Here is a 218,769-nt window from a genome sequence, read left to right as displayed (position 1 = left end):
CGTGCACCGCAACGCCATGCTCGGCGCGATCGGCTTTGCCAATGGCAAGGGGCTGCCGCCGCGATCCAGGCAGGCCGTGGGCAAGCGCGCTGGAAGCAAGCGGGCGAGTGGCGCGTCGGCGAAAGCGACGCCTGTCGTCGGCAAGATGGAGGGCGTGCTTGCCGCCAAGGACATCCATGCGCGTGAAGTGGCCCGGCCCAGGCGCGCGCATTCGTTCGTGCGCGAGGTGGGCGTGCTGATCGCCGACGGCGTGGCCTATCGCCTGGAGGCGCCGGCGCCGCCGCGCGCGGCCATCGGCCGGCAGCCGCATGGCGTGGCGATGCGCTTCATCGATTGCCTGTTTTCACGCTGCCGTGCGCCGCTGGATCTGACGGTGGAGGGGGATCCGGACATTTCTATTGCCGAAGAGGGGGCGCCAGGCAGCCGCCCAGGCGCCGACATGCTGTGCTGCGGCATGCGCACCGGGGCGCTGAAAAGCTATTGTACCTACCACCAGGCGCGCTTCCAGCGCCGCGTATTTGTTGCGACGGGGTGAGGTTTGATCTCTTCTCCCCCGTTCACGGGGAGAAGGTGCCGGCAGGCGGATGAGGGGCAGCGCTGACGAGGCAGGATGGAAGCTGACATGAAATTCAAGCATCCGATTCAGATGCCACTTACCGAAGCACTGGCGCCGCCCCTCAATGCCCTGCCGAGCGTTCGCTGTTCGAAAAGCCAAGCAATTGGCTTTTCGTCCGCTGCGCGGATCACACCTCACCCCCGTAAACGGGGAGAAAGAAGCAAAGCCCTATTTCGGCATCTGCCCGCCTTGCTTGGGCGTGCGGCTCTGCATGCTCCTTGCGTCCATCGCTACCGCCGGGTTGCCCTCGCCGACCAATATGCCGGTCACCCGGGCAAAGCCGGTAAACACCTTCATGGCGTCGGCTTCGGAAATCTGGGCGGCGATCGCCGCGCTGCAGGCGTTCAGCGCGCTGCGGTAGACATGGCCGCGTCGCTCCAGCGGCCAGCGCTGGAGAAAATCGGCGGCTTCGCTGACGCTGTCGATCTCTTCGATCTCATCTTCCACCCGCACTTTGAGCGGCACTCCGGTTTTCATCGTACCCACGGCGTTCACCTTCGCTTTGCGCGCGGCTCCAGCTACCGCACCCATAAACGCGCCCCGCTGGGGGCCGGTTGCATCAATTTTTCGGGCGGCGCCCGCTCCTCACGGGCTAGCCACCGCATCCAGCCAGTCATGGGCGCGGCTTTTGGGCCTGTCGACCAGTATGTTCTGCTGCTTGGCCGCCCTGGTGAAGGCGTCGAACGCGATGCGCTGGCAGCAGATGCCGTCCACGGCGAGCGTAACCAGCCGGGAAGCCTCGAGATAGCCAGGCGCTGTCTTGTCGGGCCATTGGTGGCGCAGTGCCTCGGCGGCCCCGGCCACCGAACTGACCAGCATGGTTTTGTTGTCGCAAAAGCGCACGGTAACCGGCATGAAGGCTGTCATCGGCGAACCTCCCCTTGGCATGGACGCGACATAACGTCGAAAGCTCGCGCCGGTTCCATCAGCCTGGATGGCGGGCGGCAAGGATGCTGGCGCGGCGGCGAAGAGGCGACGACCTCCGGTTCATTGAAGGCCAACCGAGCAGCGCTCCGCTCCGCTCTGCCACCGCGTGGGGAGATGCCCGGCAGGGCCGAGGGCGCGCGAAGGATCGCCACGTGCCGGCCTCCCACCACCATCCCAACCAGGAGCCTCCCATGAGCAAAAAGACCAGACCCGCAAAACCGCAGGCGCCGAAATTGCCGAAGGGCGAGGCCGAGCAGGTGCGCATACGCCGCGAGATCGGCCATGATTTCGCGCTCAGGGATGACGCCTTCGGCCGCAAGCGGCTGGCAGCGGGCACGCTGGAGGCTGTGCGTGTCTACGAAGTGTCGAATGACGGCTACGCCGCGACCGGCGGCATCGTGCGGCTGCGCGCCATTGATGCGCTCGTCGGCATCACCTCGCTGTCGCGCCAGCAGCGCGAGGCCGGGCTGCGCTACCGCGAGGATTTCCGCTGCAGCCAGCAGGCTGATGTCAAGCCGATGCGCTGGACCGAGCGCATCGACGGCGGCCGCGAGGGCGGCGGCATTGCCGACAGCGTTCTCGACGCCGGCAGGGCCTATGCCGCCGCCACAAGAGCGCTAGGCCATTGGGAGGTGGCCGCCGTGGTACGACAAGTCTGCTGCGCGGACGGTTCCCTCAAGCGCCTGTCCGAGCAGACCGGCGAGGGCCGGAACGTGGTGACGAAGCTGCTGAAGGTGGGGCTCGATCTGCTGGCGGTGCATTATGGGATGATGATGAGGAGGCGGGTGGGGTGAGCGGCGCAAATATCCGGCCGGCGGCGCCGGCCGGATCATTTTTCACAGGATCAGATCATCGGCAGACGCGGATTTCCTCGACGATCCTGTGGTGATGGCGCCAATGCTTGACCAGTGCGATGTGGCAACGGTGGTGACGGTGGTAATAGCGCGGCCTGTAGCCGTTGTCATAGGCGTCGTACTGGTAATAAGGGCGATAGTAGCGATCGCCATAGTCGTAACCATTGTAATAATCGTCGCCGTAATAGTCGTCTGCATAGCCGCCAATGCCGATACTGATACGGCTGCGGGCGTCGGAGGGGGCGATCATCGCCGCCGCCGAAGCAATGGCGATAACCGAAACAAGCAGGAGCTTTTTCATAGCTGCCTCCTTTTCAAGGTTAGGCTAATATAACTGCCGAGTTGCAGCCTCGTTCCACAGATTCGTTAGATGTGACGAACAATGCAGACCGGGGCGCAGATGCCCAGGCGCCTAAAACAAGGCCCTCTCCAATGGCCCCGCCAGTGTCTCGGCAAAGCCCGTCGCCAGATGGTGCCTGTCACGAAACGCCAGCTTGCCTGATATGACGACGTGGCAGGAGGTCGGGCCGCAGAATTGGTTGGTGAGGTCGATGTAGCGGGTGTCGGGCACGCTGGTCACCACGGCGCGCTCGGTGGCGGCGGTGCTGTCGTTGGCGGCTTCGGCCCTTGGCGTGTCGCAGTGCGGCGAGGGTGCCTCGCGCCACCACAGGGTGCGCGCCACGCAGGAGCCGGCGAAGCTGGCGTTGATCGGCGTGTCGCGGATGACTGCCGTCTCGACACCGGCCCGGCTGAAGGCCTGCAAGGTCGAGCGCAGGCCGGCCTGCCAGCGCGCTACTTCGGCGGTGCGTTCGGCGGCGGGCAGATCGCGGGTCAGATTGCCGATGGAAAATTCGGAGATCACCACCAGGCGCGGCTTGCGGCGGATGATCTCTGATATGGCCTGCTCGCGCCAGGCGTCGCATTCGGTGTAGTCGCGCTTCAGCACCGTGTTGAAGGTGGAGAGCCGCGAGGCGCGGCACGATGATTTGAGGTAGGTGACCACCTTGGTGTCGTTGCGCCTGGCTGCTTCGATCAGCGGCGTCGACCAGTGGTCGGCGTGCGAATCGCCAAACAGCACGATGGTGCGGGTGGCATCGGCCGGGCCGAATGTGCAGGGTTTCGGCGTCACCGTTTGGAAGTCGGCCAGGCAGTTCTTGTCGACGGCCCGCGCGATGGAAGGTCTTTCGGCCGCCTGCTCGATGCCGCGCTGCTCGGGACCGATGTTGCGCGTGGCCAGATGCGCATTGGCGTAGGCGACCGCCACGCCGGCACCGGTCAGCGCCAGCGCGGGTGCGAGCGCGCGAGCGCCCACCGTCAGCCAGGCGCCGCGTCGTGCCGGGTTCTCGATGAGGTGATAGGTGAGCACCGACAGCGCCAGCGCCAGCACGCCGCAGCCCAGCCGCTGCGGCACCGTAAGATCGGGCGTCAGCATCCCGGCGTAGACGATGACCGGCCAGTGCCAGAGATAGAGCGAATAGGAGAGCGTGCCGATCCATTGCAAGGGCGGCAGCGACAAAGCGGTGGCCGGGCCAAGGACGTGCCGGTCGGTCCGCCCGTTGGTCTGTTCCCCGCAGCCGCCGCTCAGCAGCACCAGCACGGTGCCGGCAACCGGCAGCAGTGCATACCAGCCGGGGAAGGGCAGGTCCTCGCTCAACAGGCGATAGGCCGTCGCAATCAGCGCCAGGCCGAGCCAGCCAAGGGCTGGCCGCAGCCAGATGCGGTGCTGCAGCAAAGCCATGGGGACCAGCGTCGCCAGGCCGCCGGCAGCGAACTCCCAGGCGCGCAGCGGCGAGAAATAGAAGGCCCAGGCCGGCGCCGCGCTGGTCAGCCACAGGCAGGCGGCGAAGGAGGCGAGGCCGACCACGCCGATCATGGTTGCGGCCGTTCGCCGGCCCGGCCGCAGCCAGGCGGCCAGCAGAAGCAGCGCCGGCCAGGCCAGATAGAACTGCTCCTCCACCGACAGCGACCAGAAGTGGATGAAGGGATTGCTGGTGGCGTCGGCGGCGAAATAGTCGAACGACCAGCGCAGCAGCCACAGATTGATGGCATAGGCGGAGGCAAACATGGCGCCGCGCGAATAGAGCGCCTGCTCCTGCGGCGCCAGGATGAAGTAGCCGGCGGCCAGCGTGACCAGGATGACGAACAAAGCTGCCGGCAGGAGCCGCCGCGCGCGCCTGGCATAGAAGCGCCAGAGGTCGAGCCGGCCGGTCTCGCCGATCTCCTGCATGAGATGGGTCGATATCAGCCAGCCCGAGATGACGAAGAAGATGTCGACGCCGGCAAAGCCGCCGGGGAGCGCGGTGAGGCCGAAATGGTAGGCGACGACGCCGCCGACGGCGAGCGCGCGCAATCCTTGTATGTCCGGCCGGAACGATGCTGCCACGACGGCTCCCTCGTGCAAGCCCAGCCCCTGTGCAATGTCGGCGGTGCAGGCCGATATCGCAATGCAACAAATTTATCGCAGTGCAACATGGCAGAAATGGGGAGATGGGCCGGGTGCCGGCCGCGCCCGATCCTTGCGTGGCTGGCTTGTCTGCACACCTGCGGCAGACGCAAAACAGCCCCGCGCGGGGCTGTTTCTCATTCGGGTTGCTGGACTGCTACTTGCTGCCGCCGTTCGCTTTCACGCTGCTGCAGAATTCGGGATGGCTGTTGGCCGCAGTGGCGTCCTTCGCCTCGTCCTCGCAGGCCTTCATCATCGCGGTCTGGTCGTCCGGCGTAAGGGCCTTCCAGGCTTTCACGAAGTCGTCGTTGCTGACCATCGTCTTCATGCTGCTATCGGTGTAGAAGGGCTGCATCTTGGCTGGATCGTCGAGAGCCGACGTTTTGGCAAACGCCGCGCCGCCGACCATCGAAAGTGCCATGGCGCCCAAGCAGATCATCTTGATGTTCATGGGTACTCTCCTGTTGCTTTGGGATCGTCGAAGCAACGATCCATTGGAAAACGACAGGTTTGGGTGAAAGTTCCGGCATTTTTTGCGCAAAAAAGCCGAAACGAGGAAAAATATAGCCGAAAAACTTGAAACTTTCCCCGATTTTTCCCGTAGGGGGCGAGTTTATCGGGTCTCTCGTGCGAGACTGACCACCAGTCGATCGACGCTGGGGTCGTCGAGGCTGACGATATGGGCCATCTGCAGCGCCCGCTTCATGCTGACCCTGGTGACGTCCTGCCGCATGATGACCGGCACAAAGGCCGGCCCCGATCCTGTGAGGACGATCGCCTTGCCGACCAGAACCGGTTCGGAGATGGGAGCCCACTGTACGGTCATGATCGAGGGCTCGCTTGTCTGGCGGCGGTTGATGCCTGTGAAATAGATCCAGTTCAGGCGCGAGATCGCTACGCCGTAGTGGTTGCCGGGCATTCTGGCGCCACCCTGGCCATCGCCCGGGGCCCACCGCGTCACCCGCCGGAAGGTGACCAGCTCGGCCTCACGTCGCAGGAAGGTGACCGAGCGCATCAGAAGGTCGGGGCGGCCGGGAACCGAAAAATAGGTGAAATAAGTGCCGCCGGCGATGGCGGGCGACGGCGGCCGCACCATGTTTTCGTACAGTGCCTCGCGCAGCGATGCGTTGCCGTCGCCCTTGGCTGCGGGAATAGCCGGCTCGCGATACAGCTCGTTTTCGTCGATCTTGAAATAATCGCAGATCAGCCTGGCGGTGGTTTTGTTGGGCACTGCCTTGCCTTGCAGATAGCGCTCGAACTGGGTGCGATTGATGCCAAGCTCACGGCACACCGCGCTGACGGAAGCGTGGCGCTGGACCAGCCGCCTGAGATTGGCGGCGAGATTCTCGCGAATTGGCACGACATCTCCCCGACAGACGTACGGACCAGTATTCAAGCGATAGCTTATATACACTTGCATGCCGTGGCGCTGGCGCGAAGATGGACCTTTGGCCAATAGGCAACGATCCCGTAGAGCGTAGGCTGTACGATTCTGACAGTCCGGCTATGCAAGCCGCGTAAATGGGCGTATTTCGGTGGCAAGAGCGACCTCGGATCGGCCTCTCGACATCCTGTAATGGAGGGCGGTTTGGATCATACCGACCTGGTCGAGCTTCTGGACTACACGCAGGCGCAATTGACGAAGATCCGCCAGGCGGTCGCGGCAAGCGATCACGCCGGTGCCATGTTCACCATTGATTGCCTTGTCGGAGCGGCGGCCGAGCAGACGAAGTGCAAGCTTGCAAGCCTGGAGCATGCCGGCTTGCCGATCGGCAAGGATGGGCCGATCGGCAGGGATGGGCCGATCGGCAGGGATGGGCCCATAGAAGGCGGTGCGGCACCGCCCGGCAAAGCGACATCGGGCAAGCCGGATGCCGGCAGCAGCCGCTCCTGATCAGGCCGCGCCGATCTCGCCGATCAGCCTTGCATATTCGGCCTCGGCTTCGCCGTAACTGCCATTGGCGAGTTCCAGCAGCCCGGCGCGGTCGCGAATGACGATCTCGCCCCGTCTCGAGCGAATCAACGCGCGGCCTTCGAGCAATTGAAGCGCGACGGTGACGCCTGGCCGCCTGACACCAAGCATGATGGCCAGGAATTCGTGGGTGATGGCGAGATGTTCGCCGGGCACCCGGTCGTCGCACATGAGCAGCCATCGCGCCAGCCGCTCCTCGAGCTTCAGCCGCGCGTTGACGAGCGCGGTGCAGCCGGCCTGGGTTTGTAGTGCGTTGACGAAGCGCAGCAGGAACATGCGCAAGGTCGTACTTGCCGCCAAAGCTGCCTTGAAAGCGCCGGCTTCGATGCGGATCGCTTCGCCTTCGAGTTGGACATAACAGGCATGCGGCGCACGGTCGTCGCCCATCACCAGGGAGTATCCCGTCATGCCTTCGAAGCCGATGAAGCCCACTTCGGCCTCTTGGCCGCTTGCGGTGCTGGCGACCACCGAACCAATGCCCTGTTCGATGAAGTAGACGGCCTCGATCGGAACATTCGGGGTCACCAGCATCATGCGCAATGGCAAGTCGCAGCGCTGCATGTGCGGCTCGAGCAACGCCAGATCATCCGCAGGCATGCGCCGCAGCAGTTGGTTTCGGTACGGATGGTTCCCGTCGGGATTGGGTTTTTTGTCGGGATCAGAGTTTTTGTTGGGATCAGACATGGCGTGGCCCAATGCAGGGCAAGAGCCATCCAATCTCCCAGCCGTCCGTGCCCGTAAAAACGTGAGGACGATGGCCTATGTATAGGGGCTCTGAACGCAGAAAGATATCAATGCGATATGAAATTCGAAGCACGGCGCCCCCCAACGCCTGTTCGCATATGAAAAGATCGGCCTGAATGTTAGTGTCGGAAACGTACCAAACGCCATTTGGTACAAAACCGACATATTTCATGAGAGCGCCGGATCACGCCGATAAAATCCGCTGGCCAATGAAAGCGCCATGTCGCGCTGGGCCTGGGGACCGTTCGAAGAAGGGGGAGGACCGGGGGGAGAATTGTACGATAGTTACTGTGATGAAGGCCGATGTTGACTCTTGCTCAGCCCGATTTCATTTTTTGACCCACAGCGTCTAAAGCGCATCGCGTTTGATCCGATTTATGCGATGCGCTTTAGGGTCTTTGTTTATGCATGTCGTTCTCCCAAAGCCGAGGTCACCTTTGGACGACATGCATTAGAAAGTGGCGCTGCTCCGAAAGGGGCTTCTTATGTCGAGCCTTCGTAAGCGCAATCCCGGTCTCCATCCTTCCGATCTGCAACTGTGCCAGCGCGTCTTCGATCGGGTCTGCCTGGAGCGCAAATTTGATCGCATGTCGGGGGAGTCGGACGTGCAGCTTCTGGCAGCCACGGTGTTTTCGCTGTTCCAGAATGGCTGCCGCAATGAAGGCGAGTTGCTTGAGAGTTTCAGGCGGACCCGCCAATGACCAAGGCCAGGATCACGTCCGCGGCACCGGCCGAAAACGAACCTTACGACGCTGCGGTCTTCGCCCGGAAATACGGCATGTCGCGGAAGGCCGCGGAGGTCGTGCTGTCCGCGAATGGACCGTCCAGAACAGCCTGTGACGCTGCCGCCCGCTCTTTTATGGAAGCGGTTGCCCGCAGAGCGAAGAGCAGCCATAAACACTGATGCTGCGCCTGGAGCGATTGCCGTCTCGCCGCCGACCCGCGGGCGCCTCCAATGCTACCTTCATCGAACACCGTGAGGCGTCAGCCTGCCGGGCCTGTCGGGCCGATCGGACCGGTCACTCCTGAAGTGGCTTGCTGCGCCGTCACGGCGGAGAGTTTCTGCCGTTTGAGCAGCATCGGCTTTTCATAGATCTTCTTCATGGTCACGGCCTCCCTCCGCAAAGTTCGATTGCGGTAGCGTCATCGCCGGCCGCGCTCCTGTCAAGCCGACCTGGTCGAGGGCCGGCCAACCCGAACGAAAATCCACGCCTCAATTCCTGTCGGCCGGCTTGGAACGCATGCGCGAAACCGTCTCGCGCTCGGCGCGTTTGGAGCGCAGCGGCGGCAGGTCGCGGTCGATCAGGTCCATGTCCTCCAGCACCATATCGCCCATGCGCTTGAAGGCGATGTCGAGCGCGCCGGCGCGGTGAGCCGAGCGCAGGAAGCCGGGCAGGGCGCGCACCGGATGGTCCCGCGCCAGCGGTTCTTCGGGGAAAACGTCGCTGGCGGCGACGATGTGGCCGCTCTTCACCGCCGCCATCAGCGCCGGGAAGTCCACCACGCCGGCGCGGCTGAGCAGGATGAAGGCAGCGCCCTTGCGCATGCCGGCAAAGGCGTCGGCACCGAGAAACCCCTGGTTCTCGCTGGTCACCGAGGCAACGACGAAGATGAAGTCGCTGGTCGACAGCACCTCGTCGAGGGAGGCCGGCTCGACGCCGTTGTCGATGAGGATCGATGGCGGCAGCCACGGATCGAAGACTTTGGTGCGGGTGCGGAAACCCGACAGCAGCCGGTTGAGCGCCCGGCCGAGATCGCCGAAACCGATGATGCCGACATCGGCGCCAGACAAGAGCCGCGCCGTCTGGTTGCCGTCGCCGCCCCACAGTTCCTGTCCCTGGCGGAAGGCGAGGTCGGCATCGACGATGCCGCGGGCGAGATTGAGTGCCATCGCAAGGCCAAGCTCCGCGACCGGCTCGGCGAACACCAGGCCGGTGGTGACGACATGGATGCCGCGCGCGAACAACGTCTCGTAGGGCATGTTGTTGATGAGGTTGGTCTCGACATTGAAGACGCAGCGCAGCGCCTTCATCCGGTCGAGCGTTTCGGGCGATATGGGCGGCTGGCCGATGATATAACGCACCTCGGCCAGCACGTCGGCCGGCAGTTTCGCGACGCCGTCAGCGGTCGTCTCGACGATGCGATAGTGCGCCTTGAGCCGCGCCAGCTGCCGGGCTGTGAAGATCAGGTCGAGCGTGCGTGGTTCAGGCGCACTGATGACCAGCGGCAAGGCGCTGTTGGACATGACTATTCCCTCTGTTCCCCAATGGCCAAAATACCTTGGATGAAACGATTTACAACATCGCGCGGCCGAGGAGCGCGGGATTGGCGCTGGGGATGAGGTGCCCTGTCGGAGCCGATATGTGCCGGCAATGCAACAGTGAAGAATCGTTTGACCGCGATGGCGTGGATACGACGCAAGAACCAGTAATGGCACAATTGACACGGGGCTGGGAATTGGTTCTGCTGGCGCCGTATCAATTCGGAGGGCACTTTACAGTGAAGAAATACGAGAAACCAACCTTGCAGAAGCGCGACAGGCTTTCGGGTGTCACGGCCCAGACTGCCCCATCGACACCTCCGCCGGCCGTCAGTGATTGATTGGCGTCTGACGCATTCGCCTGACAGGGCAATCAATAGCGGCAATCGATAGGGCGCGACTGGTCGCGCCCTATCGCATATTGGCCATGGGCGCCTGCTTCTGTCCCAGATGCCGGACCTTACGGCCGATGATCATCAGCTGGCGCGCGGTGTTGTTGCGCAGGCGCCGCACGCGCCATTCCAGCCCGGTGTCGGCGGTAATCGACTTGGCATAGTAACTGACCCGCATGCCATCCTCATCGGCAGCCACCTTGACCGGGTCGTCATAGAAGGCGTTGATCTTGTCAGCCGCCATGCCTGGAGTTTCGAGCCAGCGTGGAATGTGAACCGAATGGAGCTGATCGACATCGGTCATCACGCGGCCGATGCCGACGCCCGGCGTCGGACACGTGGTACAGAAAGCATCGCCGATGAAGATGACCCCGTCGCGGCGATGGCCTTGCGTCGTGCTCAGACTGATCTGCCTGACCTCGACAGGACTCGCGACTTCGAAGTTGCCGCATCGCACGGCTATTTCGGGCATCAATTCGCAGAGCATCTTTTGCGGCTCCTGGCGGAACGCCCGCGTCCACGGCTCGGCCACATTGCGATAGAGGAACATGTTCGCCCGCATCTTGTCGCCGAGGGGAAAGATGCTGATGTAGGCGATACGGTCGGCGGCCCGCCTGCTGTAGCAGGTGACGGACTGATGACCGAAATCGCTGGGCGAGATGGCGAGGTCGAATCCCATCGACAGGGAATGCGCCTTCGATTGCTCGATACGCTCGACGCCGACGGCGCGCCGCACCGCCTCGCCGTGACCGGTTGCCACCACCAGCAGGCGGGCATCGATGACGGTGCCGTCGGCCAGCACAAGCCGCTGCCGGTCCGGTCCAGTCGAGACTTCGGTTACCTTGCCGACCGTCAGCGGCACTTGCGCAGGCAAGGCGTCGCGCAGGCCATTGATCAGCGCGCCATAGGAGAATGTGAATTCAGCCTTCTTCTCATGCGCGAAGAACTGGCCGAGGCGAAAGACATGCGTGTCGGTCGTGGAGGTGACGAGACGCTTGAGTGTCGCATCGAGGCCGAGCTTTTCGAACAGCAGCATCTGGTCCATGCCGATCTTCTCGGCCCGGAATTCCTCGTGGTGGACGCGGTGCGGATCGATCAGCGCCACCTTGCGGCCGGCTCGTCCCAACAGAATTGCCAAGGTCGTGCCGGCCATTCCGGCACCGACGATCGCCACATCGACTTGGGCCGGGCCAGCCTCTGAGATACTCATTTTGCTGCTCTTTCTGATGGCAACGGCGCGTTTCACAATCTCCGGTAGAAAATATCTTCCGGACCTAAATCAACCGCAAGCAACCGGCGCGCGTGCTTGGTAGTAACCAATGTTTAGGTTAATCGCGGGCCCGCTGCTTCCAGCGCGGTGCGATCGCCGAGCCATCGATGAACTCAAAGCCGCCAGCCTCGTTGAGCGTGTGAAGTTTACGCCCACTCCATAGCGCACCTGGATTTAAGATGGTTTCAACGACCTGCTCCATGCCGATCAAATCGAGGTGAGAAATGCGTGCGATGCCAAGCGCCGCGCCATAGCTCCTGCGGCAGTCCTGGACCGGGCGCAGCAGGTCGTTGCCGCGCCTGACCATGCGGCCGGCCGGCCGCGCCGAGGCGATATCGATCAGCACGGGATTTTTGGGGTGCGGCGTCCAGGGGCCGCGAAAATCCGGCGCCGACCACAGATGCAGCGCGTCGGAGAAGGCGCCGCCGCCGTCGCGGACGGTGGCGAACAGCCACCAGGCGCCGCCATGCTCGACAAGCGTGGCGTCGCTGGCGACGACACCGGACAGAAGCGTCGCCTCCTTGACCCATCCGCCGGGAAAAGCTGTGGCCCGGTAGAGATCGACCGTGCCGTTGGCGCAGCTTTCCGGCACCATCCAGACCTCGCCGTCGCGCTCGAAGACGAAGGGGTAGGAGAGATGGTAGGGCAGCTCCAACACCGGTTCAGGCCTTCCGAGCGGGCCTGCCGGGCCGAAGGGAACGGCGGAGATGATGGCTTTGCCGAGCCGATGGATATAGTCCTCGACGAACAGGGTCAGCTGGCCCTGGTAGAGGATGGGGAACGGATCGGCGTAGAAGCGGCTGCCGTCGTCCGGCAACTCTTGCCAACCCGACGCCGGATGCGCGCGCAGCTCGAACAGATCGCGGCTCCCGGTTTGCCGCCAGCCGACCTTCCAGTGCGGCGCGTTGTAGCAAAGGTGATAGATCTTCTGGATGATCCGCCGCGCCAGCGCCTTGCCGGCCCTGACCCCAAGCTTGCCCGCCGAGGGCATTGGCGGCGGGCCACCCACCTGCGCCGGTTCGGGCAGATCAGGCACGGACTTTGCCGCGCCTGACATGGCAGCTATGATCAGGCTTGCTGTGCGCGCCAGCATATCCTGGAAGGACGCCAGCGCGATGCCGCCATATTCGGTGCCCAGACGCCCGGCGGCGATCGCAACGCCGTTCTCCTCGATGCGGGCAAGCGGCGTGCGACCTGCGAGGATCAGGGCCAGCAAGGCCGCTTCGCCGCTGGCGCCGTCATAGGTGACGCGCCAGATCCGTGTGTTTTCCAGCCTGACATCGCCGCAGAGGTCGATGACCAGGGCAGGCGAAGCGGGGGACTGCCGGTAGGGCGCGAGCGCCGAAAGCGGCACACGCTTGGCCAGTCCATCGTGGGACAGTCCGTGGATCGCCGTTTCGAGTTGAAACAGGGCCGCGGCGCTGCGCGGAATGCCGCCGCCCGCCGGCCTGACATCGACGGACAGTTCGACGTCTTCGAGCGCGGCGAGGCGCTCCAGCAGCGTGACGTGAAAGGCGCGGATGCAGTCGCCGTCCAGGCGGAGGCTTATCTGCATGTTGGAGGTCCGAAAAGGCGGTGCCCGGCCTTGCCGGCCAGACCGGTCCGGTCAAATTGTAACCCCATCTGCATTCGTCTCCGCTCGCTGCGTAGCCAACACCTCGATATGTATATTTTTAAGCAAACCGCGTGCCAAAATTCACGTCACCTCTCAACATAATTAACAATGTTTTAACAGTTGGAGGAATAGCTAGGTTAGCGCCGCAAACTGATCTTGCCGGCATATGGAGTATTGTCGGAGGCAACCATGCAATCATCCCTGCCCATGGTTCCTCAGCAACACTCCCCGGATCCGGCACGCGCGGGATCATATGCAGCCTCCACTGTCGAACTGGGCGATCTGAAGCGCATCCTGGTGCGCCGCCGGTTCTGGATCTTCGGCACCGTCGCACTGCTGACGCTGGTCGCCCTGCTCTACGGCCTTTTCACACCGGCGCTCTACAGCTCGGCGGCGGAAATCCTGATCGATCCGCAGGACCTGCAGGTGGTCACCAACGACGTCAATCCCAGCCGTATCTCACCCGATGGCGGCATCACGCAGGTCGAGAGCCAGGTCAGCGTGGTCCAGTCGACAGGCGTGCTGATGCGGGCGATCGCGGCGACAAACCTGACGCAGGATCCGGAATTCAATGGGCAGGGCTTGCTGTCGCGCCTGCTCGGTTCGGCATCAGCCGAAGGCGACAGGTCGGTGCAGACACTCGACGCGCTGCGCCGGCGCCTGGCGGTGAAGCGGGCCGACAAGGTCCTGGTCCTCGACGTCATCGTCACCGCCAAGAGCGCCGACAAGGCCGCCCTCCTGGCCAACGCCATCGCGCAGGCCTACCTGGTCGACCAGGCGAGCGCGCGCGCGAAAATGGCCAAGGACGCTTCCGAGTCGATCACCGCGCGGCTGGACGAGCAGCGCAAGCGCGTCCAGCAAGCCGAAAACGCCGTCGAAGCCTACAAGTCCGCCAACAACATGGTGATGGCGGCAGGCAATCTGGTCAGCGACCAGGAACTGACCGAGATCAACACGCAGCTTGCGGCGGCGCAGAGCCGCACCGCGGCGCTGAAGGCGCAGGTCGACCAGATGCGCCGGCAGAGCGGCACGCCGGACGCAACTTCGGAAGCAATGCGCTCGGCGGTGATCTCGAGCCTGCGGGCGCAAGAGGCGACGTTGGTCGACCAGGTCTCGCAGCTCGGCACGGAGTTGGGGCCGCGTCATCCCTCGCTGATCGCAGCCCAGCAGCAACTGCGCGACACGCGCCAGCTGATCGCGCGCGAACTTGGCCGCATCGCCACCGCCACCGAGACCGACTACGAACGGGCGCTGGCCAACCAGCAGGCGCTGGAAGCCAAGGTCGCCGGCATGAAGAGCAAGTCGCTCGACACCGATCAGGCCTCGGTGCGGCTGCGCGAATTGCAGCGCGACCTCGAGGCGCTGCGTTCCGTCTACTCGAACTATCTCCAGCGCGCCCAGGAGACGCGCGAGCAGATCAATGTCGACAGCACCAATGCGCGCATCATCTCCAACGCCATGCCCGCCTTGAAGAAGAGCTGGCCGCCTCTGCCGCTGCTGTTGCTGGGCGCGATATTCGGCGGCCTTGGGCTCGGCACCGGTCTGGCGCTGATCGCCGAATATTCCTCGCCGACGGTGCTTTCCAGCGCCCAGATGCAGTCGGCCATCGACGCGCCGGTGCTGGGCGTGGTGCCGGCAAAGTCAGACACAGGCCGGCGCTGGTGGCCTTTCGGCGGGGCGCGCGCCGCCGCCTCCAGCCAGAAGACCGATGCCGTCGTCGGCCTTGCGCTCAGGCGCATGTTCAGTTCGGGCCAGCGTCCGGCGGACTGGCCGCTGGTGCCTTCCATCTTGGTGACATCGTCGCCGGGCGAGGGCGCGCAGCGCAGCCGGGTGGCGCGGCTGCTGGCCAATGCCGCGGCATCCAGGGGCAGCCGTGTGCTGTTCATCGATGCCAATGCTGGCGGCGGCGGCCAGAAGGATCCGCAGCCGGGGATCCTCGATGTTCTGCGCGGCGAGTACGCGTTCGAGGCCGTCAGCCATTACGCCGCCGGCAGCAACGTTGCCGTGCTGGGCAGGGGCCGCTCAAAGGCGGTCTTCCAGGAAGCGCATGGCATCTATTTTGCGCAGCAGATGCTGGCGCGGGCCAGCCGGAGCTTCGACCTCGTCGTCATCGACGGTGGCGCGCTGGCCGACAATCTCAATGCCTCGCCGCTGGTCGCCATGGCCGACGAGATCGTGCTCGTCGCCACGCTGAACGCCACCCCGATGCGCGACGTCACGACGACTTCGCAGGCGGTCTCCGTCATGGGGCGCCTGCCGACAGCCGCCTTGCTGGTCGACGAGGCCGCCTGATATGGCGGCCAGTTGGAGCGCAAGCGCTTCGAACCTTGGTGCTGCCGCACCCCGCGCCGGCACGCCCATCTCCGGCACCTCGGTCGATGCACTGACGCACTTCGGACTGATCGCGGCGGTAGCGGTGCTGTTCAGCATCTCGGGGGGCATGCTGTGGCTGGTCGGCTACAATTATGATGGCCTGTTCGGCAACCCGGCGACCAAGATCCACCCGTCCACCTATCTCATCGTCCTGCTGCTTGCCTGGCGCTCCTGCGCATCAGGCAATCCGGTCGGCCATATCGTCCATCTCGCCGACAGGCGGCCGGCCAGCGCGCTGATGGCCGCCATATCGATCGTGCTTCTGGTCGTCGTCATCGCCAGGCAGCGGCCCGGTATGGCCGGCATGATCGATACGTTCGTGGCTGCGGCACTTCTCGTGCTGATGCTCAGCGAGGACGACGAACGGACCTTCGCCGGGCTGCAGACCGTCGTCCACGTGGTCATGACAGCGAATGCCTTGCTTGCCCTTTTCGAGTTCGCCACCAAGACGCTTATCTTCCCCTATCGCCTCGACGGCGTGGCGTTTACCACCGATCTGCGCTCGAGCGCGCTGCAGGGGCATCCGCTTGCCAATGCCATGGTGACTTCGATCTATGTGCTTGCGCTGCTCTCCGGTGCCAGATCCCTGTCGATGCCTGTGCGGATAGGGTTGATCGGCTTGCAATGCGCGGCACTCGTCGCCTTCGGCGGCCGCACGGCGATGGTGACGACGGTGGTGCTCGGCGGCTGCTACCTGCTTTTTCAGGGCATCACCAAATTGCGCCAGGGCCGCGTCAATCTCCTGGGTGCGGCACTCGGCTTCATGCTCGCCGCCCTGCTGCCGGTCGTCATCATCGTGGCGGCATATCTGGGCTTTTTCGACGCGCTGCTGGAGCGCTTCGTGTCGGACAGCGGCAGCGCCAATGCCCGCGTCGAGATGTTCGAGCTCTTCAAGCACCTGGAATTGCGCGATCTGATCGTGGGGCCGGATGTCGACCTGATCGACAGCCTGCGTCGCATCAACGGTCTCGAACAGGGCATCGAGAACCCGATCATCCGCACGGTCCTTTATCAGGGCGCCTTCTTCACGCTTTTGCTGACGTTCGGCTTCGTGCTGTTCCTGTTCGAGGTGGCGCGCCGCTGCCATCCCGGCATCTGGCTGCCGATGCTGGGCTGGGTCATCCTGATCAACACTTCGGAAAGCGTCGCGTCGAAGACGACGCTGCTGACCAAGTTCGTGGTGCTGGCATTGGTGCTCTATCGGCCGGCGCGGGCAGCGTTCAGGCCGGTCAGTCCGCCGGCATGGTCAGGCCAAGCGCCGCGATGATATCGGGGTCCAGCGCCCGGGTGGTGTCGTCCATCATGCCCATGCCATCGAAGAGATCCCACAGTGCCCAGGCGAAGCCGAGTTCCTCGGCGCTCCGCCTCACATCGGCGATGTAGCGCCCGCGATCCGGATTGGGCGCGGCGACATAGCGGGCGTCGGTGCGCAGCGCGCCGAACTCGCCCATGATGATGCGTTCCGGCGCAAGGCTATGGCCATCGGCCCAATCGCGGACCTGGCGAAGATATTTGTCGACAAACCAGCGGTCGGGCTGGGCGTCGAAATAGACTTTCAGCACACGCTCGGTCTCGGCATAGGCTGCTTGCTTGGCGTCTTCAGGGGTTTCGGTGTCCTGCGCCATGCGCGCCCTGACCGATGCCAGCGTCTGTTGCAGCGAGCCGGCGGATGCCGGCCACGGCACATTGTTGAGCGACCGATAGACCGGCTCGCGCATCCAGGGCGCGCCCTGATGGCTGAACAGATAGGGCTCATAGAAGTGGAAGGTGAACAGGATCGGCTCGAAGGGCGACAGCGGGCCCGGATCGAGCGCGGTCAGTCCGCTCACCATCGAGCCGCAGCCTCCGGTGACGACCAACGGCAGGGTCGCTGCCGATGCCCTTGCCGCGGTCAGAAGCGCGAGCTGGATTTGCAACCAGACGTTCGACGCGCAGGCCTGCGCCGGTTCGTTGACCGGCTCGAGCGCCACCCTGCCGGGCTGGAACCGCGCCAGCCTGCCGGCAAGCTCGCCGACCAGCCCGCGATAGAGATCGAAAGCGGGTGCGGCGGTGCTGGAGACCATGCGGTCGGGGTTCCAGTAATGGGTGGCAGCGTTGGCCTGGATGTTGACGATGATGCCAAGATCGGCGTCGAGGGTGGCGGTGACGGCGGCGTCCAGCATGTCCAGCAACTGACTGCGCGTCTTGGCGTCGGCGGCCAGGAAAGGGCCGGGATCGATGGGCAAGCGGATGAAATCGAGCCCGGTCTCGCGCAACCGACGCAGGTCGTCTGGGGTCGGCACCGGCCGTTGCGACTGGAAGGGCGGCCAGCCGTAGTCGGTGCGGGGTGCGGGAAATTCACGCGTCAGCGAGAACCAGGGCCAGGCGTTGACGCCGCGCCGTAACCGCGTCTCGGCGGCGGCGCGAGCGATTGGTGCGACCGGGAGCGAGCCGAGAGCCGCTGCAGTGGACAGCGCGGTCCGCAGCACCCGCCGGCGCGACCAGCCTATCATACGGTTCCTGGCGATGCGTGATCCATCGCAGTGGTCTTGGCGGCGGTCATGCCGAGCAGATGATAGGCCTCGTTTTCATAGGCGAGCAGGACATCGTCCCAGCGAAAGGCTTCGCGGGCCCGCGCCCTCGCGGCAACGCCGCAGGCCTTGACCAGGGCATCATCGTCCAGCGCCTGCTGCATCCGCTCGGCGCAACTGTTCTTGTCGGTGAAGTAGATCGCCGCAGCCCCTGCGGTCCACCTGTTGTAGGGATTGTCATGCGCGATCACCATGTTGCCGGCCGCCAGCGCCTCGACCAGCGACGGGTTGGTCCCGCCCACCGTGTGGCCGTGCAGATAGGCGCGGGCGTGGAAGCGCAGGGCCTTCACCGTTGCCTGGTCGTAAATGGCGCCCGGCAGCACCACCGAACCGTTCGCCGCCTTGCGGATGGCGGCATGGTAGGGGATGTCGTCGGACAGCGTTCCCAGCACCACCAGCTTCATGTCGCGCTTGGTGGAGCAAAAGGATTCGACAATCGGCAGGATGTTGTTGTCGGGTTCGATGCGCGCGATCGAGATGAGATAACGCCCGGGCTCGAGGCCGAGCGCCCGGACCGGCGCCTCGGGCGCTGATGCCACCGGATCGGCGCCATAGGCGATGGTGGCGATGGCGCTGCGCGGCCGGCGCGTCGCCAGGTGATCGGCGATGGCGGGATGATCGGCGACCAGCCGATGCGAGGCCCAAGCGCCGATCCATTCGTTGAGCCAGAACCAGGTTCGCGCCGCCATCCCCCATTTGGGGCGACGCCACTCGATGCCGTCCATGTTGGTGAAGATCTTGCGCCGCTTCAGCCTGAGCCAGGTCAGGAAGACCGCGCCATTATAGCCGAGCACCAGGCAAACGCCCTGTCGCCTGGCAGCATCGCGGGCGCATTGCCAGTCGAATTCCAGGGTCGCGCGCGGTCCCTTGGAGGCGACCTGGATGTGAATGAGCTCGATGCCGCGCCAGGTTTCGCTGCGCACCCGCTGGTCGATCCGCTCGACCTCATCCTGGCAATAGACGCCGACCTTCCAGCCGCGCCCGACAAGAAACAGCGCCAGTTTTTCGGCAAAGGTTTCAAAGCCGCCATGGGCCGCGGGTATGCCGCGGGTCCCCAGGATTAGAATGGCGGGCTTTTCTGGTTTCATGGCCGGCGGCACTTTCACACATCTCATATATTAGATATTGCTTAATTTATAATGAGCAGACCGCAACTTTCGTGCCATCTTCCGATTTCGGTATCCTGGGAGGGGATCATGGCGCGGGGTTGTAAAAAAACGGTGTTGAACCCGGTGGTTGTTTCATTCTCGGTCAACCCTTCTGTGCGTAGCTGTATCGAAACGAAGCAATGCCAGGGGCGTACGGCCGACAGTCGGACATATCGAACCGATAGTCGGGCATATCGAACCAGGCATGATTCTTGCGGACGGGGTTCTGCCACAATCGCCCAGCGCGATGGTTGTAGCACCCGGCGGGAAACAAAGATGCGGATTGCCTGCGTTCATCAGGGTTATGAACTCTATGGTTCTGACCGCAGCTTCGCGGAGAGCGTGGCTGCGCTGCGCGCCGCGTTTCCGTCGGCCGACATCGAGGTGGTCTTGCCGCGCAGCGGGCCGATCGTCCAGATCCTGGAAGCGCATGCCAGCCGGATCGTCTTCGAACCGCTCTGGGTGCTGAGGCGCCAGGCCATTGCGCGCCTTGCGACAGTCGAGATGGCGCGATTGCCGGTTGCCGTGTTCAGGGCGTGGCGGCGCCTCAAGGCCTGCGACCTCGTCTATGTCAACACCTCGATCGTTGCCGACTATGCGCTGGCCGCGCGCTTGCTGCCTTACAAGGCCGTCCTGCACATCCACGAAATCCCCGAAGGCGCCATGCGCAGGGTACTTGTCGGCCTGATGCGCTGGAGCCATGCGGATCTGATCTTCAACTCGCGCGCGACACGCACCGCGTTTGGCGATCCCAAGGCGGCGCGCGCATATGTCGTCTACAACGGCGTTGCCGGGCCGGCGGCGGTCGAACCAATGACGTATAACGGCAAGCGCCCATTGCGGGTGCTGCTGCTCGGCCGCATCAACCGGATCAAGGGGCAGGAGGTCCTGCTGGAGGCGATCGCCTCGATGCCGGCAGAACTCCAGGCGAGGGTCGAGGTCAGGCTGGTCGGCGGCGCCTTCGAAAGCACCGAGCGCGAGCGTGCGCTTGCCGAACTGGTCGAAACCATGGGGCTTGTCGGGCGCGTCGGAGTCCTGCCTTTCATTCCCGATCCCTCGGAGCATTATCGCTGGGCCGACATCGTCACCGTGCCGTCGCGGCGTCCGGAATCGCTGGGCCGCGTCGCCATCGAGGCGATGGCTTATGGCCGGCCGCCGCTTGTGTCGGCGATCGGCGGGCTGGTGGAAGTGGTCAGCGACGGGCAGACCGGCTGGCATGTTCCGCCCGGCGACGCAGTAGCTCTTGGCGCGAAATTGCAGGAGATCATCCTCGCCCCTGAGGCCTGGCGCGGGTTTGTCGCTGCCGGGCGCGCGCGCTATGAGGCGATCTTCAGCGAGCCGGTCGCGGCCGCGGCGATCACCGCGATCGCCGCCGAAAAGCTGAAGACGACCATCGCGCGGCCGGGCAGGGCGCCCGCTGCCCGCGCAGCGGAGACACGGCCGTGAAGTTAGCGTTTCCGAGCCATCTGGTTCGACGCCTCGTGCTGATGATCGGCGGCGAGGCGATGCAGAGCGGCTTTCATTTCGCCCTCAACATCATGCTGTTGCACATGCTGTCGGCGCAGGGCTACGGCCTCTTCGCCATCGGCATGGTGATGGGCGGGGTCGGCCTGTCCTATATCAGGTCGCTCACCGCTGTTCCCGCCAGCATCTGGATGAGCAAGAGCACCAACAGCGCCGGCGTCGATACCTATGACGTGGCGTTCGGAACGGCGGCGCTGATCGTGGCGTTGCTGATGGCCGTCGGCACGGCCGTTCTGATGCATGTCCTTGGAGATCCAAGCGGAATTGCCGCCGGCTGCTTCGTCGGTGCCTGGTCGTTGCGCAGCCATATGCGCACGGCTTTCTTCGCACGGCGCCAGCAGGTTGTCGTCTCCATCAGCGATGGCGCTTTTACAGTCGCCGGCTGTGTCCTGACCGGGCTGTCGATCTGGTTGGTCCAAGACCCGCTGCAGACCGTATTCTATGCACTTGCAGCCGCAAATGTGTTCGGCATTTTCGTCCTGGTCCGCCTGGCTCGGCGCTCGCTTCGCATCAGCTTCCGCATGCCGACGCGCCGACGCTATGTCAGGCTCTGGCCCCAACTGCGCTGGTCGGCATTCAGCGCGACCACCACCAACATCCAGGGTCAATGTCTGGCGCTGCTGGTCGCCGGCATTGCCGGGCCAGCCGCCTACGCACCGCTGGCGGCGGTTCTGGTGCTGTTTGCTCCGCTGCGCATCATCAGCCTTGCATTCGTCAACATGACGCAGCCGGATCTCGCCAGGCTGATGCGGAACAATGAAACAGGCCGTGTCTGGACGCAGGCCAAGATCTGGGCGCTCGTCATGGGGCTCGGCGGCCTTGCTTATGGATGTGCGATCATGTTCGTCCTGCCGATGATAAAATCCCAGGCTCTCCAGGACGCTTCGACCTGGTTCATCGGGCTTTTCGTGATCGCGAATTTTGTCCCGATCATGCTCTATATCATGCCCCGCATCGTGCTTGAGATATTCGGCGATTTTCGGATCGTCGCGTTCATCACCACGGGCGGCGCGGTCGTCGGGCTGGCGCTGATCGCGGCCCTGCTGGCAATCGCGTCTCCGCCGTGGGCGTTGTTGGGTTCCGCCGTCTCGGAGATGTTCGTGCTCGTGGCATCGTGGTATTTCGCGCATCACCGCATGTGGAATATCGAGCATCCCGATGAGGCGCGCGACAGCCGGTTGGGCGCGTGGCGGCGGACGCTGCCGTTCGCTACGGCAAAGCGATAGGAAAAAACATGGCAGTCCAGGCGGTGCAAATTGCTGCGGTGACCGGCTCGCCCGATGGCCAGTCCTCCCATCCGGCCACCGTCGTCGCCATCGATGCCTACACGGCGCGGCTCCACACCAGCTTGGAAGCGGTGAGGCCGCTCTGGCTGCGCCTCCAGGCGGACGGTGTGTGCACCGCCCACCAGAATTATGCCTGGGCCGAGGGGATCGTCGCGCGGCTAATGCCGGAAGGTGCGGAACTGCTCATCGTGGAGGTAAACGATGCCGTGACGGGCGCGCCGCGAATGCTGGTGCCGCTGATACGGCGGCCGGCCTTCCGCCATCGGGTGATCGAATGGCTGAGCTGTGGCGTTTGCGACTATTCGGCACCGCTGCTGGCCGATGCCAGCCCGTGGACGATGCAATCGGCGCAGGCCGCGTGGGCTGCGGTGCGTTCCGTGCTGCCGCCGGCGGACCGCATCCAGATCACGGGAATTCCGCAATCGATCAGCGGCGTCGCCAACCCTCTGGCCTTGCTCGCAGCCACGCGCGATTCCCTGCATACCAGCTTCGGCCTCGCCATCGACGGCGACCCGGAAACCGTGCTCAAGCGCCTATGCCGGCCATCCTTCGTCAAGGCCTTCAACAAGGACTGGCGCCGCCTCGAACGGCTTGGCGACGTGGAACTGGTCGAAGCCAACACGCCGGCCCTGGTGGAGGTCATCTTCGGCGGCCTGGTCCGGATGCGGCTCAGCCGCTTTCGCGAACTGGGCCGCTTCGACCTGCTGACGCAGGCGACGGCTGTCGACTTCTATCGAAACGCCGCTCTCGAGGGCCTGTCGGATGGATCGGTGCGGCTCTTCGGGTTGCGTGTTGGTGAAGCTCTGATCGCGGTACAATACCTGCTGATCCATCAAGTCACCGTTCATGCTCTGCTGATCTCAATCGATCAGGGCGCGGTGCCCAATGTCTCGCCGGGACTTCTGATCATGGGCAAGTTGATGAGCTGGGCGCGCGGCCGCGGTTTCGATTATTTCGACCTGTCGGTCGGCAACCAGAGTTATAAGGAACATATGGGTGCCGTGGGTTCGGGCCTGCGCGAGCTTTGCCACGGGATTACGGTGCGAGGCAGCGCCGTGAGCGCAGCCATCGAGGTCCGCAACCGGACCGAGGTGTTCGTGCGCTCCAAACCTCGGCTGCTGAAGAGGCTCCAGGGACTGATGCGGGACTTGCGGCGCCTGCGTGGGGGATCGGAATGACGGGAGAAGCATGTGGCAAGCTACGCGGCGCGAACGACTCCGATAAGGGATTTGCCCGGTGGGCGGTTTTCCCCGACTGTCGCCAACGCTGATGCAACCGCGCACTTCACGGCTCGGCTGCACACCAGTTTCGACACCGTAAGGCTGCTATGGCTGCTGCTTGAGGCGCACGGCGTCTGCACTGCCCATCAGCACTATGCCTGGGTCGAAGGAATCGCCGCACGGCTGATGCCCAAGGACGCGGACCTGGTCGTCATCGAGGTGAGTGACGCCGTGACCGGCGCGCCGGCCATGCTGTTGCCGCTGATGCGGCGCCGGGCCCTCGGCCACCACGTCATCGAATGGCTGAGCTGCCGCGTGTGCGACTACTCGGTGCCGCTGCTGGCGGATGGGAGAACATGGTCCAGGCAGAGTGCCGACGCCATGTGGGCGGCGGTCCGTGCCGTTCTGCCACCGGCGGATCGCATCCATATCGCAGGGATCCCGCAGCAGATCCACGGCCTCGTCAATCCGCTGGCACTGCTTTCGGTGGCGCGCGACTCCATCCAGGTCACCTCCGGCCTCGTCCTGCACGGCGACCCGGAGACGCTCATCAAGCGGATCTGCAAGCCGTCCTTTGCCAAGGCCTTCCGCAAGCATTGCCGCGGCTTCGAACAGCTTGGTGGCCTCGCTCTGGTCGAGGCCGACACGCCTGATCTGACCGAGGAGCTCCTGGATGTGCTGCTGGAATTGCGGCTGAAGCGTTTTCGTGAGCTTGGGCGTTTCGATCTCCTGACGCAGGTCCCGGTCGTCGATTTCTACCGCGCCGCGGCGCTGCAAGGCCTGTCGAATGGATCGGTGCGGCTCTTCGGTCTACGCGTCGGTGAAGCCTGGCTCGCCTCCATCTATGTGCTGGTCAGAAAAGGCACACTTCACGCCCTCCTGCTGGGCATCGACCAGAACGCGGTCGCCAATGTCTCACCGGGCCTGACGACGATGGGCAAGCTGATGATGTGGGGATGCGAGCGGGGCTTCGACTATTTCGACCTGTCGGTCGGCGGCCAGGGCTACAAGCAACATATTGGTGCCTCGAGTTCGGTTCTGGCCGAGATCTGCGAACCGGTGACGGTGCGGGGCAGGGCTGCGAACGCAGCCATTCTGCTGCGCAGCCGGGTCGAAGGCATGACGCGGTCGCGCCCCCGGCTGCTCAAAGCCGTCCAGGGCCTGACGCGCCGCTTGCGGCGATTGAAGGACTGAGGACGAGCGTTTGCCGGTCCTGCCGACGACCGATGCAAAGAGGCACCAAGGCCGGCAAGGTTGTTGACAGGGTTGGTTGGCTCTATATTTGAAAGCGCGCTTGACGTTCAGAAATGAGTGTCGTCGGCAGATTTTCTCAAATTGGCGTTTTCGGCAGATCATCTCGATGAATGCAAGTTTAGGAGATGGGATTCGTTCCATCCTCATTATTCAAACGAAGTACATTGGAGATGTCGTTCTGACATCTGCTTTGGTTCGCAATCTGCGTCTTTCTTATCCACAAGCATCGGTAACCATGCTTTGTGCGCCGGGACTCAAGCAGTTCATCGTCGCGCAAGGGATCGCCGATGTTGCCGTTGGCTTTGAATCCCGCGGCAGAGGAAGGACTCTGCTCAAGCGTTTGAGCGACTATCGTGGCGTCATCTCTGATCTGCGGCGTCGAAAATTCGATCTTAGCATCGACCTTACCGATTCAAAAACCTCGCGGATAATGCATCGTTTGATCGGCGCTCCACTTCGCGTCGGCTTCGATCCTTCCGAGCATCCGATGAAGTTCTGGGAAATCCAGCTTGCAAACGTTCTCGCCGCGACTTTCGGACAGGGCGGCCCCCATTATCTCTACAGGAACCTGTCTCCACTCCACGCGCTTGAGTTGGATTGTCCGGACCCAACGCCTCGGCTGCAGCCGAACGGGACCGCCCAGGAAGAGTGTGCCAGGATTCTTGCGGAAAACGCTTTGGCAAAGAAGTCATATGTGGCCGTGCATGCCGGCGCTAGGTTCGAAGGACGTTGTTGGCCGCCGCAACATTTTGCTGCGGTCATCGACGAGGTATACGCCAAAACCGGGTTGCGATCTCTGCTCGTTGGTGGGCCGGATGAGGGGCTTGCCGCGCAAAGGATCCTTGAAGTGGCAGCGTCGCCGGTCGCCAGTGTCGTCGGAAAGGCCTCGCTTGAAGTCCTGACGGCATTGTTGGCCGAAGCATCAATCTTTCTAGGCAATGAGAGCGGCCCGATGCACATCGCGGCATCTGTCGGAACTCCAGCGGTGGGGTTGTACGGCCTGACGTCGCCTGAGCAATGGGGCCCGTTCGGTGTCCCGAACCGGACGCTCCAGCCGCCCATGCCCTGTCCATGCATCGCTCCAGGTGTTTGTAAAGAAAACAACCCCGGTGGGGTCTATTGTGTGCAGCGGCTTCAGGTTGCCGAGGTCGCGGCAGCGACACTCGATCTCATCGGGGCAGTCCGAAAATCCACTCATTCGGGTATGCCGGCCGCTTCGTAGGCTGGCGGCAACAGCCACGATCACGCGCGGCTTCGTCTTCGCGCGCTTCACATCGTGATTCAGGCCGAGACCCGAGCATCTTCAAAAGACTGCAAAATTTAACCGGACTGCAATCTGCACTGCCACGAAATTGACAGGACACCTCGTCTCCGGCATCCTTGGAGCCAGTCGCAAGGCCGCCGACAGCGGCCGTGTTGCGTGTCAGGGCGACCGAGGGCAGTGTCATGTTCAGTCCCGTCACAGGTCAGAATTCCAAACGCGCCGCGGTGCGCAAAGCGCTCGATCGTCACAAGGTCTACATCACCGAGCAGCGTTTTTCGGAGGGCACCTACCAAGCCCGGGTTCTGGTCGATGGCGAGGCCTATTGGGTCGACGAATTCCGGCTGAGCCAGTTGCAGCAAGGGCTGTCGCCGGCGGAGCTCGAGTTGACGCCGGCCGCTGACGATTGAGAGCGTGACTGGCTTGTTCCTGGCCGCCGTGCTTCGATCTTTGCGATGACGACTCCACCAAAGCTCAAAGCCTATCGCGCCAAACGCGAATTCGCCAAGACGCCGGAACCGGTTGGCGGGCTCGTCAGCAGCGACGGCAACCGCTTCGTCGTGCACAAGCACCACGCCACCGCAGACCATTATGATCTGCGACTGCAGGTCGGCGATGTCTTGAAGAGCTGGGCGGTGCCGCGCGGGCCTTCGCTCAATCCGGCCGACAAAAGGCTGGCGGTCGAGACCGAGGATCATCCGCTCGAATATATCGACTTCGAGGGCGTCATTCCCGAAGGCGAGTATGGCGGCGGGCCGATGATCGTCTGGGACACCGGCAGCTGGGCGCCGATGGACGATGTCGAAAAGAGCTTGCGCACCGGCGCCTTCAAGTTCCGGCTGGCCGGCGACAAGCTCAATGGCGGCTGGATGCTGACCCGGCTGAAACCGAAACCCGGCGAGGACGAAAACAAGAAGAACTGGCTGCTGTTCAAAGAGCGCGACCTCGCCGCCGACACTGCGCTTGACATCCTCACGGCCCGGCCGGAGAGCGTCAAATCCGGCTTGCGCATCGAGGAGCTGGCGGCGCCGGCAAAGCCCGCCGCCAAACCCGCGCCCAGACAGGGATCGCTGAAGCCCGGCACGCTGCCGGGCGCCTTCAAGGCCCCCATGCTTGCCCGTATCGAGCCGCAGCTGGCGACGCAGGTGCCAAAACCGCCCGATGGCGAAGACACCAAACAAGTCTGGCTGCACGAGATCAAATTCGACGGCTACCGCACCATGGCGCATCTCACTGAGGGCGCGGTCAAGCTGATCACCCGTGGCGGCATCGACTGGACGAAGCGTTATGGCGACCTGCCGCATGCGTTCGCCAAACTGCCGTGCCGCGACTCCATCATCGATGGCGAGATCGTGGTGCTCGACGCCCGGGGCATCAGCCGTTTCGCGCTGCTGCAGGATGCGCTGGCCGAGGGCGCCGGCAGCAAGCTCCATTTCTACGCCTTCGATCTTCTCCATCTCGACGGCTGGGACCTGACCAAGGCGCCGCTGGTCCGGCGCAAGGCGCTGCTGGCGCAGATGCTGTCGGGCCTCGGCGCCAATTCCGCCATCCAGCTCTCCGACCATGTCGAGGGTTCGGGGCAGGGGCTCTACGACCAGGCGTCGGAACTTGGGCTGGAGGGTGTCGTCTCAAAGCGCGCCACGGCCATCTATCAGAGCGGCCGAAGCAAAAGCTGGACCAAGACCAAGGCGCTGCAGTCGGGCGACTTCGTCATCGCCGGCTTCACCATCTCCGATGCGGCCGAAGGGCTGGCGGCGCTCGGCATGGCAGAGTTCGAGGATGGTGAATTGCATTATCGCGGCAAGGTCGGCACCGGTTTCGATGCCGCCACCGCCGGTGAGTTGCTCGCCAGGCTGGAGCCGCTGCGGGAAGGCGCCACCGCGCCCGAGGGCGTTCCGCGCGAGATCATGCGCGAGATGAACTGGGTGCGGCCGCTGCTGTCGGCGCGCATCCACTACGCCAACCGCACAGCGGACAACGCACTGCGCCACGGCGTCTTCCGCGGTTTGAGGGATGTCGGCCTGTCGACGCCGGTATCCTCGACACGCAAGCGGCTGATCGCCGAGGCTGACCTTGCCACCATCTGGGTGACCAACCCGACGCGCCGGCTGTTCGGCAAGACCGGCCCGACCAAGCTCGACATCGCTGTCTATTACGCGCTGGTCGGCGATTTCATGCTGCCGCACATTCTCGGCCGGCCGGTGTCGCTGGTGCGCTGCCCGACCGGCCTGCCGAAGGATTGCTTCTTCCAGCGCCACGCCTTCACCGGCATGCCGTCCTCGGTGGTGACATTCGAGGCGACAAATTCCGAGGGCGAAACCAAATCCTATCTCTCGGTCGAAGGCGCGAAAGGGTATCTGGCGCTGGCGCAGTTCGGCGTCGTCGAGTTCCACACCTGGGGCACCCACCGCGCCAGCCTCGACAGACCCGACCAGATCGTCCTCGACCTCGATCCGGGCGAGGGGATCACCTGGCGCGAGGTGGTCGAGGCCGCCGTGCACATCAAGGACGAATTGGAGCGCCTGGGGCTGGTGCCGTTCGCCAAGACCTCCGGCGGCAGCGGCATCCACATCACGGTGCCTGTGACAGGCAAGCAGAACTGGAAGAAACTGCACCAGGCAACCAGCGCGATCGCCACGCATCTGGCGACAACGGCGCCTGATACTTTCACCACCACCATGGGCAAGGACAACCGCAAGAAGCGCATCTTCATCGACTACCACCGCAATGCGCGCGGCCACACCTCCGCAGCACCTTACTCCTTGCGCGCCCGCACCAATCTGCCGGCCTCGACGCCGGTCAGCTGGAGCGACCTCGAATCCATCGATGCGCCGCAGGATCTGAATTATTCGTCGCTGCCAGGGCTGTTGGCGACGTCGGGCGATCCGTGGGCGGAGATTGATAAGTTTGCGCGGGATCTGCCGGTGGTCTCGGGGGCGACGAAGTAGTTGCAGAAGACGAAGTAAGTAGTTGCAGAACAAGGACCACCGCGATCCGTGGCGCCCCCCTCTGTCCTGCCGGACATCTCCCCCTCAAGGGGGGAGATTGGCCACTACCCGGGCTTCCGCTAATCTGCAACGCTGCTGAAGTGGGCGAGACGCCGAAGCTGTTGATCTCCCCCCTTGAGGGGGAGATGTCCGGCAGGACAGAGGGGGGCGCTGTCCCGCCAGCGTTTCAAATTCCAGTCCATCGACGCTTCCAACAATTTGAATTATTCTCTGTCCACGACCTCAAATGCATGGCGGAAGATTTCGTCAGGGATTTGCCGGTATTGTGTGCGGTCGGTGTAGGATTTGCTCAGCCTCAATCGTCCTCGGACGAAAGCGCTGCAGGTCTTTGTCAGTGCATGACCGCGTAGGAGTGTTTCATGGCGCCCAGGGCAAGTTGGAAAGGTTACCTCAAACTCAGCCTCGTGAGCTGTCCGGTGCGGTTGTATCCCGCCACCAGCGCCAGCGAGCGCATCTCGTTCAACCAGTTGCACAAGAAGACCCATAACCGCATCAACATGAAGCCGGTCGACCCCGAACTAGGGCTCGTCGAGCGTGCTGATCTGGTCAAGGGTTACGAATACGAGGACAAGCAGTACATCATCATCGATGATGCAGACCTCGACGCGGTGCGCATCGAATCCAACCATACGATGAACATCGAGGCTTTCGTCGACGAGGACGAGGTCGACGTCATCTACCAGGACGCGCCCTACTACATGGCGCCCGACGGCGCGATGGCGGAGGAAACCTTCGCCGTGTTGCGCGAAGCGATGCGCAAATCCGGCAAGCTCGCCATCGCCCGCCTTGTGCTGTCGAGCCGCGAGCGCGTGGTGACGATCGGCGCGCGCGAGAACGGCATGTTCGTGTGCACCTTGAGGAACCCGAACGAAGTGCGCGGAACGGCTGAATATTTTGGCAATATTCCAGCTGGCAAGCCCGACCCCGAAATGCTGCAGCTCGCCGAAGCGCTGATCAAGCAGAAGGAAACCACCTTCGATCCGAAGAATTATGAGGACCGCTACGAGGCGGCACTCATGACGATGATCCGCGAGAAGCTGAAAGGCCACAAGCCGATTATTGCGGCGGCACCGGAGCGCGGCAATGTCATCAACCTGATGGATGCGCTGAAGGCGAGCCTGTCGCAATCGAAGCCGCCGGCCAAGTCGAAGAGCAAGGCCGACGAGGTTGCCAAGCCAGCCGCGAAGAAAGCGGCAGCGGGTGGTGCTGCTGAAAATCCGCTGAAGGCCAATCTGCTGAAGGCGGTCGGCAAGAGCAAGAAATGACGGCACCGGCCGGCGCTGTTTTCGGCACCATCGGCGCGCTGGCGGCGTTTCCGCTCAGACTGGCCGCGCGTGAAGTCGAACGCCAGCACGGCCAGCTGCGGCGCGGCGTCACCAGGCGCACCACGCATGTCGTGTGCGGCCGCACGCTGCTCGCTAAAGCCGGGCTCTCCAGGAACGGCGATGCCGAGATCGAGCGCCGTGTCGCCGCCGAGCGCGGGGCCGGGCACAAGCTCCTCAGCGAGAACGGGTTCCTGCGCCTGCTTGGGCTGATGAAGGCACCGGAAGCGTCTTCGCTGTCGCGGCAATCGCTGATCGATCAGTCGCGGCTATCCGGCGTCGAGCTCGATTTGTTGTCACTGTTCGATGCGTTCGAGCATGACGCAGAACCCTATTCCTTCCGCGACCTGATCCTGGCGCGCAAATATGCCGGGCTCGTCGCCGGCGGCGCGACATGGGGGGCGATCGCGCGCTCCGTCCACCGCTCCGGCCCGGTGGCGTCGCTGACCGCCAAGTCGCTCAATGTCGGCTCGCAGCATGGGCGCGCCGATGCGATCTATCTCGAAGGCGGCCAGAGCGAACTCGACGGACAGCTTCTGTTCGATTTGGGCAGCGCCGGTTCGGCAGGCGACGACACACTGGAAGAGTTGTTTGCCGAGGCCGAAGCGGCGGAGGAGGGTGGCGACCATGATGGGGCAGCCGCACTCTACCAGCGCTGTCTCGCCATCGATCCGAGCGATGCGATTGCCGCCTTCAACCGCGCCAACTGCCTGCGCGCGGGCGGCCACGCGGCGGACGCCGCGCATGCCTATATCAGCGCGATAAAACTCGATCCGGCCTTCGTCGAGGCCTGGTTCAACCTCGCTGGGCTGATGAGCGACCAGGGCCGCGAGGCCTCGGCGCGAAGGCACCTGCAGAAAGCGATCGCGCTCGACAAAAACTATGCCGATCCGGTGTTCAACCTCGCCCGGCTGGAGTTCGCCGCCGGCGATCTGCCGGAGGCGCGGCGGCTGTGGGTGCGTTACCTTGAGCTCGACGCGGAGTCGGAGTGGTCGCGGGTGGCGGCCAAGGGCGTGCAATTCGTGGATTTGCAGTTGGCGCGGACGGCGGGGTGAGGGATGCTGGCGCTTGAACACCCCCCTCTGGCCTGCCGGCCATCTCCCCCGCAAGGGGGGAGATCGGCAGCTTGGGCGTCCCGTTCCTGCTTGCAAAGTGGGAGATTGGCGAAAGCGGTTGAGCGCGCAATCTCCCCGCTTGCGGGGGAGATGTCCGGCAGGACAGAGGGGAGTGTGACGGAACTCGACCTCTCCAGCGAGACCGCTCTATGACCACCTTTCTCTTCGACGGCCCCGACAGTGCCCCGGTCACCATCCTGCTCGCCCATGGCGCGGGCGCGTCGATGGATTCTCCTTCGATGACCGCCACCGCCAAGGCGCTGGCCGAAGCCGGCTTCCAGGTCGCCCGCTTCGAGTTCCACTATATGGCTGCCCGCCGCTATGGCCACCGCAAGCCGCCGCCGCGGGCCGAGACGGTCAACCCGGAATATATCAAGGCGATAGCCGACCTCAGGGCGAAGGGCGTGACCGGCGCGCTCGTCATCGGCGGCAAGTCGATGGGCGGGCGCGTCGCCTCGATGGTTGCCGACGAGATGTTTGCCAAGGGCGAGATTTCAGGGCTGGTCTGCCTCGGCTATCCCTTCCATCCGCCGGCCAAGCCCGAGCAATTGCGCACAAAACACCTTGCCGATCTAAAGACGCCGACGCTGATCTTCCAGGGCACCCGCGACGAGTTCGGCACCAGGGACGAGGTTGCGACTTATGACCTTTCCGATCGCATCGAGGTGATCTGGCTGGAGGACGGCGACCACGATCTCAAGCCTCGCAAGAGTGTTTCGGGGTTTTCGACCGCCGATCATCTGAAGACGCTGGCCGAGACGGTCAAGGCGTGGTCGGGTCGGATCGCTTCCTGAAGCGATGAAGATCGCCTCCTTCAACATCAACAACATCAACAGCCGGCTTGAAAACCTGCTGGCATGGCTGGCTGTGGCAAAGCCCGATGTCGTGTGCCTGCAGGAGTTGAAGGCACGCGACATGCAGTTTCCGCGCTCGGCATTGGCGGCGGCCGGCTATGGCGCGGTGTGGAAGGGCGAGCCGACCTGGAACGGCGTTGCCATCCTGGCGCGGAGTGCCGAGCCCGTGTTGACCCGCGATGCCTTGCCCGGCGACGAAGCCGACAGGCAGAGCCGCTACATCGAGGCGGCGGTGAATGGCATTGTCGTCGCTTGCCTCTATGCGCCGAACGGCAATCCCCAGCCCGGCCCGAAATTCGCCTACAAGCTCGCCTGGCACGCGCGGCTGGAGGCGCATGCCGAACAGTTGCTCGACACCGGCCTGCCGGTGGTGCTGGCCGGCGACTACAACATCGTGCCCGAGCCGCGCGATATCTACGCCACCCGCTCCTATGACGACAACGCGCTGGTGCAGCCGGAAAGCCGGGCGTCGTTCCAGCGCCTGCTCGACCAGGGTTGGCTTGATGCCCTGCGCAAGAAGCATCCGAAGGAAACGCTTTACACATTCTGGGACTATCGCCGCAACCGCTGGCCGCGCGATGCGGGCCTCCGGCTCGATCACATCCTGCTGTCGAAGAAACTGGCACGCCGCCTGACCGCCGCCGGCATCGACCGCGACGTGCGCGGCGAGGACGGTGCCAGCGACCATGCGCCGGTGTGGGTGGAATTGAAGTAAGGCGACTGCTTTCATGCGTCGCGCTTGAACGGATCCATGCAACGCGCTTTAGTCTTTTGTCTTGATGCATGTCGCTGTCCCAAACCGGGGTTCGCTTTTGGCCGACATGCAATAACCTGTCGGCAAAGTATTCCAACGCAGCCGGATCGCCCATGAACGCAATCCTCCACGAGATCTGTGAAAGGAGGCTCCATGCCTGACTTGGGCGCTGTCGAGATACTGTTCGCCGCCATTGTGGTGCTTGCGGCAGCTGTCGTGTCCTGGCGGCTGTGGCGGAAGCGCAGCCGCCGCAAGGGACGGCGGCTGACCAATCCGGCTGCCGACTATGCCGCCCGCACCGACTGGAGCGGCCGCGGGGGCATACTCAATTACTCGTCCTTCGTCTATTTCGATGTCGATCGCGACGGCAAATACGGCGCCGGAGACCGGCCGATGGCCGGGATCATGGTGCGGCTGTATGACGAAGCCGGCAAGCTCGCCGCGTCCGCGCGCACCAACAATGCCGGCTTTGCCAATTTCCCCATGTCGGTGAAAAGCAGAAAGGCCGTGATCCGCAAGCCGGGCAACTGGCGCTTTGTGGTTTCGGTGCCGCCCGGCTGGCAGGCGAAAAGCGAAAACGACATTCAGTCCCGACACTTCCTGCCGCTGCCGGGTTCGCCGGCCGGGATGGTATCACAGGAGATGCTGCTGCCGGTCGGTCTGGCGCCGCCGCGCCGCGTCAGCGGGCGCGTTGCCGGCGATGGACCCGCGACCCTCTCCGTGTCGGGGGACGGGCACGTCCTGGAGACGCGGACACTGGCGCCGGGTGCCGTCTTCAGCTTCGACCTGGCTGAAGAAGCCGACACGGTCAGCATCAGTGGCGAAGGCTTGGAGCGGCGGCTGACGCTGTCGCCCTACTCGGCGGATCTCGGCCTGCTGTCCGCGCAACGCGCCGGCATTGCCACTGATGCCGCTCTCGAAACGATCGGTTTCGACGATGTGACGTCGCGCACCTTCAGGAAAATTCCGGCCGGTCATGCCGGATTGGCGTGGCGCAACCTGAATGCGATGGCGCGCGACTACACCAAGGACAGCCAGGGCTATGTCAATGGCAACGTCTCCGGTGACCATGTGCTCTACACCAGCAGCGGGCTGCCTGCCGAATTCAGCTGCGAACGGCCGTTCGGCTTTCACTCGGTCATGCTGAGCGCCGCCTGGCTGGCGTCGGAAGGGGAGGTGGCGCTGATCGAAAGCTGGCTTGGCGAGCAGCTGATTGCAAGCGATCAGATCACGCTGTCGGCGCTGACGCCGTTGCACTATGCCCCGATGCTCAAAGCTGTAACGCGTGTTCGCCTGTCGACGAAGCACTATTGGCAAATGGTCGTGGACGATTTGGTCCTGACACGCTGAGATTTGGGCATGCCAAAGCGGAGCGAATTTCGCCCCGCTTCAATCAGGTTACGTTTACGATCAGCCCGGCACGATGATAATCGAGGCGCCGTTCGACGCTGTGACCGCCGACAGACGGCCCTTTTTCAAGAACGACGGCTTCACATAAATCTTTTTCATATCAGACTCTCCTAAAATCCCAGCCTGATGATGCCATACTGCGGCCATCTGTCAACCATGCGAGCTGAAAGCAACAAACAATAAACCCAACAATGCGCGACAAGGGGCCAGGGTCCCTATTCTTTGCTTCGGGCCATCCCAAAACCAATTGCACCTGGAGTTTGCTCTCCAGCGCCGGCGCGATCCGCCAGAGATGCGCCGGATTAAAGCGTGACGCTGCTCGGGGCGTTTGCCGTGACGGCGGAAAGCTTGCCCTTCTTGACGAAGGTCGGCTTCGCGTAAGTCTTCTTCATCGTGATCTCTCCAGAATCCTCGGCGAGCATGGCAGATGCGCGATATGTGTCAACCAAGCCGGGCGCCGACGGCGGCCCTCCTGGCGCTATCGGCTGGCGGCCAGCGCCTGGCCTCCGGCTCGCTCGACGGCACGGCCCGGCTATGGGGCATGGACACCGGCCACCAGATCGCGCTGTTCGACAGCAAGACCGGTCCCATCTATGTGGGCGTCCGCCGCGGTGCTGACTGGCGGCAATGATCGCACCACCCGCGACTGGCCGCCCAACGGCGGTGACGGCGTCGTGCTGTTTGCCGGCGCGTCGGAATGAGCAAATCTTGATCACCTTGTCCGCCGTGCTATGTAAAGCCCATGCCAGCATCCAGCCTCCCAGACAACGCGCCGCTCATCGTCATCGATCTCCAGACCGGTATGTTCGACGGCGTGCACGAACCGCCGATCCATGATGCGCCAGGCATAGTCGAGCGCACCAAAGCGGTGATCGACTGGGCGCGGCGCAGCGGGCGCAAGGTCGCATTTGTCAGGCATGATGGACCCGAAGGCGATCCGTTGGCACCGGATCAGCCGGGCTGGCCGGTTTGGCCCGCACTTGGCCAAGCTGCGGACGAGCCGACCTTTGCCAAATCCGTGCGCGATGCTTTCAGCAATCCCGCCTTCGGCGACTGGGTTGCCGGGCAGGGTGCGGGTGCTGTCGTGCTCCTGGGCGCGCAGACCGATTTTTGCGTGGCCGCGACGGTCAAGGGCGCGATCGCCAGAGGGCTCGGCGTGACCGTGGTGTCCGATGCGCACAGCACGCTGGACAATGCCAGCGAGAGTGCCGAGCAGGTCATCATCAGGCACAATGGCGAATTCGCCGAGGCCGGCGTCAATCTGGTGACCACAAAGGCGCTTGTCGGCGGCTGAAGCCCGAACGTCGCCGCAGGCCGCATTATCAGGCAGGCCGGCTTGAGGACTTCGCGAGGGAAGACAGCGCCGGGCGCCTGCCGTGGTCGACGCGGACGGGGGGGCGCATTGTTGGGATGGCTCGGGCGCCCGCGTCAACCAGGGCGGCTCGTACCGCCGCATTAGCAACATTGCACATTGCGTGCCGCTCGAAACTTCCGCGAAAGCGGAATAGGCCGGAGCAAAAGGGCGGATTCGGCTGAGACTTTCGGCGCGCTTTCCCGGTCCGGGAGTCAAAAAGCCTGCTGGTTATTGAGAATGTCGTTCAAGGCGTTTGCCGGTGCTGCACCGGATCGGCGAGGAACGACACCGCAATCAGGTCGTCGCCATCGATCCGGCCGTGACGATCTTCCATGATGGCCGCGACCTTTTGAAAGGTTTTCATTTCGGCATCCGTCACCCGCGCATGGCGCATTCGGGCTTGGAGATCGGCCAGGCGAACGCCCAAAGCAGGGGATGTCACAGCTTTGCTTATCATCTTCACTCGTCCTGATTGGAAACTGACATGGGCAACCCGCCGCCATGGCTGGCGGCGGGTTTGGGACAATTCCAAGTTCAGTCGTAGACCTTGACGATCTTGCGGGTGCCCGGATCCACCAGGACGGTGCGGTTGTCGACCACTACGTAGCGGTATTTGACGTCGGGGATCTCATGAAGCTCGACCGTATCCGGCAACGCGCTACCAACATTCAGTTCCACGCCTGGAATCTTGACCGAAGCGAGGGGCTGCTTCTTCACATACTCGCGGATGACCGTGTCCTGTTCAGGCTGGATGACAACGTCCTGAGCGGCAACGGCGCCCACTCCGGCCAACAGCAACAGCGCCGCTGCGGCGCCCGTTAGGTGCATTTTCATACTGTTTCTCCTTGCGAGTCAGCATGACAAGATCGTCCAACGCTGACGGCAACTGAACTTGAGCCAACTGAAAATGTTCCTCAGATTGGGCTTCGGTCGGATGCTGTCTGCGACTTAAGTCTGGCCCGAGAGCGCATTGGTCTTACCGACGGGAACGGCTCTCTGTTCACGGCTGTTTGTCTCCCGGAATTCGGAGAAACAGATGGACAAAAGTGTTGGCCAAGCGCGCTGGTTGCTCGCACCGATTTTCGCGACAGCCGTTACCTTTCTGGTGATGGGAATAGTCCTTGGCTGACATGTCGTCGATCGGCGCAGCAACGTCCCTTCCTGCGCTGAGAGGGTTCGCAAGCCGCTTCGGCGCCTGGCGAACCCTCTATCTTCACCATACGCCGGCCTGCTCGTCGCTATCGTCCAGCAGTTGCTCGTTCAGTTGGCCGCTCTGCTATCGGGCCGTGTGTATCGATCGAGCCGGCGGCGAAGATAAGACACGTTGATCCGTCGGCTGCTCGCTGAAGTAAAGCGAACTGCCGAGAATGAGGAACACGATGCCCACCGCCGTCAATCCAACCATGAGCACGGCAATCGCCGTTCCTGGGCCATAGCCTGTCTTGATGATGGTGGATCGGTGGGCCATCGCGGCGTTCTCCAGACACCCGGCGGTGCCGAGTTCTGCGACAAACGACAAGCGAGGCCTGATGTTCCCTCGTTGGAAGCCTCAATCGGTCACTTTGGGCTTTTGCTTTTTCCTGTAGGACCAAGGTCTTATCTGCCGAGCGCAAAGGTCCAAGGGGCCTTGTTCAGTTCCGATAATGTCCCTTGGATGTTCCGTTACTTTAGGTAAACCTGATATATTGCCTGGGCGGAAAACTTAGCTGGCCAAGCAAAATCGCCCGCGAACCGGGCATGGAAAATGTGGCTTTGGCAAGTTCAACAACAGGCAGTCATGTCTCGGGCGACGAATAGCTCACGTCTCGTCGAATCCGTCCTCTCGGGTCTGATCGTGCGTGATTGCGGCTTCTTCCTCATCATCGGGGAGGGCGTCGTCGCTGTCCTGGTACGCGTTATCGTCGTCCTCGTCCGGCAGATCGCCGTCTTTTTCGACGCCGTAACGCATGTCGCCGTTTTCCGGCGCGGACTCTGGCAGGATCTCGCCGCCCTTGATTGCATCCCAATCCTGCTGCTCGATGGTCGGCCCATCCGCCCGCGGTGCGTCATCTTCGATGTCGGCGCTTGGTTTGTTGCGAGGTGCCATGCTGGCCTCCAATCGTTGAAGAACTGGAGGCGAAACTCGGCGTGCCGGCGTTTGTTCCGGACCCGAAGTGCAAAGACCGGGCGTGCTCCTGGATTGTGACGGCTGGCGTGTCAGCCCAGCCCCGCCAGCACCGCGGCCCCGGCCCGCGCAGTTGCCAAGTTGCCGCACAAATGGAGAACGCATTGCGGCGACTGACCCCTTACTTGCGAAGTTGCTAAAATAATGAAATGTTGTCCGCGGGAAATGAAATGAGGCAGGGACTGGTTGGAACCGGCGCGGTTTCGACGGTTTTGGAAACCATGTATTTTGGACAGTTTCTGGTAGGAATGTCAGCCACGGCCGTCATCGTCGCGGTCTGGACCTATATGACCACCGGCTCCTTCTGGGAGGCATTTGCCTGGACGATAGCGACGCTGCTTGTCCTGCAGGTCGGCTACTTCGTGCTCGTCGTGAGGCTGATCTTCAGGCGCGCACATGACATCGTGCCGAGCCAGGATCCGGTAGACGCCTTTCCGCCATTGCATCGCGACGGTGTCCAGCTTTGAGACCGGGTGACCAGGACCGATCAGGAATGGCGTTTCCATACCAGGCCGTCCACTCGAGCGCGTTCGCCCGGACAAACTCGGGGAACGTCGCCACCAGCGCGATCACGACCGACGGCAAGGTGTTTGGTCGCTGAGACGGCGCCTTCTGAGCATATCCCTGCTGGAGATTTCGGCCCAGCGTTATCATGGGAACAGGACGCATGCGCGACCGCTCCGCATTGTGCTCAGGCCGACAGGTTGGGAACAAGTGCTGATGCTTCGCGTTCTCTGGCAGTGTCGATGAGGTTGCCGCCTCCATCGGTACTGTTATGGCTCGCTCTGCTCCCGGCGGGGCGAGCCCTTTTCGTGCCGGCGCCTTTCAAATCGTCCAGATGAAGAGGCGGATGCGCGGCCGATTTGGCGCACTGGTGCTCAGATTGAATTTTTCCCTCTAAATATCCGTATATATCTGTGCAAGTTTTTCAAACTCTTGAACGCTGTCTGCCGAACGTTTGATCAGCAACCAATCAATATCCAGTCTGCAATCGTAATATCTCCAATTCTGAAGTTACGATGGAACCGCATGGCAGCGGTGGAGTTTTTATGGAGGGCGGAATTCAGTTATCACTAGGAGATGGCCATGAGACTTTATCTTACGAGCGCGGCGACCGCCGTCGTCCTGATGGGCGGGATTGGTGCGGCGCTGGCGGAAAACGTCGTCGTCGTCCAGCCGGAGCAGGAGACAGTCGTTCGCGAATACATCAAGAGAGAACCGCTTGCCTCGGTGAACCTTCTGGGCGTCGAGCTCAAGCTCGGCTCGTCGGTGCCGGATACGGTCGAACTGCGTGAGGTGCCCGACGTCAAATACCGCGTCGCGGTGATCAACGACCAGACGGTCCTCGTCGATCCGGAGACCCGCCAGATTGTTGAAGTGCTGCACTAGGGATCCCGCAGTACTGGACCTTGGGAAAAACCCGCCCCGAACGTCGCGTCGGGGCGGGTTTCCTTTGCCGCGACCCGCGATGGCCTATTCGGCGGCCAGTCTATCCTGCGTCTTGGTCTCGAAATCGCTGGCGTCGTGGCGTTCATGCAGTTGCATGGCAGGCTCACCGAAAGCTCGGTTGACCATGCGGCCGCGCTTGACCGCCGGGCGGGCGTCGATGGCCTTCGCCCAACGCTGCACATGCTTGTACTCGTGCACCGACAGGAACTCGCCAGCATCATTGTACATGCGGCCGAGTGCCAGCCCGCCATACCAGGGCCACACCGCCATGTCGGCGATGGAATAGTCCTTGCCGCCGAGATATTCAGTCTCGGCCAACCGGCGGTCGAGCACGTCCATCTGACGCTTCACCTCCATCGAGAAGCGATCGATGGCATATTCGAACTTTTCCGGCGCATAGGCATAAAAGTGGCCGAAGCCGCCGCCCAGATACGGCGCCGAGCCCATCTGCCAGAACAGCCAGGACAGCACCTCGGCGCGGGCCGGCTGTTCGGTCGGAAGGAATTCGCCAAACTTTTCGGCGAGATAGACCAGGATCGAGCCGGATTCGAAGATGCGCACCGGTGTGGTGCCACTGTGGTCCATCAGGGCCGGAATCTTGGAGTTTGGATTGACCTCGACGAAGCCGCTGCCGAACTGGTCGCCATCGTTGATCCGGATCAGCCAGGCATCGTATTCGGCACCCTTGTGGCCGCGCGCCAGAAGCTCTTCCAGCATGACGGTGACCTTGACGCCGTTCGGCGTCGCCAGCGAATAGAGCTGCAACGGATGCTTGCCGACAGGCAGTTCCTTGTCATGCGTCGGCCCGGCGATCGGCCGGTTGATGCTGGCAAAGGCTCCGCCGCTCGGCTTGTTCCAGGTCCATACTTTCGGCGGTGTGTAGTCGGTCATTTCGTGGCCTCGTGTCGGGGAAGGATGGCAGGTCGCCATTAACTAGGGCTGCGGATGTGTAAGTTCAACTTGCGTTGAACTATTATCGATGCCCGCAGTGCCAACATCGGCAATTGGGCTCTTCCTTACCCTTGCGCCTTCTCCTGCGTGGCATACCTATAGACGATGTCGCCAAAGCCCACCCAGGACAAAAGCATGACCATCAATCCCAATCCGCGCTCGGTCGTTGCCGTGCGGGCCACTGTTCCCGAAGATGCCTTTACGGCCGGGGCGCTCGGCACGCTCAGGGAAGGCAGCGGCGTCGTCATTCGCAATGACGGGCTGGTGCTGACCATCGGCTATCTCATCACCGAAGCGGAAGAGGTCTGGCTGACCAGCCATGACGGCCGCGTCATCCCCGCGCACGCGCTGGCCTATGACCAGGAATCCGGCTTCGGCCTGGTGCAGGCGCTGGCGCCGCTCGGCCTGCCGGCGGTGGCGCTGGGCGATGCCGGCAAGGCCAGGATCGGCGACGCCGTGGTGCTGGCCGACGGCATCGGCCAGTCGGTGCAGGCCAGGATTGTCACCAAGCAGGAATTCGCCGGCTATTGGGAGTATCTGCTCGACGAGGCGATCTTCATTGCGCCGGCGCACCCGTCCTGGGGCGGTGCCGGGCTGTTCGGCGCCGATGGCTCGCTGCTCGGCATCGGTTCGCTGCGCCTGCAGATGAGCCGCAATGGCGAGGTCGCCGACATCAACATGGTGGTGCCGATCGATCTGTTGCCGCCCATACTCGACGATCTCCTGACGCGCGGCCAGGTGGCCAAGCCGCCGCGTCCATGGCTCGGCGCGCTGTCGGCCGAAAGCGATGGCAGAGTGGTGGTGATGAGCGTGACCGAAGGCGGTCCGGCGGCCAAGGCTGGCCTGCGCCAGGGCGACATCATCTCGGACATCCGCGACGGCGCGGTCGATGGACTCGCCGATTTCTATCGCAAGCTGTGGGAGAGCGGCTCGGCCGGTGCCGAGATTCCGATGCGGGTGCTGCGCGACGGCCGCGAAACCTGGCTGCGCGTCAAGTCCGCCGACCGCGGCAGTTTTCTGAAGAAGCCGCAGCTGCAATAGCGCGTCAGCCACGCGATGCATCCAAGACTGCTCAAAACCTTCCTTGCGGTGGCGCGGAGCCGCAACATCACGCGGGCCGCAGAAGTGGTCCACCTCGCGCAATCGAGCGTCAGCGACCAGATCCTGGCGCTTGAGGCCGAGCTTGGTGCTGCCCTGTTCACGCGCTCGAAAATGGGCCTCGAGCTGACGCCGGCAGGCCTAGCGCTGCAGCCGATCGCCGAGGATTTGTTGCGGCTCGACGGCGAGGCGCGCGCGGCCGTGCAGGCGGCGGCAGGTTCGACAAGCGGGCACCTGACCATCGGCGCGCTGGAGACGATCGCGTCGGCCAGGCTGGCGCCTTGGCTGCCCGGGTTCCAGGCCGGCCATCCCGACATCACCGTGCGGATGAAGGTGGCGGGCAGCGGCGCGCTGCTGCGCCAATTGGAGGATGGCGACATCGATGTCGCGTTCTGCTTCGACCGCCGTGATTCGCGAAGGGCGCGTCGGATAAACACTTCGCCAGGCGCACGATAGCAGCCGAACCGCTGGTGCTGGTCGCGGCTCCGGGGCAGGGCAGCGTGCCAGGCGACCTTGCCGCGCTTGGCGGACTGCAGTTCGTGGCAACGGAGCCCGGATGTATCTACCGACACATGTTCGACACGGCCTTTGCCGAGGCGGGCGCTGCCGCACCCAGACTTGCCAACGAGGTCGGCAGCATCGGCGCCATTGCGCGGCTGGTGGCGGCCGGCGCGGGGCTCGCCCTCGTTCCACGCCTGGCCGTCACGGATGCGCTGGCACGCGGCGACATTGTCGAAATGCGATGGCCCGGCCAGATGCGGACAGCGCCGCTGGTGATGATCTGGCGCCGCCGGCGCGTCCAGCTGCCGGCGCTTAAGCAATTGCTCACTGCCGCGCGCGACACGCTGGTGCCGGCCCTGCAGCCCGCCAAGGCTGGTTCAGGACTTGAATCGTCGAACCGCTCCAAGGCCTTGTTTGCAAACAACTCCTGACGGAAGCAGCGGCGGTTCAGATCAGGCGGTGGCCGCCCTCGACATGCAGCGTCGTTCCCGTGGTAAAGCCATTGCCGATCAGGAAGGCGATGGCGTCGGCGATATCATCGGGTTGGCCAATCCGCCCGACCGGCAGCGCTTGGCCATCGCGGCTAACGTCTCGTCCTTCCTGTCGCCGGCCACTTGCGCCCAGATCGTGGTGTCGACCCAGCCGGGTGACACGGCATTGACGCGGATCGGCGCCAACTCGACCGCCAGCGCCCGCACGAGGCCTTCGAGCGCTGCGTTGACAGCAGCAACGACGGAGCCGCGTGCGGCTGGGCGATAGGCGGCGACACCGGAGACGAAGGTCATGGAGCCGGATGCTGCCAGCCGCGGCGCACCGTGCTTGGCGAGCAGCAGCGGGCCATACAGCTTGCTCTCCACCAACCTTTGCGCCGCCTTCAGGTCAAGCTCCGGCAGCGGCCGATAGGCGCCTTCGATGTCGGCTGCGGTGCTGACGATGTGGTCGAGTCCGCCAATCGCTGCGAACAGCGCCGAGACCTGGTCTTCGCGCGCGATGTCGACGACGGCCGTCTCCAGCCCGGCGGGATTGCCGAGCGCCTCGCGCGCCTGCCGCAGCCGGTCTTGGCCGCGCCCGGCGATGACAACCGCCGCACCGGCCTCCACGCAGTGCCGGGCCAGCGCCAGACCCATGCCGGAGCCGCCGCCGACGATCAGGATTTTCTGTTTCGAAATGCTCATTTCGCTCTGCCTTTGCTTGGATGGACAAGGGCAGGAATTGGCAGTTCGGCGCGACAGAAGGAAACGGAAGAAACCGATAGTGCCATCGGAAAGGCCGATGGAGCAGGGCGGACGAGCGCCGTCTCTGGCTCAGCGCACCAGCGGACTTTCCCAGACGACAAACAGCAGAGCTTTCAGCTGGGCAAAGCGCTCCGGCCCAAGTTCGGTGCGCCATTCCTCCTCGATGTCGCGCAGGATATCGACCATTTTCCAGAACGCGGCATGACCGCGTTCCGTGGATCGCACCACGCGCGCACCGCCATCGCCGGGAATGTCGGAGCGGACGAGGTAGCCGTACCCTTCGAGACTGCTGAGCAGCTGGTTGATGGCCTGTTTGCTCATGCCGGCACGCTCGGCGATGGTGCCGGGCCGCGCGCCGTCCGGTCCGGGAAACTGCAACACCGCCATATGCGGCAGGCGCAATTCGTCGAAACCGGCGGCGTTGAGCTCCTTGATCAGCCGCCGCTGGATCGCTTGTGCCGGCACGCGCAGCAGGGCGCCGATCAGCAGGTTCTCGGTCTTGGTCTGTAGAACTTCCGTTGAGGTGGGCATTGACGATCCGGTAAATTGAGTTTACTGATAGCGAGTAAATGTAATTTACCGGAGGGCTTTGCGCAATGTCGGTCATGAATCTTCAGGTCAATCCAGCCAATGAGACCATCGGCGACAAGGGGCTGTCGATTCGCTTCCTGGTGACGGGCGACAGTTCGAACGGCAGCATCGCCGCCTTTGAGTTGAGGGTTGCCAGCGGACTGCGCCTGCTGGCGCCGGCGCACAGCCATGATCACTACGAAGAGACGATCTACGGCATTGAAGGGGTGCTGACCTGGACCGTCGACGGCAAGCCGATCGAGGTCGGGCCGGGAGAAGCGCTGTGCATTCCGCGTGGCGCAGTCCATCGCTTCGACAACAATGGCAGCGCGGATGCGAAAGCGCTGTGCGTCGTCACACCAGCGGCGATCGGTCCGGACTATTTCCGCGAGATATTCGCCATGTTCCACGCCGCCGCCGGCGGTCCGCCGGACAAGGCTGGGATGATGGACATCATGCGCCGCCACGGGCTGACGCCGGCAGCGCCGCCGCCAAGCTGAAGTCGGTCGAAGAGGCGTCGATCACGCGCCGCAAGCGCTGAAGGGGTGCCGGGGTTCCAGTCCTTGAAGGCGATGGTCTGGCCTTCGACCGAGACGGTCCTGTGCTTGGTGCTGCCGTCCGGCTGCTTTTCGCTGCTGGTGCCTTTGCCGGTCAGCACATTGTACTCGCAGGCGCTTTCGGCATTCTCCTTCAAATAGTCATAGTGGTCATAAGCGAAGCCGGCGACGATGAAGGCATCATTGCGCTAGGCGATGGTCAGCGTCATGTCGGTCCGTTCGCTGCCGATCTCCATCGCTGGCAGGTAGAATTTGATCGAGCCGTTGGGCAGCATCGTCAGTTCCGGCTCGGTGTCGGAGTTCTCGTAGCCCGCCCGCTCGTAGCCGTTCCATTCCCCTTGGATCTGCTCGTGCACGATCTCGACGGGTTTGAGGTAATTGTGCTCCTTGTCCCTGAGGAAGAAGTGGACGTCCATCGGATGGCCGGGTTCGGTCTCCACCACCATGGCAAGATCGACGGCGCCGTCGCCATTGAAATCGCCAGTCACAGCCGTGATGATCTTCCGGGTTTCGATCGGCTCGGCGAGGGTGGCCGTGGGGAGAAACAACACAAAGGCGAGCAACAGAGATTTCATGGCGTATTCCCCCGGGAGCGAGACGGCGTGCCCGAGCACGAGCATGGCAGGTATTCCGGGACTTTCTACAGGGGGGCGGGAAGAAAAATGTTCGGGCCGAGGGGCGCGAAGGAACGCCGTCCGCGCCTGCCAAGTCTGCTGCCGGAAACTGACAGCAATTCATGCCACGATGCTGGCCAATGACGATGGGCATGATGCCGGAGGCAGGACGACAGTGAGAGCGATGACGCGAGCGGCAACAGCATCGAACGGGCAGGCCGACTGATGGCGCCGATCAAGGTCGATCCCGCCAAGGTTCACGAATTCGCGGATCCTGCCGGCTTCTACGCCTGGCTGAGCAAGCACCACGCCACGGAAGCCGAAGTCTGGATCAAGATGCACAAGGTGGGGTCCGGATTGAAATCGATCACCCCCAAGCAAGCCATCGACGTGGTGCTGTGCTTCGGCTGGATCGATGCGGTGCGCAAAGGGTTGGACGACAAGAGCTTCCTGCAGCGCTACACGCCGCGCGGCAGGAAGAGCATCTGGAGTCTGATCAACATCGACAATGTGGCGCGGCTGGTCGAGGAGGGCCGCATGACCGAGCATGGGCTCAAACAGGTCGAAGCGGCGAAGGCGGACGGGCGCTGGGCGCGCGCCTATGGCAGCGGCAAGGAGATGAAAATTCCCGATGATTTGCAAGCAGCCATAGACGCCGAACCCGCTGCGAAGGCGATGCTTGAAAAACTCAACGCGCAAAACCGCTTCGCGCTCGCCTTCCGCATTCACAACATGAAGACCGAGGCTGGGCGCAAGAGGAAGATCGAGACGTTTGTGGCAATGCTGAAGCGTGGTGAGACGATCCATCCGCAAGGCAGGAAGTGAGGTTGGCGCGAATTCGTCTTCGGCGCCGCAAGCCTGTCCTCACGGGATCCCTCGTTGCGCGAAGCGCTTCAGGATTTGAATCGCGAAATTGTTCCAACTGCTTGTTTTCGCGCAATTCGGGGTCGGTGTGGCGCGGCCGCTTCAGCAACGACATCGCTGGTGGACGGAGGAGGGCACGGCGGCTACCCTTCGAAAGCCGCGACGATCGAGCGGCGGACCGGTCGCTGGGAGTCGTTGCCGTTGAGAAGAGTTGCTTCGTGGACGATGGCGCTGGGTCTCATTGTCATCGTCGCGTGTGTGGGAGCCGGGGTCACGCTTGCCCAGACTTCGCCCGATCAGCCTTCTCCCGACCTGGCTTCCCCCTCGGCCTCGCCGGCAAAAGAGATCTCGGTCGGGATAAAACAGGCGCCGCCTTTTGCGTTCAAGCTGCAGGACGGCAGCTGGTCGGGATTGAGCATCGACCTCTGGCAGAAAATAGCCGGGCGGCTCAACCTGCGCTTCCACTATGTCGAAGTGCCTGCCGTGCAGGACCAGATCGATGGCGTGGTCAGCGGCAGATTCGATGCGGCGATGGCCGCGATCACGGTCACGGCCGACCGCGAAAAGGCCGTCGACTTCACGCAGCCCTTCTTCACGACCGGGCTCGGCATCGCGACGCCGCTCAACAACCAGCCGTCATGGCGGCCGGTGCTGCATGCCCTGACGTCGTTCGGCTTCCTGCAGGCGGTGCTGGCGCTGGTCATCATATCGGTGGTGGTCGGCGTCCTGATCTGGATGTTCGAACGCCGGCACAATGACGATTTCGGCGGCGGCGTCGCCAAGGGACTGTTTTCCAGCATGTGGTGGTCGACCATCGCCGCGACGCAGGCCAGCACCGGTGATTTCGGCCCGCGAACCGTGCCGGGGCGCGTGCTGGCCGCGCTCTGGATGATGGGATCGATCATCGCGATCGCGGTGTTCACCGCGGGTGTCACATCGGTGCTGACGGTGACGCAGATGGAAGGCATGGTGCAGGGCGAAAGCGATCTCGCCGCGGTCAGGGTCGGCGCGGTGCAGAGCTCGTCGACGGCGTCCTATCTGGATTCGACCCAGATCCGTCATCAGGACTTTGCCTCGATCCAGCAAGGCCTCAACGCGCTTCGCGCCGGCAAGATCGACGCGCTGGTGCACGACAAGCCGCTGCTTGGCTGGCTGGTCGGGCAGAATTACGCGACAAGCCTGCAGGTTCTCGATGCGACGTTCGACCAGCAGCAATATGCCATTGCGCTGCCGCTCGGCAGCCCGTTGCGCAAGTCTCTCGATGTCGCCCTCCTGCAGACCATCGAAAGCGATTGGTGGAAGCAGGCCGTCTTCCAGTATCTGGGCGAGAAGTAGCCGGCAGGAACTTCCGCAGTGCGGTGCGCTGGAAGAACCGCCCTCGCTATCCGAGAGTGGCGGCCTATCTTTCAGGGATTGGTGTTGCTGTCACTGGTCCAGGTCGACCGGTGTCACGCCAAGAAGTTTCAGGGCGTTGGCATAGGTCCGGATGCCTTGGGCCTGCTTGCGCTCGGCACAGAACTGGTTCGCCTTGTCCTGGAGTGCCGTTGCCTCGGCGATCTGGCTCGCACTGGCACCGGGTTTGGCTTTGGTCTGGATGGCTCCGTCGAGTTGAAGACCGAGCCGGTTGCAATATTCGCTCCGGGTGACCGCTGCTTCCGCCCCCGATTGTGCGACGGCCAGCATGGCGAGCGAAATGCCTGTCAGGGCACCCATCCATCCGGTCGAACGTCGTTGCATGTTTCGGGACCATTTCTTCGCGTTGTGCCGCAGGCCGCGTGACCGCCGCGAGGGTGGTTATGACAGGCGATGTTTTCGCGATTTTTTCCCGGATGTTGAATCTTGTTTCTGGAGTGTGTCTGGCGGTGAAGCTGCCAATCTCCCCCACGAGGGGGGAGATCGGCGGAGTGCGGCGCTTGCGCCTCTTCCTTTGCGGCTATCCTTCGCGTAAGGCGCCGGGCAAATCGTTTCACGCAAGCAAAATTCCCCGGACACCGCATGATCAGACTTGAAAGCATCAGCAAGCAGAACGGCCGTCAGCTTGTCTTCGTCGAAGCGTCGGCGTCCCTGCAGAAGGGCGAGAAGGTCGGCCTCGTCGGGCCGAACGGCGCCGGCAAGACGACGCTGTTTCGCATGATCACCGGCCAGGAGCAGCCAGACGAAGGCCAGGTGCAGGTCGATCGCGGCGTCACCATTGGCTATTTCAGCCAGGATGTCGGCGACATGGAAGGCCACAGCGCTGTCGCCGAAGTGATGAACGGCGCCGGGCCGGTCAGCGAAGTCGCGGCCGAGATGGCAGCGCTCGAGGCGGCCATGGCCGATCCCGAGCAGGCCGACCAGATGGACGAGATCATCGAAAAATACGGCGAGGCGCAGCACCGCTTCGAGGAACTCGACGGTTATGCGCTGGATGGCCGCGCCCGCGAAGTGCTGGACGGTCTCGGCTTTTCGCAGGAGATGATGGACGGCGATGTCGGAAAGCTGTCCGGCGGCTGGAAGATGCGCGTGGCGCTGGCCCGCATCCTGTTGATGCGGCCCGACGCCATGCTGCTCGACGAGCCGTCGAACCATCTCGACCTGGAGAGCCTGATCTGGCTGGAATCCTTCCTGAAGAACTATGACGGCGCGCTGTTGATGACCTCGCACGACCGCGAGTTCATGAATCGCATCGTCAACAAGGTGGTCGAGATCGACGCCGGTTCGCTGACCGCCTATTCCGGAAACTACGAATTCTACCAGCAGCAGCGGGCGATCGCCGACAAGCAGCAGCAGGCTCAGTTCGAGCGCCAGCAGGCGATGCTGGCCAAGGAGATCGCCTTCATCGAGCGCTTCAAGGCGCGCGCCTCGCATGCCGCGCAGGTGCAGAGCCGGGTGAAGAAGCTGGACAAGATCGACCGCGTCGAGCCGCCGAAGCGCCGCCAGACCGTGTCCTTCGATTTCCTGCCGGCGCCGCGCTGCGGTGAGGATGTCGTGACGCTGAAGAACGTCCACAAGGGCTATGGCAGCCGCAGCATCTATGAGGGGCTCGATTTCCAGGTCCGCCGCCGCGAGCGCTGGTGCATCATGGGCGTCAACGGCGCCGGCAAGTCGACGCTTCTGAAGCTGGTCGCCGGCGCTTCCGAGCCCGATACCGGCACGGTCGCGCGGGGCCCAAGTGTCAAGATGGGATATTTCGCCCAGCACGCCATGGAGGTGCTGGAAGGCGAGCGCACTGTGTTCCAGACACTGGAAGACGCGTTCCCCCAGGCCGGCCAGGCGCCGCTCAGGGCACTCGCAGGCTGCTTCGGCTTTTCCGGCGACGAGATCGAGAAGAAATGCCGTGTGCTGTCAGGCGGCGAGAAGGCGCGGCTGGTGATGGCGCTGATGCTGTTCGACCCGCCCAACCTTTTGGTGCTGGACGAGCCGACCAACCATCTCGACATCGCCACCAAGGAGATGCTGATCACGGCGCTGTCGCAGTACGAGGGCACCATGCTGTTCGTCTCGCACGACCGGCATTTTCTGGCGGCGCTTTCCAACCGCGTGCTGGAACTGACGCCCGAAGGCATCCACACCTATGGCGGCGGCTATACGGAATATGTCGAGCGCACCGGGCAGGAAGCGCCGGGCCTGAGGAGCTAGCCCTTACCGCAGCGAGATGCTCATGCCACTGAGGTCGGCGTTGACCTGCAGGCCGACCTGCCTGCCTGTCAATTCGAGCTGGGCGCCCTTGTCATTGGTCATGACGATCACCTGAGCCCCTTTGCCAAGCGCGCCGCCACCGCCCGCCGCACCATAGACCCCGGTCACATCCCGCGCACGTTTGATGTGGCGCACGGTACCTCGGAAATAGGTCTTGGAAACGCCGAAGGCGAGACCGCCCGAGACGCCGCCGACCGAGATGGGATAGCGGCGGCCATGGAAGGTCAGCGTTCCTTCGCCTCCGGAGCCACCGACGAAGAAGGCCGCCTTGTAGACGGCGAAGCGGATGGTGCCGCTGTTGGCATGCGCGGCGCTGGCAAAGCCGATGCTTGCGGTGGCGATGGCGGCAACCGCGATGGAACGAAATCCGGATGAAATCTTCATGGTGAGAACTCCTCAATGTCGCCGCTTTGCCGGCCGGGATGTCAGCGTGGGATCAAAGTTACAACTGAACAGTCTCGCCCGTGGTTTGGTTCCAGGCCCCGTGATTTGGTTCCAGGCATCGTTCGATCCGGCTGCGGGAAGGCCGGGGAGAGGGCGGCGGGTTGCGGAGGGTGGGGAGGGCACCTGACCGCAGCTATCGCCTTGTGGGATGAACAGGTCTATGCAGGCCCTTCACAAGGCTTAGGAGAGGCTTCGGATGAGAAACGCAATCTGCCTCGCATTGACTGCGGCAGTGGCTGGGTGCGCGACCTCCCCGGTCGACTATGAGGCGTCGCTTTCGCAGCAGGACCAGAAATGGGCCTCCCCGGCATGCCAGCAGGCCCGCAGGGCGGCTTCGGATTACGAGGCTCGCGAGAAAGAGCATCCGGGATGGGGTTTCGGCGTCCTGCTTGGTCCATACTCGATGGGGCTCGTAGCAGCCATCAAGGAGCATGAGCAGAAGCAACGAAAGCTGTTCGCCCGCGAAGTGCACCTGCAATGCTCAAGCCTGCCGCTGCCGAAGGAACTGCAGGGCGATTTGAACCCTGCCGTACCGCCGACCAAGTATCCATAGACTGCCGCGCCTTCCGGGCGGAAGGCGCCGGGGTGGCCGCCGTCATTGGCGGCACCTCGATCTTCGGGGGCCGCGGTGTCTACACCGGCACCATCCTCGGCGCCCTGATCCTGACCGTGCTGACGACGCTCTTGACCATCCTGCAGATGCCGGAGGGGCAAGGCGACGGCTTATTTGAGGGTTGTGGAGGGAGAGATAGGGGCGGGTTGAGGTGAATGGCTGCGTTTGGGCCGAATTCAGACAGGCAGCTTTTTGGCGCAAGGATGCGAACTACTGCCGTTCAACCAATGATAAAGGCTCAGATCGAATTTTGGTGCTTCTTCAAAATTTGCACCTATTGAGGATGCGCCACGGCCAGCCCGCGAGGACCGATCCGCTCTCAAAAAGCGTGTACAGGTTGACAACACCTTGGCCGCTGCAACATCCTGCCGGTTTTTAGACTGGGAGGTAGCATGACTATTTCGATCAACCGCCGCACCTTTTCCATAGGCGCGGGCGCTCTGGCTTTGGCTGCGGCCGGATTTTCGCCGGCACGCGCGCAGCAGGCGTTTTTCCGCATCGGCACGGGCGGAACGTCCGGCACCTACTATCCGGTGGGCGGCCTGATCGCCAACGCCATCTCGGCAACCGGGGCGGCCGGCGTCGAAGGCTTGGTCGCCACCGCCACGTCCTCCAACGGTTCGGTGGCCAACATCAGCGCCATCCAGTCGGGCGCGTCCGAATCGGGCTTCACGCAATCCGACGTCGCCTACTGGGCGCATTCGGGCACCGGCCTCTATGAGGGCAAGCCCAAGATTGACGACCTGCGCCTCATCGCGACGCTTTATCCCGAGACGATCCATTTGGTCGCGCGTGCCGACGCCGGCATTAAGTCGGTGGCGGATCTCAAGGGCAAACGCGTCTCTCTTGACGAGCCGGGCTCCGGCACCATCGTCGATGCGCGACTTGTGCTTGGCGCTTACGGTCTGGCTGAAAAGGACGTGCAGCCCGAATATCTCAAGCCTGGCCCGGCCGGAGAGCGGCTGCAGGATGGCGCCATGGACGCTTATTTCTTCGTCGGTGGTTATCCGACCGGCGCAATCGTTGAGCTTGCCACCACCAACAACATCACGCTGGTGCCGATCACCGGCCCCGAGGCCGACAAGCTGCTGTCCGAGCAGAAGTTCTTCTCCACCGATACCGTGCCGGAAGGCACCTACAAAAATGTCGGCGAAACCAAGACCATTTCCGTCGCCGCTCAATGGGTGACCAGCGCCAAGCAGACCGACGACCTCGTCTACAAGATCGTCAAGTCGCTTTACAGCGACGAAACCCAAAAGGCCCTGCAGGCAGGCCACGCCAAGGGCAAGCTGATCACGCTCCAGAACGCGGTTACCAGCGCTGGCATTCCGTTTCATCCCGGCGCAGAGAAATTCTACAAGGAAGTCGGCACCCTGAAATAAGAGCCATTTGGACCGGCTGACAACAACGAGGCGGAAGGGATGCTTTCCGCCTCTTTTGTCTGGAAATTCAGGACACGGAACCGGCCATGAGCGATGACGACAAGATCAAGCTTTCCGCAATGGAGTTCGATGAGGAGAACGCTCGCGAACTGGAGGAGAAATTCGACTCCGAAATCCGCTTCCGGCCACTGACCCGTGTCGCGGGCTGGCTGGTCGGCTTCCTCCTGGTGGCGCTGTCACTGTTTCACTACTACACCGCCGGTTTCGGCCTGCTGCAGGAAATGCTGCACCGGGGCATCCACCTGTCGATGGTGCTGGCGCTGATCTTCCTCGTCTTCCCGCTGGTGAAGAAAAGCTACGACCAGCCCGCGCGGTCCAGCCTCCTGCGGCCGCTCGGCATACCCCTTTTCGACTGGCTGCTGGCGATCGCTGCGGTCGTCGTCGTCATGCACGTGCCTATGATCCCGCTCGACGACCTTGCCTTCCGCGTCGGCAATCCCACGGCGCTCGACGTGGTGTTCGGCCTTATCCTCATCCTGCTTCTGCTGGAGGCGACGCGCCGCTCCGTCGGCATCCCGCTGCCCATCATCGCCGTCGTCTTCATGGCCTACGCGCTGTTGGGGCGGTACATGCCGAGCATTCTGGTGCACCCCGGCGCGTCCGTCTCCCAGCTTGTCGATCACCTTTATCTGACGACGCAGGGCATCTACGGCATCGCGCTCGGCGTCGTCGCCACCTACGTCTTCCACTTCGTGCTGTTCGGCGTCTTCGCCACCCGCATTGGCCTCGGCCAGCTCTTCCTCGACTGCGCGGCGTGGGTCGCCGGCCGCTACGCCGGCGGTCCCGCCAAGGTGTCGATCTTCGGCTCGGCGCTGTTCGGCATGATTTCCGGCTCGTCGGTCGCCAACACCGTTACCGTCGGCTCGCTGACCATCCCGGCGATGATCAAGCTCGGCTACAAGAAACATTTCGCCGCAGCGGTGGAAGCGGCGTCCTCGACCGGCGGTCAGGTGACGCCGCCGATCATGGGCGCAGCGGCCTTCCTGATGATCGAATTTCTCGAACTGCCCTACACGACCATCATCCTTGCCGCCATCGTGCCCGCCTTCATGCACTTCTTTGGCGTGTTCATGCAGGTGCATTTCGAGGCCAAGCGAACCGGCCTCAGGGGGCTCAGGCCGGACGAGATGCCCGATGTCGTCGAGGCGCTGAAGCGGGACTGGCCGACGATCATCCCGCTCGTCGTTCTCATCGGCGTGCTGCTCTCGGGCTACACGCCTTACATGGCCGCCTTCTGGGGCATCACCTTGTGTATTCTCGTCGGCTTGCTCAATCCGCGCCGGCGCATGTCGGTCGCCGACATCGTGACGTGTCTGCGCGACGGCGCCAAATATGCGCTCGCAGTCGGAGCCGCTGCCGCAACCGTCGGCATCGTCGTGGGCGTCGTCACCCTGACCGGAGTGGGCTTCAAGCTGTCCTACATCGTCACATCGACGGCCGGACACCTTTCCCTTCTCTTCGGCACCTTCATCCCCGAGGCGATCTTCTCGGCCCAGGGCCTGACCCTATTGTTCACCTTGATCATGACTGGCGTCGTCTGCATCCTGATGGGCTGCGGCATCCCGACGACCGCGAACTACATCATTATGGTGACGATCGCGGCGCCGGCGCTTGTCATGCTCGGCACCGAGCCGATCGTCGCTCACTTCTTCGTGTTCTACTACGGACTGCTGGCGGACATCACACCACCGGTGGCGCTGGCGGCGTACGCCGCCGCTGGCATGGCGGGGGCGGACCCGTTCAAGACCGGCAACACCGCCTTCCGGCTGGGGATGGGTAAGGCACTGGTTCCTTTCGTGTTCGTCTTCTCACCGTCCCTGCTGCTGGTGACGAAGGATTTCACCTGGCCGAACTTCTTCCTCGCCTTTTTCGGCTGCGTGCTGGGCATCACCTGCCTGGGCGCCGCGCTATCGCGCTATCTTCTGGTGCGCACACGCCCATGGGAAAACGTGCTGCTCGTGTTCGCCGCCCTGCTTCTGGTGGCACCCGAACTCTATTCCTCGCTACTCGGCGTGGCGCTTTTGGTCCCGGTCCTGCTGCGCCATTGGAACGCACGCCACACTGAAGAGGCGCAACCAGTCTGATCAGCGCCGCTCCAACGCAATCCTTCTCGGGGTTTTCGACGTCGCGCATATGCGGTGGGCGGACGGAAAGATGAGAGGGCCGACCATCGAGTCCATGACATTCCGCTGCGGGTTCTCGGCGCCGAGCGAGCTTCAGCCTAGTCGCGAAGATGTCCGCTCGTGAGAAGAGGCGATGAGCCGTGGCGATGACCGGCATGGGGCGCAAATCAGACCCTCCTCCCGGTCGAATCCAACAGCGGTTTTTGGCCTTCTTAGAATTACGGGAATTACGGTGACAGTGCACCTTTTACCCTGCCATGTGTCCGCCTATCCCCCCGCCAGCCGCGGCAGCAAAAAAATCTCCGCCCCCTGCGGCAGCTTCTTCGACCACGTATCGCGATAGATCGTCCCGTCGATGGCAACCGCGATGCCCTTGTCGATCAAGGGCTCGAGGCCGGGATACTGTTCAGCCAGCTTCCTGAACAGCTCCCTTATGTCCTTGGCCTCGATCTCGACCTTGCTGTTGCCTCCGGCGGTCGCGGCGAGCGAGCCCCAGAGCGTTACTTCGACCATTCCCGTTCCGCCTCGATCGCCGCCAGGATGCGCGGCGGCGACATCGGGATGTGCGTCATGCGCACGCCCGCGGCGTTCGACACCGCATTGGCGATCGCCGCCAGCGGCGGCACGATCGACGTCTCGCCGACACCGCGCACCCCGTAGGGATGATTGGGGTTGGGGATTTCGAGGATCTGGGTGTCGATCATCGGCAGGTCCGAACAGACCGGGATGCGGTAGTCGAGGAAGCCGGCGTTCTGCAGCCGCCCGTCCTTGCCGTAGATATACTCCTCGTTGAGCGCCCAGCCGATGCCTTGCGCGGCGCCCCCCTGGTACTGTCCCTCGACATAGGTCGGGTGCACCGCCTTGCCGGCGTCCTGCACGACCGTGTAGCGGATGACCCTGGCGGCCCCGGTATCGGGATCGACCTCGATATCGCAGATATGGGTGGCGAAGGAGACGCCGGCGCCATCGGCGACGAGCTCGCTGTGGCCGGCGATCGGTCCGCCGGTCTTGCCCGACTCGACCGCGATCTCCTTCAGCGACAGCTTGCCGAGATTGCCGTGCTTCTCGCCCTTGGCGATCGCGTGGCCCTTCTCCCAGACCACGTCGTCGACGGCAATGTCCCACATCTGCGCGGCGCGCTCGCGCAGGATCAGAATCGCATTGCGGGCGGCCGAGATCGTTGCCATGGAAGAGGAGAAGGTGCCGCGGCTGCCGTCCGTCATGTCGTTGTAGCCGAGGCTGGACGTGTCGGCGACGATCGCCTTGACCTGGGAATAGTCGATGCCCAGTTCCTCCGCCGCCACCAGCGACAGCGACGCGCGGGAGCCACCGACGTCGACTGTGCCGACGGCAAGCGAGACCGAGCCGTCCATGCCGATGTTGAGGTCGGTGCAGGTCTGGCCGCCGAAGTTGAACCAGAAGCCGCAAGCCATGCCGCGGCCCTGGTTCTTGCCCAGCGGCGCCTTCATGTGCGGATGGCTCTTCACCGCCTCGAGCGTCGGGCCGATGCCGATCGGGCCGTAGACCGGACCGTAGGAGGACCGTGTGCCTTCCTGCGCGGCGTTTTTGATCCGGAAGTCGACCGGATCCATGCCGATCTTCTTGGCCAGTTCGTCGACAGCGCTTTCCACCGCGAAGGCTGCCATGGGTGCGGAAGGCGCGCGATAGGCCGCGGTCTTCGGCCGGTTGACCAGCACTTCGTAGCCGACCGTCTTGACGTTATCGAGCTTGTAGCAGGCGAACGCGGTCATGGCGCCGATCTCGGCCCAGGAGCCGGCATACGGGCCGCAGCTGTAGCGCAGCGTCGCTTCGGCGGCGGTGATGGTGCCGTCCTTGCGGGCGCCGATCTTGACGTCGATCGAGGTGGCGCTGGTCGGGCCCGAGGCGCGGAACACCTCGTCGCGGGTCATCACCAGCTTCACCGGCCGTCCGGCCTTGCGCGACAGCGCCAGCGCCACCGGCTCGGCCCAGACATGGGTCTTGCCGCCAAAACCGCCGCCGATCTCCGAGGAGGTGACGCGCAGTTTCGAGGCTTCCATGCCAAGCAACTGGGCGCAGTGCTGGCGGTAGACGAAATGGCCCTGCGTGCACACCCAAAGGTCGGCGGTGCCGTCGGAGCTGAAATTCGCCACGCAGGCATGCGGCTCGATATAGCCCTGGTGCGTCTGCTCGGTCTTGAAGGAGCGCTCGACGATGAAGTCGGCGTGCCCGAAACCCTGATGGACATCGCCATGGCCAAACTGGCTGCGCTTGGTGACGTTGGAGGGTTTTACCGGCTTTTCCTCAAGGCCCTCGGTGAAGATGGCATCATTGATCAAGGGCGCCGTGTGCTTCGCCGCCTCGTCGACATCGGTGACGTGCGGCAAAAGCTCGTACTCGATCTCGATGAGCTTCAGCGCCTGCCTGGCGGTGCGGGCGTCGATCGCGGCGACCGCGGCCACCGCGTGGCCGTCATAGAGCGCTTTCGTGCGCGCCATGCAATTGTCGAGAACGTCGTACATGGCGGCATCGCCATCGGTGAGGTCCGGCAGGTCGGCCGCGGTGATCACCGCCTTGACGCCGGCGAGCTTTTCCGCCTTCGAAATGTCGATCTTGACGATCCTGGCGTGGGCGTGCGGGCTTCTCAGAACACGCCCGACCAGCTGGCCGGCCATGTTGAAGTCGGCGCCGTAGCGCGCGCGGCCCGTCACCTTGTCGATGCCGTCGGGACGGATCGGACGCGTGCCGACGGAGGCGAATTTACGTCCGGAAAAACGTGGATCGAAATTCATCTCAGGCTCCCTTCATCACGATGGCCGCATCCTGGACGGCGCGCACGATCTTGTCGTAGCCGGTGCAGCGGCAGAGGTTCCCGGCAAGGCCGAAGCGGATTTCCTCCTCGGTCGGGTCGGGGTTCTTGGCCAGGAGGTCCTTGGCTGCGATCAGGAAGCCCGGCGTGCAGATGCCGCATTGCAATGCGGCGTGCTCGAGGAATTTCTGCTGCAGCGGGTGCAGCGTATCGCCATGCGCCATGCCCTCGATGGTCTCGACGCGACGGCCTTCAGCCTCGGCGCCGAGCACCAGGCATGAGCACACCAACCGGTCGTCGAGGATAATGCTGCAGGCGCCGCAGTCGCCGGTGCCGCAGCCTTCCTTGGCGCCCGTCAGCCCCAGCCGATCGCGCAGGACGTCGAGCAGCGTCTCGTCGGGCTGGCACAGATACTCGACAGCATCGCCGTTGATTGTCGTTGAAACTGCAATTCCAGCCATCATTTGCCTCCTGCACGTGCATAGGCTGATGTGGCGGCCCGCTGGGCCAGCACACCCGCAACTTTTCGTCTGAATTCGATAGTGCCGCGCTTGTCGTCGATGGGACGGCAGGCGCCCGCACAGACCTTGGCGAGCCGCTCCAGCGTCGCCTCGTCCAGCCTGGAGCCGACGAGCACCTCCGCGGCCTCTTCGACCAGAAGCACCGTCGCCGCCACGGCGCCCAGCGCCACGCGGGCCGATTTGACGACACCGTGCTCGTCGAGCGTCAGGTTCACCCCGGCGCTGACCACCGCGATGTCCATCTCGGTGCGTGGAATGAAACGCAGATAGGCATCGCCAGACCGCGGCTCGCGCTTGTCGAGCAGGATCGCCTCGATGATCTCGCCTTTGGCCAGCGACGTCTTGCCCGGCGCGGTCGGCACGCTCTGTACGGGGATCGTGCGCCTGCCCGCCGGCCCGACGACCACTGCCCTGGCGCCGGCGGCAACCAGCGCCGGCACGCTGTCGGCAGCCGGCGAGGCGTTGCAGAGATTGCCCACGATGGTGCAGCGGCCCTGCACCTGCTTGGAGCCGATCAGCTTGGCCGCCTCGACGACACCAGGCCATGCCTTCTTGAGGGCGATGTTCTCCCCCAGGACGGCGCAAGGGACCGCGGCGCCGATGCTGAAGCCTTCAGCCGTTTCCCGGATCTCGCTCAAGCCATCGATCGCCTTGATGTCGACGATCAACTCTGGTTCGGCAAAGCCGCCCTTCATCCTGACCAGGAGGTCGCTGCCTCCGGCGAGGATGGCGGCCGTACCAGCCGACCCGGCCAACTGGCCAACGGCATCTTCTATTGAAAGCGGACGTATGTAGCGCATCGTCTCCCCTTGGTCATCGCGATTTCAGCGACCGTTATAAACAGTCTCCTCATAATGGCTATCCGGTTCGTCATCTGCGGCGATTGGGCCAGGCGCCGCAATATCCAGTCCAACAGGCCGAAAGTGGCGCACTGAATGGCAGCAACCGGCTTTGGAATGATTTTCGTGAAACTTCGGTCTGGATCAAGTGCGCTCATTCGCTTTTGTCCGCTTGTGGACCGGAACGGCCCTTAAGCCGGCAGAGCCGCTGCTTGGCCGCCCCGAGTGAAGCTCCCTGTGTTCGGCGGCCGCCCGAAACGCCTGCGGCGGCTGGCCAAGGGTACGCAGGAAGGCGCGCCGCATTCGTCCGGGATCGCCAAAACCGGCGGCTTCGGCGATGCGCTCAAGCGGGAGATGGCTGGTCTCGATCGCCGTGCGGGCCGTCTCGAGGCGCATGCGCTCTACCGCCTTTGCCGGCGTGACGCCGGTCTCGGACGTGAAGGCGCGGGCGAAGTTGCGGGGACTCATGGCCGCGTGATCGGCCAGGCATTCGACGGTCAGCGGTTCGGCCAGGTTTGCCCGCACCCACTCGATCAGCGCGGCGAAGCGGCCGGTTCGCCCGCCCAGTTCGACGAAGGCCGAGAATTGCGACTGGCCGCCCGGCCGGCGCTGGTGCATGACGATCTGCTGTGCGGTGCGGCGCGCCACTTCAGCGCCAAGGTCATCTTCGACGAGGGCAAGCGCCAGGTCTATTCCGGCCGAGATGCCGGCCGACGTCCAGATGTCGCCATCCCTGATGAAAATACGCTCGGCATCCAGCCTGACCTTCGGGTAGCGGCGGTGGAAGTCGTGACTGCTGGCCCAGTGCGTGGTGGCGCGGCGGCCGTCGAGCAATCCCGCCCGTGCCAGCAGGTACGCGCCGGTGCAGACGCTGGTGGTGCGCCGCGCCGGCACGCGCCTCAACCAGGCGATGATCTCGTCCATCGCCTCGATGGAACGGATGATTTCGCCGCCCGATACGATGACGGTGTCGAAAGGGCCGTCGCGCAGAGGTCTGGTGAGAAGCTTCAGGCCAGAGGAGCTTTCAACGTCGCCGCCGCCGGGCGACAGCAAAACCAACTCATAGCTGTCCGGGCGGCAGCGCTCCGCAATCTCGAAGACGGTTGTCGGCCCGGCCGCATCCAGAAGCTGGAAACCGGGGTGAACGACGACGGCAACGTGCCGCACGGCAGACCTCGTCGCCATGCAACTCGAATATCCCTGGCCACGCGCATCGCCGTGACGTCGCGAAGTCGACGGGCATCTGGCCGGCTCGGGGGGACTTTTCACGGCAAGGGAGTGACTGATGAAAGCATTGATCGCCGGGGCCGGTATCGGCGGCCTCACCACTGCTCTGTTCCTGCATGAGGCAGGCATCGAGGTCGAACTTTTCGAGCGGGCCGACGACATCCGCGAACTTGGCGTCGGCATCAACATGCTGCCTCACGCTGTCAAGGCGCTGGCCGGGCTTGGGCTGATGCCGGCGCTCGACGCGGAGGGGGTGAGGACACGCGAGCTTGTCTACACCAACCGCTTCGGCCAGATCGTATGGCAGGAATTGCGGGGCATCGATGCCGGCTATGAGGTTCCGCAAATCAGCATTCATCGCGGCAGGCTGCTGGGGCTGATTCACCGGGCCGTGGTGAACAGGCTTGGCGGCGACGTCATCAGCACGGCAAGCCGTGTCGATGCCTTCGAGCAGAACGAGGGCGAGGTCGTGGCGCATTTCCGCCGGCATGACGGCTCGCGCGGCGAGGCCCATGGCGACCTGCTCATAGGCGCCGACGGGATCCATTCCGCCGTCAGGGCCGTGCTCTATCCCGAAGAAGGGCCGCCGATCTGGAACGGCACGATGCTGTGGCGCGGCGCCACGCCATGGCCGGTCTGGCGCGACGGGCGCACCATGGCGGTTGCCGGCGGCAACTTCGCCAAGTTCGTCTATTATCCGATCGAGCCGGATCGCGAAGAGACCAGGCTGACGAACTGGGCGGTAATGGCCAATACCGGCGATAGCGGCTCATCACCGTTACGTCCCGGCGACTGGAGCCGCCCGGGCGTGATCGACGATGTGCTGCCCTTCGTGCGTGACCGGTTTCAGCTTGATTTTGTCGACCCTGCCTCGATCATCCAGGCAACGGATGGCTTCTACGAATATCCGAACTGCGACCGCGACCCGCTGCCACGATGGTCGTTCGGGCGGGTGACGCTGCTCGGCGATGCGGCGCATCCCATGTACCCGGTGGGGTCGAACGGAGCCAGCCAGGCAATACTCGACGCTGGTTGCCTTGCGATGCATCTGGCCGCAGGACCGACCGTCGAAGCCGCGCTAACACGGTATGACGGGGAGCGGCGGCCGGCCACATCGGCCATCGTGCTCGCCAATCGGCAAGGCGGACCGGAAGCGGTCATAGACATGGTCGAGGCCCGGGCGCCGCATGGTTTTGATGACATCGACGCCGTCGCTTCGCGCGAAGAACGCAAAAGCGTGGTACGCGGCTATGCGTCCCTGGCCGGGTTTGCAAAGCCGAGTTGATCGCGAGTGGCGCGTTTTGCAGCCTACAGGTTTGCCTCGGCGAAGATGCGCGAGGCCCAGTCGAGGAAGACGCGAAGGCGCGGCGAGAGCTGACGGTTCTGCGGGTAGAGCGCCGACAGCGGCGTCGGCGATGGCGGGTAGTCGGCCAGCACCTCGACCAGCGTCCCTTCGGCCAGATCTTTCTCGAAGCGATAGCGCGGCGCCTGGATGAGGCCGAGGCCAAGCCGCGCCAGGTCGGCGGCGGTATCGGAATTGTTGGCGGAGACGCGGCCGGGCAGCCGCACCTCACGGATATTGCCGGCGACAGTGAATTCGAACGGAAGGGTCTCTCCGGTGCGCGACGAGACAAAGCCCACCGCCTGGTGATCGTCGAGCGCATCGGGGGAGGCGGGCGTGCCGTGGCGCTCGAGATAGGCGGGGCTGGCGCAGGTGATCTCGCGGATCATCGCGAGCCGCCGCATGATCATGCCGCTGTCGGGCGGCTCGCCGACGCGGATCACGCAGTCCACGCCTTCACGCACGAGATCGACCAGCCGGTCGCTCTGGCCGATCTGCAGGTCGATGCGGGGATAGCGGTCGAGAAACTCCGGCAGGCGCGGCAACAGGAATGTGCGGGTGAGCAGCGTGCTGGCGTCGATGCGCAGCAGGCCGAAAGGCTCGGCGTTGCGGAAGGCGGCCTCGGCATCCTCGATCTCGGCCAGGATCGACAGGCAGCGCCGATAGTAGGCTTCACCATCCTGGGTGGCGTTCACCTGCCGCGTCGTTCGTTCCAGCAGCCGCGCGCCGAGATGCTCCTCCAGCCGCCGGATGGCTTCCGTCGCGGTTGAGCGCGGCAGGCCGAGATCGGCCGCGGCAGCGGTGAAGCTGCGCCGCTCCAGAACGCGAACAAAGAGCCGCATCGTGTCCAGCCGATCCATGCTCTTTGTTCGCAGTTCCCGAATAGTGATGTCAATGGGTGGATGATTATCCGGAATTCGGCTTGGCCTATATCCGTGTCACCAACAACGCGGAGAGACTTCGATGACTAATCAAACCAGAACCGCGATCGTGACCGGCGCCTCCAAAGGCATCGGCGCCGCCATCGCACAGCGGCTCGCCCGTGACGGCGTCGCCGTCGTCGTCAACTATGCACGGGGCCGCGCGGAGGCCGAAGAACTGGTCCGCGCGATCGAGACCGGCGGCGGCAGGGCGATCGCCGTGCAGGCCGATATCGCCAATCCGAACGGCATCGCCGTGCTGTTCGACGCCGGCGAGAAGGCGTTCGGCGGCATCGACATCCTCGTCAACAATGCCGGCATCATGAAGATTTCGCCGATCGCGCAGACCGACGATGCTTCCTTCGACACCCAGATCGCGATCAATCTCGGCGGCGTGTTTCGCGGCATGCGGGAAGGTGCGCGCCGGCTTCGCGACGGCGGCCGCATGGTCAATTTTTCCAGCAGCGTCGTCGGTCTCTACCAGTCGGGCTACGGCGTTTACGCCGCCACAAAGGCGGGTGTCGAGGCGATGACCCACATCCTGGCCAAGGAGCTTGGCGCGCGCCGTGTCACCGTCAACGCGGTGGCGCCCGGACCGATCGAGACCGCGCTGTTCACGGACGGCAAGAGCGAGGCGCAGATCGAGGCCATCGGCAAGATGGTCCCGCTCGGCCAGCCCGACGACATTGCCGGGCTGGTCTCGTTCCTGGCCGGTCCGGACAGCTTCTGGGTCAACGGGCAAATCATCCGCGCCAATGGCGGCGTGGTCTGAGGCGGCAACCAGGCCGGCTTGGCTCTCCTGACTGCCTGACTTCCACACTCGAAAAGCTAAGGAAACATCATGCCATTCGCCAACATCAAGCTACCGCAAGCGGCCCTCTCCAAAGCGCAGAAGGAAGACCTCATCCATCGGACGACCGCGATGTTCGTCGACTTTTTCGGTGAGGGCGTGCGCCCCTACACGATGGTGCTGGTCGAGGAGGTCGCCGACGGAGGCTATGGCCGGGCCGACGAAGTGTTCGTCGTGCCGGAAGTTTTTCGCGCGAAGGAGTAGTGCAGGGCTAGACCTCGAAGAGGTGCCTTTCACAAATTGAACCCTTGCCGCATCAGCCATCCTTCGTCGCACCGACCCAGTCGGCGGCCACTTCGGCAAACAGCCAGTCGCGGAACGCCTTAATCTTTTTCTGGCGTAGCGCGCCGTCACGGTAGACGACGTAGTAGCGCGAGGCGGATTTCAGCGCGAGATCGAAGGGGCGAACCAGCCGCCCCGCAGCGAGGTCGGCCGAGACCAGCGCGCTTCGGCCGAGCAACACGCCTTCGCCATGCACCGCGGCTTCGACGGCGAAGGTAGCGGAATCGAAGCGCACGCCGCGCTTGGGATCGATGCCGTCCACGCCGGCCTGTTGCAGCCATGTTGCCCAGTCGATGCGAAAGGCGTCGTGGATCAGCTTGTGATGCCGGAGATCCCCGGGCTGGCGCAGCGGATGTTCGCCTTGCAGCAGTTCCGGGCTGCAGACCGGGAAGACCTCTTCATCAGCGAGAAACTCCGCCGTCACCCCGGTATAGCCGCCCTTGCCGTAGCGGATGGCGATGTCGATGCCGTCGCTGACGAAATCGGAAAGCACGCCCGAGGTCGACAGCCGCACGTCGATGTCGGCGTTTGCGCGGTGGAAGCGATGCAGCCTCGGCACCAGCCAGCGGCCGGCAAAACCGTCCGATGTGCTGACATTCAGGATGCCTGCCGTGCGGTCGGGCGTGGCGGCGATGGTGGCGGCGGCGATCTGGTCCAGCGCCGTCCTGACTTCCGATGCGTAGGCCGCGCCGACCGACGTCAGGCGCACGGACCTCGTTCCCCGATCGAAAAGTTGGATGCCCAGTCTGTCCTCGATGTTGCGGATGGCGCGGCTGACCGCGCCATGGGTGACGTTGAGCTCACCCGCCGCCTTGGAAAAACTCAGATGCCTGGCGGCGGCCTCGAAGGCGGGCAAGGCAGTGAGGGGCGGCAGTCTGAGCGGCATGGTCCACCTGTGAGTGTTGCTCACAAATCCTGCACAAAGAGTCGTTTGTCGTCCAGCCCGGAAATGTCCAATCTATAGGGGTAGCAGCGGATATTGATCGGCTTTCCCATCTCGCCGCTGCGCTGAACGACCAGAAACAGTGTGAGCAATCGTCATGCTTGTCCCCTTGCGGACGGCGTCGGCACGCTTGCGCCTACTGAACCACAGGAGACGAACCATGAAACCGATTCTCGAATCCATCAGCGCCGCGACGAGCGGTCTTGCACTCAGAGCCTCTGCAGTCGTCGAGCGCCGCCGCATGCTGCGCCAAGTTTCACGCTTCTCGAACCATCGCTTGCACGACATCGGATTCGAGCGCGACTGGGACGGCTCCATCCTGCGCAATGGGAGGTCGATATGACCAGCACCCTGATCATCGGCGCGACGGGGCTGCTGGGCAGCGAGATGGCGAAGGCCAGCGCCCGCAATGGCGATCGCCTGCACGTTCTGGTTCGTCCGGCAACAGCCGGCGATGAAGAGCGGCTGCATTCGCTGAAGGAGCTCGGCGCCAAAATCCACGTCGGCGATCTCGACGACTATGACAGCCTTGTCCGCGCCGCCAGTGCGGTGGACCGCGTCATCAGCTCGGTGCATGTGCATTCGGCCAGCGAGATGACGCTGGTGCGGGCGCTGAGGGATGCCGGCGTTTCCCGCTATGTGCCTTCCGCCGGCTTCGGCCTCGACTTCGCCGCCGCCGCCCCGGGCTCGATCCCGCCGCTCGATCTCAAGCGAGGCGTGTTCGACGCGATCAGGCAAGCCGATCTGCCCTACACGGTGATCTACACCAACGGCTTCTTTTCGACCTGGGTGGCGACGCTGGGCGATCTGATGCGCTTTGGCTCGTCGCCCTTGCCGCCCGATGAGGTGACGCTTTATGGCGGTGGCGAGGTGCCGGCGACGTTTGTCAGCGAGAAGGACATCGCCGCCGTCACCTTGCGCGCGTTGAACGATCCCAAGGCCAACCGCAGCGAGATCCGCATCGCCCGAAACAAGATCACCCAGAACGAAATGATCGATCTGTGGCGCCGGGTGAGCGGCCGCTCGCCGCGCATCGTGCCTCAGAGTGCGGCGGAGCTTGAGGCGATGATCGCGTCAGCCCCCTGGCTTGGACTGCTGCGGGCATTCTGGATACGCGGCGAGACCGCGCTCGAGACGGCCACGCCGGAAGCCGGGGTGCTGTATCCGGAGCTGGCTTTCGAGACCATCGAGAGCGCCTTTGTTGCGATGGCGGACGCCGCTGGGCGGTAGGAACAGGAGCGCGGCGCTGAAGCTGACGTCGTCGGCGCGGCCGATGAATCCGGCTCGCGGCGTGAGCCGCCCGAGAAGGGCTGGTCTCACCCGTGCGGGCCTGTATCATGGTCATGTGAATTCCTGGGAGGAGGCTTGTGCATGCGGCTGAATCGGAATCTCTGTCAGTGGAGGGTTTGGGTCTTCATCGCCGCAATGGCGCTTTGGCCGCACGCGGCGCCGGCCGATAGCCTCACGCCCGAGCGCATCACTGCTGCCCTGTCGAAGCTCGAAGCGCTTGCCGAAGCCGCCGTCGCAGACGGTGCCGTACCCGGGCTCGCCATCGGCGTCGTGCGCGATGACGAGGTGATCTTCCTCAAGGGTTTTGGGCATCGCGAGGCCGGCAAGCCTGAGACCGTCGACGCCGACACGGTGTTCCAGATCGCCTCCCTTTCGAAGCCGATTTCCGCCACCGTCGTAGCGGCGTTGGTTAGCGACAGGATCGTGTCCTGGGATTCGAAGATCGCCGATCTCGATCCGGCCTTCAGGTTGGCCGATCCTTATCCGGCAAGCCAGCTCACCGTCCGTGACCTGTTTTCGCATCGCAGCGGGCTTCCAGGCACCGCCGGAGACGACCTCGAGGACATTGGCTACGACCGCGTCGAGATCCTGCATCGCCTGCGGTTCGTGCCGCCATCGTCGAGCTTTCGGGCCGGGTATTCTTACAGCAATTTCGGATTGACAGAGGGTGCCGTGGCAGCCGCGACACCGACGGGAAAGCCCTGGGAGCAGGTCGCCGAGGAGAAGCTCTACCGTCCGCTGGGCATGGCCTCCACGAGTTCCCGCCATTCGGACTTCGTCAAGCGAACCAACCGCGCCGCGCTTCACGTCAAGGTCGATGGCGCCTGGGCAGCGAGGATAGAGCGCGATCCGGATGCGCAGGCGCCCGCCGGCGGCGTCAGCTCTACGGCACGTGACCTCTCGCAATGGGTGCGCCTCATCCTCCACAACGGCGTTTATGCCGGCAAGACACTGATTGCCGCCGATGCGCTAAGCCAGACGCATGTTCCGCTGATAGCGCGCGGCAACAACCCCGTCTCCGGCGGCGCATCGTTCTACGGCCTCGGCTGGAATGTCGAATTCGGCCGACACGGCCTGAGCTGGGGCCACGCCGGCGCTTTCAGCGTCGGCGCGCGTACCCTGGTGACAGTCTTCCCAAAGGAGAAGCTGGGCATAGTCATCGTCGCCAACGCCTTTCCGACTGGCCTGCCGGAGGGATTGTCCGACAGCTTCGCCGATCTCGTCTTCGACGGTAAGGTCGAGAAGGACTGGGTCAAGGCGTGGAATGATATCTATGCGGGCCTGTTCGGTCCGGCGGTCGCGGCGGCCAAGGCCGCCTATGCCGCGCCGCCGTCTCCGTCACGGCGAGCCGGGCCGGGCAGTGTCTATGCTGGCCGGTACGCCAACGACTTCATCGGCGACGCGATTGTGTCGAAAGCGGGAGACGACCTTGTACTCAAGGTAGGCCCGGCCGCCGGCCGGTCCTATTCATTGAGGCATTTCGACGGTGATCTTTTCCTGACCTTTCCCGACGCGGAGACGCCGGACAGCCCCTCGGGTGTAAGTTTCGTGGTCGGCGCTGACGGCAAGGCGTCGGCCATGACTGTAGGTTTTCTCGACGACAATCATCTCGGCACGCTGCAACGTGTGGGGGACTGACTTCCAAATCGACCGGTCCCGCCGGGAGTCAGGATGCCGGGCCGTATCGGAGCAGTTTGAAGCAATCGCCGTTGCCCGATTTCGTCTGTGCCAGCGAGGGCTTCGATCTGTCGATCCATTCCTGATGTGACCTCGCGTCGGCTTCGATCGCGTCGACCGGTGCAAGACTGACAAAGCTGCGTCCGTGGCTGAGAAGCCAGCACGCACGGCCGAGAAATCGCCTGCTGCGCTGGCGCAAGAGGTCGGCATCGTAGAAGATGTCGAGCACCTCGTGCTTGATCTTGCGCTCGGTTTCAGGATTGGCGATCGCAACCTCGATCGGCTCGCCGCCGATCGCATCCTGCAGGTCCTTGTAGTCGAGGGTGAGTTGGGTGATGGCATATTTGATCTCGCTCTCGTCGCGCACGATGTCGAACCATAGCGTCGGATCGAGCTGGTTGACGACGAACGACGACTCGAAATCGCGCGACAGGTTGAGGATGTCGAAGTCCCGGATGTCGACGTCGCGCTCAACCAGCAGGATTTCGCGGATCTGCTTGCCAAGCTCCGCTCCCTGCGCGCCGATGGCGGCGTTGGTTCCACCAAGTTCGGGACTAACGTAGGCCCCGCCGTCATCCAGCAGCGCGTCGAATTCGCCAAGTGACTCGACGAGGGGAGCGCCGCGAGCGATGCGCGCCGCCAGCTTGGCCAGAACCTGCTGGAGATCCGTTTCGCGTCTGCGCTGGTCTTGGTAATTCTGCTGGAAAAAGAAGATGAACAGCGACACGCCGATGCCGATCAGGATCACGCCCAACTGCGAGAAGATGTTACGGTAGTATTCCAGCAGCTTTTCGCGATGACGCACGTCGTCGCGCACACTGTGGGCGACGCGCAGATTGACGATCAGCGACAGGATGAGCAGCCCAGTACCGACGAGGATGAGGCCGCCGATGAGCAGGTAACCATGGCCTGTGCTGAAATCCATTCGTTTTCCCTGAAGCCCAGACTGCGCAGAATAGTGCCATTTTGGCTAAATACCTACGGATTTGCAGGCGGTGGATTTGATGGCGGCGACCACCCCAGAAGGTTGACCCGCCTGGCCATCCGGCCGATAGCTCCGCCAGAAACTGCCCCGAGAACCCTGATGACTTCAGACACGAACCTCCACGATGCACGCTCCGCCGATCCTGACACCGCCTGGCAGGCGGACGTCCGCGCCGGGGTGCGCCACGTCCGCGACCTTGACCGCCTCCCGCTGTCGTCAGCCGAGCGCGCAGCCGCCCAGGCCGCGGCGGCGAACCACAAGGTGCGCGCGCCCAAAGCCTATCTCGACCTGATCGACTGGAACGACCCGGCTGATCCGATCCGGGCGCAGGTCATCCCGTCTTCGCAAGAACTTGAGGAAGCGGAAGGCGAACTCGACGATCCGATCGCCGACCATGACTTCAGCCCGGTGCCGCGCTTGACGCATCGCCATGCCGACCGGGTGCTGTTGTTCCCGACCTATCGATGCGCGGTCTATTGCCGGTTCTGCTTCCGCAAGGAATCGCTGACCTCGATCGGCAGGGGCTATACGCGCGAGGCGCTGGAGCCGGCGCTGGCCTATATCGCGGATCACCCCGAAATCCGCGAGGTGATCCTGACCGGCGGCGATCCGCTGTCGCTGCCCGACAAGGCGCTGGCCGAAATCCGCGCGCGCATCGAAGCGATCGCGCATGTGCGGCTGCTGCGCATCCACACGCGCGTTCCGGTGGCGCTGCCGTCGCGCATCACGCCGGGGCTGGTTGCGGCCCTGCAGGGCCGGCTGATGGTCACCATCGTCACCCATTTCAACCACGCGCGGGAAATCACTCAGGCCACGGAAACCGCCTGCCGCACGCTGCGGCAAGCCGGCTTCGTGCTGCTCAACCAGAGCGTTCTGCTCAAAGGCGTCAACGACAGCATCGAGGTGCTGGAAGAACTCTGCCGCGAGCTGATGTACCGCCTCGGCGTCAAACCCTATTACCTGCACCATGGCGACCTCGCGCGCGGCATGGCGCACCGGCGCACGACGATTGCGCAGGGGCAGGCGCTGACCGAAGCGCTGCGCGCGCGACTGTCGGGCATCTGCAACCCCGTCTATGTGCTCGACCTGCCGGAAGGCGGCGGCAAGGTGCCGATCGGGCCTTGCCATGTCGAGGGACGGGAGGGCGAGAACTGGCGGCTGCGCGGGCTGGATGGCGAGGTGAGGGCGTATACGGAGATCGTTGGCGAATAGGACTGCGCGCTAACCCCTGTCTTTCTCGACAAACGCCAGCACCACCACGCGCGGGGCAACGCAGTAGGCGAGCCTGGCCTTGCGGCCTGTCTTCGTCGTCGCGCAGCCTGCGTTCAGGTCGACGGTGATGTCCTCATAGCCCAGCACCTCGCGATCGAGCGGATAGACGGCCTTGTAGACGGCTTCCTTGGCGGCAAAAAGGATGCGGCCGGCAAGATGCCGGTCGGCTGCGTCGGTGCGGTCCGCAAATGTTGTCACGAGCGCCAAAATGTCATCCGGGAGAGGCTGCGCGGGCTCGACGTCGATGCCGAGCGAGGCGATATCGCCAATCGGTGCAACCGCCGCTACCGCCATGTCGTCGTCGTGCGCGAGCGAACCCATTATTCCCTCGGGCCAGACAGGCGCGCCGGACGGCGTGCGCAGGATGGCGGCGTCGCCGACGCCAAGCTCCGCCAGCAGTCCGTGCGCGATCCACCGGGCCGCGCCGCTGGCGCGCCGCATGCCAGGCTGGCGCGCGGCGATGGAATGCGCTTCCCCAGGCAGCAGATGGGCTTCATCGCCTTCGCGGATCAGGCGGCATCCGATCCGGACACCGCTCGGCGCGATCGCGGCCATCGCCTCCAGCAGGGTCGTTTCCGCCGATGAATTCGCAACGGGCGGCTTCAACGATCGACCATCGGCAGGACGGCGATCATTTCTCCGTCCTCGTCGATGCCTTGTTCCACGAAGCCGGCTGCGCGATAGAGGTGGCGTGCGGCCTCGTTCTCGGGCTCGTAGCAGATCGAAACCTCCCTGATATGGTCGAGATTGCCGATCTCGTCGAGCAAGGCGCGCAATGCGGCCTTGCCATAGCCTTTGCCCTGGTGGGCGCGGTCGATCATGAAGCGGTAGACCAGCGCCTCGTTGTCCGACGCATCGTACATCAGGAAACCGACGACACGGGTCCCAGCCATGATGGCGCGCGGCCGCGCGTCTTCGTCGGTTTCGGCTTCTTCGAGGGACTCCGCATTGCTGGCGACGAAATCCCTCTGCTCCGGAGCCAGTTCCAGGGCCGCGACCAGGGCGCGGTTGGCCCTGGTCACGGCAACGAGACGGATGTCCTCGGTGTTCAAGCCGATGCCTTGGCCGAGGACTCGGTGATCGGCTCGACGAAGCGATGCAGCTTGGCCGGGTTGCCGCGCCAGATCGAGTTGGGCTCCAGCTCTTCGCCCTTCATGACGAAGGAGTCGACATCGACCACCGAGCCTTCGCCCATGACGACGCCGTAGTGGACAAAGGCGGAGGGTCCGAGCGTGCAGCCCTTGCCGATGCGGATGAAGTCGGACTTGAAGGCGCCTTCTTCCAGCGAATGGGCCTGGATGACGCAGCCCTCGTTGAGGGTGGCGTCGTCGCCGATCTCCACCAGCGAGCGTTCGGTCAGATTGCTGCCGCCGTCATAGACACGGCTGCCGATCTTGACGCCCAGCATGCGCAGGATCATCGGCCGGAACGGCGTGCCGGCGAACAGCCGCACGATCGGCGAATCCGCCAGCTTCCAGTGGCGTTCATGGCGCCAGAACGCGACGTCGTAGATCGTCGTCATCTGCGGCTTCAGCCTGCCGAAACCAAGACTTGCCCGTTCCACGAAGATGTAGAAGGGAATGGTGATCGCCGAGGTCAGGAGCACGGCGACGAAGAGTGCGACTTCAGCCCATTCGGTATAGTAGTTCAGCGCCCGGTCCCAGATCGCCAGCGTGGCGAACAGCATGATCCATTGCGTCGCCACGAACAGCAGGATCGTCACCAGATTGTGGCGGTTCTTCAATGGGATGCGCCGGCGCCGGTCGTCCTCGTCGATGCCGGCGATGAGTTCCTTGTCGCGGTTCACCATGCGCGGGATTTCAAAGGCAGGCGAACCCAAGAGCCCGACATTCTCGCGCAGCGGCCCGTCGATGGGGATCATCACCTTGGTGCCGAGCAGGACGTTGTCGCCGGTGCGGCCGTCCGGCGGATAGTAGATGTTGTTGCCGAGATAGTTGCGCTCGCCGATCCTCGTCGGCTCGAGCCTGAAGGCGGCGGCGGATTTGTGCATGTTGATCATGAACAGCCCGTCCGACACCATGGTCTCGGTGCCGATCTCGCACAGAAGCGGGTTTTCGTGCTGCTGGTTGGAGCCGAAATTGGAGCCGGTCTGCACCACCTTGTTGAGATTCCAGCCGATCGCTCGCATGTAGTGCACGATGGCAGAGCTGTCGCCGGCCAGCAGCCCGAGCACGCGCGAGTTGCTGGAGAATTCGGCGACGGTCTGCAGCCAGTAGCGGAAGCCGTACAGCGTGTAGGTGCGGCCGGGCTTCAACAGCAGGCTGACCAGGCGCGGCACCAGCGTCGCCGCCAGGAAGGATGCGGCCATGTAGCCGAACAGCGTGACCGTGGTGCCGATCGCGACGACGCCGATGGTTTCCTGGTAGTCGTCGCCGACATTTTCCCAATAGCTGTGGAACAGGAGCGGCAAGGGGGTGACGATGGCAAACAGGCCGATCAGCTGAACCGCTTCGAACAGGAAGCGCCGGATGTTGGACGGATCGACATTGCGCACCTTGCAATAGTCGGCCGTGGTCGGCACGGCCGGCGAGCCATGCCAGCGTTCGCCGTCGGGGATGCTTTGGCCGCGGTGCAGCGAGGACGAATGGCCGAGCTGGGCGCCGTCGCCGATCCTGGTGTCGATGTCGAGCGTCGAACCGACGCCGACAAAGGCATCGCGGCCGATGGTCAGCGGCCCGGTGTGGATATAGCCGGCCTGCGCCCGGAAGCCGAGGATCATCGATTCCTTGCGCAGGATGGTGTTGGCGCCGATCGAGATGAGATCCGTGCAGACGGGCACGGATTTCGATTCGATGACGGCGTTCTTGCCGAGCCTGGTGCCGAGAAGCTGCAGGTAGATGCTGTAGAGCGGGCTGCCGCGGAACAGCACGACGGGCGCGGTGCGGATCAACGTCTTGACCACCCAGAAGCGGAAGTAACGCACGCCCCAGATGGGAAACGCCTCCGCCTTCCAGCGGCCGACCAGCACCCATTTGGCGAGGACGGCAAAGCCCGACATGCCGAAGAACACGGCGGCCGAAAGCGCCACGCACCTGATGTAGAGCTGCAGCGGATCGTCGAGCGCGTCGTACATCCAGTTGAGGCCGCCATTGATCGCCCACAGGGCGCCATAACTGTAGAGCCCGTAGAACATCAGCTGTGCGGCGCCGCAGGTCCAATAGGCAAGATTGGAGGCCCGCCGCGTGAGGACGGGTTCGTTGGTGGCCGTCGTCATCTCGTCCACTACGCCCAGATGCAGCGCCAGCCGCGCCACGGTCGGGTGGAGGTAGATGTCGCGCATCGACGCCGTCGCCCATTCCTTCCTGGTGCGCACACGGGCGCAGAAATGCGCCATCAGCAGCGAGTTGGCGCCGAGATCGTCGAAGAAATTGTCCTCGACGGACACTTCGTCGAATTTCAGCACCGCGGCCAGCGCGTCGGCCAGGAAACGCTCGTCGTCATTGCTGGGCGCGACCATGGCGCGATCGGCCGAAAGCCGTACGCTTGTCGGCTTCGGCAGCTGGCGCAAATCCACCTTGTTGGAAACGGTCATCGGGATCGCCGGCAGTTCCTCCAGATAGGAGGGCACCATGTAGTCCGGCAGCCGCCGCTTCATCGTCCTGGCGAGGTCCGCGCGCGAGATCGCCGTCTGGCCGGCCTTGGCTGCGAAATAGGCGACGAGTTCGACGCGGCCGGGCTCGATCTCCCAGGTGGTGACGGCGGCTTGAGCGATCTCGGGCTGGTCGAGCAGCACCGCCTCGATCTCGCCGAGCTCGATGCGGTAGCCGCGGATCTTCACCTGGGTGTCGATGCGGCCGTTATATTCGATCTCGCTTTGGTCGTTGATGCGGCCAAGGTCGCCGGTGCGGTAGATGCGCTTCGACGGGTTGTTCGGCAGGCCGACGAAATCGGCGATGAATTTCTGTTCGGTCAGGTCGGGCCGGTTGAGATAGCCGACCGCGAGCCCGATGCCGGCAATGCCGATCTCGCCCAGTTCGCCCGGCTCGGCAAGCTGCGGCAGCGAAGCGTCGAGAATGACGATCGAGTAGGTCGGCAGCGGCGCGCCGATGGTGACGGGACTGTCCGGCGTCAGCGCGCCCATGGTGGCGGTGACGGTCGCCTCGGTCGGGCCATAGGTGTTCAGGATCTGCCGCCCCGGCTTCGACCAGCGCACCACCAGATTGTGCGGACAGGCCTCGCCGCCGACCAGCAGCGTGCGCAGGCTGGGCACATCCGATGTCATCGACGACAGCAGCGTCGGGCTGCAGGCGATGCAGGTGATGTCATGGAGCCGCAGGAAATCGGCGAGTTCCTCGCCCACCAGCGGCATCTGGCCGGGTGCCGGCACCACGGTTGCGCCGGCGACGAACGGCACCCAGATCTCTTCGGAGGAAAAGTCGAAGGCGATCGTCATGCCCTGGTAGACGCGGTCGCCCGGCCGGTAGCCGTAGGAGGCGGCGGCGACGCGGATGAAATTGACGAAACTCTGGTGCTTGATGACGACGCCCTTGGGCTTGCCGGTGGTGCCCGACGTGTAGAGGATGTAGCAGGTGTCGTCCGCTGAAGCGGCCTTCGCATGCGGCTTCAGCGGCGCGTCGGACTGTTTGGTGATTTCGGCGGCAGCGCTGTCGATCAGCAGATGCGGAACCGGCAGTTGATCGGCGCGCGACGCATAGGCGGCGATGGTGACGATCAGGCTGACGCCGGCGTCTTCGATGATGAGCGCCATCCGCTCCTCGGGGAATGCGGTCGCCAGCGGCACGAAGGCAGCGCCCGCCTTCATCACGGCGAGCAGCGCGACATAGGTCTCCGCCGAGCGGTCGAGGATGAGCCCGATGCGGTCGCCCGGCTTCACGCCGCGCTTGACCAGCAGGCGGGCGAACTGGTTGGCCCGGCTGTCCAGTTCACGATAGGTCCAGACACGCCCGTCGGAGATCACCGCCGGCAGCGCTGCGAACGTTTCGGCGAGCTGTTCGAAGACGGTGTCGAGCCGCTCGCCGGGCAGGCCATGGCGGGCAAAGTCGGCGCCCGTCAGGATTTGCCCGCGCCTGGCTGTCGCGGGAGCCGTTCTTACCAGCGCAGCGACACCTGCCGGGCCGCTTTCCAGCCCCGATCGTTCCGCGTCCAGTTCGGCGATATCGACACCGTGATCCATTTCCATACTTTCCCGTCCAGGCCGGGCATCGCCCGGCACGGCCATTTTTCCAGTTGTTATGGGTCGCTTATGCCATCCGATCTTTTCGGCAGTTTTTCCGAACTGTTGAATATTGTTTCTGAACTGTGTCTGGGCGGGGTTTTGAGCCTCCCTTGGCGGCTGCGCCCGGCGGCAACGCCGGCGCGCGCGCCAGCGTTTTTCTGGAACCAGCCTTGAGGCCCCGCATTCTATGAGCAGGGACTGAAGGAGCGTGTCGTGAAAGCGGTTTTGGGACTGGTCTGCGGCTTCGTGCTGACCCTTGCGGTCTTCGGCAGCGGACTGGGCTTCGCCGCCTGGCTGCTTGCCGCAAAGCCGCCGCGCCAGGCAACGGCCACCGTCAGCGTGGCGGAGCTGTGGACCAAGAAGGCGCGGCCGGTGAACAAAGCCGGGCAGGGCCTCGAACGCCTGCCGGCCGCCCAGCCGGCGCCGCCCGACGTCCCCGCCAAACCGCAGGAAACACCGCCCGACCCGACGGTCACCGGCGCCATCGCGCCCAAGGCGGCGGAATTGCCGTCTCCGCATCTCGCCTGGTGCGCCAGCCGCTATCGCTCCTACCACCCGGACGACAACAGTTATCTTTCCTACAGCGGGCAGCTGCGCCCCTGCATCTCGCCCTATCTCGAAGCCGCCGGTCAGGCCGGCCAGCCGGCCGCCGATGGCGGGGAAAACGGCGCTGGCCTTGGCGTCTACCTTGCCGACGATGACGGCGAAGCGCTTTCGGCCGACCATGTCGATTCCTGCTTCAGCCGTTACCGCTCCTACCGCCCGGAAGACAACTCCTACCAGCCCTATTCCGGCGGCCCGAGACGGCAATGCCAGTAGCCCCCGCGCGCCGCCGGCATGGCGATCCGATCGCGCGGATTTTCCGGAGCGTCCGCATTGGCGCGACGTTCAACCCTGACCCCAAGGAGGACTGACCATGAGCGACGACCGGGACGACAGAATTCGTGAGCGCGCCTACCAGATCTGGGAACGGGAAGGCCGCATGCAGGGCGACCCCGAACGGCACTGGCACCAGGCCGAGGCCGAGATCGACCGCGAGGGAGCCCTGCCGCTGACGGCGGACGATGCGCTGCCTGAAACCGGCGAGATCGCCAGCTCCGACGTGCTGGAGGTCGAGGCGCTGGCGGTGCGCACCGGCATCTCCGGCGACGAGGCACAGGAACTGCTCGACCGCCTGGGCAACGACCGCGCCGCGGTCGAGCAAGCCGCGCGCAGCCTCAAGGCCAAAGGGCGGCGAAACCCCGATGAGGGACTGGCGAAATAGTCGGAGGACGAAAAATGCCGGCTAGGCTGCGACGGCTGATCGGCACGAAAAGCCCGCGCCTCTGGCGGAGGACGCGGGCCGATCGGAGGGCCGATCTTCGGCAGGCGATGGAGGGCACCACCTGCCGCATCCACTAACAATTAGCTTTGGCTAATGTTCCGTCAAGTTGGATCTGAATTTACTGCGTTGGAATGTCGGCTGCCACCGCAATTGCGCCGCTGGCCTTGGTGGCCGCCGGCAGGCAGCTTGCGTCGATGGATAGGAATTTTTTCTTGACGGGGTGAGGGCAGCTATGCTACATTTTTGCCTATGGTGCTGATTTGCGCCAGCGACCCGCCGCCCAGGCGGGTTTTTGCGTTTTGGCCGGCGCTCGCCGAATTTCGACGTTGCCAGAAAGCGCCGACGCCAAAGCTGTCAATCTCCCCACTTGTGGGGGAGATGGCCGGCAGGCCAGAGGGGGGCGCCGCAGAGTGCCACCTTCGAACGGGTGGATCATTTGGATTGGAACGGCGTTGATCCCTGACACAACCGGGGAATGAGCATGGCGACAAGGCGCAGGCGCTGGTCGGTAGGCCGGGCCGCCCGGCAAGCGGAAACCTTGATCAGGGCCAATCCTAGCCAGGGAGAGCGAGATGATCCGAAAACTCAAGGACGGCAAATACCGGCTGTATTCGCGCAAGAAGGACGACAAGACCGGCAAGCGGCGCAACCTCGGAACGTTCGATACGCGCGAGGCGGCGGAGAAGCACGAGAAGGAGGTGCAGTATTTCAAGCGGCATTGAGAGGGGGCCTCTGGCTGTCGCGATGGTGACTCACCAAACGCCAATGCGGCCGGCGCTGAATACAGCCGTCACCCGCAAGATGTCTACGCCACGCGTGGTTGAGCTGGCCTGACCACGGTAGCGAGCACGATGCCGGCGACGATGAAGGCCGCACCGACCAGGTCGTAATCGTGCAAGCCCTCGCCGAGCAGCAGATAGGCGAGCATGGCCACGAACACCGTCTGCAAATAGAGCAGCATGCTTGCCCGGCTCGCGCCCAGCGTTTGCACGCTTTTGTTGTAGAGATAGTACATCAGGGCGCCGCCGGGGCCTGCCAGATAGGCGAGCGCGAGAACGCTGTGGACGTTCATGGCGGAGCGTTCGTCGTTGAACAATTCCCACAAATGGAAAGGCAAGGCGACCAGCGCACCGGCGCCGAGCAGCAGCACGACCATCGGCAGGAGTTCGATGCCGAATTTGGCACGGCGCAAAAGCACGGTGTAGAGGCCCCAGCAGAACGCGCTGCCGACGATCCACAGCTCGCCGGCGTTGACCTTGAGTTGCAGCAGCGCCGTCAAATTGCCGTGGGCAACGATGAAAATCATCCCGGCAAGCGCAACCAGCGCGCCAAGCGACTTCCACAGCCCGAGCGGCTCGCCAAGCACGAAACGGGCGAGCATCATCGTCATGACAGGCGACAGCGCCATGATGATGCCGGCCGTGGTGGCGTCGGTGTGGTTGAGGCCATGGTAGATCATACCTTGGCAGAGCGTCAGGCCGATCGCCCCCACCGCGACGACCTCCAGAGCGCGCGTTCGCAAAAGCCCGATCATCGCCTCGTGATGACGGTGCACGATCGGCAGCAGGATGGCGCAGGCAAGCGTCAGCCGCCAGAAACAGAGACCCCAGGGCGGCATTTCAGGCGCCACCCATTTGGCCGCGATATAGACACCGGCCGAAAGCAGCCAGCACAGGACGGCGGCCGGATAGCCGGCCAGGGAAGAGCCGGCCACGGGTTGCGCGGCTTGATGCGCTATCGGCATTGCCTGCATGTCATGCCTTCCTCGATGATTTCGGCCAGACGGGGCAACATAGCCTGTGTCGTTGGGGCGTGCATCCGTTTTGAAGGGGTGTGGAGGAAGCTGGGCTTGGCCGATCGCGAAAACGATGTCAGTCCGCCTTGTCGCCGGAAGGCATCGCGGAAACGTCCATCCACATCGCGCCCACGGCATGGCCATCGGGATCAGCGAGGTCGCGTGTATACATGAACCCATGATCTTCGACTGGATTGATGTCGGCGGTGCCACCGTTCGCGGCAGCAGCTGTGGCCATCGCATCGACCGCCTCGCGGCTGTCCAGGGACAGCGCCAGCATGACCTCGCTGGACGTTGATGGCGGGATGGGGCGCGTGGTCATGGTCTGCCATTTTTCACGGCTGAGCAGCATGAAATTGATGTGATCGCTCCACACCATCCCCGCCGCCGCCTCGCTGGTGAACCTGGGATTGTTCTTGAACCCGAGCGATTCATAGAACGCCATGGATGCCTTCACGTCGCTCACCGGCAGGCTCACGAAAATCTTCTTGCTCATCGATCATTCCTTTGGTTGTCGAGATGCCAGCGAGTGGCGCTTGCTGTAAGACGGGTGACCGCCCGTGGATCCGACACCGCGGCTCAACTTTTTTAAATCGCTAGCGCGGCGGCGCAGATGCCGAGGCGCAAGCGCTGGTCGACCGCCTGGGCAGCAACCGCGCCGCAGTCGAGCAGGCCGCGCGCGCCTCAAGGCCGAGCGGAAATCCTGATTAGCCAGGGAGAGCGAGATGATCCGGAAACTGAAAGGCGGAAAATACCGGCTGTATTCACGCAAGAAGGACGAAAAGACGGGGAAAGGCGGAATTTGCGGACGTTCGATACACGCGAGGCGGCGGAGAAGCATGAGCGGGAAATTCAGTATTTTAAGCGGCATTGAACAAGCCATGTTCGCTCTTCCAATTGGACACTTGTGAGCGCGAAATCAGTCAGATCGAACCGCTCCTCGCGCAGTTCCAGCTCTCAACCTTCGCTATTCTTGCCCACACACTGCTCCAGAGAAGACCCGCCAGGACGAAGATGAAGTCATTCGTGGTTGTCGCAATCGGCGGTCGTTAGGACTTTTCGCACACGATTGAGGAGTCGGAAGCCTTGCTTTTCACCGCCAATCCTGCCCGCTGCCGTCGAGACCCATCGACGGAAAATTAGTACGGCCCGAGCAAATCGAGACCATCGCGCTTGCCATTTAAGCGACAGCAGACCAGTGACATCAAATTAAACTTGTATATATTGCTCGTCGGTATTGCTTCGCGCGACATAAATTGATTCATAATTACAGAAACGTGAATACTGTTAGTGAATGATTTTGCTTTTTGGGAGGGGAAGTGACCGGATATGAATATCCTATCGTACAATCCTGGCCACGATGGTGCCATAGCCTTTCTTCAGGACTCCCGTCTGGTCTTTTCCATTGAAGCAGAGAAGGACTCCAACTACAGATATTCCGCGATTTCAGTAGCTGACGTGCTTGACGCCATCGGCGAGCTCGATGTCATTCCAGACGTCATCTGCATGGGCGGCTGGTGGCTGCGTGATCATCACGAGTATCTACACGGGTCCCACAGGAACGGTGGGTATCGAGGCGTCTCTAGCAACAGCGCCATCATAGACAAGGGCAGGCTTCTGCGTGGTAAGGCCGACTACTTTTCCTCCTCCCATGAGAGGTCGCACATCCTCTGCGCGTTCGGCATGTCGCCTTTGCCCAAGGGAACCGCCTGCTACGCATTAGTGTGGGAAGGAGAGATGGGTACGTTCTATGATATCGACTCCGAGTTCAACATCACGCCAATCGCCGACGTACTGACCCAGCCGGGAAATCGATACGGACTGCTCTACGGCCTAGCTGACCCTATGTTCCCCAAGGACGGGCCGTACCCCCGCGCCTCTGACGCGGGAAAGCTGATGGCCCTCGCTTCGTTCTCGAAGCGTAGTGCCCCAACCAACGAGGAGAGGGACCTGCTCCGCTTCCTTCTGAATGGTCCCTATCCAAAGCTCAGCGACTACGATCGCATCGCTCAGGCGCCGCATCTCGACGCAGGCCTTGATGATCACGAATTCCGCAACTTCGCAGGAATCTACAGCGATGCGATCTTCGACGTTTTCTATCAGTTCGCGAGGACAAATCTGGAGAAAGGGCGACCGCTGGTGATAGCGGGCGGTTGCGGTCTCAACTGCGACTGGAACACCAAGTGGAAGGAGACAGGCCTCTTTTCTGAGATATTCGTCCCTCCGGTTGCGAACGATTCGGGGTCGGCAATTGGCACGGCCATCGATGCGCAGTTCCGACTTACTGGCAATCCGAAGATCGACTGGAACGTATACTCGGGCCTGAGCTTTCGCGCCGAAAGCGCAATGGATTCTGGTAGATACGATGTGTACGAGAAGAATCACGACAGGGTCGCCGACATGCTAGCCCATGACCTCATTCTGGGCTGGGCGCACGGCAGATACGAGATCGGCCCCCGCGCGCTAGGCAATAGATCCATCCTCGCTGCTCCGTTTAGTGACGTGACAAGAGTGCGACTAAACGAGATCAAGCAGCGCGAACAGTTCCGCCCAATCGCCCCCGTTTGCCTTCGGAATGATGCGACGAGGTGGTTCGGATGCGATCAAGAGAGCCCGCATATGCTGTATACATATCACTCGACCACGGACGAACTCCGGGCCGTCACGCACGTGAATGGAACCGCCCGCCTCCAGACGGTCACCCCCGATACTAACAGCGATCTGTACAGCCTCCTTGTCGCGTTTAAGGCTCGCACTGGCTACGGAGTCTTGTGCAACACGTCTCTCAACTTCAAAGGCAAGGGCTTCATCAACAACATGACCGATCTCGATGCATATGCTTATGAGCATGGTCTTGACGGGTTCGTCGTGGAGGGACGAGCACATCTTCTCAAGAGTTCCCCGCGATACCAGGCGTACCTGAACGCGGCAAAGCCTCAAGTCGCAGATCGCTTGCCTGCTTAGTGCAGGAAATCGGACAAACTTTGCGTGGCGGTTGGCATGCGCGGAAGCCCTCAGTTCTCGAACGAGCTACCTCAGGGACTATGACAGACATGAATCCATATCCAGTCGGCTTCGAAGAACACGAGGACCTTCGATCCGCTTTCATCCGCGAGATCACCTTGCAGCAGCTAGAAGTCTCGACGAGAGCAGTCGAAGACCTCAACGTGGAGGCGGCCTCGATTCCAAGAAGGCTTGTCAGATACTGGCACGATCCGGCCAACCTGCCGCAGGATGTCCGCGCCTGCCTCGAAAGTTGGGATCGCCTCGCCGACGACGGCTTCGAGTTCCATATGTTCGACGACGCAAGCGCCGCAGCCTACATCGCGGATACCTATGGCAGACGGGAGCGCGAAGCGTTCGGCCGCTGCAGCCATCCGGCGATGCGCTGCGACTATCTGCGCATGTGTTTTGTGCTCGCGGAAGGCGGCCTGTACGTCGATGCGGATGACGTGTTGCTCGGAGATGGCTGGAAACACATCTTTCGGGACGGCAAGCTTAAGATGCAGCCGCTGTGTTACGACATCACAGCTAGCGGAATGATGCCAAATGCCGAGATATGGCGATCGGATCTGCCCACGGACGGCCGTATCTTCTACGTCAACAATGACCCGATCGCTGCACCTGCCGATCATCCTGTCCTGCGACGCGCGCTTTTCCGCGCGACTGAAAAGCTGCTCAGCGAAGATCGTTCTCCCGAAATCCAATCCACGACGGGGCCCGGCAACCTTACTGCTGCGCTGGCAGTCCATGCGCGCGAACTGCAGTTGGTTGGTCTTCCGTTCGATTTTGAGCTACTCCGCGATTGGGAGTTGATCGCGGAAATGCGCTGGGACCTGTCTTACAGGGCGGATATCCGCAATTGGCGCAACGTGTACGGCTGCTAAGATCCGATGCGCAGCGAGTTCGTGAAGTGAATCTCCAGAAAACCTTCGGTCGGGTCCAGAGGCTCGCCTTCCGCGCGTCACGCATAATGTTCGGCCTGATTCATGGTGGTCGGATCTCGGCGTTCGGTTCGGGCACGGGGAAGATCGGAATGGTCCTCATCGTGAATTTGGACCGGCAACCGCAGCGGCTGCGGCGGACGCTACGCGAGCTAGGTCGCTTCAGAACCTCTGACGGCGTGTCTCTGGCCTCCCTAGCGCGGCGGCTGCCGGCGATAGATGCTCGCGACGGTCGTGCCGTAGCAGCAACCGCTGATGTCGACCAGACTTACGTTCTTGGCGATCAACTCTACGTTCAACCAGATGGTAGACTGGAGGAGTGCTTTGGCGTTGAGGAGCCGATCAGGATGACACGGCAAGAGGTAGCCGTCGCCCGATCGCACATTGAGGCATGGAAGGCCATCGTCGCAGGCACCTGCGAGAACGTTCTGGTGCTTGAGGACGATGTCTGGTTCAGATGCGGCGCCGCTGCAGCGATCGACCGGGGGTGGCGCGCAGCAGGCAGGCGTTTTGCGGGCGAGAGAGGTCCTCGTCTGCTCTATCTCTCCTACGAGGATGCCGGCGGAACGGCCACACGTGTCGATATCTGCGACGCCTTGTTTCGCCCGAAGCGTGGACTCTGGTTTCTGTCGGGCTACGTCCTTTCTCAAGAAGGTGCGGAGGCCCTGCTGCGCTCGATGCCGGTCATCGGCCCTGTCGACATGTGGATCAACTATCGTTTCGATGAGCTTGGCGCGCTTGCACTGTCCTCGCCAGCAATCCTGCAACGCCCGGATGGAGGCTCGGACAACTGCTATTCCGTCCTACCTTACCTCGCACGAGCTGGGATCGTTGATGCAAATGCCGTCCATGTGCCACGCAGAGCTGCCGTTGGCCCCGTACTGGCGTGGACCGCTGGTCGGGACCGGGAAGGTTTGGCCATGGCATTGTCGATGCTCGGTCTTCGTGTGCGGGTGTTCGATGGTGATGAGCACACGATTCGAGAAAATGAATTGACGGCTCTCCTTGAGACATTCGACGCCCTCGTCGACGCTCCGCTGTCGGCGGGCGCGACCTCCGCTGCAATCAGGCGGACGAGCGCTAAGTTCGTGTTCGAGGCGGATGCCTATCTCGGTTGCGGGATCGAACTAGATCGCTTGCCCTCCGCCAGAACTGCGGTCTTTCCAAACTATGAGTCGGGCGACGCTTCTTGGCAGCCGCTTTGCGCCCTGTTAGGTCTCGCATTGCCGATCCAGGCTTTTCCCATCGGTCCCCCGCGGGAGTGGAGGGTCTTCCGCGACGACCGTGCGGCAGCACTGCGCCTCGAGAATAGTGCCGCGCCTTGGGCCGGTCCGATTGATGAATCGCCTTGGATACTTCTTCCGGGAAGCGGCTGGCCTTCGTCACCACCGACGGACCAAGCCGTGCAACCCTACGGCACGTGCCTTGTCCGGGCGACGATGACGACCCCGACACCACTGCTCCCAAGACGCGTGGAGACGTTCCCAGGAAATCTAGCCGCATTTGCCCAGGAGGGTCTGGTGCACGATGCACGCGGGGCACACCTCGTTCTTAGCAAAACGGCGCTCGGAGATAGACCGTATCGCTCCGGCGCCTTTGCCTCCGTGCGCACTTTCGGGCACGGAAGGTTCGAGGCGGAGATAAGAGCCGCCCGAGGTTCAGGCCTCGTTACGGGCTTCTTCCTTCACCGGGACTCACCTCGGCAGGAGATCGATGTCGAGCTGACCGGTAATGACCCGTACGGCATGCTAGTCAATGTCTATTTCAATCCTGGAGACGATGGGGCGTCGATAGGTTTCGGCTATCGGGGTTCGCCCTGTCGTATCGAGCTCGGGTTCGACGCTTCCTTGGACTTCCATCATTACGCGATCGACTGGAGTCCAGGTTGCATCTCTTGGTGGGTAGATGGCAGAGCCGTCCACGAACGTGTGGGATGGGATCCAACCCCAATTCCGCATCTTCCAATGCGTCTGCACGCCAATCTATGGATTCCTCGTTCGGAGGAACTTGCTGGACGGATTGATGACAGCGCCCTACCTTCGACGGCAACGTTCAGGAACGTATCGATTTGGGCCTGAGTACTCGTCGAAATGTGCAATCGGTGGATGAACTAAGGGCAGCTCATATACGCTGCACCAAACCTGCTAGGTTGGCTGCCGGCTCTATCAAGATATTCAGTGTGTCGCCGGGTAGCGGCCGCAACTGGCGGACCTTCCAATTTCTCGCACAGTTGCCAATCCACCCCTCCGCATTAACCATTCGTTAACCATTCCCTCGCTAGCGTTTACCTCTCAGTAAGGATTCGCCAGCCGTGACCTTTGCCGCCCCCCTCGAGGCCAAATCCATTCGTTTTCGCGCCCGCTCTTTCGTCGCTTTCACATTGACGCCGGAGGCGCCTTTGGACGTGTGGCTGGAGGGGCTGGATCACTGGATCGGCAACTCGCCGGGCTATTTTGCCGGGCGGCCGGTGGTGCTTGATCTCAACACCTTGAAGCCCGATGTCGCCGCGATCGAATCGCTGGTCGGCGTTCTTGGCCATCGCGGCATCCGCATCTACGCCATCGAGATCGACGGCCACGCCGCACTCGCGCCCAACCTGCCGCCGGTGCTGGTCGGCGCCAAGGAGGCGACGACGGATGGGTTGCTGCCCCGCAAGGCGCGGGAGGATGTTTCCGGAGAGGGCAAGGCCGAGGGCAGGGTGCCTGAAGCCGGCGCGGCCAAGGTCGCCGACGGCAAGGCTGGCGCAAGCAAGGCGGGCGATAGCGAGCCGCAGGTTGAAGCTTCGGGCACGCTGATGATCAAGGCGCCGATCCGCTCCGGCCAGGCGATCGTGCATCCGCATGGCGATGTCATTGTGCTCGGTTCGGTCGCTTCCGGCTCGGAGATCATCGCGGCGGGCTCGATCCATGTCTATGGCACGCTGCGCGGGCGCGCTTCGGCGGGTGCGCTGGGCAACAGGGGCGCGCGCATCTTCTGCCGCAAGAACGAGGCGGAGCTGCTGGCGGTCGACGGCTGGTATGTCACCGCCGAGGAGATGGAAGGCGTTTCGCGCGGCAAGCCGGTGCAGGCGTTTCTCGACGGCGACGCCTTGCGGGTTTCGACGCTGAGCTGACATTCGTTTCGATATTGGGGCGGCCGATGGTCGCCCGACCAAGAACAACAACAACGGAGGCTTTTCAATGGGCAAGGTAGTGGTGGTCACCTCGGGCAAGGGGGGCGTCGGCAAGACGACCTCGACGGCGGCCCTCGGGGCGGCCGTGGCCAAGACCGGCAAGAAGGTGGCGCTCGTCGACTTCGACGTCGGCCTGCGCAACCTCGACCTGATCATGGGCGCCGAGCGGCGCGTGGTGTTCGACCTCGTCAACGTCATCCAGGGCCAGGCGAAACTCTCGCAGGCGCTGATCCGCGACAAGCGGGTCGAGACGCTGTTCCTGCTGCCGGCCTCGCAGACGCGCGACAAGGATGCGCTGACCGAAGAGGGCGTCGGCGAAGTCATCGACAAGCTGCGCTCGGTGTTCGACTACGTGTTCTGCGACAGCCCGGCCGGCATCGAGCGCGGTGCGCAGCTCGCCATGCGCTTTGCCGACGAGGCGGTCATCGTCACCAATCCGGAAGTGTCGTCGGTGCGCGATTCCGATCGCATCATCGGCCTGCTCGATGCCCGCACCTTGCGGGCCGAGCAGGGCGAGCAGATCGCCAAGCATGTGCTGGTGACGCGCTACGATGCGGCCCGTGCGTCGCGCGGCGAGATGCTGTCCATCGACGACGTGCTGGAAATCCTGTCGGTGCCGCTGCTCGGCATCATTCCGGAAAGCCAGGATGTGCTGCGCGCCTCCAACCTCGGTTCGCCGGTGACGCTGTCTGAGCCGCTCAATTCCGCTGCCAAGGCCTATATCGACGCCGCCAGGCGGCTGGAGGGCGAGGAATTGCCGGTCATCGTGCCCTTCGAGCGCAAGGGCTTCCTCGATCGTCTTTTGGGAAGGAGGGCGGCATGAACCTGCTCGACATCTTCAAGCGGCGCTCCAGCGCCCCGGTGGCGCGCGAGCGGCTGCAAGTGCTGCTCGCCTATGAGCGCCGCAACCGCAGCCAGCCCGACCTCGTCTCCATCCTGCGCGAGGAGATCATGGCCGTCATCGCCAAGCATGTGCAGATCGACCAGGACTATCTGCAGGTCTCGATGGACCGCGGCGAGACCATGTCGACGCTGGAAATCGACATCCAGATCCCCAACAAGAGCGCCGTGCCGCTGGCCATGGCGGGGTGAGGGCAACTTAGGGGGAGCCGCGATCCTTCGCGCCCCCCTCTGTCCTGCCGGACATCTCCCCCACAAGTGGGGAGATTGGCAATTTCTGCGCTTCAGTTCTTCTTGCAACGTTGGCGATTGGCGAAAGCCCGCATGACCTCCAATCTCCCCCCGTGTGGGGGAGATGTCCGGCTGGACAGAGGGGGGCGCTGTCCCGCCGGCAGAACCGGCTTCGCACCCTCGCACCGCATCGCTCGCGCCGTCCAAACCCCTAAAATGTCCCAAATTTACCTTTGTGCCGACGGGGCTTCCCCTGCGCAAGCAGCGGATGTAAGGATATATTAGCAATTTGTTAAGTTCTAAGCGAGGTATGCGTAAGGGGAGTTTGGCGATGAACTTCAGAGGCCTGATCAAGCGTGCTGAAGACGTGGATAAAGCGATCCAGGACCTGCAGATCGATTTGGCGGACGCGCTGGATGCAAGTCTCGACGCCGACGACCTGGCGCCGCCAGAGAGCGACGATGTGCCGGATGCCCAGGCGGCACCCGATGACGGGCCACCCCAGGCCGATGCGGCAAATGACGACAATGCCGGGAATGCCGATAATGCGGGCGCTGCGGACAGTTCCGAAACCGCGCCAAGACTGACCGCCCATACACAGACCCGGCTGGCTGCATTGAGCGCCTTCGAGGGGCTCTTCCACGACGCCAGGGACTATCTGGAGGAGATCAACGACAAGCTGTCGGAGATCGGCACCTCACACCATCTGACGCGCGAATTCCTCAACATCCTGCACAGCGACATCCTGCGCGCCAACGAGCTGGAGGTTGCCAATGCCGCCCTGGCCGCCGAACAGAGGGCGCTGTCGGAAAAGCTGCACGACGCGGTGAAAAAACTGCGCGAGCGTGACGGCGCGTTCGAAGCGCTGCAGCAGCGCGAGACAAGCCTGGTCCAGGACCGGGAGACGCTTCGTGCGGCACTTGCCGCGGTCAGGCTGGAACTCGTCGAGACAGCCAATGCGAGCGCCAAACGCGAGGCGGAGTTCGGCGACATCGCCAAGCGGCTGACCGCCAGGACGGTCGAGGCCAACAGGCGCTTGCGCGAAAGCAAGATGCTGCGCGAAAAGCACGTCAACCTGTCGATCGAACTCGACAAGGCGCTGAAGCGGGAATCGCAGGCGCGCCACAGGCTCGACGAGCTGTCGGCGGTCCATGCCACCGAAGCAGCGCGGCTGGCGGAGCTGCTGGCGGCGCTCGGCAAGAGCGAGAAAGAGGAGATGCGGCTGCAGAAGTCGCTCGAGGCGGCACAGGCGAAACTGTCGGAAACGACCGAAGCGGCCCACATGATGGAAGGCGACAAGGAAGCCGAGCTGGCTCGCAGCCAGGCGGAAATGCGCGGGCTGAGCTCGGAGATCCAGAACCTGCAATCGCGGCTTGAGCAAGTGTCGAGCGAAAACGGCGAAGCCGCAGGCGAGATCGCCAGGCTCAAGAGCGAACTGAACGATGCCCTTGCCGAAAAGAAGATCGCCGATGAAAGATTGTCCGCGCTGAGCCAGGAGAGCGAAAGCGACAAGATGAGTCTTTCCAAGGTGAACGCCAACCTTTCTCAGCTGACGCTGCAACAGGCGTCCGAACAGATACAGTTCGACGTGCAGAGGCAGGAGTGCGAGGACCTCAAGGCCGAAATCGCCTCGCTCAATGCCCGGATCAAGGAACTGCTGCCCTATGAGCGGCTCCACAAGGCCACCAATGGCAGGCCGCGCGAGGACGGCGTGGTCGAGATGGCCGGGGCGATGGCGAAGAAAGCACGGACGACGGGCAGGCGGCGCATGCGCAGGAATGTCGGCGCCGCCACCTGAAGCGTGTCGCGCCTGAAGGGGTTCAGGCTACCAGATCTTTGTTTGTGCATGGGAGGCCGGCACCTCACCCGGAGAGTAAGCCCAATGGGGCACCGGCCAGGCGGATCGACAGGTCCGCCGCACAGGCAAGGTAGCGCGCCTCGGTCCCGCACGGCATTGGTGCGATCACGGAAGGTGCCAGCGGCAATTCCCCTGGCTTGTGATTCGAACCCTTGCGACGACCCGCCGGCCGGAGGCTGCAGACACGCCCAGGATAAGATCGCGGGCCGGCCCGGCGCCTTCTCAGTCGAGCGGTTCGTGCTGGTAAAGCTCGTCCATGCTGAGCGAGGCCAGGGCGCCGAAAGGGGCCTGCTTTTTCACGCGGCCGCCGCTCAGGATGACCACGTCGTCGCAGAACGAGATGGTGCTGTGGTGATGGCTGATGACGATGGTCGTGCGGCGGCCGGCTCTCGACTTCAGGGTCTCGACGATGGCCGCTTCCGACAGCCCGTCCACGGCATTGGTGGCCTCGTCCAGGATGAGGAGATCGGGATCGCGCACCAGGGCTCTCGCCAAGGCGATGCGCTGCCTCTGTCCCGCCGACAGATTGACGCCCCTGTAGCCAACCAGGGTCTCGTAGCCCTGAGGCAGCCTTTCGATGAATTCATGCGCTTCGGCCAGTCTTGCGGCGGCCTCGGCATCGCCGGCAGTCGCGGCATCCTGGCCGTAGGTTATGTTTTCAAAAATGCTGCCGTCGACCAGTTCCAGTTCCTGGCTGGCCAGGGCGATGTGCCGGCGCCACTGGCTGGCATCGATCCGGTCGAGCGGCGATCCATCGACGAGGATGCTGCCGGTGTCCGGTTCGACGAAGCGGCACAGGAGATTGACGATCGTCGTCTTGCCGGCGCCCGAGCGGCCGATCAGCGCCGTCGAGCGGCCACCGCGGATCTCGAATGTCGCCGCGTGCAGCACCACCTCGCGCCGGTCCGTGCCGGAGTAGGTGAATGTCACATCGTCGAACTTGATGCCCTGGCGCAGGCCGTGGAATGGCCCGTCGCCTTGCGGCGGTTGCGGCTTGCCTGTGGGATCCAGCAGCCAAGTCACCTCCTCAAGCGATCCGCTCAGGCCTTGCAACTGGCTCCACGACCCCTGCAGGGCCCGCATATGCGGCTGCAGCCTGTAGAGCAGGATGACGAAGGCGATGATCAGCGGGAAACTCACCTGCGCCAGCCAAGCGCCGATCACCACGGCCAGGAACAGCATGGCGTGGAGAACCTCCGTCAGCGGCGGCAGCGCTCCCTGGCGCACCAGCAGCGCGAAGGAGGCGCGGCGAACCGCATCCGACGCCGTGTCGAATATCGCCTTTTCCCGGTTCTCCTGTCCGAAGATGCGGATCAGCCGTCCGGCATGCACAAGGTGAAGCATCTGCGAGGCGAGGTGGCCGTTGCGCGAGGCGACGCTGCGGCTTGGCTCCTTCAGATTGGCTGAGAGGATGGCGTGCGCGATCTGGACGAGCGCCAGTCCGAGCGTGACCAAAAGCGTCATGCGCCACGAAAGCAGCAGCAGGAAAGCCAGGAGGATGATGGCGGCCGATGCGCTGACGATGGCCGACAGCATGATCTGGATCGCATCGGAAGCCCGCCAGGATTCGTTGGAGATGATGTTGAGCAGGCGTCCGGGATTCTGCCGCAGGAAGAACGGGTAGCCGACCCGCAACAGCTGCTCCGACAGGGCGCTTCGGATGGAATGGCTTGCCTTGCCGGAGATGAAGGTCGTCAGCAGCGTGTTGGCGAAGGCGAAGACGTTCTTCAGGATGATCGAGCCGAGGATGGCGGCCGAAATGACGGTCAGCCGGTCGCGCTCGCTCAAGCCCGATCCGACGTGCTGGAGGACGGCGGAGAAGCCTGCCATTCCGGCGGCATCCCCGTGTCCCATGATGATGCCCAGCAACGGGATGATCAGGCCGATGCCGAACCCTTCGAGGACGGCGCTGACCAGGCCGAGAACCACTACCGCCGGAAGCAGGCGCAGTTGCCGCTTTCCGAACGCCCGGAACAGCATCGGCAGGTTTGGCGGCAGCATTGGCATTACAGCGTTTCACCTCGCCTGGGCATTGGCTTGTTGATCTTGGCGCACCGGTTCGGCCCGCGGCCGTCTGACCAGCAGGAGAACCGCGAACCTGGCCGCGCCGAGCAAATTCATGGCGACGATCGGCCAGTGCGGCAGGTTGAGTTCACGATCGAAGGCGGGTCCTCCCGCCAGTTCCCGGAAAGCCCCTCTTGCGGCCCAGTAGAAATGGCGAAGCAGCCAGGGCGCGTGGCGAACATGCTTCAGGCAGAGCCCGCCATTGCCCAGGCTGTAGTCGCGATGCAGCTTTTCGATGGCTTTGCGATCCCGCCGGCCGTGATGGTGGAAAATCGTCATGTCAGGCACATACTCGACCGCGATGCCGAGCAGCATCGCGCGCACGAGATAATCGGTATCCTCGGCCGACCGCAATGGTCCGCCGGCGCCGAAGCGTTCGTCGAAATAGCCGATGCGGGCCGCGACATCGCGGTGCATCGTCATGTTGCAGCCCAGCACGAAACCGCCGGGATGAACATCTGGCGTCAGCCGCTCGCGCGCCCACGACCGCTTGATGGTGAACGGCAAATCCCTGGCATCGCCAAGCTCGACACGTCCGCCCCGGATGAGCCATTGTTCCCCGGACGCATAGTGTCGCTCCAGATCGCGCAGATAGTCGCGATGAACCGCGCAGTCGTCGTCGACGAAGACCAGCACACGGCCGCGCGCGCGCCTCAGCCCGGCGTTGCGCGCAGCCGCCAATCCGGGGCGCGGCTCGCAAACGGGCGTGAACGGAATGTCCGACGCAGCCGCGATGCTGGCCAGGCGTTCGGCCGTGCAGTCGCTCGAACCGTTGTCGACGACCACGAGTTCGGCGGCGAAGCCGGCATGTGCGCGGCATGCGGCTTGCACCGACTTGATGCAGGCATCGAGCACGGCGACGCGGTTGCGCGTGCAGATGATGAAGCTGACTTCCGGCGCCGCTCGTTCCGGGCGGGGACCGGCCGGGGCGGGCCCAAGCGCCGTCGAACGATCGCGCTGCAGGGGTTGGTTGGCTTTGACGATCATGCTCCGCCCGCCTGATAAGGTGCCAGAACCGCCGCGGCGGGCGCGGATTTGAAGAAGTATGCCATGGCGTCGGCTTGCCTGGCGGCCGACAGCGAGGCGCGGCTGAGCCAGGGCGCCCAGGCGCCGGGCCGCAGCGCATATTGTTCGCGGCGCCGGATGACGTTCCATTTCGCGGTCCGCGTCAGCAATTCATGGGTGAGCGCGGGCTGCTTTTCGTCGGCGACGAGCTGGTAGAGGAAATAGAACAGGTTCAGCGCGCCGGCCTCGAAGCTCGGCCGCGTCGCCGCCGGCAGCGAGCGGATCTCCTCCTCCAGCGCGACGATGAAGTCGGCCGCACGGGCGACGGTGCCGTGGCTGACCGCATCGCCAATGTCGCGCAGGTCCCGCGTGGCCTGCGCCAGGCCCTCGCGCTCGAGGTTCTCAGCCACGATCCGCAAATGCGTCCTGCGCATCTCCTTGACGTGCCGGCTGGTCACGCTTGCCTCATGGACGCGGTAGACGACCAGGTTTTCGGGCATCATGGCTGCCGGGTAACGGCCGGCCAGCCGCCTGAAAAGATCGAAGTCCTCGGCATGCCGGTAGGCCTGGTCATAGTGCAGGACGCTGTCGTCGATGACCTTCCTGTTGTAGACGACCGTCGGGTGCATGAAGATCGTGAAGAACATCGCCAATACAGGGATGCGGCCGAACTGGAACACCGGATCGGGCCTGCCCCTGGCGATGCGGCCGCGGATCAACATGTCGACGCCGGCGCCGCAGAAGCCCAGTTCGGGCCGCCGCTCGAACAGCGCCACCTGGCGCGACAAACGCCAGGGATAGGCGACGTCGTCGGCATCCATCCGCGCGACCAGTTCGCCCCGGGCGATCGCCAGCCCTTCGTTGAGCGTCGCGACAAGGCCACGGTTTTCGCGCGAGATGATCGAAATGCGGCTGTCGGCCTTTTGGCATCGCTCGAGTATCTCGAGCGAATTGTCGGTCGAACCGTCATCGATCGCGATGATCTCCAGGCGACTGTGATCCTGCCGCAGGATGCTTCCCAGCGCGGTGGCGAGATAGGGACCGGCATTGTAGACCGGCAACAGGACGGAGACGAGCGGTGCGGCGGTCATCGTCTTGCATCCGTGCGCTGGAGTTCGAGCGCCGGTGTGCGGCCATCGGGCGATCCGCCAGCCGCCGTCGCGAGCCAACCGCCATGGCTGCCCTGTGCGGAGCGGGTGCGCGCGACATAGGGGAAGTGGCGCTTCAGGCTGTTGAGCGGCCTCTCGAAAACCGCCCAGGAAATCGAGGCCGCGACAATCGTGGCGGCGCTCGCAACCAGGAAACGCCCTGGCCCTTGCTCCGAGACGTTGAGCGGAATCCAGGGTTGCGCCTTGACGGCGAGCGACAGCAATATCGGATGATAGAGATAGACGCCGTAGCTGATGCGGCCGAGGCCAAGCAGCGGCGGCAGTTCGGCAAGCTTTCCCAAAGTGCCGCCAAGGCCGCGCGAACAGGCTGCGACGATGACCATCAGCGGCACCAGCGGCAGGACTTGCCGCACCAGCCAATGGGTCCATTCGAGCATCGGATCGGCGGGCGCAGGCACAAACCACTCGATGACAAGGAATGCGGCCGCGAAGGCAGGCCAGCTGAGCCGCATCCAGTGCGGCAGGGCCGCGCCCCTGGATCGCCAGCAGGCAAGCAGCGCGCCCGTCGCCAGCGCATCCATGGATGCCGGCGGCAGCAGGTCGCGCGCCAGCGTCGTGTTGGCGGTGAGCGGCCAGTAAAAGCGATAGGCCAGCGACAGTGCGATGACGCCGATGCAGATCTGTTCGAAGCGGCGGCGCGGGGCCAGCAGGACGACCAGCGGCCAGGCAAGATAGAACTGCTCCTCGATGCTCAGGCTCCAGAAATGGCACAGCACCCAAGGGTTCCAGTCATTGCGCAGCGCATACCAGAAATTCGACAGGTAAAGCGCATGCCAGACCAGCGATCCCCTGGATTGGTCCAGGTCGACCAGCCAGACGAAACCCAGGACGGCGAAATAGGGCGGAAATATCCGCAAGCCCCGCCTGATATAGAAGGATCGCAGCGCGGGGCCGGTCTCGAATTCGGCGGCCGAACGCGCTTCCAGGAGCAGGCGCGTGATCAGGAAGCCGCTCAGCACGAAGAACAGCCGCACGCCGATATGGCCCCAGAATGAAGATCCTCCCGCGGCGAAGAAATGGGAATACAACACCATCGTCACGGCGATGGCTCTCAACGCATCCAGTTGGATGTCGCGTGCGCTTCCCATCAGCGGCATCCGCCAGCGTGATGGCCGCGACCAAGCCGCCAGCCGGCCGTTTCGAGCGGCAGGCCAAGGCGGACGAGACCCGCCAGAGCGCAGGCATCGTCGAACCTACGCTCGAAATCGACGGACGGGTGGCTCAAGCTGGTCAACCTGGCGGGATCCTCCACGGCGCATATCCAGTCGCAAACGAGTCCCCCAGGAGATCGTTCGGCTACGGCATTGTGCGGCGCAACACAAAAAATCTACCCAGCTGAAATACTTATGTGAGCAAGTGCTAAAAAAATGAGAAAACCGAGCGCTTCTCGTCAATTCTGGCGGTTTTTCTCAGAACTTAACGCTGTGGTTTAAATTTTGCCGATGTTCCCGCCTCGGTTGATTTGCGAGCTCGTGGCTTGAGAGTCTAGTTCTTTGTTAGATCACAGGAAATTCCGTAATCTATATTTTATCTATATGGATCCGGCCCTGGCTCCGTGAAGAAATGATTTGGAACCATTAGCTTTGCGCGGTGCAGCATCGTCTCTGTTTTTCGTCGTTGCCACGCGCAACGCCCATTACTCGGCTGACCGCCAACCCTCACACCGCGTCGAACACCACCGTCTGCTCCAGCCCGCCGCCCCGGCGGTTTTCCAGTGTTACCGTGCCTCCGTAGCGCTCGATGATTTCCTTGGCGATGGCGAGGCCAAGACCAGCTCCGGGGATCGATTGCAGGCGGCCGGGGTCGACGCGGAAAAAGGGCTCGAACGCCTTGTTCAGGAGTTCCGGGGGGATGCCCGGCCCATGGTCCGATATGGTCAGCACGGCGCGATTGTCGGCCGCGGCCAGGTCGATGCGGCACGCCTTGCCATGGGTGGCGGCGTTGACGATCAGGTTGCGCAAGGCGCGGCGCAGGCCGAGCGCGCCGGCGCGCACGCAAACCTTTTCGAGGTGCCCGATCGAGACGGCATGGCCGAGCGACACCATCTCGGCTTCGATATCGCGCACCGTCTTTGCCAGGTCCACCGCTTCGACGGCGTCCTGGTTGACCTCTTCGCGCACCAGGCGGATGGCGCTGTCGGCGATGCGATCGAGTTCGTCGAGGTCGTGAAGCCATTTGTCGCGTTCGTCGTCCAGGAATTCGGCGCGCAGCCGCATGCGCGTCATCGGCGTGCGCAGATCATGGCCGGCAGCCGCGACCAGCCGCATGCGGCTTTCCATGGCGGTCCGCAGCCGCGACGAGAGCTGGTTCAGCGCATGCGCGGTGGCCTTGACCTCGGCCGAACCCACTTCCGGCACCGCCGCCAGCACGCCGTCCGATCCGATCTTGGAGACGGCGGCCTCCAGCATTTCGAGCGGTCGGATCAGCACCGAGGTGAAATAGACCGACACCGCCGTGGCGCCGGCGACGATCAGCGAGATCCAGCCGGCCAGAACCAGCCATTCTCGCCGCGGCGGCTTGAGGTGCGGCACCTCAATGATCGCCCATCGGCTGTCCGGCAGGTGCATCGATGCGATCTGGCCGGGTTCGTCCGTCTTCTCGTTGACGACCGCCGGAAAGTCGAGGCCACGCCGGTGCAGGATGTCATTGAGCATCGCCGTTTCCGCACGAGCCACCTTGCCGCCCACCGGATGATCGGCGAATTGAACCCGCAGGACGTCGGGGATCGGCCCCGGCAAGAGCCGCACCACCAGTTCCATCTGTTGGGCAATCCAGGGCACGGTCAGTTCCGGCGGCGGTCCGCCGCCGCGCACGCTGATGACGGCGGCCGTCGCCAGGCCGACGACGCCGACGATCGAGGCGACCAACAGCAGGATGAGACGGCGGCGCAGCGAATTCACGCGTGGCCCTCCACGGTCTCGACACGCGCCGTGAGCTGGTAGCCGCCATTGCGCACGGTCTTGAACAGCGGCCCGTCGCCGGTGTCGGAAAATTTCCGGCGCAGCCGGCTCACCAGCACATCGACCGAGCGTTCGAGCGGATCGCGTTCGCGGCCCTGCGTCAGGTCGAGAAGCTGGTCGCGCGACAAAAGCCGGCCGGGACGGTCGAGAAACACCTGCAAAAGATCGAACTCGGCGCCGGTGAGGTCGACGGCCACGCCTCGCGCATCCGTCACCTTGCGGGTCTCCGGTTCCAGCCTGTAGCTGGCAAAGCGGTAGATGCGCGCGCGCGGCGGCGCGGGCGCCTCCTCGGGCGTCGAGCGCCTGAGCACCGCGCGGATGCGGGCAATGAGCTCACGCGGGTTGAACGGCTTGCCGAGATAGTCGTCGGCGCCGAGTTCCAGGCCGATGATGCGGTCGACATCTTCCTTCAGCGCGGTCAGCAGGATGATCGGGGTGTGCGGCTTGCGGTCGCGCAAACCGCGGCAGATATCGAGCCCCGAGCCGTCCGGCAGCATCACGTCGAGCACGATCAGGTCGAATTGGCCGGAGCCAAGCCGTTGCTCGCATTCGCGCCGGTCCGCCGCCGCCGTGACGCGAAAGCCCTGGCTGTCGAGGTAACGCTGGAGAAGCGTCCTGATCTCGCGGTCGTCGTCGACGACGAGGATATGGGGTTGTGACTGCATGACCGTGCCGTTGCCGATGAATATTGGGACCCGTGATTGCAGGGGCTTGCCGCGATTATAGGAGAGCCGCGCCCGAGCGGCGTGGAAAATTGCAACCGAACGTTTCCGGCGGGCCATGGGAAACATTCGGAAACAAATTGCCCTTTTGCGGAAACCTTCGGCAACACGCCGACGCGAAGCGGACAAAGACGCTTCCTATCCTCTGAACCGTCCGAAGCATGAGAGAAAGGAACATCTTTATGCCAAGCAGACTTCTTGCGCTCGGCCTGTTTTCCGTCGCCGCAATTCACCCCGCGCTGGCGGCGCAGCCCGACCCCGGCGCCGGACCCGGTGAGCCGTCCCCTGTCATGGCCATGCAGGATGGGGCAGGCCACGACCGGAATGGACCCGGCCCGCATGGACCGATGCGACCTGGTTCGCAGGGTTTCGGCCCGCAAGGCTTTGGCCCCCGCCGCATGGGTCCGCCGCCGGAATTCATGCTGGCCGCCCGGCTCGCCGCGCTGGAGACCCGCGTCGGCATCCGCACCGAACAACTCGACGCCTGGCGCGACTACACCAGCGCGCTGCAGGCGGTGCTTTCGCAGCCTCGGCCTGACCGCGGGCGGCCCGTTGGTGCTGAAGCGAAGGACCCCGACGCAGCAGGCCCGGGCGGCAAGCCCGATCCCTTCGCATTCCAGGAAAAGCTGGCCGACGACGTTACCGCCCGCGCGGTTTCGGCCGGCAGACTGAAGGAGGCGATCGCTGAACTGCGCGCCAAGCTGACGCCCGAACAACTCGAACTCCTCGCTTCGGCGGAACGTGCCCATGGATCACCCCCCGGTCCCTGGGGCGGTCCGCCGAACGATGCAGCCGGCCCCAGAGGCCTGCCCAACGATGGCAGGCAGCTCCCGCCCCAGCCCGGGAACGACGAGCAACTCTGACCGACTGCACCGGCCGGCCCGGTACCCAACCCGTTCTCGGGTCGGCCGGTTCTCCGGGGATGGCGGGCGTATCTCCGCCATCCTCGTTTCGATCACGCCCAGTTCGAATCGCGCCAATTCGGAACCATGCCCAATTCGAACCCTGCAATGGAAGCACGACAATGTGGGAAGCCATGATCATGCTGCGGCTGCTCGCGTCCGCCAGCCCGAGGCTCTCGTTCGGTCCTGTCGGGCGAGGCATGCCGCTGGCCCCGCCGGTCGACACGCTGAAGGGCGCGATCCGCCTGAGTTTCGCCGCCTGGCGGTTGTCGCTCCCGCTGTCGCAGCCGCTCGACAACCATGGGCATCATGACCGCAAGATCGCGTGAATTCCGGCAAGGCGCTTGGCATGTCCTCGCTGATCGGCATAATGATGTTGGTGGGCATCGCGGCCGGCTACTCGACCTTCGAGCAGCTCCGGCCGCCGAGAAGGAGCGCGACATGAGCCGCTTCGAAGCATTGCTCGTCGCCGCCCGCAGACCGGCGCGGCCCACCATCAAGATATCGGCCGGCATGCCTCGACCAAGCGGTCGATTGCCCGCGCCCGCAACTCCAGCGAAAGATCATTCAGTCCATGTCTATCCAGCCTAGCCCGTCTTTGCAGCCGGCACGCCGTCTGGCGCCCTGGGCCGCGATGTTCGCATCCGCCTTTCTGCTGGCGGCCTGCTCGCAGGAGAGCAGCGCCCCCGCAGGCATGGGCGCGCCCGGCAAACCGGAAGTCGGCGTCGTCACCCTGCATCTGCAATCGGTGGCGATCACCGCCGAACTGTCGGGACGCACGGCGGCCTCGCTGGTTGCCGAAGTGCGCCCGCAGGTGAACGGCATCATCCAGCAGCGCCTGTTCAAGGAGGGCAGCGAGGTGGCGGCTGGACAGCCGCTCTACCTCATCGATCCGGCGAGCTACAAGGCGTCCTATGACAGCGCGGTCGCCGCACAGCAGAAGGCGGAAGCGGCGGTGCCTACGGCGCAGGCCAAGTTCGACCGCTATGCCGGCCTGTTGAAGCAGAACGTTGTTTCCAAACAGGATTATGACGATGCCGCCGCCACGCTGGCGCAGGCGCAAGCCGATGTCGCCTCGGCCAAGGCCAGTGCCGAGACCGCGCGCATCAGCCTCGACCGGACCTCCATCACGGCACCGATCGCCGGGCGCATCGACAAGTCCACGCTGACGCCGGGCGCGCTGGTGACCGCGAACCAGGACACGGTGCTGACCACCATCCGTGCCCTCGATCCGATCAATGTCGACGTCACGCAGTCGAGCACCAACCTGCTCAATCTGCGGCAGGCGATCTCGGAAGGGCGGCTGAAGTTCAGCGGGCCCAATGTCAGCGTGAAGCTGAAGCTCGAGAACGGCACCATCTACACGCAGACCGGCAAGCTGGAATTCGCCGGCGCCAATGTCGACCAGACCACCGGCACCTTTGCGCTCAGGGCCGAGTTCCCCAATCCGGACCGCCTGCTTCTGCCCGGCATGTATGTGCGGGCACTGGTCGAGGAGGGCGTTGCCCAGAACAGTTTCCTGGTGCCGCAGCGTGCCGTCAGCCGCAACACCAAGGGCGAGGCCACGGCGATGGTCATCAACGCGCAGGGCAAGGTCGAGACGCGCGTGCTCGCCGTGCGCAACAGCGTCGGCAACAACTGGCTGGTGGATTCGGGTGTCGGCGACGGCGACCGCGTCATCGTCGAGGGCATGCAACTGGTGCGCCCCGGCGGCGATGCGACGGGTGTCGAAGTGACGATCGACGAGACGACCGGCGAGGTCAAGGACCGCGGGCAGAGCACGTCCGCCGCACCGGCCGCGTCCAACGCTGCCAAACCGGCGCCTGCCGCCGCGACCGGGAACTGAGCGATGTCACTATTCTTCATCAACCGGCCGATCTTCGCCTGGGTGATCGCCATCGTGATCATGCTGGGCGGCCTTCTGGCACTCACCACGCTGCCGATCTCGCAATATCCGCAGATTGCGCCGACGACAGTCAACATCAGCGCCACCTATCCGGGCGCCGACGCGCAGACGGTCGAGAACTCGGTGACCAAGGTCATCGAGCAAGGCATGACCGGTATCGACAATCTCGACTACATGACGGCGACGTCGACCTCGACCGGTTCGGCCTCGATCACGCTGACCTTCACCACAGCGGCCGATCCCGACACCGCCCAGGTGCAGACGCAAAACAAGCTGCAGCTGGTGCAGTCGCAGCTGCCGCAGGTGGTGCAGAGCAACGGCATCACCGTCTCCAAATCCTCGACCGGCTTCCTGATGGTCATCGGCTTCGTCTCGACCGACGGCAAGATGAACTCGACCGATCTCGCCGACTATGTCGACGCCACCGTCAACGACACGCTGAAGCGCGTCGAGGGTGTCGGCTCGACGCAGCTGTTCGGCTCCGGCTATGCCATGCGCATCTGGCTCGATCCGGACCAGCTCGCCAAATATGCCCTGATGCCGAGCGATGTGGCGACCGCCATCGAGGCGCAGAACACGCAGGTTTCGGCCGGCCAGCTTGGCGGCCTGCCGGCGCGCAAGGGCCAGCAGCTCAATGCCACGGTGACGGCCAAGAGCCGGCTGCAGACCGCCGAACAGTTCCGCAACATCATCCTGAAGAGCCAGACCGATGGCTCTCTGGTCCGCCTCAACGATGTCGCCATCGTCGAGCTCGGCGCCGAAAGCTATACGACGCAGGCCAATTACAATGGCAAGCCGGCGGCCGGCGTCGCCGTCAATTTGGCGACCGGCGCCAACGCCATCAACACCGCCGAAGCGGTGCGTTCGACGATCGCCCGGCTGAGCTCGACCTTCCCGCAAGGGGTCGAGGTCGTCTATCCCTACGACACCTCGCCTTTCGTGCGGCTGTCGATCGAGGAGGTGGTCAAGACGCTGGCCGAAGCGATCGTGCTGGTGTTCCTGGTGATGTTCATCTTCCTGCAGAATTTGCGCGCCACCATCATCCCGACGATCGCCGTGCCGGTGGTGCTGCTCGGCACGTTCGGCGTGCTGTCGCTGTTCGGCTATTCCGTCAACACACTGACCATGTTCGCCATGGTGCTGGCCATCGGCCTCTTGGTCGACGACGCCATCGTCGTCGTCGAGAATGTCGAACGCGTGATGCAGGAGGAAGACCTGTCGCCGAAGGAGGCGACGCGCAAGTCGATGCACGAAATCACCGGAGCGCTGATCGGCATCGCCACGGTGCTTTCGGCCGTGTTCGTGCCGATGGCTTTCTTCGGCGGCTCGACCGGCATCATCTACCGGCAATTCTCGGTGACCATCGTCTCGGCGATGGTGCTGTCCGTGCTGGTCGCCCTTGTGCTGACGCCCGCACTTTGCGCCACCATCCTGCGGCCGCCCAAGGACCACGCGACGCAGACCGGCCCGTTCGGCTGGTTCAACCGTGTCTTCGACCGCGGCACGCTTGCCTACCGCGACGGCTCGCACGGCATCATCAACCGATCCTGGCGCTTCCTCGTCGTGTTCCTGGCCATCGTCGTTGCCGTGGGCTGGATGTTTGCCCGGCTGCCGAGCTCGTTCCTGCCGGAAGAGGACCAGGGCATCCTGATCACCAGCGTGCAGCTGCCGGTCGGCGCGACGCAGGATCGCACGGAGCGCGTGCTGGCAGAAGTGACCGACCATTATCTCAACCAGGAGAAGGACGTCGTCGACGGGGTGTTCACCGCCTCCGGCTTCGGCTTCGGCGGCGCAGGGCAGAATGTCGGCATCGCTTTCGTGCGGCTGAAGGATTTCGACCTGCGCAAATCGCCGGCTTCCGCCGCGCAGGCCATCGCCGGCCGGGCGATGGGCGCGTTTTCGAAGATCAGGGACGCGCAGGTCTACGCGCTCGCGCCTCCCGCCATCCAGGGCTTCGGCAACACCAACGGCTTCGACTTCTACCTGCAGGACGTCAACGGCGCCGGCCATGACGCGCTGATCCAGACGCGCAACCAGCTTCTGGCCCTGGCCGGGCAGAGCAAGGTGCTCGCCAACACAAGGCCCAACGGCCAGGAAGACCAGCCGCAATTCTCGGTCGACATCGACCAGGAGAAGGCCAGCGCGCTGGGCGTCAGCCTGGCCGACATCAACAACACGCTTTCGACCGCCTGGGGCAGCGATTACGTCAACGACTTCATCGATCGCGGGCGGGTGAAACCGGTCTATCTGCAGTCGGACCCGAACTTCCGCATGCAGCCGGACGATTTGGACAAATGGCAGGTCCGCAACGCCAGCGGCGCCATGGTGCCGTTCTCGGCCTTTGCCTCCAGCCACTGGACATTCGGCTCGCCCAGGCTGGAGCGCTACAATGGTTCGGCGGCGGTCGAGATCCAGGGCGCGGCGGCCACGGGGGTCAGCTCGGGTGCCGCCATGGACGAGATCGACAAGCTCGTCGCGCAACTGCCCGCCGGCTATTCGCACGAGTGGACCGGGCTGTCGCACCAGGAGAAGCTTTCCGGCAACCAGGCGCTGTCGCTCTATGCGATCTCAGCGCTGGTCGTGTTCCTGTGCCTGGCCGCACTTTATGAGAGCTGGTCGATCCCGTTCGCGGTCATGCTGTCGGTGCCGATCGGCATCTTCGGCGCGCTGCTGGCGGCCAGCCTGTTCGGCCAGTCCAACGACGTTTATTTCAAGGTCGGCCTTTTGACCACGATCGGTCTCGCCGCCAAGAACGCCATCCTCATCGTCGAGTTCGCCATCGAGCGGCAAGCCGCCGGGATGGGGCTGGTCGAGGCGACGCTGGAGGCGGCGCGACAACGGCTGCGGCCGATCCTGATGACGTCGCTGGCCTTCATCCTGGGTGTGCTGCCGCTGGCGATCGCCAGCGGTGCGGGCTCGGGCGCGCAGAACTCGGTCGGCATCGGCGTGATGGGCGGCATGATCGCGGCGACGGTGATCGGCGTCTTCCTGGTGCCGCTATTGTTCGTCACGGTGCGGCGCATCTTCAAGGGCAGGGCGGCCAAACCAGATACGGGCGAGACGCCGGTGACGGCCACCCAGCAATAAGGAAAACTTCACATGACAGGTTTGGAACGTGGCTCGGTGGCCGCGAGGCGGCTTCTTGCGCCTATGCTCACCGCTGTCCTGCTCGCGGGATGCGTCGTCGGTCCGGATTATCAGACACCGATAATGGCAATGCCGGCGAATTGGAGCGGCCAGAAGCCGACAGAGCCTGCCCAGCCGGCACGACTGTCAAAATGGTGGCAGCGGCTACGCGATCCCGAGCTGAACACGCTTGTCGAGGAAGCGGTTGCCGGCAATCTCGATGTCGCCACCGCCAAGGCAAAAATCCGCGAGGCGCGCGCCAGCTATCGCCAGAGTGCCGGCACATTGCTGCCTTCGGCCGACGGCTCCGGCTCGGCCTCCCGCAACAAGTCGGCCGAGACCACATCAGGCTCTGACGCCACCTACAGCGAGTACCAGGCCGGCTTCGATGCAAGCTGGGAGCTCGACCTGTTCGGCGCCAACCGGAGGGGCGTAGAGGCCGCGCGCTACGGGCTGAACGCCTCGCAGGAGGAACTGCGCTCGACGCTTCTCACCCTGGTCGGCGATGTCGCTTCCTATTATACCCAGGCGCGCGGCTACCAGGCCCGCATCGCGCTCGCCCGTCGTTCGGCCGCGTCGCAAAGACAGACCGCCGAACTTACCCGCACCATGGCGCAGGCGGGCACGGCGACCGCCGCCGATGTCGCCAAGGCGATGGGGCAGGCAGCGAGCACCGAAGCCGCCGTTCCGACGCTGGAGGCAAGTTATACGCAGGCCGTGCATCGTCTCGCGGTGTTGGCCGGCCGGCCGCCTGCCTCGCTCAACGAGCGGCTGAAGCGGGTCGCGCCCATTCCTGCACCGCGCCTGCCGATGCCCACCGGAATTCCCGCCGACCTCCTGCTATCGCGGCCCGATTTGCGCATGGCGGAGCGCCAATATGCGCAATATACCGCCAAGATCGGCCAGGCCGAAGCCGCCCGCTATCCCTCGGTCAGCTTGACGGGAGACATCAGCACGGCGGCGCTGAAGCTTGGCGATCTCGGCAAGAATTCGTCGATCGGCTGGTCGTTCGGGCCGACGCTGAGTGTGCCGCTGTTCAATGCCGGCCAATTGCAGGCGGCCGTCGAGGTCGCCAAGGCGCAACGCGATCAGTATTTCATCGCTTACCGGTCTTCGGTGCTGACGGCGCTCGAGGATGTCGAGAACGCGCTGGTGCTGTTGTCGCAGGAGCGCATCCGGATCGGCAAGCTCGCCTCGTCCGCGAAGTCCTATGGCGAGGCGGCAAGTCTCGAAGGCACGCTCTACAAGGCCGGCGAGACAAGCCTCCTCGACGTGCTCGACGCCCAGCGCTCGCTCTATTCGGCCGAGGACTCGCTGCTGCAAAGCCGCGTCCTGCTGGCGACCAACTACATCGCCCTCAACAAGGCGCTCGGCGGCGGCTGGGATGGCGCGGTCGACAGCGCCAAGCCGGAGATCGTCGACGTCAAGGCCGGTCCACGGCTGGCGTCGAAGCCGGCCTCCTGAGGCGCTCTCAGGCAGCGGCGTCAATTCGGCAGACACGCCGCCATCGCCGATGCGGGGCGTGAAAATGCGGACTCCATGTTTGGCGATGGCGGGGTGATCGCATCGCTGTTATTGATGGTGCCCACACAGCACAGGCGCCGCAGATGACATCCGATACACAGAAGGCCGAAGCGGTCGGGCAGCTGCTCGAAACGCCGGACCTTGCCAGCGCGCTCGAAAGCGAACAGTTCAAGAAGTTCCTCGACCAGGTGCCGATCGCCATTGCCGTCTCGGACCTGGGTTCGAAGGAGCGTGTCGTCTATGCCAATCCGGAATTCGAGAAACTGTCCGGCCTCAAGGCGGCGATGCTCGCTCGCCAACACTGGGCGGCGCTTTCCGGCACCGGCCTGCACAAGCAGAAGGACCGGCCGCTGTTCGAGGCCGTGGTCGAGGACACTGATTTCATCGGCACGTTCCGGCTGGAGCGGAAGGAAGGCCAACCGACTATCGTCGACGTCTATTCCAACGTCATCGAGGACGACAATGGCAAGGCCTGCTTCCGGCTGGTGGCGCTGGTCGACGTTTCGGCCCATGGCGAAACCGAAGATGCGCGATCGATCGACGAGCGCATCCGTGAGAAGGACACGCTGCTGCGTGAACTGCAGCACCGGGTGAAGAACAATCTGCAGATGATCACCGCGCTGATCCGGATGGAGACGCGCAACGCGGCCGAACCGGACCAGAAGCGTTTCGAGAGGCTGGCGGGGCGCGTCGATGCGCTGGCGATCCTCTACCAGACGCTGTCGGGGGACGATGGCAAGGATGAGGTCGATCTTGGTGTCTATCTCAGCCAGATCGCGTCGGCGGTCATGAACTCGCATGCGGTCGAGGGCATCCGCCTCGACATGAAGGTCGACACCTATCCGGTGTCGATCAATGTCGCCATGCCGACCGGGCTGGTGGTGAACGAACTTTTGACCAATGCGCTCAAACATGCCTTCCAGGGACGTGACGGCGGCACGATCACGCTGCACAGCATCGTTGACGGCGATGGCTGCCGCATCGTGATCGCCGATGACGGCATTGGCCTGCCGGACGGCGAGAGCTGGCCCAAGCGCGGCAAACTCGGCGCGCTGATCGCCCGCTCGCTGACCGAGAATGCCAAGGCGGAGTTCGACGTGACGTCGAGCGCCGGCGAGGGCACGCGGGTGACCATCCTGTTCAAGCGCTCGGCTGCCACCGCCCCTTAGCGCGCGGGAGCCAAGCGGCATAGGTGGCCGTCTCCGCTTGGCTGATCTTCGACCTACTCAGGCCGGCCTTGCCTTCCCCGCTATCTCCCTTCGCGTCAATGCCCCTACTCCAGCGGCAGGGGAGGGTGAAACCCAGGTGCATCGACGCCAGTCGCAAGCCGCGCTTTGCCGTGCTTGACAGGCTTAATTAATTTATTAACATTAGAAAATAATAGGGAGGAAGAATGGGCGCGCACCACGGAGCGATCCTGCGAATCCTGCGCGACGACGGTCCGCAGTCGCGCGCCGAACTGGCGCGGCGCACCTCGCTGTCGCCCACCGCCCTGACCCATCTGACGGCCCATCTCCTGCGGGAAGGCACCGTGGTCGAGCTCAACCAGGCCACTGCCGGCGATGCACCCGTCGGCCGGCCGGCGATCGGCGTCGCGCTGGTGCCCGACGCCCTGTCCGTGGTTGGCGTGCACATTGGCGCGGGAACGATCGACGCGACCATCACCGACCTCAGGGCCGCCTCGAAAGCCATGGCCTCGCAGCATTTCGACACCGCCACCAGCGAACCCGCCGCGGTGATCGGCATGGTGGTGCGGATCGTCGAGCAATTGATCAAGAAGACCGGAGTCGACCGTTCGCGCCTGATCGGCCTGGGGCTCGGCGTGCCGGGACCGGTGGACACCAAGCGCCGCCGCAACCTGCAGTCGGTCAATTACGACTGGAAGGATGTGCCGTTCGCCGACGAGCTCGAAACGGCGCTGCGCATGCCGGTGGTGGTCGAGCACAATGTCAGCGCGATGGCGCTGGCGGAATCGCGCTACGGCATCGGGCGCGACACGACCGCGCTGCTCTACATCTATCTGCGCACCGGCCTCGGCGCCGGCCTGGTGATCAACGGCATGCCGTTCCGTCCCGGTGGCTACGGGGCCGTCGAGCTCGGTCATGTCCAGGTGGTCGAGGATGGCGAGCGTTGTGCCTGCGGCAATGTGGGCTGCCTGGAGACATTCCTGTCCGAACGCGCGCTGGCCCGCGCCGCCCATATCGACACGCCTCATCCTAGGCGCCTGCTGGCCGCCGTGGAGAAATATCCCGACGTCTGGAACGCGGCGCTCCGGCATCTGACGACGGCCATAGCGACGGCGACCAATTTGCTCAATCCCGACCTGATCGTCTTTGGCGGTCACCTGGCCGAAGCCCCGGAAAGCTTCATCGATCATATAAGGCGGGGCGTTCCGCCACGCGTCCTGCCGCCGATGCGCGACGTGCTGCGGGTCGAGCGGTCGAGCCTCGGTCCAGGTGCCGGCGCCATCGGTGCTGCTGCGGCGGCGCTCGACCATTTTTTCTATTCGGGGGTGTCGCGATGAGCGAAGCGTCGAAGACGACACGCTCCGGCGGCGGCTCGAACGAGGATCGGGGTATCGACTATCGCGGTCTCGCGCTCAATCTCTGCGGTCTCGTCGCCGGCATCGCCATCTGGTGGGTGTTGACGGCGGGCGGCGCGGTGGGCCTGCCGCCACCGCCACAGGTTGCGTCCAGGTTTATCGATCTGATCGCAAACGGGCAGCTCGCCACCGACATCATGTCGAGCCTTGCTCGGGTGATGACCGGCTTTCTCCTCGGCGTCATCCTGGCGATCCCGGTCGGCTTCGTCATGGGCTGGTACAAGGTCGCGCGCTCGCTTATCGAGCCGTATCTGCAGTTCTTCCGCATGATCCCGCCGCTGGCCATCATTCCGCTGGCGATCGTAACGATGGGCATCGACGAGACGCCAAAGATCTTCGTCATCTTCCTGGCCTCCTTCCTGGCCAGCGTCGTCGCCACCCGTCAGGGCGTCATCAGCGTCGACAAGACGATGATCAACGCCGCGCGCGTGCTCGGCGCCAAGGACATGACCATCTTCCTGCGCGTCATCATTCCCGCATCGACGCCGTTCATCCTGGTCGGCGTGCGCATCGGCCTCGGCTCGGCCTGGGCGACGCTGGTGGCCGCCGAACTGATCGCCGCGCAGACCGGCCTCGGTTTCCGCATGCAGCAGGCGCAACTCTACTACGACCTGCCGACCATCTTCGTCAGCCTGATCACCATCGGCCTTCTCGGCCTTGCCATGGATCGCATCCTTTTGGTGATCGAGCGCCGGCTGACCGTCTGGCAGGAGCGCGTGTGATGCCGCCCAAGATCGTCTTCGACAAGGTCACGCGCCGGTTCGACCTCAAGGACAATGCCTTCGTCGCGCTTGACCGGCTGTCGCTCGACATCGCCGACGGCGAATTCGTCACCGTCGTCGGTCCGTCCGGCTGCGGTAAGTCGACCGCGCTCAACATCGCGGCCGGCCTGCTGAAGCCGAGCGAGGGCACCGTGCTGGTCGATGGCAAGGCGGTCGAAGGGCCGGGTCCGGAGCGCGGCATGATCTTCCAGCAATACGCGCTGTTTCCCTGGCTCACCGTACGCCAGAACGTCGAGTTCGGGCTGCGCATCAAGGGCGAGGAAGCTTCGCGCCGCCGGCAGATCGCCGAGCGTTTCATCGATCTCGTCGGCCTTGGCGACTTCGCCGACGCGCTGCCGAAGACGCTTTCGGGCGGCATGAAGCAGCGTTGCGCGATCGCCCGGGCCTATGCGGTCGATCCCTCGATCCTTTTGATGGACGAGCCCTTCGGGGCGCTCGACGCACTGACCCGCGTGCAGCTCCAGGACCAGTTGCTCGACACCTGGAGCCGGGAGCGGCGCACCGTGATGTTCATCACCCACGATGTCGACGAGGCGGTCTACCTCGCCAACCGCGTCATCGTCATGGCGGCGCGGCCCGGCAGGCTGCAGGAGATCATCGACGTCGGCCTGCCTTACCCAAGAACCGAGGAAATCCGGCTTTCGGCGGAGTTCATGAGCATCCGCAACCGCGTCTGGCAAGCCGTTTACCACCAGTAACAGTGACAGGAGGAGAGTATGGTGACACTGACAAGACGTAACCTCATCGCATCATCGGCGGCACTTGCCGCGTTCGCTGCCTCTGGCATCCGTGCCGGAGCGGCGGGAACGGCGGCACGCATCGGCTACAACGGCGATTTCTGGGGCGCCAGCGTTGCCGGGGTCGCGGCCGACCAGGGCTTCTATGCCAAGCACGGCGTCGATGCCGATATCAAGGTCTTCACCAATGGCCCCATCCAGGTCCAGGCACTTGGCGCCAACAGCCTGGAATTCGGCTATCTCGGACCGGGCGCGCTGTGGCTGCCGGCGAGCGGCAAGGCCAAGATCATCGCCGTCAACGATGTCGGCTTCTCGGACCGGGTGATCGCCCAAGCCGGCATCACGTCCATCGCCGGCCTCAAGGGCAAGAAGGTCGCGATCGCGGCCGGCACCTCGGGCGACATGCTGTTGCGGCTGGCGCTGCGCAAGGCCGGTATGGCGATGACCGACCTCGACATCGTGCAGATGGACCCGAGCACCATCGTGGCGGCCTTCGCCTCCAAGCAGGTCGACGCGGCCGGCATCTGGTATCCGTTCGTCGGCATCATCCAGAAGAGCGTTCCCGATCTGATGGAGCTGGCCAAGAACGACGACTTCTATCCGCAGACCACATTTCCGAGCGTCTTCATTGCCCGCAACGATTTGGTCGAGGGCAATCCCGATCTCGTCCGCAACGTGGTGCGCGCCATCAAGGACGCGCAGGATTTTCGTGCCGCCAACCAGGACAAGACGATCGAGATCACCTCCAAGCTGCTCGGCATTCCGGCCGACCAGTTGAAGACGGAGGCCGGCTATGGCCGCTTCATGACCTCGGCCGAACTGATCAAGCTGACCAAGGACGGCACCGTGAACGGCTGGTTCTCGACGATGAACGACCTGTTCAAGACCTTCGGCAAGCTCGAGACCTCGCTCGATCCCAAGGACTATTATCTGGGCGATCAATACATTTCGGCCTGACGGCCATCTTGAAATCGCCCCTTGCAAACCGCAAGCCCCGGCAGCGAATCGGGGCCTGTTTCCTGACAATCACAGCAGCGACGAGCCATCCATGAACGTTCTCTATATCGACATCGACAGCCTCAGGCGCGACCACCTCGGCTGCTACGGCTATCATCGCAACACCTCTCCCGTCATCGACAGCCTTGCCGGCGACGGCATCCGCTTCGAGAACGTCTATGTGTCCGATGTGCCTTGCCATCCGTCGCGCACGGCGCTGTGGAGCGGCCGCCACGGAATGCGGACCGGCGTGGTCGGCCATGGCGGCACCGCCTGCGAGCCGTTCCGCGAAGGCGCCGAGCGAGCCTGGGCCGGCACCTTCTACGAGGAAGGCTGGATGCGGGCGCTGCGCGATCTCGGCTACCACACCACGACCATCAGCAGTTTTGGCGAACGGCATGGCTGCTGGCATTGGTATGCCGGCTTCAACGAGATCATCAATCCGGGCAAGGCCGGCATGGAGAACGCCGACGAGGTTTCGGGCCTGGCGATCGACTGGCTGAAGCGCAATGGCTCGGCAAAAAAATGGTTCCTGCACGTCAATGTCTGGGACCCACACACGCCCTATCGCGCGCCGGACGCTTTCGGCGACCCCTTCGCCGACCAGCCGCTTCCCGACTGGATGACCAGGGCGGTATTCGAGAAGAGCCATGCCGGCTACGGCCCGCACAGCCCGCAGGAACCCTCGGGCTTCGACGTCGAGCCGGGCGGATCGAAATACCGGCGCATGCCGTCGCCGATCAGCGACATGGACACCGTCAAGGCCTGGTTCGACGGCTACGACACCGGCGTGCTCTATGCCGATCATCATGTCGGTCTCATCGTCGAGGAGTTGAAGCGGCAAGGCCTGTTCGACGACACGATCATCGTCATCGGCGCCGATCATGGCGAAAACCTCGGCGAGCTCAACGTCTGGGGTGATCATCAGACGGCCGACGAATTCACCTGCAACGTGCCGCTGGTCATCCGCTGGCCCGGCGCCGAGGACATGCGCGGCGTCAATGGCGGCCTTCATTATCATTTCGACTGGGCCGCCACGCTGATCGATCGGCTCGGCGGCAACGTTCCGGCGCTGTGGGACGGGCGCTCCTTCGCGCCGGCGCTTGTCGCGAAGGAGGAAGGTGGCCGCGATTTCCTGGTGCTGAGCCAGGGTGCGTGGGCAGTGCAGCGCGGCGTGCGGTTCCGGCTCGGCGGGGCCGACTGGCTGATGCTGCGCACCTATCATGACGGCTACAAGGATTTCGGCCCGGTCAGCCTGTTCAATCTGAGTGAGGATCCGCATGAGCAGCATGATCTCTCAGGCTCCCGAAGCGATGTGGTCGATCATGCCAGCCGGCTGCTCGAGGACTGGCGCAGCGCCATGGCCATCCGCAGCGACAGCGATGTCGACCCGCTGGTGACGGTGATCCGGGAAGGCGGGCCGTTCCATTGCCTTGGCGAGTTGCCGGGCTATCTCGAAAGACTGCGCCGGACCGGCCGCACCGATGCGGCAGCGGCCCTCGAGCAGCGCCACCCGGCACCGCCGCCACGGCGCAAATCGCTGAACTGACCGGCCGGCGGCACTTGGCCGTGCCCTAGCAGCCAGTTGCCGCTGCCTCACGACAGGCCGGCCGGTTCGCCCTATCTCCATGCCGCCGGTCGGGTTTGGACCCGGCGATATGGAGGATGGGATCACGTGACATCGACGCCGATTGCCCGTCGCGAAGCGGCGCCCTTGCCTGTCGCGGCACTGATGGGCGCCATGGTGTCGATCCAGATCGGCGCCACCTTCGCCAAAGGCCTGTTCCCGCAGATCGGCGCGCAAGGCACGACGACACTCAGGCTGGTCATCGGTGCGCTGATGCTGATCGCGGTGCTGCGGCCCTGGCAGATGCGGCCCTCGCGTGCCACCATGCCGTGGCTGGTCGCTTATGGGGTGACGCTCGCCGCCCTCAACCTCCTGTTCTACGCAGCGCTGGCCAGGATTCCGCTCGGCATCGCGGTGGCGCTGGAGTTTACCGGCCCGCTTCTGGTGGCGACCTTGACTTCGCGGCGCGCCAGCGACTTTGCCTGGATCGCGCTGGCGGTGGCCGGCATCCTGCTGTTGTCGCCCTTCGTTCGTTCCCTCGCGCCGCTTGATCCGATCGGGGTGATGCTGGCGCTGGCGGCCGGCGGCTTCTGGGCGCTCTACATCGTGCTGGCCCAGAAGGCCGGCGCGGAGCTTGGCACCCGCACCACCGCCTACGGCATGGCCATCGCCGCCGTGCTGGTGCTGCCCTTCGGTGTCGCCCAGGCGGGATCCGCGCTGCTGGCGCCGTCGATCCTGGTCAGCGCGCTGCTCGTCGGCCTGTTTTCCAGCGCATTGCCGTTCTTCCTGGAGATGGTGGCGCTGACCTGCATGCCGGCGCGCATCTACGGCACGCTGACCTGCCTGGAGCCTGGGCTGGGTGCACTGGCCGGCTTCCTGTTCCTGCATGAAAGCCTGACCGCGACGCAACTGGCCGGGATCGCTGCCGTTGTTGTCGCCGCCTTCGGCACGGCGCTGACATCACGGCCGCCGGTTCCATCGCCGGAGTAGGGGAACGATTCGTCGGCACTGGGTATTTTCGAGTAATCCGAAATTCAGCCAGCCAGATCCGCGAAATCAGGCCAATCCTTGTCCAGGACGGCACTGAAATTGTCGCCTGGCGCACAAGTATTTCCGGCTCTGGACAGACCGTGATCTGGTCCAATACGGTGCGTGTCGAAATGAAGACGCGATTGTAGAAAAGGCCGGTCGTCCCTTGCAAAAGAACGTCTTCTCATCGGCGGATCTGCCGCCGCATCTGGATCATCGCGCACGCTTCGCGCTCTGGCAGGACATCCATGTCGCCGAGATATGGTCGGTCGAATACACGATTTCGGAAAGACTGTCGTTCGAAGCCGCGATCGAAGCCACCGCTGTCGGGTCGCTTGTGCTTGGGCAGATGGCCGGGACGATACGTCATGCCAGCCGCAAGGCGGGCGATATTGCCGCCGACGGTCGCGACGGCTATCTGCTGCTGGTCAACAATGGCGATACGGTGCTCAGCGGCACGCAGATTGGCCGCGATTATCACGTCGGCAAAGGCGAGGCCGCCCTGGTCTCGGCTTCGGAAGCGTTGCAGATGACCGGCGGTGACAGCAATGTCTGGGCCAATGTGGTGCTTCCCCGTGCCGTGCTGGAAAATGCCTTCGCTCATATAGAGGATCGGCTGGCGTTGACCGTCGGCGCCGACAATGAGGCGCTCGGCATGCTCAAGCGCTATTGCAGCTTCCTGGAAGCAGGCCCGGCCCTGGTCTCGCCCGACCTCATCGGCCACGCCACCGAAACCATCGTCGACCTGATCGGCCTGGCGACCGGCGCCAAGGGCGAAGCGGCCGAACTGGCGGGCCTGCGCGGTCTGCGCGCGGCAAGGCTGCAGGCCATACTGCAGAAGATGCGGGACAATTTCGCCGATCCCGCCATTTCGGCGCAGGGCGTTGCCGGGCAATTGCGGCTCTCGGTCCGCTATGTCCATGACCTGCTGCAGGAAACCGGGGTGAGCTTTGCCGAGCGCATTCTCGAACTGCGCTTGCAGAGGGCGCATCGGATGCTGTCCGACAGGCGCAACGACCGCATGCGGATCAGCGAGATCGCGCTGCTCAGCGGTTTTTCCGACGTGTCCTATTTCAACCGCTGCTTCCGCCGCCGCTTCGGCTCGACGCCGGGCAGCGCCAGATAGTTTCCGACAGCCACCGAATGCACGGCGCGCCGATCGACTGAGGCTGAAAAGCCACACCGACCGGGAAAGCGCCGTGGTGCTTTCCCCGACAATTCGGGTGCGGCCCAGCCCAAGACGCGGCCGGCGGACAATGCAACACCGGATTTCTCGACAACAGCTGGTCCTCCGCTGGCATCCGCGGCGGCGACCACGACAATTTTGGGGCGGCAGACAACAATGAAAATTCTTCTTCTCGCAATGGCCTTCATTCTCGCGCCGCTCGGTGCGGCGTGTGCGGCTGATATCAATGAGGTTTCGCCTGTTGCATCCGGCTACGACTGGTCCGGACTCTATGCCGGCGTCGACATCGGCTACGCGGCCGGAAAATCCAATCTGTTCATCGCCGGCGGCGGACTGGGCGGGGCCACCGATCTCAATGTCTCCACCGATCCGAACGGATTTATCGGCGGTGTCCATATCGGCGCCAATTACCAGATGGAGAACAGCTTCGTGATCGGCGCCGAGGCCGACATCATGTACAGCAATATAGATGGGCTGACGGCCCTCGACGCCGGCGGCGGCGGCGTCACCACGTTGCTCAAGAGCGAACTCAAATGGTCCGGGTCGGCGCGGCTGCGGGCCGGCTATGCTTTCGATCGGACCTTGCCCTACATCACCGCCGGCGTCGCCGCGGCCAAGTATGAACTGATTGCGGTCAGCGCCGGTGGCCCTGCCGCCGAAGTAACGCTCCACAGCGACAGCCATGTCGGCTGGACCGTTGGCGCCGGCATCGAGCACGCCTTCACCGACAGGTGGATCGCTCGAGCTGAGTATCGCTACTCGGACTTCGGCAGCCAGGACCTCTCGGTGGCCGCCGGCCTGCCCACGGAAACCCATGTCGACCTCCAGACACAGGATATCCGGGTCGGGCTCAGCTACAAGTTCTGATCCGCTGAAGCTGCTGATCTCCCCCTTGAGGGGGGTGAGGAGTGGTCCGCGCAGCGGACGGAAAGCCAATCGCTTGGCTTTCCGAACGACGAACGCCTGGAACGAAAGCGAAGGGCCGGGTCCGGCAGGCCAGAGGGGGCGGTCCGGCTGGGCTCGGCCTGCTGTTGCGGATGACGTTGGCGCTTTACGCGCGGCGACCCCCTCTGTCGTCTCCGTGGCGCTTTGTTCTTGATCTCACGGTTAGTGGCACGCGAATAGGCGTCGAGCGGAGCCGCAGGGTCAGCGCCGGGCGAGGGGGGACGGCACAGACATCGGCGATCCTTGATGCTTGTCCATGAAATCCGCGAAGTCCAGAAGGATGCGGGCCGCGGAGCTCATGAACCGGGCAAGTTCCTTATTGTTTGTCTTGTCGTAGATAGACCCTGCCGAGGAAGGCCGGCTCGCCGGAGCGCCGACCGCCCAATGAGCCTGCCACCAGCACGACAAGCGTCAGCAAGTACGGCAAAGTCATCATGAGATAGACAGGAACGTCGGCGCCTATGGCTTGTAGTCTAGGCACAAGCGCATCCGCGCTTCCGAAAAGAAGCGCACCCCAGAGAGCTCGAGCCGCGTTCCAGCGCGAAAAGATGACGAGCGCAACGGCAATCCAGCCGCGCGACGCGACCATTCCCTCCACCCAGACATGACTTGTGGCGACTGAGAGATAGGCTCCGGCGAGACCACAAAACAGCCCGGACGCCAGGACAGCCCCGAACTGAACCAGTTGCACGTCGATACCCGCGACATCCGCGGCGGCCGGGTTTTCCCCGACGGACCTCAACCTGAGGCCATGTCGGCTTTTGGAAAGCCACCACCAGAGCGCGCCGACCAGGGTCGGCAGCGCCAGCGTAACCGGGTCCTGCACCGCGAAAATGCGGCCGAATGCCGAACCGCGGTCTATCCCGAAGAGGTCGCCAAGTGTGGAAATGCCAGAAAAGGTCTTCTGCACGTAGGGTCGCCCCACGACCCCGGTGATGCCCAGTCCGATTGCGACGACGGCTAGGCCGGCGAGCGTATGATTGGCGCGCAAGGCGACTGTCGATATTCCAAACAGCAGAGCGAGAGCCATCGCGGCCGCTGAGCCGGCGGCAAGACCAACCCAAGGATCGGCTCCGGAAAGCACCGTCATCGCGCCGGTCATGGCACTGATCGCCATGAGCCCTTCCGCTCCAAGATTGAGAACGCCGGCTCTTTCGCAGATAATGAGGCCGAGGCTCGCCAGCAGCAACGGTGCCGCATAGCTCGGAATGATGGCAATCCAGCCGATCAGAAAATCCATGCAACTGTCCCTTCCTAGTTCTTGGGCCGTTTGAGCGAATAGGAGCTGAAGAACTGCGCCATCAAAATCGACATCAGTACCGCGCCTTGCATCAGCACGATCATCGCTTCGGAGATCGAGTAGAAAACCTTCAGGACATTCCCGGCGGTGAACACCGCGCCGAGCGCGAAAGAGATCACGACCACCCACAATGGCTTCGCGCGGGCCAGGTAGGCGATCACGATCGCGCTGAAGAGATAGCCGTTGCCGACGGACTGGTTGAGGCGGTGCTCCGTCCCCGCCACGATCATCATGCCGGCAACGCCTGAGAGAGCGCCGGAGAGCAGCACGAGCCCCACGGCTATGCTGAGCACCGGCAGGCCCGTGGCGAGCGCGGCCTTGGCGTTGAAACCTACAGCATCCGCGTAGAAGCCGACCCGGCTGTGTTCCATGACGAACCAGATGGACAACGCGATAACGGCGACCAGGAAGATTCCGGCATGCAACTGCCCCCATCCCAGAACGAGAAACCAGCTCGCCTCGGGAAAGGTGGCGGTCACGGGAAAGCTGTTGAAAGGGTCTCTCCAGACCCCGAACAGAAGATGCTGCACGAGCAGAAACGCGACGCTTCCCAGCAGCAGGGTCGAAATAACCTCGTTAACGCCCCACTTGAGTTTCAGAAAAAGCGGAATCGCAATCCAGGCGGCTCCCGCAAGCGCCGCCAGAACGAACATCGTCGGCAACCTCAGCACTTCAGGCCCGCTGCCGTTCAGCGCCACCCAGGTTGACGCGATCGCGCCGAGCCATAGCTGGCCCTCCACGCCGATGTTCCAAAACCGCACGCGCATGGCAACGCCGGAGGCGAGGCCGACTAGCACCAACGGTAAAGCGGCCGTCGCCGTCTGGGAGAGGCCGTCCGAGGTCAGAAAAGTTGCAATCAGGAATTCATCCACAAGAGCGCTTGCCGGCACGCCCGCATGCACGAGCAGCACCGCCGAAACCGTCAGCCCGACCAACAGTCCGCCAACATAACTGAGACTGGTCAACAAGAAGCCGGGATTTTGCCTGCGAACAAGGAAAGCTGTGTCAAGCATGGCCTGCTAAAAGGCCTCCTATCCATTCAGGCGTGACGTCGCCGGTCTGACGGCAGCCGGCGATCCTTCCTCTGTTCATGACGGCCACCCGATGGGACAGGGACATGACCTCCTGGAGATCCTCGCTGATCAGAAGGCAAGCCGCGCCGGCTTCCACAGCTCCGCGGATCGCCGATCGGACGAACTCGGCCGCTTTCATGTCCAGCCCGCGAGAAGGGGAATGCGCTATGAGAACCTTCAGGCCGTGATCGAGCTCCCGCGCGAGCAACACTTTCTGCGCGTTTCCTCCCGAGAGCAAAGAGGCCGGCCGTTCCGGCGTCGCGCCGCGGATATCGAACGCATCGATGGCCTCGGCGGCCTTCTCGCGCATCGCCCGCCGGCTCAGGAGAAACGGGCCGCCGAAGCTACCGCTGGCGACGGTCGTGAGCGCGAGATTGTCGGCAATGGAAAGCTCCCGGATCAACCCGCTGTCAAAGCGGTCGGAGGGGATGACGCGCAAGCCGGCCTCGCGGCGCTGGTCTGGCTTGGCGGTGGATATGTCCTGGCCATCCAGTACGATCGCGCCGGCGCCGGCACGGTCGAGTCCGAGAAGGCAGGCAACGAGTTCCTCCTGCCCGTTCCCGCCGACGCCGCGATGCCAAGGATTTCGCCTACATGCAGCTCGAACCCGAGATCGTTCAGGCTTTGCCCGTGAGCGGTCGCCCGTGCGGAAAGCCTTTCCACGCTCAGACACACATCACCCGGCCGAGATAACGGCCTGCCCGCAACCGTCAAGGCATCGCCGACCATCAACCGCGCCACCTCCGCTTCGGTGACGTTCGCAACCCGCGCACCCTCAAGTACGGTCTCGCCGTGCCGCATGATCGTTACCCGGTCGCAGAAAGCGGCAACCTCCCGGAACTTGTGCGTGATCAGAACCACGGCGTGACCTTGCCTCGACAATCGTTGGGCAAAAGAGAGGAGCGTGCGCGCTTCCTCGTCGGTCAGCACCGCCGTCGGTTCGTCCATGACCAGAATTCGGGCGCCCAGAAGCATGACCTTGATGATCTCGGCGCGCTGGCGTTCGGCGATCGAAAGATTCGCTACCAGCTTGTGCGGATCGACGGGCAGGCCGATCTCGCTCGATTTGGCGGAAACGATCGCCGCCGCATCGGTCAGCGTTTTCACAGCAGCCTTGCGGCCGAAGCCGAGGAGAACATTTTCGGCAACCGTAAAACTCTCGACCAGCCGGAAATGCTGATGGACCATGCCGAGACCGGCGGCGGCGGCTTCCAGCGGGCTGCGCAAACTGATCGCTTCGCCGTCGATCGATTGGTCGCCCCCGTCTGCTACATAGACGCCGGCCGCCACGTTCATCAAAGTGGACTTGCCTGCACCGTTCTCACCGACAATGGCATGCACCTCCCCCCATTCGAGACAGAAGGACGCATCGCGGAGCGCGGCTTTGCCGTCAAACGACTTGCCTATGCCGCGCATCAACAGAGCCGCCGGCGTGCCCAGCGGTCGTCGCATGTCGCCCGCTTGCTGAAGCGCCGTCGTCATTACTTCGCCGGCATGGTGCCGATGACACCGTCGACGAAATAGTCCATCGACCAGAGCGCCGCATCGTCGACCTTCCCGCCGACATCGACAACGATGGTGCCGTCTTGCTTTTTCAGAGGGCCCTGGAATGGATCAAGCTTGCCGGCGATGATCTCCTGCTTTGCTGCCTCGACCTTTGCCTTGGTCTCCTCGGAAACCGAGGGGCCAAAAGGAGCAAGATCGACCACGCCGGTTTCAAGGCCTTCGAAAGCGCCGTATTCCTCGGGTTTCCAGTTGCCGTCGATGATCTCCTTGATCGTCGGCACAAGATATTTCTCCCAGCGGAAGATGACGGAGGTCTGGATCGTCCGCGGCGCGGCATGCGACATGTCGAGCTGAAAGCCTATCGAAGGAACGCCTGCCTTTTCGGCGGCGTCGAGTGCCGAGGTCGCGCTCAGATTCGTGGCGAGCACGTCGGCCTTCTGGTCGAGAATGGCCTGGGCGATCTGCCCTTCCTTCACCGGGTCCCACCAGGAGTTGGCGAAGACCGCGACCGTTTCGATCGTAGGATCGACCGAACGGGCCCCGAGTGCAAAACTGTTGATATCCCAGTTCACCACGCCGACCGGAAAGCCGGCGAGGATGCCGATCTTCTTTGTCTTCGTCGCCTGTCCTGCCGCGATGCCTGCAAGGTACCAACCCTGGTAAGTGCGGGCATAGAAGCTTTCCATGTTGGCCCCATTCTCCGTGCCCGAAGCACTGAGAAACGCCACATTCGGATAGGCTTTGGCCGCTTCGGCCATTGGGGCGCTGTAGCCATAGGTGGTGCCGATTATGATGTTGAAGCCGCGCTTGACGTAGAGATCGATCGCCGCGCGCAGCTTAGTGGCCTCTTCCGGTATGTTCTCCGTCACCGAGACGGGCACCTGTAGCTGTTCCTCCAAGGCCTTGCGGCCGGCCTCGAGGGCTTCGTTCCATCCGCCGTCTTGCGCTGAACTTGCGTAGATGAACGCGACCTTGGGCGCCCCTTCCAGAGTAAAGGCATAAGCGCCGGACGTAGCACAGAATACGAAAACCGTGGCCGCCGCCGCGAACAGGCGAACTGAGTCGGACGGCTTCGTGTTGCGCTCTTTCATTTCGTGGTTCCCCTTGTTTTTCTTTGATTTTCTCAGCCGGAAGCACGCCGCGCCCATGCAGCTTCCCTGCACGGTGACGATTGCCGCCGGAGCGTCTTTTTTGATTTGGCAAAAGCGAATTGGCTCTTGTGCAGTGCATAACAGCCGATTACGTTCGTTCATGCAACAAAAATAATCATGCTCATTTTTTGGGCACTTTGTGCAGAAATGTGAACGATCAAATGAACACCGATGCTCTGGCATCATTTGTAAAAATCGCGGAACTGCGGTCATTGTCCGCCGCGGCGAAGTTGTACGGCCTGCCCAAATCCACGCTCAGTCTCCGGCTCAAGCAGCTTGAAGACGATCTGAAGGTCGCTCTGTTCGAGCGCTCCGGCCGTGTCCTGTTGCTCACGGAAGCAGGGCAAACCCTGCTCGGGCACGCGCGGCAGATCCTGCAAAGCTGCGATACGGCGCGGGCCGCCGTGACGGAACTGAGCGACGACGTGACGGGAACCTTGCGGATCGGCGCCACGGGGGAGTTCGGCACGGCCTACTACACGCAGATGCTCATGGCGTTCAGAAAGCTTTACCCCAAGGTGGAAATCGAACTCACCTTCTTTTCGCCGCACGTTCTCTACGCGCCAGAGAGCCTCGATATGCTCGACGCCGTGATTTCATGGGACGAAGGTATCGAAGTCGGCGAAACGCTCTCCACCGCAAAATTCGCACTCTTTGCCAGCAAGAGTTATGTCGAGCGTGCCGGGATGCCACGAAAACCCGCCGATTTGGCGGAACACCAGGGCATTGTCTATCGCACCTCGGCGGGCCTGCAGCACTGGCGGCTACAGAAAGGTACCGCGCAGGAAAGTATCTTGCCGCGCAGCAACCTGATCGCCAACGAATACTGGACTATCAAGTACTTCGCCGTTGCGGGCGAGGGCATTGCCTATCTACCGCACTTCTTCACCACGATCGAGTGTGAACGCGGCCACCTCATTCCGTTGCTCGACACATGGGAGTCCGCGGAAAAGCGGGTCAGCATCCGCATATCGCGCCCGCACGCCCCATCGCGTAAGATGACCGCGTTCATGGATGTTTGCGGCCGCTACTTCTCGCCCGGCTTCGTTTTCACGGGGCCGCGGTACTACGTCGAAACAATCTTCGATGCAAGCCAGCAAGAAAAGGGAACAGAAAAATGAAGGTCCTTGAAACCGGTAATGGCGCGCGTGCAATGAAAGGGGGAGGGCTCGACCCGCAGCGTGTCAGCTTCGACAAGATCCCGATCATCGATCTCGAGCCCATGTTCGCAGGCAACGAGGCGGTCAGGCGAAAGCTCGCCCAGGAACTACGCAAGGCCTGCACGGAAGTCGGCTTCCTCTATATCAAGAACCATCACGTTCCGAAGGATGTCATCGATGCCACGTTTGGGGTGGCGGAGGTGTATTTCGCCGAATCCGACGACGTGAAGATGGAGAATCACGTTTCCAATTCAAAGAATAATCGCGGTTATGCGGCAATATTGGAAGAGAATACGGATCCGACCGCGCGCGGAGACCTGCACGAATCGTATGATATTGCGCTGGATGTGCCAGCCGACGATCCGGACGTGAAGGCCGGCAAAGTACTCTACGGTCCCAACCAGTGGCCAGCGGGCAGGCCGGAATTCCGAACGGCACTGGAAGCCTACCATGCCGAGATGCTGACGCTGAGTGGCCACCTGCTCCATGCCTTTGCTCTGGCTCTTGGGTTGGAGGAGACATATTTCGACCTGCTGGTCGGCAAGCCGCTCGCAACTTTGCGGGTGCTCCACTATCCACCGCAGTTTGGCGAGATCGATGACCGCCAGATCGGCATTGGGGCGCATTCGGACTATGAGTGCTTCACGATCCTGGCCCAGAAGGATGGTATTTCAGCCTTGCAGGTACTGAATGCAACTGGCGAGTGGATTGCGGCCGATCCCGTCCCCGGCTGCTTCGTCGTCAATGTGGGAGATCAGATGGCGCGTTGGACCAATGACCTTTTCGCCTCGACCGTCCACCGCGCGGTGAACCGTTCCGGCAAAGAACGCTATTCGATCCCGTTCTTCTTCGGTCCAAACTATGATGCCGTGATCGAGGTGCTTCCCAGTTGCATTGATGAGGATCATCCTGCGAAGTACCCTCCGATCACGTCGGGCGAATACGTCAACGGCCGCTTCAAGGCGACATTTGCGCACTATGCCGCGCAAAGCGAGGCCGGCGCCGAAACCGCGGCTTAAGCGGATAATCCTGTCATGCGCGGCCGCTCCTGTGGCCGCGCATCGCATACCCGCCGTCCGTTGACCGAGATCAATATGATAGCACCCTCGATGGGTAGCGTCGGGTTAACTGGTTAGCCATGGCGTCACCAGAAGAACCCATTTCGGTTTGACGGTGGATGTGGCTAATTTTTCGGCTTTGAGGGCTTGGTGGAGCGCGGTCTTGCCGATTTGGGCTTTGAGCAGCAACGGAGCAGAAAACCTGCATAAGGAAGTCACGGCTCGTCGTCCGGGTCAGCGGTTTTCGGATCGCGTGGCGGGCCTCGGTTTCGGCTATGGTCGCGGCAAGGCACAGCCAGTCGGCGATGCTGAGGGGGGTAATGTTTTCAGGGGGCATTTTGCCGGTGCCAAAATGGATGTCGCTCATGGTCTTACCCCTTGATGGTTGCGCGAGTGCTGAAGGTGAAAGTGTGGAGGGAGCACCACCGCCCGAAGCTGCGGCCTGGCCTCCCCACAAGGGGACCCTCAAGGGGGAGATCGGCCACCGCCCTTAAATCAGCTTCTCCAGCGTGATCGGCAGATCCCTGATCCTCTTTCCCGTCGCATGGAACACCGCGTTGGCAATCGCCGGCGCCACGCCGACAATGGCCAGTTCGCCAACGCCCTTGCCGCCGAGCACCGAGGAATGCAGGTCGGGGATGCCGACCGAGATCACCTCGATGTCGGGGATGTCGGCATTGGTCGGCACGAGGTAGTCGGCGAGGTTGTCATTGACGATGCGGCCGTGGCGGCGGTCGACGATGCCTTCTTCCAATAGCGCCTGGCCGATGCCCATGATGATGCCGCCCTTCCATTGGCTTTCGGCAAGTTTCGGGTTGTAGAGCCGGCCCGAATCCAGCGCCGACACCACGCGCGATACACGCACCGTGCCAAAGTCCTCGTCGACGCGCACCTCGATGAAATGCGCGCACCAGGAGTGGCGGGAATAGTCGCCCTCGGTGTGCGGCACCGACATGGCGATGGTGGTGTAGTTCTTGTAGCGATCCTCTGGCGTCGAATTGGCCGGCATGGTGTCGCCGGTGGCTTCGATGTGGTCGCGGCCGACGCTCTTGAGCAGTTCGGCGACGGAGACATCGGGGCCGTCGCCGCGCGGCGAAGCGATACGGCCATTGGCGACGACCAGCGTGTTGGCCTGCAGCGCGTGGAAGGGCGAGCGTGGATCGCTGATGGCGAGGCCCACCAACTGGTCGAGGGCCGAGGTTGCCGCTTTGTAGACCGCACCCGTCATCACGCCGGCCAGCCGCGAACCGCCGGTGACGCCGGCGCGCGGAAAGCGGGAGTCACCGAGCTTCACCACCACGTCGTCAGCTCGTACGCCGAGCGTTTCGGCGGCGGTCTGCGCCAGGATGGTGTAGGTGCCCTGGCCCATGTCAATCGAGGAGCTTTCGACCTCGACCGAACCATCGGCCAGGATGCGCACGAGCGCCTCGCCATAGGCGCGTCGCACCGGATAGGTGCCGGCGGCGACGCCCCAGCCGATCAACTGGTTGCCGTCGCGCATCGAGCGCGGTTCGGGTGTGCGCCTGGACCAGCCGAAGCGTTCGGCGCCTGCAGCAAAAGCCTCGCGCAACTGCCTGGTCGACCAAGCTTTTTTGGCATCTGGATCCTGCTCGGCATAGTTTCGGAGCCGGATCTCCAGCGGATCGATGCCGACCTCGTAGGCAAGCTCGTCGATGGCGCTTTCGATGCCGAAGGCTGAGGGGTTTTCGCCCGGCGCGCGCATGGCGCCCGGCGCCACCGAATTGACCCGTACGACATTCTGCTTCGAGGAGAAATTCGGCGTTGTGTACATGATCGAGGTGACCGATCCGAGCGGCTCGACCCACATGCCGTCGATGGATGTTTCATTGACGCCGCGATGCACGATCGACTGGATCTTTCCCTGCACGTCGGCGCCGATCGTCACCGTCTGGCGCGTCGCCGCGCGGCCGCCATAGCCGGTAAAAGTCTGCGGCCGGGTCATCACCAGCCGCACCGGCCGGCCGAGCATTTTGGCCGCACAGGCGGCCACCGCGCCATGGCTGAGCGCCAGCGCCTTGGAGCCGAAGCCGCCGCCAATATAGGGCGACACCAGCCGCACGTTCTCGAACGGCACACCGAACCATTCGGCATAGGTGCGCGCCATGCCGTCCAGCCATTGGCTCGGCTCCCACACGGTGAGGTGGTCGCCCTCCCAGCGGGCGATCAGGCCATGCGGCTCCATCGGCGCCTGGTACTCGCGCGGCGTGTTGTAGGCGGCGCAGATGCGGACCGGCGCCGAGGCAAACGCACCTTGCGCGTCGCCCCACTCCTTGGTCATGGCATCGATCGCGATGCCATCGCCGGCCTTGCCGTCGCTGAGGTCGACGATGGCAGGCGTTTCCTCATAGCTGACCTTGACCAGTGCTGCCGCCGCGACCGCCCGCTCGAAGGTCTCGGCGACCACGGCGCCGACATGCTGACCCGAAAAGGTGATGTCGCGCGCGAGTGGGCAATACGGCTTGTCGGGCGGCGGCGTGCCGAACCAGTCCGCCGCGGTTTTCAGGCTGATGATGGTGTCCGGCGTCAGCACCTGCAGCACGCCGGGCGCAGCCTCGGCGGCAGTGGTGTCGATCGCGCGCACCTTGCCCGATGCAATCGTGCTCTCGACCAGGACGGCGTAGGCGAGGCCTTCGAGCTGCTGCTCGACGGCGTATTTCGCCGCACCGGTGATCTTGGCCGGGCCGTCGATGCGCGACAGCCGGCCGCCGACGGCTTCGGCAAAAGCGCCGTCGGACGCATCCCCATGCCTGATGTTGTGAACGGTCATGCCGTCTCTCCCAATTTGCGGATGGCGCGGGCGACGACGCGCGGCGCCAGTTCGACCTTGTAGTGGTTGGCGCCATGGTCGACAGAGCCTTCGACGGCGAGCAGGCTGGCGGCGCGCACAGTGTCCGGCTCCAGCACCTTGCCCTTCAGCGCGTTTTCCACGGCCCGCGCACGCCACGGCTTGGTCGCGACGCCGCCAAGCGCGACGCGCAAATCGCGGATCGTTCGGCCGTCGGGTTCGAACTCTATGCCGACAGCGGCACTTGCCGTCGCGAATTCATAGGACTGCCGGTCGCGGATCTTGAGATAAGTCGAACGCCGGGCAGAGGCCGAGCCGGGGATCTCGATCGCGGTGATCATCTCGCCCGGTTCGATCGCGTGCTCCCTGTCCGGCGTGGTGCCGGGCAGCAGGAAAAAGTCGTCGACCGGGATGTGGCGCTCGCCCAGATGCACGATCGCATCGAAGGCGACCAGCGCCACGGCGAGGTCGCCCGGATACATGGCGATGCACGCGTCGCTGATGCCAAGCACCGCATGGCCACGGGTAACGCCGCCGATCGCCGAACAGCCAGAGCCGGGCTCACGCTTGTTGCAGGCTGGGAAATTCGCAGGATCGCGGAAATAAGGGCAGCGCGTGCGCTGCATCAGATTGCCGCCGATAGTCGCCATGTTGCGGATCTGCGCGGAAGCCGCCTGCCACAGGGCTTCCGATACCGCAGGAAAGCGGCTTTTGATGTCGGCATGGTCGGCGACATGGCTCATCCTGGCCAGCGCGCCGATGGTGGCGCCGCGTTCGTTCACCTCGATCCTGTCCAACCCTTTGAGATGAGCGATGTCGACCAGCGTCTCGGGCTCGGCGACGCCGCATTTGGCGAGGTCGATCAGCGTGGTGCCGCCGGCCAAGAGCATGGCGCCGGGCAGGGCGGCCGCCTGGCGTGCCGCATCGAGCGAATTGGCGCGCACATACGAAAAATCCCTCATGATGCGGCCTCCAATGCTGCCTGGCGGACAGCGGCGACGATGTGCGGATAGGCGCCGCAGCGGCAGAGGTTGCCGGCCATATACTCGCGGATTTCTTCGTCGGAGCCGGCATGGCCTTCGCGGATGCAGGCGACCGCCGACATGATCTGGCCCGGCGTACAATAGCCGCACTGGAAGGCGTCCTGTTCGAGGAAGGCAGCCTGCACGGGATGCATTTCGCCCTCCCGTGCAAGCCCCTCTATGGTGGTGACGGTGCGGCCCTCGACTTGTGCGGCCAGCGTCAGGCAGGCCAGCACGCGCTCGCCGTCGATATGCACGGTGCAGGCGCCGCACTGGCCGTGGTCGCAGCCCTTCTTGGTTCCGGTCAGGCCGAGGCGATCGCGCAAGGCATCGAGCAGCGTGACGCGCGGCTCGAGTTGCAGATCGTGATCACGGCCGTTGATGTCGAGATGAACTGGGATCGTTGTTTTGGTCATGGGCGTCGGGCTCCAGTTGCTTGACGCGAAGTCGTTGATTTCATCTTTGGCAGCCGGCGGGGACTTGGCGCCGGCTGTGCGGCCCTTCGCTGCCGCTCCCCGCCTTCGGGCGTTCAGCCCCTTAAAAAGGTCCACTGGACTTTTTGGTGCGCCCGAAGGCGGACCGGGCCTTCACCATTCGTCGTTCGGGAAGCCAAGCAATTGGCTTCCCATCCGCTAGGTGGACCACTCCTCACCCCAGCAGGTCCTCGATGCGGACCGGAAAGCGCCGCGGCCGCACGCCGGTCGCATGCCAGACCGCATTGGCGACGGCGCCGGCCGTGCCGGTGATGCCGATTTCGCCGACGCCCTTGATGCCGAGCGCGTTGACGTGAGGGTCGTCCTCGTGGACCAGCAACGCCTCGACCGATGGAACGTCGGCATTCACCGGGACATGATATTCGGCGAGGTTGGCATTCTGGATCCGGCCAGAGCGCCGGTCGGTGATGGCTTCCTCATGCAGCGCGAACGAGACGCCCCAGATCATGCCGCCATAATACTGGCTGCGCACCAGCCTGGGATTGATGACCCGTCCGGCGGCGAACGCGCCGACCAGCCTTGTGACACGGATCTGGCCAAAATCCGGATCGACCTTCACCTCGGCAAACACGGCACCGTGCGCGTGCTTGGCATAGGCCTCCTGAGACGCCGGGTCGGGAGCGCCCTTGCCGTGGCCCTCGATCTCGGTGAGGCCCGCGCGCGTGAGGATCTCGGCGTAGCTTTCACCGCGGCTTTCATCGTCGCGCCGATAGAGGCGGCCGCCGCGCGCCAGCACGCCTTCATTGCCGGCGCCGTAGAGCGGCGAGCCCTCGTCGCCGGTGGCGAGATCGGCGAGCCTGGCGATGACGGCGGCGCCCGCATTGTGGATCGCCATGCCGGCCGTCGCTGTGTGGCCGGAGCCGCCGGCAATGCCTGCATTGGGCAGATCGGAGGTGCCGGCCCTGAAATCGACCTGGTCGATATCCAGTCCCAGTCCGTCGGCGGCGATCTGGGCGAAGGCGGTCCAGGCGCCTTGCCCCATGTCCTGAGCGCCGGTCTCCATTACGCCGCTGCCATCGGCTCTCAGCACCGCCCGCGCTTCGGCCTGGAACATGATCGCCGGGAAGGTCGCCGTGCCCATCCCCCAGCCGGTCAGGAAACCGTCGGCGTCGCGCATCAGCCGAGGCTGAATGGGGCGGCTCGCCCAGCCGAACGTCTCGGCCGCTTGCCTGTAGCATTCGCGCAGCGCCTTGGAGGAAAACGGCTTGCCGGTCATCGGCTCGACCTCGGCATAGTTCCGCAGCCGGAATTCCAGCGGGTCCATGCCGCAGGCGTAGGCTGCCTCATCGATAGCGCTCTCCAGCGCGATCGAGCCGGTGGCTTCGCCGGGCGCCCGCATGAACAGCGGCGTACCGGTATCGAGCCGCACCGCATCGTGCGAGGTGGCGATGGCCGGGCTGGCATAGAGTGTGTGCGAGGCATCCGCCGCCGGTTCGAAGAAATCGTCGAACGTGCTCGACGCGGTCTTGGCGTGATGGTCGAGTGCCGTCAGCCGCCCTTCGCCATCCATGCCCATGCGCAGCGTCTGGCGCGTCGGCGCACGGTGGCCGACCGGCCCGTACATCTGCTCACGCCGCAGCACCAGCTTGACCGGACGGCCGACGAGACGCGCCGCCAGGATGCCGAGCACCTGCGGCCCGGAGATCATGCCTTTCGAACCGAAGCCGCCACCCAGGAACGGGCTGCGGATGTGGATGTTCTCCGGCGCGATGCCGAACAGGCCGGCGATGCGGCCCTGCGCCATGGCAAGGCCCTGGCTCGGTGTGTCGATCGACAGTGTGTCGCCTTCCCAGGCGACGACGATCGCATGCGGCTCCATGGCGTTGTGGTACTGGGCCGGCGTCTCGTAGGTGGCTTCGATCCGCGTCTTTGCCGATTTGAGGCCGGCCTCGACATCGCCCTTGTGCTGCACGGCCGGACCGCCGACGCCGACAGCACGCGGCACGATACTTTCGGCGCCGTCGAGGCCAACGCGCGCCGGCATCACTTCATAGCGCGGCGACAGCAGCGCCGCCCCCTCGGTCGCCGCCTCCAGCGTCTCGGCGATCACCACGGCGATGCTCTGATTGGGGTAGCGGACCTGGTCGTTCTGCAAGAGGTCGAGCCGGAACATGAAGGGATGGTCCTTGGCGTCCGGATCGGCGGCGAGCGCTGGCCGGTTCTTGGGCGTCATCACCTCGACCACGCCCTTGTGTGCCTTGGCCGCCTCGACATCCAGCGCAGCGACGCGGCCGCGCGCGATGCTAGAGACAGCGAGCACGGCGTAGAGCATGCCGGGCGGATGGTTGTCGGCGGCATAGCGCGCGGCTCCGGTGACTTTCAGAAAGCCGTCGCGGCGGGTCAGCGGCTGGCCGATGCTGGAGCCTTGCCGGGCATGGGCGGGTTGCTGGTTGAGGCTGAGTTCAAGCGTCATGGCGCGCTCCAGGAATGTTCGAGAACGGGGAGGCAGGAAGGGCCGGCAGACGCTCGGGCGTTCCCGAAAGCGCAGAGATCAGCGCCCTGATCACGATGCGGCGGGCAAGCTCGATCTTGAAGGCATTGTCGCCGGAAGGGCTGGCATCGGCCAAGGCAGCGTCCGCGGCGCTGGCGAAGGTCGCCTCGCTGGCGTCCGCGCCAAGCAGGACGGCTTCCGCCGTTCGTGCCCGCCACGGCTTGGCCGCGACGCCGCCCAGCGCCAGCCTTGCGGCGCGGATCTTGCCGCCGTCGACGACGAGCGCTGCCGCGGTCGATACGACGGCAAAGGCATAGGAGGTGCGTTCGCGGACTTTGAGGTAGCGGGCATTGGCGGAGAAGGAGGCAGCCTCCGCCGGCAGGCGCACCGCCACGACCAGGTCGCCGGGCTCCAGCGCATTCTCCCGCTGCGGCGTTTCGCCGGGAAGCGGGTGGAATTCCTCCAGCGAAACATGGCGCCGGCCCTTCTTGCCTTCGATCTCGACCACGGCGTCGAGCGCCACCAGCGGCACGCAGAAATCCGACGGATGGGTGGCGATGCAGGCATCGCTCCAGCCGAGCACGGCGTGCAGGCGGTTTTCGCCGCCCAGCGCGTCGCAGCCGGCGCCTGGCTCGCGCCTGTTGCAGGCGCTGGCGGTGTCGTAGAAATAGCTGCAGCGCGTGCGCTGCAACAGATTGCCGCCGACGGTGGCGGCGTTGCGAAGCTGCGCCGAAGCACCCGACAGCAGCGCCTCGGCCACCGCCGGATAGGATTTGGCGAACGCCGGATCGTAAGCAAGATCGGCATTACGGACCAGCGCGCCGATGCGCAGGCCACCATCGTCCAGCCGTTCGATGCGGTTGAGCTCCGGCAGCCGGGAGATGTCGACGATGCGCTCGGGACTGGTGATGCCGCCTTTCATCAGGTCGAGCAGATTGGTGCCGCCGGCGAGATAGGCCGAGCCCGGCTCGGCTGCCGCGGCGATGGCGTCGGGAATGGTGGCGGGCCTGATGTAATCGAAGTCTCTCATGCCGCGGTCCTCCGGTCGGCTTTGACAAGCTGTTGCTGGGCTTCCAGGACGGCCTCGACGATGCCGCCATAGGCCGCGCAGCGGCATATGTTGCCGCTCAGCCCCTCGCGGATGCGTTCGGGATCGTCGCCGGCCTGTCCCTCGGCGATCAGGCCGAGCGTGCTCATGATCTGGCCGGGTGTGCAGAACCCGCACTGGAAGCCGTCATGGGCGATGAAGGCGGCCTGCACCGGATGCAGTTCCTCGCCGTTGGCGACGCCTTCGATGGTCAAGACCTGGGCGCCGTCATGGCTGACCGCCAGCGCCAGGCATGAGTTGATGCGCTTGCCGTCGACCAGCACCGTGCAGGCGCCGCATTGGCCGCGGTCGCAGCCCTTCTTGGTGCCGGTGAGATCGAGCCGCTCGCGCAGCAGGTCGAGCAGGGTTACGCGTGGATCGACCTCCAGTTGGTGTCGGTGGCCATTGATGGTGAGGGTAATGGGAAGGCTGGTCATGGGCGTCTGGCTCCAGTTGCTTGACGCGGATGGGATTGAACTGGTGCCTTGCCGCAGAAGGGCAAGGTAACCGTTGGGTCAGGTCTTGACGGCGAAAGCGGAGATGGCGGATCTCCCGCGAGGCAGGCGGGCAGGGGAGATGTCGGCTTGCGTGTTCGAAAGACGTGACATACCGGTTCCCCTGATTATATGATAAAGGTGCTCCACTAAAACGGAGGCGCCTCCGTTTATTACGTGGTGGCTGACCCTGCCGGATTCAAGCCCCCTGACACGATGTGGAGAAAAAATTGGCCAGCGAGCCGTCCGCCATTGCTGAACAGAAGGCCGAGGCCGTAGACGCAAAGCCGCTGCGCGCCGATGCGCGGCGCAACCGCGATCGGCTGGTCGAGGTGGCGGTGTCAGTCTTTGCCGAGCGCGGCATCGATGGCTCGCTGGAGGAGATCGCGCGCCGCGCCGGCGTCGGCATCGGCACGCTCTACCGGCATTTCCCGACGCGCGAGCATCTGGTCGAGGTGGTCTATCGTCGTGAGGTGGAGGCGCTGTGCGCGGCCGCCGGCGAGCTTGCCCAAAAACATCCGTCCGATGTCGCGCTGGAACAGTGGATGCAGCGCTTCGTCGACTACATCGCCACCAAGCGCGGCCTGGCGACCAGCCTGCGCATTGTGCTCACCACCAATTCGACGCTGTTTTCCGACACGTTCGGCCGGGTGTCGCAAGCCTTGCGACGCCTGGTCGAGGCGGCGGTGGCCGACGGCACCATTCGCGGCGACGTCGACGCTTCCGACGTGCTGCACGCGCTGGGCGGCATCTATTCAGCGCCCGACACCCCCGAATGGCGCGACCGCTCGCGCCGGCTGGTCAAGCTGTTGATGGACGGGTTGCGGTTCGGGGCTGCAAAGGCACAATGAGGCGACCAGATTCCGGCCGTGCAAAACCAGACCTATCGATGAGTTGAGGGGATACGATGTATGTAGGCCGTTCCTACAAACTGATCGATTTCGCGCTGTGGTCGCGGCGCAGCGTCATCTACATGGTGGTGGTGAGCGGTCTGGCCGTGGCGGCCTACCGTCTTCCAGGCATCGCCGGGTTTTCGGTGCCATGGTCGGTGGTGCTGGTGCTTGGCACCACCGTGTCACTCGTCGCCGGGTTCAAGAATTCGCAGGTGTTCACCCGCAGCAGCGACGCGCTGCAGGCTTTTACGCAAATTACGGCCAGCAGCCGTTTGTGGTCCAATTTCTGCAGGGATTTCCTCGACGCGCCGACGGCCAGACAGCTCATCTATCGCCACATTGCCTGGATGACGGCATTGCGCTTTTCTCTGCGCCGGCCGATGCCATGGGAGTCCATGGCGCGGGCCGCCAATATCGAATACCGGCGGCGCTACCGTATCCATGAGGATGCGAGCTCGCTCGGCGACGAATTGCGTCCGCTGCTCGCCGAACAGGCCGAGGACGTCCTGAAATCGCCCCAGCCGGCGATAGCCCTGCTCGAACTGCAATCTGTCCAGGTCAATGCGCTGTTCAAGGACACAAAGCTCCCTCCTCAGATCTATGGCGAACTGACCAAGCTGATCCGCGACTTCCATGACCAGCAGGCGCGCTGCGATCGCATCAAGAACAATCCCTATCCCCGGCAATACGCCATCGTCAGTTCGATGTTCGTGATGATCTTCTGCACACTGTTGCCGTTCGGGGTCGTTCCCGTCTTTGCCGATATGGGCAAACTGGGTGGCGCGCTCGGGTCGATAGCGATCTGGCTGACGATCCCGTTCAGCACGCTGCTCGGCTGGGCCTACATGTCTCTCGACCAGGTCGGCGAAAGCAGCGCCAACCCGTTCGAGGGCAACGCCAACGACGTTCCGATCTCGCAGATTTGCCGCGACATCGAGATCGAGTTGCGTAGCGGGCTCGGCGAGAGCGACCTTCCCAAGTCCCTGCTGCCGGTCAACGACATCGCGACCTAGGCAGGATCACGACGAAGGCGCGGCCCCGGCGGTCCCCTTCATCGTGCTGCTGGCGGAGAACGCTCAAACGTCAAGGCAGACCTTGCCGAAATGCTTTCGGGATTCGTAATGCGCGAAGGCGGTGGCGATGTCCTGCAGCGGAAAGTGGCGGTCTATGACGGGCTTCAGCCTGTTGGACTCTATCGCGCGGATCATATCCTCCTGGTCGGCTCGGCTGCCGATGGAAATGCCGCTGATGCGGATCTGGTTGGAAAACAGGGCGGGGATAGACACTTCCGCCGCAAAGCCGGTCAGGACGCCGACCAGCGCGATGTGACCGCCCGTGCGGCAGGCGATAATCGACTGCGCCAGCGTGGCGGGTCCGCCGACCTCGATCACGTGATCGACGCCGCGCCCGCCCGTCAGATCCTTGGCCTTGCGGCCCCAGTCCGGGACGGACTTGTAGTTGATGACGGCGTCGGCTCCGAGGCGCTTGAGCCTTTCCAGCTTCTGCTCGTCGGATGAGGTGGCGATGACCCGGGCGCCGGCGGCCTTGGCGAATTGCAGCGCGAACAGCGATACACTGCCCGAACCGAGGACCAGCACTGCGTCGCCCGGCTTCACCTTGCCGCACACAATCAGGCCGCGCCAGGCAGTAACGCCCGTGCAGGTGAGCGACGCCGCCTCGACATGCGTATAGCCTGCCGGTGCCCTGGTGAAAGCGTGCGCCGGCATGCAGACATACTCGCTGGCGAAGCCGTCGAAACTGTCTCCCGGAATATCGCGCCGGGTGCAGGGCGTCATGTCACCGCCCGGCCACCAGGGATAGAAGACGCTGACGACGCTGTCTCCGGGCCTGAGTGCATCGACACCGTCGCCGAGGGCAATCACTTCGCCGGCGCCGTCGGAGAGCGGAACGCGGCCGTCGGCGAGAGGCATCTTGCCTTGCACGGCAAAGTCGTCGCGCATGTTCAACGCGCAGGCCCGGATCCTGACCAGCACCTCGCCCGGCCCTGGCTGGGGCGGATCTTCCTCGACCAGGTCGAGATTGCCCAAGCCGCCCGGCGCTCTCAGCCTGACCAGTCTCATTGTCTTCTCCGATGTGTGGGGTGTCTAGAATTGGAAGGGCCTAGCGGGCCTGCCGGCCGGAGATCACCCGCAGCCAGGGCGCCAGATGAAAGGCGCTCATCAGCAGATACATCGCAGCCATGCCCGTGAGGGGCGAGGCGTCGGTGCCCATGCACTGCATGGCCGCATCGCCGCTGAAGATGCAGGTGAGCAGCGCCATCACGGCGAAGGTCGGTGCCGCGGCAAGGCAAACCCAGTCGGCCAGCCCGGGGGTGGCGGCTTCTGGGATCGTGCCGCCGGCACCTGTGTGGATATCGCTCATCGCCTTGATCCTTGATGATCATGCCAGCCACGACAGGTTCCTCTCTCCAGGGAGTGGGGAGAGGAACCCAGACTGGACAACCGTTACTGCTCACCCTTGTCCCTGAACGCGGCCTCGCCGGCAGCAGACACTTCTTCCCATTTCTTGTCGGCCCCGGCGTCGTAATTGTCGTGCCAGTTCCACCAGGAGTAGAGTGGAGTCTGCGGATAGCCTTCGGGCGAATCCTCCCAGATTTCCTGGCGGCCGAGCGGCGTCGCGTCGAGATAGCTCCAGACGGTGCCCATCGCTTCGTCGCCGCGGCTGTTAATCAAGTAGGTGCGGAAGATGCGATCGCCGTCACGGATGAAGACGTTGTGGCCGTGCCATTCGTCGACACCGAAGTCCTTGTCGAAACTGTCAGTGATTGTGTACCAGGGCATCTGCCAGCCCATCCGCTGCTTCAGCCGCGCAATGTCGGCCTGCGGGGCACGCGAAGCGTAGGCAAGCGTGGTGTTGCGGGCATTGAGATGGGCGAGGTGGCCGACCTGGTCGGCGCCCAGCGAACAGCCGCGGCAGGCGTGATCGGGCCAGCCATGCACGCCGGGCTCGAAGAAGGCGCGATAGACGATCAGCTGGCGGCGGCCTTCGAACAGATCGAGCAGGCTCGCTCTGCCGTTCGGTCCCTCGAACACATAGGCCTTGTCGACTTCCATCCACGGCATGCGCCGGCGCTCGGCGGCCAATGCGTCCTTGGCGCGCAGTGTTGCCTTTTCCTTCACCAGCATCTGTTCGCGGGCGGCTTCCCAGTCCTGCCTCGAAACGATGGGCGGGGTCTTCATTGCGATGTGCTTGGTCATTGGTCGTCTCCTTTGCCAGTCTGTTGTCGCTTGCTGTCAGCCAGAATAGGGCGGTGAAGCGGGAGGGTGGGAGTTACAAGTGTGACGGGATTTGCAGGAGCCGGCCCGTCGCAGCAGGGGTGGCGCATCCTCACGGTGCCTTCGGCCGGGTGGAGAGGAGTGTCGGTTGGCATTGTCGGTTCTCCCTTGGCGTGCCGCGCGTTGCCGATAGTTGCCGATGCGGCTTGCCGGTTGACGGTACGGATTTAAGTTAGGGCGGCGACGCACAAGGGTGGGAGTTACAAGTGTGACGGGATTTGAATGGATTCGCTGATCACCGCGGCTGCGCTGGCACTGGCCGGAGGCGACCCGCTCGGCGCGCTGGATCGCGTCGCCTTGCGCGAAGACCCGCCGGCGCTGGCGCTGCGCGGCATTGCCATGGCGCAGCTCGGTGATCTCGATCGCGCCAAGGCGCTGCTGCGGCGTGCCGCGCGCGGCTTCGGCCCGAAAGAGGCGGTAGCGCGTGCCAGATGCGTCGTTGCCGAGGCCGAGATCGCGCTGGTTTCGCGGGATCTCGGCTGGCCGGCCAAGGCTTTGGATGCGGCGCGGGCGACGCTGGAAAAGCATGGCGACCGGCTGAACGCAGCGCATGCCGGCCACCTCAAGGTGCGGCGCCTGCTATTGATCGGCCGTCTCGACGAGGCCGAAGACGTGCTGGCGGGGCTCGACCCGGCACCGCTTCCGCCGGCCTCGCGCGCCGCCCACGAACTGGCCGTCGCCGGCATCGCGATGCGGCGCCTCAAGACGAAGCCGGCGCGCAGGGCGTTGGAGTGGGCACGCCACGCCGCCCGCCAAGCCGGCATTGCGGGGCTCATCGCTGAAGTCGAACGCGCATTCCTGGCGCTGGACACGCCGGCGGCGCGGCTGATCGCGGCTGGCGAGCAGCGCCCGTTGCTGCTTGAGGACGTCGAGGCGTTGCAGGCGTCGCCGGCGCTGCTGGTCGATAATTTCCGATATGTCGTGCGCCAACAGGAGAAAACGGTCTCGCTGGCCACGCGCCCGGTTCTGTTCGCGCTGGCCCGTACGCTCGCCGAAGCGTGGCCAGGCGATGTGTCGAGGGCAACGCTGATCGCGCAAGCCTTCGGCGGCAGGCACGCCGATGAATCGCATCGGGCGCGGCTGCGGGTCGAGATCGGCCGGCTGCGCACCGAATTGCGGAGCCTGGCCGACATCGGCGCCACCAGCCAGGGCTTCGCGCTGGCGCCGCGCCAGGCACGCGAGGTGCTGGTGCTGGCGCGGCCGATCGAGGAGCGGCACGCGGCGGTGCTGGCTTTCCTTGCCGACGGTGAATCCTGGGCGAGTTCGGCGTTGGCGCTGGCGCTTGGCACCGGGCAGCGCAGCGTGCAGCGGGCGTTGGAGCAGCTTGGCGAGGCCGGCAAGGTGCAGTTTTTCGGTCACGGCCGGGCGCGCCGCTGGATGACGCCTCCACTGGTGGGATTCACGACCACCTTGTTACTCCCGGCCCCGCTGCCGAACGGTTAGGAAGTGACATCGGATCTCAATGAGGACAAGGACATGAAACAGTCAACGGCCGAAATCCTGCGCGAATACGGGCCCTTTGCCGATGTGGAGAGGGTGCATGGGGTGAGCTTTGACGGCAACAATGTCTGGTTTGCCTCGGGCGAGAAGCTGAACGCCTTTGATCCGGAGAGCGGGCAGAACCTGCGCTCGATCGATGTCGCGGCGCATGCCGGCACCGCCTGGGACGGCCAGCATTTCTTCCAGCTTGCCAACGACCTGATACAGAAGATCGACCCTGATACCGGCCAGGTGCTGGCGACCATTCCGGCGCCCGGTGGTGGCGGCGATTCCGGGCTGACCTGGGCCGAAGGAACGCTCTGGGTGGGACAATACCGCGAACGCAAGATCCACCAGGTCGACCCGGAAACCGGTGCGATCCTGCGCACCATCGAATCCAACCGCTTCGTCACCGGGGTGACATGGGTCGAGGGCGAGCTGTGGCACGCCACCTGGGAAGGCGACCAGAGCGACCTGCGCCGCGTCGACCCGAAATCAGGCAAGGTTCTGGAGAAGCTCGACATGCCGGCCGGGATGGGTGTGTCGGGGCTGGAATCCGATGGCGGCGACCGCCTTTATTGCGGCAGCACATCCGCCGGGGTGGTGCGGGCGGTGCGCCGGCCGCGGTGAGGATGCGGCCGACGCCGAAGTCACACTTGCAGGCGCACTTCACACGGCAATTTGTCCGCTGTCGGCTGGCCGTTGCCCCTTGTCGGACCTAGATAGGCTGTGCGCCGGGCGGACGCCCGGCCCAGCTTTGCAAAGGATCCCTCATGCCTGAACAGCCCACCATGCCCGAACAGATTGCATTGAACGACGGCTCCGCCATTCCCCAACTCGGCCTCGGTGTGTGGCAGGTCGACCAGGACATCACCGCCGACGTGGTGGGTTGGGGCATCGAGGCCGGCTATCGCCTGATCGACACCGCCGAAGGCTATCAGAACGAGGAAGGGGTCGGAGAGGCGATCCGCAGTGCCGGCGTGCCGCGGGCTGAGCTGTTCATCACCTCGAAACTGCGCAACGGCGCGCACCAGCGCGATGCGGCCTTGCGCGCCTTCGACGAGACGATGGAGAAGCTAGGCGTCGAACAGATCGACCTGTTCCTGATCCACTGGCCTGTGCCCAGCCAGGACAAATATGTCGAGGCCTGGAAGACGCTGGTCGAACTCAGGCAGGCCGGCCGCATCAAGTCGATCGGCGTTTCGAACTTCAACCAGGACCATCTGGAGCGGATCATCGGCGAGACCGGCGTGACGCCCGTCGTCAACCAGATCGAGCTGCATCCCCAGTTCCAGCAGCGCGGTGTCAGGGACTTTCATGCCAAGCACGACATCCGTATCGAAAGCTGGAGCCCTCTGGGCAGCGGCCGGCTGCTCGGCGATCCGACCATTGCAGGCATCGCCAAAAAACATGGCAAGTCCGTCGCCCAGGCGATCATCTGCTGGCATCTCCAGGAGGGGCTGATCGTCATTCCAAAGTCGATCCGCAGGGATCGCATCGCCGCCAATTTCGATGTCTTCGATTTCGAACTGGATGCGCAGGACCTGCAGACGATCCGCGGCATGGATTCGCCCGAGGGCCGCAACGGACCCAACCCCGCCACAGCCGCGTTCCTGTTCTGAGAGGCAAGTTTTAACGAGCTGGCAACGAAACTGCTAATCTCCCCCACGAGGGGGGAGATTGGCAGCTTTGCGGCTTTCGCCAATTTCTTGCGCCCCTCAAATCCCGGACCCATCCAACTGCTGGGCGTCTTCGCCTTCCCAGGGCGCCGGCATCGACGCGCGGCTGAGGTTGGCGGTGGGCAGCGGCATCCAGCATTTCAGTTCCGGGTCGGCGTATTCGATGACGCGCCCGGGCGAAGAGTCCGACGCGCGCCAGCCTTCCGAGGCGAACTGGTCGGCACGCGACCAATAGGCAAGGTCGACTTCCGCCGGTCCCTGCTCGGACGGACGCACAGTGACCAGGATGCGGCTGCCGTCCTTCGGCGCCGTCGACATGTGGCGCCACCGTTCGGGCTCGTCCATCGCATTCCTCCTCGCACTCGTAGCGTTGGGAGGAGTGTCGCCTCGTGGTCCGAAGGGGTCAACCCAAAGTTTGCGTCAGGCATCGGCTGATGACCCCTCCAGACGGTGCCTGCACAGTTGTGCGCAACACGCCGCGGGCGGTCATGCACGCTCGACGGGCCGTGACCCAGTTGATAAGCCCGTCTGCGAAAGGAGCGCCTGAGTCGAGATGACCGTTGCGATCGAGATGGGACAGACGACCGCAGGCGCCCCGGCGAAGCTGGATCTCGAGGAACTGCTCGCGACGCGCCTTTTGGTGCAGGGCAATTCGGGCTCCGGCAAGTCGCATCTGCTGCGGCGCCTGCTGGAGCAGAGCGCGCCCTGGGTGCAGCAGACCATCATCGATCCCGAGGGCGACTTCGTTTCGCTGGGCGACCGTTACGGCCATCTGGTGATCGATGCCGAGCAGCATACCGAGCGCGGCCTGCAGGCGGCAGGCGAGCGGGCGCGCATGCATCGCGTCTCCACCGTGCTCAATCTCGAAGGGCTCGACGCCGAGAACCAGATGCGGCGTGCCGCCGCCTTCCTCGGCGGGCTGTTCGAGGTCGCCCGTGACCACTGGTACCCGATGCTGGTGGTGGTGGACGAGGCGCAGCTGTTCGCGCCGGCGGTGGCCGGCGAGGTTTCCGACGAGGCGCGAAAGCTCTCGCTCGGCGCGATGACCAATTTGATGTGCCGTGGCCGAAAGCGCGGGCTGGCCGGCATCATCGCCACCCAGCGGCTGGCAAAGCTCGCCAAGAACGTCGCCGCCGAGGCGTCCAACTTCCTCATGGGCCGCACCTTCCTCGATATCGACATGGCGCGTGCCGCCGACCTTCTGGGCATGGAGCGGCGCCAGGCGGAGGCGTTTCGCGATCTGGAACGCGGGCAGTTCATGGCGCTCGGCCCGGCGCTGTCGCGCCGTCCGCTGGGCCTGCGCATCGGCCCGACGGATACGAGCCCGCGCAACGGAACGCCGCGGCTGATGGCGATGCCGGAAGCAGCACTCGAGGATGCACGCGCGATCATCCTGGCGGCGCCGCCGCCCGAAACGGTGCGCACGCCGCGCCGCCCGGCGTCGCCGGACCTGCTCGACCAGCTGATGGCGGCGAAGTCGGCGGCCTTGGAAATCCGCCCCGAACCGGCGGAGCCGCAAGTCAGCGCCGAGGATCTGGCCGAGCGCCGCGAGCGCGTCGACCGTGTGCTGCGCGCCATCCTGGCGCAGCCCGACGCCGGTTTTCGCGTGATCGGCGTGCTCTATCAGGAGTTCGTGGTCCGCTGCCGCATCGAAGGCCTGGCCTCGGTCGTGCCCGACCTGCCGGAGTTCCGCCGCATGCTGACGCGCGCCCGGGCCGGCCTTGGTTCAGAGACGACACAGGACGACGCATGGCGGGACGTTTCCGTCCGCGCGTCGCTGCTGCCCGACGACATGCAGGGCGTATTCATGATGATTGCCCGCGCGGCGAAGGAGGGCTGGCCTTGCCCGAGCGACGCCGCGATCGCCCGCGCCTACGGCTCGCACTCGCTGCGCCGCGCCCGGCGCCTGTTGACCTATATCGAGGAGCAGGGCCTCATCGTCTGCCAGCTCGACGGGACAGGCCGGCGCACCGTGACCCTGGTCGAATTGGCCTGGGCCACCGCACCGGGAGATCCGAATGCCGAGGAGGTGGAGCAGGGGAGCCTGGCGCTGTGAGGCGGCGCGGGTGCTTTGAGCGGATGTGGCCATAGGCTTTTTCAGTCACCGTCATCGCGACAAATTTCGGATGGCAACCGTGAAATCGCCGACGGCGAGATGCGTCATGCAGGCGCTTGCGTTTCGATGGCGCTCACCGGTTCGCCCCGATCACCCACTGTTCCTGATCGACGAGCGTGCCGGTCATCGGCCCGGCAGCATCCGAAAGCAGGAAGACGGCGAGGTTGGCGATATCGCTGGTCGAGAACAGGCGGCCGAAGGGTTGCGAGGCGTTGGCGGCATCGAGCCAGCCCGGCCCGTTGCCCAGCGTGTCGGCTTGCATGACGCGTTCGGCCGGCGTGTCGGTCCAGCCGACATTGATGCCGTTGACGCGGATGCGATCGAAGCGATGGGCGTTGGCGGCGTTTTTGGTCAGCGTGGCCAGCGCGCCCTTGCTTGCGGAATAGACGGCGAGCTCCGGCGAGCCGCAATGGGCGTTGATCGACAGGATGTTGACGATGGCGCCGCGCTCTCCGCGCTTCTTCATGTCGGCGATGGCCGCCTGCATGAGGAAGAACGGCGCCCGCGCGTTGACCGCAAACAGCGAGGCCCAGCCGTCGAGATCGGCATCGAGGAACGAGGCCCGGTCGGTCAGCCCTGCGGCGTTGACCAGCGCATCGATGCGGCCGAAGCGCTCGATGCAGGCTTGCGCCAAAAGGGCAGGGGCTGCCGGGTCGGCGAGGTCGGCGGCGACGAAAACCGTCGGCGTGCCGAGCCGCGAAAGCTCTTCCGCAACGGCATCGCCGCGCGTCTTCTGGCGCCCGGTGACGAGCAGGCCGCCGGCGCCGCAGCGCGCCAGCGTCTCGGCGATGGCGCGGCCAATGCCTTGCGTCGAGCCGGTGACCAGCGCCACCTTGCCGTTGAGTTGGAGCTCCATTCCTCTTCCCCGCCTCGCATCTGATTTCAGGCTAGCGCGGCGCGATCGTTTTACAATACGGAAATTGGAAATCTTGGAGTGGAGGTTGTTGGCTATCGCGCTGCGTGGGGCCGGCGGGAGCCTGCCCCAATGTCGTGATTCCCTACGTAGCGGAGGCCGTCGCAAAGACCCTAGTGGACCGTGATGATGCCCTCGACGGCCCGCCATTCCGAAGGCTGGATGAGCCGGTGATGAGCAACGCGAACCGAATGGAGCGGACCATCGAGTTCGCGCTCCCAATATTGGAGAAAACCCTTGAGTTCGGGAAAGGCCGGAGCGAGATCATAGTCCTGCCAGACATAGAGCTGAAGCAGGCTTGGATGATCGGGCAGGTAATAGTGGATTTCGGCCGTCGTCAGGCCATAACCTTCCATTTGCAGGCGGAATTCGTTGCTGACCGTATCGGCCATGTCTTTCTCCTTCTCCGCTGAGGCATCCAGCCGGCGGGCATTTGTGTTGAACCCGCCCAATGCCGGGCCGGGCCGGTCGGTTCTATCGACCCTCTTCAAACAACGCCGCGAGAAGCTCGCGGGTTCCGAAAATAGCCACGCCATAACAGTGCCTTGGCGCTCTTTCTTGTCGAATATAAAAATTTTTGCGCTGGTCTCTTGAAACCGAAAAACGGCAAAACTAGCTCGATATGCGCCGCGATGCCTGACGAAGGGTCGCGGCGTTCCGCACCGGTCCGATATTGCCGGTTCGGTGCGGAGGAACCTCAAAACCTGTTTGTCCACGAGGAGAACGACATGGCGTTCCGTCCATTGCATGACCGTATTCTGGTCCGCCGCCTTGAAGCCGAGGAGAAGACCTCCGGCGGCATCATCATCCCCGATACCGCAAAGGAAAAACCGCAGGAAGGCGAAGTGCTCGCCGTCGGTCCCGGCGCGCGCGACGACAGCGGCAAGCTTGTCGAACTCGATGTCAAGGTCGGCGACCGCATCCTGTTCGGCAAATGGTCCGGCACCGAGATCAAACTCGACGGCGAGGACCTGCTCATCATGAAGGAGAGCGACGTGATGGGGATCATCGATGAGATCGCCGAAGTGAAGAAGGCCGCCTGACGGCTTCTTGTATCCAACCAGTCAACGAATGCTGCCTAGATAAAGGAGTGATCCAATGGCTGCCAAAGAAGTGAAATTCCATACCGAAGCGCGCGAGAAGATGCTGCGCGGCGTCGACATCCTTGCCAATGCGGTGAAGGTGACGCTCGGTCCCAAGGGGCGCAATGTGGTCATCGACAAGTCGTTCGGCGCGCCGCGCATCACCAAGGACGGCGTCACCGTCGCCAAGGAGATCGAACTGGAGGACAAGTTCGAGAACATGGGCGCCCAGATGGTGCGTGAGGTGGCGTCCAAGACCAACGACCTTGCGGGCGACGGCACGACGACCGCAACGGTGCTTGCACAGGCGATCGTCAGGGAAGGGGCCAAGGCGGTTGCCTCGGGTATGAACCCGATGGATCTGAAGCGCGGCATCGACAAGGCGGTCGATGCGGTGGTCGCCGAACTGAAGACCAATGCCCGCAAGGTCACTCGAAACGACGAGATCGCGCAGGTCGGCACCATCTCCGCCAATGGCGATGCCGAAATCGGCCGCTTCCTCGCTGAGGCGATGGAGAAGGTCGGCAATGAAGGCGTCATCACGGTGGAGGAGGCCAAGACCGCCGAGACCGAACTCGAAGTCGTGGAAGGCATGCAGTTCGATCGCGGCTACCTCTCGCCCTATTTCATCACCAACCAGGACAAGATGCGCGTGGAGCTCGACGAGCCCTATGTGCTGATCCACGAGAAGAAACTCTCCAATCTGCAAGCGATGCTGCCCGTGCTCGAAGCCGTGGTGCAGTCTGGCAAGCCGCTCCTGATCATCGCCGAGGATGTGGAGGGCGAGGCGCTTGCCACGCTGGTCGTCAACAAGCTGCGCGGCGGCCTCAAGGTCGCGGCCGTCAAGGCGCCGGGCTTCGGCGACCGCCGCAAGGCCATGCTGGAGGACATCGCCATTCTCACCGGCGGCACCGCGATCTCGGATGATCTCGGCATCAAACTGGAAAATGTAACGCTGCAGATGCTGGGCCGCGCCAAGAAGGTGGTGATCGAGAAGGAAAACACCACCATCGTCGATGGTGTCGGCCGCAAGGAAGAGATCCAGGGCCGTGTCGCACAGATCAAGGCGCAGATCGAGGAGACCACCTCCGACTATGACCGCGAAAAGCTGCAGGAGCGGCTGGCCAAGCTCGCAGGCGGCGTTGCGGTGATCCGGGTCGGCGGCTCGACCGAGGTCGAGGTCAAGGAGCGCAAGGACCGTGTCGACGACGCACTGCATGCAACCCGCGCGGCCGTCGAGGAGGGCGTGCTGCCCGGCGGCGGCGTCGCCTTGCTGCGGGCGGCCAAGGCGCTCGATGCCGTGCAGACCGACAATGCGGACCAGAGGACAGGTGTCGACATCGTGCGCCGTGCCATCGAAACGCCGGTCCGGCAGATCGCCGAGAATGCCGGCGCCGAAGGCTCGATCATTGTCGGCAAGCTGCGCGAGAAAAGCGAATTCGGCTGGGGCTGGAACGCCCAGACCAATGAATTCGGCGATCTCTTCGGCCAGGGCGTTATCGACCCGGCCAAGGTGGTGCGCACCGCCCTCCAGGACGCGGCATCGGTCGCCGGCCTGCTGGTGACCACGGAGGCGATGGTGGCCGAGAAGCCGAAGAAGGAAGCCGCCGTCCCGGCAATGCCCGCCGGCGCCGGCATGGACTTCTGAAGTCGCGGCCCAATCCGCCCGCTCCCCTGGCGGGGAGCGGGCGTCAGTCGAAGAGAGAGTGGAGGTAAAGATGGATGCAATGGCTGGCCTCGGATCCGTACCGGCTCCTACGCATCAAGCGAAGGAATTCCTGGCCTATGAAACAGAATGCAGGAACGTGCTGAAGCCGCTGCTGGCAGGGCTGCTCGACATGGCTGAAGCCGCCGGCTGGAACCGGCGAACCGCGGCGTCGGCACTGATGTTCCTCGCAGCGCAGCAAGTGTCGGCAACATCCGAGGTATCCGCCGGCAGCGGCTGAACGGAAATCGGCCAGTCCCTTCACCTATCCGCGGCGGGCCGTGCTTCCCGGTGTTCGGCCCGCTGCAGGCTCTGAACAATCGAGAGGAGGTACAAGCCATGAATCGCGGGCAATTCGAGGAACCGGTCACACTTCTGGTCGGAATGGGCTTTCCGAGGATGATCGACAGCGTGATGGAAGCCTATGCACTGCTGCAGGACTGGCCGAGCGCCGGCCGCAACGGCGCCCATGCCATCGCACTCAACGCTTGCAAGGCGGGCATCGTCGGCGAAATCGATCCGGAGACGGTGCGGGCCACGCTGGTCAGCTTCGCGCGCCGCCACGACATACTGGTGCCTGACATGGTTACGCCGCTCGCGACGGCGGCGGGTGGTGCGCTGCGCACCAGCTGAACTACGATGACGGCGCTGCATCAGCGCCTGAACACGCTGTTCTTGCGATAGGCCAGGCGCCCACCGGACACGTTGGAATTCCGTTTCGGGCGGTAGTGTTCTCGTTGGTCAGTCGAGCGAACGCGTCAGCAAGACTGACCTGTTCTGCCCGAATAGCGCCTCTGAGCGCGCCCTTCCGGTTAAAAAAGTATCATCCATTGTCTTGAATCGTGGTGGCGCCTGTTGTCATGAGCCGGTACCGTGGCTCTTGAAATGCAGAGCCGAAACCAATTCGGCCGGTTTAGGGAATTGGGCCGAACGCGGCAAATATCCGTGCCGGCCGGGAGGAAACGGACATGGAACCGGACCTGGAAGTTGTCCAGATACGACGCGGGGAGTCCTTCAAGGCGTGGTCGCATGGCTACCCCTTCCATACGGTGCGCTGGCACTTCCATCCAGAATATGAACTGCATCAGGTAATCTTCACCAACGGCCGCTATTTCGTCGGCGACTTCATCGGCGAGTTCGAGCCGGGCAATCTGGTGCTGACGGGGCCGAACCTGCCGCACAATTGGGTCAGCGACATCCCCAAGGACAGCTCGATCCCGCTGCGCGGCCGCATCATTCAGTTTTCCGAAAGTTTCATCGGCGATGCCATGCATGTGCTGCCGGAGCTGGCGGGGCTTGCGGCTCTGCTCGAGGCGTCGCGGCGCGGCGTGCTGTTTTCCAACCGCACCAGCAAGGCGCTGGCGCCATTGATGGAAGAGATGATGCAGGCGCAGGGCGTGCGCCGCATCGAGCTGTTCATGATGATCGCCGGCCTGCTAAGCCGCGCCCAGGAATTCCAGCTGCTGGCCAGCGCCAGCTATCGGCCCGATCCGTCGGGCTACATGACCGCCGGCATGAACAAGGCGCTCGCCTATATCAGGGAGAACCTGACGCAGCTGTTCGACGAGGCGGATCTCGCCGCCATCGCCGGCCAGTCGACCGGGGCCTTCTCGCGCTCGTTTCGCCGCCACACCGGCATGTCGCTGGTGCAGTACGTCAAGCGGCTGCGCATCAATCTCGCCTGCCAGATCCTGATGAGCGACGAGCAGGCCTCGATCACCGACATCTGCTACGAGGTCGGCTTCAACAACCTGTCCAATTTCAACCGGCAGTTCCTGGCGGAGAAGGGCATGCCGCCCTCGCGCTTCAGGCGCCTGCTGGCCGACAACATCAACGCGGGAAAAGCCGCTTAACGGAGGAGCCAGGGAGGAACCAAGGGAGGATTTTTCTTTTGCATGACGGACGTGAGCCGCGTTGAGCGGTTCGCGATGGGGAACGCTTGTCTCGAATTCCTCCGTCGGCGGAGGACGTCGGCGCGGCTCGAAAGTCCAGCGCCGGACCCTGGTTCCCCTGCAGTTGGGGCGAGGGTGGATGGGTGTCTTCAGACCACCAAAGCAGTCAACGACCTTCTTACAACATATCCAGAAACGGAGAAGACCGAATGACCAAACTTTCAATTTCATTGAAGTCCACTGGCAAGTCCGCCGGCATGGCAGCGCTTGCGCTGTCGCTGCTGGCAGGCACCGCCGCTATCGCCAAGGCAGCCGAAGTCACCGACGCCACCGTCGCCTTCCTGATGCCTGACCAGGCCTCGACCCGTTACGAACAGCATGATTATCCCGGCTTCGCCGCCGAGATGAAGAAGCTATGCCCGGGCTGCAAGGTGCTCTACCAGAACGCCGATGCCGACGCCTCGCGCCAGCAGCAGCAGTTCAACTCGGTGATCTCGCAGGGCGCCAAGGCGATTGTGCTCGACCCCGTCGACTCGACCGCCGCCGCCTCGCTGGTCAAGCTGGCGCAGAGCCAGGGCATCAAGGTCATAGCCTATGACCGGCCAATCCCGACAGCGCCGGCCGACTTCTATGTCTCGTTCAACAATGAAGGCATCGGCAAGGCCATCGCCGATTCGCTGGTCGAGCACCTGAAGGCGCTGAAGGTCGATCCGGCCACCGGCGGCGTTTTACAGATCAACGGTTCGCCGACCGACGCGGCGGCCGGCCTGATCAAGAAGGGCATCCATGCCGGCCTCGACAACAGCGGCTACAAGATCCTGGCCGAATACGACACGCCGGAATGGGCGCCGCCGAAGGCGCAGCAATGGGCCGGCGGCCAGATCACCCGCTTCGGCCCGAAAATCCTCGGCGTGGTTGCCGCCAATGACGGCACCGGTGGCGGCGCCATCGCGGCCTTCAAGGCGGCCGGCGTCGATCCGGTGCCGCCGGTGACCGGCAATGACGCGACGATCGCGGCACTGCAGCTGATCATCGCCGGCGACCAGTACAACACCATCTCCAAGCCGAGCGAGATCGTGGCGGCGGCCGCCGCCAACATCGCCATCAAGCTACTTTCTGGCGAGACGCCTAAGGCCGAGATGACGCTGTACGATACGCCCTCGCAGCTGTTCACGCCGGCTGTTGTGACGCAGGAAAACCTGAAGGCCGAGATCATCGACAAGAAGATCAACACCGCGGCCGAGCTCTGCGTCGATCGTTACGCGGAAGGCTGCAAGAAACTGGGCATCGGGAACTGACCGCGACCCTTGCCCGCTCCGCTGCCTGGCCACCCGCGCGGTGGCCAGGCAGCGCTCATGCGAAATTTTTGAACCGGTTTTGAAAGGCTTCCTGGCATGACCGATACCTCGGACGAACCGGTTCCGGCAGGCGAGCTGGTGCTCAGCCTGCGCGGCGTTTCGAAGAATTTCGGCGCCGTTTCGGCGCTCACCGACATCGATCTCGATGTCCATGCAGGCGAAGTGGTGGCGCTGGTCGGCGACAATGGCGCCGGCAAGTCGACTCTGGTCAAGATACTGGCCGGCGTGCATCAGCCGAGCTCGGGAACCATCAGCTTTCGCGGCAAGCAGGTGACACTTGCAGATCCGAGTGCCGCGCTGACGCTCGGCATCGCCACCGTGTTCCAGGACCTGGCGCTGTGCGAGAATCTCGACATCGTCGCCAACATCTTCCTTGGCCGCGAACTCAGCCCGCTGCGGCTGGACGAGGTGGCGATGGAAGTGCGCGCCTGGACGCTGCTCAACGAGCTTTCGGCGCGCATCCCGAGTGTCCGCGAAGTGGTCGCTTCACTGTCGGGCGGCCAGCGCCAGACGGTGGCGATCGCGCGCTCGCTGCTGCTCGAACCCAAGCTCATCCTGCTCGACGAGCCGACGGCAGCGCTTGGCGTGGCGCAGACGGCGGAAGTGCTCAATTTGATCGAGCGGGTGCGCGACCGCGGCCTCGGCGTCGTCATCATCAGCCACAACATGGAAGACGTGCGCGCCGTCGCCGACCGCATCGTCGTGCTGCGGCTTGGCCGCAACAACGGCATCTTCTCGCCCGATGCCTCGAACCAGGAACTGGTCAGCGCCATCACCGGCGCCTCGAACAATTCGGTGTCGCGGCGCGCCGAGCGCAGGCAGGCCAGGCAAGACCAGACCCAGGAGCCACGCCCATGAGCCGCGAAGCCGAAGCCGCCCCCGTGCCGCCGCAGCTCGACCGCGCCGATGTGCGCGTCAAGCACGAGGCGGGGATTGGCGGCGCCATCCGCCGGTTCTTCGACCGGGTCCGCTCGGGCGATCTCGGCTCGCTGCCAGTGATTGTCGGGCTGGTCATCATCTGGACGGTGTTCGCCAGCATCAACCCGATCTTCCTGTCGAGCAGCAATCTGGTCAATCTGCTGTTCGATTGCTCCACCGTCGGCGTCATCGCGCTCGGCATCGTCTGCGTTTTGATGGTCGGCGAGATCGACCTGTCGGTCGGTTCGATCAGCGGCTTTGCCTCGGCCATGGTCGGCACGCTGTGGGTCAACCAGGGCTGGCCGGTGGCGCTCGCGATTCTGGCCGCTGTTGCCGTCGGCGGCTTCATCGGCGCCCTCTATGCGCTGCTGTTCAACCGGCTCGGCATGCCGAGCTTCGTCTCGACGCTGGCCGGCTTGCTGGCGGTGCTTGGCCTGCAGCTCTACATCCTCGGCTCGACCGGCTCGATCAACCTGCCCTACGGCTCGAACCTGGTGAATTTCGGCCAGTTGCTGATGATGCCCAAACTCGTCTCGTTCGCTCTGGCGGCCGTGCCGGGCATCGTCATGCTGATCACCGGCCTGCGCACCGTCGCGCGCCGCCGCGCCGCGAACCTATCGGCGCCGTCGACCGGCGGGCTCGTCACGCGCGCGGTGGTGATTACGGTCATTCTCGAGCTCATCGTCTTCTATCTCAATCAGGCGCGCGGCATTCCGTGGATGTTCGGCCTGTTCGTCGGCCTGGTCATATCGATGCACTACGCGCTGACGCGGACCAAATGGGGCCGCTCTATGTCGGCGGTCGGCGGCAACCGCGAGGCGGCGCGGCGCGCCGGCATCAATGTGCGGCTGATCTATTCCAGCGCCTTCGTGCTGTGCTCGATGCTGGCGGCTTTCGGCGGCGTGCTGTCGGCGGCCCGCCTTGCCTCGGCCAGCCAGCAGGCCGGCACGGGCGACGTCAACCTCAACGCCATCGCGGCGGCCGTCATAGGCGGCACCAGCCTGTTCGGCGGCAGGGGCAGCGCCTATTCCGCACTGCTCGGCATCATCGTCATCCAGTCGATCGCCAGCGGCCTGACGCTGCTCGATCTGTCCTCGTCGCTTCGGTACATGATCACCGGCGCCGTGCTTGCCATCGCGGTCATCGTCGACTCGCTGGCACGCCGCTCGCGTGTCTCGCATGGCCGGGCCTGAACCCATCAACAGGAAGCAAGACATGAGCCAAGAACTGTCCGGAAAAGTTGCCGCCGTCACCGGTGCCGCGTCAGGCATCGGCCTCGAATGCGCCAGGCATATGCTGGCGGCCGGCGCCACCGTGGTGCTGGTCGACCGCGCCGAGGCGACGCTGAACAAACTGTGCGCCGAACTCGGCCCCAAAGCGATCCCGCTGGTGATCGACCTGATGCAGCCGGCAAGCGTCGCCACCATGATGCCGCAAATCCTGGAGAAGGCCGGCCAGCTCGACATCTTCCATGCCAATGCCGGCGCCTATGTCGGCGGCGAGGTGGCGACCGGCGATCCCGACGTCTGGGATCGCATGCTCAACCTCAACATCAATGCCTGCTTCCGTTCGATCCAGGCGGTGCTGCCGCACATGATCGAACGCAAGACCGGCGACGTCATCGTCACCAGTTCGATCGCCGGTCTGGTCCCGGTGGTCTGGGAACCGATCTACACGGCCTCCAAGCACGCCGTGCAGGCCTTCGTCCACACGGTGCGCCGGCAAGTCGCCAAGCACGGCCTGCGCGTCGGCGCCGTGGCGCCCGGCCCGGTGGTGACGGCACTGGTCGACGACTGGCCGAAGGCCAAGCTCGAAGAGGAACTCGCCGCCGGCGGCCTGATGCAGCCCCGCGAGGTGGCCGAAGCGGTGATGTTCATGCTGACCCGGCCGCGCAATGTGACGATAAGGGATTTGGTGATTTTGCCGCAGAGCAATGATCTCTAGGGGGAGTAGGGGAGTAGGGCAGTAGGGCAGTAGGGCAGTATGATTGCTCTGCCGTTCAATGCCCGGGCCCGAGCCAAGCCACCATCTCCTATTCCCGTACTGCCTTACTGCCCTACTGCCCTACTCCCCTACTCCCCTACTGCCTTAAACCGAAGGTTTCCCCCAATGTCCCACTTCCTCGGCATCGACGTCGGCACCGGCAGCGCGCGGGCCGGGGTGTTCGACCACATGGGAAACCTGCTTGCCTCGGCCAAACGGGACATCGAGGTCTGGCGCGAGGCCGGCGACATTGTCGAGCAGTCGAGCAACGACATCTGGCGGGCGGTTTGCGCGGCCACGCGTGAAGCGGTCGCGCAATCGGGCGTGGCGCCCGAGGCGATCGCCGGCATCGGCTTCGACGCCACCTGTTCGCTGGTGGTGCTGGGCGAGGGCGGCGTACCGTTGGCTGTTGGCCCGTCGAGAAATCCCGAACGCAACATCATCGTCTGGATGGATCATCGCGCGGTCGAGCAGACGCGCCGCATCAATCGCAGTGGCGAGGCGGTGCTGAACTACGTCGGCGGCGTCATCTCGCCGGAGATGGAAACGCCGAAACTCTTGTGGCTGGCCGAAAACCTGCCCGCCACTTTCGACGCCGCCTGGCAGTTCATGGACCTCGCCGATTTCCTCACCTGGCGGGCGACCGGCAGCCTTGCCCGTTCGGTCTGCACGGTGACCTGCAAATGGACCTATCTGGCGCATGAGAGCCGCTGGGACGAGACGTATTTCCGCAAGATCGGCCTCGGCGCGCTGGCCGACGAGGCATTCGCGCGCATCGGCACCGAGATCGTGCCGGCCGGTGCCGCACTCGGCGGCGGATTGACCGCGCAGGCAGCAGCAGACCTTGGTCTCAACCCCGGCACCGCGGTGGCGGCTGGGCTGATCGACGCGCATGCCGGGGGCGTCGGCACGGTCGGCGCGCGCGGCGATTTCGGCAGCGTGCTGTCGCGCATGGCCTATGTCTTCGGCACCTCGGCCTGCACAATGTCGTCGACCGCCGAGCCGGCCTTCGTCGACGGTGTCTGGGGTCCGTATTTCTCGGCCATGGTGCCGGGCCTGTGGCTGAACGAGGGCGGCCAGTCGGCAGCTGGTGCTGCGATTGATCATCTGGTGCGCATGCATCCTGCAGCCGGCGAAGCGACCGCCAAAGCGCAAGCCGAGGGGCTCAGTCTCAGCGCCTGGCTGTCGCTGCAGGCGCAAAGCCGCAATGGAGCCGCGGCCACGCCGGCCCTGGTCGGCGGCATCCATGTCGTGCCGGAGTTCCTCGGCAACCGCGCGCCCTTCGCCGACCCGGACGCGCGCGCGCTGATTGCCGGGCTCAATCTCGACACCAGCCTCGACAGCCTGGTCGGGCTCTATGTCGCCGGGGTCTGCGGGCTGGGCTACGGCGCGCGCCAGATCGTGCGGGCCGAGCATGACAAGGGCATTCCCGTCGACACCATCGTGGTCAGTGGCGGCGCCGGCCAAAGCCCGCTGGTGCGCCAACTGCTGGCGGACACCACAGGCATGGTGGTGGTGGCCTCGACCTCGCCGGAACCGGTGCTGCTCGGCTCGGCGATGCTGGGCGCGGTCGCCGCCGGTGCCTACAAGGATCTGGCGGCGGCGATGGCCGGCATGTCGGAACTCGGCGAGGTCTATCATCCTGACCCTACGTTGGCCGGCTGGCATGCCAAACGCTTCGCGGCGTTCGAATTGCTGCAGCAGGCGGGCAAGGCCATCCGAGGCTGAAGCGCGCGGCTTCTGTCCGGCTTTGTCAGGAGCGTAGCGAACACCGCTTGGCGGTTTAGCTGGAAGCTGGCAGCTTTGTTCTGTCGTGGACCCTCCAGCAGCACGCGACGAGGGGCAAGGCGACAGGACCAGGAGGCCCTAATGGTGGACGAAGCTAAACCGCCGCTACCATTCGCATCGGATGAGGTGCCGTGGACGGAATGGTCCGACGTGCCACGCTTCGGCCTGCGCTACCGGCATTTGTCGCTGGCCGCCCTTGGCGAAAAACACCGTGTCGGCGTGGCAATCGAGGAGCTTCCGGCTGGCAAGCAGTCCTCGCCGGCGCATTACCATATTTTCGAGGAAGAGCATGTCTTCATCCTCGAAGGGGCGCTTACCGCGTATGTCGGCGACGCGGCCTATGCAATGAAGGCCGGCGACTACATCTGCTTTCCCGCCGGTGCCGCGGCGGGGCATTGCCTGATCAATACCAGCGACGCACTGTGCCGCTATGTCATCGTCGGCGAGCGCAACCCGAATGAAGTGGTCGTCTACACCGCCTCCAACAAGGTGCTGGTGCGCGCCCTGGGCCGCCGCGCGATCTTCGATCTCGCAGCCATCCAAACTTACTGGGACGGCGAGAACACCGGCCTTACCGCCGGCGATCCGCTGCCGTCGGATGTGACGGCCGGTGTCACCAAACCCCCAGCCGCGCCGATCCCGCCGATCGCCAGCGATGCTGTCGAATGGAAGGTCGAGGGCGAAGGTCCGCGGTTCGGCGGCCGGTCCAGGCACCTGACTTATGCCGCGCTGGGACGCTCCGACTATCATGTCGGCATGCTGATCGAAGCGCCGGCGCCCGGCATGCGCTTGGCGCCCCGGCACTATCACATGCTGGAAGAGGAGCATGCGCTGATCCTGGAAGGGCAGGTGACGCTGCTGCTTGGCGAGGAGCGCCACGAAATGAAAGCCGGCGACTATGTCTGCTTTCCGGCCGGCCTGGCGGTCGGGCATTCCTTCCTCAACAGCGGCACGGGGCCGTGCCGCTACCTGATGATCGGCGAGAAAAATCCCAACGAGGTCTGCGTCTATCCAGATTCCAACAAGATGGCGGTCGACGCCTTGCGCCGGCGCGACGGCATTTTCGACATGGGAGCGGTGAGGCGGTACTGGGACGGCGAAGAGATGGAGTAGCCCCCGGCTTCACAGCTCCTTCTCCGCCAACTCCCTGAATTCGTCGGGAACCGAGCGCGCCGCCTCCAGTGCCACGGTGCCGTAGCCGACCGCCTGTTTGCCGAAGCGCTCGCGGATCTTGTCGATGGCGCGATCGGCGTCGAAGCGTGCTAGGCCCTTCTTCGTGCCGGGCCGGCGCCTCTCGTCGGCGAGGCCAAGCGGCAGGTCGAGCTGCAACTCGAAGCTTTCCTCAAGATGCGAGACCGAGATCGCCAGCAGCGAGATCATTTTCTCCTGTGGATTGTCGGCAAGCACGCCGCGCACCAGATCGCCGGCGATCTCGGCCAGCATCGCGGTCGCCGAGATCGGCTGGTCAAGCGTGATCGAACGGGTGACGACGCGGAGATCGGCAAAGCGCACGCGTACCGTCACCGTGCGGCCGGGCCTTGCCTTGGCGCGCAGCCGACTGGCGACGCGGTCGGCCAGATGCAGCAGTGTCGGCACGATGACCCGTGCCATAGCCGGCTTCTGGCCAAGCGCCGATTGGGCGCCGGCCGAATGCGCGCGGCGCTTCGTCTCCAGCTTTCGCGGGTCGCGGTTCCAGGACAGGGCGGCGAGCTTTTCGCCGGCGGCGGGACCGAGCAGGCGCGTCAGCGCGCCGCCATGCGTCCTGGCCAGTTGACCGATGGTCTCGACGCCGATCTCGGCCAGCCGCGCCCTGGTCGCCGGGCCGACGCCCCACATCAGTCCGACCGGCAGATCATGCAGGAAGGCGAGTTCGGTGCCGGGTTCGACGACCACCAGCCCGTCGGGTTTGGCGACCTGCGAGGCGATCTTGGCCAGATGCTTGGTGCGCGCCACGCCGATCGAGATCGGCAGGCCGAGTTCGGCCCGCACGCGGCGGCGGATGGTTGTCGCGATCTCCTGCGGCGAGCCGAACAGATGTGTGCAGCCGGCGACGTCGGCAAACGCCTCGTCGATGGAAATGCGCTCGACTACAGGCGTAAAATCGTCGAGCACCTTGATCGCCGCATCGCCCAGCCGCTGGTAATGGCTGAAATTGCCGCCGACGAAGATCAAATGCGGGCAGAGTTCGCGCGCCTTGCGCCCTGGCATACCGCCACGCACGCCGAAGGCGCGCGCCTCATAGGAAGCGGCGAGCACGACGCCGCCGCCCACCGCGATCGGCTTGCCGCGCAGCGACGGATCAAGCAACTGCTCGACAGAGGCGTAGAAAGTGTCGAGATCGGCATGCAGGATGGTGGCTGTCGTTTCCATCGACCGCACATCCGCAGTTGCTGATAGATTGGAACAAATAAAGAACAAAGATGGATCGTTGTCAAGCGAAGGGCGATTGGGTGCGGCAACAGCCATGCCGGTTCGGCTTGAACGCAACCGCCTAGACACTATGCTCCGCTCGCAGCGCCGCTTTCATCTTTTCCAGCGCTGCTTCGCCGCCTGCCGCCAACTGGTCGGTAATCCTGGCCAATCTCTCGTCGGCCTTGCGGTGCTTGCTGCCCCAGGCGCCGAGCGTCGCCAGCACCGGCAATAGGTCGATGCCTGCTTCGGTCAGCCGGTAGACCGTTCTCAAGCCATGCGTCGGGTCGTCGCTTCTGGTGAGGATGCCTTCGTCCTGAAGCGTTTGCAGTCGCTCGGCCAGCGTGCGCGAGGAGATGCCTTCGTCGGATTGCAGGAATTCGCGAAAGTGCTTTTTCCCGGCGAAGACCATGTCGCGGATGATGAGCAGCGTCCAGCGGTCGCCGATGAGTTCGAGCGACAGGTTGATCGGGCAGTCGGATTTTTCGCGCGTCGCCATCTATGGTTCCATTTCTAAATCACTTTACTATTGACATCGTTTTGGCCTTGCGTCAACAGTTCCAAATGTAAACTGTTTTGCGATAGCGGTGAGGAGAATGACGGTGAAAAAGCTGGTCCTGCAGATGCAGATGTCGGTCGACGGCTTTGTCGGCGCCACCGAGGATCATTCCTGGCAGCTCTGGGAGTGGGGTGACGAGAGCGCCTGGGACGATGAGCTGAAGCAGGACTTCAACGCTGTCTTCACAGGCGTCGATACCATCCTGCTCAGCCGCAAGATGGCGCAGGAGGGCTATCTCACCCATTGGGGCAATGCCGCCAAGAAGTTTCCGCACGATCCGTTCTACGCCTTTGCGCAACGCATCGTCGACGCCCGCAAGGTGGTGCTCAGTGATAAGCTCAAGCAATCGGCCGGGGAGCCGGTCTGGGAGCGCACGAGCGTGGCCAGCGGCGACCTGCCGCGCGAAGTCAATGCGCTGAAAGCGGGCGAGGGCGGCGACATGGCCGTGTTCGGCGGCGCCGGTTTCGCGTCGGCGCTGATCGCGGCCGGGCTGGTCGACGAGTTTCAGCTTTTCATCAACCCGGCGGTGCTGGGTGCGGGCCGCCGGATTTTTGATCAGGGCGGTTTTAGAAACCTGCGGCTGCTCGGCTCGAAGGCCTATGACTGTGGCATGGTGGTCAGTCGCTATGCACCGGCGGGGTGAGGGGGACCTCCATCTTCTCCCTGCTCACTTCGCATCGTGAAAAATAATCCCGACCGTGTGGCGCATGCCTGAGCGCAGCCGGCTGACGCCATGACGCAGGTTGACGCGGTAATTGCCTTTGGTGCCCTGCACCGGCCGGTTGTGGACGGCGAAGACAACGGCGTCGCCCTGGCGCAGCGGCACCACCTCGACCCGGCTCTGCATACGCGGCCGCTGCTCGGTCAGCGCGAACTCACCGCCGGTGAAATCCTGGCCCGGTTCGGAGAGCAGGATCGCCACCTGCAGCGGAAAGGCGAGGTCGCCATAGAGATCCTGGTGCAGGCAGTTGAAGTCGCCAGGCACATATTGCAGCAGCAGCGGCGTCGGCCGCGTCTGGCCGGCGGCATGACACTGATCGAGAAACGCGGCATGCGTCGCGGGATAACGCATGGCCTGCCCCATCCGCTCGTTCCACCGATTGGCGACCTCGGCCAGCCTGGGATAGAGCGCGCTGCGCAGGCCGCCCAGAAGGTCGGGCAAGGGATAGCGGAAATAGCGGTACTCGCCCTTGCCGAAGCCGTGCCTGGCCATATGGATGTGGCTGCGGAAATGCTCTTCTTTGGGATAGAGGCCGGCGATCTCCCGGCATTCTTCAGGCGAGAGCAATTTCTCGATCACCGCGCAGCCGAAGCCGTCGAGTTCGGCTGCAAGGGCGGGCCAGTCGTAACCGGCGACACGCGTCCGAGCAGCTTCAACCGCCGATGCGGCAACCCTGGCATGGGCATTCATATCGTAGCCTCCTTATCGATCAGAGCGCGCTTGCGCTCGACGCCCCAGCGGTAGCCCGACAGCGTGCCGTCGGCGCGGACAACACGGTGGCAGGGAATGCCCAGCGCAATCGCGTTGGCGGCACAGGCCGTCGCCACGGCACGGGCGCCGTCCGGCTGGCCGAGGCGCTGGGCCAGCGCGGCGTAGGTGATGGTGGCGCCGCAGGGGATGCCTCGGAGCGTCTCCCACACGCGCTGCTGGAATGGCGTGCCGCGGCGCAGGTCGAGCGGCAGGTCGAGGCCGACGCCAGGCATTTCGATGAAGCGCGCGATTGCCGCAAGATCGTCGCGCAAGGTGGCCCCGTCTTCGACCAGTAGCTTGCCCGGGAAGCGATGGCCAAGATCCCGCTCCAGCGCGTCGGCGTCCGAGCCGATCAGGATGGCGCAGACGCCGATAGCGCTGCGTGCCGCCAGGATTTTACCGATCGGGGATTCGCCGATGGCGTAGGTCATGATATCGAGGGCGGCGAGCTTGGTGGCTGTCGCCGGAATATTGGTTTGTACGAGGTTCATTGCCTTCACTCCTTTGTCTGTGCCTGAACCCTAGCCACGTGCTGATTGGCGCTCACTCCGATGCTTGCTTTCAAATTCGAATCTCCAAGGCAGGTGCTCTACGGCGCCGTAGAGCGCTGATTTGGATCATTGGCACTTCGCCTGAGGACGTCATGCGACACGGGTGACGGAAATTTCGCCCAGCACGAACACTTCGCCTGATGACAGGCGCAACTCAACCTCGCCGGTTGCGGTGCGGCTCCATTCGGCTTTGCCATCATCGACCATCTGGCCGATGGCGGTCATCACCCATGATTTCGCGTCAGGGGCGCGGCGGCTGCCGGCAGCTTGGGTCTGGATGTTCGCATCGGTGGTGGGAGACCTTGCCATCGCGCGCATTGCCGGTCCTCGTCAGGCCCGCACCGACCGGTTGGCGTTGTCGGACGCTGCCTCGCGGTCGAGCAGCGCGCGCTTGCGCTCCGCGCCCCAGGCGTAGCCGGAAAGTGCGCCGTCCTTGCGGATGACGCGGTGGCAGGGAATGGCGACGGCAAGATTGTTGGCGGCGCAGGCGGCGGCGATGGCGCGGGTCGCCTTAGGTGCGCCTATGCGATGCGCGATCTCGGCATAGGAAACCGTTTGGCCGGCGGGGATGGCGCGCAAGGCCTGCCAGACGCGCTGCTGGAACGCCGTGCCGCGGACGTCGAGCGGCAGGTCGAGGCCGAGCGCCGGAGCCTCGACGAAACCGACGACGCGGGCGACCAGCGCCTCGTAGTCGCGGTCGCCACCGATCAGCCGTGCCCTGGGGAAACGATCCTGCAGGTCGCGCACCAGCGCGTCGGGATCGTCGCCGAGCAGGATCGAGGCGACGCCCTTTTGGCTGGACGCGACCAGGATGGTGCCGAGCGAGGTCTCGCCAACGGCGAAGCGGATCTCTTCATGGGAGCCGCCGGCGCGATAGCGCGTCGGCGTCATGCCGAGCATACCAATGGATTTCTCATAGAAACGCCCGCTCGAATTGAAACCGGCATCGTAGATCGCAGCCGTCACGCTGGTGCCGTCTTCCAGGCCCTGGCGGACCCTGGCGGCGCGGTGCGCGGCGGCATAGTCCTTCGGCGTCAATCCGGTGACCGCCTTGAAGATGCGGTGGAAATAACCGGCGCTGCGGCCGGCGGCATCAGCCAATTCAGCGAGCGAGGGTTCTTCCTCGCTCTGCTCGATCCTGCGGCAGGCAGCGGCGACCATCGCCGCGTTGCCGGCCTTGAGCGACGGGCCATGTGGATCGCAGCGCCGGCACGGGCGAAAACCGGTCGCTCTGGCCTGGTCCAGCGTGTCGTGCAACTGCACATTTTTCGGATTGGCGCGCCGAGACGGACAGGAAGGCCTGCAATAGACGCCCGTCGTCGCCACGAATACCAGAACTCGCCGTCGGCGGATTTGTCGCGCGCGACGATGCGCGCCCAGCGCGGATCGTCGGTGATTTGCAGCGGCGCGGATTTCAGATTCTTGGCCAGGGTGATGAACATGACCGCATTGAAGCCACCACAAGCCGGCCCCGCCACCCGTTTCCTGACAAGTGCCTGGAGAACCTCACTTGCCTTTCCCAATTTGGGAAAATCCTCTTGTTCCCAATTTGGGAATTTGCTATATCAGGTCATGCAGATAATTGCCAAGAAGGCGCTGAAGGATTTTTGGGCAAAACACAATCAGGCCGAAGCTCCTTTGACGGCTTGGTATGTGGCTGTCGGGAATGCTGATTGGAAGACCCCGGCTGACGTCAAGGATGCGTTTGGAGCGACAGTTGATTTCGTCGGTGACAATCGCATCATTTTCGACATTAGCGGCAACAAGTATCGTTTGATTGTCCACGTCGCCTACAAGTTTCACCGCGTTCTGATCAAATTCGTCGGCACGCACAAAGAGTATGACAAGATTGATCCGGAGAAGGTGTGATGGAAAACATTCGACCCATTAAGACCGAAGCCGATTACGATTGGGCGATCGCCGAAATCACTAAATATTTCGAAAATGAGCCGGAGGTCGGCTCTCTCGATGGTGACCGGTTCGACGTTCTCGCAACCCTGATCGAGGCTTATGAGGATAAGCACTACCCGATTGAAGCACCGGATCCCGTTGAAGCCATTCATTCGCACATGGAACTGTTCAACCTGTCGCGGAAGGCGCTGGCCGAGGTGATCGGATCATCACCCCGGGCGACCGAGGTGTTGAACAAAAAGCGCGCACTCACCCTGGATATGGTCTTCAAACTGAACAAGGAATGGAAAATTCCCGCCGAAGTCCTCGTGCAACCCTATCACCTTGCAAATGACAGGGGCCGCAGGCGCGCCTAACATGCCCCGATTCTCCTAAGCCGCGCGTTTGGGCTCCACCGCGAACGGGCTGAGGCCGAGCCAGGTCTGCATCTTCCTGCCGATGGCCTGGTCGCCGGTCAGGGCAACCCTGGCGCCGGCCTTCTCGACGGTCAGCACTCCCATCCAGATCGCCGTCATCGTGTGCAGGTCGGTCGAGACGTAGAGATCGACATCGAAGCCCGGATCGTACCAGCACAGATCGACCTCGCCGTGCTTCTCGACGATCAGCCACCACGAGCGTTTGGATGACGGCAGGTCCCGATACAGGAATTGTATCACCGTGCGCCCTTCAGGCAGCGGCGAGGGGTTTAGATTGCGCCGCATGTCCCACATCAGCAGCGACGGATCGAGGTTCTTCAGCGACAGCCGGGACTCGACCCATTTCTGCCCCCAGAAGCCCATCGCCTCGACGACAGGACGCAAATCCCGGCCGGCTTCCGTCAGCCGATATTCGAATATGCCTTTTTCGCCCGGCACTTCCTTGCGCTCGACGATCCCGGCGATCTCAAGTTCCTTCAGCCGTTGCGACAGAAGGGTGGGCGACATTTTGGGGACGCCGCGGCGAAGATCGTTGAAGCGGGTCGAGCCGGCCACCAGTTCACGCATCAGCACCATGGTCCAGCGGGTGCACAGCACCTCAGCGGCCATCGATAGCGGGCAGAATTGTTTGTATCCGTGCTGGCTCATGATTGGTGCCTCTCCCTCAAACCTGACCGAATATTAGGCCTTCATGAATGAAGCGGCCAGTACGGAAACTGTACTGCCCCGGTACAGATCGCGGACTGGTTGGCGAGGGTCCTGCCATGCGAGCCTTTTGGCCGGTTGCACGGGATACGCCTGTGCACCGCAACCAGGAGACCACCATGACCGCCTACGTTATCGCAGACATCAAGATAAACGACCCGCAGTGGGTGCCGGCTTACGCCGCCTCGGTGCACGATCTCGTCCACAAGCATGGCGGCAGATATCTGTCGCGCAGCGGCAATGTGAAAACGCTTGAAGGCAAGCCGCTCGATACCACGCTGATCGCGCTGATGGCGTTCCCGTCGGAAGCGGCGGCGCGCGCCTTCACCACCGATCCTGCCTACGCGCCCTTCGTCTCGGCCCGTCAGGACGGCAGCGACAGCCGTTTCCAGATGATCGACAACACCGATCTGGCCGGAACGATCCCGTATCTGCCGAAGGGATGATCCTTTTCGGTAGCCGTTACATCAATTTCGGGATCTCCAAGCAACAACAGCCACAGCGCTTGCCTGCCGGGCCTCCGTATTTTCGGCGGCCGGCCAGCTGTGCTTTTTCAAGAAGAATGGAATGAAGATGATATCAAACTTTCGCAGCGGACTTCTTATGGCGGGGACCATGCTGGCAATCTGCACCACCCTCGCGCAGGCGCATCAGGAGCCGGCTGAAGCTGCCTCCGGCCCCAACCCGCTGGCCGACAAGGTGCGGGCTGTCAACAGCCGGTTTGTCGACGTCAAGGCAGCGGTATCAGAGGGCTATGCGCCTATTCCTTGTGCCAGCGGCATCACCGGCGGCGCCATGGGCATCCACTATGTCAACGGCCAGTATCTGAAGGACGACAAGATCGACATCGCCCGTCCCGAAGCTGTGATGTACGAGCCGATGGCCGATGGCACGCTGAAGCTGGTGGCGGTCGAGTACATCACTTCGAAAGGACCGGCATCGTTGGACGGCCAGCTGTTCAACTTCAACAACGCCCCCAACCGCTATGGCCTGGGTGAATTCTACGAGCTGCATGTCTGGGCCTGGAAAGGGAACCCGACAGGCACGTTCGCCGATATGAATCCGAAAGTGTCATGCGAGCACGCAATGGCGCCGAGCCAATAAGCAATGAGGCCAGGCGGCATTGACGCCGCCTGGCCCGAACGATCGTTTTGCCTGATCGCCTCAGGCGGTCTTGATCAGACCGAGCTGGGTGAGGGCGGCGACGCCGTCATCGAGGCCGATTTCCTCGACGATCCTGCCGTCAACCACCTTCAGCACCGTGGTGCCGGTGAAGCGCATGGTGCGGCCGGTGGCGGCCGGCAGCGAACCGACGAGGAAGTCGCCGAAGGCTGGGCCGGTATGCGTGCCGCCGCCCTCCCACTGGCCGACGACATAGTCGCGCTCGGCAATCAGGTCGGCGGTGGCCCAGAAGTTGAGGTCCGGGAAGGCGGCGCGGAAGTCGGTCATGAAGGCCTTGATATCGTCGCGGCCGCGGCGCGGCTCGTGCAGCGAATATTTCAGCAGCATGTCGGGTGCCGCGATCTCGCCGACGACGGACAGATCGCAATGTTCACCCCAGAAGTGGGTGAACCATCTGACGACGACGGCCTTGTTGTCTTCTTGCTTGGTCATGGGGAGGTCCTTGTTGTTGTCGTGCATGGGATCATCGGCGCCGCCGATGATCCAGGGGTCACCGGCTTGCGCCGCTGACCTGGGCAGCAGTAGGACGATCCGCCAGACACAAAACTCCGGTTCCTGCCGGCCAATCGAAAAGGCGGGTTCGGCGCCGGGCAGGGCCGCCTGGGCCGGAACCCGTTCCGCTGAGCCCAAGCATGGCTGCCCCGCCTCAGCTAGACCCTGGAAATCGGATGGCCACGGGAGAAGGCGATGGCAATGAAGAAGACCTATGAAAAGCCGAGGCTCGAGAAGCGCGAAAGACTGTCCGGCGTGACGGCGGGCAATGTCGTGTCGTCGACCTGGGGAAATTGACGGCTGCCTGGAGTAGTTCGGTACGGCCTTGATGAACAGGGGCTCCCAATCAGACGTCGACACTCCGCCCGCGCGGTAACTGTTTCTTCTCTGGTTTTGCCGCAGATTGCGCCGCGGTGGAGCAGGCGAAGCAGACGATGGCGCGTCAGGGTAAGAAAAGTCGCAATGGAACGTTCTGGGCAAAAGCCCTGGAGCGCGCGCATCTTGGCGTCTGGGACTGGGATCTTGTGACCGGCGACTGCTTTTATTCCGCGACCTGGGCGCGGATGCTAGGCTACGATGAGAGCGAACTGGCCAACACCAGCGACCTTTGGCTGCAACTGACCCATCCCGACGACCGCGAGCGGGCGCTGGCCAGCGGCGACCGCCACATTGCCGGCCTGACCGACGCCATCGAGACCGAATTGCGGCTGAAGCACAAGCAGGGACATTGGGTGTGGGTGCTCGATCGCGGCGGCGTCGTCGAGCGCGACGCGATGGGAAAGCCGCTCAGGCTGATGGGTGTGCAGACCGACATCTCCAAGCAGAAGGCCGCCGAGGCCGAACTCGAGCAGGTCAATGTGCGCTTCCGCCTGGCGCTCGCCGCCAGCGGCACCGGCATCTGGCACCACGACCTCGCGGGCGGCAAAAGTTATTGGGACGAACGCACCAGGGAGATTTTCGGGCTCGTCTCCGACACCGCCGAAGTCGAGCGCGACCACTGGTTCGGCTATCTGCATCCGGACGACAAGGAGGCCGCGTCGCGCGCGCATCTGGTGCCGCTCGAAACGGACAAGGTCACCGCCGTGCAATACCGCATCGTGCGGCGCGACGGAGAGGTCCGGCACATAGAATCCCTGCTGCGTTTCATCGCCGACCCGCAAATCCGGGACCGCCGGCTGGCGGGGCAGATCCTGGGCACGGTGCGCGATATCACCGAAGACAAGCAGCGCGAGCAGGAGCTTGCCTATGCGGCCCGCCATGACGCGCTCACCGGTCTCTTGAACCGCGCCGCGTTCGACCGGCTGCTGGCCGATCATATCGCGGCCGCGCAGTTGCTGCCGCTTTCCGTGTTCTATGTCGATCTCGACTACTTCAAGGCGCTCAACGATTTTGCCGGCCACGCGGCCGGCGACCTGGCACTGAAAAGCGTTGCGCAAGGCATTCTGGGCTGCCTTCCCGCGAAGGCGCATGCCGCGCGCCTGGGCGGTGACGAGTTCGCGCTGCTGATGCCCAATTGCGATGCGGCGCAGGCCGGGCGGCTGGCCGACGCGGTACTTGCCGCGGTTCGCGATGCCGAACTTGGATCGACGGCCACGTCGCGCAAGCTGGCGGCCTCGATCGGTATCGCTTTCGTCGATGACGCCGACACGACGGTGGCCGACGCGCTGGCCTGTGCCGACGACGCCTGCTACGCGGCCAAGGCCGCCGGGCGAAACCGATTTGCCGTCTTCTCCACCGATACGGCATCGGGTTCGGGTGGCCTCAACGCGGCGCGCATCGTCGCCGATACGGTCGATGCCATGGAAGACGGCAGGCTGAAGCTGTTTGGCCAGGAAATCCATCTTCTGGGCCGCCCCTGGCAGGAAAGCCGTCATGTCGAAGTCTTGGCCAGGCTCGCCGCACGCAACGGCCGGCTGGTGCCACCCGGCGAGTTCATTCCGGTGGCCGAGCGGTTCGGCATCGCGTCGCGGCTCGACCGCTGGATCATCCGCACCGCGCTGTCGCGGCATGGTGCCGCCTTGCGTTCGGGGGCGCTGACGCTTGGCTTCAATCTGTCGGCGCAGACGCTGAGCGATCCGCAGCTTTGGGACTTCGTCGACAGCGTCATAGAAGAAACCGGGGCGCCGCATTCGGGCATCGGCTTCGAGATCACCGAAACCGCCGCCGTCACCAATTTCGATGCCGCCGAACAGTTCGTGCGCAAGGCGCGCGAGCGGCGTTGCCGGGTCGGCCTCGATGATTTCGGAGCCGGCATGAGCTCGTTCGAATATCTCCGGCGGTTCCCCGTCGACACGATCAAGATCGACGGTTCCTTCATCGAGCACATCACGCAAAGCCGCTTCGACCGCGAGATCGTGCTGGCCATCACCAGCATTGCCCGTAGCCTCGGTTGCGACGTGGTCGGTGAGAAGATCGAACGGCAGGACACGCTGGCCATGTTGAGCGACATGGGGGTCGCCTTCGGCCAGGGATTTTTGCTGCACCGGCCGGAGCCGCTCGAGCGAATTGTCGCGCGCGCAACCAAGGGAGCGACGGCCCGCAAGGCATCGTGATCCGGGTGCGGCGAGTTTCAGGCCAGGCCGGACTGGCCTGAAACTCGACACTTTCTATCCGGTTCGCCGCGCCGTCGATTGCGGAAACTCCAGCACTCCAGCCTCGGGTCGCCTGTGCTGCGCCTCCGTCACCGCTTCGATCAACAGATCGAGCGCGTCACAGGCGGCACGGCTCGTCTCGTCATTGCCCTGCAGATAATGATAGGCGCGTTCGAGGTGGATGCGGGCGGCTGAAAAATCGCTGGTCAATGGTCCCTCCATGATCCCGCCCTGAAAAGAGCTTGCCGGAGACGAGGGAACGCCGGGTAAATATCCACAAACGGCTTTTATTCAAATGCCGCCGAACTCCCCTACGAGGGGGGAGATTGGCAGTTTCAACGCCGCACAGCTACACTGCGGCCCCTTGCGCAAGGTGACATCGATGATCGTCCAGGCCTGCATCAACGGCGCGCGTCCGCGCGATTTCCACCCGAAGCTGCCGCTGACTGCCGAGGCAATGGCCAGCGATGCGGCAGCCTGCGTCGCCGCTGGAGCGGCCGAACTGCATATCCATCCGCGCGGCACCGACGGACGCGAAAGCCTGGCAGCCGTCGACGCCACGGTGCTGGCGGTGCGCCGGACCTGCCCGGGAACACTGGTTGGCGTGTCGACCGGCGCCTGGATCGAGAACGACGTCGAGCGGACCCGCGCGGCGATCGCCGGCTGGCGAGACCTGCCTGACTATGCTTCGGTCAACCTGTCCGAACCGGATGCGCCCGCCGTGATGGAGTTGCTGCGCCAGCGTGGTGTAGGCATCGAGACGGGGCTTGCCGTCGTCGCCGATGCCGAGCGCTTCGTAGCGCTTCCCGGCCACAACCAGGTGCTGCGCAATCTGATCGAGATCGACATCCCCGATCTGTCCGCTGCACTCGATGAAGCGCATGGCATCGCCGCCGTACTCGAGCGCGCCGGGATACGGCGGCCGATCCTGCTGCATGGCGTCGACACGACTGTCTGGCCCCTCGTCGAGCTTGCGCATCGCCAGCGCTGGTCGACACGGGTCGGTCTGGAAGACGGCAAGACGCTCGCCGACGGCAGGACAGCCAAGGACAATGCGGAAATCGTCGCTGCCGCCGTGGCGATCTTTCGCGGTGCGCCCGTCGTTGCCTCATAGGCAAGCGGCTTGACGTCTCCGTGCGTGCGAAGGTTTCACGACAAAGGTCGTCGCTCTCCGGCATCCAGCAACCATTGCCGCACGGCTTGCGTCGGCTCGGGGTGGCGCTGTTTTCTCGGCATCACGACATAAAAATCCTGCGTGCCGCGCATTTCGCCGCTGACGGGCTGAACCAGACGGCCGGCGGCGAGGTCGGCGGCGACGAGAAAGCGGCTGGCCAGCGCAATGCCCTGGCCGGCCACCGCCGCGTCGATGGCGAGGCCGGTCTGGTTGAAGCGCATGCGTTTGAGTTCGGTCGTCATCTTCAGGCCGACCGCCTTTTCCATGAATTCCGGCCACAGATTGTGGGCATCGTGCAGCAGTACGTGGTGCTGGATTTCGGAGGCCGCGATCTCGATCGCGCCGGCCGGCAGCAGGGCCGGGCTGCACACGGCGACGATCTGCTGGGGAAACAGCAGGTCGACGACCAGCCCGGCGCCGAAGGGTGGGCGGCCCTGCCTGACCGCGATGTCGACGCCATCGGCCTGGAAGCTCGACAGGCTTTCGCTGGCCAGTACGCGCAGGTCGACCAGCGGGTGGTGCGCGACGAAGTCGTGCAGTCTCGGGATAAGCCATTTGGTGGCGAAGCTCGGCGTCACGCTGATCGTCAGCCGCGCCGGCTCGGGACGAAGCAGCAGCGTCGCCTCCGAGATCAGGTCGAAGGCGCGGCGGATGTTGGGGACATAGGCGCGGCCCTCATCGGTCAGCGCCAGGCCGCGCGGCAGCCGCTCGAACAGCTTCGTGCCGAGATCGGCCTCCAGCCCGCGAATGTGCTGGGCGACCGCCCCTTGCGTGACGTTGAGCTCTTCGGCCGCGATGCGGAAGTTGAGATGACGCGCCGAGGCTTCGAAGGCGCGCAGCGCATTCAACGGCGGCAAGCTGAGGAAGGTTTCGGGCATGCAGTAGTTTTTCTACAGGTTGATTTCAGGCATTCTGGTTCGAACCGACGGGGAAAACCAGCTATATCGACGCTCAACTCCCGAAAACACCGCTTGCGGTGCCCGCAAACCCTGAGAGGAAAATCCGATGAGTGTAGAAAAAGTAGCTGTGGTGGTGGCCGGCGGCAGCGGCATGGGGGCGGCGGCGGCCAAGCGGCTGGCGGCGGACGGCTTCAAGATTGCCATTCTTTCCTCTTCGGGCAAGGGCGAGGCGCTGGCCAAGGAGCTTGGCGGGCTCGGCGTCACCGGCTCCAACCAGTCGAACGACGATCTGCAGCGCCTCGTCGACCTGACGCTGGAGCGCTATGGCCGCATCGACGTGCTGGTCAACAGCGGCGGCCACGGGCCGCGTGCGCCGATCCTCGAGATCACCGACGAGCAATGGCACACCGGCATGGACGTCTACCTCCTCAACGTCATCCGGCCGGTGCGCATCGTGGCGCCGCAGATGGTCAAGCAGAAGGGTGGGGTCATCATCAACATCTCGACGGCCTGGGTGGTCGAGCCGAGCCCGATGTTCCCGACGTCCGCCGTGTTCCGCGCCGGCGTTGCCGCCTACACCAAGATCTTCGCCAACACCTATGCCGCCGACAATGTGCGCATGAACAATGTGCTGCCCGGCTGGATCGACAGCCTGCCGGCCACCGAAGAACGCCGCGACAGCGTGCCGATGCAGCGCTACGGCACTTCGGAAGAGGTCGCCGCGACCATCGCCTTCCTGGCGTCGGAGGGCGCCGGCTACATCACCGGCCAGAACATCCGGGTCGACGGCGGCATTATACGCGCTATTTGAGGGCGTCGGCCGGGAGGGGATTCCGGCATCTCACCCCAAGGAGCAAATAATGCGGCTTTTGATACTCGGCACCGGCTGGATGGCGCAGGAACATGCCCGGCGCTTCAGCGCCATCGAGGGCGTCGACATTGTCGGCGCAGTCGATGTCGATCCGGCGCGGGTTGGCGAGTTCGCCGACAGCTTTGACATTCCCAACCGCTTTACCGCGCTGGAGGAGGCGCTGGCATGGGGCGAGTTCGACGCGGTGGCCAATGTCACGCCCGACCGCATCCACCACCCGACCACCATGGCGCTGATCGCCGCCGGCAAGCCGGTGCTGTGCGAAAAGCCGCTGGCCGAAAACTTCGGCAAGGCGACCGAGATGGCCGATGCCGCCGAGGCCGCCGGCATCGTCAACATGGTGAACCTCACCTATCGCAATGTGGCCGCGCTGCAGAAAGCGCGCCAGATGGTGCAAGCGGGCGAGATCGGCACGGTCAGGCATGTCGAGGCGTCCTACCTGCAAAGCTGGCTGGTGTCGAAATTCTGGGGCGACTGGCGCACCGATCCGAAATGGCTGTGGCGGCTGTCGCGCGGCCACGGTTCCAATGGCGTGCTCGGCGATGTCGGCATCCACATCCTCGATTTCGCCAGCTATGGCGCAGCCGTCGACATCGACCATGTCTTCTGCCGGCTGCGCGCCTTCGACAAGGCGCCCGGCAACCGCATCGGCGACTACGGACTCGACGCCAATGACAGCTTCGCCATGACGCTGGATTTTTCCAACGGCGCCTTCGGCGTGGTGCATGCCAGCCGCTGGGCAACAGGCCATCTCAACGAACTGAGTCTGCGAATCTATGGCGAGAAGGGCGGCATCGAAGTGGTGCACAATCTCGACGGTTCGACGCTCAAGGCATGCGTGGGGGAGAATGTCGAGAACGCCATATGGGAAGAGCTCGACCCCGGCACGGTGGAGACCAACTACCAGCGTTTCACTGACGCGGTGCGCACGGGCGTGCAGGCCGAACCGTCCTTCCGCCATGCAGCCGAATTGCAGAAGGTGCTGGATCTGGCCGTGGTGTCGGACGAGAAGCGGGCGGAGCTGCGGGCGAACGCGGAAACGCGGTGAGGGCTCGTACCTCGCGCCCATACCGCGGTAGCTGGAAGGGGCCGAGTTCTGTCAGATCCTCCTCTGGCCTGCCGGCCATCTCCCCCGCAAGGGGGAGATGGCAGCTTCAATTGCTGCGCCTGTCTTGCAACGCTGGAAATTTGCCGAAAGCAGAAATGAGAGCACAATCTCCTCCCTTGCGGGGGAGATGTCCGGCAGGACAGAGGGGGCGCTGTCCCTCCGGCATTTCGTGGTAAGTCATCAGTGCCCGCCTCCTGATCCGTGTCAGGTGGCTTCAGGGGCCGGTCACGAGCGAAAAAAACCAGTTTCTGCAAATTCCCGCCATTGCCGAATTCGATACGGTCGAAGTCGCGGCTTGCCTGCACCCGCGCCTTCGAGATCGCGTCGAGCCGCTTGACCACCTCGGCCCTGGTCTTGCTGCATTTGGGATCGTCGGCGACGGTCAGGCCGTCCGTCGCGGCTTGGATGTCGTGGACCATCTGGACCATGCTGGCGCCATGCACCTTCTCATGGGCGGCGACGCCGGCGATGAAGGTGTCCCAGTTCTTCTGGACGGCCGGCGGCAGGGAGCGGGAGGGTTTCGGCAAAGTGTAGGTGACGATCAGCTTCGGCCGCCCGGCCGTCAGCACGCAGTCCTTGCCGCTGGGCTTGTAATCCCTTAGCCCCCAGGTCAGCTTGAAATTGGTGTAGGCGATGGCGCGGGCAATGCCGAGCTTTGGCCCTTTCTCGCCGATCGAGCGGTAGAGTTCGGCGCCGGACTGGCCCGAGATCGCGTAGGGCTCGATCTTCTCGACCGGCTTCCACTCGGCATGAGCGGTGAGCGGCAAGGCCAGCAGGGCGGCAAAGGACAGACACAGGCGAATGCAGGCTCTCAATCCAACTCTCCGCGAAACAGGACCGGCTGCCGCAAGGGGCAATGCCATCGGATCGCTTTTTCCTATATGCTGGCGACGGGCGCTGCAAATGCCCTGAAGGCAGTCGATTGGGGGGAGCCATGAGAGTTGCACATCTCGTCGTCGCCGGTGCGGTAGCGGTCCTGCAGGCCGCGCAACCGGCGTTTGCCGCGTCGTGCGGCGGCTGGAGCGCCAGGATGGAGGAAGACGAGGGCGGCAGCGTGCTGACGGCCTCGGTCTGCGGCGGGCCGAAAGGCGATGCGTATCTGATGCTGACCTGTTTCGACACGCCGGTGCTGAGCTACGATCTCGGCGCCGACGGCCAGCAATTGGAGCCTGGCATCAGCGGCTCGTTCGCGTTCAAGGCCGACGGCAAGACGGTAACTAAGGCGCTGCAGCTGGAGGCCATGTACAACTACTTCGTGGTCAACCTGGCGAAAGCCGATCCGCTGCTCGACCTGTTGCGCGGCAAAGGCGATGTGTCGGTCAGTTCAGCCAAATATGGCGAGATCAGCTTTCCGCTGAAGGGTTCAAGCGCGGCCATCGGCAAGGTGCTGGCGCAGTGCGGCAAGGCCCAGCCCGCCGATGGGGATTGAGGACTTCGTCATCCGAGGGCCTCCGAGACGGAGCTGCGCTCCTGCTTCGCCCTAGGATTGTTTGAGCAGGATCAGGTAGTTTGGCGGCCGGGACTGCGGCCCATCACCCCACCCAGTCGTACCGTCGCGGCCATCAGTTCCTCGTCCGAAAACCCGGAAAAACCCAGCACCAGGCCTTGCCGGGACGCCCCGCCGATGAACATCGAGGACAAGGCCCTGGCGCCGACACCTGCCGCCTTCGCCGCCTCGACGATCGCCGTGTCCAGCCCGGCGTGCTTCAGCGTCGCCATCAAGTGCAGCCCCTGTTCGGGCACGGTTACTTCGAGGGCATCGCCGCAATGCGTCTCGAGGCCGGCGACCAGCACGTCGCGCGCGGCTTGCACCCGGCGGCGCACGCGCCTGAGATGCGCGGCGAAATGGCCCTCGTTCAACAGGTCGGTCAGCGCGCCTTCGGCCAGCGTCGAGGGGAAGCGATCGGAGCGCGCCCTGACCGCCATCACGGCATCGAGCAGCGCTTCGGGCACCACGACATAGCCGATGCGCAGGCCGGGGAAGAGGATTTTCGAGAAGGTGCCGAGATAGGCGACACGGCCCGAGCCGTCCATGCCCTGCAGCGAGGTCAGCGGCGGGCCGGCATAGCGGAACTCGCTGTCGTAGTCGTCCTCGATGATCCAGGCATCGTTGCGCCGCGCCCAGTCGAGCAAAGCGAGACGGCGGCGCATCGTCATCGTCACGCCGAGCGGATATTGATGCGAGGGCGTGACATAGGCCGCGCGCGCCTTGGAGCACAGGCTTTCGCCGATCTCGGGATCGAGCCCTTCCGCGTCGACGGGTACGCCAAAAACCGTGGCCCCGCTGCCGGCCAGCACGGCGTGCGCCATGGGATAGCAGGGGTTTTCGATCCAGACGGCATCGCCGGGACGAAGTGCTGCACGCACCAGGAGATCGAGCCCCTGCTGCGTGCCCGACGTCAGCACGATCTGGCCGGCGTCGCAGCGCACGCCGCGTGCGGTCCTGAGATAGGTGGCAATTGCCGTGCGCAGCGGCAGGCCGCCGCGCGGATCGCCATAGCGGAAATGCTCCGGTCCGGGGCGGGTGAGGTGGCGCGACAGAAGGATGCGAAACATATCAAGCGTGCGCGGATCGGAGACCGCAACGCCAAGGCCGCAAGGTAGCGACGCCGCGACGTCGATCTCCGCTGGACGCGGCTTGATCAACGTCAGCGGCAGATGCGGCACATCAGGCGCGACGAAGGTGCCGGCGCCGACTTTGGCGACCGCAAACCCCTCCGAGATCAGCATTTCGAAACAGGCAACCGCCGCCGAACGCGACAGGCCGAAGCGCTGTGCGAGATCCCGGGTGGTCGGGAGTTTCGCCCCGGTGGCCAGCGCGCCGGTCTCGATCAGCCGCCTGAGCGCCGCATAGAGCTCGCGGCTGCGCGGGCCGTCGCCCGGCAGGACCGGGATCAGCGCCGACCAATCCGGAAAATTGGTCCGGTTTTTCTTCATAGGATTGGTTCTTTTATCGACCAATGTCATGGCGCATGCTTGGCAGACGACAACCAAGGATGCAAGCCGTGAACGACACGCCAGCCAGTTTTCCGACCACCAGCCGCAACCGCGTCAAGCGCCTGCACGAGCGCGGCAGCTATGACCATGCGGCAGTCTTCGCGGTGCTGGATGCCGGGCTGCTGTGCCATGTCGCCTATACGTTCGACGGCCAGCCCTATTGCACGCCGACCATCCACTGGCGCGAGGACGACATGCTGTACTGGCACGGCTCGTCGGCCAGCCGCATGCTGCGCAATCTGCGCGGCGGCACGCCGGCCTGTCTCACGGTGTCGCATCTCGACGGGCTGGTGCTGGCGCGCTCGGGCTTCAACCATTCGGCCAACTATCGCTCGGCGATGTGTTTCGGCACGGCGCGAATCGTCGACGAGCCGCAGGAGAAACTGAAGGCGCTGGCCGGCGTCGTCGACCGTTTCTATCCCGGCCGGAGCGAGACCCTGCGGCCGATCTCGGCGCAGGAGGCCAAGGCGACGACGGTGATCGGCATGCGTATTGAAGAGGCATCGGCGAAGGTGCGCGCCAAAGGCGTCGGCGACGACGAGGAGGATTACGGGCATCCGGTTTGGGCCGGCGTCATCCCGGTGCGGATGGTGGTCGGCGCCGCCGAGCCGTGTCCGAGGCTGCTGCCCGACATGGAGCGGCCGCGGAACCTGGCTGGATATGCCGAGGGCGCGCGGCTCGATGAGGCGCTGACGCAGGCGCAGCGGGTTTATGAGGGCGAAGTTTAGCCCGCGCCTAGTGGGAGCGTATTCAAATCTTGCCGCTGCCGCCGCCTCGCGATATCTCGACACCATGATCACCTTCCGCCGTGCGCAGGCCTCCGACCTGCCTGATATCGTGGCCATGCTGGCAGACGATCCGCTTGGCGCCGGCCGCGAGGACGCTTCCTTGCCGCTGGCGCAAGGTTATGTCGAGGCTTTCAACGCCATCGACGCCGATCCCAATCAGCTGCTGGCGGTGGCCGTGGATGGCGGCGAGGTGGTCGGCACCTTGCAGATATCTTTCCTTGCCGGGCTCTCGCGCAAGGGCGCGTGGCGCGGCCAGATCGAGGCGGTTCGGGTCGCCGGCCACAGGCGCTCGGACGGCATCGGCAGGCAGATGATCGAATGGGCGATCGACGCGTGCCGCGCGCGCGGCTGCGGCCTCGTTCAACTGACCACCGACAAAGGGCGGGCGGACGCGCATCGTTTTTACGAAAGCCTCGGCTTCACCGGCAGCCATCTCGGCTACAAGAAGAGCCTTTAGGCGGTCGGAAAACGCTGCAACACTTTTGTGGAACTGCTCGCGGCGTTCGAGCAGTGCGCCAGTGCTGGCGCATTCGGGAAACCGTTCAGGCACACTTCAATTCGCGGCCAAGAGGGGATATAGGTCAGTCAAGTTGACCTATATTGCAGCGTCCGGGGAGGCGTGCCGTGACCCTTATGAACCTGTTGGCTTCGCGCTCGTCGCGCATGAAAGCGTCCGAAATCCGCGAGCTGCTGAAGCTGCTCGACCAGCCGGACATCATCTCGTTTGCCGGCGGTATTCCCGATCCGGCGCTGTTCCCAGCCGAGGCGATCCGCGACGCCTATGCCGATGTGCTGGGTGGCGCCGAGGCGGGCGCTGCGCTGCAGTACCAGGTCTCGGAAGGCTATCTGCCGTTGCGGCGCTGGCTCGCCGGGCAGATGGGCAAGCTCGGCGTCGCCTGCGACGAGGCCAACATCTTCATCACCTCCGGCTCGCAGCAGGCGCTGGATTATCTCGGCAAGCTGTTCCTGTCGCCGGGCGACACCGCGCTGGTGACGTGGCCGACCTATCTCGGCGCGCTGCAGGCTTTCAACGCCTATGAGCCGCGCTACGACCGGCTGACCCCGGCCGGCGGCAACATGACGCCCGATGCCTATCGCGCGGCGGCGGCCGCCAATGGCGGCAAGGCCAAATTCGCCTATCTGGTGCCGGATTTCGCCAACCCGACCGGCAACACGCTGAACCGTGAGCAGCGCGAGGCGGTGCTCGACCTTGCCGGCGAACTCGACATCGCCGTCCTCGAGGATGCCGCTTACCGCGCGCTGCGCTATGACGGCGAGGGCGAGCCGCCGATCCTGGCGCTCGATTGTGCCCGGTCCGGCGGCATCGACAAGGCGCGCACGCTCTATTGCGGCTCGTTCTCGAAGATCCTGTCGCCGGGCATGCGGGTCGGCTGGGTGTGCGCGCCGCGCCACATTGTCGAGAAGCTGGTGCTGATGAAGCAGGCTTCGGACCTGCACAGCCCGTCGATCAACCAGGTGGTGATGCATCGCGTCGCCGAAGCCGTGTTCGAAGGCCAGGTGGAAAAACTCATCGACGCCTATCGCGAGCGCCGCGACGGGCTGCTCTCGGCACTGGAAGCCCACATGCCCGAAGGCGTGACCTGGAGCCGCCCGGAAGGCGGCATGTTCGTCTGGGTGACACTGCCGGAAGGGGCCGACGCCACCGAGCTTCTGGCTCGGTCGGTGAAGGAAGCGCGGGTCGCCTTCGTGCCGGGCAACGCCTTTTATGCCGATGGCACCGGGCGCAACACGCTGCGGCTGTCCTTCACGCTCGCCGACCGGCGCGCGGTGAGCGAAGGCATTCCAAGGCTAGCCGCCATCCTGAAGGGATAGGCCGGCGCTGGAAGCCGGCTTTTCCTCCGCCGTTACAGTCACCAGCCGCTCAAGCTTTGAAAGCCTGGTGCGAGCGAGCTTGCGGACCGGCCTTTCGAAACCTTCTTCGCCGTTTTCGACGACGAAGACCAAGGTCATGAAATCGAGCATGAATTCGTCGATGGCTGCCGCGACCTCGCGCGACCTGCCCTTGAACCGGCGCAGCAGAGCGGTTGCTTCCTCGATATCGTCGAGACCGGCGCTGTCGACCAGCGCTTCGAGCCTCTGAAAACAATCCAATCGCAATTCCTCCCACCGCGCCACCAAACCCGGTTGCGAGCGGAAAGTTCCAAACTGTGAGTGGTCTCGCGAAGAAATCGCCTCCATTGCTTGAATTCCGCGGACGGGCCATCGGCAATTTTTTTGTTCGGGTGGAACCTCCGCGGCCAACAAAGGTTCTTACCAGGTCTGATCCCCCCTCAGACCCCTGAAGGCTAGACATGCTTTCCAAAGGCCCGCCGGATCCCCTCCCGGCGGGCCCTTTGTTTGCTGGGAAGTATCCGCATTGACGACGCCCTATCCCAACCTAAATTCGAACCCACACGAGGAGGCGTTTTCATGGAAACCCAGGAATTGCATCGCGGCCGGCTCATCGACCACATCCAACTGGTGGTCAGAAACCTCGCGGCCAGCCGGCGTTTCTACGAGGCGGTCCTGCAGGCGCTCGATGTCCCGATCGGAGGTAGCGGCGCCGACTTTTTCTGGGCCGACGAGCTGTTTGTCTCCACTGCCGACAGCCGGGCCGCACAGGGAAAACTCACCGGCCGCCATCACCTGGCTTTCCAGGCAAGGGACCACGCTATGGTCGACGGCTTCTACAAGGCCGGGCTGGCGGCCGGCGGCACGGACAATGGCGCGCCGGGCGAACGGCCCTATCACCCCGGCTATTACGCCGCCTTCCTGCTCGATCCGGACGGCAACAACATCGAGGCCGTCCATCACGGCCCGCATCGTCGCAGCGCCGCTTCGGTGAAGATCACCTTCTAAGCTGCCGATATTCAGCCGGCCGGGATCGCGGACGCATGGGCGATGCTGGAGAGAGGCTGCCTTGCGTTGCCAGATCGGTGGCCCCGATGCTAACCGTGCAAATGGCGGGTGGGAATCGGTCCCGAAGCAACGTCCGCCACAAATTTTCAATAAAACTCCCCTTACCCCCGTGGAGATATTTTTTTTATGCAAAACCCAGCAAGGGCGATCTGTGCCGCCACGCTTCTATTTGCGATCGGGGCCGTTGGCCTCACAAGTATATCATCCTTTGCTTATATTTCATCGGCGCAGGCCCAGGAGGAATATCTTCCGACCGAGAAGGATTTTGTCGGCAAATGGAAACTCAACGGCGGAGCCATCCGGCCGCCGCGCGATATGAAGGATGCGCCGACACCGGAACAGGAAGCGGCCGCCAGTGAGTTCCAGCAGACGGTGACCGCGTTTTACGGGGCGTTCGATTATCTGGAGATCACGGCGGACGGCCGCTACAATTTTCACCAGCCCGGGGATCCGACGTCGGGGCCTTGCGTCTGGTGCGGAACCTGGTCGTTCAGCAAGAGTTCGGCGTGGCTCGAGCTGGATACGGCGCCCCGGCTGGATATCTACGCCAAGGACGGCGACATGCAGATGACCTACACTGTCGAACCCTACGAAAAATCGAAATATGCGTGGCTGGTTTTCGGCTGGGCGAAGGCCGAGTAGGCGGCGCGCAGCATTCACCACGTTCGTCATCCTCGGGTCTCCGCGACGGAGCTTCGCTCCTGCTCCGCCTGTGGATGACGAAGGCGGGAGAGGCTTCCGCTAACCCCGGATGTCAGCGATGGTTGACCGAAACGGAAGATGACATCTTCTGGGTCGCGCCACTGAATGTCACGGCTTTTCATCCATCTCGTATCCTCGTATACGAGATGGAACCGGCCGACCGAGGAGACCGCATGAGCCCGCCGCCTGAAACCGTGCCGTTTTTCAGCCAGTGGGAAACGCCTGACATGACGCTGGACGTGCTCGCCGACGGCGCGGATGTTGCGCTCAGGCGCGATCCGCTGTGGAGGCGATCCGGGGCGGAGACCCTCGATGAATACGCAATCTGGGCCGCCAACATCTGCGGCATGGCCTGCCTTAAGATGATCCTGGCCAGCCGCGGCGAGATCGTGCCGACGATCGAACTTGCCAGGCGCTGCACCTTATATGGCGGCTATGTCGTCAATGAGGGATCGATCAAGGGGCTGATCTACGCGCCCTTCGTCAGCTTCGTGAAGGAAGCTTTCGGCCTGCGCGCCGAGGTGATGACCAATGTCGCCACATCAGACATTCCGGCGATCATGCAGCGGACGCGCTTCTTCATCGCGTCGGTCAGCAGCTCGATCCGCTGGCCCGAGCGCGAGCCGCCCTCGAAGGGCGGCCATCTGGTGCTGATCACCGCGGCATCCGACGAAGGTTTCCGCTTTCACAACCCGTCCGGCCATGAGCCCGCCACACAGGCAGACGCAGTGTTGTCACCGGCCGATTTCGACCGCTTCTTTGCCAATCGCGGCATTGCCGTCGCCATTTGATTTTTTGACAGTCGAGGGATTTCGATGACCGACAAGACAAGAGTGGCCATCCTCTATGGCGGGCGTTCGGCCGAGCACGACGTGTCGCGCCTTTCGGCCGCCAATGTGCTGAAGGCGATCGACCGGACGCGCTACGATATCGTGCCGATCGCCATTTCGCGAGGCGGCAGGTGGCTGCTGCAACAACTCGATCGCGCCGCGGCGATCGGCGATGAGGCGGCAGGGGCGCCGGCCTCCGAAGACGGCCCGGAGGTTGCTTTGTTGCCCGGCGGCAAGGGCCGGCTGGTTGCGGTGTCGCGGGATGGTACGCAGCCTGAGCTGCCCCCCATCGACGTCGTGTTCCCGGTGCTGCACGGGCCGTTCGGCGAGGACGGCTCGGTGCAGAGCTATGCCGAGGTCGCCGATGTCGCGTATGTCGGCTGCGGCATTCTCGCCTCGGCCGCCGCCATGGACAAGGACGTCGCCAAGCGGCTGATGCGCGAGGCGGGACTGGCGGTTGCCCGCTCCGTCACCGTGCATCGAAACGGCAAACATTCCTTCCAGGAGATTGCCGGGACGCTCGGCCTGCCTTTCTTCGCCAAGCCGGCGCGCCAGGGCTCGTCCTTCGGGGTCAGCAAGGTGAATGACAGGGACGGCTTCGAGCAGGCCATCGACACGGCTTTCCGCTACGATGGCAAAGTGTTGATCGAGGAATTCGTCAAGGGCCGCGAGATCGAGTTCTCGGTGCTGGAGCGCGCCGACGGGTCGCTGACGGTGTCGCTGCCCGGCGAGATCATTCCGGCCGGCAAGCACGGCTTCTACACCTATGAGGCCAAATATCTCGATGCCGACGGCGCGCTGGTCAAGGTGCCCGCCGATGTCCCGGCCGATGTGGCCGAAAAGGCCAGGGATATGGCGCGGCAGGCGTTCCAGGCGCTTGGCTGCGAAGCCATGGCGCGCGTCGATTTCTTCCTGCGCACCGACGGCAGCCTGCTTGTCAACGAGGTCAACACCATTCCCGGCTTCACCGACATCTCGATGTATGCCAAGGCGCTTGCCGCCTCAGGCATCGGCTACAGCCAGACCATCGACGTGCTGATCGAGCACGCGCTGGCCAGGCATGCGGCGCGCTGATCCGATCGGGCGAGCCTGACTTCCATTTAGCCCTTCGGGAGCGGCCGGTGCGGGCCGGATCATTGCCTGTGAGTGCGGCGTATTTCATCGTTGGCTAAAGTTGCACGTCCGCTCTATATGCCCGATCATGGCATTTGGCAGGGGAGGCATCACGTGGCCAATCGTCGAAACGGCACGGCGTCTCCGGCTGATGGGCTGGGGGACACCCTTTCAGCGACCGCGCCCCATCCGCGAACCTCTTTGCCCAATGTGGCGGCCATCGTCACGACAGTGGCGGCACTGTATTTCGGGCGCGAGGTTTTCCTGCCGATCGCCATCGCGCTGCTGCTGACCTTCGCACTGGCGCCGCTTGTCGCAGCGCTAAAAAAGCTCGGCATTCCCCGGATTGCCGCCGTCATCGCCAGCGTGCTCGGCGCCTTCGCGGCGCTTGGCCTGTTCTCCTTCATCGTCGCCACGCAGGTCAGCGAACTGGCGCAGAACATCCCGGTCTACCAGACCAACATCCTGACCAAGATCCGCTCGCTCAAGGAAACCGGGGTCGGCGGCGGGATCCTTGCCAGACTGAGCAAGGTGGTCGAGCGGGTCGGCCAGGAGATCGACAGGCAAGACCCCTCGCTGCCGGTCGCCACCCCGGAAAAGCCGCCGCGCGAGCCGGTGCCCGTCGAGATCGTCGCGCACGAAAGGCCGCTTCAGGTCCTGCAGAATGTCGTCGGGCCGCTGATCAGCCCGCTTGGGTCGGCCGGGCTGATCATTGTCGTCGTCATCTTCATGCTGCTCGAGCGGGAGGATCTGCGCGACCGCTTCATCCGGCTTGTCGGCTACGGCGACCTCCACCGCACCACCGAGGCACTTCAGGATGCCGCCAAGCGGGTGGGCCGCTATCTCTTGATGCAGTTGGTCGTCAACATCGTCTACGCCATACCGATCGCGATCGGGCTCTGGGCCCTCGGTATTCCCAATGCGCTGCTGTGGGGGCTGCTGGCCCTGGCGCTGCGTTTCGTTCCCTATATCGGCCCGATCATAGGCATGCTTTTGCCGCTGTTCCTGGCGCTGGCCGTGGCACCGGGCTGGTCGCTCGTGCTGTGGACAGCCGCCCTGTTCGTGGTGATGGAACTGATCACCGGCAATGTCATCGAACCCTGGCTCTACGGTTCGCGAACGGGACTGTCGCCGCTGGCGATCATCGTCGCGGCGATTTTCTGGACGTGGCTCTGGGGGCCACTCGGGCTGATCCTGTCGACGCCGCTCACTGTCTGCCTGGTGGTGCTGGGCAGGCACGTGCCGCAGTTTGAATTCCTGGACGTGCTGTTCGGCAACGAGCCCGTGCTCGAACCCCATGCGCGCCTGTACCAGCGGCTGCTGGCCGGCGATCCGGAAGAAGCCACCGATCATGCCGAGGAGATGCTGGAGGAGAAATATCTGGTCGAATTCTATGACAAGGTTGCCATTCCGGCGCTTCTGCTGGGCGAACAGGACCGTGTGCGCGGCGTCATGGGCGATTTGCAAAGGCGGCAGGTGGCGGCCAGTGCCCTGATGCTGGTCGCCAATCTCGACGACAGCGCGCAGGAGGAGGCAGGCGAGGAGGAGGGGCCGCCCGTGGCCGCAGAGGCGAGCGACGATGACGATCCCGGCGGGGAGGACGAGACCGAACTGCCCGATGGCACGGATATGTCCGTGCTTTGCGCCGGGGGGCGTGGCGAGCTCGACGACGCCGCTGCCGCGATGCTGGCGCAGGTGCTGGAGGTCCAGGGCGCGACGGTGTCGAAAGCCAGCTTTGCCGATATGGAACCCGCCGGCATTCGCCGCCTTGAGCTCGAAACCGTCGACACCGTCGTGGTCGGATTCCTGAACCGGGATTCCATCAAGCACGCCCGCTTTCTGGTCCGCCGGCTGAAGCGTGCGAAGGCCGCACTTCGGGTGGGAATCGTGTTCTGGTCGGAGGCCGACAGCCAGGACAAGGAGACGGCGGGCAAACTGGCGCGTGACATGAACGCGGATTTCGTGGCGCATGGCATGGTCGACGCCGTGCTGGGCGCGCTGTCAAACGAGCCGCCGGTCGCGCTCAAGCTTGTCGCCAAACGGCGCATGCGGCGACAGCGGGCCGCGTCCAAGAAGGTTACCGCGGCAGCGGCGGGTTGACCGAAATCGGCTGAAGGCCGGTGGAACCAGGCGGCCCTCCGCGCGGCCTTACGAAATTAGTTACCCGTCGGCGGTGAGAAATGCTCGAAATCGCCCAGCCCAGGAAGCCGACCGGTCGGCGATCGTGCAACTGTGGCATCAGGGCTGGCATGATGCCCATGCGCATCTGGTTTCAGCCGAAATCCTGGCGTACCGAACGCCGGCGCATTTTGCGCTGTGGCTGGAGCAATCCACCGATGCCTTCCATGTGGCGGCTGCCGATGGATTGCTTGGCTTCGTCTCGATAAACGGGGCGGAGCTGGTCAAACTCTATGTAAGCCCGCAGGCACGGGGAAGCGGAACCGCCCGCGATCTGCTGTCTTATGCCGAGCATCTCTTGTGCGAACAGGGCGTGGCGGAGGCCGAGCTTTTCTGCACGGCGGGAAATGTCCGCGCGCAGAGATTTTATGCCCGCGAAGGATGGCGCTTGAGCCGCAGCTTCGAAGACGCACTTTGGCTGCCGGATGATGCCGCCGGCAGGTTCACCGTGGAAACCCACTGCTATCGGAAGCATCTGGGCTTTCGTTAGCATCACTATTCGGAACGAGCTTGGCGAGATTGTCGCGGACGCTGGAGCAGGCGCCCCCTACCGGTCGACCATCGCCATGCCCCGATCGGTGTAGCGCGGGCCGGAGATTTTTCCCGGCGCGAGCGCTTCGTCGAGCGCGGCCATCTCGGCGGCATCGAGTTTGATAGCGGCGCCGGCGACGTTCTCTTCCAGGTATTTTCTGCGCTTGGTGCCGGGGATCGGCACGATGTCGATGCCAAAGCCGTCGCCCTTCGCCAGCAGCCAGGCCAGCGCGACCTGGCCGGGCTTGACGCCGCGGGCAGCGGCGATGTCGCTCACCTTGGCGGCCGCCTCGACATTGGCGTCGTAGTTTTCGCCCTGGTAGCGCGGGTCGTTGCGGCGATAATCGCCGTCGGGATAGTCTTCCGCACGCTTGACCTGGCCGGTGAGAAACCCTCGGCCGAGCGGCGAGAACGGCACCAGGCCGATGCCGAGTTCGCCAAGCAGCGGGATGATCTCCGGCTCCAGATTGCGCTCCCACAGCGAATACTCGCTCTGCAACGCCGACACCGGATGCACGGCATGCGCCCGGCGGATGTTGGCTGCACCCGCTTCCGACAGGCCGAAGAAGCGCACCTTGCCTTGCGCGACGAGTTCGCCGACGGCGCCCGCGACATCCTCCATCGGCACCGCCGGGTCGACGCGGTGCTGGTAGAGCAGGTCGATACGGTCGGTTCCGAGGCGGCCGAGCGAGGCTTCCACCGCCTCTCGAATGTGCTCGGGCCGGCTGTCGGTTCCGGTCTGCTTGCCGTTTTCGATGCGGAAGCCAAATTTCGTGGCGATCGTCACCTGGTCGCGCTTGCCCTTCAATGCCCGGCCGAGCAGGGCTTCGTTGTCGTAAGGGCCATAGACTTCGGCGGTGTCGAGGAAGGTGCAGCCGAGGTCGATGGCACGGTGCAGCGTGGCGATGGATTCGGCCTCGTCGGCCGGGCCATAGGACTGGCTCATGCCCATGCAGCCGAGGCCGATAGCCGAGACCTGCAGCCCCTGGCTGCCGAGCTTGCGTGTTTTCAGGGTCATGGCAGGCGTTCTCCGGAGGGGGCGCAGCGATTATAGCGTCAGCAGGTTCAATCGATACGCCTATTCGATCACGATGTGGCTATTCGATAAGGATGTGGCTATTCGATCAGGATGTGGGCTTCGCGCGCTGCTTCGACGAGCGCCGCCCTGGCGACGTCGGGGGCAACATCGCCGCTCGTCGCCCGCTGGCAGGCGCGCAGTGCGGACCGATGCTTCGGGCTGCCTGCGTCACGCCAATGTGTGGTGAGCAAATCAATGGCCTGCTGTGTGTTGGACAGATGATGGATGGAACCGGTGACGCCGACCGAAACCGCCACAGGTTTGGAGAACCATGCCGTTTGCATTGGAACCACCTCAATTGGGCTGAAGCAATAAACGCTTACGTCCGCTCAAGGTTTCGTCGCTACCAATCAATCTGGCGTGATAGATTGCCGATACCCCCCAGCGGCATTGGGCCCCACATTGTCCGCGGGGCTCACATGTTCGAGGCGACGTCGCGGGTGGGCGGTGTTTTGGGTTTGTGGGCGGCGCGTTGCCGCGTCGCCTGGTGGGCAGGGCGGGGTTTGACCGTGTTCACGGTCGTGGGCGCCTGCGCCTTGCGGCGCTTGAGCCAGTTGGCTGATAGTTCGGCAAGGAGACTGCGCAAGTCTTTCACGACGTCCTCCTCTTGTAGGGCGACAAGGTAATTGCCGTCGCCCCAACTTGTTCCACCGCAAACTCCTTCCGCCAAAAATAAAAGTTCTTGCCGGCGAAAGCGGTCGGGCATCACCTGCCGATATAGGCGGCCAGTTCGTCCGGCGTCCCGTTCGGGAAGGCCTGTTTCAGAAAATCCAGGAACGCCGACACGCGCGGGCTGAGCAGCCGCCGGGAGGGGTAGAGCGTCCAAAGAGCGATCTCAGGGGCGTCGATGTCCCCCCAATTCACCAACGTGCCGTCAGCCAAATCGTGGGCCACCAACGAAATGGGAAGACGTGCCGCACCGACCCCCGCCCGCACCGCATCGCGCACCATAATGAGCGTTCCCAAAGCGAGGACCGGCTCGATTTTGATCGTCGACCGGCCACCCTCGGTCTTCACGTGCCATGTTTGCCGTTCGCCTTTCCCGCGCGCAACGGCAGGGGCCGGTCCACCGGTGCGAGGAAGGTGAGGGCTCGCCACGACGACCAGCCGGTCGCGGAGAAACGCCCGTCCGACCAAGCTTTCGTCGGGATCCGGGTTGACCCGGATCACCAGGTCGTAGCCTTCCTCGATCATGTCCACAGCCCGGTCCTCCGTCGTGACCTCCAGCCTCACCTCCGGAAATTTGAGGGCAAATCCCGCGGCGATCCTCCCCATCGCGGTCTGAGAAAAAAGCAGGGGCGCGCTGATCCGCAGTCTCCCCTTGGGTCTTTGACCGCCCGAGGCGATCGCCGCGGCCGTCTCGTCCAGTTCGGCAAGCAACGCCCCCGTCCGCTCGAAAAGCGCCCGTCCTTCCTCGGTCAGCTTCAGGTTACGCGCACCCCGTTCAAACAGGCGCAGGTCAAGGCTGCTCTCCAAGTCTCCAACGCGCCGCGACAGGGTTGCCTTGGGCCGGCCGGTGGCCCGTGCCGCCTTGCCGAAACCGCCATGGCGGGCAACGAGGTTGAAATCGGTGAGAGCCAGAATATCCATAGGTGTTCCACCAGTGAGACGGTGCGTCTAAAATTTCGGTCTGTTTGAGTGTTTGTGAGCCACACATATTGGGCCTGTCAAGCAACCCAACAGGAGAAATTCCATGACCATCCTTGTTACCGGCGCCACAGGCAATGTTGGCCGCCAAGTCGTCGAGCACCTCGTCAAGCGCGGCGCCGACGTCCGTGCTCTCGTCCGCGATCCGTCGAAAGCCAGCTTCCCGGCAGGCGTATCGGTCGCGCAAGGCGACTTTCTCGATGTCGATTCACTGCGCAAAGCCATGTCCGGCGTTTCCACCCTGTTCCTCTTGAACGCCGTGGTGCCGGACGAATTCACCCAGGCTTTGGTCGCGCTGAACGTCGCCCGATCGGCGGGCATCGAGCGGATCGTCTATCTCTCGGTGATCCATGCCGACGTGTATGTGAACGTGCCGCATTTCGCCGGCAAGTTCGGCGTCGAGCGAATGATCGAGCAGATGGGCTTCCAGGCTACGATCCTGCGCCCGGCCTATTTCATCCAGAACGACCTGATGATCGAAGACGTCATCACCGGCTACGGCACCTACACAATGCCGATCGGCGCCAAAGGCCTCGCCATGGTCGATGTGCGTGATATCGCCGAGATCGCCGCTCTCGAGCTGCTGCGCCGCGAACGGTCCGCGGAGCCGCTTGCGCTCGAGCGGATCAACCTCGTCGGTCCGCAGACACTGACCGGGACGGATATCGCGGCCATCTGGTCCGACGTGCTCGCCCGGCCGATCAGCTACGGCGGCGACAACACCGAAGGTTTCGAGCAGAATCTCAAGCAGTTCCTGCCTGCCTGGATGGCCTACGACATGCGCTTGATGGGCGAACGGTTCCTGACCGACGGCATGCTGCCCGAGGCCGGCGACGTGGAGCGCCTGACCGCGCTTCTGGGCCGCCCTCTGCGTCCCTATCGCGACTTCGCCTCACAAATCGCCGGCTCCGCCTGACGGAACGGCTCTGGTCATCACCCGGTTCAGAAACAGCAGGGCGGCCTTTTGAGAAGGCCCCCTGTTCAGCCGGTACCGTCTTACTGCAGGGTGGCCGGACCAGGCCCGTCGCGTTGGGCGATCATCCGCCCGCCATCGTCGCCACCGAGACCATCCACGAACAGGCCAGCCACGCCGTCGAAATTGGTGAGCCCGTCGAATTCAATTGCGGCGCCAATCAGCTGGGCTGCCTGGAAGACAAGGTATTCGACGTCCTCGAGGGCGATGTTTTCGGCCAGGTTCCTGACCCTTACATGTTCCGCCACCGCCGTGATGCTGACGATGCCGGTCTTCCTGAAGGCGATCTGGACCGCTGAACGGACGTCATCGCGCAGTCGCGCCGAGTAATCATACCGCATCGAAACCTCCCAAAGGGAACGGTTTTCTGTTCAGGTTGCACAATGCGGCAGAGGCTTCGTCTTGGCAAGTCACGAATTAAATAATATCTAAACAAATCAGCTAGTTAGCATAGTTATGCAAGTATGCGCCTTACGCCGAATACCATCAGGCTCATCATGTGCATGAGAAGCAGTTCACTCATCGCGAGGTCTTGACGCACTAGGAGCGCTTTTCTAACTATTAGGTAAGCGAGTTGAATACTCATTCGAGGTATCGGGATCCCGAGGGAGCGCGATGACTGAACTGGAACGCCCGGAACGGTTGCAGATCATGCTGACGTCAGACGAGCTGGCTGCGCTGGAAAACTGGCGCTTCGACAAGCGTATGCCGAGCCGTTCGGCCGCGGTCAGGGAATTGCTGCGGCGCGGGCTTGCCTCGGACGGCTTCCTGACGGCGGAGCAAGGGGCGAAGTCGCAAGACTTCGGCATCCTGCCAACCGCCGGCGGCAACGGCATTTCCGAAAGCGGCAAGGAGTAGCGGGTCACCGCGCGTGAGCCGCTCGAGTCCTTTCAGGCTGCCGGTCGCCGCAACGCGGTGCCGGCCGGCCCAGCGGACCATAACTCTCGATTCAGAGGATGTTGGTCGTCACTTCGACGACGATCGCGGCACCTTCCAGGCTGCCATTGGTGACGTGCACGACACGCGATACCCGCAGATCCTGCGTGGTTCCATCGATCGACAGCGCAACGCTTTCGCCGATCCGCGGAACCGCCTGAAAAACCGCGTCCGTGGCCTCCGGCCGGTTGTCGATCGAGATGCGGCAGTTGACGGTCATGAGATGTCTCCTGTGTCGGCCCGGTGGTCAACGCGGGGTCCGCGAAATGGTTTCAGGAGCCGGATGCAACTTGATGGCGCCCGGATCCGTAAAGCAGTAATTGCTCCATTGTTCATCGTAACGGAGCAACAGGGCTCGCCGGGGAGGGCGTTGGGGCTGCCCCGGCGAGCTTGATCCGCCTTACCAGGGGCGTGGCATCACCGGGGTATGGAGACGAGTTTCGGCGCTCGCAATTCCCCGGCCATCCTTGCCGCCTGGAAAATTGTCATCAAAACCAGGATGGGCTCACCCTCGGTCGGGTTGATGGTCAGCACGACGCGGCCAAGCTCGTCGCTCATGCCGCAAGACCAGTCCTTGACGGCTATCACCTTTCTCGCGGCCATATGCCGTTCTCCTGCACGGGAGGTTCTCTGCCGGCTACGCCGTCTGGAGTTGGTCGACAGAACCTTCGCCTGACATTGCAACCAGCCGAAATGCGGCAAATGCGGCCAATATCATGAAAACCGCCGTGACGTTCAGGGACATCGTCGACGCAAGGACGCCCCCGTCAAAGCAACTCAGTTCCATGCGCTGTACCCCTTCAAGCCACTGACGGCCTGGATGATGATCCTGCTTCGAGTGAAATACAAGCGCGCGCTAATGTGCTGAAGTCGGCTGGCCAGTCTGCGCGCGGCTCCGAACCAGCCAAGCGCTTGGTTGCTGGTTCCCGCTCAAGGGCTCGAACCTCGATTCACGCCTTCAAAGGGCGCTGTCCTACCATTAGACGAAGCGGGAAAATGCACGTTGCGCCCCACCCCTAGCCGGTTCGCGCGCCGGGATCAACGCACTGCGTCGGCAAAGCCGATTGGAAGCGCGGTGTCAGTCCGGAAAGTTGGTGACGGGTTCCTCGCAGCGGTAGACCGGGCAGCTGCCGTCACGGGTCGGGACATAGGCCGACATCGGCACCTCCGGCCAGTCGCATTCGTTGCCGAACTGCCTGACATAGCGGTCATAGGTGTTGGGGCCTGTGGTTAGCACCACGGCATGGCGGCTTTGGAGCAGTTGCCGGAGTTGGTCGCAACTCATCGTGCGGGTGTCGGGCCTGGCTTCGGCGAGGCCGGTCGCGGCCAGCAGGATCGCTGCCGTCATGAAGGCAATTCGGCGCATTGGCATGGCTGTTCCTCGAATGGAAGTATCGGCCGAAACTCGCATCCCGCCGGGTGGTTCCGCAACCGCCGGCTCGCCGTCTGTGGCAGCGCAACCAAATGGTCCGTCGTGCATTGCTGGGGATGGATGGCAGGAAGCCCTACAAAGCTCCGCAATGGCGGCCCGGAAGCGGGGATCGCGAGGCCATGTGCTGTTCCTTCTGCGGCGGACGCGACCACAGCTACGAGGACTGTCCGCAAAGGAATCCCGACGCCGATGCAGTGCCCGTTGCGCCGCCCAACGACGCCGGCTCCGAAGAAGCAGGCCGATGAGACGGACAGGGCGAAGCGGCCACCGGGCTTACAGCAGCTCGACTGGATCGGCATTTACGGCCGCAGAGGCATTGCCGAGATGGAGGGCCGGGCATTATCGTGACATGCGTGTCCGCGACCGCAAATGCGGAATGTTGCGCACCGACTGCAACCAAAATGCCCGGTCAGGCATTTCTGGCACGAGGGAAATCCTCACGCATGCCCGGACGCTGGCGGGAGGCGGCAAGGTGGGGCCACGACGGGGCAATGACAGAATTGGCAAGCGTCGATAGCCTGCTCGAAATCACTGCCCACGCTCGGCTGGCGGCGATTGTCGATTCGTCCTTCGACGCCATCGTCAGCAAGGACCTGAACAGCATCATCACCAGTTGGAACGCGGCGGCGCACCGCATGTTCGGCTACACCGCCGAAGAGGCCGTCGGCCGCTCCGTGCTCATGCTCATCCCCGATCATCTCAAGGATGAAGAGACCGACATCATCAGCCGGGTTCGCAAGGGCGAACTCCTGGCCAGCTATGAGACGATCCGCCGGCGCAAGGATGGCGGCCTCATCGCCGTGTCGCTGACCATTTCGCCGATCAGGAACGGGTCCGGCGAGATCATCGGCGCATCGAAGATCGCTCGCGACATCACCGCCAGCAAGGAGAGCGAGCGCCGGATCAGGCTTTTGCTCCGCGAGGTGAACCATCGCGTCAAGAACCAGTTCGCGGTGATCCTCTCGATGATCCGGGAGACCAGCAAACGCTCGACCGATCCGCGCGAGTTCGAGGAGATGATCCGTTCCCGCATCATGGCGCTGTCGCGGTCGCACGATCTGCTGGTGAACTCGGAATGGGCCGGCGCCAGCCTCTTCGACCTTGCCCAGGAGCAGCTCAAGCCGTTCGGCCACGAGGCGCGGGTATCGCTTTCCGGACCGCTTTTGACCCTGCAGCCGAATGCCGTGCAAAATCTCGGCATGGCGTTTCATGAACTCGGCACCAACTCTTCCAAATATGGCGCGCTGGCGAGCGAGGCCGGGCGGCTGGAGATCACCTGGCGGATCGTCGAAGGCGCTTCGGACAAGCTGGAAATCCATCTGCTCTGGGACGAGACGATGCCGGTGCGTGAGGGAGAGCGGCCCGGGGGGCGGCAAGACGAAACCACGCGCAAGGGTTTCGGCACCGTCGTCCTGCAACGGGTCGCGCCGCAATCGCTGAACGGCTTGGCGGTGCTGGATCGCAGCCCGGGCCATCTCAGCTGGTCGCTGACGGCGCCGCTGGATTCGATCATCGTTCCGCAGTTGGGCGCCGACCTGCCTGAAACCGAAACGTCCTGAGCCCATCAAGGGGAGGGCGAAGGTAACTCCGATCGCACGGAGATGCCGTGACTGGTTTCGCCGAAGAAGCCGGCCAGCAGATCGGCCGTCCGCGCCGGGTCCTCCTCGGGGAAGAAGTGTCCACCCGGCATCGCCTGGCCGCGCACATCCTCAGCCCAGCCGCGCCACAGCGCCAGTGGTCCGCCTTCGCCGGCATACCAATCCGCCAACGCGCCCTGACCGCTCCATAGCGCCAGCAGCGGGCAGCGGATGCGCCGGCCGGCTGCCTTGTCGGCATGGTCATGCTCGCGGTCGAGCGTGGCTGCCGCCCGATATTCCTCGCAGATGGCATGGGCGTGGGCAGGCGCACGCAGGGCCTCGACATAGGCCTGACGCACTTCGGCTGGAAACGCCGATGGCTGTGAGCCCCAGCCGTTGAGCGCATTGTCGACGATCGCCTCGGCGGCGCCGGACAGGATCTTTTCGGGCAATGGCTCGGGCTGCGCCAGCAGCGACCATGGCCAATAGCCCAGCGCCAGCCTGGCGTCGGCCCGGTCCCAGGCATAGGCGGTCGGCACGATGTCGAGAACGGCGAGCCTGTCGATGCTGCCCGGATGGTCGAGCGCCATGCGGTAGGCGACACGCCCGCCGCGATCATGGCCGGCGACCATGAAGCTGCTGAAACCCAGCTTCTCCATCAGCCTCACCAAATCGTCCGCCATGGCGCGCTTGGCATAGGGTGCGTGGTCCGGAGTGGACGCCGGACAGGAGCTGCTGCCATAGCCGCGCAAATCGGCGCAGACGACGCTGAACCGGCTGGCCAGAGCCGGCGCGATGTCGCGCCACATCAGATGCGTCTGCGGGAAGCCGTGCAGCAACAGCAATGGCGGCCCGGTCCCGGCACGCAGGCAGAATATGCCGGCATCGCCGGTGTCGATTTCCGCGCCTTGAAAATCTTCGAACATGACCGCCTCCGGCACGCGCAACGGCCGGCGAACGGGTTTGGTTGCAATGCCGCCCGGCGACGCGGCCAACCTTTTTCGTCGACAGGCGTTGTCCCTGTGAAGGGAAGGTCGCCGCGGGCGACCGTGAAAGAAAGAAGGAGGCAGTGATGAGAACTCTCGCCATCATGCCATTCGGCCTTATGCTGGCGCTGGCAGTGCCGGCCGCAGCCCAGCAGCAGAACGACAGCCAGGCGCCGCAGGCCGACAAATGCAGGGCTCAGACCGGGCAAGGGGCAAAACAGCAGCCTGAAAAGCAAGCCGATGACGGCAATTTGACCGCGAAGCTCAACGACTGCGGCGGCGTGCTGAAACCGCCCCCAACGGGAGACCAGGGCATGGCGGCGCCGGCCCCCGACGAAGGCAAGACGCCGGTGATCAAGCCGGGTGAAGTTCCACCCCAGCCGCCGAAGCAATAAACGCCGGCTCACTGGTATTATCGCACAAGCTAATGGAACCTCGTTTTCTCGGGAGCGTTTTTCTCACGACTTGGAATTTGGAGAGATTATCGTGAGAGATATTGCAGCCACAGCCACGTTGCTTGCGTCGATCGCCATCGTGATTGCATTGATTCTTCTGGTGCCGAAGAGCTTTGGATTCGAAACCTCTCAGCCGATTGTCCAGGGCGAGCTTCCAACGAAATGACAAAGCAGGCGAGGCACGACGTCTGCTTCCTTTGACACCTACCGCACCAAGACGCCGGCGTGGCTGCAGAGCGCTGCGAACGCTTCCTGCGCCTCGGCGGCGCCTCTCTGGGTTTCCAATGCGGCTTCGACCTTCTCGCGCGCCGCCTGGTAGAACGGGCCGCGCTTGGCCTGCGGCCAATCGATCAGGATTTCGCTGGCATCCCTGAGCGTGGCGACGTCGCGGATCGTGTCCGACCCATGCGGCTTGATCCGCATCGGTGTGGGCAAAATGAGCTCGGACATGTCCTGTTTTCCAACTACTGCAGGAGTTTTGCTTCGCGCGCGGCGTCGATCACCGCCCGCATCGCTTTTTCCGGCGGCGTCCAGCCATCCAGCGCATCGCGGCAGCTGCGCAACGCCGCCCGGTAGCGCCGTCCCTGGCCAGCCGGCCAGTCGCCGAGGCATTCCAGGCCTTCCCAGGCGCTGCGGACGATGCGCTCGCGCTCAGGCGCGAATTTCAGCCTGATGGGGCGGGGAAACATCTTGTCGTTCAACGGTCGTCTCCATGATTGCCGCAAGTCGCCGGGCGACATGCGTGAGAGGCGTCCGGTAACGTCGGCGGCAGGGCAGGGTTCCCTTGCCCGGAGATCAAATCTCTGCGTCGATGTCCGACAGCGATCTCGGCGTCGGCGCTTCGGCGTTGTACGTGGCTGGGCGGTCGTGCTCGAACTGTTCGGCGCCTGGCAAAGCGTGCAGCCAGGTCTCGCGCCTGGAGGTCCACAATTCATATTCGGGTACGAGATCGGTCGGCGCGATGTCGAGGCTGCCGATTGCCACCTCGGCCTCGTTGTCATCGACCCAGGCGACGCGGCCGCCGCATGTCGGGCAAAAGCTGCGCGTGCCATAGGAGCTGACGAGGCCGGTGGTCTCGAAGGCCTCGCGCGGCCAGATGGCAAAGGCCGAATAGACCGAACCGCCGGCCTTGCGGCAATCCTTGCAATGGCACAGGCCGACGCGCAGCGGCGCGCCGTGAACCTCGAACTGCACGCCGCCGCACAGGCAGCTGCCGGTCCTGCGTATGGTGTCGGACATGACAACCTCCCTCAATGCGTGGCGCTGCGGGCCGGGTGGGACAGATGCTCGTCTGCCGTTTCGTTGGCCAGGATGAGAAACCGGGAAAAAGACATCCTGTTCACCGTACCACCAGGCCCGGTTGACGCGGCCCGCAGCGTCTTCAACGCCGCCCAGGCGAAATGGTTTCGGCTAGCCGCGGGCCGCCATATGGGCGTCGAGCTTCTTGCGCGAGGGTCCGTAGCGCTTGATGATGGTCTGTGCCTCGCTTGGCGGAATGCCGTATTTGCGGGCAAAGGCGGCAACCTCGTAGGGCTCTTCGCCCGAGACCTGCTTGCGGTCCTGTTTCGTCTTCGACTTGTCGTCAGCCATCTCAGGCCTCGCTTTCTGTTGTCGGGGAAACGCGCAACCTTCGGCGCCCGCGATCAACACGACATAACACAGATCGGCGCCGCCGGTTCCACCAGGCGACACGGCCAGGCTGCAACCGGCCTGTATCAGGCAGATGGCCGCATCGGGTCGGCGTCGGCAGCGTGGTCGTCGTCACATTCGGAGCATGCCGCGCTGAGGCCGGGGCAGCCGCGCCGGTGGGTGCCGGCAGGGCAACAATGGCCGTTGGAACTCGTCCAGCGCGGACATTGGAAGACCTGGCCAGCGCCGCCGCAGCCGCTGCATTCCAGCGTCGCCGACCCCACGCCACGAGGTGTCGCCCCAAACCTGACGCTTGTTCGCAAATTTCAGCCCACCCAAAATTGCTGCACCGGCACACCGCTGCATTAGCCCCGGCTAACAATATCACATTCGTGATTACCAACAAGTTTCAATCGCGCGATGCGCCGGAAAGCCGTTCGGGCCGGCGTGTCGTCAGGCCGGCTTCAGCCGCATCGCGGCGAGATACATGAGCGCCGAGGCGGCCTGCCCGCGGTCCCAGCCGGCAGCCTCGACCTTGCGGAGCAGGGCGTCGAGATGCGGAGCCAGCATATCCCTGCATTCCTGTTCGTAGGCGGTGCTCATCGCCGGATGCCGCGGTGCGCCGATGGTCAATGCCTTGGCCATGTCCGTTTCCCCCTTTGAGCGAGCAACGCTATACCGTCGGCCGACAAACCGAAGATCGCTCCTTGCCGTCGGTGTGAGGCTTCGAAGCCTGCTTCGACCCGCGGCAAGCGCCCTGTCGAGAAAAATTGGCCTGGCGTGTCGGATCTGGCTCCAGTCGCGCGTCCTAGGAGCGAGCAACCTGCAAAGCTGGAGAACGAGCATGTCGTCGCAAATCACTCAATCGCCGTGGCAGACCGCGGCCCTTCTCATCGCCCGGCTGATTTTCGCCGGCGTCTTCCTGATGGCCGTGACGTTCAAATTCATGGGCATGGCGGCCACCGCCGGCTATATCGCCGCCGCCGGCTTTCCGTTTCCGCTGTTTCTGGCCTGGTGCGCGGCGATCCTGGAAGTCGCGCTGATGCTCTGCTTCCTGACCGGCGCCTTCTTCACGCAGGCGGCCCTGGTGGCCGCCGCCTATGTGCTGTTCCTGGCCTTTGCCTTCCACGGACCCAGCCACTGGGCCGGCAACCAGGCCGAGTTCGGCTTCTTCATCGACCATTTTTCGTTCCTGGCCGGACTGCTGTTTGCGGCGGTGCATGGACCGGGCAAGGTGCTTTCGCTCAATTTGGGATGGCCGGGCAGGGCTTGAGGCGAGGCCGGTCGGCCCCCGCGCGAAGGACGCGCGCCGGGCCCGGCACCGCTCACAGCTGGTCGTTGTAGGGTTCCTTAATCTTGCCGACCATGCGGGCCAGCTTTGAGAAGGACGGCAGCTCCGCCTCCGGCTGGCACTGGTTGGCGAGTTCCAGCAGCCGGATCGGAAAGTTGACGGCGTCGCGGCTGGATGCGGACATACCTTCGGATCGTTCCTCGTTGGTTTCGCCGGCCTCGGTCTTGCGCAGGGCCAGGTCGATTTCCTCCGCCGTCAGCACCCCCTTTTGAACCAGGAGACGATTGATCGAGGCGACGGCCATCAACAGGCCTTCGAGTTGCAGGTTGGCGACATTCATGGCGATTGCTCCCGTGGCTGGGGTTGAAACGCACGAGCGGCATTTCCGCTCCAGAAAGTCTGCGGGCGAACGCCTATTCCTGCGTCAGCCGTTCGCCATATTCGCGCCACAGCGCCTTGACCTCCAGCTTGCCGAGGCTGCCGATCGAAACATCCCCACAGCTGATGGCGACGGCGCCGACGTCGTAGTGGGGGTAGGCGTTGGCGACGAAACGGATGGCTTCGCCCAGCGAACGCACGCGGATGACTGGATCGGCCTGACCCTGGCCGGTGCTGCGCACCCCGGAAACCGTGGCTGGTGCATGCCGCATCCTGAACACGGATGCCATGGCTGGTCTGTCCATCGTCCTCTCCACAAGGCCGTGCGACGGGAATCATTCCATGAGCTTCGACGAATGATTTCACACCTGCCGGCTTATGACCAGCCGCCGGCAAAAGCAGGGTTTTACGCGCTTTGCCAGCGTCGCTCAGCGCGGGAGTTTCGACCAGACTAGGAATTTTTTCTCAGAAAGTGGTTGACGGGGTGAGTGCAGCTATGCTACATTTTTGCCCATGGTGCTGAGTTGCGCCACCGACCCGCCGCCGAGGCGGTTTTTTTGTTTCTGGACCGGTTTCATTTGCGCCACATGGAAACGTCGGCGGGACAGCGGGGGCGCCAACGAATGCCATCCTTCGCCCGATGACTCATTTCGCGATCCGAGAGACACCCATGACCCGCTACGCCACGATCACCGATGCTGACGGCCAGGAAATCGTCAGCGCCATCGGCGAATTCGAAGGCACTGCGCCGCAGCCATGCCTGGGACGTGTCGAGCAGGTGGCACCCGGCGTAAAGATCGGCGTGGTGCGGGATGCGGCCGGGTTCGACCGAATTAGGAATTTTTTCTCAGAAAACGGTTGACGGGGTGAGTGCAGCTATGCTACATTTTTGCCCATGGTGCTGAGTTGCGCCAACGACCCGCCGCCGAGGCGGGTTTTTTGTTTCTGGGCTAGACATGTCGGCGGGACAGCGCCCCCCTCTGTCTTGCCGGACATCTCCCCCACACGGGGGAGATTGGCAGTTTCAGCGCCCCGCCGGCCTTTGCAACGTTGATGTTGGCGAACCCGGCGTGACAGCCGATCTCCCCACCCGTGGGGGAGATGTCCGGCAAGACAGAGGGGGGCGCCAAGGAATGCCATCCTTCGCCCGATGACTCATTTCGCAATCCGAGAGACACCCATGACCCGCTACGCCACGATCATCACCGATGCTGACGGCCAGGAAATCGTCAGCGCCATCGGCGAATTCGAAGGCGCCGCACCGCAGCCACGCCTGGGGCGTGTCGAGCAGGTCGCACCCGGCATAAAGATCGGTATGGTGCGGGATGCGGCCGGCGGCTTTTGTTTTCCGCAGGCCGGCATTGCCGGACCCCTCGGTCTCTTCATGGCGCGACTCAAGGCGCGGGCCGGTGCGGCAAAGCCTGTCGGTGCGGCGAATCCCGCCCAGGCGACAGGGCCGAAGCGCGCCAAGAAGGCAAAGAGGAAAACGGTTCGCTCGAAGAAGCGAGCCAGCCGGCCCGGACCGGCGGCGCCCAAGGTCGAAATGGTTTCCGCTGCCGGTGCCAGCGCCATGGACCAGGTCCATGACTGATAAAACCGCAACCGGGCCGACGCGCCGCAAGCCGGCGAGACGCAGGCCCGCCGCCAAACCGGCCGCGACACAGAAGCCGCCCCGCAAGCGCGCCAAGAAAACACTGGGCGACGATTTCCTGGCCGCCGTGCGCGCCGATTTCCGTACACATGGCGCCGGCGTCATCGCCGAAGTGCGGGCCGACAAGCCGGACCAGTATCTGAAGATCGTGCTGTCGGTGCTGCCCAAGGATTTCGATGCCAAGATCAACCAAATGGACGGCCTGAGCGATGACGAAATCCGCAGCCGCATCCGCGCCCTCGAGGCCGTCGTCAAGCCGTTCCTCGAAGAGCCCGGTGATGTCCGTGAAGACGGAATATCTGGCGCTGCTGACGGAACTGGACAGACGGCGCCGGACCAATCAACTGGCGGCCTATAGACCGTATCTGACGCTGCCGGCGGTTTCCTACGCCAGGATCGCCGGCCTGCCGATGCCCGATCCCGCCGACGACACCACCACGCTGGCGGCCGCCTTCCTGATCGGCGTCTGTGCGATGTGGATTTCGGACGTGCTGTTCGAGTTTGTGGTGCGGAGATTCAAACCGGGGGTGGAGGAGTAGCTGTTGGCACCGCGTCGTCTGTTGGCTGCTGCCTGACGGAATTACCGAGACAGGTGGACCTGGCGCGGCGTGGCTCTCATTTCCAGGACCGACCGCTGCCCGCTTCGGCTCACGCCGGGCGGGCTTTTTTGCATTTCCGATCGGCCATTGCTGAGCGGCATTCGAGTTGACCGGTCTCGTCGTCGTCCGTTGTGATAAGCAAGTTAATCATGTCGGTTATGCATAATGATTATTGTTAACTTTTGATTGAAGCACCGAAACTAGATAAAGACTTGAGCGGATGAAGTGTTCATATATTGTTAAGCAAGAGGTAGACCACAGAAGACGGAAGCCATCTCCATCATCAAACGGGAGTAGCTTTCATGAACAAGTTCACTGTTATTTTCGCCGCTGTTGCAGTTGCATCGTCCGTTGGAGCCGCCGAGGCAGGTTGTGGGTGCGGAGGTTCGGGCGGCTGGGGAGGCAATTCGAGCAGCCTGATCAATGTTTCGCCGTCCATCGACCTTGGCAAGATCACCGCGCTGAACGACGTGCTCAGCGGCAACAACATCCTGAGCGGCAATGTCGTCTCAGGCATTCTGAACGGCAACAAGACCGGCATCGTCGGTGGCGTTCTGAGCGGGCTCGGCGTGAACCTGCTGGGCGGCAACAGCTACAGGCTGGGCAAGCGCCACTAGTCCGGCGCTGCATTTCAACTGTCGAAGGCAACCCAAAATAGCCCGTTCCGGTGCGCCGGGCGGGCTATTTCGCGTGTCGGGCCGATCAAGCGAGAATGTTGACCGCGCGTGCCGCGACCAGCGCGATGGTCAGCAGCGAGATCATGGCCTCGGCCATCATCAGCAGCTTGGCGCGCTGGGAAAGGGGCAAGGTATCGGTGGGTGAAAACGCTGTCGCATTGGTGAAGGCGAGGAAGAAATAATCGACGAAACCGGGCAGCCAGTCTCGGAGGTCACGGTCGTTCAACGTCATCTGCGCGAACAGGAAATCGGCCTGCGCAAGCTTGACGAGGCCGCAGGTCGGCGGGCCGCCGCGGTCGGTGCTCCAGAACCACAAGGCAAAGACGATGACGTTGGTGACCCAGATGTTGAGTGCGTCGATCAGCAGCGTCGTGCCGCTGTTGCCGCCATGGCCCTCCAGCAAGGCACGCACCAGCAGGACCAGCGAACCGCAGTTCATGATGCTGATGATGGCGGTCATGGTCAGGGCTGTTCTGCGGATCATGACCCGAAACTGGCCGATCGCATGCCACTCGTGGTCCTCGACCGCCTTGCGGGTGGCGGCCTGTGTCCAGGCGGTGGCCACCGACAAGGGCAGCAGCAGAGCGGCCTCCAGTGCGGGCGCTAGCCAGCGCGGCCCGAATGAGAGATTGTTGATGACCAGAAGCTGCAGGCAGATGATCACGAGAACGGCCGCACGGGCCATCCAGAAATCGAGCGCACGGTAGTGGATGACGGCATGGTGGTGGCGCATTTATCAAATCCTGGATGCTTTTTTGGGGACGGGAACCGGTCAGGCGTAGGCGACGCCTGCCGCGATCACGCCCGATGCGCCGTGCCCGGCATGTTCAGGGCGCTTCGGGACGGCGTGTTCCATTGTTGTCCTGCTGGCATGTGATGATGAGAGAGGCGGCATGGTGGCGCGAAACTCTGCCTCAATCTTGGTTTTGCCATGGTCGCCCAAGTATACATTTTCGTAAGCTTCGAGTTCTGGGCTGTTCCAAAAACCGTCCGGTGTGATTTATCCACCGCATGACGCGAATCGACGAACCCATGAACGGTTGGCTGCCGGTGGGCAGTTCTGTTCCAGGCGACTGGCGGCAGTCGTCGATCTGGCAGGGGCTGACGCGCTATCCAGAAGCCGGCCTGGCGCTTTTATGCCTGACACAGATCCTGTGCTGGACCGTGGCGCCCGCGCTTGTCGACGTGTCACCGCCCAACGATGTCGTCGAAGGCTTCATGTGGGGCCGCGAATGGGTGCTGTTGACCTACAAGCATCCACAGCTTCCCGGCTGGCTGCTCGAGATCAGCCATCTTCTGACCGGATCGTTCCGCTGGCCGCAATATCTCGTGGCTCAGCTAACGATCTCGGCCACTTTCGTGCTAGTCTATCTGCTGGCCCGCGACATGCTCGGGCGAACCCGCGCGCTGGCCGCCGTGCTTCTGATGCCGTCGCTCTATTTCTTCGGCTGGCCGACCCCACAGTTCAATCATGACTACGCGCAGATGCCCTTCTGGGCCGCTATCTGCTGGCTGTTGTGGCGTGCGGGCCGTGGTGGTGGGCCGGGCTGGTGGCTGGCGCTCGGGCTGGTGTCGGGCGTCGGGCTCTATGCCAAGCTTTCCACCGGCCTATTATTGCTTTTCGGGGCGATCTGGCTGCTGTCGGACACACGCGCACGCAGTCGGCTCGCCACGCCCTGGCCATGGCTCGGGCTCGCGGTTTTCGGCGCTGTCGCCGCTCCACTGGCCGCCGAACTCTGCCGCGTCGATTTCCTGCCGCTGACCTATGCCGCCTGGCGCGATCAGTGGGTGGTGGCCCATCGCTCCCGCTTTTATTATATCGGCGTCCAGATGGCTGGGCTCTGCGGCTTTCTTCTGGTGCTGGCGATATCAGGGCTGCTGCGGCGCTCGCCCGCGCCGCAAAAGCCCGTCGGGCGCGGCACGCTGGTCTATCTCTTGTGGATGGGGGTTGGCCCGGCGATCCTCGTGATGGTGGCGTCCCTGTTCACCGGCGCCGGCGAGGCCTGGGGCGCGCCGATGTACAATCTTGCTGGCGTTGTGGCGCTCGCCTTGCTGGGCCATCGCCTCGGCGCCATCGAGATGCGAAAGCTGGCGATCTGCGCGCTCATCTCCATTGTCGGCATATCCGGTGCCTATGCGGGCATCCGCTGGACGAAATGCAATCTGCGTGGGCGCATGGACGCCGTCTGCTGGCCGGCGCAAAAGATCTCGGATGAGGCAGAGGCTGTCTGGCACGCTGCGACGCCCGATCGGCTCGACATCGTCGGCGGCCATGCCCTTATTGCGCCGCTGGCGGGCCTCAATGCCTATGACAAGCCGTCGATCTTCACCGAACTGAACATGCAGTACGCCCCCTGGATCACCAAGGAGCGGCTGCGCGAGCATGGCATATTGCTGGTCTGGCCCGGGCGCGATGTGCCATCTTATCTGCAGGCGTGGGTGGGCGACATCCCGGTCAAAACCTTTCTTTTCGACTGGTCGCTCAAGGCGCCGCCGGTGGCGATCAGCTTCGCCGCCATTCCGCCTGGCGCGCGGCAGTTGCCGGGTGCTATCGACGGCCTCGCCCGACCGAGCAACTGAAGCAGATCCGCCGGTCCGCTGGACGAAGCAGGTGACAATGCCCATCTATGTCCAGACAAACTTGCCTTTGAGGAGACGTGATATGGCGACTTCGACCGAACGCGCAGTCCTTGCCGGTGGCTGCTTCTGGGGTATGCAGGATTTGATACGGCGCTATCCCGGCATCATTTCCACCCGTGTTGGCTACAGCGGCGGCGACGTGCCCAACGCCACCTACCGCGACCACGGCAGCCATGCCGAAGCCATCGAGATCAATTTCGATCCGGCCATCATAAGCTATCGCACGCTGCTGGAACGCTTCTTCCAGATCCACGATCCGACGACCCGCAACCGTCAGGGCAACGATGTCGGGATGAGCTATCGCTCGGCTATCTACTACACCAGCGACGAACAGAAGCGCATCGCCGAGGACACGATCGCCGATGTCGATGCCTCGGGCCTGTGGCCGGGCAAGGTCGTCACTGAAGTCGCACCCGTTGGCCCCTTCTGGGAAGCCGAGCCCGAGCATCAGGACTATCTGGAGAAATATCCCAACGGATACACCTGCCACTTCGTCAGGCCGGGGTGGAAGCTGCCGGTTCGGGAAAAAGCGGTGCCGTAGATACACTGATACGACAGGATTTGAGAAGCCGCGGAGCGCTCGCTCCGCGGCTTCTTTTCATTGCAATTCCTACTTGCCGCAATGGTTGTCATTAACTGTCGGCGCGGTGGTGCCCGGCGACGTTCCACTGGCATCGGGCTGTGCGCCCTGCGGATGGGCAGGGCAATTTTCATCCGCGTTTGAATTCGTGGCGCCCGGTGCTGCCGTCGTACTGTTGGTCGTGCCGGGGTCTACCGTGTTCGGCGAAGCCGGCGTATTTGGGTCGACGGTGACCGACTTGCCGCTGCCGCCGGATCCGTCGGTGCCGCTTGTGCCATTGCTCTGCGCCATGGCCGATGTCGCCAGGCCAATGGTGAGCGCCGAAGCTGCGAGGATTTTCATGAACATGGTTTGTCTCCATTGTCTGTGAACTCGTCGCGTAGCGACTGGTGGGACAACCTCGCGGCCTGGTGAAGGTTCCCGATAAATTCTCGCGCCGGCAGAGCCAACCGCGCCCGCCCTGGCGCAATGCTTTTGGCGCAGTGCGATGAAGAAACGGCTTTTCCTTCAACTCGAATGATGCTTAAAGGCGCACATCCACAGGGGTGCTCCGTACGGTCGGGGCTGAGACGGGGGCGGCAAGCCCACAGACCCTAGAAGCTGATCTGGGTAATACCAGCGGAGCGAGGCGGGCGATGTTTTCAGGCGCACAGATTTCCCTATATCCCATGACCGACGATTTCGTCGGTGTCATCCTTGGCGCGCTCGGTGCGCTCGATCCCTGGCGCGACAAACTCAGGATCGAGACCGACGACATCTCGACCTTGCTGGTCGGGCCGCCCGAAGTGCTGTTTCCTGCCATGCGCGACCTCTTCGTGGCGGCGGCACGCAGCGGCAAACATTGCGTGTTGTCGGCCACCATCTCGCGCGGCTGCCCTGGCGAGCCGGACGATCCGATCTGCCGCTCCGATGCGTTTGGCGGGCCCGTCGGTCCACTCGGCCCGCGCAAGGACGCGGCCATCGCGGCGGTGCGCAATGCTGCTGCCACCGGCCAGCCTGCGGCGGCGCAGTTCTCGCTCTATGTGATGGGCACAGACGACCACATGGACGAGATCTACGGCTGCATAGACTTTCTCAAGCAGTCCGGCGTCTATGAGCGCTCCAAACATTTCTGCACGAAACTGCGCGGTGATGCCGGTGCGATCTTTTCGGCGCTGGACGAGGCTTTCTGCCGTTTCGGACTAGGCGCTGGCCACGTAACCCTCGACGTCACGGTCTCGGCCAACAGCCCGTCGGCCGTCTGAAGCCGCGCCGCTCTCGCGGCCGTCAAAGGTTATTTCCCGTGGTCTCATCATCAGTCGCTTCGCGCCCGATCGCGAGCTTTCTCGTCAAGGCAATGCCGGCCGTGATCTCGGCCGGTTTGCTCCTGCTGGCGTGGGAGCTTTATGCCACCTATTCCGGCATCAGGGCCACGATACTGCCGGCGCCGTCACGCGTCTTCGAGCAAGCGATGCTCAATCGCGAGGCGCTGGCCGACAATGCCGTTCCGACCATCCGTGCCACGCTTCTTGGCTTTGCCTGTTCGCTCAGCGCCGCCTTCGTGCTGTCGATGCTGGTCGACTTCTTCCAGCCGCTGCGGCGTGCGTTGTTTCCCGTCTTCATCGTCAGCCAGACCTTGCCGCTGGTGGCGATCGCGCCGCTGGTGGTGCTGTGGTTCGGCTTCGGGCTGGCGCCCAAGATCATGCTGGTGGCGCTGGTCACCTTCTTTCCGATGCTGGTTGCATTGGTCGAAGGCTATGAGGCGACCGAGGCCGAGATCGGGCAAATGCTGCGCGCCATGGGGGCAGGGCGCTGGCGCATCTTCCTGCTGGCGCGGCTGCCTTCGGCGCTGCCTTACTTCTTTGCCGGGTTGAGGATCTCCATCACCTATGCGGTGGTCGGCGCCATCTTCGCTGAATATGCCGGTGCCGCGAAGGGTCTGGGCATCTACATGCTCAACGCCAAAAACAATTTCCGTCCTGATCTGGTTCTTGCCGCCGTCGGTGTCTGCGCGGCGCTGACCCTTGTCCTGTTCGGGTTGACCGTGTTGCTGCAGCGCCTTGCCATGCCCTGGGAGCGAGCCGGCAGGGAAACTGCCGGGAAGGGGGCCTGGCGATGAGCCGGCTCGAACTGCGGCATGTGCACAAGGCGTTCGGTGGGCTCGACGTGCTGGCCGATATTTCGCTCAGCGTCGGCGCTGGTGAGTTCGTCTCGATCCTTGGACCCTCGGGTGCCGGCAAGTCGACGCTGTTCCAGCTTCTGACCGGCGCCGAGCATGGCGAGGGCGAGATTTTGTTCGACGGCGCGCGGCTCGACGACCACGGCAGGCACTTCGCCTTCATGCCGCAGCGCGACGCGCTGATGCCATGGCGGCGCATCCTCGACAACACGACGCTCGGGCTCGAAGTGCAAGGTATGAGGAGACAGGCGGCGCGGGCGCGCGTTGCGCCGTTGTTTGCCGAATTCGGGCTTGCCGGCTTCGAGCAGCATTTTCCCGCGCAGCTGTCCGGCGGCATGCGCCAGCGCGCGGCCTTGCTGCGCACCGTGGTGCAGGAGCGCGACATGCTCCTGCTCGACGAGCCGTTCGGCGCGCTCGATGCGCTGACCCGCACCGCCATGCAGCGCTGGCTCGAACAGATGTGGCGGCATCATCGCTGGACGGCGCTCTTGATCACCCATGACGTGCGCGAAGCCGTGTTCCTGTCCGACCGCATCTATGTGCTGTCGGCGCGCCCGGCCCGCATTGTGCGTGAAATCAGGGTGCCGTTGCCGCGCCCGCGCAGCCTTGGCGGCGATGCCGCGCGCCAGGCAAGCGCGCTCGAGGCCGAAATCCTCGACATCATCCTCAACCCCAATCCATCCAAAGGACACGATCATGACTGACTTGACGCGTCGGCAGGCCTTGTTGCTGACCCTTGCCACCGGCCTTCCCTTGATTGCCGGGACGGGTCGGGCTCGAGCACAATCGGCGGCACAAAAGGTCACCGTCGCCCTCGACTGGACGGTCAATACCAACCACATCGGACTGTTCGTCGCCCGCGACAAAGGGTTTTATCGCGAAGCCGGGCTCGAGGTCGACATCCTGCCCTACAGCGATACCGGTGCGGGCACGCTGGTCGCAAACCGCGTCGCCGATTTCGGCATCAACGGCACCATCAGCCTGTTCACCCAGAGAACCGCCGGGGCGGATCTGAAGGGCGTCTATGCGGTGGTGCAATCCGAAACAGGCCGCGTGGTCTTCAATGCGGCACGCAACGAGATCAAAAGCCCAAGAAGCCTCGACGGCTTGATCTATGGCGGCTTCGGCAGTGCCTGGGAAAACGCGCTGATATCGACCATCATCCGCCACGACGGCGGCAAGGGCAATTTCGAGACGGTGACGCTCGGCACCTCAGCCTATGAGGCGCTGGCCAATGGGTCGGTCGATTTCACGCTCGAAGTCTCGACCTGGGAGGGTGTCGAAGCCGAGCTCAGGGGCGTCAAGCAGCGCAGCTTCGTCTATGCCGATTATGGCGTGCCTGACGAGCACACGACGCTGATCTCTTCGAGCGAAGCCTATCTCCAGGCCAATCCCAAGCCTGCGGCCGACTTCGTTCAGGCGACGCGACGCGGCTACCAGTTCGCTGTCGACCACCCCGACGATGCGGCAACCCTGCTGATCGCTGCAAACAAGGATGCCTTGACCAATCCGGCGCTGATCCACGCCTCGCTGAAGGCATTGATCGACGGCCATTATCTACGCAGCCAAAGCGGGGCCATCGGGACGATGGATCCGGCCAAGATGGAAGCGATTGGCGACTATCTCTTCGCCTCCGGCATTTTGCGCGATTCCGACGGCAAGCTGGTTGCTCGACGCCCGGATTTCGGGAGCTATTTCCGCAACGACTATCTGAGCTAGTCTGGCAAAACCAAATGACATGGGTCGCCAGTCTTTCTGGGCGACCGCGTGGAGCAGGTCGTCTGGAAGTGGCGCCCTGGCTCCCCGACAGCCAGTTTAAGACCGATCTGATCTTGTTGATTAACTGCCCGGCAATGGTTGCGTGCAAAGGTCGCCCTGAGGGATCATTGGGGTGTCTGCATTGCTCATATCAAAAAGCGAGGCGCTTTCGCACGTCAGTGACGGCACGATTCTGTCCGCAGCCCGAAAGCGTGAGATCCTGGTGGATTTGCGCGAAGGTTTCTTTCGGATCTGCGCGCTGGCCTTCGCGGGCATGTTCGTCTACCGCGGCGTGTATCACCTGATGCTCGACCCGACGCGCATCAATGTGGCGCTGGTGGCGATTTCCGAGATCCTGACCTTTACCTGGCTGCTTCTGTCGCGTCGGCCGAAGGTTCGCGACTGGAACCCGCTCACGGTGGTTGTCTCCGTGATCGCCAGCTTCGGTGTCGGTTTCATCGACCTGGAGCCGGGCGTGGCGTTCATCCCGGTCCATGTTGCGGCGCCGCTGCAGGCCCTGGCGTTGGGGTTCGTGATCTGGGGAAAGATATCGCTGGGGCGTTCTTTCGCCATTCTGCCGGGCAATCGCGGCGTGATGACGGGCGGTGCCTACCGTCTGGTGCGGCATCCGATCTATGCCGGCTATCTTGCCGGCCATGTCCTGTTCCTGCTATCGGCCTTTTCCTTCTACAATCTAGCCGTCTACGCGGTGATCACCTTCTTCCAGGTGCACCGCATCCTGCGCGAAGAGGCGCTGCTGGCCGCCACGCCGGAGTACCGGGACTATATGAAGCGCGTCCACTACAGGCTGTTCTACGGCGTCGTTTGACAGCGCCCCGGCGCGCAGAATCGTTCGGTCTGCAATCACCTGGCAACGTTGATCGTCAATAGACCTGCGCATTGTTTGTGCAAACTAATATTACAACTTTATTATTTCAGAAATTTTGAGGTATATATACCACACTTCAATTTCAGTATTCTCTCTGTGAAGCTGAAACTCACTACCTCGCGTAATTGCTTCTGCAATCGGCTTCTCGCCATCTCCGGCCGATCGGAAAGCCCGCCACACTGGTGGGCTTTCTGCGGTCCACAGGCGTGCCGGAATTAAATTCTGGTTGCCGTCACCAGGATGGCCGTTTCTGTTGCTGGCGAGACTTCTTCCGCGCGCGATGCCCGCCACAATCGCGGAACGGTAGGCCTTTGGAGCGCTCGTCTTTTGAACATCGCAGCTGCGACGTTCAATCCTACGGCGCCGGCTCCTATGGCGGCGGCCTTGGGCTCGTGCTGCTCATTGTCATCGTGCTTGTCGTACTCGGGCGCATCTAGCCGAGTTATCGCCAACTGATCGCAATCTCGTGAGCGCCCCAATGTCGGCGTGCACCGGATTGTGATGCAGGCAAGCCGGCTTGTGATCCTGCACTCTGCAAAACTTTCGTATGGTCATTGCGGTCCACACCCCCCCCGTGGAAACAAGAGGAGAGGGTCCCACCCCTTGTCCTCCTCCAAGGCCCGCTCCGGTTCACCGTAGCGGGCTTTTGCTTGCTGGCGAGGCAAAACCGGCTCGCATCAAACCCTATGGGCGAGGCGTTCAGATGCTGGCGCCAGTCGACTACTCCATGTCAGGCACGTCACCGCTGACGAAGAGCGTGTTCGGCGGACCATATTCGCCCAGCGTCGGATCGGCCTCACGGCTCCAGGCGATGACGCCGGAATGCTTTGCCGTCAGAGCCCTGGCGGTGCGTATGGCGCGATCCTCGCTCTGCTGGTCGGCGGGTCCAAAGGCTGGGAACAACTCGCCATCCTCACCGCGATCGAACGCGACCACGACGATCAGCCTGGGATTTTTCTGGCCACTGGAATCGGACATCTTGCACCTTTGGCGCAGAACCTATCACATTGCTCGGGGTTGAAGGCCGCGAATCGATGAATGCCGACTTTGGGGAGTGGCATCGTGCAAGATCAGCGTTTCGATGAGCCGGTCAGGATTGCGCTCGGCCGATCGCGAAACAACGTGGAGCGGGTCGCTCAGGCTGCCGACATCCTGCTGAACCGCTGGCCGGTTGCGACCGGGCAAAAGCATATGGTTGCCCGCAAGGCCTGTCTGGCCGTGCTCGAGGGAAAGAAAGAAGTCTCGGCGGCAAGAGCGGCGTTCATCAACGCCGCTATCGAGGCGGACATCCTCGTCGAACCGCGTGAGGTGTCGATCCCGTAGCCTGCCCCTGGTGAAATTGAATCAGGATCTGGCTCCATCCCCTTGATGTATGCCTCTTTTTGGCGATCGCCGACCGGCTTTTCAGGGCTATTGACCTGCCTCTCGGCACGCCCTGCACGGTTATCCCGCACATTTCGCTGCCTGTTGGTCAGTCTTCGGCATCTGTTGACATAGCATCCGGGCCTCGGTATTGAACAGGATTATACAGGTTCATTGAACAGGTACCCTTATGAAGCGGCGCGCGGTTCAACTGTCTCCCGGTACGGGCAAGCCCGAGCAGATCGCCACCGTCCTCGAACATGAGATCCGTTCCGGCGTCCTCGGTTTCGGCGACCGCCTTCAAAGCGAGAACGAACTCGTCCAGCGCTTCTCCGTGAGCCGCAATACGGTCCGCAAAGGCCTCGAGGAACTGTCCAGCCGCGGGCTGATCACGACCAAGGTTGGTATCGGCTCGTTCGTCACCTTCGACGGCAAGCCGGTCGACGACTCGATCGGCTGGTCGCGCGCGCTGGCCGATGCCGGCGCCAATGCCGAGACGCGGACGCTGCGGCTGGAGGTCATCGAAGACCCCGATCTGGCTGCGCTGCTTGGTATCGAAAGCCCGTTCTTCATCGCCGTCGACCGGGTGCGCACCAACGCCAGCGACGGCCATGCGATCTCCATCGAGCGCAGCCGGTTGCCATTGTCCTCCGAGCTCGAGGACGTACCGTTGCGCGGATTGCGCGAGGGCTCGCTGCACCAGACGCTGCGCGTCGCCGGCCTCATTCCCGACCATGGCGAGGAATGGGTCGAGATCGAGATGCTCAATGCCGAGGATGCGGCCATCCTCGGCTGCCCGCAAGGCACGCCTTTCCTGCGTGGCCGCCGGCTGACGCGCGCCGCCGACGACCGGCCGATCGAGTACGTCACCAGCCTGCTCAATCCGGCGCATTTTGCGCTGCATATGAGGTTCTGAGCGATGTCGGATGCGACCAGCAAGGCTATTGATCGCGCCATGGGGGCGCTTGTCGGCGGAGCGCTGGGCGATGCGCTCGGCATGCCGACGCAGCTTTTGTCGCCGGTTCGCATTGCCGAACTCTACGGCCATGTCGAGGATTTCATCGAGCCTTTCCCGGATCATCCGGTGTCGAAGGGACTGGCCGCCGGCACCATCACCGACGATACCGAGCAGGCGTTGCTGCTCGGCCGTATCCTGGTCGAATCCGGCGAGCGTTTCGACCATGCGCGCTGGGTCAATGCGCTGCTCGACTGGGAACGTGAGGTGAAGGCGCGTGGCAGCTATGACCTTTTGGGGCCATCGACCAAACGCGCCATCGACGCCATCAACAATGGTGTGCCGGCTGAGGAAGCGGGGCGCAGCGGCGACACCAATGGTGCGGCGATGCGTATCGCGCCGGTCGGCATCATGATGCCGCTCGAACCGTTGGAAGGGTTCGTCGGCAAGGTGGCTGAGACCTGCCGGGCCACGCACAACACCTCGATTGCCATCGCCTCCGCCGCTGCCGTTGCGGCAGCCGTCAGCCGCGGCGTCGCCGGCGGTGGCTGGCGCGACGCTTCCGCCAGCGCGGTCGCGGCGGCGAGGCGAGGGGCGACACTCGGACATTGGGTGACCGGCGGCGACATCGCCGCGCGCATCGTCTGGGCGCAAGACATCGTACACGGCAAGGCGATCAGGGATGCGATCCGGCTGATCACCGATCTGGTTGGCACCGGCGTCGCCAGCCAGGAATCCGTTCCGGCGGCCTTCGCCGTGCTGGAAGTCGCGCGTGGCGACCCATGGCAAGCAGCCGTCATCAGCGCCAATCTCGGCGGCGACACCGATACGATCGGTGCCATCGCTGCCGGCATGGCCGGCGCCTGCAGCGGTTTTTCCCGATTGCCGCAACAGCATATCGCCCGGCTTGTCGGCCTCGACATGTCGGAGGTTCGCGCGCTCGCCGCCGATCTCGTGGCAGCAAGGATGGCGAAAATCGGTTCCGGCAAGGACGCGGCGGAATGAGCGGCCGTCTCGTCCATGTCGGCAGTGCGGTGGTCGACTATGTCTACCGCATCGACGCCCTGCCGGCGCCCGGCATGGAAAAGACGGCATCGAGCTTTGCCCAGGTCGCCGGCGGCGGCTTCAACATGATGGTGGCGGCCAGCCGCACCGGCATGCAGGTGGTGTTCGGCGGCCAACTCGGCAGCGGGCCCAATGGCGATTTCCTGCGCGCTGCGTTCATAGCCGAGGGTATCGAGACACTGACGCCGCCATCGCCCGTGATGGACAGCGGCAACTGCGTCGCCATGATTTCGAGCGACGCCGAACGCACCTTCGTGTCGTGGCCTGGTGCGGAGAGCGTTCTCAGCCTCGACATGATGGCGCCGGTCGCGGTGGCACCGGGTGACTGGGTGTTCACCTCCGGCTACACGCTGAGCTACCCCAAGAGTCGCGATGCGCTCACTGATTGGATCGAGGCGCTGCCGGCAGGTATTCCCTTCGTCTTCGACCCGACGCCGGTCATCACGGACATTCCGCGTCCCATCCTGTCGCGGGTGCTTGCCCGCACCACATGGCTGAGCTGCAACACGACGGAAGCCGCCGAGATTGCCGGCCCAGGCGATGTCGAGGGCCTCGCGGTACGGCTGCTGGGCGACCACTGCCCGAAGGCAGCGGGCGTGGTCATCCGCTCCGGGGCAAAGGGTTGCCATATCAGGTTGGCCGACGGCACGGCGCAGACCGTTGCCGGCTTCAAGGTCACCGCCATCGACACCAATGGCGCTGGCGACACCCATATCGGTGCTTTCGTCAGCGCGCTGGCGCGCGGCATCCCGCCCTTCGAGGCAGCGCGCTATGCCAATGCGGCAGCGGCCATATCGGTCACCCGCCATGGCGGCTCGTCGGCGCCGACCGACCACCAAATCCAGACATTCCTGAGCCATGCCGCCGATCCGTCGGGAGCAGGCCGGACACAGAAGGCCAATGCATAACAGCTGGAAAGCCTGACAAGCCCGGGAACCGGGCAAACCCACAGCGAGGAACCAACCATGCGCATGCCTGACTTGACTGCTCTGCTGACGGCGACTGCCGTCTTTACCTCCGCACTCGCGTTCGCCGCCAAGGCTGACGAAGTGCATGTGCTCAACTGGAAGGGATACGGCGCCGACGAACCATGGGCGGTGGAGGCTTTCGAAAAAGCGACCGGCAACAAGGTCGTCAACGACTTCTTCAATTCCGAACAGGAAATGCTGACCAAGATCCGGACCAATCCCGGTCTCTACGACGTGGTCATGATCAATGCCGCCTTCAACGACCAGGCGATGGACGGCAAACTGATCCAGCCGATCGACGTCTCCAAATTGCCGAACTACGCCGACATCAGCAAGGACAAGGCGGGATCGCCGATGCTCGTCCATGACGGCAAGGTCTATGGCGTGCCGTGGGTGTGGGGCCTCACCGCGCTCGCCATCAACGACAAATCCTTCGACAAGCCGCCGACGAGCATCGCCGAGATGTGGGATGCCGCCCATAAGGGCCGCGTCGTCATTCGCGACGATGCCGTCGAAGCGGTGCAGTTCGGCGCCATCGCAGCGGGCCAGAACATCAACGACATCAAGGATATGGATGCGGTCAAGGCGAAGCTCACCTCGCTGATGCCGCAGATCAAGACCTTCTGGAGTTCGGAGAACGACTGGAACCAGATGGTCGCCTCCAACCAGATCGACATCGGCACCTACTGGAGCGGCTCGGCCGATCGCGCCAAGACGCATTTCAAATTGCCGGTCTCTCTGGTCGTGCCGCAGGAGGGTGCCGTCGCCTGGCTCGACGCGTTTTCCATTCCGGTCGGCGCCAAGAACGTCGCCGGCGCCGAGGCTTTCATCAACTACATGATCGACCCGAAATTCTACGTCGAATGGGTCACCAAGGTCGGTGCTCCTGTCTCCGCCAACACCAGGGCGGTGGAAGCGCTGCCCGAGGATGCCTTCAACCGCAAGGTCATGGGCGACCCCGAGGTGGCCAAACGCATCCAGTTCCAGGCGCCGATCACCGATGCCCAGCGCGAAGCCTATCTGGCGCTGTGGCAGCAGTTGAAGGTCGACGTGAAATAGAGCCAACATCCCGGCCAGCCGGCGGTTCGCGCCGGCTGGCGTTTCAATCCTGGGGGAGGGTATCATGGCAGCTGCGACAGCGTCGCGAAGCGGGCTGAGATCGGCATTGCCGCTGCTGGCGCCAGCCTATCTCTGGCTGACGGTGGCGATCTTCCTGCCGCTCTCGGCCATGGTCTTTTTCTCGTTCATGACCGAGCTGCCGCTGTCGGGAAAGCCGTGGACATTCACCCTTGGCAACTATGCCACCTTCTTCTCGCAAAGCCTCTATCTGACACTGCTGCTGGCCTCGCTGCGGCTTGGCCTCGAAGTGACGCTGTGGTGCGTCGTCATCGGCTATCCCGCCGCTTACGTGCTCGCCAAAGTGCTGAAGGGGCGCAGCCGCGAGGCGATCTTCCTGCTCGTCATCTTGCCGTTCTGGTCGAACGGGCTGGTGCGCATCTTTTCCTGGGCGATGGTTTTGCGCGAGGGCGGCATTCTCGACACCGCGCTCAACGCCGTGCTGCCGTTCAAGATCAACATCGACCTGATGTATTCCTATCCAGCCGTCATCATCGGGCTGGTGCATTCCTACGTGCCTTACATGGTGCTGACCTGCTATCTCACGCTGCAGGCGATCGATGACTCCCTGATTGAGGCCGGGCGTTCGCTTGGCGCTTCACGGCTACAGGTGCTGAAGCGGGTGATCATCCCGCTGTCGATGCCCGGATTGGTCGCGGGTGCGGCCCTGATCTTCGTCCCCGTCGTCGGCTCGTTCATGGAGCCGCGCATCCTCGGCGGTCGCATCGGCACCTTCTACGGCACGGTCATCGAGGACCAGTTCGTCGCCGTGTTCAACTGGCCGCTCGGTGCCGCGCTTTCCTTCATCCTGCTGGCCGTGGTGCTGGTCATCCTGGCGGTGGCGTCGCCGGTGCTGCGGAGGGCCGCGTGATGGCGACGACCCGCGTCCTCGAATGGCTTGGCCGCTTCTACATCGGTCTGCTGCTCGCCTTCCTCTATCTGCCGATCATCATCATGGCGCTGATGTCGTTCAACGTCTCGCCCTTCTACCAATTGCCGTTCGAATGGACGACCGAATGGTACGCTTCGCTGTGGCAGAACGACCAGCTGATCGCCGCCACCTGGAACAGCGTCGAGATCGCCGTCATCACCACCGTCATCTGTGTCGTGCTCGGCTCGGCGGCATCGCTGGCGCTCTATCGCTATGAGTTTCGCGGCAAGAAATTCCTGCAGGCGTTGTTGTTTCCGCCGATCGCCATTCCGTGGCTGATCACCGGCACGGCGATGCTGATCTTCTTTTTCGGCGTCGGCATCGGTCGCGGGCTGCATGCGATCCTGCTTGGCCATGTCGCACTGGCGCTGCCCTATGTCATCGTCGTCGTCTCGGCCCGGCTGCAGACCTTCGCGCCGGAGCTGGAAGAGGCGGCACGCTCGCTCGGCGCCAACCAGTGGCAGGTAACGAGGCGCGTCACGCTGCCTTGGATCATGCCAGGCGTCATTGCCGGAGGGCTGTTTGCGTTTGCAGTGTCGTTCGACCAGTTTGTGGTGTCCTATTTCCTGGCGACGCCTGGGCAGACGACGCTGCCGGTGGAAATCTACGCCGCGATCCGCAAAGGATTCACGCCCGAGATCAATGCGGTCTCCACGATCATCATTGTCGTGTCGATGGCGCTGATGCTGCTCACGGCGCGGTTCTTCAAATTCGGCGGAGAGAAATAATGGCCGGCGTGCAGGTATCTGATGTCTCGCGCAGTTTCGGCGCACACAAGGCGCTGGACAATGTCTCCATCGATTTCGCCGATGGCGGATTCTATGCGCTGCTGGGGCCGTCGGGCAGCGGCAAGACCACGCTGCTGCGCCAGATTGCCGGTTTCGATTTTCCCGATTCGGGCCGCATCACCATCGGCGGCGAGAGCGTCGAGCGGGTGCCGGTCGAAAAGCGGCGCATCGGCATGGTGTTCCAGAACTATGCGCTGTTTCCCAATATGAGCGTCGCCGACAATGTCGCCTTCGGCCTGTCGGTGCGCGGCGAGGCCAAGGCGGTGATTGCAACGGAGGTGCAGCGCACGCTCGATCTGGTGCAGCTCGGCAAGCTTGGTGGCCGCCGGCCGCACCAACTCTCCGGCGGGCAGCGGCAGCGTGTGGCTCTCGCCCGCGCTATCGTCACCAAGCCGCGCGTGCTGCTGCTCGACGAGCCGCTCGGCGCGCTCGACAAGGCGCTGCGCGTCGATATGCAGATCGAGCTCAAGCGCATCCAGCGCGAGATCGGCATCACCACCATCTTCGTCACGCATGACCAGGAAGAAGCGCTGACGATGAGCGACCGCATCGGCATATTGCGCGACGGCAGGCTGGTGCAGGAGGGGCCGCCGGAGGAGATCTATAACAGCCCGAAGAGCGAGTTCGCCGCCACCTTCCTCGGCGACGCCAACATTTTTCGCGGCGACAGCACGGGCGATGGCATCCGGCTTGCGGACGGAACGGCGATTGCCGCTGGTGTGGGTGCCAAGCTTGCCGCCGGCGCCAAGGCGAGCTGTGCCGTGCGGCCCGAACGCATCCGCATCGCCAGGGATGCCGGAGCACCGGATGGCAACGCCAACATGCTCAAGGGACTGGTTTCCAAGCGCATCTTCGCCGGCAGCAACAGCACCTATTTCGTCGAGCGTGCTGGTCAGACGTTGAAAGTGATTGTGCAGAATACCGGCATGGAACGGCTGGCAGAAGGTCAGGATGTCGTGCTGCGCTGGTCGCCTGAAAGCACGGTGTTGATCGCGGCGAACTGATCCTCACCGGGTCTTGCCAGACCGTCCGCAATCAGGGACAGCATAGACGGGCACGACCCGGAGCATACCGATGACCCTGGAACTGACTGCACGCGACCGATCCATGCTCGATGGCGAGCATGGCCTGTCAGCGGCTGCTGCCATGAAAATCCTGGTCGCCTTTTCCAACGCGATCGGGGCGGGCAGCCTGCTCGACATTGCCGGCGCCCATATCGACGGCTGTCTCTACCACGGCAAGGCCGGTCTCGACTTCGTCGAGCGGCTGGTCGAAGGCGGTGGCCGCGTGCAGGTGCCGACGACGCTCAATGTCGGTTCGTTCGATCTCATCCATCCCGGCATGGTGAAAATGCCGGCGGCGGAAGAGGTGCCGGCGCGGCGGCTGATGAAAGCGCATCTGGAGCTCGGCTGCCAGGCGACTTTCACTTGCGCGCCTTACCAGACGCGGTTCCGGCCAAGCTTTGGCCAACAGATCGCCTGGGGGGAATCCAACGCCATCGTCTTTGCCAATTCGGTGATCGGCGCGCGGACCAACCGCTATGGCGATTTCATCGATCTGTGCTGTGCCATGACCGGGCGCGCGCCGGCCTGGGGGCTGCATCTGAGCGAGAACCGGCGTGGTCGGATCCTGTTTGAGCTGGATGTTCCGGACAGCGAGCCGTGCGACAGCCTTTTCGTCGGCGTCGGGCTATTGATTGGGCAAGCGAGCGGCGACCGCGTTCCAGTGATTGCCGGCCTGCCGCGGCCGCGCGACGAGGACCAGCTGAAGGCGCTGGGGGCGGCGGCGGCAACGACCGGTGCTGTGGCGCTGTTCCATGCGGTCGGCATCACGCCGGAAGCAAGGACGCTCGATGAGGTATTCCAGGGTCATGCGCCTGACGAGACGATCCGCATTACCCGCGCCGATATCGACCATGCGCTGGCCAGGCTGTCGACCGTGCCCGACGGTGCGCCGCTGGCGGCCGTGTCGCTCGGCACGCCGCATTTTTCGCATGAGGAATGGATGCGACTGTTGCCGTTGCTGCGCGAGGCAGCACCGGGTAGGCGCATTCCGATCTATGTCAACACCGGCCGCGCGACGCTGACGCGATTGCAGGAGGAGGGCGCGCTGGCCGGTATGGAGGCGTTCGGCCTGATCCCGGTCGCCGATACCTGCACCTATGTCACATCGATCCTGGAACGCCTCGATGGCGTGGTGATGACCAATTCCGGCAAATGGGCGCACTACGCACCCGGCAATATCGGTGTGTCCGTCGCCTTTGCCGAGATGCGGGATTGCATCCGCTCTGCTGCGGCCGGGCATGTTGTGCGGAGCGCGTCATGACGCGACCGGTGGAACGAACCGGCACTTTCCAGCTGGCCGGTGACGCTGAGGGTCAGGCGCTGGTGTTTTCGCAACCGCTCAGCTTCTGGGGCGGTATCGATGCCGAGACCGGCGAGATAACAGACCATTCGCACCCCGGCCTCGGCCGAAATGTCGCTGGCAGGATTTTGGTCATGCCGAGCGGGCGCGGCTCGTCGTCTTCATCCTCGGTCCTGGCCGAGGCGATCCGCAGGGGCACGGCGCCGGCCGGTATTCTTCTGGAGCGGCCGGACCCGATCCTGGCGGTCGGTGCCATCGTTGCCGAATTTCTTTATGACATCCGCATGCCGCTGGTGGTGTGCGATATTTCGAACCTTGTCTCCGGTGATCAGATTGATATCGGCATCGGCAAAGACCGCGGGCCGATCATCAGAGTTCACCCCGCCATCAATCCGGCAGAGCCACGCCGCCAATAGGCCGCCGCCAGCGTTTGATCGCGACCAAGCCCCAGCGTGTCGCGCCAACATTCGCGCACGATCTTGGCGGCAGCGGCTTCCGCCGCGAACCAGCCGAAGGCCGAACCGTCCTGCGGCCACGCCACCGAGCGGACAGCCTCGGCCAGCAGTCTGTCCTCGCCCGCCGCCACGCCATCCCGTGTCAGCCAATGAACCTCGATGCCCGTGCCATTGTTGATCGCTTGTCTTTCACCATCATTGGCGATCTCGACGAAGGCGACGCCTTTTGTCCCGGCCGGTAGCGTCTCCAGCAGCCGAGCCAGCGCCGGCAAGCCGGTTTCGTCGGCGCCCATGACGTACCATTCTGCCTGCCGCACCGGACGGCCGACCGGGCCCATGATGCCAACCTTCATGCTGGGCGCGGCCTGCATGGCCCAGGCGGAGCCGACGCTCTCGCCGGGATGGATCAGGAAGTCGACATCGATGATGCCCTTTTCCACGTCAAGCGCGCGGATGGTGTAGACGCGCGCCACCGGGCGCCGGTCGTCGGTGGGCCAGACCGGTAAGCCATTGCCGCCCAGCACCGGCCACAGCGGATCGGGGACGTCCCTGGTCGGAAATAGCATGCGGATATGCATGCCGCCGAACTTGGCGAAGCGCGAGAGATTCTCGCCGGCCAGACGAATGCGGCGCATATTCGGAGTGAGGTCGCGAACATCGGTCACCACCATCTCGCGGAACTGGGCGAGGCTGGTTTCGCCTGAGAGATCGCCGGTCCAGACGATCTCGGGGTTTTCCTCCTTGGCGTAGACCTGTACGGCTGTGGCGAGCAGGTCCTTGATACGGGCGAGCCCGTCGCGGTCGGCAGCATTGGCCCGCATCACCAGCCGCTCCATGTCGAACGAGGCGCCGCCGAAGGCAAAGCGGAAATCGATGCGCTGTCCCTGATGCGAAGCATCGGCCTCGAAGCTCCGCAGCCTGTCGGAGATGCTGTCCATGTAGTCCGGCAGACGCCGCAGGTTGAGCCGTGCCTCGCAGGCCAGTTCACGCACCGATGCTTCGTTCATTGTCAGCCTCCCATCCTGCCGGTGAGGGCCACCTTGAAGGTGCGGCCCTTGCCCTGTTCTGTTGCCGCCGAGGTCGACCATGCGCTTTGCGGATCGGTGTAGGCGGTGTTGAATATGTTATCGACGCCGAAATCGAGCTTGAGGTTGTCGTTGACGCGCCAGTTGGCGAAGACATTGACCAGATCGAAACCGTCATCGACGACCGGCACGGCGTTGGGATTGGTGCGGCTGGTGCGGGTGATCTTGCCGACGCTGAGATATTGCGCGCCGACGGTGAGCTGGTCCTCCAGCATGCGGAAGCCGATCGTGGCCGAGAAGCGGTCGAGCGGCGTGTTGTTCAACGCCTGGCCGGAATAGACGCCGCTGACGACCTTGGCATCGATCAGCGCGCCGGAGAAGTTCACGAAACCCCAGCCATAATCATAAACCATCTCGGCCTCTACGCCCTTCAGGCGTGCGTCGCCGATGTTGATTGCCGTGCGCGGCAGCACGGTGAGGTCGACGTCGATGTAGTCCTCGACGTCAGTGTGGAAAACGTTGACCTTGGCGCGCAGCCGATCACCCGCCGTCAGCACATCGTCATATTTCACGTTGACGCCGGCCTCCCAGTTCTTCGCCGTCTCGGGCTGCAGCAGAAGATTGGGCCGATATGTATCACCGCCGCCATGCGCGCCGCCGCCACGGAAGACATCCTGCAGACCCGGCGCCCGGTAGCCTTCGGAATAGGTGCCATAGAGCTGGAAGCCATCGAATGGCGTGACGCCGACGGTGAGGCGCGGCGACCAACGATCGCCGGAGATCGAGGCTTCCTGCGGTGACGGGATGCGCGTCTCGCCATCGAGCTGGTAGCCGTCATAGCGCATCGCCGCGATGACCTGCAGCCAGTCCCCGTAATCGCCCTGCCACTGCAGGAAGCCGCCATAGCCCTGCTGTTGGCCAGCGCCGAAATGCGCCGCTTCCGAGGAGGCCTCGAGATAGTAGTAGTCGAGTCCGTAGGTCAGCGTATGTGCTAGTCCCCAGACGTCGAACCGCGAGGAGTTCTTCACATTGAAACCTGTCGTGGCCACGTCGTAGAAGCGGAAATTGCCGATCGCCGAGGTCGGCCAGACCTGAGTCTGCTCGGCGCGGGTGCGGTTGTGATAGGCATTGGCGCTGAAGTCGATCAGCGCGTTGTCGTCGGGCTTCCAGGTGTAAGCGGCGGTGTAGGTCTGGTTGGTGGTGTCGGTGTCATAGCGGCTCAGGGTCGGCGAGGTCGAGCCGCTCGATCCGGTGATCTGGTCGTTGTAGCGCTGCAGGATGGCGCCGAGCTTCAGCTCATGGCCATCGGCCGGCCGCAACGTCGCCTTCAGATAGCCGCTGGTCACCCGCTCGCCGGCCCATGGCACGGTGTCGCCATTGCCATCGGTGTAGCTGTCGCGGTCGCGGTAGATGAGGTTGCCGATGATATCGGCATCGTCGCTGAAGCGGTAGGCACCGGTGGTGCTGGTGGTGAAGCCGTCGCCATTGTCCTCGTAGCCGAGCTTCTCGCTCAGCGCCCAGCGCTCATCCTTCTTGAGGAAATCGCCGGCATCCTTGGTCTCGAAGGAGACGACGCCGCCGATGCCGCCGGAACCATAGGCATTCGAGACCGGACCGCGAATGACGGTGGCTTCCTTGATCAGGTCGGGTTCGACATAGAACGAGCCAGAGCCATGACCGACGCGCCAGTAGTCCTGGCGGGCGCCGTCGAGGGTGACGACGACGCGGCCATATTGCTCCAGGCCGCGGATGTTGATGGCGGTTGCGGGATCGTCGCCATTCATCGAGGCAGCGACGCCCGGTGTGGTGCGGAAGATGTCGGCGGCTGTGTCGGGCTGGATGCGGTCGAGTTCGTCCTGATCGACGGCGCTGATGGCGGCCATCGATTCGATCACCGCCGTTTTGATCATCGTTGCCGAGATGGTGATCACGTCGAGCATCGTCGCCGGCTGGTTCTGCGCGACACTGGCCGGCGCCAGGCGGCCGGTCTTGGCGGCGGTCTTTTTCTCCCGGTCCTGTTCCTGCGCGCTGGCAAGAGGCACGGCGCAGAGGCCGAGCACGAAGGCGAGCGCCGTGCTCGCCATCAATGTCGTGTTTGTTGTCGTTGTCATGCAGCCCCCAAGCAAAAGCAAAACTGCTGGCGGTGGCTGAGCGGCCTTGGCTGGCATTATTGAAAATCCCTCGACCAGTCAGGTCAGGGCACGGGTCACATATTAAAACATGATGACATAAGTCAACTTTAAATTTATAGCCGACCATCCTCGAGAAGCATCTGGCACGGGAACAGCGGCATGGTCGGCAGTTTAGGCGAAGGCAAGACGACCCACTGGTCGCAACCGGGCAGGATCGCGGCGGTGCTGCTTCTGGCACTGTCGGTGCTGGCGCCTTTCTGCGGCTTCAAGGCGCTGGCCGCCGAGATCGTTGTCGATGCGCTGGGGCGAACCGTCGTGCCGGGCGCGGCGACCCGGATCGTGACGCTCGGTTCCGACGTCACCGAGATCGTCCACGCGCTGGGCGCCGGCGGGCGAATCGTCGCTATAGATCGCGGCAGCAAATATCCGCCTGAAGTCGCGCAAAAACCCAATGTCGGCTACCGCCGCCAGCTTTCGGTCGAGGGGCTGGCCAGCCTGCGTCCCGACCTGATCCTGGCCGCAGAAGACAGCGGGCCTCCTGAAGCGGTCGAGGTGCTGAAGTCGCTGGCAATCCCGATCGTCTTGGTCCCGCAGGACAACAGCCCGCAAGGCATCGAGCACAAGATCACGTTGATCGCCGCCAGCCTTGGGCTCGAGGACAAGGGCAAGGCGGTTTCCGCCGAGGTGCTCACCGCCTTTCAGGCTGCCGCGGATCTGGCGTCGCAAATTCCGCCGGAGCGGCGCAAGAAGGTGGTGTTCTTCCATGGCCTGGTACGTCTGAGCGCTGCCGGCGCGGGTACTTCTGCCGACGCCATCATCCGCTATGCCGGCGGCCTCAACCCTATGGACATCGTACAGGGCTACAAGGCGGCGTCGGAGGAAAAACTGATCGAGATGGCGCCTGACGTCATCCTGATGATGGGCGACGGCAAGGGCGGGCCGTCGGCCGAGCTGGTGTTCGGCAACCGCGCGCTGGCGGCAACGCCGGCGGCAGCCAACAAGGCGCTGGTCGTGCTCGACGGCGCCTACATGATCGGCTTCGGCCCGCGCACATCGGATGCGATCCGCGACCTGGCGAAAGCGCTCTATCCGGAAGGGGAATGACGTCGCGAAAATCGCAAGACGGTTCGGCTGGGCAGTACAATTTCGTCGCCGAACCCCGTTGCGCTTCATAAATGCTGTCCGTCCGGATTTCTCCGGATCGGCTTCCGCCCGAACAAACTTGGCGGCTCGGCCTGAAACATTGGCACGATATTCTAAGCCGCGCGGTTGACCGTGAATGCGCTCTCCAGCCTATAATTATACTAAATTCATAGACTAACTGCGAACGCTCGGAGCGCTCGCATCTTGGCCTGTGAAAATGGTTGCACAAGGGAGCGCATCGATGCCGAAAACAGAGTCCAATCCGGTCGACCTCGGCACCAGGGCCGCCGACTTCCTGCTGCCCGACGCGCAAGGTGTGCTGCACCGCCTTGCCGATTTCGACGCCAAGCCGGCCTTGCTCGTCGCTTTCATCTCCAACCGCTGCCCGTTCGTCGTGCTGATCCGCGAGCAGCTTGCCGCTTTCGCCAGGGATTATGCGGGCAAGGGGCTGCAGGTGGTGGCGATCAACGCCAATGACCACGAGGCGCATCCGGAGGAGACGCTCGCCCATATCGGCGAGGAGGCCGAAAAATTCGGCTATTCCTTCCCCTATCTCAAGGATGCGTCGCAGCAGACGGCGAAAGCCTATGGCGCGGCTTGCACGCCCGACTTCTTCCTGTTCGGCACTGACCGGCGGCTCGCCTATCACGGCCAGTTCGACGATGCGCGGCCGGGCAACGGCAAGCCGGTGACGGGTGCCGATCTGCGCGCGGCGGTCGATACGGTGCTGGAGGGCGGCAGGCCCACTGCCAGCCAGGCGCCGTCGATCGGCTGCAACATCAAGTGGAGCGCGGGCAACGAGCCGGTGTGGTCTTCCAGCGCGGCCCGCGCGGCCTAGCGCCTGCTTCGACTTTATTCGCCAGGTCTCCATGCCCAAGCCGCAAAAATCCGCTTCCGACAGCTTGCTGCTCCAGGCCGACGTGCTGGTGCTGGGCGGCGGTCCGTCGGCAGCTTGGGCAGCAGTCGCCGCGGCCGAGGCCGGCGCCAAGGTGGTGCTGGCCGACAAGGGCTATCTCGGCACCAGCGGCGCCACCGCGCCGTCCAACACCGGCACCTGGTGCGTGCCGCCGGGCGACAACAGGCATGCCGTGGTCGAGCGACGCTGGCAGCGCACCGGCGAACTCGCCGACCCGCGCTGGATGCTGCGCTGCGTTGACACCGCCTACCGCAACCTGCTCAGGCTTTCCGAATGGGGCTATCCCTTCCCGAGCGAGGATGACGGCCGGCTCTACATCGCCAATCTGCGCGGCCCGGACTACATGCGCTTCATGCGCCGCCGCGTGCTTTTGGCCGGCGTCACCGTCCTCGACCATCATCCCGCGCTCGAACTTTTGTCGGACGGCGATGCCATCGTCGGCGCCGCCGGTGTCGCCAGGCAGATCGGCCAGGATTGGCGCGTCGACGCCAACGCGGTGGTGCTGGCGACCGGTGGCTGCGCTTTCCGCGAGCGCATCCTCGGCGCGACCGGGCTGACCGGCGACGGCTATCTGATGGCGGCGGAGGCCGGCGCCAGCCTGTCGGGCATGGAGTTCACCGGCAAATACACGCTGGCGCCCTACGGCTCCTCGTTGAACAAGGGGCTGCCGTTCCGCTGGGCGTCGTTCCATCGCGAAGATGGCTCACCGATCGTCGGGCCGACCGGCGAGCCGTTGCGCAACGGCATCGGCGACCGCGAGGAGGAAGTGGCGCGCGCGCTGATCGACGGCCCGGTCTACGCGCGGCTCGATCAGGCCGAACCAGCGCTGCAGGGCTGGCTGCGCCAGGGCCAGCCGAATTGCTTCGTGCCCTATGACCGCGCCGGCATCGACCCTTTCAGCGAGCTGTTCCGCATCACCCTGCGCGCCGAAGGCACGGTGCGCGGCACGGGCGGCATAGACATCGTCTCCGACGATTGCGCCACCGGCGTACCCGGCCTCTATGTCGCCGGCGACGCGGCCAGCCGCGAGATCATGACCGGTGCGGTGTCGGGCGGCGGCGCCGTCAATTCGTCCTGGGCGCTGGCCAGCGGCTGGTGGGCGGGCAAGGGCGCTTCGACCCATGCCAAGCGCCGGACCGGCAAGGCATTCCGCACTGAGGTGCAGTCGCTTGGCCAGGCTGGATTACGTCCTGCATCATCGCCGCGCGTCGACATCTCGGCAGGCGAAGTCATCGAGGCGGTGCGCAGTGAGGTGACGCCGCTCGACAAGAATTTCTTCCGCACCGGCGAAGGCCTGGAGAAAAGCGGCGAGCGGTTGGAGAGTGTCTGGCGCGACGTGCGCGACCATCTGCAAGGCGACGGGCTGGATAGGGTCCGTACCCGAGAGGCAGCTTCGATCGCCGCCGCCGGGCGCTGGTCCGTGGCCGCAGCGCTGCACCGCACCGAGAGCCGCGGTATGCATCGCCGCACCGATTTGCCGGGCAAGAGCCCGGCCTTCGCGCACCGGCTGGTCATCACCGGTGTGGATGCGTTCCGCATCGCAGGCGCGCCTGAGCGGCTGGCGGAGCTGGCGTCATGATCGAGATCGTCTCGGCCACGCGCTGCGTCGAATGCGACATCTGCGTCAAGGTGTGCCCGGCCAACGTCTTCGACGCGACCGAGAGCGGCGTGCCGGTGATCGCCCGCCAGGAGGACTGCCAGACCTGCTTCCTGTGCGAGATCTACTGCCCGACCGACGCGCTCTATGTGGCCGAGTTCGCCGAAGGGCCGACCGGCATCACGGAAGCTCAGGCCGACGCCCGACAGCTGTTTGGCTCCTATGCCCGCGCGCTCGGCTGGAAGCGCGGCAAGGCCGGCGGCTCGGAATTCGACCCGACGCACCGCATTCGCGTGGCGCAGTGAACCGATCGGAGACAGATATGGACCGTATCGTCGTCAGCGACATCAGCAAGACCTTCCAGCTCAAGCCGGGGCAGTTCGTCACCGTCGATGGCGAGGCGACCGACCGCGTCACCGTGCTCGACGGCGTTGACCTCTCGATCCGTAAGGGCGAGTTCATCACGCTGGTCGGCCCCAGCGGCTCGGGCAAGTCGGTGCTGCTCGACATCATTGGCGGGCTGACGCAGGCGACCGGCGGCGACGTCAAGCTCGATGGCCGGCGCATCACCAGGCCCGACCCGAAGACCGGCTATGTTTTCCAGCAATATGCGCTGTTTCCCTGGCGCACGGCGCTCGCCAACATCGAATATGCGCTGGAAGTGCGCGGCGTGGCCAAGGCTGAGCGCACGGCGACGGCCCGCCATCTGTTGTCGCTGTTCGGCCTTGCCGGCTTCGAGGACCGTTTTCCCAACCAGCTGTCCGGCGGCATGCAGCAGCGTGTGGCGATCGCGCGTGCGCTGGCCAGCAACCCGGAAGTGTTGCTGATGGATGAGCCGTTCGCGGCGCTCGACCAGCAGACGCGCGAGCTTCTGCAAGGCGAGCTGCTGCGGATCTGGGGCAAGATCAACACGACGGTCATTTTCGTCACCCACTCGATCGACGAGGCGATCTTCCTCGCCGACCGGGTGGTGGTGATGACGGCGCGGCCGGGCGCGGTGAAGGAGATCATCGATATCGACCTGCCACGGCCGCGCGACGGCGACATCCGCGCCAGCGCCGAATTCAATCTATATCGCGCTCGCGTCTGGGACGTGCTGCGCGACGAGG

The 218,769-nt window shown here is 63.9% G+C and carries 226 protein-coding genes, 1 tRNA gene, 5 pseudogenes and 1 riboswitch (1 of these 233 only partly in view); of the genes and pseudogenes, 136 read left to right on the top strand and 96 right to left on the bottom strand.

What is annotated here, in order from left to right; all coding sequences use genetic code 11:
* A protein-coding gene (locus AC0L2D_RS04205; protein ID WP_473540429.1) for a GcrA cell cycle regulator crosses the window boundary here: on the top strand, positions 1–535 show its 3' portion. The gene continues 134 nt to the left of window position 1, outside the view; 535 of the gene's 669 nt are visible here — the last part of the coding sequence; the start codon falls outside the window, past its left edge; the stop codon is at positions 533–535.
* A 249-nt stretch (positions 536–784) separates the two neighbouring features.
* Here the strand turns inward: AC0L2D_RS04205 and AC0L2D_RS04200 are convergent, their stop codons facing one another.
* Positions 785–1,093 carry a DUF982 domain-containing protein gene (locus tag AC0L2D_RS04200; protein ID WP_063170292.1) on the bottom strand — a complete coding sequence of 103 codons (309 nt, stop codon included), beginning with the start codon at positions 1,091–1,093 and terminating at the stop codon, positions 785–787.
* Positions 1,094–1,201: 108 nt separating this feature from the next.
* Complete coding sequence (locus AC0L2D_RS04195; RefSeq protein WP_013530587.1) at positions 1,202–1,483, bottom strand: DUF982 domain-containing protein; 282 nt, start codon at positions 1,481–1,483, stop codon at positions 1,202–1,204.
* 251 nt (positions 1,484–1,734) lie between these two features.
* On the opposite strand from AC0L2D_RS04195, the gene AC0L2D_RS04190 reads away from it, so the two are divergent.
* On the top strand, positions 1,735–2,337 hold the full coding sequence (locus AC0L2D_RS04190) for a DUF6456 domain-containing protein (protein WP_473540428.1): 603 nt from the start codon (positions 1,735–1,737) through the stop codon (positions 2,335–2,337).
* A 55-nt stretch (positions 2,338–2,392) separates the two neighbouring features.
* Here AC0L2D_RS04190 and AC0L2D_RS04185 read toward each other — a convergent pair whose 3' ends face one another.
* The 4 genes from AC0L2D_RS04185 to AC0L2D_RS04170 all read right to left on the bottom strand — a co-directional run bounded on the left by AC0L2D_RS04185 (position 2,393) and on the right by AC0L2D_RS04170 (position 6,200).
* Positions 2,393–2,698, bottom strand: a complete 306-nt coding sequence (locus AC0L2D_RS04185) for a hypothetical protein (RefSeq protein ID WP_024501751.1) — start codon at positions 2,696–2,698, stop codon at positions 2,393–2,395.
* A 111-nt stretch (positions 2,699–2,809) separates the two neighbouring features.
* A complete protein-coding gene (locus AC0L2D_RS04180) occupies positions 2,810–4,780 on the bottom strand; it encodes an acyltransferase family protein (RefSeq protein ID WP_473540427.1) in 1,971 nt (656 codons plus the stop codon).
* Positions 4,781–4,997: 217 nt separating this feature from the next.
* Entirely contained in the window at positions 4,998–5,291 is a 294-nt protein-coding gene (locus tag AC0L2D_RS04175) for a hypothetical protein (protein ID WP_013530594.1), read from the bottom strand.
* Positions 5,292–5,453: 162 nt separating this feature from the next.
* Positions 5,454–6,200 carry a helix-turn-helix domain-containing protein gene (locus tag AC0L2D_RS04170; RefSeq protein ID WP_473540426.1) on the bottom strand — a complete coding sequence of 249 codons (747 nt, stop codon included), beginning with the start codon at positions 6,198–6,200 and terminating at the stop codon, positions 5,454–5,456.
* A 228-nt stretch (positions 6,201–6,428) separates the two neighbouring features.
* Here AC0L2D_RS04170 and AC0L2D_RS04165 point away from each other — a divergent pair, with 228 nt between their 5' ends.
* Entirely contained in the window at positions 6,429–6,734 is a 306-nt protein-coding gene (locus AC0L2D_RS04165; RefSeq protein WP_473540425.1) for a hypothetical protein, read from the top strand.
* Here the strand turns inward: AC0L2D_RS04165 and AC0L2D_RS04160 are convergent, their stop codons facing one another.
* Entirely contained in the window at positions 6,735–7,496 is a 762-nt protein-coding gene (locus AC0L2D_RS04160) for a Crp/Fnr family transcriptional regulator (RefSeq protein ID WP_473540424.1), read from the bottom strand.
* 545 nt (positions 7,497–8,041) lie between these two features.
* Between AC0L2D_RS04160 and AC0L2D_RS04155 the strand changes: the two genes are divergently transcribed.
* Positions 8,042–8,257: a hypothetical protein gene (locus AC0L2D_RS04155; RefSeq protein ID WP_024501746.1), complete on the top strand. Its 216-nt coding sequence runs from the start codon at positions 8,042–8,044 to the stop codon at positions 8,255–8,257.
* Between the two features lie 283 nt (positions 8,258–8,540).
* On the opposite strand, the gene AC0L2D_RS04150 is transcribed toward AC0L2D_RS04155, so the two are convergent.
* The 4 genes from AC0L2D_RS04150 to AC0L2D_RS04135 form a co-directional block, all read right to left on the bottom strand.
* On the bottom strand, positions 8,541–8,660 hold the full coding sequence (locus AC0L2D_RS04150) for a hypothetical protein (RefSeq protein ID WP_013530600.1): 120 nt from the start codon (positions 8,658–8,660) through the stop codon (positions 8,541–8,543).
* A gap of 109 nt (positions 8,661–8,769) precedes the next feature.
* Positions 8,770–9,801: a hydroxyacid dehydrogenase gene (locus AC0L2D_RS04145; protein WP_024501745.1), complete on the bottom strand. Its 1,032-nt coding sequence runs from the start codon at positions 9,799–9,801 to the stop codon at positions 8,770–8,772.
* Between the two features lie 426 nt (positions 9,802–10,227).
* The gene (locus tag AC0L2D_RS04140) at positions 10,228–11,418 is read right to left on the bottom strand and encodes an FAD-dependent oxidoreductase (RefSeq protein ID WP_337121613.1); all 1,191 of its coding nucleotides are present in this window, start codon (positions 11,416–11,418) and stop codon (positions 10,228–10,230) included.
* Positions 11,419–11,536: 118 nt separating this feature from the next.
* On the bottom strand, positions 11,537–13,033 hold the full coding sequence (locus tag AC0L2D_RS04135) for a glucosamine inositolphosphorylceramide transferase family protein (protein ID WP_473540423.1): 1,497 nt from the start codon (positions 13,031–13,033) through the stop codon (positions 11,537–11,539).
* Between the two features lie 249 nt (positions 13,034–13,282).
* Here AC0L2D_RS04135 and AC0L2D_RS04130 point away from each other — a divergent pair, with 249 nt between their 5' ends.
* Together AC0L2D_RS04130 and AC0L2D_RS04125 are read left to right on the top strand one after the other, a co-directional pair.
* Positions 13,283–15,385, top strand: a complete 2,103-nt coding sequence (locus AC0L2D_RS04130) for a GumC family protein (RefSeq protein ID WP_127369053.1) — start codon at positions 13,283–13,285, stop codon at positions 15,383–15,385.
* Between the two features lies 1 nt (position 15,386).
* Positions 15,387–16,733 carry a VpsF family polysaccharide biosynthesis protein gene (locus tag AC0L2D_RS04125; RefSeq protein WP_275952577.1) on the top strand — a complete coding sequence of 449 codons (1,347 nt, stop codon included), beginning with the start codon at positions 15,387–15,389 and terminating at the stop codon, positions 16,731–16,733.
* Here the strand turns inward: AC0L2D_RS04125 and AC0L2D_RS04120 are convergent.
* On the bottom strand, positions 16,696–17,958 hold the full coding sequence (locus AC0L2D_RS04120; RefSeq protein ID WP_127371823.1) for a glycoside hydrolase family 5 protein: 1,263 nt from the start codon (positions 17,956–17,958) through the stop codon (positions 16,696–16,698). The two genes, AC0L2D_RS04125 and AC0L2D_RS04120, sit on opposite strands and share 38 nt — an antisense overlap.
* On the bottom strand, positions 17,955–19,124 hold the full coding sequence (locus AC0L2D_RS04115) for a DUF1972 domain-containing protein (RefSeq protein WP_027160834.1): 1,170 nt from the start codon (positions 19,122–19,124) through the stop codon (positions 17,955–17,957). Before AC0L2D_RS04115 ends, AC0L2D_RS04120 begins: the two co-directional genes overlap by 4 nt.
* Positions 19,125–19,460: 336 nt before the next feature.
* Between AC0L2D_RS04115 and AC0L2D_RS04110 the strand changes: the two genes are divergently transcribed.
* The 12 genes from AC0L2D_RS04110 to AC0L2D_RS04055 all read left to right on the top strand — a co-directional run bounded on the left by AC0L2D_RS04110 (position 19,461) and on the right by AC0L2D_RS04055 (position 34,132).
* Positions 19,461–20,630, top strand: a complete 1,170-nt coding sequence (locus AC0L2D_RS04110) for a glycosyltransferase (protein WP_275952578.1) — start codon at positions 19,461–19,463, stop codon at positions 20,628–20,630.
* Positions 20,627–21,934, top strand: coding sequence for an MATE family efflux transporter (locus AC0L2D_RS04105; RefSeq protein WP_473540422.1), 1,308 nt, complete (start codon positions 20,627–20,629; stop codon positions 21,932–21,934). Before AC0L2D_RS04110 ends, AC0L2D_RS04105 begins: the two co-directional genes overlap by 4 nt.
* A gap of 8 nt (positions 21,935–21,942) precedes the next feature.
* A complete protein-coding gene (locus tag AC0L2D_RS04100) occupies positions 21,943–23,172 on the top strand; it encodes a GNAT family N-acetyltransferase (protein ID WP_013530610.1) in 1,230 nt (409 codons plus the stop codon).
* Between the two features lie 12 nt (positions 23,173–23,184).
* Positions 23,185–24,408, top strand: coding sequence for a GNAT family N-acetyltransferase (locus tag AC0L2D_RS04095; RefSeq protein WP_473540421.1), 1,224 nt, complete (start codon positions 23,185–23,187; stop codon positions 24,406–24,408).
* Between the two features lie 100 nt (positions 24,409–24,508).
* On the top strand, positions 24,509–25,690 hold the full coding sequence (locus tag AC0L2D_RS04090; protein ID WP_473540420.1) for a glycosyltransferase family 9 protein: 1,182 nt from the start codon (positions 24,509–24,511) through the stop codon (positions 25,688–25,690).
* Positions 25,691–25,914: 224 nt separating this feature from the next.
* Entirely contained in the window at positions 25,915–26,139 is a 225-nt protein-coding gene (locus tag AC0L2D_RS04085; protein ID WP_027160830.1) for a hypothetical protein, read from the top strand.
* A 45-nt stretch (positions 26,140–26,184) separates the two neighbouring features.
* A complete protein-coding gene (ligD, locus tag AC0L2D_RS04080) occupies positions 26,185–28,677 on the top strand; it encodes a DNA ligase D (protein ID WP_473540419.1) in 2,493 nt (830 codons plus the stop codon).
* A gap of 419 nt (positions 28,678–29,096) precedes the next feature.
* On the top strand, positions 29,097–30,002 hold the full coding sequence (gene ku, locus AC0L2D_RS04075; protein WP_024501732.1) for a non-homologous end joining protein Ku: 906 nt from the start codon (positions 29,097–29,099) through the stop codon (positions 30,000–30,002).
* Positions 29,999–31,114, top strand: coding sequence for a tetratricopeptide repeat protein (locus AC0L2D_RS04070; protein ID WP_473540418.1), 1,116 nt, complete (start codon positions 29,999–30,001; stop codon positions 31,112–31,114). Before ku ends, AC0L2D_RS04070 begins: the two co-directional genes overlap by 4 nt.
* A gap of 209 nt (positions 31,115–31,323) precedes the next feature.
* The gene (locus tag AC0L2D_RS04065; protein ID WP_473540417.1) at positions 31,324–31,968 is read left to right on the top strand and encodes an alpha/beta hydrolase family protein; all 645 of its coding nucleotides are present in this window, start codon (positions 31,324–31,326) and stop codon (positions 31,966–31,968) included.
* A 4-nt stretch (positions 31,969–31,972) separates the two neighbouring features.
* The gene (locus AC0L2D_RS04060) at positions 31,973–32,743 is read left to right on the top strand and encodes an exodeoxyribonuclease III (protein WP_473540416.1); all 771 of its coding nucleotides are present in this window, start codon (positions 31,973–31,975) and stop codon (positions 32,741–32,743) included.
* A 192-nt stretch (positions 32,744–32,935) separates the two neighbouring features.
* The gene (locus tag AC0L2D_RS04055; RefSeq protein ID WP_473540415.1) at positions 32,936–34,132 is read left to right on the top strand and encodes a hypothetical protein; all 1,197 of its coding nucleotides are present in this window, start codon (positions 32,936–32,938) and stop codon (positions 34,130–34,132) included.
* A 60-nt stretch (positions 34,133–34,192) separates the two neighbouring features.
* On the opposite strand, the gene AC0L2D_RS04050 is transcribed toward AC0L2D_RS04055, so the two are convergent.
* A complete protein-coding gene (locus AC0L2D_RS04050; protein ID WP_013530621.1) occupies positions 34,193–34,291 on the bottom strand; it encodes a hypothetical protein in 99 nt (32 codons plus the stop codon).
* Between the two features lie 203 nt (positions 34,292–34,494).
* Positions 34,495–34,584: a hypothetical protein gene (locus AC0L2D_RS04045; protein WP_081714185.1), complete on the bottom strand. Its 90-nt coding sequence runs from the start codon at positions 34,582–34,584 to the stop codon at positions 34,495–34,497.
* 35 nt (positions 34,585–34,619) lie between these two features.
* On the opposite strand from AC0L2D_RS04045, the gene AC0L2D_RS04040 reads away from it, so the two are divergent.
* Together AC0L2D_RS04040 and AC0L2D_RS04035 are read left to right on the top strand one after the other, a co-directional pair.
* On the top strand, positions 34,620–34,823 hold the full coding sequence (locus AC0L2D_RS04040; RefSeq protein ID WP_473540414.1) for a hypothetical protein: 204 nt from the start codon (positions 34,620–34,622) through the stop codon (positions 34,821–34,823).
* A gap of 111 nt (positions 34,824–34,934) precedes the next feature.
* A complete protein-coding gene (locus AC0L2D_RS04035; protein ID WP_473540413.1) occupies positions 34,935–35,486 on the top strand; it encodes an isochorismatase family protein in 552 nt (183 codons plus the stop codon).
* 594 nt (positions 35,487–36,080) lie between these two features.
* Here the strand turns inward: AC0L2D_RS04035 and AC0L2D_RS04030 are convergent.
* The 3 genes from AC0L2D_RS04030 to AC0L2D_RS04020 form a co-directional block, all read right to left on the bottom strand.
* A complete protein-coding gene (locus AC0L2D_RS04030; RefSeq protein ID WP_013530625.1) occupies positions 36,081–36,380 on the bottom strand; it encodes a DUF1236 domain-containing protein in 300 nt (99 codons plus the stop codon).
* Between the two features lie 442 nt (positions 36,381–36,822).
* Positions 36,823–37,065, bottom strand: coding sequence for a hypothetical protein (locus AC0L2D_RS04025; protein WP_224674557.1), 243 nt, complete (start codon positions 37,063–37,065; stop codon positions 36,823–36,825).
* Positions 37,066–37,344: 279 nt separating this feature from the next.
* Entirely contained in the window at positions 37,345–37,632 is a 288-nt protein-coding gene (locus AC0L2D_RS04020) for a hypothetical protein (RefSeq protein ID WP_275952586.1), read from the bottom strand.
* A gap of 326 nt (positions 37,633–37,958) precedes the next feature.
* Here AC0L2D_RS04020 and AC0L2D_RS04015 point away from each other — a divergent pair, with 326 nt between their 5' ends.
* Together AC0L2D_RS04015 and AC0L2D_RS04010 are read left to right on the top strand one after the other, a co-directional pair.
* A complete protein-coding gene (locus tag AC0L2D_RS04015; protein WP_224674556.1) occupies positions 37,959–38,177 on the top strand; it encodes an exopolysaccharide production repressor protein in 219 nt (72 codons plus the stop codon).
* Between the two features lie 619 nt (positions 38,178–38,796).
* Positions 38,797–39,099 carry a DUF1236 domain-containing protein gene (locus AC0L2D_RS04010; RefSeq protein ID WP_013530629.1) on the top strand — a complete coding sequence of 101 codons (303 nt, stop codon included), beginning with the start codon at positions 38,797–38,799 and terminating at the stop codon, positions 39,097–39,099.
* An 84-nt stretch (positions 39,100–39,183) separates the two neighbouring features.
* On the opposite strand, the gene yghU is transcribed toward AC0L2D_RS04010, so the two are convergent.
* A complete protein-coding gene (gene yghU, locus AC0L2D_RS04005) occupies positions 39,184–40,050 on the bottom strand; it encodes a glutathione-dependent disulfide-bond oxidoreductase (RefSeq protein WP_473540412.1) in 867 nt (288 codons plus the stop codon).
* 195 nt (positions 40,051–40,245) lie between these two features.
* Between yghU and AC0L2D_RS04000 the strand changes: the two genes are divergently transcribed.
* Positions 40,246–41,151, top strand: a complete 906-nt coding sequence (locus AC0L2D_RS04000; protein WP_013530631.1) for a S1C family serine protease — start codon at positions 40,246–40,248, stop codon at positions 41,149–41,151.
* A gap of 15 nt (positions 41,152–41,166) precedes the next feature.
* Positions 41,167–42,140 (top strand): annotated as a pseudogene (locus AC0L2D_RS03995) (LysR family transcriptional regulator).
* Positions 42,141–42,156: 16 nt separating this feature from the next.
* Here the strand turns inward: AC0L2D_RS03995 and AC0L2D_RS03990 are convergent.
* Positions 42,157–42,884: pseudogene (locus AC0L2D_RS03990) on the bottom strand (SDR family oxidoreductase).
* A 129-nt stretch (positions 42,885–43,013) separates the two neighbouring features.
* Entirely contained in the window at positions 43,014–43,475 is a 462-nt protein-coding gene (locus tag AC0L2D_RS03985; protein ID WP_024501721.1) for a MarR family winged helix-turn-helix transcriptional regulator, read from the bottom strand.
* A 65-nt stretch (positions 43,476–43,540) separates the two neighbouring features.
* Here AC0L2D_RS03985 and AC0L2D_RS03980 point away from each other — a divergent pair, with 65 nt between their 5' ends.
* Complete coding sequence (locus tag AC0L2D_RS03980; protein ID WP_027160820.1) at positions 43,541–44,014, top strand: cupin domain-containing protein; 474 nt, start codon at positions 43,541–43,543, stop codon at positions 44,012–44,014.
* A gap of 245 nt (positions 44,015–44,259) precedes the next feature.
* Here AC0L2D_RS03980 and AC0L2D_RS03975 read toward each other — a convergent pair whose 3' ends face one another.
* Positions 44,260–44,646 (bottom strand): hypothetical protein, encoded by a 387-nt coding sequence (locus tag AC0L2D_RS03975; RefSeq protein WP_473540411.1) that lies wholly within the window; start codon positions 44,644–44,646, stop codon positions 44,260–44,262.
* Positions 44,647–44,910: 264 nt separating this feature from the next.
* Between AC0L2D_RS03975 and AC0L2D_RS03970 the strand changes: the two genes are divergently transcribed.
* Entirely contained in the window at positions 44,911–45,510 is a 600-nt protein-coding gene (locus AC0L2D_RS03970; protein ID WP_275952591.1) for a YdeI/OmpD-associated family protein, read from the top strand.
* Between the two features lie 240 nt (positions 45,511–45,750).
* A complete protein-coding gene (locus AC0L2D_RS03965; protein ID WP_473540410.1) occupies positions 45,751–46,884 on the top strand; it encodes a transporter substrate-binding domain-containing protein in 1,134 nt (377 codons plus the stop codon).
* Positions 46,885–46,974: 90 nt separating this feature from the next.
* On the opposite strand, the gene AC0L2D_RS03960 is transcribed toward AC0L2D_RS03965, so the two are convergent.
* A complete protein-coding gene (locus AC0L2D_RS03960) occupies positions 46,975–47,262 on the bottom strand; it encodes a hypothetical protein (RefSeq protein WP_275952593.1) in 288 nt (95 codons plus the stop codon).
* Between the two features lie 282 nt (positions 47,263–47,544).
* Here AC0L2D_RS03960 and abc-f point away from each other — a divergent pair, with 282 nt between their 5' ends.
* The gene (gene abc-f / locus AC0L2D_RS03955) at positions 47,545–49,167 is read left to right on the top strand and encodes a ribosomal protection-like ABC-F family protein (protein WP_473540409.1); all 1,623 of its coding nucleotides are present in this window, start codon (positions 47,545–47,547) and stop codon (positions 49,165–49,167) included.
* Between the two features lie 3 nt (positions 49,168–49,170).
* Here abc-f and AC0L2D_RS03950 read toward each other — a convergent pair whose 3' ends face one another.
* The gene (locus tag AC0L2D_RS03950) at positions 49,171–49,611 is read right to left on the bottom strand and encodes a hypothetical protein (protein WP_473540408.1); all 441 of its coding nucleotides are present in this window, start codon (positions 49,609–49,611) and stop codon (positions 49,171–49,173) included.
* 256 nt (positions 49,612–49,867) lie between these two features.
* Here AC0L2D_RS03950 and AC0L2D_RS03945 point away from each other — a divergent pair, with 256 nt between their 5' ends.
* The 4 genes from AC0L2D_RS03945 to AC0L2D_RS03930 all read left to right on the top strand — a co-directional run bounded on the left by AC0L2D_RS03945 (position 49,868) and on the right by AC0L2D_RS03930 (position 53,810).
* Positions 49,868–50,224, top strand: a complete 357-nt coding sequence (locus AC0L2D_RS03945) for a hypothetical protein (RefSeq protein ID WP_024501714.1) — start codon at positions 49,868–49,870, stop codon at positions 50,222–50,224.
* A 32-nt stretch (positions 50,225–50,256) separates the two neighbouring features.
* Positions 50,257–50,439: a hypothetical protein gene (locus tag AC0L2D_RS03940; protein ID WP_473540407.1), complete on the top strand. Its 183-nt coding sequence runs from the start codon at positions 50,257–50,259 to the stop codon at positions 50,437–50,439.
* Between the two features lie 237 nt (positions 50,440–50,676).
* Entirely contained in the window at positions 50,677–51,666 is a 990-nt protein-coding gene (locus AC0L2D_RS03935; RefSeq protein WP_013530643.1) for a TAXI family TRAP transporter solute-binding subunit, read from the top strand.
* Positions 51,667–51,752: 86 nt separating this feature from the next.
* Complete coding sequence (locus tag AC0L2D_RS03930) at positions 51,753–53,810, top strand: TRAP transporter permease (RefSeq protein WP_224674550.1); 2,058 nt, start codon at positions 51,753–51,755, stop codon at positions 53,808–53,810.
* 306 nt (positions 53,811–54,116) lie between these two features.
* On the opposite strand, the gene AC0L2D_RS03925 is transcribed toward AC0L2D_RS03930, so the two are convergent.
* The 5 genes from AC0L2D_RS03925 to AC0L2D_RS03905 form a co-directional block, all read right to left on the bottom strand.
* A complete protein-coding gene (locus AC0L2D_RS03925; RefSeq protein ID WP_013530645.1) occupies positions 54,117–54,362 on the bottom strand; it encodes a MoaD/ThiS family protein in 246 nt (81 codons plus the stop codon).
* On the bottom strand, positions 54,350–56,620 hold the full coding sequence (locus tag AC0L2D_RS03920) for a xanthine dehydrogenase family protein molybdopterin-binding subunit (protein WP_473540406.1): 2,271 nt from the start codon (positions 56,618–56,620) through the stop codon (positions 54,350–54,352). The genes AC0L2D_RS03925 and AC0L2D_RS03920 overlap by 13 nt, the downstream gene beginning before the upstream one ends.
* 1 nt (position 56,621) lies before the next feature.
* A complete protein-coding gene (locus tag AC0L2D_RS03915) occupies positions 56,622–57,098 on the bottom strand; it encodes a (2Fe-2S)-binding protein (RefSeq protein WP_013530647.1) in 477 nt (158 codons plus the stop codon).
* Entirely contained in the window at positions 57,098–57,958 is an 861-nt protein-coding gene (locus AC0L2D_RS03910; RefSeq protein WP_064993974.1) for an FAD binding domain-containing protein, read from the bottom strand. Before AC0L2D_RS03910 ends, AC0L2D_RS03915 begins: the two co-directional genes overlap by 1 nt.
* Positions 57,959–58,141: 183 nt before the next feature.
* Positions 58,142–59,182: a GlxA family transcriptional regulator gene (locus AC0L2D_RS03905; RefSeq protein ID WP_473540405.1), complete on the bottom strand. Its 1,041-nt coding sequence runs from the start codon at positions 59,180–59,182 to the stop codon at positions 58,142–58,144.
* A gap of 100 nt (positions 59,183–59,282) precedes the next feature.
* On the opposite strand from AC0L2D_RS03905, the gene AC0L2D_RS03900 reads away from it, so the two are divergent.
* Positions 59,283–60,509: a flavin-dependent oxidoreductase gene (locus AC0L2D_RS03900; protein WP_024501707.1), complete on the top strand. Its 1,227-nt coding sequence runs from the start codon at positions 59,283–59,285 to the stop codon at positions 60,507–60,509.
* 23 nt (positions 60,510–60,532) lie between these two features.
* On the opposite strand, the gene AC0L2D_RS03895 is transcribed toward AC0L2D_RS03900, so the two are convergent.
* Positions 60,533–61,426, bottom strand: a complete 894-nt coding sequence (locus AC0L2D_RS03895) for a LysR family transcriptional regulator (protein WP_473540404.1) — start codon at positions 61,424–61,426, stop codon at positions 60,533–60,535.
* Between the two features lie 103 nt (positions 61,427–61,529).
* Here AC0L2D_RS03895 and AC0L2D_RS03890 point away from each other — a divergent pair, with 103 nt between their 5' ends.
* A complete protein-coding gene (locus AC0L2D_RS03890; RefSeq protein ID WP_473540403.1) occupies positions 61,530–62,258 on the top strand; it encodes an SDR family oxidoreductase in 729 nt (242 codons plus the stop codon).
* Positions 62,259–62,327: 69 nt separating this feature from the next.
* A complete protein-coding gene (locus AC0L2D_RS03885; protein WP_013530653.1) occupies positions 62,328–62,540 on the top strand; it encodes a tautomerase family protein in 213 nt (70 codons plus the stop codon).
* Positions 62,541–62,592: 52 nt separating this feature from the next.
* On the opposite strand, the gene AC0L2D_RS03880 is transcribed toward AC0L2D_RS03885, so the two are convergent.
* Positions 62,593–63,504: a transcriptional regulator GcvA gene (locus tag AC0L2D_RS03880; RefSeq protein ID WP_473540402.1), complete on the bottom strand. Its 912-nt coding sequence runs from the start codon at positions 63,502–63,504 to the stop codon at positions 62,593–62,595.
* Positions 63,505–63,721: 217 nt separating this feature from the next.
* Here AC0L2D_RS03880 and AC0L2D_RS03875 point away from each other — a divergent pair, with 217 nt between their 5' ends.
* The 3 genes from AC0L2D_RS03875 to AC0L2D_RS03865 all read left to right on the top strand — a co-directional run bounded on the left by AC0L2D_RS03875 (position 63,722) and on the right by AC0L2D_RS03865 (position 66,489).
* Positions 63,722–63,904 (top strand): YjiS-like domain-containing protein, encoded by a 183-nt coding sequence (locus tag AC0L2D_RS03875; RefSeq protein WP_013530655.1) that lies wholly within the window; start codon positions 63,722–63,724, stop codon positions 63,902–63,904.
* A complete protein-coding gene (locus AC0L2D_RS03870; RefSeq protein ID WP_473540401.1) occupies positions 63,901–64,791 on the top strand; it encodes an NmrA family NAD(P)-binding protein in 891 nt (296 codons plus the stop codon). The genes AC0L2D_RS03875 and AC0L2D_RS03870 overlap by 4 nt, the downstream gene beginning before the upstream one ends.
* Positions 64,792–64,932: 141 nt before the next feature.
* Complete coding sequence (locus AC0L2D_RS03865) at positions 64,933–66,489, top strand: serine hydrolase (RefSeq protein ID WP_064993969.1); 1,557 nt, start codon at positions 64,933–64,935, stop codon at positions 66,487–66,489.
* 28 nt (positions 66,490–66,517) lie between these two features.
* On the opposite strand, the gene AC0L2D_RS03860 is transcribed toward AC0L2D_RS03865, so the two are convergent.
* On the bottom strand, positions 66,518–67,453 hold the full coding sequence (locus tag AC0L2D_RS03860) for a hypothetical protein (RefSeq protein ID WP_013530658.1): 936 nt from the start codon (positions 67,451–67,453) through the stop codon (positions 66,518–66,520).
* A gap of 159 nt (positions 67,454–67,612) precedes the next feature.
* Between AC0L2D_RS03860 and AC0L2D_RS03855 the strand changes: the two genes are divergently transcribed.
* Positions 67,613–68,725: a KamA family radical SAM protein gene (locus tag AC0L2D_RS03855; RefSeq protein WP_473540400.1), complete on the top strand. Its 1,113-nt coding sequence runs from the start codon at positions 67,613–67,615 to the stop codon at positions 68,723–68,725.
* 9 nt (positions 68,726–68,734) lie between these two features.
* Here the strand turns inward: AC0L2D_RS03855 and AC0L2D_RS03850 are convergent, their stop codons facing one another.
* The 3 genes from AC0L2D_RS03850 to AC0L2D_RS03840 are packed head-to-tail and all read right to left on the bottom strand — an operon-like array spanning position 68,735 to position 73,946.
* Positions 68,735–69,340, bottom strand: coding sequence for a 4'-phosphopantetheinyl transferase family protein (locus AC0L2D_RS03850; RefSeq protein WP_473540399.1), 606 nt, complete (start codon positions 69,338–69,340; stop codon positions 68,735–68,737).
* Positions 69,341–69,387: 47 nt separating this feature from the next.
* Positions 69,388–69,837: a GNAT family N-acetyltransferase gene (locus tag AC0L2D_RS03845; RefSeq protein WP_473540398.1), complete on the bottom strand. Its 450-nt coding sequence runs from the start codon at positions 69,835–69,837 to the stop codon at positions 69,388–69,390.
* Positions 69,834–73,946: a Pls/PosA family non-ribosomal peptide synthetase gene (locus AC0L2D_RS03840; RefSeq protein ID WP_473540397.1), complete on the bottom strand. Its 4,113-nt coding sequence runs from the start codon at positions 73,944–73,946 to the stop codon at positions 69,834–69,836. The genes AC0L2D_RS03845 and AC0L2D_RS03840 overlap by 4 nt, the downstream gene beginning before the upstream one ends.
* Positions 73,947–74,195: 249 nt before the next feature.
* Here AC0L2D_RS03840 and AC0L2D_RS03835 point away from each other — a divergent pair, with 249 nt between their 5' ends.
* The 3 genes from AC0L2D_RS03835 (at position 74,196) to AC0L2D_RS03825 (ending at position 76,028) form a co-directional block, all read left to right on the top strand.
* On the top strand, positions 74,196–74,801 hold the full coding sequence (locus tag AC0L2D_RS03835) for a BA14K family protein (RefSeq protein ID WP_224621822.1): 606 nt from the start codon (positions 74,196–74,198) through the stop codon (positions 74,799–74,801).
* A 97-nt stretch (positions 74,802–74,898) separates the two neighbouring features.
* Positions 74,899–75,246, top strand: a complete 348-nt coding sequence (locus tag AC0L2D_RS03830; protein ID WP_224621821.1) for a DUF2934 domain-containing protein — start codon at positions 74,899–74,901, stop codon at positions 75,244–75,246.
* A 632-nt stretch (positions 75,247–75,878) separates the two neighbouring features.
* Complete coding sequence (locus AC0L2D_RS03825; RefSeq protein ID WP_086081318.1) at positions 75,879–76,028, top strand: hypothetical protein; 150 nt, start codon at positions 75,879–75,881, stop codon at positions 76,026–76,028.
* An 83-nt stretch (positions 76,029–76,111) separates the two neighbouring features.
* Here AC0L2D_RS03825 and AC0L2D_RS03820 read toward each other — a convergent pair whose 3' ends face one another.
* Together AC0L2D_RS03820 and AC0L2D_RS03815 are read right to left on the bottom strand one after the other, a co-directional pair.
* Entirely contained in the window at positions 76,112–77,059 is a 948-nt protein-coding gene (locus AC0L2D_RS03820) for a DMT family transporter (RefSeq protein WP_473540396.1), read from the bottom strand.
* 118 nt (positions 77,060–77,177) lie between these two features.
* Entirely contained in the window at positions 77,178–77,597 is a 420-nt protein-coding gene (locus AC0L2D_RS03815; protein ID WP_473540395.1) for a VOC family protein, read from the bottom strand.
* 229 nt (positions 77,598–77,826) lie between these two features.
* Here AC0L2D_RS03815 and AC0L2D_RS03810 point away from each other — a divergent pair, with 229 nt between their 5' ends.
* The 8 genes from AC0L2D_RS03810 (at position 77,827) to AC0L2D_RS03775 (ending at position 87,146) form a co-directional block, all read left to right on the top strand.
* Positions 77,827–78,012 (top strand): hypothetical protein, encoded by a 186-nt coding sequence (locus AC0L2D_RS03810; protein WP_473540586.1) that lies wholly within the window; start codon positions 77,827–77,829, stop codon positions 78,010–78,012.
* A 418-nt stretch (positions 78,013–78,430) separates the two neighbouring features.
* Complete coding sequence (locus AC0L2D_RS03805; RefSeq protein WP_473540394.1) at positions 78,431–80,065, top strand: carbamoyltransferase C-terminal domain-containing protein; 1,635 nt, start codon at positions 78,431–78,433, stop codon at positions 80,063–80,065.
* Positions 80,066–80,154: 89 nt separating this feature from the next.
* Positions 80,155–80,988, top strand: coding sequence for a glycosyltransferase family 32 protein (locus AC0L2D_RS03800; RefSeq protein WP_473540393.1), 834 nt, complete (start codon positions 80,155–80,157; stop codon positions 80,986–80,988).
* Positions 80,964–83,123, top strand: a complete 2,160-nt coding sequence (locus AC0L2D_RS03795; RefSeq protein WP_473540392.1) for a family 16 glycosylhydrolase — start codon at positions 80,964–80,966, stop codon at positions 83,121–83,123. The genes AC0L2D_RS03800 and AC0L2D_RS03795 overlap by 25 nt, the downstream gene beginning before the upstream one ends.
* A gap of 233 nt (positions 83,124–83,356) precedes the next feature.
* Positions 83,357–84,157, top strand: coding sequence for a septum site-determining protein MinC (gene minC, locus AC0L2D_RS03790; protein WP_473540391.1), 801 nt, complete (start codon positions 83,357–83,359; stop codon positions 84,155–84,157).
* A gap of 67 nt (positions 84,158–84,224) precedes the next feature.
* Positions 84,225–85,040, top strand: a complete 816-nt coding sequence (gene minD, locus AC0L2D_RS03785; RefSeq protein WP_013530671.1) for a septum site-determining protein MinD — start codon at positions 84,225–84,227, stop codon at positions 85,038–85,040.
* Positions 85,037–85,309 (top strand): cell division topological specificity factor MinE, encoded by a 273-nt coding sequence (gene minE, locus AC0L2D_RS03780; RefSeq protein ID WP_024501686.1) that lies wholly within the window; start codon positions 85,037–85,039, stop codon positions 85,307–85,309. Before minD ends, minE begins: the two co-directional genes overlap by 4 nt.
* Before the next feature lie 370 nt (positions 85,310–85,679).
* A complete protein-coding gene (locus AC0L2D_RS03775; protein ID WP_473540390.1) occupies positions 85,680–87,146 on the top strand; it encodes a coiled-coil domain-containing protein in 1,467 nt (488 codons plus the stop codon).
* Positions 87,147–87,428: 282 nt separating this feature from the next.
* Here AC0L2D_RS03775 and AC0L2D_RS03770 read toward each other — a convergent pair whose 3' ends face one another.
* From AC0L2D_RS03770 to AC0L2D_RS03745, 6 genes are all read right to left on the bottom strand, one after another.
* A complete protein-coding gene (locus AC0L2D_RS03770; protein WP_473540389.1) occupies positions 87,429–89,213 on the bottom strand; it encodes an ABC transporter ATP-binding protein in 1,785 nt (594 codons plus the stop codon).
* A gap of 9 nt (positions 89,214–89,222) precedes the next feature.
* Positions 89,223–90,257, bottom strand: coding sequence for a glycosyltransferase family 2 protein (locus tag AC0L2D_RS03765; protein WP_473540388.1), 1,035 nt, complete (start codon positions 90,255–90,257; stop codon positions 89,223–89,225).
* The gene (locus AC0L2D_RS03760; RefSeq protein WP_473540387.1) at positions 90,254–91,366 is read right to left on the bottom strand and encodes a glycosyltransferase family 2 protein; all 1,113 of its coding nucleotides are present in this window, start codon (positions 91,364–91,366) and stop codon (positions 90,254–90,256) included. The genes AC0L2D_RS03765 and AC0L2D_RS03760 overlap by 4 nt, the downstream gene beginning before the upstream one ends.
* Positions 91,363–92,532 (bottom strand): acyltransferase family protein, encoded by a 1,170-nt coding sequence (locus AC0L2D_RS03755; protein ID WP_473540386.1) that lies wholly within the window; start codon positions 92,530–92,532, stop codon positions 91,363–91,365. The genes AC0L2D_RS03760 and AC0L2D_RS03755 overlap by 4 nt, the downstream gene beginning before the upstream one ends.
* Before the next feature lie 570 nt (positions 92,533–93,102).
* Positions 93,103–94,344: an ATP-binding protein gene (locus AC0L2D_RS03750; RefSeq protein WP_473540385.1), complete on the bottom strand. Its 1,242-nt coding sequence runs from the start codon at positions 94,342–94,344 to the stop codon at positions 93,103–93,105.
* Positions 94,341–95,069, bottom strand: coding sequence for a response regulator (locus tag AC0L2D_RS03745; RefSeq protein WP_473540384.1), 729 nt, complete (start codon positions 95,067–95,069; stop codon positions 94,341–94,343). Before AC0L2D_RS03745 ends, AC0L2D_RS03750 begins: the two co-directional genes overlap by 4 nt.
* A 239-nt stretch (positions 95,070–95,308) precedes the next feature.
* On the opposite strand from AC0L2D_RS03745, the gene AC0L2D_RS03740 reads away from it, so the two are divergent.
* The 14 genes from AC0L2D_RS03740 to AC0L2D_RS03675 all read left to right on the top strand — a co-directional run bounded on the left by AC0L2D_RS03740 (position 95,309) and on the right by AC0L2D_RS03675 (position 112,350).
* Positions 95,309–95,989, top strand: coding sequence for a hypothetical protein (locus AC0L2D_RS03740; protein WP_473540383.1), 681 nt, complete (start codon positions 95,309–95,311; stop codon positions 95,987–95,989).
* A 161-nt stretch (positions 95,990–96,150) separates the two neighbouring features.
* Positions 96,151–96,357 carry a hypothetical protein gene (locus AC0L2D_RS03735; RefSeq protein WP_024501678.1) on the top strand — a complete coding sequence of 69 codons (207 nt, stop codon included), beginning with the start codon at positions 96,151–96,153 and terminating at the stop codon, positions 96,355–96,357.
* 245 nt (positions 96,358–96,602) lie between these two features.
* On the top strand, positions 96,603–97,874 hold the full coding sequence (locus AC0L2D_RS03730; RefSeq protein WP_473540382.1) for an efflux RND transporter periplasmic adaptor subunit: 1,272 nt from the start codon (positions 96,603–96,605) through the stop codon (positions 97,872–97,874).
* 3 nt (positions 97,875–97,877) lie between these two features.
* A complete protein-coding gene (locus tag AC0L2D_RS03725) occupies positions 97,878–101,021 on the top strand; it encodes an efflux RND transporter permease subunit (RefSeq protein ID WP_473540381.1) in 3,144 nt (1,047 codons plus the stop codon).
* Between the two features lie 12 nt (positions 101,022–101,033).
* A complete protein-coding gene (locus AC0L2D_RS03720) occupies positions 101,034–102,524 on the top strand; it encodes an efflux transporter outer membrane subunit (RefSeq protein ID WP_473540380.1) in 1,491 nt (496 codons plus the stop codon).
* A gap of 143 nt (positions 102,525–102,667) precedes the next feature.
* Positions 102,668–103,753: a sensor histidine kinase gene (locus tag AC0L2D_RS03715; RefSeq protein WP_063168598.1), complete on the top strand. Its 1,086-nt coding sequence runs from the start codon at positions 102,668–102,670 to the stop codon at positions 103,751–103,753.
* A gap of 224 nt (positions 103,754–103,977) precedes the next feature.
* Positions 103,978–105,108 (top strand): ROK family transcriptional regulator, encoded by a 1,131-nt coding sequence (locus AC0L2D_RS03710; RefSeq protein WP_027160785.1) that lies wholly within the window; start codon positions 103,978–103,980, stop codon positions 105,106–105,108.
* Positions 105,105–105,908 (top strand): ABC transporter permease, encoded by an 804-nt coding sequence (locus AC0L2D_RS03705; protein ID WP_473540379.1) that lies wholly within the window; start codon positions 105,105–105,107, stop codon positions 105,906–105,908. Before AC0L2D_RS03710 ends, AC0L2D_RS03705 begins: the two co-directional genes overlap by 4 nt.
* Positions 105,908–106,666 carry an ABC transporter ATP-binding protein gene (locus tag AC0L2D_RS03700; RefSeq protein WP_063168597.1) on the top strand — a complete coding sequence of 253 codons (759 nt, stop codon included), beginning with the start codon at positions 105,908–105,910 and terminating at the stop codon, positions 106,664–106,666. The genes AC0L2D_RS03705 and AC0L2D_RS03700 overlap by 1 nt, the downstream gene beginning before the upstream one ends.
* 27 nt (positions 106,667–106,693) lie before the next feature.
* Entirely contained in the window at positions 106,694–107,662 is a 969-nt protein-coding gene (locus AC0L2D_RS03695) for an aliphatic sulfonate ABC transporter substrate-binding protein (protein ID WP_473540579.1), read from the top strand.
* A 91-nt stretch (positions 107,663–107,753) separates the two neighbouring features.
* Positions 107,754–109,250 carry a sulfatase gene (locus AC0L2D_RS03690; protein WP_127367345.1) on the top strand — a complete coding sequence of 499 codons (1,497 nt, stop codon included), beginning with the start codon at positions 107,754–107,756 and terminating at the stop codon, positions 109,248–109,250.
* 126 nt (positions 109,251–109,376) lie between these two features.
* Positions 109,377–110,258, top strand: a complete 882-nt coding sequence (locus AC0L2D_RS03685) for an EamA family transporter (protein ID WP_473540378.1) — start codon at positions 109,377–109,379, stop codon at positions 110,256–110,258.
* A gap of 205 nt (positions 110,259–110,463) precedes the next feature.
* Positions 110,464–111,423 carry an AraC family transcriptional regulator gene (locus AC0L2D_RS03680; RefSeq protein ID WP_473540377.1) on the top strand — a complete coding sequence of 320 codons (960 nt, stop codon included), beginning with the start codon at positions 110,464–110,466 and terminating at the stop codon, positions 111,421–111,423.
* A gap of 216 nt (positions 111,424–111,639) precedes the next feature.
* Complete coding sequence (locus AC0L2D_RS03675) at positions 111,640–112,350, top strand: outer membrane protein (protein ID WP_473540376.1); 711 nt, start codon at positions 111,640–111,642, stop codon at positions 112,348–112,350.
* A gap of 394 nt (positions 112,351–112,744) precedes the next feature.
* On the opposite strand, the gene AC0L2D_RS03670 is transcribed toward AC0L2D_RS03675, so the two are convergent.
* The 5 genes and pseudogenes from AC0L2D_RS03670 to AC0L2D_RS03650 all read right to left on the bottom strand — a co-directional run bounded on the left by AC0L2D_RS03670 (position 112,745) and on the right by AC0L2D_RS03650 (position 117,644).
* Positions 112,745–113,668, bottom strand: a complete 924-nt coding sequence (locus tag AC0L2D_RS03670; RefSeq protein ID WP_064993944.1) for an ABC transporter permease — start codon at positions 113,666–113,668, stop codon at positions 112,745–112,747.
* A 14-nt stretch (positions 113,669–113,682) separates the two neighbouring features.
* Complete coding sequence (locus AC0L2D_RS03665) at positions 113,683–114,741, bottom strand: ABC transporter permease (RefSeq protein ID WP_473540375.1); 1,059 nt, start codon at positions 114,739–114,741, stop codon at positions 113,683–113,685.
* Positions 114,734–115,474 carry an ATP-binding cassette domain-containing protein gene (locus AC0L2D_RS03660; RefSeq protein ID WP_473540374.1) on the bottom strand — a complete coding sequence of 247 codons (741 nt, stop codon included), beginning with the start codon at positions 115,472–115,474 and terminating at the stop codon, positions 114,734–114,736. Before AC0L2D_RS03660 ends, AC0L2D_RS03665 begins: the two co-directional genes overlap by 8 nt.
* 269 nt (positions 115,475–115,743) lie before the next feature.
* Positions 115,744–116,217, bottom strand: a pseudogene (locus tag AC0L2D_RS03655) (ATP-binding cassette domain-containing protein); the annotation flags it as partial.
* A gap of 65 nt (positions 116,218–116,282) precedes the next feature.
* Positions 116,283–117,644, bottom strand: coding sequence for a BMP family ABC transporter substrate-binding protein (locus tag AC0L2D_RS03650; RefSeq protein WP_164745855.1), 1,362 nt, complete (start codon positions 117,642–117,644; stop codon positions 116,283–116,285).
* Here AC0L2D_RS03650 and AC0L2D_RS03645 point away from each other — a divergent pair.
* A complete protein-coding gene (locus tag AC0L2D_RS03645) occupies positions 117,620–118,579 on the top strand; it encodes a LysR family transcriptional regulator (RefSeq protein ID WP_013530698.1) in 960 nt (319 codons plus the stop codon). The two genes, AC0L2D_RS03650 and AC0L2D_RS03645, sit on opposite strands and share 25 nt — an antisense overlap.
* Entirely contained in the window at positions 118,576–119,637 is a 1,062-nt protein-coding gene (locus tag AC0L2D_RS03640; RefSeq protein WP_473540373.1) for an isopenicillin N synthase family dioxygenase, read from the top strand. Before AC0L2D_RS03645 ends, AC0L2D_RS03640 begins: the two co-directional genes overlap by 4 nt.
* A 70-nt stretch (positions 119,638–119,707) precedes the next feature.
* On the opposite strand, the gene AC0L2D_RS03635 is transcribed toward AC0L2D_RS03640, so the two are convergent.
* From AC0L2D_RS03635 to AC0L2D_RS03605, 7 genes are all read right to left on the bottom strand, one after another.
* The gene (locus AC0L2D_RS03635; RefSeq protein ID WP_224621205.1) at positions 119,708–120,043 is read right to left on the bottom strand and encodes a hypothetical protein; all 336 of its coding nucleotides are present in this window, start codon (positions 120,041–120,043) and stop codon (positions 119,708–119,710) included.
* A 123-nt stretch (positions 120,044–120,166) separates the two neighbouring features.
* Positions 120,167–122,464 carry a xanthine dehydrogenase family protein molybdopterin-binding subunit gene (locus AC0L2D_RS03630; RefSeq protein ID WP_473540372.1) on the bottom strand — a complete coding sequence of 766 codons (2,298 nt, stop codon included), beginning with the start codon at positions 122,462–122,464 and terminating at the stop codon, positions 120,167–120,169.
* Positions 122,461–123,444 carry an FAD binding domain-containing protein gene (locus AC0L2D_RS03625; RefSeq protein ID WP_473540371.1) on the bottom strand — a complete coding sequence of 328 codons (984 nt, stop codon included), beginning with the start codon at positions 123,442–123,444 and terminating at the stop codon, positions 122,461–122,463. Before AC0L2D_RS03625 ends, AC0L2D_RS03630 begins: the two co-directional genes overlap by 4 nt.
* Positions 123,441–123,920, bottom strand: coding sequence for a (2Fe-2S)-binding protein (locus AC0L2D_RS03620; protein WP_013530702.1), 480 nt, complete (start codon positions 123,918–123,920; stop codon positions 123,441–123,443). Before AC0L2D_RS03620 ends, AC0L2D_RS03625 begins: the two co-directional genes overlap by 4 nt.
* 232 nt (positions 123,921–124,152) lie before the next feature.
* Entirely contained in the window at positions 124,153–126,411 is a 2,259-nt protein-coding gene (locus AC0L2D_RS03615; RefSeq protein WP_473540370.1) for a xanthine dehydrogenase family protein molybdopterin-binding subunit, read from the bottom strand.
* The gene (locus AC0L2D_RS03610; protein WP_473540369.1) at positions 126,401–127,459 is read right to left on the bottom strand and encodes an FAD binding domain-containing protein; all 1,059 of its coding nucleotides are present in this window, start codon (positions 127,457–127,459) and stop codon (positions 126,401–126,403) included. The genes AC0L2D_RS03615 and AC0L2D_RS03610 overlap by 11 nt, the downstream gene beginning before the upstream one ends.
* Positions 127,456–127,953 (bottom strand): (2Fe-2S)-binding protein, encoded by a 498-nt coding sequence (locus AC0L2D_RS03605; RefSeq protein ID WP_013530705.1) that lies wholly within the window; start codon positions 127,951–127,953, stop codon positions 127,456–127,458. Before AC0L2D_RS03605 ends, AC0L2D_RS03610 begins: the two co-directional genes overlap by 4 nt.
* A gap of 287 nt (positions 127,954–128,240) precedes the next feature.
* Between AC0L2D_RS03605 and AC0L2D_RS03600 the strand changes: the two genes are divergently transcribed.
* Together AC0L2D_RS03600 and AC0L2D_RS03595 are read left to right on the top strand one after the other, a co-directional pair.
* On the top strand, positions 128,241–128,861 hold the full coding sequence (locus AC0L2D_RS03600) for a TetR/AcrR family transcriptional regulator (protein WP_024501664.1): 621 nt from the start codon (positions 128,241–128,243) through the stop codon (positions 128,859–128,861).
* 56 nt (positions 128,862–128,917) lie between these two features.
* Positions 128,918–129,916: a bestrophin family protein gene (locus AC0L2D_RS03595; protein WP_473540368.1), complete on the top strand. Its 999-nt coding sequence runs from the start codon at positions 128,918–128,920 to the stop codon at positions 129,914–129,916.
* A 63-nt stretch (positions 129,917–129,979) separates the two neighbouring features.
* Here the strand turns inward: AC0L2D_RS03595 and AC0L2D_RS03590 are convergent, their stop codons facing one another.
* From AC0L2D_RS03590 to AC0L2D_RS03580, 3 genes are all read right to left on the bottom strand, one after another.
* A complete protein-coding gene (locus tag AC0L2D_RS03590; RefSeq protein ID WP_473540367.1) occupies positions 129,980–130,984 on the bottom strand; it encodes a zinc-dependent alcohol dehydrogenase family protein in 1,005 nt (334 codons plus the stop codon).
* 40 nt (positions 130,985–131,024) lie between these two features.
* Positions 131,025–131,285 (bottom strand): hypothetical protein, encoded by a 261-nt coding sequence (locus tag AC0L2D_RS03585; protein ID WP_473540366.1) that lies wholly within the window; start codon positions 131,283–131,285, stop codon positions 131,025–131,027.
* Between the two features lie 83 nt (positions 131,286–131,368).
* A complete protein-coding gene (locus AC0L2D_RS03580; protein ID WP_013530710.1) occupies positions 131,369–132,121 on the bottom strand; it encodes a DUF899 domain-containing protein in 753 nt (250 codons plus the stop codon).
* A 300-nt stretch (positions 132,122–132,421) separates the two neighbouring features.
* Between AC0L2D_RS03580 and AC0L2D_RS03575 the strand changes: the two genes are divergently transcribed.
* The 3 genes from AC0L2D_RS03575 to AC0L2D_RS03565 all read left to right on the top strand — a co-directional run bounded on the left by AC0L2D_RS03575 (position 132,422) and on the right by AC0L2D_RS03565 (position 135,300).
* On the top strand, positions 132,422–133,642 hold the full coding sequence (locus AC0L2D_RS03575; protein ID WP_473540365.1) for a helix-turn-helix domain-containing protein: 1,221 nt from the start codon (positions 132,422–132,424) through the stop codon (positions 133,640–133,642).
* A gap of 33 nt (positions 133,643–133,675) precedes the next feature.
* On the top strand, positions 133,676–134,308 hold the full coding sequence (locus tag AC0L2D_RS03570; RefSeq protein ID WP_024501659.1) for a Vgb family protein: 633 nt from the start codon (positions 133,676–133,678) through the stop codon (positions 134,306–134,308).
* 143 nt (positions 134,309–134,451) lie between these two features.
* Entirely contained in the window at positions 134,452–135,300 is an 849-nt protein-coding gene (locus AC0L2D_RS03565; protein WP_473540364.1) for an aldo/keto reductase, read from the top strand.
* A gap of 96 nt (positions 135,301–135,396) precedes the next feature.
* On the opposite strand, the gene AC0L2D_RS03560 is transcribed toward AC0L2D_RS03565, so the two are convergent.
* Positions 135,397–135,702 (bottom strand): hypothetical protein, encoded by a 306-nt coding sequence (locus AC0L2D_RS03560; RefSeq protein WP_013530714.1) that lies wholly within the window; start codon positions 135,700–135,702, stop codon positions 135,397–135,399.
* A 208-nt stretch (positions 135,703–135,910) separates the two neighbouring features.
* Between AC0L2D_RS03560 and AC0L2D_RS03555 the strand changes: the two genes are divergently transcribed.
* Positions 135,911–137,413, top strand: a complete 1,503-nt coding sequence (locus AC0L2D_RS03555) for an ATP-binding protein (protein ID WP_013530715.1) — start codon at positions 135,911–135,913, stop codon at positions 137,411–137,413.
* 133 nt (positions 137,414–137,546) lie between these two features.
* Here the strand turns inward: AC0L2D_RS03555 and AC0L2D_RS03550 are convergent, their stop codons facing one another.
* Both AC0L2D_RS03550 and AC0L2D_RS03545 read right to left on the bottom strand, forming a co-directional pair.
* Entirely contained in the window at positions 137,547–138,329 is a 783-nt protein-coding gene (locus tag AC0L2D_RS03550; protein WP_473540363.1) for an SDR family oxidoreductase, read from the bottom strand.
* 170 nt (positions 138,330–138,499) lie between these two features.
* On the bottom strand, positions 138,500–138,778 hold the full coding sequence (locus AC0L2D_RS03545) for an usg protein (RefSeq protein ID WP_084015824.1): 279 nt from the start codon (positions 138,776–138,778) through the stop codon (positions 138,500–138,502).
* 336 nt (positions 138,779–139,114) lie between these two features.
* Between AC0L2D_RS03545 and groES the strand changes: the two genes are divergently transcribed.
* From groES to AC0L2D_RS03490, 11 genes are all read left to right on the top strand, one after another.
* The gene (gene groES / locus AC0L2D_RS03540; protein WP_013530718.1) at positions 139,115–139,429 is read left to right on the top strand and encodes a co-chaperone GroES; all 315 of its coding nucleotides are present in this window, start codon (positions 139,115–139,117) and stop codon (positions 139,427–139,429) included.
* 55 nt (positions 139,430–139,484) lie between these two features.
* Positions 139,485–141,116 carry a chaperonin GroEL gene (gene groL, locus AC0L2D_RS03535; RefSeq protein WP_064993929.1) on the top strand — a complete coding sequence of 544 codons (1,632 nt, stop codon included), beginning with the start codon at positions 139,485–139,487 and terminating at the stop codon, positions 141,114–141,116.
* A gap of 70 nt (positions 141,117–141,186) precedes the next feature.
* Positions 141,187–141,414, top strand: a complete 228-nt coding sequence (locus AC0L2D_RS03530; protein WP_013530720.1) for a hypothetical protein — start codon at positions 141,187–141,189, stop codon at positions 141,412–141,414.
* Between the two features lie 98 nt (positions 141,415–141,512).
* Entirely contained in the window at positions 141,513–141,806 is a 294-nt protein-coding gene (locus AC0L2D_RS03525) for a DUF982 domain-containing protein (RefSeq protein ID WP_064993928.1), read from the top strand.
* Between the two features lie 335 nt (positions 141,807–142,141).
* On the top strand, positions 142,142–143,026 hold the full coding sequence (locus AC0L2D_RS03520) for an AraC family transcriptional regulator (protein ID WP_013530722.1): 885 nt from the start codon (positions 142,142–142,144) through the stop codon (positions 143,024–143,026).
* Between the two features lie 248 nt (positions 143,027–143,274).
* Positions 143,275–144,363 (top strand): ABC transporter substrate-binding protein, encoded by a 1,089-nt coding sequence (locus tag AC0L2D_RS03515; protein ID WP_013530723.1) that lies wholly within the window; start codon positions 143,275–143,277, stop codon positions 144,361–144,363.
* Positions 144,364–144,459: 96 nt separating this feature from the next.
* A complete protein-coding gene (locus AC0L2D_RS03510; protein ID WP_024501653.1) occupies positions 144,460–145,281 on the top strand; it encodes an ATP-binding cassette domain-containing protein in 822 nt (273 codons plus the stop codon).
* Positions 145,278–146,534 (top strand): sugar ABC transporter permease, encoded by a 1,257-nt coding sequence (locus tag AC0L2D_RS03505; RefSeq protein WP_013530725.1) that lies wholly within the window; start codon positions 145,278–145,280, stop codon positions 146,532–146,534. The genes AC0L2D_RS03510 and AC0L2D_RS03505 overlap by 4 nt, the downstream gene beginning before the upstream one ends.
* Positions 146,535–146,556: 22 nt before the next feature.
* Complete coding sequence (locus tag AC0L2D_RS03500; RefSeq protein ID WP_473540362.1) at positions 146,557–147,285, top strand: SDR family oxidoreductase; 729 nt, start codon at positions 146,557–146,559, stop codon at positions 147,283–147,285.
* A 165-nt stretch (positions 147,286–147,450) separates the two neighbouring features.
* On the top strand, positions 147,451–149,052 hold the full coding sequence (locus AC0L2D_RS03495) for an FGGY-family carbohydrate kinase (RefSeq protein ID WP_473540361.1): 1,602 nt from the start codon (positions 147,451–147,453) through the stop codon (positions 149,050–149,052).
* Between the two features lie 141 nt (positions 149,053–149,193).
* Positions 149,194–150,225: a cupin domain-containing protein gene (locus AC0L2D_RS03490; protein WP_473540360.1), complete on the top strand. Its 1,032-nt coding sequence runs from the start codon at positions 149,194–149,196 to the stop codon at positions 150,223–150,225.
* Between the two features lie 9 nt (positions 150,226–150,234).
* Here the strand turns inward: AC0L2D_RS03490 and dinB are convergent, their stop codons facing one another.
* On the bottom strand, positions 150,235–151,482 hold the full coding sequence (gene dinB / locus AC0L2D_RS03485; RefSeq protein ID WP_473540359.1) for a DNA polymerase IV: 1,248 nt from the start codon (positions 151,480–151,482) through the stop codon (positions 150,235–150,237).
* A gap of 121 nt (positions 151,483–151,603) precedes the next feature.
* Positions 151,604–152,020 (bottom strand): winged helix-turn-helix transcriptional regulator, encoded by a 417-nt coding sequence (locus AC0L2D_RS03480; protein WP_473540358.1) that lies wholly within the window; start codon positions 152,018–152,020, stop codon positions 151,604–151,606.
* 103 nt (positions 152,021–152,123) lie between these two features.
* On the opposite strand from AC0L2D_RS03480, the gene AC0L2D_RS03475 reads away from it, so the two are divergent.
* The gene (locus AC0L2D_RS03475; RefSeq protein ID WP_275952640.1) at positions 152,124–152,723 is read left to right on the top strand and encodes a dihydrofolate reductase family protein; all 600 of its coding nucleotides are present in this window, start codon (positions 152,124–152,126) and stop codon (positions 152,721–152,723) included.
* Positions 152,724–152,747: 24 nt separating this feature from the next.
* Here the strand turns inward: AC0L2D_RS03475 and AC0L2D_RS03470 are convergent, their stop codons facing one another.
* From AC0L2D_RS03470 to ada, 4 genes and pseudogenes are all read right to left on the bottom strand, one after another.
* The gene (locus tag AC0L2D_RS03470; protein WP_063168578.1) at positions 152,748–153,491 is read right to left on the bottom strand and encodes a 2OG-Fe(II) oxygenase; all 744 of its coding nucleotides are present in this window, start codon (positions 153,489–153,491) and stop codon (positions 152,748–152,750) included.
* Positions 153,488–154,042 carry a methylated-DNA--[protein]-cysteine S-methyltransferase gene (locus AC0L2D_RS03465; RefSeq protein WP_473540357.1) on the bottom strand — a complete coding sequence of 185 codons (555 nt, stop codon included), beginning with the start codon at positions 154,040–154,042 and terminating at the stop codon, positions 153,488–153,490. The genes AC0L2D_RS03470 and AC0L2D_RS03465 overlap by 4 nt, the downstream gene beginning before the upstream one ends.
* A gap of 150 nt (positions 154,043–154,192) precedes the next feature.
* Complete coding sequence (locus AC0L2D_RS03460; protein WP_013530734.1) at positions 154,193–154,420, bottom strand: hypothetical protein; 228 nt, start codon at positions 154,418–154,420, stop codon at positions 154,193–154,195.
* Between the two features lie 12 nt (positions 154,421–154,432).
* Positions 154,433–155,544, bottom strand: a pseudogene (ada, locus tag AC0L2D_RS03455) (bifunctional DNA-binding transcriptional regulator/O6-methylguanine-DNA methyltransferase Ada).
* Between the two features lie 130 nt (positions 155,545–155,674).
* On the opposite strand from ada, the gene AC0L2D_RS03450 reads away from it, so the two are divergent.
* Positions 155,675–155,971 (top strand): type II toxin-antitoxin system HigB family toxin, encoded by a 297-nt coding sequence (locus tag AC0L2D_RS03450; RefSeq protein ID WP_013530736.1) that lies wholly within the window; start codon positions 155,675–155,677, stop codon positions 155,969–155,971.
* Positions 155,971–156,369: a helix-turn-helix domain-containing protein gene (locus AC0L2D_RS03445; protein WP_024501642.1), complete on the top strand. Its 399-nt coding sequence runs from the start codon at positions 155,971–155,973 to the stop codon at positions 156,367–156,369. Before AC0L2D_RS03450 ends, AC0L2D_RS03445 begins: the two co-directional genes overlap by 1 nt.
* Positions 156,370–156,384: 15 nt before the next feature.
* On the opposite strand, the gene AC0L2D_RS03440 is transcribed toward AC0L2D_RS03445, so the two are convergent.
* Positions 156,385–157,077, bottom strand: a complete 693-nt coding sequence (locus AC0L2D_RS03440) for a winged helix-turn-helix transcriptional regulator (protein WP_473540356.1) — start codon at positions 157,075–157,077, stop codon at positions 156,385–156,387.
* Positions 157,078–157,253: 176 nt separating this feature from the next.
* Between AC0L2D_RS03440 and AC0L2D_RS03435 the strand changes: the two genes are divergently transcribed.
* A complete protein-coding gene (locus tag AC0L2D_RS03435) occupies positions 157,254–157,580 on the top strand; it encodes a DUF1330 domain-containing protein (protein WP_013530739.1) in 327 nt (108 codons plus the stop codon).
* A 121-nt stretch (positions 157,581–157,701) separates the two neighbouring features.
* The gene (locus tag AC0L2D_RS03430; protein ID WP_196815378.1) at positions 157,702–158,238 is read left to right on the top strand and encodes a hypothetical protein; all 537 of its coding nucleotides are present in this window, start codon (positions 157,702–157,704) and stop codon (positions 158,236–158,238) included.
* A gap of 60 nt (positions 158,239–158,298) precedes the next feature.
* Here the strand turns inward: AC0L2D_RS03430 and AC0L2D_RS03425 are convergent, their stop codons facing one another.
* Positions 158,299–158,748: an ester cyclase gene (locus tag AC0L2D_RS03425; protein WP_473540355.1), complete on the bottom strand. Its 450-nt coding sequence runs from the start codon at positions 158,746–158,748 to the stop codon at positions 158,299–158,301.
* Positions 158,749–159,003: 255 nt separating this feature from the next.
* Here AC0L2D_RS03425 and AC0L2D_RS03420 point away from each other — a divergent pair, with 255 nt between their 5' ends.
* Positions 159,004–159,105 carry a hypothetical protein gene (locus tag AC0L2D_RS03420; protein ID WP_013530742.1) on the top strand — a complete coding sequence of 34 codons (102 nt, stop codon included), beginning with the start codon at positions 159,004–159,006 and terminating at the stop codon, positions 159,103–159,105.
* Positions 159,106–159,242: 137 nt separating this feature from the next.
* Complete coding sequence (locus AC0L2D_RS03415) at positions 159,243–161,360, top strand: EAL domain-containing protein (RefSeq protein WP_275952645.1); 2,118 nt, start codon at positions 159,243–159,245, stop codon at positions 161,358–161,360.
* 54 nt (positions 161,361–161,414) lie between these two features.
* Here the strand turns inward: AC0L2D_RS03415 and AC0L2D_RS03410 are convergent, their stop codons facing one another.
* Entirely contained in the window at positions 161,415–161,609 is a 195-nt protein-coding gene (locus AC0L2D_RS03410; protein WP_024501638.1) for a hypothetical protein, read from the bottom strand.
* Between the two features lie 172 nt (positions 161,610–161,781).
* Here AC0L2D_RS03410 and AC0L2D_RS03405 point away from each other — a divergent pair, with 172 nt between their 5' ends.
* The gene (locus AC0L2D_RS03405) at positions 161,782–162,513 is read left to right on the top strand and encodes a 3-keto-5-aminohexanoate cleavage protein (protein WP_473540354.1); all 732 of its coding nucleotides are present in this window, start codon (positions 161,782–161,784) and stop codon (positions 162,511–162,513) included.
* 35 nt (positions 162,514–162,548) lie between these two features.
* On the opposite strand, the gene gcvA is transcribed toward AC0L2D_RS03405, so the two are convergent.
* Positions 162,549–163,451, bottom strand: a complete 903-nt coding sequence (gene gcvA, locus AC0L2D_RS03400) for a transcriptional regulator GcvA (protein ID WP_063168574.1) — start codon at positions 163,449–163,451, stop codon at positions 162,549–162,551.
* 127 nt (positions 163,452–163,578) lie between these two features.
* On the opposite strand from gcvA, the gene AC0L2D_RS03395 reads away from it, so the two are divergent.
* A complete protein-coding gene (locus AC0L2D_RS03395; RefSeq protein WP_473540353.1) occupies positions 163,579–164,283 on the top strand; it encodes an SDR family oxidoreductase in 705 nt (234 codons plus the stop codon).
* Between the two features lie 49 nt (positions 164,284–164,332).
* Positions 164,333–165,391 (top strand): Gfo/Idh/MocA family protein, encoded by a 1,059-nt coding sequence (locus AC0L2D_RS03390; protein ID WP_473540352.1) that lies wholly within the window; start codon positions 164,333–164,335, stop codon positions 165,389–165,391.
* Positions 165,392–165,783: 392 nt separating this feature from the next.
* Here the strand turns inward: AC0L2D_RS03390 and AC0L2D_RS03385 are convergent.
* Positions 165,784–166,314: pseudogene (locus tag AC0L2D_RS03385) on the bottom strand (DUF922 domain-containing protein); the annotation flags it as partial.
* 71 nt (positions 166,315–166,385) lie between these two features.
* On the opposite strand from AC0L2D_RS03385, the gene AC0L2D_RS03380 reads away from it, so the two are divergent.
* Positions 166,386–166,880 (top strand): hypothetical protein, encoded by a 495-nt coding sequence (locus AC0L2D_RS03380; protein WP_473540351.1) that lies wholly within the window; start codon positions 166,386–166,388, stop codon positions 166,878–166,880.
* A gap of 71 nt (positions 166,881–166,951) precedes the next feature.
* Here AC0L2D_RS03380 and pdxR read toward each other — a convergent pair whose 3' ends face one another.
* Positions 166,952–168,388 carry a MocR-like pyridoxine biosynthesis transcription factor PdxR gene (gene pdxR, locus AC0L2D_RS03375; protein ID WP_473540350.1) on the bottom strand — a complete coding sequence of 479 codons (1,437 nt, stop codon included), beginning with the start codon at positions 168,386–168,388 and terminating at the stop codon, positions 166,952–166,954.
* Positions 168,389–168,423: 35 nt separating this feature from the next.
* Between pdxR and AC0L2D_RS03370 the strand changes: the two genes are divergently transcribed.
* The 3 genes from AC0L2D_RS03370 to AC0L2D_RS03360 all read left to right on the top strand — a co-directional run bounded on the left by AC0L2D_RS03370 (position 168,424) and on the right by AC0L2D_RS03360 (position 171,069).
* Positions 168,424–169,176: a pyridoxamine 5'-phosphate oxidase family protein gene (locus AC0L2D_RS03370; RefSeq protein WP_064993916.1), complete on the top strand. Its 753-nt coding sequence runs from the start codon at positions 168,424–168,426 to the stop codon at positions 169,174–169,176.
* Positions 169,177–169,240: 64 nt separating this feature from the next.
* Positions 169,241–169,693, top strand: coding sequence for a GNAT family N-acetyltransferase (locus AC0L2D_RS03365; protein ID WP_473540349.1), 453 nt, complete (start codon positions 169,241–169,243; stop codon positions 169,691–169,693).
* 176 nt (positions 169,694–169,869) lie between these two features.
* Positions 169,870–171,069, top strand: coding sequence for an aminotransferase-like domain-containing protein (locus tag AC0L2D_RS03360; RefSeq protein ID WP_224675790.1), 1,200 nt, complete (start codon positions 169,870–169,872; stop codon positions 171,067–171,069).
* Here the strand turns inward: AC0L2D_RS03360 and AC0L2D_RS03355 are convergent.
* The gene (locus tag AC0L2D_RS03355) at positions 171,046–171,348 is read right to left on the bottom strand and encodes a hypothetical protein (RefSeq protein ID WP_245459131.1); all 303 of its coding nucleotides are present in this window, start codon (positions 171,346–171,348) and stop codon (positions 171,046–171,048) included. The genes AC0L2D_RS03360 and AC0L2D_RS03355 overlap by 24 nt on opposite strands.
* A 318-nt stretch (positions 171,349–171,666) precedes the next feature.
* On the opposite strand from AC0L2D_RS03355, the gene AC0L2D_RS03350 reads away from it, so the two are divergent.
* The 6 genes from AC0L2D_RS03350 (at position 171,667) to AC0L2D_RS03325 (ending at position 177,468) form a co-directional block, all read left to right on the top strand.
* The gene (locus AC0L2D_RS03350) at positions 171,667–172,095 is read left to right on the top strand and encodes a VOC family protein (RefSeq protein WP_013530756.1); all 429 of its coding nucleotides are present in this window, start codon (positions 171,667–171,669) and stop codon (positions 172,093–172,095) included.
* Between the two features lie 186 nt (positions 172,096–172,281).
* Positions 172,282–172,797, top strand: coding sequence for a hypothetical protein (locus AC0L2D_RS03345; RefSeq protein WP_013530757.1), 516 nt, complete (start codon positions 172,282–172,284; stop codon positions 172,795–172,797).
* 233 nt (positions 172,798–173,030) lie between these two features.
* A complete protein-coding gene (locus AC0L2D_RS03340; RefSeq protein ID WP_024501618.1) occupies positions 173,031–173,648 on the top strand; it encodes a C39 family peptidase in 618 nt (205 codons plus the stop codon).
* A 24-nt stretch (positions 173,649–173,672) separates the two neighbouring features.
* Positions 173,673–174,761, top strand: coding sequence for a D-alanine--D-alanine ligase family protein (locus AC0L2D_RS03335; RefSeq protein ID WP_473540348.1), 1,089 nt, complete (start codon positions 173,673–173,675; stop codon positions 174,759–174,761).
* 117 nt (positions 174,762–174,878) lie between these two features.
* Entirely contained in the window at positions 174,879–176,900 is a 2,022-nt protein-coding gene (locus AC0L2D_RS03330; RefSeq protein ID WP_473540578.1) for an AI-2E family transporter, read from the top strand.
* Between the two features lie 124 nt (positions 176,901–177,024).
* Positions 177,025–177,468 (top strand): GNAT family N-acetyltransferase, encoded by a 444-nt coding sequence (locus AC0L2D_RS03325; RefSeq protein ID WP_473540347.1) that lies wholly within the window; start codon positions 177,025–177,027, stop codon positions 177,466–177,468.
* Between the two features lie 57 nt (positions 177,469–177,525).
* On the opposite strand, the gene AC0L2D_RS03320 is transcribed toward AC0L2D_RS03325, so the two are convergent.
* The 4 genes from AC0L2D_RS03320 to AC0L2D_RS03305 all read right to left on the bottom strand — a co-directional run bounded on the left by AC0L2D_RS03320 (position 177,526) and on the right by AC0L2D_RS03305 (position 180,177).
* Complete coding sequence (locus AC0L2D_RS03320) at positions 177,526–178,527, bottom strand: aldo/keto reductase (RefSeq protein ID WP_473540346.1); 1,002 nt, start codon at positions 178,525–178,527, stop codon at positions 177,526–177,528.
* A 98-nt stretch (positions 178,528–178,625) separates the two neighbouring features.
* Positions 178,626–178,871, bottom strand: a complete 246-nt coding sequence (locus AC0L2D_RS03315; protein WP_013530762.1) for a DUF982 domain-containing protein — start codon at positions 178,869–178,871, stop codon at positions 178,626–178,628.
* 131 nt (positions 178,872–179,002) lie between these two features.
* Complete coding sequence (locus tag AC0L2D_RS03310; RefSeq protein WP_024501614.1) at positions 179,003–179,182, bottom strand: hypothetical protein; 180 nt, start codon at positions 179,180–179,182, stop codon at positions 179,003–179,005.
* 110 nt (positions 179,183–179,292) lie between these two features.
* The gene (locus AC0L2D_RS03305; protein WP_013530764.1) at positions 179,293–180,177 is read right to left on the bottom strand and encodes a LysR family transcriptional regulator; all 885 of its coding nucleotides are present in this window, start codon (positions 180,175–180,177) and stop codon (positions 179,293–179,295) included.
* A 103-nt stretch (positions 180,178–180,280) separates the two neighbouring features.
* Here AC0L2D_RS03305 and AC0L2D_RS03300 point away from each other — a divergent pair, with 103 nt between their 5' ends.
* Complete coding sequence (locus AC0L2D_RS03300) at positions 180,281–181,150, top strand: NmrA/HSCARG family protein (protein WP_013530765.1); 870 nt, start codon at positions 180,281–180,283, stop codon at positions 181,148–181,150.
* 80 nt (positions 181,151–181,230) lie between these two features.
* Here AC0L2D_RS03300 and AC0L2D_RS03295 read toward each other — a convergent pair whose 3' ends face one another.
* Positions 181,231–181,548, bottom strand: coding sequence for a hypothetical protein (locus AC0L2D_RS03295; RefSeq protein ID WP_013530766.1), 318 nt, complete (start codon positions 181,546–181,548; stop codon positions 181,231–181,233).
* Between the two features lie 274 nt (positions 181,549–181,822).
* Here AC0L2D_RS03295 and AC0L2D_RS03290 point away from each other — a divergent pair, with 274 nt between their 5' ends.
* Positions 181,823–182,065 (top strand): hypothetical protein, encoded by a 243-nt coding sequence (locus AC0L2D_RS03290; RefSeq protein WP_013530767.1) that lies wholly within the window; start codon positions 181,823–181,825, stop codon positions 182,063–182,065.
* Between the two features lie 91 nt (positions 182,066–182,156).
* Here the strand turns inward: AC0L2D_RS03290 and AC0L2D_RS03285 are convergent, their stop codons facing one another.
* The 4 genes from AC0L2D_RS03285 to AC0L2D_RS03270 all read right to left on the bottom strand — a co-directional run bounded on the left by AC0L2D_RS03285 (position 182,157) and on the right by AC0L2D_RS03270 (position 183,515).
* Positions 182,157–182,363 carry a hypothetical protein gene (locus AC0L2D_RS03285; RefSeq protein ID WP_013530768.1) on the bottom strand — a complete coding sequence of 69 codons (207 nt, stop codon included), beginning with the start codon at positions 182,361–182,363 and terminating at the stop codon, positions 182,157–182,159.
* A 197-nt stretch (positions 182,364–182,560) separates the two neighbouring features.
* A complete protein-coding gene (locus AC0L2D_RS03280) occupies positions 182,561–182,746 on the bottom strand; it encodes a hypothetical protein (RefSeq protein ID WP_013530769.1) in 186 nt (61 codons plus the stop codon).
* Between the two features lie 317 nt (positions 182,747–183,063).
* Positions 183,064–183,137 (bottom strand) — tRNA-Gln (locus AC0L2D_RS03275).
* 84 nt (positions 183,138–183,221) lie between these two features.
* Complete coding sequence (locus AC0L2D_RS03270; protein ID WP_063172570.1) at positions 183,222–183,515, bottom strand: hypothetical protein; 294 nt, start codon at positions 183,513–183,515, stop codon at positions 183,222–183,224.
* 551 nt (positions 183,516–184,066) lie between these two features.
* Between AC0L2D_RS03270 and AC0L2D_RS03265 the strand changes: the two genes are divergently transcribed.
* Positions 184,067–185,134, top strand: coding sequence for a sensor histidine kinase (locus AC0L2D_RS03265; protein ID WP_064994059.1), 1,068 nt, complete (start codon positions 184,067–184,069; stop codon positions 185,132–185,134).
* A 5-nt stretch (positions 185,135–185,139) separates the two neighbouring features.
* Here the strand turns inward: AC0L2D_RS03265 and AC0L2D_RS03260 are convergent, their stop codons facing one another.
* Entirely contained in the window at positions 185,140–186,078 is a 939-nt protein-coding gene (locus tag AC0L2D_RS03260; protein WP_473540345.1) for an alpha/beta fold hydrolase, read from the bottom strand.
* Positions 186,079–186,224: 146 nt separating this feature from the next.
* Between AC0L2D_RS03260 and AC0L2D_RS03255 the strand changes: the two genes are divergently transcribed.
* Together AC0L2D_RS03255 and AC0L2D_RS03250 are read left to right on the top strand one after the other, a co-directional pair.
* A complete protein-coding gene (locus tag AC0L2D_RS03255) occupies positions 186,225–186,533 on the top strand; it encodes a hypothetical protein (RefSeq protein WP_127370214.1) in 309 nt (102 codons plus the stop codon).
* Between the two features lie 91 nt (positions 186,534–186,624).
* Complete coding sequence (locus AC0L2D_RS03250) at positions 186,625–186,759, top strand: hypothetical protein (protein WP_263484935.1); 135 nt, start codon at positions 186,625–186,627, stop codon at positions 186,757–186,759.
* Between the two features lie 38 nt (positions 186,760–186,797).
* On the opposite strand, the gene AC0L2D_RS03245 is transcribed toward AC0L2D_RS03250, so the two are convergent.
* The 5 genes from AC0L2D_RS03245 to AC0L2D_RS03225 form a co-directional block, all read right to left on the bottom strand.
* Complete coding sequence (locus AC0L2D_RS03245) at positions 186,798–187,043, bottom strand: DUF982 domain-containing protein (protein WP_127384746.1); 246 nt, start codon at positions 187,041–187,043, stop codon at positions 186,798–186,800.
* A gap of 14 nt (positions 187,044–187,057) precedes the next feature.
* Positions 187,058–187,294, bottom strand: coding sequence for a DUF982 domain-containing protein (locus AC0L2D_RS03240; protein ID WP_013530775.1), 237 nt, complete (start codon positions 187,292–187,294; stop codon positions 187,058–187,060).
* 94 nt (positions 187,295–187,388) lie between these two features.
* Positions 187,389–187,832, bottom strand: a complete 444-nt coding sequence (locus AC0L2D_RS03235; RefSeq protein WP_127370569.1) for a GFA family protein — start codon at positions 187,830–187,832, stop codon at positions 187,389–187,391.
* Positions 187,833–188,003: 171 nt separating this feature from the next.
* Positions 188,004–188,183, bottom strand: a complete 180-nt coding sequence (locus AC0L2D_RS03230) for a DUF3606 domain-containing protein (RefSeq protein WP_013530777.1) — start codon at positions 188,181–188,183, stop codon at positions 188,004–188,006.
* A 492-nt stretch (positions 188,184–188,675) separates the two neighbouring features.
* On the bottom strand, positions 188,676–188,867 hold the full coding sequence (locus tag AC0L2D_RS03225; RefSeq protein ID WP_013530778.1) for a hypothetical protein: 192 nt from the start codon (positions 188,865–188,867) through the stop codon (positions 188,676–188,678).
* Between the two features lie 199 nt (positions 188,868–189,066).
* Between AC0L2D_RS03225 and AC0L2D_RS03220 the strand changes: the two genes are divergently transcribed.
* Positions 189,067–189,495: a DoxX family protein gene (locus tag AC0L2D_RS03220; RefSeq protein ID WP_275952656.1), complete on the top strand. Its 429-nt coding sequence runs from the start codon at positions 189,067–189,069 to the stop codon at positions 189,493–189,495.
* Positions 189,496–189,547: 52 nt separating this feature from the next.
* Here AC0L2D_RS03220 and AC0L2D_RS03215 read toward each other — a convergent pair whose 3' ends face one another.
* Both AC0L2D_RS03215 and AC0L2D_RS03210 read right to left on the bottom strand, forming a co-directional pair.
* Positions 189,548–189,853 carry a hypothetical protein gene (locus AC0L2D_RS03215; RefSeq protein ID WP_013530780.1) on the bottom strand — a complete coding sequence of 102 codons (306 nt, stop codon included), beginning with the start codon at positions 189,851–189,853 and terminating at the stop codon, positions 189,548–189,550.
* Positions 189,854–189,926: 73 nt separating this feature from the next.
* Positions 189,927–190,196, bottom strand: coding sequence for a hypothetical protein (locus AC0L2D_RS03210; protein WP_275952658.1), 270 nt, complete (start codon positions 190,194–190,196; stop codon positions 189,927–189,929).
* A 365-nt stretch (positions 190,197–190,561) separates the two neighbouring features.
* On the opposite strand from AC0L2D_RS03210, the gene AC0L2D_RS03205 reads away from it, so the two are divergent.
* From AC0L2D_RS03205 to AC0L2D_RS03185, 5 genes are all read left to right on the top strand, one after another.
* Entirely contained in the window at positions 190,562–190,753 is a 192-nt protein-coding gene (locus tag AC0L2D_RS03205) for a hypothetical protein (RefSeq protein WP_027160735.1), read from the top strand.
* Between the two features lie 318 nt (positions 190,754–191,071).
* On the top strand, positions 191,072–191,482 hold the full coding sequence (locus tag AC0L2D_RS03200) for a hypothetical protein (protein ID WP_473540344.1): 411 nt from the start codon (positions 191,072–191,074) through the stop codon (positions 191,480–191,482).
* Positions 191,475–191,900: a hypothetical protein gene (locus AC0L2D_RS03195; protein WP_275952660.1), complete on the top strand. Its 426-nt coding sequence runs from the start codon at positions 191,475–191,477 to the stop codon at positions 191,898–191,900. The genes AC0L2D_RS03200 and AC0L2D_RS03195 overlap by 8 nt, the downstream gene beginning before the upstream one ends.
* Positions 191,821–192,081: a hypothetical protein gene (locus AC0L2D_RS03190; RefSeq protein WP_473540343.1), complete on the top strand. Its 261-nt coding sequence runs from the start codon at positions 191,821–191,823 to the stop codon at positions 192,079–192,081. The genes AC0L2D_RS03195 and AC0L2D_RS03190 overlap by 80 nt, the downstream gene beginning before the upstream one ends.
* A 362-nt stretch (positions 192,082–192,443) precedes the next feature.
* Complete coding sequence (locus tag AC0L2D_RS03185) at positions 192,444–192,758, top strand: hypothetical protein (RefSeq protein WP_013530790.1); 315 nt, start codon at positions 192,444–192,446, stop codon at positions 192,756–192,758.
* Positions 192,759–192,843: 85 nt separating this feature from the next.
* Here AC0L2D_RS03185 and AC0L2D_RS03180 read toward each other — a convergent pair whose 3' ends face one another.
* Complete coding sequence (locus tag AC0L2D_RS03180) at positions 192,844–193,551, bottom strand: hypothetical protein (protein WP_473540342.1); 708 nt, start codon at positions 193,549–193,551, stop codon at positions 192,844–192,846.
* A 299-nt stretch (positions 193,552–193,850) separates the two neighbouring features.
* Here AC0L2D_RS03180 and AC0L2D_RS03175 point away from each other — a divergent pair, with 299 nt between their 5' ends.
* Both AC0L2D_RS03175 and msrA read left to right on the top strand, forming a co-directional pair.
* Positions 193,851–195,398: a glycosyltransferase family 39 protein gene (locus AC0L2D_RS03175; protein ID WP_473540341.1), complete on the top strand. Its 1,548-nt coding sequence runs from the start codon at positions 193,851–193,853 to the stop codon at positions 195,396–195,398.
* 82 nt (positions 195,399–195,480) lie between these two features.
* The gene (gene msrA, locus AC0L2D_RS03170; protein WP_473540340.1) at positions 195,481–195,999 is read left to right on the top strand and encodes a peptide-methionine (S)-S-oxide reductase MsrA; all 519 of its coding nucleotides are present in this window, start codon (positions 195,481–195,483) and stop codon (positions 195,997–195,999) included.
* A 69-nt stretch (positions 196,000–196,068) separates the two neighbouring features.
* Here msrA and AC0L2D_RS03165 read toward each other — a convergent pair whose 3' ends face one another.
* Positions 196,069–196,386, bottom strand: coding sequence for a hypothetical protein (locus tag AC0L2D_RS03165; RefSeq protein ID WP_063172562.1), 318 nt, complete (start codon positions 196,384–196,386; stop codon positions 196,069–196,071).
* A gap of 183 nt (positions 196,387–196,569) precedes the next feature.
* Positions 196,570–196,683, top strand: a riboswitch (TPP riboswitch).
* Between AC0L2D_RS03165 and AC0L2D_RS03160 the strand changes: the two genes are divergently transcribed.
* The 5 genes from AC0L2D_RS03160 (at position 196,674) to AC0L2D_RS03140 (ending at position 200,783) form a co-directional block, all read left to right on the top strand.
* The gene (locus tag AC0L2D_RS03160; protein WP_473540339.1) at positions 196,674–197,282 is read left to right on the top strand and encodes a YkoF family thiamine/hydroxymethylpyrimidine-binding protein; all 609 of its coding nucleotides are present in this window, start codon (positions 196,674–196,676) and stop codon (positions 197,280–197,282) included. It overlaps the preceding riboswitch by 10 nt.
* Positions 197,283–197,374: 92 nt before the next feature.
* The gene (locus AC0L2D_RS03155; RefSeq protein WP_473540577.1) at positions 197,375–198,136 is read left to right on the top strand and encodes an ABC transporter permease; all 762 of its coding nucleotides are present in this window, start codon (positions 197,375–197,377) and stop codon (positions 198,134–198,136) included.
* Positions 198,133–198,900, top strand: a complete 768-nt coding sequence (locus tag AC0L2D_RS03150; RefSeq protein WP_473540338.1) for an ABC transporter ATP-binding protein — start codon at positions 198,133–198,135, stop codon at positions 198,898–198,900. Before AC0L2D_RS03155 ends, AC0L2D_RS03150 begins: the two co-directional genes overlap by 4 nt.
* Positions 198,893–199,915, top strand: coding sequence for an ABC transporter substrate-binding protein (locus tag AC0L2D_RS03145; RefSeq protein ID WP_063168553.1), 1,023 nt, complete (start codon positions 198,893–198,895; stop codon positions 199,913–199,915). Before AC0L2D_RS03150 ends, AC0L2D_RS03145 begins: the two co-directional genes overlap by 8 nt.
* A gap of 172 nt (positions 199,916–200,087) precedes the next feature.
* Positions 200,088–200,783 (top strand): methyltransferase family protein, encoded by a 696-nt coding sequence (locus tag AC0L2D_RS03140; RefSeq protein ID WP_064993896.1) that lies wholly within the window; start codon positions 200,088–200,090, stop codon positions 200,781–200,783.
* Positions 200,784–201,563: 780 nt separating this feature from the next.
* Here AC0L2D_RS03140 and AC0L2D_RS03135 read toward each other — a convergent pair.
* On the bottom strand, positions 201,564–201,821 hold the full coding sequence (locus AC0L2D_RS03135; protein WP_013530800.1) for a hypothetical protein: 258 nt from the start codon (positions 201,819–201,821) through the stop codon (positions 201,564–201,566).
* Between the two features lie 84 nt (positions 201,822–201,905).
* Here AC0L2D_RS03135 and AC0L2D_RS03130 point away from each other — a divergent pair, with 84 nt between their 5' ends.
* The 10 genes from AC0L2D_RS03130 to AC0L2D_RS03085 all read left to right on the top strand — a co-directional run bounded on the left by AC0L2D_RS03130 (position 201,906) and on the right by AC0L2D_RS03085 (position 210,808).
* A complete protein-coding gene (locus tag AC0L2D_RS03130; RefSeq protein ID WP_473540337.1) occupies positions 201,906–202,166 on the top strand; it encodes a DUF982 domain-containing protein in 261 nt (86 codons plus the stop codon).
* Positions 202,167–202,395: 229 nt separating this feature from the next.
* Complete coding sequence (locus AC0L2D_RS03125) at positions 202,396–203,121, top strand: GntR family transcriptional regulator (protein ID WP_013530802.1); 726 nt, start codon at positions 202,396–202,398, stop codon at positions 203,119–203,121.
* Positions 203,122–203,124: 3 nt separating this feature from the next.
* A complete protein-coding gene (locus AC0L2D_RS03120; RefSeq protein ID WP_064993895.1) occupies positions 203,125–204,165 on the top strand; it encodes an ADP-ribosylglycohydrolase family protein in 1,041 nt (346 codons plus the stop codon).
* Positions 204,162–205,133, top strand: coding sequence for a PfkB family carbohydrate kinase (locus AC0L2D_RS03115; RefSeq protein ID WP_064993894.1), 972 nt, complete (start codon positions 204,162–204,164; stop codon positions 205,131–205,133). The genes AC0L2D_RS03120 and AC0L2D_RS03115 overlap by 4 nt, the downstream gene beginning before the upstream one ends.
* 57 nt (positions 205,134–205,190) lie before the next feature.
* Entirely contained in the window at positions 205,191–206,252 is a 1,062-nt protein-coding gene (locus AC0L2D_RS03110; protein ID WP_473540336.1) for an ABC transporter substrate-binding protein, read from the top strand.
* 64 nt (positions 206,253–206,316) lie between these two features.
* Positions 206,317–207,180, top strand: coding sequence for an ABC transporter permease (locus tag AC0L2D_RS03105; RefSeq protein WP_473540335.1), 864 nt, complete (start codon positions 206,317–206,319; stop codon positions 207,178–207,180).
* A complete protein-coding gene (locus AC0L2D_RS03100) occupies positions 207,180–207,968 on the top strand; it encodes an ABC transporter permease (RefSeq protein ID WP_013530807.1) in 789 nt (262 codons plus the stop codon). The genes AC0L2D_RS03105 and AC0L2D_RS03100 overlap by 1 nt, the downstream gene beginning before the upstream one ends.
* A complete protein-coding gene (locus tag AC0L2D_RS03095) occupies positions 207,968–209,032 on the top strand; it encodes an ABC transporter ATP-binding protein (protein ID WP_473540334.1) in 1,065 nt (354 codons plus the stop codon). Before AC0L2D_RS03100 ends, AC0L2D_RS03095 begins: the two co-directional genes overlap by 1 nt.
* 70 nt (positions 209,033–209,102) lie before the next feature.
* A complete protein-coding gene (locus AC0L2D_RS03090; RefSeq protein WP_473540333.1) occupies positions 209,103–210,353 on the top strand; it encodes an aconitase X in 1,251 nt (416 codons plus the stop codon).
* The gene (locus tag AC0L2D_RS03085; RefSeq protein ID WP_013530810.1) at positions 210,350–210,808 is read left to right on the top strand and encodes an aconitase X swivel domain-containing protein; all 459 of its coding nucleotides are present in this window, start codon (positions 210,350–210,352) and stop codon (positions 210,806–210,808) included. The genes AC0L2D_RS03090 and AC0L2D_RS03085 overlap by 4 nt, the downstream gene beginning before the upstream one ends.
* On the opposite strand, the gene AC0L2D_RS03080 is transcribed toward AC0L2D_RS03085, so the two are convergent.
* Together AC0L2D_RS03080 and AC0L2D_RS03075 are read right to left on the bottom strand one after the other, a co-directional pair.
* Entirely contained in the window at positions 210,769–211,854 is a 1,086-nt protein-coding gene (locus tag AC0L2D_RS03080; protein WP_032807968.1) for a siderophore-interacting protein, read from the bottom strand. The genes AC0L2D_RS03085 and AC0L2D_RS03080 overlap by 40 nt on opposite strands.
* Positions 211,855–211,856: 2 nt before the next feature.
* Positions 211,857–213,983 carry a TonB-dependent hemoglobin/transferrin/lactoferrin family receptor gene (locus AC0L2D_RS03075; RefSeq protein WP_473540332.1) on the bottom strand — a complete coding sequence of 709 codons (2,127 nt, stop codon included), beginning with the start codon at positions 213,981–213,983 and terminating at the stop codon, positions 211,857–211,859.
* 180 nt (positions 213,984–214,163) lie between these two features.
* On the opposite strand from AC0L2D_RS03075, the gene AC0L2D_RS03070 reads away from it, so the two are divergent.
* The 5 genes from AC0L2D_RS03070 to AC0L2D_RS03050 all read left to right on the top strand — a co-directional run.
* Positions 214,164–215,108 carry a heme/hemin ABC transporter substrate-binding protein gene (locus AC0L2D_RS03070; RefSeq protein ID WP_127384739.1) on the top strand — a complete coding sequence of 315 codons (945 nt, stop codon included), beginning with the start codon at positions 214,164–214,166 and terminating at the stop codon, positions 215,106–215,108.
* A 280-nt stretch (positions 215,109–215,388) separates the two neighbouring features.
* The gene (locus AC0L2D_RS03065; RefSeq protein ID WP_473540331.1) at positions 215,389–215,985 is read left to right on the top strand and encodes a thioredoxin family protein; all 597 of its coding nucleotides are present in this window, start codon (positions 215,389–215,391) and stop codon (positions 215,983–215,985) included.
* A gap of 31 nt (positions 215,986–216,016) precedes the next feature.
* Positions 216,017–217,642 (top strand): FAD-dependent oxidoreductase, encoded by a 1,626-nt coding sequence (locus AC0L2D_RS03060; protein WP_024501571.1) that lies wholly within the window; start codon positions 216,017–216,019, stop codon positions 217,640–217,642.
* Positions 217,639–217,965: a 4Fe-4S dicluster domain-containing protein gene (locus AC0L2D_RS03055; RefSeq protein ID WP_013530816.1), complete on the top strand. Its 327-nt coding sequence runs from the start codon at positions 217,639–217,641 to the stop codon at positions 217,963–217,965. Before AC0L2D_RS03060 ends, AC0L2D_RS03055 begins: the two co-directional genes overlap by 4 nt.
* Before the next feature lie 17 nt (positions 217,966–217,982).
* A partial coding sequence (locus AC0L2D_RS03050; protein ID WP_473540330.1) for an ABC transporter ATP-binding protein occupies positions 217,983–218,769 on the top strand: 787 nt, incomplete at its 3' end.

This window comes from Mesorhizobium sp. WSM4833, from assembly GCF_055811095.1.
Note: the sequence above shows the minus strand (reverse complement) of the source record. Positions and strands in the feature narration are given on the sequence as shown.

Excerpts from the sequence above, each read along its gene's own strand:
- AC0L2D_RS04200 (WP_063170292.1), bottom strand. The coding sequence starts at position 1,093 with ATGAAAACCGGAGTGCCGCTCAAAGTGCGGGTGGAAGATGAGATCGAA.
- AC0L2D_RS04195 (WP_013530587.1), bottom strand. The coding sequence starts at position 1,483 with ATGACAGCCTTCATGCCGGTTACCGTGCGCTTTTGCGACAACAAAACC.
- AC0L2D_RS04190 (WP_473540428.1), top strand. The coding sequence starts at position 1,735 with ATGAGCAAAAAGACCAGACCCGCAAAACCGCAGGCGCCGAAATTGCCG.
- AC0L2D_RS04185 (WP_024501751.1), bottom strand. The coding sequence starts at position 2,698 with ATGAAAAAGCTCCTGCTTGTTTCGGTTATCGCCATTGCTTCGGCGGCG.
- AC0L2D_RS04175 (WP_013530594.1), bottom strand. The coding sequence starts at position 5,291 with ATGAACATCAAGATGATCTGCTTGGGCGCCATGGCACTTTCGATGGTC.
- AC0L2D_RS04160 (WP_473540424.1), bottom strand. The coding sequence starts at position 7,496 with ATGTCTGATCCCAACAAAAACTCTGATCCCGACAAAAAACCCAATCCC.
- AC0L2D_RS04155 (WP_024501746.1), top strand. The coding sequence starts at position 8,042 with ATGTCGAGCCTTCGTAAGCGCAATCCCGGTCTCCATCCTTCCGATCTG.
- AC0L2D_RS04150 (WP_013530600.1), bottom strand. The coding sequence starts at position 8,660 with ATGAAGAAGATCTATGAAAAGCCGATGCTGCTCAAACGGCAGAAACTC.
- AC0L2D_RS04145 (WP_024501745.1), bottom strand. The coding sequence starts at position 9,801 with ATGTCCAACAGCGCCTTGCCGCTGGTCATCAGTGCGCCTGAACCACGC.
- AC0L2D_RS04140 (WP_337121613.1), bottom strand. The coding sequence starts at position 11,418 with ATGAGTATCTCAGAGGCTGGCCCGGCCCAAGTCGATGTGGCGATCGTC.
- AC0L2D_RS04135 (WP_473540423.1), bottom strand. The coding sequence starts at position 13,033 with ATGCAGATAAGCCTCCGCCTGGACGGCGACTGCATCCGCGCCTTTCAC.
- AC0L2D_RS04130 (WP_127369053.1), top strand. The coding sequence starts at position 13,283 with ATGCAATCATCCCTGCCCATGGTTCCTCAGCAACACTCCCCGGATCCG.
- AC0L2D_RS04125 (WP_275952577.1), top strand. The coding sequence starts at position 15,387 with ATGGCGGCCAGTTGGAGCGCAAGCGCTTCGAACCTTGGTGCTGCCGCA.
- AC0L2D_RS04120 (WP_127371823.1), bottom strand. The coding sequence starts at position 17,958 with ATGATAGGCTGGTCGCGCCGGCGGGTGCTGCGGACCGCGCTGTCCACT.
- AC0L2D_RS04115 (WP_027160834.1), bottom strand. The coding sequence starts at position 19,124 with ATGAAACCAGAAAAGCCCGCCATTCTAATCCTGGGGACCCGCGGCATA.
- AC0L2D_RS04110 (WP_275952578.1), top strand. The coding sequence starts at position 19,461 with ATGCGGATTGCCTGCGTTCATCAGGGTTATGAACTCTATGGTTCTGAC.
- AC0L2D_RS04100 (WP_013530610.1), top strand. The coding sequence starts at position 21,943 with ATGGCAGTCCAGGCGGTGCAAATTGCTGCGGTGACCGGCTCGCCCGAT.
- AC0L2D_RS04085 (WP_027160830.1), top strand. The coding sequence starts at position 25,915 with ATGTTCAGTCCCGTCACAGGTCAGAATTCCAAACGCGCCGCGGTGCGC.
- ligD (WP_473540419.1), top strand. The coding sequence starts at position 26,185 with ATGACGACTCCACCAAAGCTCAAAGCCTATCGCGCCAAACGCGAATTC.
- ku (WP_024501732.1), top strand. The coding sequence starts at position 29,097 with ATGGCGCCCAGGGCAAGTTGGAAAGGTTACCTCAAACTCAGCCTCGTG.
- AC0L2D_RS04070 (WP_473540418.1), top strand. The coding sequence starts at position 29,999 with ATGACGGCACCGGCCGGCGCTGTTTTCGGCACCATCGGCGCGCTGGCG.
- AC0L2D_RS04065 (WP_473540417.1), top strand. The coding sequence starts at position 31,324 with ATGACCACCTTTCTCTTCGACGGCCCCGACAGTGCCCCGGTCACCATC.
- AC0L2D_RS04060 (WP_473540416.1), top strand. The coding sequence starts at position 31,973 with ATGAAGATCGCCTCCTTCAACATCAACAACATCAACAGCCGGCTTGAA.
- AC0L2D_RS04055 (WP_473540415.1), top strand. The coding sequence starts at position 32,936 with ATGCCTGACTTGGGCGCTGTCGAGATACTGTTCGCCGCCATTGTGGTG.
- AC0L2D_RS04050 (WP_013530621.1), bottom strand. The coding sequence starts at position 34,291 with ATGAAAAAGATTTATGTGAAGCCGTCGTTCTTGAAAAAGGGCCGTCTG.
- AC0L2D_RS04045 (WP_081714185.1), bottom strand. The coding sequence starts at position 34,584 with ATGAAGAAGACTTACGCGAAGCCGACCTTCGTCAAGAAGGGCAAGCTT.
- AC0L2D_RS04040 (WP_473540414.1), top strand. The coding sequence starts at position 34,620 with ATGCGCGATATGTGTCAACCAAGCCGGGCGCCGACGGCGGCCCTCCTG.
- AC0L2D_RS04035 (WP_473540413.1), top strand. The coding sequence starts at position 34,935 with ATGCCAGCATCCAGCCTCCCAGACAACGCGCCGCTCATCGTCATCGAT.
- AC0L2D_RS04030 (WP_013530625.1), bottom strand. The coding sequence starts at position 36,380 with ATGAAAATGCACCTAACGGGCGCCGCAGCGGCGCTGTTGCTGTTGGCC.
- AC0L2D_RS04020 (WP_275952586.1), bottom strand. The coding sequence starts at position 37,632 with ATGGCACCTCGCAACAAACCAAGCGCCGACATCGAAGATGACGCACCG.
- AC0L2D_RS04015 (WP_224674556.1), top strand. The coding sequence starts at position 37,959 with ATGTCAGCCACGGCCGTCATCGTCGCGGTCTGGACCTATATGACCACC.
- AC0L2D_RS04010 (WP_013530629.1), top strand. The coding sequence starts at position 38,797 with ATGAGACTTTATCTTACGAGCGCGGCGACCGCCGTCGTCCTGATGGGC.
- yghU (WP_473540412.1), bottom strand. The coding sequence starts at position 40,050 with ATGACCGACTACACACCGCCGAAAGTATGGACCTGGAACAAGCCGAGC.
- AC0L2D_RS04000 (WP_013530631.1), top strand. The coding sequence starts at position 40,246 with ATGACCATCAATCCCAATCCGCGCTCGGTCGTTGCCGTGCGGGCCACT.
- AC0L2D_RS03985 (WP_024501721.1), bottom strand. The coding sequence starts at position 43,475 with ATGCCCACCTCAACGGAAGTTCTACAGACCAAGACCGAGAACCTGCTG.
- AC0L2D_RS03980 (WP_027160820.1), top strand. The coding sequence starts at position 43,541 with ATGTCGGTCATGAATCTTCAGGTCAATCCAGCCAATGAGACCATCGGC.
- AC0L2D_RS03975 (WP_473540411.1), bottom strand. The coding sequence starts at position 44,646 with ATGAAATCTCTGTTGCTCGCCTTTGTGTTGTTTCTCCCCACGGCCACC.
- AC0L2D_RS03970 (WP_275952591.1), top strand. The coding sequence starts at position 44,911 with ATGGCGCCGATCAAGGTCGATCCCGCCAAGGTTCACGAATTCGCGGAT.
- AC0L2D_RS03960 (WP_275952593.1), bottom strand. The coding sequence starts at position 47,262 with ATGGGTGCCCTGACAGGCATTTCGCTCGCCATGCTGGCCGTCGCACAA.
- abc-f (WP_473540409.1), top strand. The coding sequence starts at position 47,545 with ATGATCAGACTTGAAAGCATCAGCAAGCAGAACGGCCGTCAGCTTGTC.
- AC0L2D_RS03950 (WP_473540408.1), bottom strand. The coding sequence starts at position 49,611 with ATGAAGATTTCATCCGGATTTCGTTCCATCGCGGTTGCCGCCATCGCC.
- AC0L2D_RS03945 (WP_024501714.1), top strand. The coding sequence starts at position 49,868 with ATGAGAAACGCAATCTGCCTCGCATTGACTGCGGCAGTGGCTGGGTGC.
- AC0L2D_RS03935 (WP_013530643.1), top strand. The coding sequence starts at position 50,677 with ATGACTATTTCGATCAACCGCCGCACCTTTTCCATAGGCGCGGGCGCT.
- AC0L2D_RS03930 (WP_224674550.1), top strand. The coding sequence starts at position 51,753 with ATGAGCGATGACGACAAGATCAAGCTTTCCGCAATGGAGTTCGATGAG.
- AC0L2D_RS03925 (WP_013530645.1), bottom strand. The coding sequence starts at position 54,362 with ATGGTCGAAGTAACGCTCTGGGGCTCGCTCGCCGCGACCGCCGGAGGC.
- AC0L2D_RS03920 (WP_473540406.1), bottom strand. The coding sequence starts at position 56,620 with ATGAATTTCGATCCACGTTTTTCCGGACGTAAATTCGCCTCCGTCGGC.
- AC0L2D_RS03915 (WP_013530647.1), bottom strand. The coding sequence starts at position 57,098 with ATGGCTGGAATTGCAGTTTCAACGACAATCAACGGCGATGCTGTCGAG.
- AC0L2D_RS03910 (WP_064993974.1), bottom strand. The coding sequence starts at position 57,958 with ATGCGCTACATACGTCCGCTTTCAATAGAAGATGCCGTTGGCCAGTTG.
- AC0L2D_RS03905 (WP_473540405.1), bottom strand. The coding sequence starts at position 59,182 with ATGGCGACGAGGTCTGCCGTGCGGCACGTTGCCGTCGTCGTTCACCCC.
- AC0L2D_RS03900 (WP_024501707.1), top strand. The coding sequence starts at position 59,283 with ATGAAAGCATTGATCGCCGGGGCCGGTATCGGCGGCCTCACCACTGCT.
- AC0L2D_RS03895 (WP_473540404.1), bottom strand. The coding sequence starts at position 61,426 with ATGGATCGGCTGGACACGATGCGGCTCTTTGTTCGCGTTCTGGAGCGG.
- AC0L2D_RS03890 (WP_473540403.1), top strand. The coding sequence starts at position 61,530 with ATGACTAATCAAACCAGAACCGCGATCGTGACCGGCGCCTCCAAAGGC.
- AC0L2D_RS03885 (WP_013530653.1), top strand. The coding sequence starts at position 62,328 with ATGCCATTCGCCAACATCAAGCTACCGCAAGCGGCCCTCTCCAAAGCG.
- AC0L2D_RS03880 (WP_473540402.1), bottom strand. The coding sequence starts at position 63,504 with ATGCCGCTCAGACTGCCGCCCCTCACTGCCTTGCCCGCCTTCGAGGCC.
- AC0L2D_RS03875 (WP_013530655.1), top strand. The coding sequence starts at position 63,722 with ATGAAACCGATTCTCGAATCCATCAGCGCCGCGACGAGCGGTCTTGCA.
- AC0L2D_RS03870 (WP_473540401.1), top strand. The coding sequence starts at position 63,901 with ATGACCAGCACCCTGATCATCGGCGCGACGGGGCTGCTGGGCAGCGAG.
- AC0L2D_RS03865 (WP_064993969.1), top strand. The coding sequence starts at position 64,933 with ATGCGGCTGAATCGGAATCTCTGTCAGTGGAGGGTTTGGGTCTTCATC.
- AC0L2D_RS03860 (WP_013530658.1), bottom strand. The coding sequence starts at position 67,453 with ATGGATTTCAGCACAGGCCATGGTTACCTGCTCATCGGCGGCCTCATC.
- AC0L2D_RS03855 (WP_473540400.1), top strand. The coding sequence starts at position 67,613 with ATGACTTCAGACACGAACCTCCACGATGCACGCTCCGCCGATCCTGAC.
- AC0L2D_RS03850 (WP_473540399.1), bottom strand. The coding sequence starts at position 69,340 with ATGGCCGCGATCGCGCCGAGCGGTGTCCGGATCGGATGCCGCCTGATC.
- AC0L2D_RS03840 (WP_473540397.1), bottom strand. The coding sequence starts at position 73,946 with ATGGAAATGGATCACGGTGTCGATATCGCCGAACTGGACGCGGAACGA.
- AC0L2D_RS03830 (WP_224621821.1), top strand. The coding sequence starts at position 74,899 with ATGAGCGACGACCGGGACGACAGAATTCGTGAGCGCGCCTACCAGATC.
- AC0L2D_RS03825 (WP_086081318.1), top strand. The coding sequence starts at position 75,879 with ATGATCCGAAAACTCAAGGACGGCAAATACCGGCTGTATTCGCGCAAG.
- AC0L2D_RS03820 (WP_473540396.1), bottom strand. The coding sequence starts at position 77,059 with ATGCAGGCAATGCCGATAGCGCATCAAGCCGCGCAACCCGTGGCCGGC.
- AC0L2D_RS03815 (WP_473540395.1), bottom strand. The coding sequence starts at position 77,597 with ATGAGCAAGAAGATTTTCGTGAGCCTGCCGGTGAGCGACGTGAAGGCA.
- AC0L2D_RS03810 (WP_473540586.1), top strand. The coding sequence starts at position 77,827 with ATGATCCGGAAACTGAAAGGCGGAAAATACCGGCTGTATTCACGCAAG.
- AC0L2D_RS03805 (WP_473540394.1), top strand. The coding sequence starts at position 78,431 with ATGAATATCCTATCGTACAATCCTGGCCACGATGGTGCCATAGCCTTT.
- AC0L2D_RS03800 (WP_473540393.1), top strand. The coding sequence starts at position 80,155 with ATGAATCCATATCCAGTCGGCTTCGAAGAACACGAGGACCTTCGATCC.
- minD (WP_013530671.1), top strand. The coding sequence starts at position 84,225 with ATGGGCAAGGTAGTGGTGGTCACCTCGGGCAAGGGGGGCGTCGGCAAG.
- minE (WP_024501686.1), top strand. The coding sequence starts at position 85,037 with ATGAACCTGCTCGACATCTTCAAGCGGCGCTCCAGCGCCCCGGTGGCG.
- AC0L2D_RS03775 (WP_473540390.1), top strand. The coding sequence starts at position 85,680 with ATGAACTTCAGAGGCCTGATCAAGCGTGCTGAAGACGTGGATAAAGCG.
- AC0L2D_RS03770 (WP_473540389.1), bottom strand. The coding sequence starts at position 89,213 with ATGCCAATGCTGCCGCCAAACCTGCCGATGCTGTTCCGGGCGTTCGGA.
- AC0L2D_RS03765 (WP_473540388.1), bottom strand. The coding sequence starts at position 90,257 with ATGATCGTCAAAGCCAACCAACCCCTGCAGCGCGATCGTTCGACGGCG.
- AC0L2D_RS03760 (WP_473540387.1), bottom strand. The coding sequence starts at position 91,366 with ATGACCGCCGCACCGCTCGTCTCCGTCCTGTTGCCGGTCTACAATGCC.
- AC0L2D_RS03755 (WP_473540386.1), bottom strand. The coding sequence starts at position 92,532 with ATGGGAAGCGCACGCGACATCCAACTGGATGCGTTGAGAGCCATCGCC.
- AC0L2D_RS03745 (WP_473540384.1), bottom strand. The coding sequence starts at position 95,069 with ATGCAGTCACAACCCCATATCCTCGTCGTCGACGACGACCGCGAGATC.
- AC0L2D_RS03740 (WP_473540383.1), top strand. The coding sequence starts at position 95,309 with ATGCCAAGCAGACTTCTTGCGCTCGGCCTGTTTTCCGTCGCCGCAATT.
- AC0L2D_RS03735 (WP_024501678.1), top strand. The coding sequence starts at position 96,151 with ATGTGGGAAGCCATGATCATGCTGCGGCTGCTCGCGTCCGCCAGCCCG.
- AC0L2D_RS03730 (WP_473540382.1), top strand. The coding sequence starts at position 96,603 with ATGTCTATCCAGCCTAGCCCGTCTTTGCAGCCGGCACGCCGTCTGGCG.
- AC0L2D_RS03725 (WP_473540381.1), top strand. The coding sequence starts at position 97,878 with ATGTCACTATTCTTCATCAACCGGCCGATCTTCGCCTGGGTGATCGCC.
- AC0L2D_RS03720 (WP_473540380.1), top strand. The coding sequence starts at position 101,034 with ATGACAGGTTTGGAACGTGGCTCGGTGGCCGCGAGGCGGCTTCTTGCG.
- AC0L2D_RS03715 (WP_063168598.1), top strand. The coding sequence starts at position 102,668 with ATGACATCCGATACACAGAAGGCCGAAGCGGTCGGGCAGCTGCTCGAA.
- AC0L2D_RS03710 (WP_027160785.1), top strand. The coding sequence starts at position 103,978 with ATGGGCGCGCACCACGGAGCGATCCTGCGAATCCTGCGCGACGACGGT.
- AC0L2D_RS03705 (WP_473540379.1), top strand. The coding sequence starts at position 105,105 with ATGAGCGAAGCGTCGAAGACGACACGCTCCGGCGGCGGCTCGAACGAG.
- AC0L2D_RS03700 (WP_063168597.1), top strand. The coding sequence starts at position 105,908 with ATGCCGCCCAAGATCGTCTTCGACAAGGTCACGCGCCGGTTCGACCTC.
- AC0L2D_RS03690 (WP_127367345.1), top strand. The coding sequence starts at position 107,754 with ATGAACGTTCTCTATATCGACATCGACAGCCTCAGGCGCGACCACCTC.
- AC0L2D_RS03675 (WP_473540376.1), top strand. The coding sequence starts at position 111,640 with ATGAAAATTCTTCTTCTCGCAATGGCCTTCATTCTCGCGCCGCTCGGT.
- AC0L2D_RS03670 (WP_064993944.1), bottom strand. The coding sequence starts at position 113,668 with ATGGATTTTCTGATCGGCTGGATTGCCATCATTCCGAGCTATGCGGCA.
- AC0L2D_RS03665 (WP_473540375.1), bottom strand. The coding sequence starts at position 114,741 with ATGCTTGACACAGCTTTCCTTGTTCGCAGGCAAAATCCCGGCTTCTTG.
- AC0L2D_RS03645 (WP_013530698.1), top strand. The coding sequence starts at position 117,620 with ATGAACACCGATGCTCTGGCATCATTTGTAAAAATCGCGGAACTGCGG.
- AC0L2D_RS03650 (WP_164745855.1), bottom strand. The coding sequence starts at position 117,644 with ATGATGCCAGAGCATCGGTGTTCATTTGATCGTTCACATTTCTGCACA.
- AC0L2D_RS03640 (WP_473540373.1), top strand. The coding sequence starts at position 118,576 with ATGAAGGTCCTTGAAACCGGTAATGGCGCGCGTGCAATGAAAGGGGGA.
- AC0L2D_RS03635 (WP_224621205.1), bottom strand. The coding sequence starts at position 120,043 with ATGAGCGACATCCATTTTGGCACCGGCAAAATGCCCCCTGAAAACATT.
- AC0L2D_RS03630 (WP_473540372.1), bottom strand. The coding sequence starts at position 122,464 with ATGACCGTTCACAACATCAGGCATGGGGATGCGTCCGACGGCGCTTTT.
- AC0L2D_RS03625 (WP_473540371.1), bottom strand. The coding sequence starts at position 123,444 with ATGAGGGATTTTTCGTATGTGCGCGCCAATTCGCTCGATGCGGCACGC.
- AC0L2D_RS03620 (WP_013530702.1), bottom strand. The coding sequence starts at position 123,920 with ATGACCAAAACAACGATCCCAGTTCATCTCGACATCAACGGCCGTGAT.
- AC0L2D_RS03615 (WP_473540370.1), bottom strand. The coding sequence starts at position 126,411 with ATGACGCTTGAACTCAGCCTCAACCAGCAACCCGCCCATGCCCGGCAA.
- AC0L2D_RS03610 (WP_473540369.1), bottom strand. The coding sequence starts at position 127,459 with ATGAGAGACTTCGATTACATCAGGCCCGCCACCATTCCCGACGCCATC.
- AC0L2D_RS03605 (WP_013530705.1), bottom strand. The coding sequence starts at position 127,953 with ATGACCAGCCTTCCCATTACCCTCACCATCAATGGCCACCGACACCAA.
- AC0L2D_RS03595 (WP_473540368.1), top strand. The coding sequence starts at position 128,918 with ATGTATGTAGGCCGTTCCTACAAACTGATCGATTTCGCGCTGTGGTCG.
- AC0L2D_RS03590 (WP_473540367.1), bottom strand. The coding sequence starts at position 130,984 with ATGAGACTGGTCAGGCTGAGAGCGCCGGGCGGCTTGGGCAATCTCGAC.
- AC0L2D_RS03585 (WP_473540366.1), bottom strand. The coding sequence starts at position 131,285 with ATGAGCGATATCCACACAGGTGCCGGCGGCACGATCCCAGAAGCCGCC.
- AC0L2D_RS03580 (WP_013530710.1), bottom strand. The coding sequence starts at position 132,121 with ATGACCAAGCACATCGCAATGAAGACCCCGCCCATCGTTTCGAGGCAG.
- AC0L2D_RS03575 (WP_473540365.1), top strand. The coding sequence starts at position 132,422 with ATGGATTCGCTGATCACCGCGGCTGCGCTGGCACTGGCCGGAGGCGAC.
- AC0L2D_RS03570 (WP_024501659.1), top strand. The coding sequence starts at position 133,676 with ATGAAACAGTCAACGGCCGAAATCCTGCGCGAATACGGGCCCTTTGCC.
- AC0L2D_RS03565 (WP_473540364.1), top strand. The coding sequence starts at position 134,452 with ATGCCTGAACAGCCCACCATGCCCGAACAGATTGCATTGAACGACGGC.
- AC0L2D_RS03560 (WP_013530714.1), bottom strand. The coding sequence starts at position 135,702 with ATGGACGAGCCCGAACGGTGGCGCCACATGTCGACGGCGCCGAAGGAC.
- AC0L2D_RS03555 (WP_013530715.1), top strand. The coding sequence starts at position 135,911 with ATGACCGTTGCGATCGAGATGGGACAGACGACCGCAGGCGCCCCGGCG.
- AC0L2D_RS03550 (WP_473540363.1), bottom strand. The coding sequence starts at position 138,329 with ATGGAGCTCCAACTCAACGGCAAGGTGGCGCTGGTCACCGGCTCGACG.
- AC0L2D_RS03545 (WP_084015824.1), bottom strand. The coding sequence starts at position 138,778 with ATGGCCGATACGGTCAGCAACGAATTCCGCCTGCAAATGGAAGGTTAT.
- groES (WP_013530718.1), top strand. The coding sequence starts at position 139,115 with ATGGCGTTCCGTCCATTGCATGACCGTATTCTGGTCCGCCGCCTTGAA.
- groL (WP_064993929.1), top strand. The coding sequence starts at position 139,485 with ATGGCTGCCAAAGAAGTGAAATTCCATACCGAAGCGCGCGAGAAGATG.
- AC0L2D_RS03530 (WP_013530720.1), top strand. The coding sequence starts at position 141,187 with ATGGATGCAATGGCTGGCCTCGGATCCGTACCGGCTCCTACGCATCAA.
- AC0L2D_RS03525 (WP_064993928.1), top strand. The coding sequence starts at position 141,513 with ATGAATCGCGGGCAATTCGAGGAACCGGTCACACTTCTGGTCGGAATG.
- AC0L2D_RS03520 (WP_013530722.1), top strand. The coding sequence starts at position 142,142 with ATGGAACCGGACCTGGAAGTTGTCCAGATACGACGCGGGGAGTCCTTC.
- AC0L2D_RS03515 (WP_013530723.1), top strand. The coding sequence starts at position 143,275 with ATGACCAAACTTTCAATTTCATTGAAGTCCACTGGCAAGTCCGCCGGC.
- AC0L2D_RS03510 (WP_024501653.1), top strand. The coding sequence starts at position 144,460 with ATGACCGATACCTCGGACGAACCGGTTCCGGCAGGCGAGCTGGTGCTC.
- AC0L2D_RS03505 (WP_013530725.1), top strand. The coding sequence starts at position 145,278 with ATGAGCCGCGAAGCCGAAGCCGCCCCCGTGCCGCCGCAGCTCGACCGC.
- AC0L2D_RS03500 (WP_473540362.1), top strand. The coding sequence starts at position 146,557 with ATGAGCCAAGAACTGTCCGGAAAAGTTGCCGCCGTCACCGGTGCCGCG.
- AC0L2D_RS03495 (WP_473540361.1), top strand. The coding sequence starts at position 147,451 with ATGTCCCACTTCCTCGGCATCGACGTCGGCACCGGCAGCGCGCGGGCC.
- AC0L2D_RS03490 (WP_473540360.1), top strand. The coding sequence starts at position 149,194 with ATGGTGGACGAAGCTAAACCGCCGCTACCATTCGCATCGGATGAGGTG.
- dinB (WP_473540359.1), bottom strand. The coding sequence starts at position 151,482 with ATGGAAACGACAGCCACCATCCTGCATGCCGATCTCGACACTTTCTAC.
- AC0L2D_RS03480 (WP_473540358.1), bottom strand. The coding sequence starts at position 152,020 with ATGGCGACGCGCGAAAAATCCGACTGCCCGATCAACCTGTCGCTCGAA.
- AC0L2D_RS03470 (WP_063168578.1), bottom strand. The coding sequence starts at position 153,491 with ATGAATGCCCATGCCAGGGTTGCCGCATCGGCGGTTGAAGCTGCTCGG.
- AC0L2D_RS03465 (WP_473540357.1), bottom strand. The coding sequence starts at position 154,042 with ATGAACCTCGTACAAACCAATATTCCGGCGACAGCCACCAAGCTCGCC.
- AC0L2D_RS03460 (WP_013530734.1), bottom strand. The coding sequence starts at position 154,420 with ATGCGCGCGATGGCAAGGTCTCCCACCACCGATGCGAACATCCAGACC.
- AC0L2D_RS03450 (WP_013530736.1), top strand. The coding sequence starts at position 155,675 with ATGCAGATAATTGCCAAGAAGGCGCTGAAGGATTTTTGGGCAAAACAC.
- AC0L2D_RS03445 (WP_024501642.1), top strand. The coding sequence starts at position 155,971 with ATGGAAAACATTCGACCCATTAAGACCGAAGCCGATTACGATTGGGCG.
- AC0L2D_RS03440 (WP_473540356.1), bottom strand. The coding sequence starts at position 157,077 with ATGAGCCAGCACGGATACAAACAATTCTGCCCGCTATCGATGGCCGCT.
- AC0L2D_RS03435 (WP_013530739.1), top strand. The coding sequence starts at position 157,254 with ATGACCGCCTACGTTATCGCAGACATCAAGATAAACGACCCGCAGTGG.
- AC0L2D_RS03430 (WP_196815378.1), top strand. The coding sequence starts at position 157,702 with ATGAAGATGATATCAAACTTTCGCAGCGGACTTCTTATGGCGGGGACC.
- AC0L2D_RS03425 (WP_473540355.1), bottom strand. The coding sequence starts at position 158,748 with ATGACCAAGCAAGAAGACAACAAGGCCGTCGTCGTCAGATGGTTCACC.
- AC0L2D_RS03420 (WP_013530742.1), top strand. The coding sequence starts at position 159,004 with ATGGCAATGAAGAAGACCTATGAAAAGCCGAGGCTCGAGAAGCGCGAA.
- AC0L2D_RS03415 (WP_275952645.1), top strand. The coding sequence starts at position 159,243 with ATGGCGCGTCAGGGTAAGAAAAGTCGCAATGGAACGTTCTGGGCAAAA.
- AC0L2D_RS03405 (WP_473540354.1), top strand. The coding sequence starts at position 161,782 with ATGATCGTCCAGGCCTGCATCAACGGCGCGCGTCCGCGCGATTTCCAC.
- gcvA (WP_063168574.1), bottom strand. The coding sequence starts at position 163,451 with ATGCCCGAAACCTTCCTCAGCTTGCCGCCGTTGAATGCGCTGCGCGCC.
- AC0L2D_RS03395 (WP_473540353.1), top strand. The coding sequence starts at position 163,579 with ATGAGTGTAGAAAAAGTAGCTGTGGTGGTGGCCGGCGGCAGCGGCATG.
- AC0L2D_RS03390 (WP_473540352.1), top strand. The coding sequence starts at position 164,333 with ATGCGGCTTTTGATACTCGGCACCGGCTGGATGGCGCAGGAACATGCC.
- AC0L2D_RS03380 (WP_473540351.1), top strand. The coding sequence starts at position 166,386 with ATGAGAGTTGCACATCTCGTCGTCGCCGGTGCGGTAGCGGTCCTGCAG.
- pdxR (WP_473540350.1), bottom strand. The coding sequence starts at position 168,388 with ATGAAGAAAAACCGGACCAATTTTCCGGATTGGTCGGCGCTGATCCCG.
- AC0L2D_RS03370 (WP_064993916.1), top strand. The coding sequence starts at position 168,424 with ATGCTTGGCAGACGACAACCAAGGATGCAAGCCGTGAACGACACGCCA.
- AC0L2D_RS03365 (WP_473540349.1), top strand. The coding sequence starts at position 169,241 with ATGATCACCTTCCGCCGTGCGCAGGCCTCCGACCTGCCTGATATCGTG.
- AC0L2D_RS03360 (WP_224675790.1), top strand. The coding sequence starts at position 169,870 with ATGAACCTGTTGGCTTCGCGCTCGTCGCGCATGAAAGCGTCCGAAATC.
- AC0L2D_RS03350 (WP_013530756.1), top strand. The coding sequence starts at position 171,667 with ATGGAAACCCAGGAATTGCATCGCGGCCGGCTCATCGACCACATCCAA.
- AC0L2D_RS03345 (WP_013530757.1), top strand. The coding sequence starts at position 172,282 with ATGCAAAACCCAGCAAGGGCGATCTGTGCCGCCACGCTTCTATTTGCG.
- AC0L2D_RS03340 (WP_024501618.1), top strand. The coding sequence starts at position 173,031 with ATGAGCCCGCCGCCTGAAACCGTGCCGTTTTTCAGCCAGTGGGAAACG.
- AC0L2D_RS03335 (WP_473540348.1), top strand. The coding sequence starts at position 173,673 with ATGACCGACAAGACAAGAGTGGCCATCCTCTATGGCGGGCGTTCGGCC.
- AC0L2D_RS03330 (WP_473540578.1), top strand. The coding sequence starts at position 174,879 with ATGCCCGATCATGGCATTTGGCAGGGGAGGCATCACGTGGCCAATCGT.
- AC0L2D_RS03320 (WP_473540346.1), bottom strand. The coding sequence starts at position 178,527 with ATGACCCTGAAAACACGCAAGCTCGGCAGCCAGGGGCTGCAGGTCTCG.
- AC0L2D_RS03315 (WP_013530762.1), bottom strand. The coding sequence starts at position 178,871 with ATGCAAACGGCATGGTTCTCCAAACCTGTGGCGGTTTCGGTCGGCGTC.
- AC0L2D_RS03305 (WP_013530764.1), bottom strand. The coding sequence starts at position 180,177 with ATGGATATTCTGGCTCTCACCGATTTCAACCTCGTTGCCCGCCATGGC.
- AC0L2D_RS03300 (WP_013530765.1), top strand. The coding sequence starts at position 180,281 with ATGACCATCCTTGTTACCGGCGCCACAGGCAATGTTGGCCGCCAAGTC.
- AC0L2D_RS03295 (WP_013530766.1), bottom strand. The coding sequence starts at position 181,548 with ATGCGGTATGATTACTCGGCGCGACTGCGCGATGACGTCCGTTCAGCG.
- AC0L2D_RS03290 (WP_013530767.1), top strand. The coding sequence starts at position 181,823 with ATGACTGAACTGGAACGCCCGGAACGGTTGCAGATCATGCTGACGTCA.
- AC0L2D_RS03285 (WP_013530768.1), bottom strand. The coding sequence starts at position 182,363 with ATGACCGTCAACTGCCGCATCTCGATCGACAACCGGCCGGAGGCCACG.
- AC0L2D_RS03280 (WP_013530769.1), bottom strand. The coding sequence starts at position 182,746 with ATGGCCGCGAGAAAGGTGATAGCCGTCAAGGACTGGTCTTGCGGCATG.
- AC0L2D_RS03270 (WP_063172570.1), bottom strand. The coding sequence starts at position 183,515 with ATGCCAATGCGCCGAATTGCCTTCATGACGGCAGCGATCCTGCTGGCC.
- AC0L2D_RS03265 (WP_064994059.1), top strand. The coding sequence starts at position 184,067 with ATGACAGAATTGGCAAGCGTCGATAGCCTGCTCGAAATCACTGCCCAC.
- AC0L2D_RS03260 (WP_473540345.1), bottom strand. The coding sequence starts at position 186,078 with ATGTTCGAAGATTTTCAAGGCGCGGAAATCGACACCGGCGATGCCGGC.
- AC0L2D_RS03255 (WP_127370214.1), top strand. The coding sequence starts at position 186,225 with ATGAGAACTCTCGCCATCATGCCATTCGGCCTTATGCTGGCGCTGGCA.
- AC0L2D_RS03245 (WP_127384746.1), bottom strand. The coding sequence starts at position 187,043 with ATGTCCGAGCTCATTTTGCCCACACCGATGCGGATCAAGCCGCATGGG.
- AC0L2D_RS03235 (WP_127370569.1), bottom strand. The coding sequence starts at position 187,832 with ATGTCCGACACCATACGCAGGACCGGCAGCTGCCTGTGCGGCGGCGTG.
- AC0L2D_RS03230 (WP_013530777.1), bottom strand. The coding sequence starts at position 188,183 with ATGGCTGACGACAAGTCGAAGACGAAACAGGACCGCAAGCAGGTCTCG.
- AC0L2D_RS03225 (WP_013530778.1), bottom strand. The coding sequence starts at position 188,867 with ATGGCCAAGGCATTGACCATCGGCGCACCGCGGCATCCGGCGATGAGC.
- AC0L2D_RS03220 (WP_275952656.1), top strand. The coding sequence starts at position 189,067 with ATGTCGTCGCAAATCACTCAATCGCCGTGGCAGACCGCGGCCCTTCTC.
- AC0L2D_RS03215 (WP_013530780.1), bottom strand. The coding sequence starts at position 189,853 with ATGAATGTCGCCAACCTGCAACTCGAAGGCCTGTTGATGGCCGTCGCC.
- AC0L2D_RS03210 (WP_275952658.1), bottom strand. The coding sequence starts at position 190,196 with ATGGACAGACCAGCCATGGCATCCGTGTTCAGGATGCGGCATGCACCA.
- AC0L2D_RS03205 (WP_027160735.1), top strand. The coding sequence starts at position 190,562 with ATGACCCGCTACGCCACGATCACCGATGCTGACGGCCAGGAAATCGTC.
- AC0L2D_RS03200 (WP_473540344.1), top strand. The coding sequence starts at position 191,072 with ATGACCCGCTACGCCACGATCATCACCGATGCTGACGGCCAGGAAATC.
- AC0L2D_RS03195 (WP_275952660.1), top strand. The coding sequence starts at position 191,475 with ATGACTGATAAAACCGCAACCGGGCCGACGCGCCGCAAGCCGGCGAGA.
- AC0L2D_RS03190 (WP_473540343.1), top strand. The coding sequence starts at position 191,821 with ATGTCCGTGAAGACGGAATATCTGGCGCTGCTGACGGAACTGGACAGA.
- AC0L2D_RS03185 (WP_013530790.1), top strand. The coding sequence starts at position 192,444 with ATGAACAAGTTCACTGTTATTTTCGCCGCTGTTGCAGTTGCATCGTCC.
- AC0L2D_RS03180 (WP_473540342.1), bottom strand. The coding sequence starts at position 193,551 with ATGCGCCACCACCATGCCGTCATCCACTACCGTGCGCTCGATTTCTGG.
- AC0L2D_RS03175 (WP_473540341.1), top strand. The coding sequence starts at position 193,851 with ATGAACGGTTGGCTGCCGGTGGGCAGTTCTGTTCCAGGCGACTGGCGG.
- msrA (WP_473540340.1), top strand. The coding sequence starts at position 195,481 with ATGGCGACTTCGACCGAACGCGCAGTCCTTGCCGGTGGCTGCTTCTGG.
- AC0L2D_RS03165 (WP_063172562.1), bottom strand. The coding sequence starts at position 196,386 with ATGTTCATGAAAATCCTCGCAGCTTCGGCGCTCACCATTGGCCTGGCG.
- AC0L2D_RS03160 (WP_473540339.1), top strand. The coding sequence starts at position 196,674 with ATGTTTTCAGGCGCACAGATTTCCCTATATCCCATGACCGACGATTTC.
- AC0L2D_RS03155 (WP_473540577.1), top strand. The coding sequence starts at position 197,375 with ATGCCGGCCGTGATCTCGGCCGGTTTGCTCCTGCTGGCGTGGGAGCTT.
- AC0L2D_RS03150 (WP_473540338.1), top strand. The coding sequence starts at position 198,133 with ATGAGCCGGCTCGAACTGCGGCATGTGCACAAGGCGTTCGGTGGGCTC.
- AC0L2D_RS03145 (WP_063168553.1), top strand. The coding sequence starts at position 198,893 with ATGACTGACTTGACGCGTCGGCAGGCCTTGTTGCTGACCCTTGCCACC.
- AC0L2D_RS03135 (WP_013530800.1), bottom strand. The coding sequence starts at position 201,821 with ATGTCCGATTCCAGTGGCCAGAAAAATCCCAGGCTGATCGTCGTGGTC.
- AC0L2D_RS03125 (WP_013530802.1), top strand. The coding sequence starts at position 202,396 with ATGAAGCGGCGCGCGGTTCAACTGTCTCCCGGTACGGGCAAGCCCGAG.
- AC0L2D_RS03120 (WP_064993895.1), top strand. The coding sequence starts at position 203,125 with ATGTCGGATGCGACCAGCAAGGCTATTGATCGCGCCATGGGGGCGCTT.
- AC0L2D_RS03115 (WP_064993894.1), top strand. The coding sequence starts at position 204,162 with ATGAGCGGCCGTCTCGTCCATGTCGGCAGTGCGGTGGTCGACTATGTC.
- AC0L2D_RS03110 (WP_473540336.1), top strand. The coding sequence starts at position 205,191 with ATGCGCATGCCTGACTTGACTGCTCTGCTGACGGCGACTGCCGTCTTT.
- AC0L2D_RS03105 (WP_473540335.1), top strand. The coding sequence starts at position 206,317 with ATGGCAGCTGCGACAGCGTCGCGAAGCGGGCTGAGATCGGCATTGCCG.
- AC0L2D_RS03100 (WP_013530807.1), top strand. The coding sequence starts at position 207,180 with ATGGCGACGACCCGCGTCCTCGAATGGCTTGGCCGCTTCTACATCGGT.
- AC0L2D_RS03095 (WP_473540334.1), top strand. The coding sequence starts at position 207,968 with ATGGCCGGCGTGCAGGTATCTGATGTCTCGCGCAGTTTCGGCGCACAC.
- AC0L2D_RS03090 (WP_473540333.1), top strand. The coding sequence starts at position 209,103 with ATGACCCTGGAACTGACTGCACGCGACCGATCCATGCTCGATGGCGAG.
- AC0L2D_RS03085 (WP_013530810.1), top strand. The coding sequence starts at position 210,350 with ATGACGCGACCGGTGGAACGAACCGGCACTTTCCAGCTGGCCGGTGAC.
- AC0L2D_RS03080 (WP_032807968.1), bottom strand. The coding sequence starts at position 211,854 with ATGAACGAAGCATCGGTGCGTGAACTGGCCTGCGAGGCACGGCTCAAC.
- AC0L2D_RS03075 (WP_473540332.1), bottom strand. The coding sequence starts at position 213,983 with ATGACAACGACAACAAACACGACATTGATGGCGAGCACGGCGCTCGCC.
- AC0L2D_RS03070 (WP_127384739.1), top strand. The coding sequence starts at position 214,164 with ATGGTCGGCAGTTTAGGCGAAGGCAAGACGACCCACTGGTCGCAACCG.
- AC0L2D_RS03065 (WP_473540331.1), top strand. The coding sequence starts at position 215,389 with ATGCCGAAAACAGAGTCCAATCCGGTCGACCTCGGCACCAGGGCCGCC.
- AC0L2D_RS03060 (WP_024501571.1), top strand. The coding sequence starts at position 216,017 with ATGCCCAAGCCGCAAAAATCCGCTTCCGACAGCTTGCTGCTCCAGGCC.
- AC0L2D_RS03055 (WP_013530816.1), top strand. The coding sequence starts at position 217,639 with ATGATCGAGATCGTCTCGGCCACGCGCTGCGTCGAATGCGACATCTGC.